The sequence below is a fragment of the Neolewinella lacunae genome (assembly GCF_014349155.1).
Taxonomy (GTDB): Bacteria; Bacteroidota; Bacteroidia; order Chitinophagales; family Saprospiraceae; genus Neolewinella; species Neolewinella lacunae.
Genome location: NZ_JACSIT010000067.1, coordinates 1 through 230,686, shown reverse-complemented (window position 1 = coordinate 230,686; position 230,686 = coordinate 1). Strand labels below are relative to the sequence as shown.

Genomic DNA, 230,686 nt, shown 5'->3' with positions numbered 1-230,686 from the left:
CCAATTGCTTAGCTATCTGACACTCTTTGATGAAACGATAGGTAGGTGAAAATACTTTAACCCTTAAAAATTATTAGTCTTCATGAAAATAATCGAAAGAAATGTAGTTCAAACTTTTGACCGGGTTATGGAGTGTTTTGTAGACGGCGAAGTCTATAAACGTTCTCCACCAACTGGGCCTCAGGAGGAATTGGCGACTTTATCGGTTGAGGAGCTGAAAGCGATCCAACAAACAGTGTATGGCGAAGATCTACAAGCTACCGGTTATTCTTATTCGCATATCAAAATTATTGAAGATCCCCAGCCCAAGCCAGTTGAATTTCCTAAAATTCAAGACCTAGAGAATCTTAATGTATGCGGGATTGATGGAAGCAGCCAAAGGGTTGAAAGGGCTACGTTCTATTTTATTCTGGCGAGAGCTTCCATTGTTGAATTTCGATATTCTACAGTAGATCTTAAACCTTATTTTTATAATCAAACTCTTGATGCCAGTGCCATTTTATGGGTTGACGGGAATGTCTTTAGCGATAGATTAAATCTTTTTACTCAATCCTTAAAGACCGATAATCATGGAAGGGCGAATATTCTAGCGCCATTAGCTAAAGACAGAAGTTTACCTTTTTTGGTAAAACATGATCCTACTAAAATTGATAAAAGCCCTAGTTCTCACGCTATTGGTTGGGCGGTGAAATTACAGCAAGGCTTGGAACTTGAATGTCTCAAAAAGGTTCCTACTGACGTTCCAACTGTTTGTATAAAAGATGGTCCTCTATTTTCAACAAGTGTAAGCCCACGAGATACGTTGGATGGACTTTATCCAATCTTTGCCTGGAATCATCATGTTCTTATTGCGGTTTCTAAAAGAGTCAAAGATTCTAGTTTACTTGTTGAAGCACTTCAAAAAAATATTCCTTTAAGAGACTTCTGGTTTAAGGATCAGAATATTAATGACCAAACGCTAAGATTAGTATCAACTGATTCAATTATTTTGCCGAGAATTCTAAAGCCTGGCTACAGAACCCCATTAATGGAGGCCCTGCCAGTTAGCAGGAAGGCAATTGTTGAAGATGAGCCTAGATTGATGCCTTTATCTTGTTACTACTTAAGTAGGCATAGGCCACACACGTATATAAGATTAGAAATACCTAAATTTATGTACGACAAAAACGCTGAACAGGTTGAAAAGGCCATTTCAGTGGTATGTTGGCAGCACGAACTTGGTCACAAAGCTCCCCTTGTTCAAGTTGCAGCAGACGAAAGATGCCAGTTGCAGCATGAAAAAACAATACTTGAGAGACAAACAATTTCACATTTACACAAAAATAACTTACATTTCCCAGAAGATTATTAAAGATGAAAGAAAGACAATTTGCCAGGCCTTACGCAGATGTTTCTACTCCTTTTACCGTTGATGAAAGAGGAGCATTCGCTGAGTTCATCATTCAAGACCCAGAATTAATGCCTGATTTAGCTTTGGGAGGGACGGTTTTGGTTGTAGATAAAAACAATGCTGGACCCTATTACCTCGCTGGCCAAGTCGTGGGGCTACGATCTTTAACGCCCTTTTCTCCAGAAAGAGAAAACCTATTATATATTGAGCCTGATAAAGAGGATCCTTCTCTATTGCTAGAAGAAATAACGGGGCCTCATACGCATCAGCCAATGATAATTAGGATCAGATTAGAGCGCGAAATGCGGGTGGATGCCTTTGCCGATAGTGGCTATGTCATAAGTGCAGTACAACGTCCTCCTTCAGCAAGAAGCAGAATGTTCTTTCCCGACTTATTGCCTGGGGTAACAGATGCTCCTTCACTTCAACAAATTCTCGAAATAAAGCCTAGTGGCTTAGGTTTAGGAAATGTGGGTTTCGGAAATAAGCCTTACGAGTCAAATGGGAACTTTCTCACATACAGGTGGGATGTTGAAAACCTAGACAATAAGCATATGTTTATTGTTGGAGAAAGTGGTTCAGGTAAGACAGTTTTTTTAAAAAACCTTGCTTATGAACTAAGGAGACAGGATACAGAAAACAGGATTATTCTTACCGATGTGCAGGGGGACATTATTCAGTTATTGTTGCCGAATATAGCTGAGCCGTTGAAAGCGAGGGATTGGCAAAAGAATGTAGAATATGATTCGCCTAAATCCATTTACGAGACTTTAGGAAAGTTTCAACTAATTATACCTGCTAAACTTAAAGGCAGTTCTCCAAACGTCATCGCATTAAAAGAACTCGCTTCTCGGAACGGAGTACAAGTTCGGGAGGTAGGCTTACGGTTGCAAGATCTTACTTCTCCCTCAGATGTTGAGTATTTATTTAGGTCAAGTTCCGACCAGGTAGCTATGCTACTTGATGATGAAGCTGAATTTATTCGCAACAATAATGGGGTTCCAACTTTAGCTAAGCTAAAAGGAGCTTTAAACCATGCATTGGGTTTATCTCGAGAGAATCAAATTGCAAGTCATGCTGGTACATCATATTATCGTTCAACCTTTCAGGCAGGTTTGAGAGCTTTGCACTCGTTGCGTGAATATTTCGATTTTCACCAAAAATCATTGAACGATTCTAGTAATCCTATGGATTTTTTCGACTTTGATGGGACTACTATCCTTTACTTAGATGAATTGGATCACGACGAAAGGGTTATGTGGGAAATGCAGCTTGTAAAATGGCTTTATGATAATAAGAAAGAATCCTGGAAAGCTTTTGTATTTTTTGATGAAGCTCACCAAATTATTCCTGCCAAACCTTCAGGAAGTGGATCGATTGGAACATTTGAGCGCCTCAGAGTAAATTTTGAGAGGTTAGCAAGGGAAGGAAGGAAATTTGGAATAAATCTAGTATTGTCTACTCAGAACCCTAAGGATTTGCACCCTATCGTTCCAGAGCAATGCCCCACCAAAATTGTGATGAAGATTAATCCGAAAAATGCATCGGTTGTTAATATGGGGGATGATTTAGCCATGATTGCAAACCGCTTCGGTCATGGGCAATTTTGGATAAGCAGCCCTTTCAATGGCACTCCTGATTGGGTTCGAGTTCACAGTTGGGCTCCACCATTGCCCCACGAGCCCATGACTAAATTTTGGGATAAAGTTATCGATGCAGCGAAAAAACGATAAAGCAATGTTTGAAAGGCGACGGAATACCGGTAATTCCAGATCTTGGACACGTGACGAAGAGTCTGTTTTGTTGACGAATCTTCGTTATGAGTCATTTGACATTAATACTTTGCAAGAGCTATTTCCATACCGGTCTAAGCCTTCCATTAGAAGTAAGGTCCGAAAATTTAGGATCAAGCACGATCTGTTTGGCTCAACATATAGAGACAAGAAACAAGATTTTACCCGTAAATGTGCAGAGCTAATTTTACCAAAAACGGTATTCGAGGCGTACGCCGGTGCGGGTCACCAAACAGTGATTTGGAGCGAGTACGCATCAAAGATTTTTGCTAGTGATAAGCTTGACGGGAAGCTTGGGCAGTTTACGAGTGAGGTTTTTAATTCGGGCTTTTCGATTGGAAAGAAATCAAATAAGTGGACTCAGTTTAACTCAATCAGCGGAAAAGAAATAGTTTTTTATGAGGGGGATGCACTAGACGCAGCTGTTGAATTGAAATATCATGGCTTTAAAGTTGATGTATTGGATTTAGACACCTGTGGATCTACTCTTCCTTTACTGCCTATATTAGTAGCATTGACAAAGCCAAAATACTTGTTGATTACTCATGGTGAATTTCATTCAGTGAGGTTTGGTCGGGACGATGTTTTACGGAGAGTATTAGTTTCAAGAAACATACAGGAGTCTTCAGTGGGGTTAAGCGTCGAAGACTTGAAGAAAGAGTTAGATAGAGCAGTTAAGCTATCAACACTCCGCTCTCATAATGAAACCAGTGATTCAGCATGGGCCGAATTGATAGATGAAACCTGGTTAGGGAAAAAGGGGCAGGGACTGTTGAGGCGCTTATACAAAATTACTAAGCCACAGGCTACTTCTGACTGCTTGAATTCATTAATGGTTTGACAATTCCTCCGGTCCTTGCTTTTGAGAACTAATTTATCATTTTAGCTATTTGTGATTTCTAACATAAAAGTTGAGAATGAGATTAATGTCTTCCAAATAATTTGGGTAAATGTGATACATATTCATTCTTTTAGTACCTAAAATAATCGCATGTTATGAGAAACATACTCATTCGTTTGAAAGAAAGCCTGAAGTTGGTTTACCCGTCAAAATTTGGTTATCGTTTTTTAAGATGTTCTGCCATTATTTCGTCATTTTTAGGATTAGCCTGCTTGGCATTTTCGCTCATTTTTTTGTTTAATGCTGGGGATGTCAATTTTTCTGGGCGAATTGACTTGGTCAAGGCTGGTCCAATTGGTGACTTCATAGGTGGATTCATTGGTATATTTTGGACAATTTCGGGTGTGCTCTTATTATTTATAACACTCAGGATGCAGGCAGACGAGTTCAAAGCCACCCGTGATGCGGTAACTAAACAACAATTTGAGTCTAGTTTTTTTAACATGCTTGCTATACTTCGTACTATCAGAAGTGAATTATCCATCCAGTCAGTAAATCAGTCAGGTATTCCTACAAGCCTTAAGGGGGATGAATTTTTTAGCTACCTTAACAAAGTGTTGAATCATTCCATTTTTTTGAAATCACATTTTTCCCTTGATGTTGTCACAAAAGAGGTATTCATTAAAACAGCTAATTTAGATGAATCTATTTTACTTTCCGATGTGCAGGTCTTTAGGGGAAAATTGGCCGGTTTTATAAAATAATTTCTAAAGGATAATGATTCTAAAGTGGGCCATTATTTGAGATTTTTTGAAAGTATTACACAGACTATTGTAGCAAGTAGGCAATATTATGAGGATGAAAACGAGTATTTAATAATTCTTAGAAATCAATTATCTCCTCAGGAATTAATTTTTTTATTTTATACCGCCCTTGCTTCCTACCGCTCCAGAGAGGATGAGACGAATGGCTTATACTCCTATTTCAATAAGTACAGTATGGTATTGAATATTTCAGAAACAGACCTTTTCGACCCAACCCATCAAATCCTTTATCCCAGCGTGATTTTTCCTTTTCTTAGGACTGAAGCTAAACTCTTCAAGGAGAAACTTTTCAAGTTAGTGTAAGCAAGCTGTAAGTATAGAAAGTTTACTTTTATACCTCTTGATCTACGATTACGATCCGGTCTTAATCGTATCTTTTCTTTTTAAGATAAAATTTTGTTCTTTATTTTTTTCGAACAGTTCTTATACTGTTGCGTATTGCAAATTCATTATACAATTTATCTGTTACGATAGTTTCGTAAGGATAGCATGAACGTTTAAAGTTGGAATAAATGTAATTATCTCCTAAAGGATTTAAAGAAATAATGGGCCTTCCTGAATTATTATTTCCATTTTTTGAAGATTTATTTTTCTTGCTTGCTTTGCCTGAATTCCTCTTCTTTACAGCGCGATGGTGGAGGTCGTTTTTAACAATGGTATCTATTCTCTTAACAATTTTATGAGTGTCGTTTTGACTTTTGAGGTTACAATAATGTTCAAACAGCCAATTGGAATAAGAATCCCACATTTCGTCGTCGAACGAAACCTTCTCAGAGTCTGGGAAATAGCAATCAAACATCTTTCCGACTTTTTCAGTCGGCTTGTTAAGAACTATTTTTTGGATAGCATTCATCACAATGTTTCTCATTAGATATAGTTTTGCTGTTTTAAGCTTTGAAAAGGTGTAAATCTACGGTAATGTCTTGGCCAAGATACACATTTTTTTTAAAAACCACCCACATCATGTCAGAAGAATATAAATTTATAAAGACGTGTTAATCAGTAAGTTATGCCGTAAGATTAGTGGCTTCAGCCCCTACATTCCTTTCAACCAATCGATGAGGCGGGCTTCTTCGCGGATGTCCTGGATCTCCGCAAGGTTATGGCGGACCAAGCGTTAAGTCCCGCCAGCCACGCGAAAGGATCGGAAGGCGACCTGTTCCACTTGGTGCCCGGGCACACCGGTGCGCAGGCTCAGCTCGTCGAGGACAGCGATAGTATCTTCAGCAGTCAGGTCGATGAACTGGAGACCGTCCCAGCATGCCTTTTTTTACAAGAAAATCCACACAATAATTTTACTTCAATAAAAATGCTCGAAATATATTTAGAACTCGGTTTCTACAGTGCCAGCATGCTCCCATATCTTTAAGTAATCGTTAAATTCGTATGTGGAAGTCACCAATATTGTTCCCCAATTGACGGTATTCTGTAGGAGAAACCGTTTTCCAGCTTTGTCAAATGCATCAGCAAACATAATTTCATCAGACAAATACTTGTCTCTATTAAAATTAAAATTAGCGTCTTGCAGATAAAAATGAAACACTCGATTTCCTAAGGCCATGCGATTAATGACCGCGATGTCGTCTAAGTTGTCGAAATTAAAATCTTCTATAATGATATTTTGTTTTATCATATGGCAATTAAACTCTATTTTTTCCTCCCAATCTCTATATGTGCTCGAACTATTGCTATCTGAATAAAATTCATCAATTTTTTGATTTTTTTTATTTGTAACTCTAATTCTATGCCTGCTATTTTCATCAGAAGGTATATAAATGGTTTGCATGCTTACCTCCAGATTAGTTGACGTTAAAACGCACGGTTTTACATCCTTGAATGGATCGTAAGTGTTATCATTGGTGGTGGGATTTTCTGCAATTGTCTCTATTGGATTCGTATCTCCGTCAGGTTCACTATAATAGTACTGGTATAATTTATCTTTTTGGAGAAAGAGTATTACTCCTAAGACAATTAAAATATAGGTGGCGAATATTAAAATCCCATTTCGCTGTATGAGGTTGATTAAATTATAAGAACGGGGATTATTGCCTCCAACACTCCTGTCTTTATTTACGTGGATAATAACGTTTGAGTTTGTGCCCTCACCATTTTTATTGACAGCCAAAAGTTCTATGACAACTTTTCCGTCTAGTAATAGATCTGAAATCTTAATAATTTCATGCCCTTTAGCAGGGAGATTATTTTTAATATTTATCAGTGATATGTCAGTTGCGTCTTTCGTCTCCCAATCTATCCGTACTATGTCATCGATAGTGCAAGTCGTGACATTTGATTCAAATCTAAGGATTTTAGGCGGGGGACATTCCTCTCTTTTGCTCTTTTTCTTAGAAAAGAAACTAGCATAGCCAATGTCATATGAGGCTCTTTTTGAGGGATTTGATAAAGTTTCGTAAGCTTCAAGTATGTCTTTAAATCTATCTTCGAAAAATTGATCTGAATCGTTTTGGTCTGGATGAAATTTTAGTGATAACTTTCTGTACGCTTTCTTTATTTCTACAGCTGTAGCATCGAATGTCACCCCAAGAATGTAATAATAATCTTTCATTTTTTAAACGCTACTTGCTTTAAATGTGAAGTATCTGGTTGTTTTTTGACTGCCAGCATGATTGGGTAAATCGTCAACCGTTGGATCTGTCATTTGAATCGGCCAAATGGTCTGTCACGCTGCTACTTCAAGTGCCAGGTGGCGATTTCTTCTAAACAAAAGATCAACAGCACAAGGCAAAGCCCCCCGCAATATACTCCCATTTCCCAAACAAGAAAGCCGACCACCTCAAATCTACTGCCCACCCAGCCAAATTCCCGCCCGCCGTTTCCGCCCACCTGCCTTTACCGCACGCTCCCTCCCCCGCATCTCCCGAACCGTCAACGTCCGCCCATCCGGCGACCACCCCGGCTCCCCAAAAACGTACTGCCACGCCTCCCGCCAATTCCGCGCGCCGCGCAGGTCCCGCCAAATGTTCTGGTATTCAAAGGCGACGAGCCGCAGCGGATGCTGCGTCTCCGGCCCGTGCACCAGGCCGAACTGGATCGGGATGTTCTCGTCGTAAGGCTGCCAGGTGCCGAACAGGCGGTCAAAAATGTTGAGGATGCCGCCGTGGTTTTTATCCAGGTATTCGAGGTTGGAGGCGTGGTGGACCTGGTGCTGCCGGTGGGTATTGACGATGCGCTCCAGAAAACCCCAGCTCGGCGCGTAGGTGGTGTGGAGCTGGAAAAGCCATATGGATTCGATGCCCAGGCAGACCAGCACCATCGCCGGATGAAAGCCGATGGCCGGCAGCCAGAGGTAATAAAAGGGTTTGTACACCACCGTAAACCAGCCATTGCGGAAGCCCGTCCCGAAATTGTACTGCGTGGAGGAATGGTGTACCAAATGCGCCGCCCACATGAAGCGAATCGTGTGGTTAAAGCGGTGCCGCCAGTAGTAGCTGAAGTCGTCGCCCAGCTGGCAAAGCAGCCAGGTGTACCAGGCCCAGCCCAGCGCGGGGTAACCCAGCCAGTTCATCCGCTCGCCCGCCGCGGTCGCCGGATTGCAAAGGTCGTACACCCAGTAAAGCAGCACCGCCGCGGAGGCAAAGTGCAGGGCGGCAGTAATCGCGGCGGCCCCCAGGCCGAGGGTGCAACTCGCCAGCCAATCGCGCCAGGCGTAGCGCGCCGCCGGCGCCGGCGCCGGATCGTGGCCGTGCACGTACGCCATCTCGCCCAACATCAGGGCCAAAAAACAGGGGAAGCCCCAAACCAGGGGGTCGGTCAGTTCAATGTCCATCGCCAACTGCGCATTTGCCGACTAATTTCGGGGGAAATCGCACACCAGTCAACTAGCTAAAGTTAGGCCTAGGCACTACCTTCGGTTTTTTCTTCAACCCAGCTTCCCCACTGTGCACCGTTTCGCCGTTTTGCTTTTCTTGCTCAGTTGCGCCGCCGCCCTCCAGGGGCAGAGCGCAACCCTCCGCAGCCTGGCCAGCGAGTTTTGCGCCTGCATGGAGGAGATCGGCAAGGAGCAACCCCTGCGCCGTTCCTTGCGCTGCCAGGACCGCCTCTTACAAACCAACCAGCAACGCATCGCTACCGAACTGGGGCTCGACCTTTCCATTTCCGACGAGCGCGAGCAATTTCTGGAGCTGCTCATCGACGTCCTCGTCGTCCAATGCCCCCTCCTGCAAACCCTCAGCGTGACCCCGGCCGAGCGGGATTTGCGCTGGTCCGACATCCCCCCCGTCAAGATCGCACCCCCGCGCTACCGCAGCGACAAAATGCCGCCACCGCCCGTTCCGGACTTTACCGTCGGCGAGGTGCCCGACACCTGGCGGGCCCGGGGCAGCATCACCGGCCGGCCCACCGCCGATCGCCTGCAACTGCGGTTGGAAGACGGCCACCTCTTACGCTTCATCGTCAACGGTGCCATTTTGCGCGAACGCAGGTGGAAAGATGGGGACAAAGTAGCGGTGGACTACCGCCGCGAATGGCACAAGGACGGCGGGGAAATCGTCAATTTCCTCCTCGCCATCACCTTGGAAGAGTAAGGTCAAGAAAGTCACCAAGCAGCTACTTACCCCGCCCGAACGTTTCCTTTTTTGTGGTCTTCGGGATTGCTTTAACTTTCCCCCGTTTACCCTCCCTCATTGCTTCGGCAACCGACCATGCTGCACCGCTATTTGCTTCTGCTGGCCACCGTTTTGACCCTGCACCCCGCCTTGCCCGGCCAGCGCTGGACGGCCGCCGCCATCGAAACGGCCAGCCAGCAACAATTGGCCCTGGCCCTGGCGGAACTCCGCGAATTCGTGGCCCTGCCCAATGACGGCAAGATCGCCGAACAACGCGCTGCCAACGGGGCCTGGTTCGTCAACGCCCTCGAACGCCGCCAGCTGCGCGCCCAGACCCTGGTCGTTAATTCCATCCCTTTCGTCTTCGCCGAGCAGGTCTACCACCCCGGCGCACCCACCGTCCTGTTCTACTGCCAGCTCGACGGGCAGCCCGCCGACCCACAGGCCTGGGACCAGGCCGATCCCTTCCAAGTCACCCTGAAAGCGCCCGGACCCGACGGCAGCTGGACCACCCTCGACTGGAGCCACCTCGCCACCGGCTACGCCCCCGAGTGGCGGCTCTTCGGGCGCAGTACTTCCGATTCTAAGGGGCCGGCGCTGGCCCTTTTGCACGCCCTCGATGTCCTGTTGGCCGCCGGCGAAACACCCCGCTTCAACGTCAGGATCATCGGCGATTTACAGGAAGAAATCAGCAGCCCCGAACTGCCCTCCCTCGTGGCGGAGTACCCGGACCTGCTGGCCGCGGCCTACCTCGTGGTGATGGATGGCACCCGCCACGTCTCCAATCTGCCCACCCTGACCTTCGGCGCCCGCGGCATCGCTACGGCCAACCTCCGCGTCTTCGGCCCGGCCCAGCCTATGCACAGCGGGCAGTACGGCAACTTCGTCCCCAACCCCGTCTTCCGCCTCAGCAAACTCATCGCCGGGATGAAAGACGACGATGGGCGCGTCCTCATCCCCGGCTGGTATGACGGCATCACCCTTAGCGAAGCCGACAAAGCCCTCCTCAATGCCGTCCCGGAAAACGCCGATAGCATCGCCCGGGCGGTGGGCATTGCCCGGCCGGAAAGGGTGGGGGAAACCTACCAGGAAAGCCTTCAGTATCCTACCCTCAACGTCCGCGGACTCCGGGCCGCCTACGTCGGCAACGCCGCCCGGACGATCATCCCCGACGAAGCCATTGCCATGTTCGACATCCGCCTCGTGCCCGAATCCGACGGCGCACGGCTCCTGGGGCTCCTCGAAGCCTATATCCGCGAGCAGGGCTACCACCTGCTGACCGACGAACCCACGCTCGCCGACCGGCACCAGTACGATAAGCTGGCCCAGTTCAATGGTAAGGTCTCCTACGCCGCCTACCGCACGGAGCTGGCCAGCCCCATCGGCAACTGGCTGCGCGCGGCGTCGGTACGGACCTTCGGCGCGGAGCCCGTCCTGATGCGCACCACGGGTGGCTCCCAGCCCATTGCACCCTTCATCCAGGCCCTCGGATTGCCCGCCGTTTCAGTCCGCATCCCCAACCCCGATAACAACATCCACGCGCCGAACGAAAACCTCCGCCTGGGCAACTTCCTGGAGGGCATCCGTACCTGCCTGGGCATCCTCACCGAGCCCGTAAATTGAAGTAGTCATCCGGGCCCCGGGAAGAGAAAAAGCAAAAATCAACTTTCCCCCGTGCGTTCCGGTTTTACCTAACAAATCAAAGGGGGCAAAAACATACCCAAGCTGCCCCGAGCTACCTTTAGCTTATCTTCTATGCTGAAAGTCGTCAATACGCTGTTTCGCACCTACATCAGTCGCTACCGCCGCGAGCTGCACCAGCATTACGACGACCCCATCACCTTTCAACGGGAGTTGCTGGCCCACATCCTGCTTACCAACAGGAATACCGCCTTTGGCCGGGAGTACAACTTCCACAGCCTCGTCAAGGCACCCCAGGAATACGCAGAGCGCGTACCCGTACACCCCTACGAAGCGCACCTGCCCTACCTCAACCGCATCATCAACGGCGAGCGACGCATTCTCAGTGAGGAAGACCCCGACTGGATCGCCACCACCAGTGGCACCACCGGCGCGACGAAATACCTGCCCATCTCCAACAATGCCATCAGCGACATTCACCTGAAGGGCAGCTGGATGAGCCTGGCCTGCGTGTACGAGAAAGACGAAGACGCCCAGGTTTTCAGCTCCAAAAACCTGCTCATTGGTGGCGCTTTCAAGGGCTTGCACCCGGTGGCCGGCCTGCCACAGGGGGATATCTCGGCCATCATCATTCAGTCCATCCCCCGCATCATGCGCTCGTTTTACATCCCCGACGTCGACCTGGCCACGGCGGTGAATTACGAGGAAAAAATCGAGAAAATCGCCCAGCTGGCGGCCCGGGAAAGGGGCATTACCACCCTGGGCGGCGTACCTACCTGGAACTTACCGCTCTACCGCCGCATCCTGGAAATTACCGGTGCCAGCAACCTACTGGAAATCTGGCCGGAAGCACGGATATTCAAGCACGGTGGCGTGAATTTCACGCCCTACCGCGAACAGTTTCAGCGCCTTTTTCCGCGCGAAGACTTCATCTTTCAGGAGATCTACAATGCCACCGAAGGCTTTTTCGGGGTGCAGGACCGCGACGATTTACGGACCATGCTCCTGCTCCTCAATACGGGCACCTACTACGAATTTGTCCGTTGGCAAGACTACCAGTCTGGCCACCTGCACGCCGTCCCCTTGGAGGCCGTCCATACCTCGGAAACTTACGTGATGCTCATCACCACCCTGGCGGGCCTCTACCGCTACCCCATGGGCGATTTGATCGAGTTTACGGAGACCAACCCCTACCGCATCAAAATCCTGGGCCGGACCCAGGAGTACGTCAACGCCTTCGGTGAAGACCTGCTCCGCTCGGAGGCGGAAGGGGCGCTGATGGAGGCCTGCCTGCACGGCGGAGCAGTGGTGCGGGAGTTCACCGTAGCCCCGGAGTATTTGGCGTTGGACCGTCGCGGCCGCCACCACTGGGTGATTGAGTTTGAGCAGGCTCCGTCCGATCTGGAGCGCTTTAATCGCCTGCTGGACGAAGCTTTGCAGAACGCCAATTATAACTACGCCGCCAAGCGCAGCAATAACTTTGCCATTGATCGTCATGCGCTCACGGTCGTGCCGGCGGGCTTTTTCCGCGCCTGGATGAAGTCGCGCGACAAAATGGGCGGGCAGCACAAGGTACCCCGCCTGGCCAATCACCGCCGTTTCCTGGAAGACATTCTGGCCAGGGTAGGGGAGTAATGGGGCGCTGCCGCAGGTGCCAGGAACGCCTTTGGGAGCGGGGGATGTCTTGCCCTTGCTTCTTGTCCCTTCCCCTGCACCTGCGTCCGCGCCCGAATGATGATGACGGTCCGCCGGAAAACTTTTGCCCTGGCCAATGCTAGCAATCTCCGACGCAAGATTCTACCTTCGTCCCCATGCCCAACCAAACTACCCACCACCTGCTGATGATCCGGCCACGGAACTTCGCCATCGGCAGCAACAGTCACGCCGACAATGCCTTTCAGGCCATCCCCAAACCCGGGGACCAGGAGGCCATCGTTGCCGCCGCCATCGAAGAATTTGACCATTACGTGGCCACGCTGCGGCAGGCGGGTCTCACCATTACCGTGGTGGAGGACCTGCCCAGCCCCGTGCTCCCCGATTCGGTTTTTCCGAACAACTGGTTTACCACCCACGACGATGGGCTGGTAGTGACCTACCCGATGCACTACCCCAAGCGGCGGCTGGAACGGCGCCAGGATGTCCTTGACCTGCTCGACGCCGACCATTTCATCGACCGCAGCCTGTCTTTGGAACACTGGGAAGACAGTGGGCTCATTCTGGAGGGGACGGGCAGTCTGGTGCTCGACCGCGCCAACCGCATCGCCTACTGCAGTTTCTCCGACCGGGCCCACCCGCAGGCGCTGCACGATTGGTGCGACGCGATGCACTACCGCCCGCTGTCTTTTCACGCCTACGACCGCCACGGACAGGCCATTTACCACACCAACGTAATTCTGGCGGTGGGCAATACGGCCGCTCTGCTCGGCATCGACTGTATTACCGACCCCGCCGAGCAAGCCAAGGTAGTGGAAAGCCTGGCCATGACGGGCAAGGAAATCATCCCCCTGAGCCACGAGCAAATTGAGCACTTCTGCGGCAACGCCCTGGAGGTAGCCACCCCCGCTGGACCCGCCTGGGTGATGTCATCCCAGGCATTCCACGCGCTGGAACCCGAGCAGGTGGCGGCCCTCGGTGCCCCCATCGTTCACGCTCCGCTCGACGTCATCGAGAAATACGGGGGCGGCAGCGCCCGTTGTATGATTGCGGAGATTTTCCTCCAGCCGAAATAAACGTGAGGTTGAGGCCTTGCAATAGTCAAAACCAATTGGTCTTCAATAGCCTTTAGAAGGGAGTGCGGTAGTTTTGTAGTACTGTAGTTCTTTAGTTCTGTAGTTCTGTAGTGGGGAATGGTTCCACTAACAAACTACTGAACTAACAACCTGAAAACCAGCGAATAGCCAGGTTGCGTACCCCCCCAGCCTGACCTTAAATCAGACGCTTTCCATCCATTAAAACCAAATTCAGCCATGCCCAGCTACCAGCACCTCCTCGTTGAAGAAAACAACGGCATCCTCTACGTCACCATCAACCGTCCCCAGGCCCTCAATGCCCTCAACCAAGCCACGATGGGGGAAATCGAAGCCTTGTTTGGCCACGATTACGCCGGGCGCAAAGACCTCAAGGGGGTATTGCTGACGGGGGCGGGCGATCGTGCTTTCGTTGCCGGTGCCGACATCAAAGAATTTCTGGGCGTGGCCGCCGAAGGCAGCGGCGAGGCGATGGCTACCCGCGGACAAAACATCTTTTTCACCATTGAGCGCTTCCACCGTCCGGTCATCGCGCTGGTTAATGGCTTCGCCCTCGGCGGCGGTTGCGAGCTGGCGATGGCCTGCCACCTGCGCATTGCCACCGATACCGCCCGCTTCGGGCAGCCGGAGGTGAACCTGGGCATCATCCCCGGCTACGGGGGCACCCAGCGCTTGACCCAGCTCATCGGCAAGGGAAAGGCCATCGAGCTGACCCTGACGGGCAACATGATCGACGCCGCAGAAGCCCACCGCCTGGGCCTGGTCAATTACGTCCTGCCCGCCGCCGAAGCCCGCGCCAAAGCCATTGAACTGCTGGAAACCATTGGGTCGAAAGGCCCCGTGGCCATCGAAGAGTCCATCAAGGCCATCAATGCCTACTACGCGGGTAGCGCTTTCGCGGCGGAAGCTGAGGCCTTTGGACGTGCCTCGGGAACGGAGGATTTCGCCGAAGGCGCCGCCGCATTCGTGGAGAAGAGAGCCGCAAACTTTCGGGGTAAGTAAGTCCGCAGGGGCCAGGTTTCCGGTGGGCGCGGCCGCAGGTGCCGGGAACGTTAGCCCCCCAACCCCCAAAGGGGGAGGAGCAAGGCCAGCCACTACCCGAAACAGCAACGGCTGAGCATCCGCCAGGACGCTCAGCCGTTGCTGTTTCAGGAGGAAAGGGGATTACTCGACCTTTTCCAGTTCTACGTAGAAGGCCAGTTCGCTGCCGCCGGGGATGCTGCCGTCAGGGGTGCCCTGGGCGCCGTAGGCCAGTTCGGCGGGAATGAAGAAGGTCGCTTTGCTGCCCACTTTGAGCAGGTCAATGCCTTCGTCCCATCCCGGAATGACGCGGCCGGTACCGAGCTGGAAGGGGATGCCTTCGCCGCGGCCGAAAGACTGGTCGAAAACAACGCCGGTGCTGACGAGCTGACCGATGTACTGAACGACTACGCCCTTGCCAGGCTCAGCTTCGGCGCCGGTACCCTCTTCGTGGATGACGTACTTAAGGCCACTGGGGGTGGTCTGGACGTTTTCGAGGGTGCCTTCGTTGTAGGCCTTGAGGATGCCGGCGGCAAATTCGGTACGCTCCGCTTCGCGGGCGCGGACGACGGCGCGGACTTCTTCCTTAGCGGCCTCTTCGGCTGCGCTGCGGGCTTCGAATTCTTCCTGGGAGAGGATCTCCGTTACCACTACGCTGTAGAGGATTACGGTGTCGTTTTCCAGTCCGGGGGGCTTGTTGGGGAATTCCGCAATGTTGACGCGAACGACGGCGCTATCGCCGGTGCGCATGTAGCGGATGACGTCTTCTACTGGGCCGATCTGGTCATTGGCTTCGTCGGCGGCCTGCACTACGGGCTGCTCACCGCCACCCTGGCGGGTGCTGAAAAGGATGCTGTCGCCCTCCGTCCGCATGGCGGCGTGGAAGTAGACGAAATCGCCAGTGGCTACGGGGTCACCGCTTCCGCCGTCTTTAAAGAGCTGGTACCGGTTGCCCAGCGGGCTGGTTTCCATTTGGGCACTGCTGCCGCCACAGGCGAAAAGGATGCCACACGCTAAGAGCGCATATACTATTGAACGCATAAACTATTGATTGTTGAATTGGTAATACGCCCGGTCGATTTCGGTGGCGTAGTCGGGTAATAACTTCTTGAATTTGTTGATCGTCGCTCCCAGGGGGGCAAAACTGGCGCCGCCCGCAGCGTTGCGGTGTCCGCCGCCCCGGAAGTGGGCCTTACAAATTTGCTGGACATCCATCTCCCCTTTGGAGCGGATGGAAATCTTAACGATGGTGGGCTGTTCGTGGATGAAGGCCGCAATCATGAGGCCCGGCATCCGGAGAATGTAGTTGACAATGCCTTCGGTGTCGCCGCGCTGGATATCGAAACGCTCGTAGTCCTGCTTGGTCAGCCAGACGATGCCGGTGCGCACTTCGGGGAGGATTTCCATCTGGTTGGCCAGGCAGTGGCCGAGGATGCGCAGTTGCTTTTCGGTGGCGGTGTTCCAGATGTTGTCCTGGATCTTGTAGTCGTCCGTCCCAGCCTCCAGAAGCTTGGCTACGGTGCGAAACAGGGCGGGGGAGGTGGCGTAGCGAAAACCACCTGTGTCGGTTACGATGCCCGTGTAGAGGCAGTCCGCGATGTCTTTGGTGACCCAGCCGGCATGGCCCAGGTCGGAAATGAAGGTGTAGACCATCTCGCAGGTGGAGCTGGCGCTGGGGTCGCTGAACATAAAATCCGCCACTGGCTCGGGGTAGAGGTGGTGGTCGATCATGATGCGGGGCCGCTGGTCTTTATCGAGTCCTTCGCCGACTTTATCGATGCGATCGAAGGAGTTGAAGTCGAGGATAAAGAAGAGGTCAGCGCGGTCGATGGCGCTGCGGGCGGCCTCGGTATCGTCGTCGTAGATGATGATGTCGCTCACCTTGGGGAGGAAGGAAAGAAAGTCGGGGTAATCCGATGGCAGAACGACTTTGACCTGGTGTCCCTGGCTGGCCAGGTAGTGGGAAAGGCCGAGGCTGGAGCCTACGGCGTCGCCATCCGGGTTGCGGTGACTGAAGATCACCACATCCTTGGGCCTGGATAATAGCGCCTTTACTTCCTCGATGCTTGGTTCCATGGCGGGAGGGGTGGCTGAAAAGAGGGGCAAAGGTCGGAAAAACTTAGCAATTCCAACGGCCTCCGAAGAAAATGTAACGAAGGGGCACTACGGGGGGTGGCGGCTGGGGTGGGAAAGACAGGGCGGAGGGCAATTTTGCGGCATTATCAAAGGGATATTTACCTACCTTTGCGGCCCCAAACGAAACTCCAAAAAAAACCATGGCAACCAACCGTACCCTCACCATGATCAAGCCAGATGCCGTTCGTAACGGACACATTGGCGGTATCCTCGAAATGATCAACGCCGCCGGCTTCCGCATCGTGGCAATGAAATACACCAAGCTGAGCCCGGAAAAGGCCGGCGAGTTTTACGCCGTACACGCCGCGCGTCCCTTCTACGGCGAGCTCGTGGAATTCATGAGCGGTGGCCCGATTGTTGCCGCCATCCTGGAAAAGGACAACGCCGTGGAGGAGTTCCGCAAGCTCATCGGTGCGACCAACCCCGCCGACGCCGCCGAGGGTACGATCCGCAAAAAGTACGCTACGAGCATCGGTGAAAACGCTGTGCACGGTTCCGACAGCGATGAGAACGCCGCCATCGAAGGCAGCTTCCACTTCGCCGGAACGGAAATCTTCGCTTAACCAACGCGGCTGGCCGGGCAGCACAGGGAAAGCTTTTTCCGGTGCTGCCCGGCCGCGCTTTTTTGCCCCTGTGCAGACCATTTTACCCGACTTTTCCTCCCTGCGCATCCTCGTGCTGGGCGATGTGATGACCGACCGGTATTTACACGGCTCGGTAGACCGCATTAGTCCGGAGGCCCCCGTGCCGGTAATGCGGCTGGGGCGGGAAGACAGCCGGCTGGGCGGGGCGGCCAACGTAGCCCTCAATTTACTTTCGCTGGGGGCGCAGCCGCTGCTGGCTGGCGTAGTGGGCGCCGACGAAGCGGGTAAGCACTTCCGGCAGTTGCTGGAAGAAAAAAAGCTACCCGATCACCTCGTCATCAGCGACCCCGGGCGCACTACCACCGTGAAAACGCGGCTGGTCTCGGGCGGACAACAACTCCTGCGCGTCGACCGCGAAGACACCCACCCGCTGGCGGCGGAAGTAGAAGCCGCCTTAACCGAAAGCCTGCGCCAACTCAGCGCCCAGGGAGGCTACGATCTCCTGCTTTTGCAGGATTACAACAAAGGCGTACTTACCCCCAGCCTGATCCGTTCGGTCGCCCAGCTGGCCCACGCGGCGGGCATTCCTACCGTAGTAGATCCCAAGGCGCATAATTTCTGGGCCTACCAGGGCGTGAGCCTCTTCAAACCCAACCTTCGCGAAATGCAGCAGCAATGCGACTTTCCCGTGCTGCCGGAACTGGCCAGCCTCGACCGGGCTGCTCAGTACGCCTTCGACCGCCTGGCCTGCGGAGCGGTAATGATTACGCTTAGCGAACACGGCATCTACGTCAACGATGGCACCAGCTCGGCCATTTACCCCACCAGCGCGCAGAGCGTGGCCGACGTCAGTGGGGCGGGGGATACGGTCATCAGCGTGGCCGCCTGCGCTTTGGGAGCGGGTATGTCATTGCCCGATATCGCCCGCCTGGCCAACCTGGCCGGCGCGCAGGTCATTGCCAAAAGTGGGGTAGTGGCCGTCCAGCTGGAAGAATTAACCCGGGCATTTCAGGGCTGATTTCCTTTTTGCGGTGTTAGGTGTTCCGTTGGCAACTGCTTTTCGGCGGACGGCCCGGCATTCCGGCTCTGCGCCGGGCGGAGACAGTTTTTTCGTCCCGGACAGTTTCCCGAGAAAAAAATGTGCACGATAGTAAAACCTAATTTCTTTAAAAGTATTACTATTAAACATTGCCTGTTCTATGACTGACACTCCACTATCGCCCTTGCGGAGATTCCTGCGTTTGCTCCAACCGGACCGACGGGAAATTGGCTACATTTACCTCTACGCCGTGCTGGTGGGTTTGATTGCTTTGGTGGGTCCCTTGGGGGTCCAGGCCATCATCAACCTGATTGCGGGTGGGGAATACAATGCTTCTTTGGTGCTGCTTGTCGTGGTGGTCACTTCGGCAACCATCTTTCTGGGCGTGCTCAAGATTATGCAGTACGTGGTGGCGGAGACCCTGCAACGCCGCTTGTTTGCGCGGGCTTCTTTGGAGTTTGCCTACCGCCTGCCGCGCATCCGTCTGGAGGCTTTGCGCAAAGACTATCCCCCGGAGCTGGTCAACCGCTTCTTCGATACCATTACGGTGCAGAAGGGTTTACCGAAAATCCTGCTGGACTTCAGCGGGGCGGTCATGCAGATTATCTTCGGCCTGGTGCTGGTAGCGCTCTACCATCCGTTCTTTGCCATTTTTGGGGCGGTGCTGGCGGTGTTGCTGACCCTCCTGGTCTGGATTGCTGCGCCCCGGGGCATGCGCACCAGCCTCCAGGAAAGCAAGTACAAGTACAAAGTGGCCGGTTGGCTGGAGGACATTGCCCGGGCCAGCAACACCTTTAAGCTGGCCGGGGGCGAGCAACTGTCGTTGCGCCGGACCAACGAATTGCTCGGCGGATACCTGGGAGCCCGGTCTTCCCACTTCCGGGTTTTGCTTTTTCACTACGGTGGACTGGTGGTTTTCCAGGCTTTGATTACGGCCAGCTTCCTCCTGCTTGGCGGTATTCTGGTGATCGAAAACCAGATCAACATCGGGCAATTTGTGGCCGCCGAGATCATCATTCTGCTCATCGTCAGTTCCGCCGAGAAACTGATTTTTACGCTCGACATCGTCTACGACACCCTCACTGGCGTGGAAAAGCTGGCTTCGGTTACGGATTTGCCCCTGGAAAACGGGGGAGATTTGCTCTTCTCTTCCGTAGATACCGGCCGGGGCATGGCCGTTGAGGTAAACGACGTCCACTTCATTTATCCGGAGTCGGGTACGGAAGCCTTGAATGGCATTGACCTGAAACTGGCACCGAACGAAAAGGTATGCATTGCGGGATACAACCGTTCGGGCCGCTCCACGCTGATCAGTCTGCTGGCCGGGATGCGCTTTGACTTTGAAGGGCGACTGACCTTTAACGACGTACCCGTGGGGAACCTGGAACTGAACTCATTGCGTAAAAACATCGGGGACTACAGCCCGGAAGAAAGCATCATCCCGGGCTCACTGACCGACAACATTTGCCTGGGCCACCCCGACGTGAATTTCGAAGACATCCAATGGGCGCTGGGAATCGCCAATCTAAACCACTGGGTTGCTGAGCAACCACATGGCTATTCCACTGAACTGGTGGCCGAAGGGCTGAACGTCCCACGCTCCGTCCGGGTACGCTTGCTCCTGGCGCGGGCCATCATTCGTCGGCCCAGACTTTTGGTTTTGGGCGGCCTGCTGGAACAACTGGAGCCCAGCATCCGTAAAACCATCGTTCAGGAACTGACTTCACCGGCTACTCCCTGGACCCTGGTGCTGGTGAGCAACGACCCTCTGGTAGCCCGGGCGTGCGGGCGGGCGTTGGTCATGCGCCGCGGCCAGATCACCCACGATGGTGCGGCGGAGTTGGTCTTAGCAGATCCGAGTACCCTCGAAGTATGGAACAATGGCGTGGAACGATAAACCGACGCCAGGCCGTCCTTCGCTCCTCGTCTTTGCCATTGCACCTGCGACCGCGCCCAAATAATAAGACCTCAGGGAAACCGACAACAATTTTTCCACCGTTACATTAGCCATTCTAACCATCCCATGCTCAACTTATCTCCCCAAAGGGTACTGGACAATGTAAAGAGCCTGAACCTGACGGCTCTTGAATCGGTAGACCTGCCCACCGGCCAAGGCATGTTCCGGCGCTGGATTCTGGCGGCCATTATCTTTTTTTTCGTTGTTCTGTTCTTACCCTGGACACAAAACTTCCGGGCCAAGGGCACCGTCACCGCCTTTGACCCCGCCAACCGGCCCCAAACGATTCACGCCACCATTCCCGGGCGGGTGGAAGAATGGTTTGTTTTTGAAGGCGACACCATCTCCGCCGGCGATACCATTGCCCGCCTCAGCGAAATCAAGCCCGAGTACCTGGATCCTAACCTGGTAGACCGCACGGCCACCACCCGCGAAGCCAAGTCGAACAGCGCCGAGGGCTACCTGGCCAAAGCCGCTGCGCTCTCCGATCAGATCAACAGCCTCCGCCAGGAGCAGGCCCTGAAACTGAAGCAAAGCATCAATAAGCTCTCCCAAAGCCGCCTCTACGTAGTAACGCTGGAAGCGGAGCTGGCCCAACAGGAAGTAGAAGTGAGCATCGCCGAATACCAACTCCGGCGGGCTGACAGCCTCTACCAAAGCGGCCTGAAACCCCTGACGGACCTGGAAGCCAAGCGCCTGAAGCAACAGGAAGCCCTGGCCAAGCTGACCACCATCAACAACAAGCTCGACCAGGCCCGCACCGAAGTAACCCAAACGGAGCTCGCCATCCAGTCCGTAGGTCCCGAGTACGCCAACAAGCTGGCCAAGGCGGAAAGCGACCGGCAGAGTGCTCTGACGGAATACTACAACGGGGTAGGGGAAGTGGCCAAGCTGGAAAACCAGGAAGCCAACTACCGCATCCGGCGGGGCTACAACTTCATCGTGGCACCGCAGGACGGCATTTTGGCCCGCATCCTCACGCCCGGCCTGGGCGAAACGATCAAGGAAGGGGAGCCCATTGCCAGCATCCTGCCCGCCCGCTTCGAGGCGGCCGTGGAAATGTACGTTGACCCCTTCAACCTGCCGCTCGTTGCGCCGGGCCGGACCGTCCGTTTCCTCTTCGATGGCTGGCCGGCCGTTTTCTTCTCCGGCTGGCCGGGCCTGAGCTACGGGACCTTCGTCGGTGAAGTGGTGGCGATTGACAACATCATCGACGCCAAGGGCCGCTACCGCGTGCTGGTGAAGCCCACCTCCGAAGGCCGCCCCTGGCCCGAAGCCCTGCGGCCCGGCTCCGGGGCGGAGGGGGTAGTGCTACTCGCCAACGTCCCCGTTTGGTACGAACTGTGGCGGCAGCTCAATGCCTTCCCCCCCGATTACTACCAGACCCAACAGGAAAGGAAGGCCGAAGAAGAAAGCGTGAAGCTAAAGGCCCCGGTAAAAGACATCATCAAATGATCCGATTGACGCTGCTGAGTCTGGCCCTGTTGGCCTTCGCTCCACCCGCTGGTGCCCAGGAGGTAATCGGCCTGGAACAGATGCTGGAATGGACGCTGCGGGAACACCCGATTGCCGCGATGGCCGATGCCGTAGAGGCGCGGGGCCCCGCCGAGTTACTGAAAGCCAAAGGGGCTTTTGACCCTAAGCTGGCGGCCGCTTACGACCGTAAAGAGTACCTGGGGACGGAGTACTTCGACTATGGCTCGGCGGGCGTGGAGTGGCAAAGCCCCTACGCCTTGAAACTTGCCGGGGGCTACGAGTTTTCCTCCGGTACCTACCTCAATGACGAGCGGACCGTTCCGGAAGCAGGTCAGGCCTACCTGGCCATTAAACTCCCCCTCCTGCAAGGCCTGCTCACCGACGCGGTGCGCATTGACCGCCGCCTGGGGGACATTGCCGTGGAACGCCAACTGGCCCTGGCCAACATCATCCGCAACGAACTGCGTTACGACCTCTCCCTGCGCTACGCCGAGTGGCGCTACGCCGAGCGCGCCCTGCAGATTGCGCGGGAAACCGAAGAACTCATCCGCATTCGCCTGGACAATACCATCGGCCTGTTTGAGCAGGGCGATAAGCCGGCGGTGGACACGCTCGAGGCCCGCGTTGCCCTTGGCTCCCAGCGCCTTACGGTGGCTGAGCTAAAGGTGGATGCCGACCTGGCCCGCCAGGCCCTGGCCGAACTCTACTGGCCCATGCCCGCAACGGCCCGGCCCGCAACACCCCCCGCTGAATTCACCGTTTTGCCCACCCGGCCCGATTGGGTCAGTGGCCACCCCGATCTGTTGGAGCTGCAATTTACCCTGAGTGGCTACCAGCTGGAGCAGCGCCTGAAGCGCGAGCAGCTTAAGCCGCAGCTGGACGTCAGCTACTACCTGTTGGGCAACGGACTCGACTTGCCCGCTGGCGATGACCAGTTCGGGGGGCCCTTCGACCGGGCCTACAAGCTGGGGGCTACCGCTTCGTACCCCATCTTCAACCGCAAGGCGAACGCGTCGGTACAGCTCGGGCAACTCAAGATTACCGAGGGAGAAGCCAAGCTGGCGGATAAAACCCAGGCCCTGCAATTTAAAGCTGCGGCCTACGCCGACGCCTCCGAAACCTTCCGCCAGCAGTTTACCGACGCGGAAATCCTGGTGACCCAGGCCACCCGCCTGCTGGCCGCCGAACGGGAGTTGTTTTCTCTCGGCGAAAGCACCCAGTTTTTGCTCAACAGCCGGGAACAATCCCTGCAAAAAGCCCTGTTGACGGCCGAAAAAGCACGGTTTTCGCTGCACAAGTCTGTCCTTACCTATCGCTACGTCACGGCAGGCTGGTAGACTCCCCCCCCCGCACGAGACAAAAAAAGCGGCCACCGCCCGGGAAGACAGTGGCCGAAGGGTACACACGGGATTACTCTTTGATTTCGTAGTTTTTCTCCACCAGGCGCTTGCGTATGCTGGCCTTGATCTTTTCGCCGAGGGTATTGGCTTCAGCACCGGCGGAACTCGCCTGGGCTTCGGCAACGAAGGCGTCGCGCTTGGCCGTCAGTTCGAGCAACTCTTTTTGCAGGCTGCTGCGCCTGGCGCTGATTTCCTTGATCTTCACGGTCAGTTCGGCGTCGCTCAGTTGTTGGAGGGTATCGGGCAGTAGCTCCTTTTTGGCGACGAGTCCGGCGGGGTCTTCGCGGTGGGCATCGACGGCGTCCCAGCTGCTGTTGTTGTAGTTGGCGCTGGCTTTGTACTTGGCACGGGAACTGAGGTTGGCCTTGGAGTAGGACTCGGCGTTGGCATCCTGGCGCAGCTGGTTGGCCTGGTAGGCGGCACCGGAAGCTCCGATGGGGATGTAGGTGCCGTTGAGTTTGCGGTTGCAACGGTCGATGGCGTCGTCGTAGGGCGAGGGGATGAAGGTTACGCGCTCATCCTGGTTGATGTAGAAAAACTCTCCGTCGCCATTCTTGGCCCCGGAGCGCCAGCTGGGGCCGTCGGAACCGTTGGGGTTTCCACAGAGGATCGTGTTGACGATGATGTCTTTGCTGCGGGCCTTGCGCAGGGCGTCTTCGGGCTTTACCTCGCCCTGGGTAAAGGGCTCATTGCCAGCAATGTAGATCAGTTTGATGGTGTTGTCGTTGTCGTCCCATTGCAGGTCGTCGGTAGCCCGCAGGATGACGTGGCCGCAGAATTCGTCGCCGCCGCCCGTCTTCAGGCCGAAGAGTTTATCGCTCAGCAGGTCCACGTCGGAAGTGAGGCCAACGACCTGTTCGATGTAGCCTTTCTCGGGCAGGAGGCCGGAGTTACCGTACTGGTACAGGGCCACTTCAATGGAGGGGGCTGCGCCGTCCTTTTTGGCTTTCAGGATCTCGTTGAGGATGTTCCAGAGGCGGGCCTTGGCCTGGTCAATCAAGCCGTCCATTGAGCTGCTGGTGTCGAGCAGGAAGGCGATCTGGATGCGGTTTTTCGCCGTGGGCGCGGCCGCAGGTGCGGGGGAAGTTGTCCCCCCCAACCCCCCGATGGGGGGAGCAGCGGGGCTGGGTGTAGCAAGGTTTGCCCCTGCGAAAAGCTGGGCGACGCCAAAGAGGCAAAGGGTGGAAACCAGGACGGCTGCGGAGAGCCAGGTGAAGGTGGTGGGAATTTTCATCGTAGGAATGGGATTGGATTTGCTTACGGTTGCGGTGAATGGATGCTCACCGGGGCGGGATTACACAACAAAGTTCCGGGAAAGTGTTACCCCGCGCCAGCTGCACTTTGGCAGCGCAGGAGAAGACTTGGTAAAACGCGGCCTTGACTCCGGGAAGGCCCCGTTTCCGGCCTTTTTTGCGGTCTTTCCGGGGCAGGGCATTCGTTGGGGCCCTTAATTTTGGCAGGTCAACCGCTTATTTTATCCCCCAAACTCCAGCTTCGCCATGCAGAAAATACTCTGGTCCCTTGTCTTTTTGCTCTCCTGCGCCGCTGCGCCGCTGCTGGCGCAGGTAATGGGCAATTACCAAACCCAGCGCAATGCCGCGCCGGTGAATTACCAGGCCAACTTCCGCGGGGTGCCCCGTACGGCAACTTTTGACGAGGATCCCTCGGTAGTGGAAATCACCATCAATGCCCTTTCCAACCAGGGGGCCGATGGCTACGTTGCCATCTTCAGCGTCTACCAGTCGGGCGAAACCGTCCAGGCCGTCAACGAGGCCATGAACGGGCGCATCGATGCAGTAAAAGCCGGGCTTACTGGCCTGGGTATAGCGGCGACCGATGTTTACGTGGACCTGGTCAATTTCCTGCCTACCTACGCCTTCAGTGAGGAGAAGAAAATTTTCTCGCGCAAAACCCTCACCGAGCAACCTACGGGCTTCAACCTCCAGAAAAACCTGCACATCCGTTACCGGGATGCGGCGCTGCTGGACCGCATCATGACCACCGCCGCCGCTGCGGAGATCTACGACCTCATCAAAGTCGATTACCTGGTGGATGAGCCCCAGGCGGTGTACAACGAACTGCGGCGCCTGACCTTCGATTACCTCGATACCCTCAAGACCCTGTATTCCGCCCGGGGCGTGGCGCTCGATAGTGCCCAGCAGCACGTGGCCGAAAGCGCCTGGGTGGTGTATCCGGGAGACCGCTACGAAACCTACTCTGCCCACGCCTCGCAGCAGCTGACGGCCAAGGAACGGGAGGGAGCCGTGGTGACGAAAATTGAGAAACCGACCCTGCGGTTCTACAATGCCATCCCGATGAACGACTACGATCTGGTGGTGAACCCCGACCTGCTGGAGCCCGCCGCCCAGTTTTCCTTCGGCCTCAAGGTGCGCTTTACCCTGCCGCCGAAAGCCCCGGCGGTGAAGACCCTGCGCAAGAACAACTATTATTACCTTACGCCGGAAGGGAAATTGGTGCTGCTGGACCCCGGCCAGGAGTAGCCGCGTACCTCCCGTGGATAGACCGCGTTTAACGCCTCGAAATGATCTTGCTCCGCATTCTGCTGTTCGCCATCCTTACCGCCTTTGCCCTGGGCGGACTGGCGGGCCAATCCCCGGAAAAGCGCAAGACGAGCCCGCGGGCACCCCAGGCCCTGGAGCGGGCCGAGGCACTGCGGCAAAGCGACCCCGCTTCGGCCATCGGGGTGCTGAGCGAGCTCATCCAGTCGAGGCCTTCCACCCAGGAATTGACCGAGGCCTTCCTGCTACTGGGGGACATTTACGCCGACATTGGCCAGCCGGAACTGGCTCTGGGGCGCTACGCCAGGGCTTTGGAGGTGCTGCCCGCTGGTCAAAACCTGCTCGCCGCCAGCCTGTACCAGCGCCGGGGGGAGGTCAACCGTGAGCTGGGGGATTTGGCGGCGGCCCGGACGGACTTTGCCCGTTGTCTTTCCCTGGCACCTGCGTTGAGCGCCCAAAAAACCGCCTGTCAGGAAGGACTGGCCGACCTCGAAGCCAGCGAAAATAACCTGTCTTTGAGCCAGTCTTACTACCAGCAGGCCCAGGACAGCCGCCCGACCGACAGCGTGCTGCAGGTGCGGGTGAACGCTAAGCGCGCCGACGTGTACCTTCAGCAAAACGACCTGGTCAACTCTGCCAACTCCCTCAACCAAGCCTTGGAAAAAGTGCCGCGCGCCCAGGCCCTGCCGCCCGACGACTCCCGCGAACTGATCTCCGCCAACACCAACCTGCGCAGCGCCGTGATCAAGGCTGCCCCCAATCTGGATCGTGAAATTACCGAGGTGCTCCCCGCCGCACCGATTCCCCTGCTGGCCACCGATAATTTTGCCCGCTTCCAGACGCTGCGCGAACTCGGCCGCCTGCCCGAGGCGGAACGGCAGTTGCGGGACGCGCTGCAACAGCTGGATAGTTTGACCCCCGCCGAGATCAGCACCGAAATCTACGCCGCCGGGGCCGACTACTACCTGGACCGCAGGCAGCCCACCCGCGCCGCCGAAATTTACCGCGCCTACACCGTCGCCAATGATCGCCTGCTGGCCGAAAAACGGGAGGAAGTCAATCAACTGGCCGCCGTCCTGAGGGCACAGCAAGACGTTGATCTGGGCCTCAAAGACCTGAGCGCCGCCGAAGCGGAAAGCCAGTTCCTGAGCCAGCAGGTGAGTTTGCAACGCTGGCTGATTTACCTGCTGGCCGCGTCTTTGCTCGGCGCGCTCGTGCTGGTGGCCATCATCCTGCGCAACGTCCGCAAGCGCCGGCGGGCCAACCAGGAACTGCTGCTGCGCAACCTCCAGACCCGGATGAACCCGCACTTCATTTTCAACAGCCTGAACAGCATCAACAACTACATCGCCCGCCAAGACGAACGCTCGGCCAACCGCTACCTCGGCCGCTTCGCCAAGCTGATGCGCAACGTGCTCGACCAGTCGGGCAAAGACTTCGTCCCCCTGGCTGAAGAACTAGAACAACTGGCCCTGTACCTGGAGCTGGAAAAAGAGCGTTTCGGGGAGCAGTTCCGCTACCAGCTCGTCAGTCCCGCAGCCGCTGAGTCCCTGGAGGTCCCGCTGAACCTGCCGCCCATGATCCTGCAGCCCTTCGTGGAAAACGCCATCTGGCACGGCCTGCGCTACCGGCCGGAGGGAGGGGCGCTGGAGGTCCGCTTGTGCGCTGAGGGTCGGGAAACCTACCTGGAAATCATCGACAACGGCATCGGCCGCGCCCGCTCCGCCGCCCTAAAAACCGCCAACCAACTGGCCCACCGCAGCACGGGCGTGGCCACGACGCAGAAGCGCCTCGAACTGATTAATGAGCACTACGGAACCCGCTACTGGCTGCACATCGAAGATGCTTTCCCCGCCGAGGAATTCGTGGGGACGCGGGTTCGCCTCGCCCTGGGGCGTTCACCGCACTCCGGAGCAGCTCCCTCTTCCTTCACCCCAGAAAAGCAAGCGCCATTCGTACCCTGATCATCGACGACGAAGCCCCGAGCCGCGCCGCCCTGCGCCACTACCTGGGAAAGTACTGTCCTGACACCGAAGTGGTCGGGGAGGCCGATGGCGTGGCCCAAGCCCTGGAGCGCATCCGGGAAACCCAGCCGGACTTGCTTTTTCTGGACATCGAAATGCCTTACGGTAACGGTTTTGATTTGCTGGAACAACTGCCGGTGGACCACGGGCTGGAAATCGTCTTCGTGACGGCCTACGAGCAATACGCGCTGCGGGCCCTGCGCCTGAGTGCGGCCCACTATCTCCTCAAACCGGTGGACATTGACGATCTGATCGAGGCCGTAGCGAAGGTCAAAGCCCGCCTGGGCCTGCGCGAACAGGGCCGGGTGACGCAAGCCCTGCTGCAAAACCTGCGGGAACAAAACCGGGCGGTGCCGGAACGTTTGGCCTTACCTTTGCTGGACGGTCTGGAAATCGTGAGTGCAGCCGACATCCGCTACTGCTCGGCCGCAGACAACTTTACCGACTTCCACCTTGCTGACGGCCGTAAGCTCCTCATCTGCCGCAAGCTGAAATTCTACGCCGACCTGCTGGAGCCCGCCGGATTTTTCCGCATTCACCGCTCGCACCTGGTCAATCTCCAACGCGTCCGTCGCTACCACCGGGGTTCGGGGGGCTCGGTGGTGCTGGATGATGGGACGGAGTTGCTCGTGGCCGCCGCCCGCAAAGCGGAGTTGCTGGAGCTGCTGGCGGGGTAGGGGGCAAGCGGTAGTTTTTACTAACGTCAGGTTGGGGGTATGCAACGTAGCTATTGGCTGGGTATCAGATGGCAATGGCTTTTTAGCAATGTAGTTTTGTAGTACTACACAACTACAGTACTACCGAACTACAAAACTTTGGTACTACCGAACTACCGAACTACAAAACTGCCTCCTAAAATCTATTGAAGACCGGTTAGTTGTGATTATTGCAAGGGCTCAATTTAATATTGTATTGGCAAGCCGTACTTTTGAAGAATGCGAACTCTACTCCTCTTTTTCTGCCTTGGGGCCGGTGTACTGCTGGCTCAGTCCACCGAAGACCGCTACGCCTTTGTGGCACCTGTCCAGACCCAACTTGACGCCTACAATACGAGCGACTTGGAGCTGTTTCTGTCGGCTTACAGCGATTCCGTGCGGGTTTACCAGTTCCCGGCAGCACTGCAGTACCAGGGAAAAGAAAACATGCGTGCGAACTACATTGGCATGTTTGAAAGTCTGCCCGATCTGCAGTGTCGCCTGCTCAACCGCGTGGTGATGGGCGATCGGGTCATTGACCACGAAAGCGTCATCTTCAACAAAGACAACCCACCCGTGGAGGTAGTGGCCATTTACCGCGTTGCGGATGGCCTGATCCAGGAAGTCTGGTTCATGCGCTGATCAGGGAACGGGGCGCGGCCGCAGGTGCTCCCCCCCGGCCCCCCGAAGGGGGGAGTAGGGACAAGGAGCAAAGGAAGAGACCCGGGAGCCGAAGTTACCTACTTGTGAGCTAGCGCATGGCCGCCACCAGGCGCTGCCCCATGGAACTGCTGGGTTGGGTAAGGACTTGCGCTGGCGGACCGCTCTCGACGATGCGACCACCGTCCATGACGATGACGCGGTCGGCCCGTTCTGCCACCAGGCCCAGATCGTGGCTGATGAACAAAAGCCCCAACCGGTGGGCGTGGCGGATGTGGTCGAAGAGGTCGAGTACGTCGGCGCGCAGGGGGACGTCGAGGGCCGAAACTGCCTCGTCAGCAATCAACAGGCTGGGATCGGCGGCCAGGGCCCGGGCGATGGCGACGCGCTGTTTTTGCCCGCCACTGAGTTGGGACGGCCTGCGCAGGGCGTAGGTTCCGGCGGGCAGGTCGACCTGCGCCAGCAGTTGCCCGATGCGTGCATGGTAGAAGGACCTGGATTGCCGCGGGTGCCAGGTACGGAGGACTTCTTCGAGAATTTCGGCTACCCGGTGGGCGGGGTTGAGGCTGCTATCGGGGTCTTGGAATACCAACTGGACCTTACCCCTGGGCAAGCGGACGGTGCCGGAAGCGGCGGGCAGCAGACCGGCCAGGCAGCGGGCGACGCTGGTTTTTCCGCACCCACTGGGACCAACGAGGGCAACCCATTCGCCCGCAGCCACGCTGAAACTGACGTCCTGGACGGCCACGTGGTCCGGGGCTTTTTTCCAGGGCCAGGGCTTTCGTCCGGGGTAGGCGATGCTCAGATTTTCGACCCGTAGGGTGTGGTCGGCGGGCGATTCGCCGTCCTGGGTAGTGGTCTCGGTGGGTGGGGCCGCGTTGGCAGGCAAACCGAGTCCCGCACCGGAAAGGGCTAAAATGTCCGTGGTACTGCCCTGGTGTTTGACTTTTCCGTTTTCCAGGACAATGATCCGGTCGGCCGTCTGCCGCATCACTTTTAAATCGTGGGTAATGAAGACGGTCGCCATCCCCAGTTCTTGGCCGAGGCGGCTGAGCAGGTCCACGATGCCCTTTTCGGTGATGGCATCGAGGGCCGTGGTGGGTTCATCGGCGATGAGTAAGCGGGGCTCCCCGATCAGCGCGATGGCGATGAGGATGCGTTGGCGCTGCCCGCCGCTCAACTCGTGGGGGTAAGCCCGGAGGATGCGTTCCTGGTCTTCGCTGAGTTCTACGCGGTGCAGCCATTCGCGTACCGAATCCATTTTTGCGGATCGGTTGCCCAGGGTTGGGTGCAGTCGGGAAACAGCCTCCACCAGTTGGTCTTCGATACGGTGGACCGGGTTGAGCGCCGTGAGGGGTTCCTGAAAGACGAGGGACAGATCCCGGCCGCGCAACTGGCGCAGGGTAGCTTCCGGGGCCGTCAGCAGATCGACGACCCCGCCAGCGGGCAGGTGGTACCGGGCGCTGCCGCCGCAGATGCGGGCACCGGCGGGCAGCATCCCCAACAGGGCCAGTGCGCTCAGGCTTTTTCCGGAGCCAGAGAGACCGAGAAGACCGAGCCGATCACCCGCCGCTAACTGAAAGGACAAATGATCCACCACCGGAGGAGCGTCGCCAAAGGCGATAGTGAGCTGCTCTACTTCAAGGAGTGGCGATGGTGACATAGGGATAAAGGTAAGGGAAGTGCCCGGTATATTTTGGTCAGCCCCACTCTGGTACGGCGCTCAAAAAGCGGTAGTCGTTCGCGTGGTAATCAATTTCGGCGATGTAGCTGTCCTGGCCGTTGCAGATCATGAGGTAGGGGACCTGCATCGGGCCGTTGTACTTGGCGGCTTGCCGGAAGACGGCGGTGCTGAGGGGAACCTGCGGAGCTTTGCATTCGATGAGCAGGAAGGGCCGCATGTCGCGGTCGAACACCAAAAGATCGGTGCGGTGGGCTTCGGAATTGATGGTCAGGCCGCGTTCCACGGTGATGCGGTTGCGGTTGTAGCGCATATCGCCGATGAGAAAGTGGAGGAGGAGTTGGCGGACGAACTCTTCGGGCTGCAGCACCAGCCATTTCTTGCGGATCACACAGAAGACCATGCGCTTGTTCCCTTCCAGGCGCACGTTGAGCTGGGGGGCGAAGCGGGTCAGGCGTAAATCAGTGGGGTGGGGTGGGTTCCGTTCGGTAGGCATTGGCCAGGGTTTGCAAGCGGGGAAACAAGGCCAGAAAGGTCTGGTTGAACGCCTCATCGAAATCTACCAGCATTTGGTCTACGCCCTCCAGCAACTCCGGGTGGCTCAGGCGGGGGGCCAAGCGGCCGAATACTTTGCCCATTCCTTCCGGAGTGGTGTAAAGGTGGAGCCAGTTGTCTTTGACCATCTGGTTGACGTAGCCCTGGACTTGTGGCGTCATGGCTTCCCGCCGGGCAAAGAGGTTGGCGTAAGCCGATTGGGTGAAGGCCGGGAAGGCGGTTGGCCCGAAGGTTTCCCAGTGTCGGTAGAGGTAGTAATCGAAGCCAATATCGGTCACTACGCTGGCGTAGCGACCGTGGCGGGGGTAAAGCAACTTGTTGAGCGTGCGCACGGCGGGCTCGGTATCCGTCAGGTGATCAATTGCGCGGTGCATCGCAATGCCGCGCTGGATGGCGGCGGGCAAGCGTTTGACGGCGGCGCCTTTAACGAAATCTCCCAGGAAGTTCCCGGTTTGCAGGTCGGGGTCAAAGTGGGACAGCGTGAGGTGAGCGAGAAAGTTGATGGCAAGAACATTTTTTTGCCCGATGAGGCAGCAGTTGTACGGGGAGATACCCAACGGCCCACTAGACCTTGCCCGGTTTGTGTCGCTTGTGCATCGCCAATTGCGCCCGGAAGTAGTCGTAGATGTCCAACTGGGCGCGGAAGCTGTTTTCGTCGACCTCCGGTGTCCGGTACTCATTGAGCCTTTCGGCAGAAATTATCCGGGCTTTGGAATTGTCGCGCCACTGCAAATCCATCAGCTGGCGGATTTCCTTGCGGAGCAGGGGGTCTTCTACTGGGGTGACCACCTCCACCCGGCGGTGCAGGTTGCGGTCCATCCAATCGGCCGAACCAATGAACACCTTTTCCACTTCATCGCCGCCAAAGATAAAAATCCGCGCATGTTCCAAAAAGCGATCGATGATGGAAATGATCTCGATGTTTTCGTCCGGACCGGGCATCAGGCAGCAAATGCCCCGCACGATCATGCGCACCTCCACGCCCGCTGCGGCGGCTTCCCGGATTTTGGCGATCATTCCGGGCTCTTCCAGGGAGTTCATTTTGAGGAACAAGTAGGCGTGGTGGCCCGCCCGGGCGTGGGCGATTTCTTCATCGACCAACTTATCGAAGGCCCACTGCATATTGAAAGGGGCCACCAGGAGGTGTTTGCAGTTGGGGAGGATCAACTTACCGCGCAGCAACTGGAAGACCCGTTCGATGTCCTTGCCCAGTTCGGGGCGGCAGGTGAGCAGGGCGTGGTCGGTGTAGAGTTTCGCGGTCTTTTCGTTGAAATTTCCCGTGCCGATGTAGCTGTAGTGCAGGTCTTTGCCGTCTCTTTCCCGCAGAATGTGGAGGAGTTTGGTGTGGACTTTGACGGCGGGGAAACTGTAGCGCACAATGGCTCCGGCGTCTTCGAGTTCCTTGCCCCAATAAAGGTTGCTTGCTTCGTCGAAGCGGGCCTTGGTCTCTACGAAAGCTTCTACCTTCTTGCCCATTTTCAGGGCGTAGAGGAGGTTGGTCACCACTGCGGATTTGCCCGCCACGCGGTAGAGGGTGATGCGGATGCGGGTAACTTCCGGGTGGTTGGCGGCTTCCTCGATGAGCTTGGGAATGTAATCGTAGCGCTGGTAGGGGAAGCTGAGCAGCACGTCGCCCGCCGCCATGGTTTGCATCACGCTTTTGCCCTCCCGCAGGTGGGGATGGTCCAGCGGTGGAAGATCCGCATACTTCAGGTCTTCCCGGCCCGGCGGCAGCGGGAAGCTGAAAAAGTCGTTGAAGTTGTGGTAACGCGCCCCGGGGATCATGTCGAATTTGGAAAGATCCAGGACGTCTTTCAAGCGTTGGCGGATCCAGGCGGGCATAGCGGCATCGTAGAGGAAACGCGTGGGCAAGCCATCCTCGCGCTCGGCCAGCCTGGCTTCGATTTTGCGGTGCAGTTCCCCATCAAACTCATCATCGATGTACAGTTCGGCGTCGCGGCTCAACTTGAAGCTGTAGGCAAATTCCACCCCCCGGTTCAGCCAGAACCCGAGGTTGGCGCGCATAATGCTGTCAAGAAAGATGACGTGGAAGGCATCAGGGGTTTCCGCGGGGCTGGGCAGTACCACCAGGCGGGGCAGCTTATCGGTAGGAATGGGCACCAGCGGCACCTCACCGGCCTCCAATGCTGCATTTTCGGTCAGGTTTACCGCCAGACAGAGCTGGCCATTCTTCAGGAAGGGGAGGCCCACGCCCGCTTCCTCGGCGCTGGGCAGCCAGTACAGTTCCAGATGGGGCTGCACATTTTTGATGAAGTACTCCCGCGCAAATTGCTGTTGCTCGGCGTTCATCTCGTAGCTGTGGATCAGGTGAATGTTTTCCCGCTTCAGCTCCGGCAGGATATCCTCAACGAAAATCTGCCCGAAAATTTGTTGCTGCTGGTTGACCATCGCGTGAATGGTTTTCAACTCGCTTTTGGGCTTGAAGTCGAGCAATTCTTTGCGCTGGTCTTTCGGTAATTTCTTGAATTGCCGCAGACTGGCCACCCGCACCCGGTAGAACTCATCAAGGTTGGCACTGTAAATGGCCAGGAACTTGATGCGCTCGTATAAGGGTACGCGCTTGTCCATCGCTTCCTGCAAAACGCGGAAGTTGAAGTGGAGCCAGGAAGTGTCTCTTTGGATCAGGTCAGTAGGCAAGAGTCAAATCAATTTGCGCTAAAAGTACGTTGGCCAACCCAAGGTTTGCCACCCGCCGGCAAGTTTTGTTGCGCAGAGGCAAATTTCCCAGGTATTGTCGCGGCCTCAGCCCGACGAACTCGAAACCGAAGGTCTCCCAGGCATCACTGCGGCCTCAGCCCGACCCTCGCTGCGACGCTGGTTCTCCGGACTTAAGGCGGAGCCCTCCACCGCTCCTTCACCCCCCTGTGCACCTGCGGCCGCGCCCCGTAAATTTATCCAGCCACCACTTGCCCGTCTTTGAAAAGCTTCGGAATGCCCGCTTCACCCACCTCCGCTACGTGGAGGGCATTCAGCCCCATGGCGAAGGCAAATTCGATGTCGGTTTCATCGTCGGCCAGCCCGCAGTACACCCCGGCAGCAAAGCTGATGGCTACGTTGTCGGGGATTTCCTCCGCCATCCCGATGGCGTAAATGCCATTGGCGGAGATCTGCCGCGCCTGCTCGGTACTCAGGCAGCAGTTCAGAAAGACGAGGCGGATGGAGAATTTCCGCAGCAGTAGCTTGAAGATTCCCGCCAGGATTTCTCCGGAAACCACGTCGGGGTTGCGGTCCAGGTCTTCCAAAACAATGCCCGCGGGGTGAAAGCCCGGCACCTCCGCCGTCCCGTGGGCACAGAAGTGGACGATGGCCGGTTTAACCTCCAGCAGTTTTTTGGTGAGCGTTTCCCTGCGCAGCGACTCCGCCATCCGCAGGCGGAAGAGGTCGCGGCTCTCCCCCAGCTCCTGCTGGATCTGGGCAAACTCTTTTTCCTTTTGCAAGCGGCCCACGTCCCGCGGGTTGGAGGCAATGAATAAGACCTCGTGGGCATCCGCAGCGTTCGTTCCGGACGTGGGTGTCGGTGGCCGGGGAGCGGGAAGCACCGTCCGGGGTGGCGCCACGGGCAAAGGCGCGACCATGGTGGCAATGGACCGCCGGTGAACGGAGAGGAGGGTGAGAATAGATTGCCCCAGGCGCCGTCGCCGCAACTGGATGGTTTCTTCCTCTTCGGTTTGCCCGATTTCGTCCTCTTCAATGTCCCGCAATTGGCTCATTACCTGGCCCACGTTGTTCTGGAATTTGCTGTCCGTACGATAGTGGTCTTCCTGCGCCCGCAGGAAATCCACTACCGTTCGTAGTTCGCCATCCAGAGTGAGTTGGCGTAAATGGGCTTCTAATTCGGGCATTTTTTGATTGGTTCGGTGGATGGGGAGTTTAGTAGTTCGGTAGTTCGGTAGTTTAGTAGTTCGGTAGTTCGGTAGTTCAGGAGGGGTGGTTTAGCCGATTGACGCAAACATACGCTACTGCATCAGTAATCATGAAACGCCTCATGAACTATGAACTATGAACTATGAACTACGAACTATGAACTAAAAAACCTCCGGCAAGTAAGCTTCCAGCCTTTCAATGGCGGCAGCGTTGACGAAGTAGCTCATGTGATCGCTGCCAACGGGGGTGGGCAGTTTGGTCAGTCCCGGTATCGCTTGTTGGCTGGTGACGGCCACGGCCACGTCCGTCGGAGCCTGGAAGAAGATGCTGTCGGCGGCGTCTTTCCAGTCGAGTTTGGCCAGGATACGTTGGTAGAAGGATAAATCCTCCGGCCGCGTTTCGGGGATGAGTCGAATGTCTCCGTTAACCAGGTGGTACGGCACCTCCCCCCGGTCGCCCTGTTCATTGAGCACCTTGAGGAATTCGGAACCGATTTTCATCTCCTGTAAAGTGTCCAGGGCCTCGTTAATGAACCACCGCAGGCCGAGTAGCGGCGCGAGCCAGGGCTGGTAGGCCGCCCCGCCTTCCAGGGCCCGCGAGAGCAAAGGCGTCAGCCACTGCGCCGCGTTGCCGTAGGGGCTACCTCCGTTCGGCGTACCGAACTGGAAGAGGCGCTGTACGACTTGCTTACCCGTCAGGATCTCGATAAAGTAGCGGCTCACCAGTCCACCCATACTGTGGGCGTAGATGTGCAGCGTTTTTCCGTGGCCCGGGCCCAGTCCGATGCCCTGCAACTGCCCTTGCAATTTCAGGGCCGTATCCGCCAATGGGGTCTTCAGGTTTTCGTAATCGTAGGTGAGCAGCAGGTCGTAACGCTCGTATAATGTACTGCCATCGGCGAAGCTGGCCCGCCGCAGGATGGCTGGTGCCGTAGTCGTATCGCCAATGATGCCGTGCACGAACAGGGCAATGGGTTTTTCGGCCGCAGCTACCAGCTGGCGCAACTGTGCCGGATCTCCACTGCCGTACACTACCTCGAGGGCTTCGTTGACGGTGGCGGCGCGCAATTTATTGATTTCGCCCACCGGCCAGGGCAGGTAGTCGTTGATCACCTTACGGAAAAACAGTTTGACGGAGCCGCCCAGGCTGCGCGCGTATTCTTCCGGCCGGGCAGCGGGTAATTGCTGGATGAGCATCATGCCGTCTGCCTGCGGGAAGCCCACCGGGTAGTAGCGCCCGCTTTCTTCGTCGAAGGCAAAAGCCAGGGTATCCATCCCCACACCCAGGTCTGTTTTCAGGCGGAGGGGCGTGGCGGCCGTCACTGCCCCTTCGTTGCGTACACCGTGGAGTAGGAGCAAGTCCTGGGGCATTTCATTGGCCTGGGCACTGCGGGTATGCACCAGGCTCAGGGGCTCCATCCCGTAGCCGAGGGACGGGCAAGGCGGGTAGTAAGTGCCCACGGAGCGACCAGTGCTCAGGGAGGAATCCATAGACATCCCGCTGAAGGCAAATTCTTCCGGGCCTTCCATCATTTCTACGGGGCGCATCAACCCGTCGCTGCCCTGCATCCGGACGCCGCGCATGATGTCCATCGGCCGGTGAATGGCGAAGGGAATATCGCGCACCGCCCAGCGGTCCCGGCGTTTTTTGAATTGAATGCCCCCTGGGGCCATACCCCGCATCGCTTTGCCGTCCGCGTCCAGCTGCGCCTGCTGTTCGAGTCCTTCCTGCTCGTAATCCTCCAGCGAGAACTCGGTTTCGGAGACGATCACTTTGAGGTAATTGGTGATTTCCGTGAGGCCCCAGCCTTGCAGAACGTCGGGAAGTTGCAGGGTAAGGAAATTGACTTCAAAGGCTTGCCCGTCGGCGTCCAGCACCGTCTGCCGGGTGGGGTAGGGCGCATCGGCCGCTGTGAGTCGCTGCACCGGTAAGGCCGCCCCGGAAACGCCGAAAGATTCGTCGAAGTAGAGCATCCCGACGTACAATTCTCCCGGGTAGCTTTTTCGGACGCCGACCGTCAGGCGCAGCGCCGGAGGGATTTCGGCCCCGGTTTCGTCCATGGTGTACGAAAACACCGCCCGGCCATCCGTGGGCATTTCCTGGGTGCCCGTTTCGTCGCCGTAACTGTTTACCGCCACGGCCTCGAAGCGGAGGTCAACCAGTTCATCCAGTGGCAGCGACGCATCCGCCGGTGCCAGGCGGAGGGTCGCTTCGTAGGTGGCTACTTTGCTGAGTTTTTCCACGAAGGCCGGTGCCCAGCCGGGTTTCGCTTCGGGGGCACTTTCAAACACCGGGCGCTCTTCGCCGGGCAGCACCGCACTCACGCCGTAATGGGGCAGGTGGACCAGGTGGTATTTGGCCGTAGCGGGATCGTCGGTCAGCACCAGGGTAGCGGCTTCCCGGCTGATTTCTCCGACCAACGCAGATCGGATGACGGAAGACATCTTGGCGTCGATGTACACCGCTAACGGCGCGCCTTTTTTGTCGATGCCCAGCAGCGGGTAGGGGGCTTGGCTGGGTTGGAGCCAGTCGGCGGCCCCGACGAAGGCGTGGCCGGCGGTGGTGCGCAGTACCTTAATTTCCCGTTCGGTGGTGCCGTCCAGCACCCGGGCCGTGGTGCCTGCGATTACGTCACTGAGCTCGCCCTGGTTGATGAACCACTGCTGATCGGCAGCATAATCGAGCACCATGCCCCGACTCCGTTTCAGGGAGCCGTTCAGGAAGCGCTGGGCGAGGCTTCCGGCACCGGTGGCATCGCAGTACACATCCTGGCGCGCGTACTGGTTGCGCACCCGCACCCGGACGCGGTCCATCACCTCCCGGTAGCTGAGTTCGGCCAGGTCGGCACCCGCCAGCACTTCCAGCAGGAAGTTGGTGAACAGGCCCCGGCGCTCCCCGCGAATGGGCATTTCCATGGCCACCTGTTCGGGGCGGCAGGCGGAGAGGGTGACGTGGCTGGCCCGCGGCGGATGGCGGTATTCGCCCACGACTTTGTACTCAGCTGCCCCCAGAAAATCGGCAAAACCGACGGGAGTGTCGTTGGGCGCTACGGTGCGGTTGACGCCGGAGGTCTGGCGGCTGATGGAGCCCGAGTGGCAGCTATCGGCAATTACCAGGCAGTGGCCCGCCTGTTGGGTGTGCTTGGCCAGGAGGTAACTGAGCTCCTTATCGGCCAGGTCCCGGCCTCCCCGTCCCCTGCTGTCGTGCAACACCATCGTCTCGCACCTGCGGTCGCGCGATTGGTCCCAAAACTCGCGCGGTGCCGGCATTTGTGCGCCGTGGCCGGTGTAGTAAAAGAGGCAAATATCGTCGGGCCCCGCCTGGTCAAAATGCTGGAAAGCCTCGATGACGCCCTGCCGCGTGGCGGTGGCGTTGAGCAGCGTGTGGGGCGCGAATGAGACGTCATTCACCCGCGCGTAATCCGCAAAAAAGGCGCTGAAAGCCCGCAGATCGTTCTGGCAGCCGGGCAGGTCGGTGATGCCTTCCGGGTATTCGGAAACGGCCACGAGGAGGGCATAAATGGTCATGGTGGGTGTTTTTCGCGGATGAAAGTGATCGCAAGATAGTGTTTGGCGTGTTTTTGCGCGGTCGCAGGTGCAAGGGAAGTTGAGCGGAGGCAATTGCCCCGCCGCCCTGCTTCCGCCTGGCCACAAGAGCCGGGCTCCGCGCCAGCGTAGGGGCGAAGCAAGGTCAGGTGGCCGACAGCTACGCAATGCTGCTATACCCATGGTTTTACTTATCTTTGCAGCAACTGTTCTATTGTTTTGGCCATCAAGTACCTTTCCTGTTATGTCTCCGCTCTTTCGTTTTGTTTTCCTGTGTTCCCTTCCTTTCCTGTTTCTCGCCTGCGGTGAGGACGTCAACCCCAACTACCCCGAAGAGGTAGCCGCCCCGGAGTTCTACCACCGGGCGGTCAAGCAGTTGACGGACGTGATTGTCCACGACATTTTCAGTCCGCCCGTAGCGGCCCGCATTTACTCTTACTCCAACATTGCGGGTTACGAGGCTTTGGCGGCGGGCGACCCCTCAATGCCCTCGCTGGCCGGGCAGATTCCCCACTTGTCCCCCGTTCCCGCACCACCAGCTGGCGTGGAGATCAGCCACCCGATTGCCGCCCTGGCCGCCCAGCTCAAGACCGGCAAAAGCATGATCTTCAGCGAAGAGAAGATGGAAGTCTTTGAGGATACCCTCTTCCAGGAAATCGCCGCCATTGGCGTTCCGGAAGACGTCATGGCGGCCTCCCTGGCCTACGGACGGCAAGTGGCCGATCACATCATTGAGTGGTACGGTGGAGACAACTACAAACAAACCCGCACCTTCCCCAAGTACTCCATTTCCAACGACGTGAGCAAGTGGCAGCCTACGCCCCCAGATTACATGGACGGCATTGAGCCCAGCTGGATGAAGATCCGGACCTTTGCGCTCGATAGCGCCAGCCAGTTCCGCCCTCTGCCCCCTACGCCCTACAGCGAGTCTAAAGACAGCAAATGGTACCAGGAAGTGATGGAGGTGTACGAAGCCATGCGTACCACCGATACCACAGAACTGGCCGAGCGGATAAATATTGCGAAGTTCTGGGATTGTAACCCCTACGTAAGCCACCACATCGGCCACGTAATGTTCGCCACCAAAAAGATCACCCCCGGGGGCCACTGGATCAACATCACGGCCATCGCTGCACGGCAGGCGAAGGCCGACCTGGCCACCACTACGCGGGCTTACGCTACGGTCAGTATGGCCCTGCACGATGGTTTCATCAGCTGCTGGGACGAGAAGTACCGCTCGCGGCTCCTGCGCCCCGAAACCTTCATCAACCGCCACATTGATGAAGAATGGCGGCCCTTGCTGCAAACGCCACCCTTCCCCGAGCATACCTCGGGCCACTCCGTCATCAGCCGGGCCAGTGCTACGGTCTTGACCCACATTTTTGGCGATAACTTCGCCTTCACCGACGATTCTGAGGTGGAGTTCGACCTGCCCGCACGTGATTTCCCCAGCTTCCTGGCCGCCAGCGAAGAAGCGGCCCTGAGCCGGCTCTACGGCGGCATCCACTACCGTCCGGCCATCGACTACGGCATGGTGCAGGGAGAGGCCGTAGGTAAGCACCTGCTCGAACGCATCCAGCTGGGCAGCACGACGATCAGCAAGAAATAGCCCATGAATTTTTTGCTGATGCTCATCGGGCAGTTGATCTTCTACTTGTTGGTGATGCTGGGGGATGAGTACGCGGGCTCGCTGCTGGCCATCATCCTGGGCGGCATCTGCTTTGCGGTTTGGGGCATCAGCCATATTGTGGAGTGGATCGAACCGAGTCGGGTCAATCGGGCTTATTATAGCTTTATGCTGAGCGGTTGGCTGGGCCCTGCGCTGGCGTTGCTGGGCTTTTTTCTGCTGCGCGGGGAATTTGCATGGATGTCATGAACCAATTTACGGAGTACTGTCGCAAACGCTGGTTTGCCTTCGGCTATGCCTTCAAAGGGGCCTGGGACTTGCTGCGCAACCACGCGCCGAGCCGGATCCATATCCTGGCCTTCGTGGGCATACTGGCCGTGGCCTACGGGCTGGATTTTCCCCTTTGGAAATGGGCGATGGTCTTCATCTGTTCAGGCATGGTCTTGGCCGCCGAGGCGCTCAACACCGCCGTGGAGTACATCGTAGACCTGGTCTCACCGGAATACAACGAGCTGGCGGGCAAAGCCAAAGACGTTGCGGCGGGGGCAGTGTTGTTTACTGCCATCTTCTCCGCCCTGGTGGCAGGGCTGCTGATCTACGACGAAGTTTTTTTGGTGGTGGCGCGGTAAGGGGGGGGCTGACGCATCATACTTACCTCAGCGCACATCTTCTGCGAAGTGGAGGCATCCGGTACGCATTATACCCCTGGTTAATGATATCCTCACCGAAGCGGATGGTTCTGGCTGAGGGTGTCCCCACCCGAATGTCCATGTTTCGGGTGGGGGCATCCTCAGCCAGGTGTTTTCGGGAAGGGGGTATCCTGCGATTTCCAAAAAAACTACCGCTTCTCCGCCTCCTTTTTCGCCTCCTCCGTTTCAAAGGGCTTGCGCGGCAGCATTTCGTCGCGCAGGGCGGTATGCAGGACGAAGGAGGCCACAATCGTCGCTGCCTGGGCCAAGTCTTCTACCACCAGGTGATCGAAGTTGTCCATATTGGAATGGTGGGTCCGCGCGAAATAGGCCATCGGCTCCTGGATGAACTGGAAGCCCGGGATGCCTACTGCATCGAAGGTGAGGTGATCCGTACCACCCGTGTTGGACATACTCAACGTGGCGGCATCGAGGTCCTTGAAGGGCTGTAGCCACGCCCGGAAAATCGGCGCAACTTCCGCATTGCCTTGCAGGTAGACGCCGCGGATTTTTCCCGTGCCGTTATCGAGATTGTAGTAAGCGGAAACGCTTTTCTGGGCGGGCTTGAGGCTTTGGGGGGTGAAACTGTTGGGCGGGAAATCTGCGAAGTGTTCCTTGCTGTACCCCCGCGAGCCCAGCAAGCCCTGCTCTTCGCCCGTCCACAGCGCTAAGCGGAGGGTCCGGCGCGGTTTAATTCCACTTTCCTTGATCGTTTCCAGCAGGATACGGGCGGCTTCCATCATCACCGTGGAGCCAGCGGCGTTGTCAGTAGCTCCCGTGGCGGTGTGCCACGAATCGAAATGGGCACCGAACATTACGACTTCATCCTTCAGGTCCGTACCGGGGATTTCGGCAATGATGTTGTGCTCCATCCCATCGGGGTTGGTGTAAGCCGACTGCAATTCAATGCTCAGGGTGACGGGTAAGCCGCGCTGGAGGTTGCGGAAAATCTGGTTGTAGTGCTCGACGGAAAGGGTAACCTGCGGGACTACCTTCTGCCCCTCTTGCTGGGCGCGGCCCTCGGCGGTTCTTGCGCCCGATACAAAGACGGTGCCTAAGTCTCCCTTGTAGCTGCGGTCCAGGACGGCGAGGGGCTGCTCATCGGCCAGAAACTGCCAGAGGATTTGGTTGAAGTTGGTGTTGCCCAGGTTGTTGTAGTTGCGCCGGGGACGCGGGGTAGGCTCCGGAGCGTTGGCCATTTCCAGCAGGCTTTCGGCATCGTGTCGCCGCGCGTTAGGCTCAAAACCTTCGGTGACGACGCGGATGGTATCAAATAAGACAAACTTACCCGCCAGCTTACCCTTGTAGGCGGCCAGTTCCTCTTCGTTTCCTGCCTGCAAATAAACCACCTCGCCGCTTCCTTTGACGGAGGGAGACCAGGCCTTGGGATAGGCAATGATGGGGAAGTAGGAGGGGGCCGTAGCGTGCATCTCAAAATGGCTCAACTCCCAGCCACGGCCGAAGGGGCCCCAGCTCTCGAGGTGGACGTTTTTCATTCCCCACTCTTTCAGGGTCTTTTGGGCCCAATCCGTGGCCTTGTCGAGCATGGGCGACCCCGTCAGGCGGGGACCGTATACGTCCGTCATCCACCCGGCAATTTCTCCCGCCTGGCTCAGCTCCAGGCCGTGCTTACGGATGAGGGCATTGAGTTCGTCATTCACCTTTTCCTGGGCTTGGGCCAGGGCGAAGGGGGTGACAAATAGCAACAGCAGGAGAAGAACGCGATTTTTCATTTTTTCCGGTTTTATAGCAGCTCTTTTCAGAGCGGGTTGGGAGGGGTAAGGTAGAAAATATTTTTAGAGCGGGGTGGTTTTTTGCTTTTGGGCCTGCTGCGCAGTCCTTTTAGCCCATGGAGTGGCATGGAGTTGCATGGAGTTTGGTGAGTTGGTACCCTTTTCAGTTGTAATCCACCCAAAGTGGAACCACGGAGGGATTCGGCCTGCTGCGCAGTCCTTTTTGAACCACTTAGGGCACGAAGAGGTGCTAAGTTCTGTACGGGACAGGCTTAGTGGTTCAAAAATGGTGGAGCCATTGTACGGCGACTGCATCTTTTTAGCCCATGGAGTGGCATGGAGTTGGGGCATGGAGTTGCATGGAGTTTGGTGAGTTTGATTCGTTTCACGTCGACTGTAAACCTCTGCTGGAGATGTTTACCGGTGTTGTAACACCCTCTAGCCCGTCTGACACTGCGACGTAAAACGTCTTGACCTCAGCTTAGTCCCTCTTCGTGTCCTTAGTGGTTCAAAGAGAAGAGCGAAGCTCTCCAAAATCTCAGCCCTCCGCGTGGAAAAAAGCTCCGTAGGAGCCAAAACTCTACGTGGAACGACTCGACCTCAATAAGTCTTCGTCATCAACTCCGGCACCGCGATCGTGAAGTGGGCCTTGCCCGTATTTTCTGCTGCCAACTGCTCCACGCTGCCCTGTTCGATGGTCGTGATGGTGAGCACTTTCAGTTGCGGCGCATACTGCTGGAGGTACCAGCCGATGCCTTCAAAATCATCGGAGTGGTAGCTGCCGTTGAGGTGGATGAAAGGCACGCCGGGCTGGTGCCGGGCGGCGATGAAGTGGGCCATCGTGGCATCCTTGATGGCCTGGGCCATGGGGAAGGTCTCGCCGCCGTGGCCGCCGGGCATCATTTCGAGCATTTTTACGTAGCCGGGCAGGTCTTTGTCGTAAGGAATGGGTAGGGGAGGGAGCTGGGCTTTGGCCGACGCCGGTAACTCGTCCAGCGCAGCAAATCCACCCTTGAAAACCAGGCGGGCGTAGGCGCGGGGGACGTTGGTGGCCACCACCGTCATTTTCTGCTCGCGGGCAAAATTGACCACCGGCTGGTAATCCGTCGCAAAGTTGGGCCACAATCCGGAACCGATGGAGTCGAGCTGCTCGGTCGTCGCTGCGCCTTGCAGGTAGGCATCGAGACCCTCCTGTTGGTCGGATTCGAACATCTCCAGGCCGAGGGTGAAAGCGCCGCTGGCCGCGTACAGATCGCGGGCCAGGGTGTGCTGCAGCCAGTGAGCAATGGCGCTGTTGTGGGACTCGCCGAAGAGGATGACGTCGGCCTCCTGGGCGGCTTTCAAGAGTTTTTTGTACTTCGTGGGTTTCCCCGCCCGGTCGAACAGGGCGTAGGGGCGCGGATCAGACTGGGCCATAAGCGGTACGTTAGCGGTGAATAGCAGCAGCAGAAAGGCGAGGGATAAACGCATCAGTAAACAGTAGTTTTGGGGGGAAGCGGATGGGCGGAACTTGCCTGCTTCCCGGGCGAAAGATAGGGTTTACGGCGCTCTTCCCTTGCTCTTTGTCCTCACTCCCCCCTTCGGGGGGCCGGGGGGGAGCACCTGCGTCCGCGCCCTTTTGCTTACTTTCGCGCCAGCTAATTTAATCCCCTCATGAACCAACCCATTACCCTCGGCGCCGGCAGCCGGGTCCGCCACCCCGCCTTCGGCGACGGCGTGATCGTCAAACTCTATAAGGCCGCCTACGACGTTACTTTTATGACCTACGGCCTCAAAACCGTCGGCCGCGACTACCGCGACTGGGAAATCATCGAAGCCCTGGAAGCCGAAGAAGTGGCTTCCTTCAACGAGGCCGAGCAGGCCCTCATCCGGATTTTACGCACCTATAACGGCATCGACGAAACGACCAAGCTCGGCGACCGCTGGATCGACGGTACCCTCATCCTCCAACCCGGGGAGGCCGGCCTGGCGACCAAAGAAATGCCCATCGAAGACTTTTTTCACAAAATCGTCATGGTCCGTGATCGCCTCCGCGTGATGGAACAACGTATCAACGCCAGCAACCTCAGCGACGAAGAAAAAGTGAACCTTCAGCAGTACATCACCCGGATTTACGGCTCGCTGACCTCCTTCAACGTCCTCTTCAAATACAAAGAAGACCACTTCAAGGGAACGGGGAATGGCTAGTGGGCCAACCGGTAAATACTATTACATCCAAGCCTTGCTCTTTTTTGCTCTGGCTGCGTTAGCGAAATCCTCATGTAGCTTTGGCTGTACTCCGGTTTCGCCGCCTTGCCATACCAAAAAATAGCGGCAACTTAATGTAACGATATTTACCGTTTGGCCCACTAGAGCTTAAAATTCGGCGAAAGCGTGTGCCCCTGCCGGTCGTAGAAGTCACGGATGATTTCCAAAACGGCGTCAGCCGTGTCGACGATGGGGATCAGGTCCATGTCCTGCGGGCTGATGGTGGCCTCCTTTTCCGACATGGTCTCGAAGATCCAGTCGCGCAGTCCGCTCCAGTATTCTGTCCCGACCAGGATGACGGGAACCTTATTGATTTTGCGGGTCTGGATGAGGGTGAGGACTTCAAAAAGTTCGTCCATCGTCCCGAAGCCGCCCGGGCAGCAAACGAAGGCCTGGGCGTATTTTACGAACATGACTTTGCGGACGAAGAAGTAGCGAAAATCGATGTTTTTGTCGAGGTCTACGTAAGGATTACTGCTGGTTTCGAAGGGCAGATCGATGTTGAGCCCGATGCTGGCTCCTTTTTCCAGGTGGGCGCCGCGGTTGCCCGCTTCCATAATGCCGGGCCCGCCGCCGGTGATGACGCCGTAGCCCTCGCGGACGAGGAGCTGCCCGATTTCGGTGGCCAGCTGGTAGTACTTGTGGTCGGGCTTGGTCCGGGCCGAGCCGAAGATGGAAACACAGGGGCCTACCCGGTTCATTACCTCGTAGCCTTCCACGAATTCACTGATGACCTTGAACATGGTCCAGCTGTTTTCGCCGGTAAAATTCTGGTGCCAGTGGCGGGGGGCGTGGCGGTTTAGTCCTGCGTGCTCACTCATGCTATTTTTTTTGGGAGGGCAAAGGTAAGCCCGGGGGGGCACATCGCGTACCCTGCGTGCGGGCGGGCGGGCTTAAGTTTGGGTTTCCGGGCCAGCCGGGCCTGTAAAAAAAAAGCGGCTAATTTTTTTTGTCGAGGCAACGCTTGGCGGTCTCACAACGTTCTTTGCAGCGAATATTCGCTAATGGAATCAACGCCCGGCAGCACATTCCCGCCCCTTCGCCGGGCAGTTGCCATTGGCCCCAACCAATCTTTTGTACCCAAATGACCAACTTAACCGCTTACCCGGCCACGGGCTTTGTTACCCGCTCCGCCGACCTGATGACGAACCTCAGCAATGAATTACGCATCCCCGGTGAACGCCTGCACACCTTTACCCGCCTCCAGGACGATCTGTTCCTTGATCAAATGGACGTAAAGCTGCTCATTGCCTCCCTCGAGAGCCGCATGGAGTATTACCTCACCGAAGAGGAAATGGCGCAGATCGAGACCGTGGGAGACATCCAGCACTTTTTCCTCCGCTAGTTATTGTTCGGGCATTTGATTACTGACCAAATGCCCATCCAACCGATTACAATTCGTCGGAGTGGCCGTTGGCCGCCGCACGTTTCATCTCGAAGTCAAACTGGTAGCTCTGGTAGGTGCTGCGCAGGTGCAGTGTGCTGTCCGTCAGCTCCCGGACATTGTAGGTCAGCGGTAAACTGACGCCAGCGGTGACCAGTTCGGTACCCGTGAATTCGTAGGTGCCAGGGCTTTCGTTGCCCATCAGATTGGTTTCAAAGGTACCGTCGGGCCGGAAGGTAAAAGTCAGGTCTTCGAGCATCCCCGTTTCGAGGTTGTTGCGCAGGGCACGGGAAAGTTCCCAGTGCCCTTCAATGGTTGCGGCCGCCTCGGGGTTGACATCACCACCGCAGGAGGCCAAAAATAAACTGGTGAAGCACAGGGCAAGAGGAAAGCGCATGAGTGTGGATTGGTCCTACAAAAATTGGTTGGCAGTCGGCAAGTAAACGATCGGCTGATCCGGTGTTCAGCCGCAGTGTCGTTCCCGTTGGCAACGCATTTGCGGCGGACAAAGTTAGCAATTGTCGGTACTTTTCGTATGCGGCCAGCGCGCGTCCGTTCCGCTTATCTTCCTTACTCCTCCACTGCCGCGCGGCGTAGCCGGTCGTTGATTGCGCGGCCTAGCCCCCGTTCGGGCACCAAGACGGCGGCGGCCCGCAGGTAGTCTTGCTTGGCTACTTGGCGCAGGACGGAAAAGAGCTGCTGGGCCGCTTCCTCCAGACTTCCCGTGGGGGAAAGATCATAAAAGTCCAGGTGGCGATTTTCGTCGCGGCGGTAGTGCGTTCCGCCCATTCCAAAGCCAATTACGGCGCTGTCGGGAGGCAACTCATCCACTTGCTTCAGGTCGGCCCAAAGGTCCAACGGCACGCCCGGAGAATAATGGCGGCTGAGCATGCCCGGCGCCGTAGGGTGGCTGCTGCTGTGGGTATTGATCGCCAGGGGGTGGCCCAGGAGTTGTTCCAGGCTTTCTACGGGCAGGCCTCCTTTGCGGTACACCGTGGGGACGCCCTCCGGGAAGCCGACGATGGTACTTTCCAGGCCGATCTGGCAGGGACCGCCGTCGAGAATCAGGTCGATGCGGTCGCCGAGTTGGTCGGCTACGTGCTGGGCGGTAGTGGGGCTCACGTAGCCAAAGGGGTTGGCGCTGGGGGCGGCCAGGGGGAAATCGAGCAGCTCCAGCAACTGCCGCGCCACGGGGTGTTGCGGAACCCGTACGGCTACCGTCTCCAGGCCCGCCGATACCAAGTCGGGCACCACGGCTTGTTTGTTGAGCACCAGGGTCAGCGGCCCGGGCCAACAGTGGGCAGCGAGTTGCGCGGCCGCAGGTGAAGGGGCCGTTGTAAAAGCAAAGATCCGCTCGGCGCTGGACTGGTGCAGGATCAGCGGATCGAAGCTGGGGCGGTTCTTGGCCGCAAAAATCTTGGCGACCGCCGCTTCGTTCAGGGCATTGCCGGCCAGGCCGTAGACCGTTTCCGTCGGGATGGCCACCAGGCCTCCGGCGCGGAGCACTTCGGCGGCAGCAGCAATGTCGGTAGTAATCGGGGCGGGCAAAGCGATGGGGTGTGGCGTCGCCAAAAGCGGCGGACGCGCCGCAAAAGTCCGGATTTTTTGCGATATTTTGGTGCAGTCGCTCCGCGTTGCAACTTGTCTTTGCACCGCGCGTTTTCCCTGATTGCCCAGTGGTGAGTTAGCCGCCGGACACCCATTTTGCCCCAACTCGAATTTACGCCAGTGCTTACTTTTTTTCTCGCCACCCTCGGCTCCCTCTTTTCGGTGGTCAATCCCCTCGGCGCCGTCCCGATGTATCTCACCCTCACTTCCCACATGCCGGCTACCAACCGGGCGGTGATGGCGCGCAAGACCTCCCTGTGGTTTTCCGTCATCCTGATTACCTTCTTCTTTGCCGGCTCTTTCATCCTCGATTTCTTTGGCATCAGCCTCAACGCATTGCGTATTGCCGGCGGACTCATCATCGTCAACAGCGGCTTCGGTTTGCTCAATAACCAGTTCGAAAAACGGCGCATGAGCCCGGAAATGACTGACGAGGTGCAGCACAACGAAGACATCAGTTTTACGCCCATGGCCATGCCGATGCTTTCCGGTCCGGGCAGTATTTCGCTCCTCATCGGCCTGTTCGCCGCCCAGAGCGAATGGGTGAGCCGCGGCCTCATTGTGGCGGTGATCCTGACCATGGCCCTCCTCATCTGGGTGGTGCTGCAGTTTGCCCCCGTACTGTTCCGCCTGCTGGGGCGTACGGGCCTTTCCGCCCTGAGCCGCATCATGGGCTTCCTGGTAATGAGCATCGGCATTGAAATGCTGATTTCCGGCCTGGTCAGTCTCGTCCAGGGGCTTCTGTAATTTCGGCGGATGGATGGAGAAAGCTGCGGCAAATGAATTAAATTTAGGCCATTCTGTAAACCTAAGTTTCGTCTCTCCATGATCACAACACTGCTTCTGCTCAGCTTCCTTTCCTGCAACACCCCCGCATCCGCCCACGCCTCAAAGTTGCCCGTAGCGGAACTGGGGCGGCAGGCCAACGCTGCGCCACACTCCGAGTTGTCCGACTCCTCTTCCCTCACCCCCGCCGAACGGGCCTTCGTGGACAGCGAAATGGCCCGGCTGGCCCAGGAAGAGAAAGACCGTCCAACACCCCAGGCCGTCATCGATCTGCTGCTCCAGGGCAAGCTCTATGACCTGACCCTGCCCAACGCTGTAAACCCCCTCGCTCCGTTTGGCGATGGCCTCCACAACCCGGATTTTGTCTACCAAAACCTGCTGCTCAGCGCCCCGGGCCTGGAAAAAGGCGATAGCCTCACCATCTCGGTAATGGTCACGAACAAGGGTGGCGCGCCGGGCCAACACTCCGTCCTGCTGTTCAGCAGGGAGGAAAATGCGGACCCTAAAGCCAGTGCCCCCCGCCTGCGCAGTTTCCAACCGGTAGGCCTCGCCGCCGGGGAAAGCAAAGTGATCAGTTTCACCATCTCTCCCCAGGACCTCGCCTCCCGCGGGCCCAACGAGCAATGGATCACCAAGCCGGGGGATTATGAACTGGCCATTGGGCCCCTTTCCGTCGGTTTCAGTTATTACGAAGATTGATGGGGCGCGGGCGCAGGATGCAGGGGAAGTCTTATAGGAGAAAGCTTAGGCTGGCAGCCGATACTTGCCGCTAAGCCTGTAAAAGTCGCCCGGCGCTTATATCTTTGCCCCTTACCCCAAATACAGCACCCCATGGCGGCAGCCACCGAAGTAAAAGTAGACGTTACCGTAGCCCAAAACCTGGGCCTGACGGCGGAGGAATACCAGCGCATTGTTGACCTGATGGGCCGGGTCCCCAACTTCAATGAGCTCAGCATTTTTTCGGTCATGTGGTCCGAGCACTGCTCCTACAAGAACTCGATCACCTGGCTTAAGACCCTGCCGCGCGACGGCGAAAAGCTGCTCGTAGGTGCCGGCGAAGAGAATGCGGGCCTGGTAGACATCGGCGATGGACTGGCCTGTGCCTTCAAAATTGAAAGCCACAACCACCCCAGCGCCATCGAGCCTTACCAGGGCGCGGCCACCGGCGTAGGAGGCATCCACCGCGATATTTTCACCATGGGCGCCCGTCCCATTGCCTCGCTCAACAGCCTCCGTTTCGGAGATCCCTCGCTGCGGCACACCAAACACCTGGTCGCTGGTGTAGTAAAAGGTATTGGCGACTACGGCAACTGCTTCGGCGTGCCCGTGGTAGGTGGAGAGGTTTTCTTCCACCCCAGCTACAACCAAAACATCCTGGTCAATGCCATGTCCGTCGGCATCGTCCGCCACGGAGAGACGATCAGTGCCGTAGCCGATGGCCCGGGCAACCCCGTTTTCATCGTCGGCTCTGCTACGGGCAAAGACGGCATCCACGGCGCTACTTTTTCTTCGGCCGACCTCACCGAAGACAGCGCTGAAGACCTGCCAGCCGTCCAGGTGGGCGACCCCTTCCAGGAAAAACTCCTGCTGGAAGCCAGCCTGGAAGTCATCAAAACCGGTGCCGTTGTCGGTATGCAGGATATGGGCGCGGCGGGCATCACCTGCTCTACCTCCGAAATGTCCGCCAAGTCGGGCACGGGAATGCGCATCGACCTCGATAAGGTCCCGACCCGCCAGGCCAACATGGCACCGTGGGAAATCCTCCTGAGTGAAAGCCAGGAACGCATGCTCATCGTCGGTAAGAAAGGACGCGAAGCCGATTTGCTGGCCGTCTTCGAAAAGTGGGACCTGGAATGCGCCCAGATCGGCGAAGTGACCGACACCGGCCGCCTGGAATTCTACGCAGGGGGCAAGTTGGTGGCCGACGTCCCTTCCGAACCCCTCGTGCTCGGCGGCGGAGCCCCCGTCTACGAACGGGAATACAGCCGACCCGCCTACCTCGATAAGGTGGAGGCCTTCCGGACGGAAAACGTACCCGTCCCCCACGACCTCAAAGCCGCCGCCCGCACTACCTTCCTGAGCCCTAACCTGGTGTCAAAAGCCTGGGTGACCGATCAGTACGACGGTACCGTGCGCACCAACAGCATGTCGGAAAACCGGCCTTCCGATGCGGCGCTCGTCCGGATCAAAGGCACGAAAAAAGCCCTGGTGGTGACTACCGACTGCAACGCGACCTACGTCTACGCCGACCCCTACCGCGGGACGATGATTGCCGTAGCGGAAGCGGCCCGCAACATCGTCTGTTCCGGCGGCGAGCCGGTGGCGATTACCAACTGCCTCAACTTCGGCAATCCTTACAATAAGGAAGCCTACTACCAGTTCGTCCACGCCATCAAAGGGATGGGCGATGCCTGCCGCGCTTTCAATACGCCGGTAACCGGGGGCAACGTCAGTTTCTATAACCAATCCCAGTTTGAGGGCGGCCGGGTAGAGCCGGTATACCCAACCCCCACCATCGGCATGCTGGGCATCCTCGACAACGTCAAGTTCCGGATGACGCTCGACTTCAAAGACCAGAACGACGTCATTTACCTGCTCGGCGACAGCCACGACGACATTGCCTCCAGCGAGTACCTGCGGCGGGTCCACGGCATTGAGCACAGCCCGGTGCCCTTCTTCGACCTGAAAAAAGAGCAGGAACTCCACGCTGCCGTCGCCGGCCTCATCCGCAAGGAGTTGATTAAGTCGGCGCACGACGTTTCCGATGGGGGCTTGTTCCAGAGCCTGACCGAGTCGGCCATGGCGGGCGGCCACGGTTTCCGGATCGATACCAGCGCGGCCTTCCGCAAAGACGCCTTCTTGTTCGGCGAGGCCCAGGGTAGGGTAGTGGTGACGGCCGACGAAGCCCGCACCTCCCAGCTTGAAGACTTCCTGCGGGAATCCGGCGTGGGCTTTACCGTCCTGGGCCGCGTGGAAGGGGATGACCTGACCGTTGACGGCGAAAACTGGGGCGAACTGGCGGAGTGGATGGTGATGCACGAACTTACCCTTGGGGCTGTCCTTGAAGAATAAATTGGCCCGGGTACGGCCTTACCCTGCTCCTTACGACCTTCCCTTGCACCTGCGACCGCGCCACTTTTGAAGGAGCGTGGAAAATACGAAACTACAAGTGTCGTTTAAAAGTGAATGTGTGTATATTTGCGGGGTGCGTACAACAAACTACGGTCCTGACACCTTTTCTGAATTCAAATAATTTCCCCATGAAATTCTTGCAATACTTTACTGGACTGCTGCTGGCGGCGGTCTTTTTTGCCTGCAACGGCGGAACGGAAGGCACCCTCATTAAAGGAGAACTGGCCGGCGGGGCCAACTTGCAGGTCAACCTCGATAAAGTGGCCATTAACGGTTCGAACGAAGTACTGGCCAGCGCGGCGATCGGGCCGGATGGCAGCTTTGCCCTCGGCTTTGTAGAAGGGCTGGATCCCGGTGTTTATCAACTCCGGGTAGGCGCGCAAAAAGGCCTCATTGTACTAGAAAAAGGCGATGGGGTAGTGGAAGTAAAAGGCAATCTGGCCAGCTTTGGCGAGTACGACTTTACCGTGGAAGGCTCAGAGGCTTCGGCCGAAATGGTGGCCGCCATGCAGCGTTTGCGGCAGGGCACCATGACGATTGAAGAGCTCCAGTCAATCGTGGAGGGCACCAAAAACCCCCAGACGGGCGCTTTTATCGCCTTCAACGCCCTGCTGCGGGCCGGTGCGGCCGGTTTGCCCGTCCACAAAGCTGCCGTTGCGCGCCTGGATGCGAACGACCCCATGAAAGCGACCTACGCCAATTTCATCAGCAGCATGGAACAGCAGTTGGCCATGCAGCAGAGCCAGGAACTCATCCAGGTGGGCCAACCCGCGCCCGACATTACGATGTCGAGCCCCGATGGCAAGCAGTATTCCCTTTCTGACCTCAAAGGACAGGTTGTCCTGCTCGACTTTTGGGCCAGCTGGTGTGGTCCTTGCCGCCGTGAAAATCCCCACGTGGTGGAAGTGTACAACAAGTACAAAAAGGACGGATTTACCATCTTCAGCGTCAGCCTCGACGGCATTGACACCCGCCGCGCCCAGGGCATGAGCCCGCAGGACATCGCCGCCGCCAACGAAGACCAAAAACGCCGCTGGGTGGACGCCATTGCGGCAGACAAACTCTCCTGGCCCTACCACGTCAGTGAACTGACCAAGTGGGACAGCTCTGCGGGCCGGACCTACGGCGTAACTGGTATTCCCAAGACTTTCCTCATCGACCGGGAGGGCAAAATTGCAGCGGTGGGCTTACGCGGCGCTGCGGCGATTGAGCAGGCGCTGAAGGAGCACATTTAGCATTGGAAGGTCGGCTTTCAGCCTCCTTTTTGAACCACTAAGGGCACGAAGAGGAACTAAGAGACACCAGCGGAAGCTTGGTGTCTCTTAGTTTTTTATCCCGACTTATTCCAAAACTTAGTGATCTAAGCTAGTTCCTCGGGGGGCGTTTAGGGATGTAGATTACAACTGAGTAGTAGGGTGCAAGCTAGTTTCGAGGTAAAACGATCATTTGGTAGAGCATTCTTCTTGGTTTGTCGCTTGGATTTTAGCAAAAGCTAAGCCACGAGTAACTTAGTTGTAAACTACGCTAGATGATAAAGTTGCTGAGGAAAGTGCCCGACTATTGCTATGTGCTCATCTTCACCACCGCGGGTATTGTCCGTGGGCTGTCAATGATGGAAGGCAATTCGACCCGAACTTGGTTTTGTTTGGATGCCGGATGTACCGTGGTACAGGGACAAACACTGATTGTTTTGTCTGTGGCGAGCTTACTGGTAGCTACATTCATCAGCATGTACAGAACGGTATTTCGTTGGCGACATCGGCGCGCCAAATGATGGCTTTGCGCATGATGAAGACAGAATGTTAGCTAAGTGGCTAAGCTCCCATCCCATACTTAGTCCCTCTTCGTGTCTTTAGTGGTTCGAAAACAAGAGCGAAGCTCAAATACTCCTTGGTCCCTCTTCGTGCCCTTAGTGGTTCAACAACCAAGTGTAGCGCCCAAAAACTTAGTGAACTTAGTGGTTCAAAAAAAGAGCGAAGCTCCCAAAAGCTTAGTGCTCTTAGTGAACTTAGTGGTTCAAAAAAAGAGCGAAGCTCCCAAAAGCTTAGTGTACTTAGTGAACTTAGTGGTTCAAAAAAAGAGCGAAGCTCCAGGACTTAGTGAACTTAGTAGTTCAAAAAAGAGCGAAGCTCAAAAAAACACTAATTAACCCGCAATCTCCGCGTCGTAATAATCCGCCCCCGCGCATTACGGATACTGTAGAGGTAGGTTCCACCCGGGAGGTGGCTGACGTCCAGGCGCAGGCGCGTTTGGTTACCCACCGGGGAAAAAGACCGCTCGGCTACCGTACGGCCCAGCATATTGAGTAGGGTGAGGGCATACTGCCCCTGGGGCAGTCCATCCACCTGGATAGTTGCCCAGTCGGCCGCAGGGTTGGGGAAGACATTAACCGTGACGCGGAGCAGCCCGGGTGCGCTGGTGGACGTCCGGGTATCCGGCCGCCGGTACATCATGTCTTCCACTGCTCCGCTGACGGTGTTGGTGACCACCTCGGCGATGGGCTCTTTATGCTCGTTACTCCAGAAAAAGTAGGTCGTGGTGCTGGGTTGTTGCCCTACGAAGGGAGCCAGCGTGGGGCTGGTAGCAATCACCAGGTTGGTGATGTCGATGAAGGGCAAGGGGTTGGTTTTCACCTCCAGGCGAATGAAGATGCTTTCTACTCTTTTTTCCCGCAATACATCGAAGACATCGGAACCCAGGGTGAGGGAACCGTAGGCATCGGCCACATCGGCGCGGGTCGAAATGGTGGTGATGCGAACGGAGTCGACGTTGTCCAGCAAATCGCCCACCAAAACGAGGGCCTCGGCGGGCAGGCTATCGGGAGAGAAAACGGCGCTGTTTTCCGTCACGGTAGAGAAGTTGTCGCCAAAGTTCAGCGGTGCCCGGCGCGTGGGACGGGCGGGCAATACTGCGGTGGAAAAGGCGAAGTCGGGCAAAATGGCGAGTCGGCTGTTGATGCCCACCAGGTCAAAAGACGTGGCATTGACGCGGTAGTAGCTCTCCGTAAAAACGTTGGTCTGGATTTTCAGGTCCGCCTCAGGAAACAGATCACTGGCAGTGACGGCCAGGACTGGAATGGAGGTCGTAAAATTAGGCACCGGCGTACCGAAGTTCCACTCCAGGTTGGCTCCGCCGGCGGTTTGCAAGTCCAAAGAAGCGGCGTAAGCGCTATCGGCATCGACGATGTGGAGGGTATCCCCAACGGCCGGGAAATAGGCATTGGATAACTGCACCTGGGCCACCAAACCAAAGGACCACAGGAATAGGGCAAGCGTAGGTAGGTATTTTACCATAACAAATTCAAAGCTGTTTTCAGAGTCCGGCCCCAGGCAAGTAAAATGCTTTCCCGCTGGTGTGCCGAGACCACAAGGTAAGGCTTCCCCCCGGTGTAGGCCGCGCTTTGGGGATTAATTAACGTTCCCATTACGTCAATTCCCCGGAATATTGTCGGAGCCACTGCCGTCGGGTAGGCAACGAAGCTTTTCGCTGCTATTCAGATGCCTGGATCGCAATGGCTTTAAGTTCGGTGGTTTGGAAGTAGGGAGTCGTCCTCTACCGAACTACCCAACTACCCAACTCCCGATCTACTGCATAGGGCGGGTTCCTGCGCGGTGCGCTACCTTTGCTGTAACTGAAAAGATTCGATAACCATGCAGTCCTCTCCCACCACCACCGCCGCTACGGCCGCCGATTTCATTGCCTTGGAAGACCGCTACGGCGCGCACAACTATCATCCGCTCCCCGTGGTGCTCAGCGAAGGGCGGGGTTGTTACGTGTGGGACGTGGAAGGCAAGCAGTACTTTGATTTCCTCAGCGCCTACTCGGCCGTCAACCAGGGGCATTGCCACCCCCGGATCATCGATGCGCTGGTCCGGCAGAGCCAACAGCTGACCCTGACCAGCCGTGCGTTTTACAACGACCAGCTCGGCCCCTACGAGCAATACCTGTGCGAATACTTCGGCTTCGGGAAGGTACTGGCCATGAACACCGGTGCGGAAGGCGTAGAAACGGCCATCAAGCTCTGCCGCAAGTGGGGCTACGAAAAGAAGGGCATCCCCACCAACCAGGCCCGCATCATCGTGTGCGGCCAAAACTTCCACGGTCGCACCACCACCATCATCTCCTTCAGTTCCGACCCCGGGGCAAAGGGCAATTTCGGGCCCTACACCCCCGGTTTTGTCAGTGTGCCCTACGCCGATCTGCCCGCACTCCAGGCTGCCCTGGCCGACGATCCGGCGACCATCGCCGGGGTGCTCGTGGAACCGATCCAGGGCGAGGCGGGTGTTTTTGTGCCGGCGGATGATTACCTGCGCGGCGTGGCCGAGGCTTGCCGGAAACATAATGTCTTGTTCATCGCCGACGAAATCCAGACGGGGGTGGCCCGCACCGGGGCGCTGCTGCGGGTGTGCGGCGATTGCAGCTGCGAAAAGCAGTGCGAACGGCAGCCGCAGACTTACGTGCGGCCCGACATTCTCATCCTCGGCAAAGCCCTCAGTGGCGGCACTTATCCCGTCTCCGCCGTGCTGGCCGACGACCACATCATGGAAGTCATCAAACCCGGGCAACACGGCTCCACCTTCGGCGGCAACCCCGTGGCCTGTGCCGTGGCCCGCGCGGCGCTGGAAGTGGTTAAAGACGAAGGCCTCATCCAGAATGCCCGGCACCTGGGCCATATTTTCCGCGCCAAAATGCAGGAATTGGTCGATGCACACCCCCAGTTGCTTACGCTCGTGCGGGGCAAGGGCCTGCTCAATGCCCTGGTCATCAACGACTCGCCGGAGAGCAAAACCGCCTGGAATTTTTGCCTGGCCCTCGCCGAAAATGGCCTCCTGGCCAAACCCACCCACGGCAACATCATCCGTTTCGCCCCGCCGCTGGTCATCACCGAACGGCAGTTGCTGGAGGCCTGCGCCATCATCGCCGGGGTGGTGGAGCGCTTCGAGCGCTAGTCGTTCCGAATCATTGGCCTTCCTTGGGCGCGGACGCAGGTGCCGGGTGAAAGACCAGGGCAATGCCTGCTTCCATGCCCTTTCCGCAATCCGGAAAAGGAAATCAGAGTAGGCAAAGCCGGGAAAAGGGCGTATTTTTGTCGCCCCAAAATATACCATAATGAGAGTTGCCGTTGTAGGCGCCACCGGTTTGGTGGGTGGCGTGATGTTTGAAGTGCTGAAAGAGCACCGCTTCCCCATCACTGAGTTGCTTCCGGTGGCTTCGGCACGTTCCGTCGGCAAGCTGATTACCTACGAAGGCAAGGAATACCCCGTAGTGAGTATGGAAGAAGCCATCGCGCGCCGTCCTGACGTAGCGATCTTCTCCGCCGGCGGCAGCACCAGCCTCGAATGGGCTCCCCGTTTTGCGGAAGTTGGTTGCGTCGTGATCGACAATTCCAGCGCCTGGCGCATGCACCCCGATAAAAAACTGGTGGTGCCCGAAGTGAACGCTGCGGGACTGACGGAACAAGACCTCATCATTGCCAACCCCAACTGTTCGACCATCCAGATGGTACTGGCCCTGGCCCCGCTGCACAAGGCTTTTGGCATCAAGCGCCTGGTCATTTCCACCTACCAGTCGTTCACCGGCACGGGCGTTCCCGCCGTACAGCAGTACGAGGCCGAAAAGCGCGGGGAGGATACGGCAGGCACCGACCGGCCCTACCATTACCCCATCTTCGAGAACTGTATTCCGCAGTGCGACGTTTTCCTGGACAATGCCTACACCAAAGAAGAAATGAAGCTCGTCCACGAAACCCGTAAAATCCTGGGCGACGACAGCATTGCCATTACCGCTACGGCCGTGCGGGTACCCGTACACGGCGGCCACAGTGAGAGTGTCAACGTAGAATTTCACCGCCCCTACACCGTTGAAGAGGTGCGCTCCCTGCTCGAAGCTACGCCGGGCATCATTGTTCAAGACGACATCAAGAACCACGTCTACCCGATGCCGCTGCTGGCCAAGCACCGGGACGAAGTCTTTGTGGGCCGCATCCGCCGGGACGAATCCATCGAAAATGGCCTCAACCTGTGGATCGTGGCCGATAACCTGCGTAAGGGCGCCGCTACCAATGCCGTCCAGATCGCCGAGTACCTGGCCGAGAAAAAAATGATTGGCAACCGGGTGGAAGCCTAGGGCCTGAACACACGTATACCGACTTTACCGTACACCGCCGCGACCGGGTCTTTCTCCATCACCCGCCCCCGGCTTTAAGCTAACTGAGATGAGAAACCGAATTGCCGTCTGGGGGCGCGATGCCCAGGAAAAACGCGTACTGATCACGATCGAGCTGCAAGTGAGCGACAACATCGTTCGCATCCAGACTTACCCTGAAAAGGACGTTACCGACGAGATCTACCAGTTGTTCATGGACAAATGGCGCAAGGAAGAGGACGTAGAACTGCCCGAGCCCGACCGCGTCATCGCCCGCGAACTGAGCGTCACCGAAGGCTTGCTGCCCGATGACCTGCGGGCCGAGCAAACGGACATGATCCTGCGCGCGCAAACCGAGTGGCACTTTCACGTACTGAGTGACAAGCTGGCCCAGTCTTATAAAGCCGAACTGGCCGAAATTGAAGACCGTATTGACCGCGCCACCCAGTATTCTTCCGACCTCTGGAACCAAGCCAAATCCTTTTGGCAAAAAGTGCAGCGGCAACTGGAAGACAAAACCCTCCTGCGTGAGCAAGGCAACGACATCCGCAAGCAAGTGGACGTCACCTTCGAGAAGCTCAAGGTCATGCGGGATGCGCTGAACGAAAAGTACAAAGCCGAATCTGAAAAGCACGTTGCCAGGTTTGGCGAGATGCTTACCGAGGCGGAAAAGTCGATCAGTGAAGGTACCCACCTGAATAAGGTCTTCAACGACCTGCGGGAAATCCAGCGGAAGTTTCACAACGTGAAATTCACCAAAGAAGACCGTGACGCCATCTACACCCGCATCGACGCAGCTTTCAAAGCCGTCAAGGAAGTGCGCAGTGGCGGCAGCAGCGGAAGCGCAGGCGAAGGTGGCAAAGGCGGCGGCGGTGCCGTAGGTCGTTCCGAAAGCCGTCTGCAGGGCTTGCTCAAGGCCATGGACCGCATGAAAAGCGGGATTGGCCGGGATGAGGAAGACCTCAAATTTGAGCGCAAGCGGATCGAAAAGTCGGAGGGACAATTGGAAAAGCAAATTCGCCAGGCCAAAGTCCTCATGATCGAAAGCCGCATTGCCAGCAAGCAGGCCAAGCTCGACGACATGGAAAAGACCAAGGCCATGCTCGAAGATAAGATCGTCAAAGACAACGAACGCGCGGCAAAGGACGCCAAAAAAGCCGCTGAACGCGCTGCCGCTGAGGCTGCCAAAGCAAAAATTGCCGCCGAAATTTCCAGCCGGGAAGTTTCCGCCGAAGAAGCCGCCAAGCTCGAAGCCGCTGCCGCCGCCATCGTGGAAGGCAAGCAGAAGAGCAAAGAGGAGCCCGCCAGCCCCGCCCCCGCCGCAACGGTGGAGTCCGGCGCTGCCGTTGCCAGCATGGTGGCCTTCAGCGAAGTCGTTGCCAGCCCCGCAACCGAAGCCGCCAAGGATAGCACCTTTGCCGAGCAGGCGGGCGATACCATCGCTGCGGCCATCACCGGGGTAGGCGCTGCCGCCCAGGCCGTCACCCGGGAGGGAGGTTTACTGGACCGCGCCGGAGACTTCCTGGCCGAGGCCTTCGAGGACGTTTCGGAGGCGCTCGAGGACGTAACGGACACCGCCAAAGCCGTTGCCCACGTTGCCGCCGAGAAGTTCAACCACGCCGCCGATCGGGTAGAAGACACCGTCGAAGAGGTCGTTGAGGACGTAAAAGAGAAATTTTCGGGCGAAGAAGAGTAATTTTAGGGCTGAAAATTTTCACTTTTCAGTCTGCAAATAATTCATTATCAGGTTTTTAGTTGAATCGAAGGCTGGAAGTTCGTTCACAATACTAGGAATCTGTCTTTTGCCCGGCTGCGGTCTTGCCGCACTTTTGTATTGTCCGGAGGGGGAATGCCCCCTGACAAGGACCCAACAAGTTAAAATTCTGAGATTACGATTGTCTTTGTGAATCTTCGCGTTCCGGCCGCTTTCATCCCTTCAGGCCGGAACGCGAAATCACTTTTACGGCAGCTGCTCAGTGACAAGATATATGTTCATGGGATTATTGAAAGCCGAGTACCGATTGAGGTGCTCGGCTTTTTTAATGGGGTAAATGGGCGTATTGCTGACCTCTTTACCCAGGCAGTGCGCCCTGCCGGGGCCGTTCCATTCCCTCCGGTCAAAGCTCCAACAGCATGTAGATTTCGTCCATTCCTACCCCTTCGTTGCGGGAAGCGCCGGGTTCGCGGCCAAACTCGACGAAGCCGGCGGCAGTATACAAGGCCCGGGCGGCACTGGCGTGGTGGGATACCGTCAGGATGATCCGCTCCAGCCCCTCCATGGCCCGGGCGCGGCGGATGGTTTCGGTGAGGAGTTGCCTGGCGGCTTGCTGTCCGCGGGCTGCGGGACTTACGTACACGCCCCATACCAGAGCCCGGTGGCGCCGCTTCAGTTTCTCGTAGCGGGTAAGGCCGATGACGCCTGCCAGCTCCGGCTTCTGACGGCCCTCCGTCAGGAAATACCCGAGGACAAACTGGCCGTCGGTTTCCAGGATTTTGGGCAGCCATTCTTCGGCGCTTACTTCGTGGCCCGGGTCATAGTCCCAGGAAAGTGGATCGGTGGCAAAGGATTGGCGGCGGAGGGCGATGAATGCGTTGAGATCGGCGGGGCCCAGGGAGCGGATCATAGCGGGGTTTGTGGTTGGCTGGCTCCACATCTGAAGGCAAAGAAAGGACGGTGGGGGGAATAGTGCAGGGTTTTTTCCTTCCCTTGCTCCTAAGTCCCAACTGCGGCACCTGCGGCCGCGCCCAGCGGGCAATACGGCGCAGGAAAAAGCCGTGCTAGGTGCGCGATTTTTCCTGTGCCAGGGCCAGCAACCAGCTTCGGTCGGTCAGCGGCTGGGTGTGGGTGATGAGGTCTATGATCTTACCGGTTTTGCCGGGTTCGGTACGGAGTAAGCGGCTGAGCAACTGGCAGAAGTTGAGGTAGGTTTTTTTGAGGTTGCGCGAGATTTGTTTGTTGCGTTGAAGGAAGATGGTGAAGGAGGCCAGCAAGGAGAGCAGGGCCTCCTCCGCGTCCGTTTCGTAGTAGATTTTGGCCAGTAAGACCCGCGCGCCGAGGTAGTAGCCAAGGTCAGAAAACGCCACCCGATTGAGGTATTCCTGGGCTTTTTCTTTTTCATTGGTACAGTAGAGCAGCTCAGCGTAGTTGTAGTTGTGGGCATTTTCCCGGAAACTTTCGGGCAGCAAATCGGTGTACTTGCTGATGAATTCCCGGGCTTCGGCGTACTGCTGGAGGCGGAGGGTGAGTTTGACGAGGTTGGTGTAAGTCCAGGGAGAAACCTGCCCATCCTGGAGCAGCAGGCCCGAATCGATGCCGCGGTGGTAGAGGTCGATGGCCTCCTTGACGTAGGCTTCCTGGCCGGCGCGGATCTTGCGTGCGCAGTAATTGATGGCGAAAAGCAGGGGCTCGGCAAGGGATTCTGCGAGGCCCTTGCCGACGAGTTGGAGCAAACGGGATTTGAGTTCGCGAAAGTGCTGTTCCTGCTCCTCTTCCTGCAGCGCGCGAAAGATGGTCAGATAGAGCCCGATCATGGGTTCTTCGACCAGCGTACTGCCTTCCAGATGGTCCAGCCAGGCCTGGGAAAGGCCGATGCGGTAGTTTGCTTCCAGGATATTCTGCCGGTCGAGCATCGAGCAAGCGTAGCGCAGGCGGCGGAAGTAGTAGAAACGGTCGAGATCGTCGGTGGCGAGCTGGATGTTATTGTCCTGTTTTCTGGCTTTGGTGCGGACGTAATGTTGGTCGAGCAGGTCTGCGTAATCGGAGCGCACGAGGTAGAAGTCGTCTTTTTCATCCGGTGCCGGCAGTAGCCGCTCGTTGAAGGAGCGCTGGGTTGCAGCGAGGTGCTTTTCCAGGTGGCGTTCGGAAAAGACTTCGAGGGCAGTGAGTTGCTGGCGGTCGGTTTGTTGCTCCAGTTGCTGGAAGACCAAAAAGCGTTCGGTGAGTTTATTGAGGCGGCTGAGCGCGTAGTTGAGTTGCTTGCGGTCGAAGGGCTGGTCGGGCCAGAGGGCCTGGAAGAGGGTTTCGGCTTTGGGAAGTCCGGCGGCGGAATCGGCAAAGTAGGGGTGGAGCAGGGTAAAGAGCCGGGGAGAGACCTTTTCCTGGGTGAAGTAAGGCGATTGGAGGAAAAAATACAGTTTTTCCCACTCTCCCGGGTCCAGCGTTTTCAGTATTTGCAGCAGTTTGGTGGAGTTCATTGGAGCTTTGGTACGGCAAAAAATATAAACATATTAAGATAAGTAACAATTTAAAAATGTAAATTGCTGATTGACAGCTGATTGAATATTATAAAAAATTCATTAGTATTCTATTCAGGGTTTTTCATGCTGGCAATCTACGAAAAGTGTAATTGTGAAAGCCCTTTTGGGGCTTCATCTTTGCCTTATCAAATGATCAACCAAAGAAAATTCCTTATGTCTCGAGTCGTGCTCTTTCTGCTGTTGTGCGTACTTGGCCACGCTTCGCTGTCTGCGCAGCCGGTTTGGCCGGGGGATGTAAACAACAATGGCGTAGTGAACGGGGTGGACTTACTCTACTGGGGTTTTGCCTTCGGAGCGAATGGCCCGGCCCGCCCGACGATGTCGGTAGCCTGGGCACCCCAAACCCCCGGTGCACCCTGGGCGCAGTCTTTTCCCACGGGCCCGAACTATGCCTTTGCGGACTGCGACGGCAACGGTGTGGTTGATGAAGAAGACTACAACGATGCCATTGACGAAAATTTTGGCCTCACGCAGGGAACGCTCCTGCCCGACGGATTTGCCAACGCCCGCCCTGGTGCGGGTCCACGCCTCCGGATGGTGCCCAGTGCCACCTTGGTTCCCTTAGGGGCAATGGTCGACATTGACCTGTTTCTGGACGAAAGCGAAACGGGCCCGAACGATTTCTACGGCCTGGCCCTGAAGATGAGCTACACAACGGGCTTGCTGATGGATGATGATGGTCCGGACTTCGATTTCGAGGAAAACAGTTGGTTGGAGGCTGGGGACGACAATGCCCAGGAACTGTTTGTGGACGGAGACGGCAGCGGCGCGGCAGAGCTGGCCTTTACGCGTACCAACCAAACGTCCGTGCCCATTGAGGCTGGTGCCATTGGTCAGTTTCGGGTCATTGTGGAAGACATTATCGTTGGTTTGGAAGTAGATACTTTCGTGATCCAGATTGACAGTGTGTATTTGGTGGGGGCGGATTTTTCGACGGTAGCGACGGTGCCCGATACCGTGCGGATCATCGTGGCCCGCGATACCTCCAAGCTTACCTCCTCCGCTGGCTACCTTTCGCCCCGGCAGTTGGAAGCCGGGATCCAGGTGTACCCCAACCCGACCGACGCGGGTTTCCGGCTGAACACACCCTTTGCGGTACAACAACTTACCCTCACCGACGCGCTGGGCCGGCAGTGGCCACTGTTGCCGCCGCACGACCGGCAGTGGGTGCCCCTTCCCCCTGATTTGCCCACCGGCCTTTACTACCTGCGGCTGCGCACGGCGCAGGGCGACTGCCAGAAGAAACTCATCATCACCCGCTAAACGCGGGACTTTTCACCCAAAAAAATAAGGTCTGTTGCTGGCATCCACGCGGTGCCCGGGGAAACGCATCCCCAGACCCAAGCAAATTTTAACCGTAAACCAACCAAAGCGAATTACCATGAAGAAGCTATTTTATTTGTCCATGCTGCTCTTCAGCATCCTCCTTTCCTCCGGCTGTGAGCTGCTCAGCGATGACGACTTTGAGGTAACCAGCGTCGATCCCTCGACGCTGCCCCCCACGGCTGCGAGTTTCATCCAGTCCAACTTCCCCAATCACCTGATCCGCCGCCGCGGTGACGAAGACCTTTGTGACAACACCCGTGTCCTGAAGGTCGAACTGGAAGATGGTCCCGGCCCCGACATCGACCTCTACTTCTCCCTTTCCGGAGACTACCTGTTCTCTTCTACCGACCTCCGCCTGGAGGAACTTCCCGCAGCCGTGCGCAATACCATCGATAGCGCCTTTTCCGCCTACTCCATCGATACCCGGAAAATTGACCGTTATGAATTCCCCGACGGCACCATCCAGTACAAAGTGGAATTGGTAGACAGCAGCGGCGAAGACGACGATCTCGTTTTAGCCCCCGACGGCACCATCATTTGCTGGGAACGGAACTTCCCCGACGACAACGGCGGTGGCAACGGTGGTGGCAACGGCGGCGGTGGCAACGGCGGTGGCGATACCAGCGGCGTCGTGACCCTGCCCGACAGCATTCGCGCCTTCATCAACGGCCAGTACGCAGGCTACCGCATTGATAAAGCTGAGCGTGACGACCTTTGCAATGACCGTTACTTCTACAAAGTGGAATTAGAGGACGGCCCCGGTCCCGACATCAATCTCTACTTCAGCCTGACCTGGGTATTCCAGTTTTCCAGTACCGATATCTCCACCTCCGCACTACCGGCTTCCGTTACCGCGGCCATCACCGCAAATTTCCCGAACTACCAGATCATTCCGGGCAAGACCGAGCGACTGAATTACCCCAGCGGGGTAGTCGAATACTACGTTGAAATCGAAACTGCTGGCAGCCGGGACCGCGACCTGATCTACGCCGCCGACGGCACCCTGCTTTGCGATGATCGCAGCGGCAATGGTGGCGGCGATGACAATGGCGGCGGCAACGGTGGCGGCGATGACAACGGAGGCGGCAACGGTGGCGGTGATGACAACGGCGGCGGCAATGGCGGCACGACAGGCTTGCCCGACAGCATCCGCACCTTCATCGGCAGCCAGTATGCCGGGTACCGCATTGACAACTTCCACCGCGAAGACCTTTGCGACGACCAGTACTTCTTTAAGGTGGAACTGGAAGATGGTCCTGGCCGCGACATCGATCTCTACTTCAGCCTGAACTGGGAATTCCGCTTCACCGCTACGGAAATTTCCCTTTCCGAACTACCCGCCGCCGTAATCAATGCCCTGGCCAACGACTTCCCCGGTGCCGTCATTGACCGCGATGATATCGAGCGCCTGAACTTCCCCGACGGGTCGGTACAGTACTACTTTGAGGTGGAAGTAAACGATGATGACGACTACGACCTCATCTACACTGCCGCAGGTGTACTCTTCTGCTCCGACCGCAGCTAACGAACAGACGATCTCCCCGCTACTGTTCACTACCTCGTAAATGTGTTTTTTGGAATCTATCGTTTTTGCGCCCCGCTGTAGCCCATACAGTGGGGCGCTTTTATTTGCTCATGGAGTTGCATGGAGTTGCTTGGAGTTTGCCAAGGTATTGTCGCGGCTTTAGCCCGACCTACCTTTGTGCCCATGGAGTTGCCTGGAGTTGGATATAGAGTTGCAGGGAGTGTTTGGACCGCCAAGGTATTGTCGCGGCTTTAGCCCGACCCCAAGACCAAAGGTCCTTTTTCCGAGGGTTGCCGACCCCGGGTACGATTTACACCTCGTACGGCAAAAGTTGTCTCGGAGGAAAAACCGCTGTGAAGCAATCCATGTGTCAGAAGCATAACCCTTTCCCGCAAAACCTTCAGCAGTTCCGGTGCTCCTCCGATGTGTACCCCGCACCTGACCTTAGTCAGTGCGGGGGCTCATCGGGGGTGTCACCGGAACTGCGGGGCTCACCAGACCAGTACTCACTCCCGCCGCCAGAGGGCGTCTTGCCAGTGCGTATGGCCACCGAGGCGAAACTTAGCGGGAATGATGGCTCCAGCTTTTTCGTTGATTTCCAGCCGGCAGAAAAAGGCGAGGTGGGGAGCGGTGCGGGTAAAGTCGAACGCTGGCGCAGACTGGCTGACGGTGCTTTCCAAACTCAGTAAGCGGAGCGGCGGTGTATTCAGACTTGCCTGGCTCCTAAGACTTATTCCGGCACCTGCGGCCGCGCCCCAAAAAGACATAAAGCCGTTCGAAAGCACTGGATCGGCCACCGGCTGCACCCGCAACTGCCCCGGCAAAGCCGCAACAGTGCAGCACAACAACAGCAGTATGCCCACGCGCAGCCCCGCCATCAGCGCTTGTTTTTGTTGTTCTTGTAGTCGCGGAAAACGAAGTCGCCCAGGCCCTGCAGACCACTGTAGTAGGCCTTACCGCCGTTGGTTTCGGTGAAGGTCTGGACGAACTGTACCAACCAGGGATCGCGCGCGATCATGAAGGTCGTTACCGGGATGGAGAGCTTGCGCAGCCGCCCGGCGAGGTTGAGGGTGCGGTTGACGATGGTGCGGTCCAGCCCCGCGCTGTTTTTGATGTAGCGGTTGCCGCGCTTGATGCAGGTTGGCTTGCCGTCGGTGATCATGAAGATCTGCTTGTTGGGGTTGCGGCGGCGGCGGAGGATGTCCATGGCCAGTTCGAGGCCAGCGACGGTGTTGGTGTGGTAGGGGCCGACCTGGAGGTAGGGCAGGTCTTTGATCTGCACGGGCCAGGCGTCGTTACCGAAGACGATGATGTCGAGCGTGTCTTTCGGGAAGCGGGTGGTGATGTACTCGCTCAGGGCCATGGCCACCTTTTTGGCGGGGGTGATGCGGTCTTCGCCGTAGAGGATCATGGAGTGGCTGATGTCGATCATCAGCACGGTGCTCATCTGGGCCTGGTAGTGGGTTTCGTACACCTCGAGGTCGTCGTGCTGAAGACGAAACTCGTCGATGCCGTGGTTGATCTGGGCGTTGCGCAAGGATTCCGAGACGGCCAGTTTATCGAGGGCGTCGCCGAATTCGAAGGGGCGGCGTTCGCTGGTACGTTCGTCGCCCCGGCCGCTGTAGCGGGTACTGTGGTCGCCGCGGGTCGACTTTTTAATGTCGCCGAAGATGTCTTTGAGGGCCTTGTGGCGGAGTTCGCCCTCCATTTTGGCGGTGGGTACGTAGGGTGGGGCACCGGGGCCGTCGCCGGGTTTGATGAAGTTTTTGTCGATCAGTTCCTGGATGAAGTCGCCCAGGGAGTAGTCGTCGCTGGTCAGTTCGTACTGCTTATCGAGCTGGGTAAGCCACTGGAGGGCTTCCTGGACGTTGCCGGAAGTATGCGTGAGCAATTCCTGGAAGAGTTTCAGGAGTTTGTCGAATTCACTTTCGTCTCCTTCGCCGGGAAAATAGTGTCGGAAGCGCCAGCCGATCATAGGTTCTTGGGTCTTGTGTTGGGAGAACGGTTGGAGGGGCTTTTGGGTTTTGAGGAGTGGGGTATTCCCCCGGAGATGGAGGTTAAGGGAGAATCTAAAAGCGAAGCAGGACAGACTCCACTTATCTAAACCGACTTAACCCCTCGTTATACTTGCCAACGATTAGAGTTACCCCATCTTTAGGTACAACGGCAGCGATAGCCTCCGTGATTTGCAGCAAAATATTCATCTCTCTCAACCACATCATATAACTGAAATAGCCATCGAAAAAATTGAGAGCGGGAAAATCATCCTCGATCGAATAATCGAAAAACCCGAAGGGCTGGAGATCAAGAGGGCCAATATCACCATACTTAGTCAGCTCTTTGCCCTTAAGATAAATACCATAGTCTGTTTCCGGATCGTCCGTATCAAATTGCCAGAGATCAATGTGCATTTGTGGCATTTCATCATACATGAGACATACCACATCAATTTTTTCGGTACCGAAGCGATCAAAGTGATGGAGGAACTCCTGGATGAATAGGTCAAGAGTACCTGGAGCTACCCGAGGCTTACCCGCCAAAAGTTCCCCTCTCCATTTTTCCAAGACTTCAATTCCCTCTACATCCTGAAGTAAGATCAAAAAATTACGCTTCAATTCTTCCGGCCAACCTGAATCTGCATCCAGATAAACATTTCGTTCGTCAGCGAACTCATCAATCTCGCCCTGAATAGCTTCTCTGATTGAGGAGGTAGTCAAAACCTGACGGGCTTCTTGTAGCTGATCGAAAAAGAGCGGTAATTCAGAGACTTTCATCGTGTAAATCTAAAATCATTCTAGGTAAGAACCATGAATTTTCGCCTTTCTCCAACTCAGCCTAACTCAGCGCGAGAAGAAACCCTTAGAGCATCGCTACTACCCATTCTTCTCCTGGCTGCTCCGCAAGCTCACACTCGACCCCTCTTTCCGCCAGCGCCGCCCCCGTACTCGGCCCAATCGCCAGCACCCTTGCGCCCGGGGCCAGCGGCTGATGATCCAGGTAGGCGGCCACGTTGAGCGGACTGGTAAAGATGTAGACGTCGGCCAAAATCGGCTCCGTCTGGGCCACCGCCACGTTGTCGTAGCAGACCGCATCGAGTACCGTTGCGGTGTCCTGGATGGCCCGCTGGACGGTCTGGCGCGACTGCCGGGCCCGGGGAAAGAAAACCCGCTGCCCCCGGCAATGGTCCTGAAAAGCGCTGGCCACTGCTTCGGGGTTTCCTTCGCCCACAAAGTCGGGCGTCAGGCCCCGTGCGACCAGGGCGGCGGCGGTACCGGGGCCGAGGGCAGCCAGCCGGGGCCGGGGCGTAGGCAGGGCTGCTGCGCTGAACTGCACCGCCCGCGAGCTGTAGAAAAACCACCAGTCGGCCGCCTCTGGAGCCGCAAAAGGCAGCGCCGCAAAGCGCAGCAAACTACGGGCCAGCAGGGTAGCGCCGCGCTGCTCCGCCCAGGCCAGCAAAGGACTCGTTGCTGCCACAGCGCGGGAAATGAATACCGTCATACGCGGGTTTTTTCCCTGACCAAACTACTCCTGCTCAAACTCTTCGAGCAGCTTAACGTCGATGGCGATCAGCTGGCCCCGGTCGCTGTGGGCGAGCGTGAAGGCGACGTGGTCATTGACGTAAAGCTCGCTAAAATCGGCGTTTTCCAGGGTCGTGTGGTGGAAAAAGAGGTTGTTGGGCGGGTACTTGATGAAGCCGTAGCCGTTTTTGAGGCTGAAAATTTCGCCTTCCATGCGGTCACCGATGTTGCCTTCGGTGGGCTGCTCGAGTTCCACGTCGTCGTCTTCGGCGTGCTCAGTGGAGTGGTCGCTGGTGGACTTGCGGCGCTTTTTATCGGAGTTGCCGACTACGAAGAGGTTATCCACCAGGTCGCGTTCGCTGGCCGAGCGGGGGTCATCGATGATGTGGTTCATCAGGATGGGGTGGCTGGCCTCTTCGAGCAGGTCCTGGCTGGTGCGGGTGATCATCTGCGAGCCGTTGTCGGTGGTAAACTCAAAATCCCAGCCCAGGATGACGACGCGGCAGCCGAGGGCCTGGAGTTTGCGGACCAGGGGGACGTAGTCGCTGTCGCTGGCAATGAGGACGACGACATCGAGCTTGCGCAGCAGGGCCGATTCGTAGGCCTCGAGGGCAAACCACACGTCGATGCCCTTTTCCGTCCGGCGACCGTGGTTGGAGCGGATGGGGCTGTAGTGGGTCGTGACGCCGCTGCTCATCAGGATGTCATCAAACACCCGGTCGTAGTACAGTACGGTGCCGCGCTGCTGGGCTTCCTGGGCGGAGAGACGCCCGCGGAAATAGTGGCTATCGACGATCTTGGCCATGCCCGGACGGCCTTCGGCGTTGGCGACGCGGGCTTCAATGAACCGGTGAAGACCGGCGATGCTTAGTCGGGCGCGGCGGGCGTGGTCGTAGTTGTAGTAGTTGGAAACGTGGAGGAAATAATTACCGTCGTAAAAAACGCCGATCTTCGTTAAGCTATCATTCATACTTTCTATGGCTAAAATCCTAATGTACCTTTCTATCAGGGCCGCAAAGGTAGTTGTCTGCGGCAAAAAACAGTAATGGCGGCCCGACTAAAGTTCCCTTCCTTCCGAATCGTTTCAGGGTGAAGCGGGCGCGGTCGCAGGTGCTCCCCCCCGGCCCCCCGAAAGGGGGAGTTTGGACAAGGAGCAAGGGTAGGGGGGCGCTTGCCCGGCTCCTCCCAACCTCCTCTGCACCTGCGTTCGCGCCCCGAGATGCAGAATGGGAACAGGACTGCTCGCCGCGCTCTTCGGGCGTTTCCACCATGAAAACCAGCGTAAACGCAAGGTGGGTAAACCCGCCTCCCGGTGGAGGTAAAGGCCCAAAAATTTACCCTTCCTTCATGATTTGTTCTCCCTGAACCACCCCTGACGAGGCGTCGCTTAACTTCCATTTAATGCGGGTGCCACTGTAAAGGGCTGCAGGTAAACTAGAAGTAAAATTGCGGAAGATTTTTGGCAATAATTGCGTAACACTCCACTAACAAAGAATTGACAATCAATTTCTTGTCTTCATCTTTTCCTAAACTTCAGGGCATCTGGGCTTGACGTTGGGGCAGGACTTTTGTGGTTCAAAACCATCCAATTCATCATGAGATCACTCTACATTCTTTCCCTTTTAATCCTGCTCGGGGCCAGCCAGGCTTCCGCCCAGCTGGTCTTCCCCTTCGAAATTGACGCTCCGGCCGACTACACCCCCCGCCGTGTGGTTATGCCCGGCAGCCCACTGAGCCTGCAGGTGCTCTTCATCGGCGGTACCGATATGGTACAGACTACCGCTACCTACGGCAACGAAGCTGGCCAGACCCACGCCAAGGAATGGCACGACTTCATTGGCTTTACCCCCGACACCGACGGCGGCAGTCTGGGCTGGGTATCCGTAAACCACGAAAGCATCTACCGCGACGACCGCATCGGCGACGGTGGGGGCATGACGACCTTCCGCGTAAAGCGCGACGAAATCACCGGCGACCTCGTCGTCATGGACCAGACCCTGGAAGACGGCCGCAAGGGCAAATTCTTCAATGTTGACTTCGCCAATACCGTCGGTGAAACCGGCATGAACTGCGGTGGCATTTCCAGTGTAGTGGATGGCCGCATCTGGACCGCAGAAGAGTGGTTCCGGGGTGACAACAGCTCCATCAACAACGGCAGTTTCTCTAACAACAACCCCAATGGATCGGGTCCTTATGGCATCGGAAGCACCACCAACCAGGGCGTTCGCGATACGGCCGACTTTACGGTTGATGCCCCCGAGTTCCCCTTCATGGATGGCGAAACCATCAGGAAATACGAGAATTTCAACTGGATGGTAGAAATCGATCCCCGCCAGGCCAAGGCCATCCGCAAGCAGTACAACTTCGGCCGCCAGGGCTTCGAAGGAGGCACGGTATCCCCCGATAACAAATACATCTACCTCGGAGTAGATGACACCCCCGCCTTCTGGGTACGCTTCGTGGCCGATACCCCCGGCGATTTTACTAAGGGCGAGGTACAGGTGTTCAAGCACGATGGCAGCCAGAAGTGGATCACCATCAGCGAGACCAAGGCCAATATGCTGGACTTCTCCGCCCAGGCCATCGCCGTAGGGGCAACGATGTTCGATCGCATTGAGTGGGTAACCGTTGACCCCGCTACCGGCATGATCTACATGACCGAAACCGGTGCCGATACTCCCGGCAGCGACTGGCGTGCCGCCCGCGCCGCCGGTGCCGTTTACGCCCCCCACCACCAGGCCCGCGCCGAGGAGCAGGGCCTTACCGAGCCCGACGTTAACGACACTTACCGGGATTACTACGGCCGCGTACTCAAGTACGACCCTACCACCGAGGAAATCAGCGTACAGATCGAGGGTGGCCCCTTCTTCGCCGTCAGCCCGACCCAGGCCGACTACCCCTCCAAGCACCTCTCCAACCCCGACGGCCTCAACGTAATGACCATCGATGACCACCAGTTTTTGGTGATTTGTGAAGACCTGAACGGGGAGACTTTCGGTCGCATGCCCTTCGAAAACACCTCCGCTGGCGCTGGTATGGGCATTCGCCACCGGATGTGTGAGTTGTTCCTGCTGGACCTGGAAATTGAGGACGCGACCACCGAAGACCTCATCCGCATTACCGCTACGCCACTCGGTGCCGAAATCACTGGTGCAATGCCCACGCCCGATGGTAAGAGCCTGCTCGTCAACAGCCAGCACCCCAGCGGTTCTAACCCTTTCCCCTTCAACCACTCGCTGACCTTTGCCATCCACGGCTTCGACGAGCTGACGGTCAGCAACCTCACCGCTCCGGATATTGAAGAGGGCGACGCCTTCAACATTTACCCGAACCCCACGCTGCAGGAAGTTTTCCTGAACAAAGTACAGGACATCGCACTGTACAATGCCCAGGGCCAACGCCTGCAAGTTTACCGCAACGTCAGCCAGATCGACGTATCGCTCCTCCCCAGTGGCATCTACTACCTCCGCAACGGCGAAGGGCAGGTTGTTGAGCTGGTGAAGCAGTAAGTCTTCCCGTGGCTGCTATTCCACGGAGGAATAGCAGCCACCTAGCTTTTTTTCCAACGGTTGAATCCTTCCTTTGCGGAGGATTCAAGCCGTTTGGTGATGAGGAACAGTTTTTTTTGTATTACCAGTTTTATCGAGTCTTTGGGCTGGCAGGAATCGTTTCGTGCCAGCCCCACTTTTTCTCCCGTCTTAGGCGGCCGATAAAATTTATCTACTACCATGAGATTACTAGAGTTCGGATTAAAGTTTTTCCTTTTGTCCCTTGGCTACATCAGCATTGGCCACACCCTGGAACTTGGCCGGCCATATGCTGCTTCCCCCGCCCTCGAAGTGGCACTGACCCAAACTTCTCAGGACTTAAAGCGGGATATGGACCACTTTGCCTACTGCCTGGACCGCTACGTTGCTCTCGCTGGCCAGCAAGAAACCGGCCCAGCGGACGTGCGCGCGGTACACACCCAAGCGCGGATGGCTTTCAAGAAAATTGAGTATTGGTTGGCTTTTGCCCAGCCATCTACCGTAAATCTCCACCTCAACGGTGCCCCGCTGCCCAAAGCGGAGCCCTCGGTGCCCTACGTTAACGTGATCGCTCCTTCGGGTTTACAGGTGTTGGATGAATTGGCGTTCAGCGAAGAATTTCAGCGGGAAGAAATCCTCGTACTGGCGGAAAAGTTGCGTAAAGACTACACGCTGCTCCACCGGCAAATGCTGGGCATCCAGCTTCAGCACCGCTATGTTTTTGAAGCCTTGCAGCAGGAGGCCATCCGCGTCTTTACCCTCGGGGTGACCGGCTTTGACACTCCCGGCTCCGTTGCAGCACTGCCCGAAGCGGCGGTTGCCTTGCAAGCGATGGCCACCGCCTATGGGTATTACTCACCTTTTGTGGCGGCACGCGATACGGCACTTGACGTTACCATCACGGCTGCTTTTGCCGCCGCCCAGACTTTGCTGCGGGGAGAGGTGGAGTTCTCTGACTTTGACCGCCTGCGTTTTCTGCGGGAGGTCATCAACCCCCTTACCCGTTCGCTGCCCTTGGCCCAAAAAATACTCGACATCGAGTCTTCCCGGGATTGGCAGGCACTGCCTTCGCCCGTCAAAGCCGCCGGTTCCCTCTTCGATGCCGACTGGCTCAACGCCAACTACTACGCCAACCTGACGGAAACGGACAACTCCGCCGCCCGCCAAAAGCTGGGGGAATTGCTCTTTTTTGATCCCGTCCTCAGCGCCAACCTGCAAATGAGTTGCGCCAGCTGCCACCAGCCCGAACGCGCCTTTACCGATGGGTACCCCCGCAGCCTGGGCAACGAAGGAAGCAGGCATTTGCTCCGCAACTCCCCCACGCTGGTCAACAGCGTATTCGCCGCAGCCTTTTTCTACGACCTGCGCGAAGACTTCCTGGAGCGGCAGATGCAGCACGTGGTGAGCAGCCACGCAGAGTTTGCCACCGACTTCGTGACTTTGGAAAACCGCCTGCGGGAAAGCCGGGAGTACCGCGACCTGTTTGGCCTGGCCTACGCCGACCAGCCCGGCTACGAAATCAGCAAGTGGAGCATTTCCGATGCCTTGAGCCACTACGTAATGGGCCTGCAAGGGTTGAACAGTCCCTTTGACCGCTACGCCCGCGGTGAAACGGAGGAAATTGCCGGGGAGGTGCGCCTGGGCTTCAACCTCTTCATGGGCAAAGCTGCGTGTGGGACCTGTCACTTTGCCCCCACCTTTGCGGGGCTGGTGCCCCCGTTCTACGATGAAAACGAAAGCGAAGTACTGGGCGTGCCCGCCAGCCTCCAGTGGGAAGGGGCGGTGGTGGACCCCGATCCGGGCCGCCTGCGCAGTGGCAAACCCCGGGACGAGGCCTACTTTAATGCCTACGCCTTCAAGACGCCCACCGTGCGTAACGTCTCCGCCACCGCGCCCTACATGCACAACGGCGTTTACCAAACCCTCCATGAGGTAATTGACTTTTACAATCGCGGCGGCGGGGCCGGCATTGGCATTCACCTCGACCACCAGACCCTGCCGCCCGATCCTTTGGAACTAGCGGACCAAGAGATCCAGGCCATTATTATCTTTATGGAAAGCCTTACCGATTTTACGGAACTCAGCCAGCGCCCGGAGGCCCTCCCCGCCTTCGAGAACCACCCCGACTGGAACCTCCGCCAGGTGGGCGGGCCAAGCCGATGAAGTCAGTCTTTCTTCTTTCACTGCTTTTGCTCTTTGCACCCTCCTGCGGAAGGGAGGAGAAAAGCGCTCCCCCGGCTCCGCACCAAACGGCAGGAGACCGCCCCGATCGGCCAACCGGAGATCCTGACCTGGCGGAGCTCGTAGAAGGCAATTGCGGCAGTTGCCACCTTCGTCCCGATCCTGCTGAGTTGCCCCGGGGAATCTGGGACAGCGTAGTTTTCCCACGCATGGGGTATTTCGTGGGCATTTATCCGGCGGACGTTTCCCGTGCCAGCTTGCTGGGTGACGCACCCGCAGAACGGATGCGCCTGGAAACAGCCAATGTTTTTCCTCCGACCCCAAAGATTGACCCGGCCGATTGGCAGCGGATCAAAGACTACTACCTGAGCAGCGCGCCCCTACGCCTGCCCCCCACGGCATTTAAAGCGGAGGAAACCGCAAGTGGCTTCCGGGTCCGCTACCCCGCGGTGTTCCTGTCTCCACCTTCCACTTCCTGGGTCCGGATACTCCCGGAGGGAGGGCTGGCGATGGCGGACATCAACAAAGCCCAACTGCTGACCTTTGATCGTACGCTGGCCGCCGTCGGGACGGTTGCGACCGGGCGTGGTCTTACGGACCTGGCGGAAAACGGCCCGGCCGCCTATGGGGTAACCATTGGCAGCTTTTCGCCAACGGAGGAAGGGACCGGACAATTACTGCACTTTACGCCCCGCGGGCAGACGGTACTGGCCGACGGCTTGCAACGCCCCACCAGCCTGGTTTTGCTGGAGAACGGTCTCCCGGGACCACCGGAAATTGTGGTCACCGAATTTGGCAAGTGGACCGGCCGGGTATCCCGCTGGACACCCGGGGCGGATGGGCGCTATAAGGCCACGACCCTCTCCCCGCGCAGCGGTGCGCTGGCGGTGGTGGCCGATACGGCGGCGCAAGTGCCCACGGTTTACGTGCTGTTCGGGCAGGGTAAGGAGGAAATCATCCGCTATCGCTTCACGGCCGCTGGGGTGGAGCAGGAGCGGGTGCTGGCCTTCCCGGCCGCTTACGGTTCCAGCTCGCTGCAGTTGGTCGATTGGAACGGCGATGCATTTCCCGACATCCTTTACACGAACGGAGACAACGCAGATTACGTCGCGCCAGTAAAACCCTACCACGGCATCCGGATCTACACCGGGGATGCTGCGGGACATTTTTCCGAAGCGGTTTTTCTCCCTTTTCCCGGGGCCTACGGCGCTGCGGTAGCCGATTTTAACCAGGATGGCAGGCAAGACATTGCGGCCATTTCCTTTTTTCCGGATTATACGGAGACATCGGAGGCTGGTGCGGTACTTTTTGAAGCCCAGGCCTCGGGTACTTTTCTCGCCAGGCGCTTGCCGGGTGGCGACCGGGGACGCTTCATGGTGCTCGACGCGGGAGACTTTGACGGCGATGGGGACGCTGATTTAGTGGCCGGTTGTCTGGCGCTGGAGGCCGTGCCAGATAAAAATCGAATGGCCAACTGGCTCCGTCAGGGCCTGCCCTTCGTACTGTGGGAAAACCTGGTGCGGTAGGTCAATTTACGGGCGCGGGCGCAGGTGCTGGGAAGGTCGGTAAGAGCAAAGGGGGGGAGGGCTAGTGTGGCCATTTTCCCCAACATTCGAACATGTTCGAAAGTACTCCGGATGGGGTGGGGCGGCGCAGGCAAACCGCACCAACATTCGAATATGTTCGAAAGTACTTTTCGTGCCGGGGGACCGTTGCGGAGCTGCGCTCGTCCCGCAGTTTTGGGAAGGGAGGGCGCATTAGCCCATTGCAGGGCCGGGGGCGCAGTTGACCTTCCCCTGCACCTGCGTCCGCGCAAATATTAGGGTAAGCTATTGCCGTTTGCTAGGCTTTGTAACTGAAATGTCCGCCTTACCAAACTGAATTGTCGCCCGGATTGGCCATCGTGCCCGTTTCCACCAGGCGATTGATTTTGGGCTGTAAAATCCACACGCCAATGACGAGGAAGGCGGATAACACGGCGTACCCGGCCACCTCGCTGCCCCGCGCAGGACGGCCCAGTTCGATCGATTTCAGGGTCTTGCCCGCGTAGTAAGCGCAGTAAATGTAGGCAAGGGCGTACAGCAAGAAAAACAGCATGGTTGCCCCAAACCAGGTCATGAAAGTGGTGAGGAAATTTTCGCCGTCAAAGCCCGGCGGCTCCTCCTGCCCCTCCAGATCGAAGCCGGAAAAGGTATCTGCGGCCCAGTGGTAAACCTGGTGCAGCGTGCCCAAAAAGACCAGCATCAGGATGCCCAGCGCAAGCAGGGCTAGGCGCATGCGCTGGGGTTTCAGGCCAGTGCCCTCCGGGAGGTAGTGCTGCAAACCTCCCCCCACGGCGAAGTACCAAACCAGCATAACGGCAAAACTGACGGCCATGACCAACAGGTAGATATTAAACTGACCAGCGTAGGCGTGTAAGTCTGGAATAACCGCATCAACGTTGCCGGGGTTCGTCTGCATTTCGACCTGAAAGCGACTGATCGCCTGAAAGTAGGCCGATTGCAGATAGATCTGTAAAAGGGTAGGGAACAACAGAGGAATGAAGAGCATCCAGTGCCTGGCCCGGTGAAAGAACTCAATCATAGTGGTGTTTTAGCAGCTAAATTAGCTTTTGTGAAACAATATCGTGCAGATTCCTGCGGGTTCGGGCTCTTTTTGCGCTTATTCCCCGGAATATACCCGGTGTACCCGTTCCCCGATGCCGGTCAGCAGCTCGTAGGGAATCGTCTGGGCAGCCGTCGCCAACAGCTCGATGGGGTGGCTGGGGCCGAAGATGATGGCTTCATCGCCCGCCCGTACTTCGGGGATGGCGCTGACGTCCACCATCGTCATGTCCATACAAATCGCGCCCACCGTCGGGGCCAGTTTTCCGTGGAGCAACACCGCAAAACGTCCTTCGCCTGCCAGCCGGGGTAAGCCGTCGGCGTAGCCAATGCTGAGCACCGCAATTTGGCTTTCTTCCTCCAGCCGGCCCCGCCGCCCGTAGCCTACGCTCGTTCCCGCCGGCCGGGTGTAGACCTGGCTCACCCGCGTACTCAACTGGAGCACCGGCCGGGTCATCCCCGCTTGCGCCGGGTCACCAATGCCGTACAGCCCGATGCCGAGCCGGACGAACTCGTAGGCAAATGCCCGGAAACGACTGATGCCATTGGTGTTCAAAACGTGCCGGGGGGGCGGGTAGCCCAGCGCGTCAACGATGGCTTCCCAGGCTGCGGCAAATTGGGTGATCTGTTCGCGGGTAAATGCGTCGTGTTCAGCGGCCTCGCTGGCCGCCAGGTGGGTGAAAACGGAGGCGATGCGTCCTTCCGCCCCCAGGTGGGGTAGGGCGGCCAGGAGGCCAGGGAGGTCGGCCGTCCCGAAGCCCAGACGCCCCATGCCCGTGTCCAGTTCCAGGTGAACGCGGAGTCCCCAGCGCGCCGCCTGCCGCAGCCCTTCGAGGTCGTAAACCACCGGCTCCAGGCGGGCGGACTCCAGTTGGTGGTAAGCAAATGGCTCGGCGTTCAACACCATGATGGGCAGGGTAATGCCACCGGCGCGGAGCGTCTTTCCTTCGTCGGCGTAGGCCACCGCCAGGTATTCCGCTCCGGCGCTGGCCAGGGCCCGCGCCACTGGCAAGGAGCCGCCGCCGTAAGCGGAGGCTTTGACCATGACGATCATACCGCTGCCCGCCAAACTACGGTAGTGGGCGAAGTTGTGGCGCAGCGCGGAGAGATCCAACCTAAGGAGCGTCCGGTGCTGCTGCCGGCTCAAGGCATCGGCAATGCGGTCGAAGCGCTCCCGACTGGCCCCTTTCACCAGAATACTTTCCGCGCCGAAGCTGAGGGTGTCCAGTTCCGCCAAGAGTGCTTCTACCGTTGCAAAATGTTGGCTGGGCTGGAAGGCCTGGGCCAGCGCCGCATTGCTCTGCCCTACGGTGATGAGTCGGCTCACCCGCGGGCGCAGGAGGGCCAGGAGATCGTCGAGGTCTGCGCCATTTCCCGTGCTTTGCAGGGTGCCCAGGATAAGGCAGAGCCGGGGGAAGGGGTTCTGGGCCTCGGCAAAATCCAGGGCGGCGGCCAGGGCGCTGCGGTCGTTGCTGTAGCTGTCGTTGATCACCGGTCCGCCGTGCAGGCCCGCCCGCTGCTCCAGGCGATTGGCCAGGGGCTGGAAAAGTCGCGAAGCTTCAAGAATGGCAGCGGGTTCCAGGCCCAGGGAATAGGCCGCCGCCGCCGTCGCGTAGGCGTTTTCCCGGTAAATGCCCGGCAGCCCGGGAGGCAGGGCCAGCGCTAGCGTTTTACCCACTACTTCAACGGCCTCTTCGCCTACTCCGCGGTGCAGGACGGTGGGAATGTCCTGCGCCGCCAAAATCTCGCGCGTCGCCACGTCGCTTTCCGCCACAATCACGCGCGCTACGCCGTTAAAAAGACGAAGTTTTTCCAAGTGTTTCGCTTCTTCACTAGCAAAACCAGCGGCGTGGGCACTGCCCAAAACCGTGAACAAGCCGAGCGTCGGTTGGATGATGCGGGCCAGGCGGTCCATTTCTCCCGCCTCGCTGATCCCGGCTTCGAAGATGGCTATCTCGTGCTCGGGGCGCAGCTGCCAGACGGAAAGCGGTACTCCGATCTGGGAATTGAAGGAGCGGGGACTGGCGCAGACCCGAAAATGCCGACCCAAAGCCTCCGCCAACCAGTCTTTGACGATCGTCTTGCCATTACTGCCCGTAATGGCCAATACCGGTAGCGTGAACTGCCGTCGGTGGTGCGCAGCCAGGTCTTGTAGTAAGTCCAAAACGGCTTCGGTAACGATGAAGTGGGGTGCCTCCTCTTCTCCTTCCGGTAGCCAAGCGGCCAAATCCTCCGGGGTGGGGGAGTGCCGGACGACAAAGTGCCGCACCCCGGCTGCCACGAGGGGACCCAAAAAACTGTGCCCATCCACCCGACTGCCGGGCAGGGCAAAAAACAAAGTGCGCGCGGGTTGGGTCAGCCGCCGGGAGTCCACCAGCAGGTCGAAGCCACCGTAAGTGGCGTATAGTGCGGCCAAAGCCGCTGCCGAACCGTCGTACGAGGTATTCACCCGGCGAAAGTAAACGTAATTTCGCGGCCTAACCCCGCCAAGATGCAAGTTCCCAAAATTCAAGCTGCCGTTGCCACCTTTCGCGATTGGCTGCCCACCGAAGCCGCCGCCCGGTTTTTACCCTACTGGGAAACCCAGCAAAATTGGCAACAGCACTTCAACGTAGAGGCTAAGGACCTGGCTGCCGCCTACGATCTGGCCCTCGATAGCAAAACCAACCGCCGCCACTACCGCCGCAACGGCTACGACCCCAAGCAGTCCATGCTCCTGCTCATGCGCTGGGAAACGGAGTTCGTCCGCGAAGCCTTCCGCGATCTCTTCAGCGAAGACCGCTCCGTAGAAGGCCGGGTTTCCCGCTTCGTTTTTTACATCAACGAACTGTTCAACCGCTACCGGGATCAACATCCCAAAGACCGCACGCCCAGTCATTATCACCAGGACGATTACGAAATGGCCTCGCTCTACCTCAGCGGGCAGTACCCGTTGATTTACGCTCCCTACAGCACCGCCACTTTGCAAACCGTCTGTTCAAAACTCGGCGCGCGGGAGGTGCCGCTGGCCGCTGACTTCCCCCGTTACACCAAGTTATTGGTCACCCTGCGCAGCTTTTTGGCCAAAGACGAAGTCGTCATGGAACGGTACCAGGCCGCCTTGCGCCCGAGCGATTACCAGGGGGAATCGGCTTTGCTCGTTTGGTGGTTTTTTAAGATGCTGGAGGAGGAGCGTTTTTAAATCGGGGTTTAGGCTTTTGTAGCGTACCTTTTTAAGACACCAATGGCTGGGCAGTTTGAGGATTCAATGGTTCCGACTACCGCCTTTTGAAAAAGTTGTCGCATCCGTCAATGTAGCTGTGGTCAAATTTTACTCGGTCGTTACAGAGTAATATTCGTCCATAAAGTTGATGCACCCGTGGGTCGACGTCAATCCCAAATAAGTCGCCATCGCGAATGACAACTTCCCAATTCGAGGTTTGGGTCAGTACCCCGTTTTCTCTTACCTCCAGCGTGCTATCGGCGTTAAATTCGATGGTTAATCCAGCAAATTCATCGTAGTTGGCATCCTCATAATTCCAGTAGCAACCGATGTATTCCCACTTCCATTCGCCCGTCAAAGCTTCTTTTACACTTAAGGAATCCCAAGTTACGGCGCGATGGCAACCCCACATGTCAGCAGCGCTGATGGGTGCCTTATCTGCCTTGACGCAGGCAAGCAAAAGGAGTGGAATGGTGAAAGCTAAAGCATTTAGGTGATGTGATGATTTCATTGTTTAGTCGTTTTGGTGAATGGTTTGAGGGTTGGCCGAGGGCACAGGTGTACTCTAGGTAGTGGGTTTTGTAGTCCATACTGTTCAAGATTACTCATACGCCCTCAGCGTTATGGAGATTCTGTCCTTCGTGAACTTCTTGTGATAGGGAACTTCGTGGGTGAAACTTTTATTGGTTTTCCAGGGAACTATAACAACATCCCCATCTTCTACTGTGATGTCCATAAAACCTTCTCCACGGAAAGGCCGGAATCTGAATACCCTCTCACCGCCATGGGAGATGGTGACGATTGGGCTGCCGCTCATGAGGCCTTTGGTGGAGTCTCGGTGCTTCCCTATGTAGTGCTGTAATTCTCCAGAATACCAATTGATCAGCAACCCGTTTATTCTGTCGTCCACCTCTTTCTTGCACCAGGCTAGATATTTTAAATGCTCTTCAGTTATTGGTAGGGCATTGTTTTTTGATCCGGTATACTCATAGCTTTTACCGTAGGCTTGCTGCCATCTTGGGGTTTTCACTAACTTCCCATGCATCATAACTTCGTGAAATTCACTTGGATGGCTTTCCCATAAGTGCTTAAAGTCAGGTGCCGAAAGTTGAAATTCCTGGATCCCTCGGTAAATGGTGATTTCGTGGTCTTCATCTAGCTTTAAAATAATTTTCTCGTTCGTATTTTTTTCCATTGGCGGCACATTTGATGGTGGTGAAGTGATATTGGGTTTGATCCCAAGCCATGCTATTTCGTACTCTTTCAAAATTTTATCTATGGGCAATTCTTTATTTGCTTCCTTGAATAGTTCAACTTCGTTTCTACTTTGTTGTCCACCGCCTACCCTAATCAATCCATCGATGTATTCGATAAAATCAACGGATTCGTCTCCGAATTTTTCTCCTATAATTATTTCTTTATCTACTTTATACAATCCGCTTTTCACCTTGAAAGCTTGGCGGGCGCTAAACCCCACTTTAGTAAAGCCAAATTTTTCCGCCAGTTCGTAAGCAATTTTAGGGACCCCCATAGCGGTGTAGCCACTGACAATTTCTATGGATCGATGCCCCAAATGTTTTTGGGCTAGTTTTTTAAATTCAGCTTCCAGTATTCTGACAGCAGCTTGTCGATCAAATTGATTGCTACTGAATCCTACCACCCCAATTTTGAGAACTTTATTCATATTTCATTTGTCCAAAAGGAAAACGTCAATTTTAATTTGGCTATGTAGTGGTCTCGGCTAACCAACGTGTCCCGAAGGGCATGTTTTGTTAACCTTTGTTGGCAAGCTTTATTTTTTGATTTTTCTTTTCAAAGTCTGTCCAGTCGCTGTCAAACTCTTCCTTTGTTATTAGTTTCGGGTCAAAATTTTCGTAGTCGTCCATCGTCAGTTGGTTGTCTGTCCAAAAACCATAATTGTCTCCGAGCGGCATTGCTACAATCGAAACTCCGTCCTTGTCAAACCCTATTTCTCTCCAAGCCGCGTTTTCCGTTTTGTCAAATTCAATTTTCCAGTGGTCGACTTTGTCCAGCAGGTGTTCAAAGTCGGGATTTGCTTTTGGAATAATTGTCGTCAAGATTTTGACAACGGCATTCTCCATTGTCCTTTTTAGTCGTTCTGGTGGAGGTGAAGGTTTCCCTTTCGGGGCGTCAATTTTTATGTAAACCTTGTCGTTCATTTTTTAATGCTTGCTAACGCCCAGGCTATGCGCCCCCCCGATCGAATGGAAGGGCCTCCCGCACAGCCATTATTAGCCACCAGCCAAATCTACGCCTTCCCCTCCTCCTATCCAAATCTTCCGGCTCAAAACTATAGCCCATCACGCTTTGACCCTTACTTCTCCAGCGGAAAGCTGCTGGGTATTGGGGGAGATTCGGGTTACAATTTTTGCAGAGGCTCGTTCCTTATGATTGAGGGGTGGCAGGTGGTTAATGGATCGGTCGTACCCATCGTGCTGACTTAGAAGGCATGATCGTGGTCACGGCTTGTTACCATCCGTATTTTCTTTGTTTTTAAACAATAGCGATTTCAATTCTTTCAGATTTTTTGGCAAATGTTGGTTATTTCCTAACTCTATTTCTCCCTCATACTTGGTAAATAAAAACAATGGGATAGATAATTTTAGTTTATGTTTAACAGCTATAGTTGATTTGTTGGTAGCGTTAATGACATTTGTTGTTTTATTGTTACCCGCTGTTTCTAACTTGGTTGTGATGGCCTTTAGAATTTTTGTTAGTTCACCTTCTGATAGACTTCCTATTTTTGGATCATTGATTATTTCTTCAGTCGATAATTGTAAAGCATCCTTTATATGTTGATCTACTGATTCCATAAAATCAGTAACCACACATTTAAGTTCTGCGATTTTTGAATCTAATACGTCAAATATTTCGATATACCTATGCATAAATGTATTAGTATCTCTTATAAGTTCATTTAATTTACCATCTGTATCAACAGATTTAAATTCAAGGAAATAATCAATCCACATATTGAGCCATTCTGAAACCAATTTTTCTGCCGCTTGATTAATATTTGAATTTGATTTAAACAATTTTACTTGTCTAATTCTTAATTTTTCATTGATCAATTGTATAACTGCCTGATTATCTTCTAAGAATTTATTTTTGATTGTTGTCTCAACTGCTAAAAGTAGAGTTTTACTGTATGATTCCAGATCTAAAACCAATTGATCATTACTCTTTACATTAGATATAGCGATTCCAGAGTATCTATTTGGAGTTGTATTGGTTATGAATAAATTCATGGGCAATTTACCAGTGAGCCTTTCCTTTATTTTCGATATTTCACCTATACTTGGCATTGAGTTTAGCCATTTTTCAAATATTTGATACAACTCTCCAATATCACCATTTTTTTTCTTCCGATTTTCGATTTCAAGTCTACCTGGTGAGATGTGTTCTAAGAGACTGAGTTTCATTTCATCTGTGAATTCAATATGGTCAAATTTAGCCCAGTCAATAAAGTTTGTAATTGAATTATCGAACAGATGGCTTCCCCATCTTGGACTTCCAAAATTCCAATTAAGATAATCATAATATTCTGTAATTCTTTGAAACCAATCTTCTTTATCTATATTAGTTTCTAAGCAATGAATGAAATATCGTACACTGTTATAAATCTGATCTTTGACAAAATTGTATTCTTCTTTGTCAAAGTTAGGTAAAGAGTTAAATTTTTTATGTGTATCACAACAGTTGGGAAAAGATTCCCACCAACTGTTTGCGGCATTATGTATTGATTGAAAAAACTGTTCTGTTCCTTCGATATCTTTAATTTCAAAACCAACTAAAGGTCTTGATTTGACTGGCCACCATATAATATCGCCTTCTAATTGCCACATTGGGCCAATCTTGGTAATATCCACTGGTTTGAATTTATTATCTTCTTCCATTAATTACTTTTATGGATGGTAACGGAAGGGCCACCGCAGCCGGCCTTAGCCGGTTGAGGGTGGCGCAGTGTTAGCTTCATTTATGGTCTAATCGATTTTTCATTAACCTCTAACTCTAAACCTTCGTAAAGTGATTCATCTACTGAGTTATTATAAGCATTCTTCTTCTGATAAGTTTGCAAGTATTCCATATAGCTTTTATTATTCTTAATTGATTCATAAACTGAACTAAGTTCTATTCTTGCTTTTAAAAAAGATTCTTCTCCATCAAGCAAATTCTCGCTTTTTGAACGCATGACTGAATACTCGTAATGAGGGTACGAAATCATTCCACTGTATTCCAGCCCGATTTTATTTCTAAAGTTGATGTACAAGTACAATATATTTTCAATTTCCCCAATACATCTATTTGCACCATGCCTACAAAAATCACTCCATTCGGAATCGTCGAAATAAATAGACTTTCCTTGATGAATATCTCTAATTTTTAAATACTGAAGTTTTTTATAACCTATTGTCAAGCCGTAAAATAAATAAAACCTGCCACATAAATCAAATGATTTAAAATCAAATTTTAAAACTTCGGAATTGTTCCTAAGAAGATATATTGACAAAAAATATTCAAGTATTGATTTATGGGAGAACTTATAGAAGCCCTTTGAGTCTCGATTTAATAGTGACCTACTCGTAACGTCTATTTTGTTAAGGACTATATGATTGTCATCTGCAATTTTAATAGCCTCTTCTTGTGAAATTCTTAAATCAGATATGCTATTCACGTACACATGCTTGGCAACTTCAACTGAGAAGTCATAGAGATTGTTGAAGTAAACTTCTCTATCATCAGGTGTATTTCGATTTGATTCTCGCTGAAGCCAAGACTTAATTAAACTGCTATATGTCAGATTAGGTAATGAATACTTAGGAATAGGAGTATCCAGTATTGTATCTATATAAGAAAGCAACATGGGTCTAACTAATAAGTCACCTGAGTGATTCATTACTGATTTGGCATTACTATATTTTCTAAACTTAGGGAATAATCTGTATATAAATTTCCTTTTCAAATAAGTCGTGACTTCTTTATCATCAAACGGAGATAAATACAACTTTCCAACATTATGAAAACCTTTTTCTCCTCCATACTTCTTAACTTTGGTTAAATTAGGTTCGCTGTTTTCATTCGCGAAAAACTGTGTCCTACATGTAATAACAACTTTTCTGAATCTCCATGTCAATTCATATAAGTCATCCAATCTCTTTTCTATGTCATGAGAAGCTTTCATGTCTTCATCAAAAGCATCAAGTAATAAAATGGTGTTTTCTTTATTTTTAATTTTTTCAATTTCGCTATCTACGTCTTCATATCCTAAAGGAAACATCAGAATTGAATACTTATTTCTGGCCCAAAATTTAAAAAACGAATATTTATATTTTAAATAAAGGTTCAGCAAAAAGGTGGTTTTCCCCATCCCTGCGCCAGCAAGGATAAAATAGAATTTTCCGCTACTATTATTATTATCTGTAAAGCCTTCATCCATAAAGAAGTCGATTATGGGTTTAGATATTACTATCGAGTTATTCTCGGATAATTCTTCAAAATCATTTGGTGGTACATTCTGGCTTCTTGGTTCGATAAAATTATTTGTTGCTTTGTGAACCTCGGAATACGTATAAAACGGCGACATATCTTTTATTAGTAACCTTTTTTTGTAATTTTCGATTACATATCTAAAAAATTTTAATAAAATAATTGTTATAGTGCCAATTAATGCAATTAATGATATTATGAAACTCATATCATCTTGTAGCCATTCTGTATCATGCGTTTTAAGATAATAGTTAATTACCTCTCTTAATTCTTTCATTCTAACTGTTTTCAATTATTTTTTTGCAGCTAACTACCCTATCCCCGCAACAACCCTCACAACTCCCCCCCCACCCACCCAGCAGGTCATCCAAAGGTTTGAAGATACTGCGCAGGTACTGATCCGAAACATGAGTATAAAGCAAAGTGGTCTTGCTGTCTTTGTAGCCCAGCACCTCCTGGCTATAGCACACGTCAGTACCGCGTTCGAGTAAATAGGTGGACAAAGCAAAGCCGCAAGGTGTTTGCAAAGCACCCCATTTGGCACTTGTTCAAACGCAAGGTAAGTGAACTCCCCTAAAAATCCACCCCTCCGCAAAAAATATTTTCTAGAGAGATGATATGTCCTCCCCCCCCAACAAGTCTCCGCCCCCCATACGTCGAAGCGAGCATCGGGCAGGTATGGTGAGAATAGGAACAGGGCGAAGGATTTCATCGGGGGAGAAAGATATTGGATTCGGAGTGAATTAGCCAGGGATGGGGTAGGGGAGTTAGGCTTCGGAAAAGTGTTTTACTGCAACCTTCCCAGCTGAAAAAGAGGCCCTTCGTCATGCCGTGTGGATTGGATAAGTAACGAGCCCAAATCGGCAACTATAACTACGTTACTGCCTATCGGCGTTCGGTTCGATGCTCCAGCTGACTTATAAAAGGTCCACCGCTTACTGTCCCTGGAAGGGACGCTTGTGTAGCGTCGGGTAAAGCCCGACGTTTTCGTTGCGTCACTACGTTACTGCCTATCGGCGGTTGGTTCGATGCTCCAGCTGACTTATAAAAGGTCCACCGCTTACCGTCACCTGGAAGGGACGCTTGGGTAGCGTCGGGTAAAGCCCGACGTTTTCGTTGCATCAGCAATTTGCGTTGCAGTTCGGAGTCCATTTCAGGACCTCGAACCTTTGAGCGTCCGGTGCTTAAGAGGGACCGAGGAAAAAAACTATATCCCCATAGTCTCCCGAGCCGCATCCAAAATCTTGCGAACTTCCGCAGCATCCGCACCCTGGGCGTAAACCCGCAACACAGGCTCCGTGCCGCTGGGCCGGACCATAAACCAGCGGTCTTCGCCGTCGAGGAAAAATTTGGAGCCGTCGACGTGCTGGACGTCGGTAACGGTATAGGGACCAATCTTTTTCCAGGGGTTTTCTTCGGCTTGCTTGACCAGCGCCCACTTGCGGTCGTTTTCCACGTGGACGTCGTCGCGGTCGCAGTGGAACGAACCCACTTTGGCGTAGAGGTCGGCAATGAGGGCCTTGAGGGATTTTCCCGTCTTGGCCATGTATTCGGCAATCATCAGGCCGATCCAGATGCCGTCGCGTTCGGGGATGTGGCCCGAAACGGCCAGTCCGCCGGATTCTTCGCCGCCCACAATGACGTCGCGCGTAGCCATGATCTCGGCAATGTACTTGAAGCCAATCTTGGTCACTTCGTAAGGCAGGCCGTACATCGTGGCCAGCTGCTTGAGCTTATCGGTGACGGAGAAGGTCAGGATGACTTCGCCCTGCTTGATGTTCTTGTACTCGTACTGGTACATGAGCAGCAGCAGGAGGATGTGGTGGCTATCGACGAACTCTCCGTCGGCATCGAAAAGGCCAATGCGGTCCGCATCGCCGTCGGTAGCAATACCCAAGGCGAGTTTGGGGTCGTTTTTGATGGTTTCGGCCAGTTCCGTGAGGTTGCGGCCAATCGGCTCGGGCGCCTGCCCGTAGAAGCTGGGGTTGTACTCGTTGTGCAGGTGCACCGCCCCGGGCAAGAGGATTTTCATGGCCCGCTGTCCCGCCCCGTACATCGCGTCGGTGGCAATGCCGATGCCGCTGTTGCGGATCAGGGGCACGTCGAAGTTGGCGTAGACGTGGTCAAGGTACATTTGCTCGAAGTCGTGGACCTCTACCAGGCCCTTCTCTACCAGGTCGGCGTAGCTGGGCAGGTCTTGCGGTACGGCATCGGGGATGAGGGCTTCCACGGCGCTGACGTCGTCGGGGACGGATGGGCCACCCAGGCGGGACTTAAGTTTGTAGCCGTTGTAGCTCGGGGGGTTGTGGCTGGCGGTGATGACCACGCCGAGGTCCGCACCGGTTTTCACTACGCCCAGGCTGACCATGGGGGTGGTGATGTAGCCCGGAGCCACCAGAGAAGTAATGCCGTGCTTACCAAAAACCCGCGCAGTCGTCTCGGTAAAAAGTTCGCCCGCGAAGCGGCAATCGTAGCCGATCACTACCCGCGAGCTGCCCTGCTGCTTCAGCCACAGCGCGGTTCCTTCGGCGACCCGCATGACGTTGTCCACGGTGTATTCCTGGGCAATGATGGCCCGCCAGCCGTCGGTACCGAATTTGATCTTTACTGGGTTCATCGCGTGGCTTCTTTTTATGGTGATCCTTTAAGCTGCCCAAAATTCCGTACCCAAATTTAGGGTAACCGGGCGCGGACGCAGGTGCGAAGGTGGGGATTTTAGCTGGGAAAACAACTGCCAGCCGAAGGATTTTTTAGGGCAACGGACCATCCGCCAGCCAAAGCAGCAGAGCAAAGCGGACTTCCGCCCCCCGGCTCTCTCCACCCACCCGGGCCGCCCCCAACCCGGCGATCATCGAATCCCCTCTGCTACTGATCGGAAAGTGGCCGTCAGTTTGGCGGGGCAATTTACCTTTGCGGCGTGGATATAGTTACCGGATTTCTTCTGGGCATCGCCGTTGCATTTTCTGCCACGTGGTTCCCGGGGATGCTCAACATGCAATCGGTCGCCACTTCCCTCCGCGTAGGGAAGCGGGCGGGTTACCTCTTTTCGGCCGGTTTGGCCGTGGTTTTGGCCATCCAGGCGGGGACGACCATCTTTTTTGCCAATTTCCTATCCAAGCACGCCGAGATCCTGGAGGCGATGAAAAACTGGGCCTTGCCGCTGTTCTTGATTCTGGCGGGGGCCTTCATCATCAAGGGCATCCAGGCGCTGGCGGAGCGGCGGGCGGAGGTAGCGGCTCCCTACAAAGGCGGCCCCTTCTGGCGCGGCGCGGGCATGGCGGCCATGAATCTGCTCAATATTCCGGTCTTTTTCGCCCTTGGTGGTTGGTTGGTATCGGCCGGCTTCCTCCGCACGGGTTTCCTGCCCAAGTTTGCCTACACCATCGGCGTTGGCGTGGGGGCCATCGGCGTTTTTTCCCTCTACGCCCACCTGGCGGGGTGGTTCAGCCGCCACGCCGCCATGTTTACCCGCAACATCAACTTCGTCATCGGCGGCTTTTTCCTGATTCTGGCCATGGTGCAATGGTTGCGCCTGGCGGGCTAGTAGGTTGAGACCCTCTGGGTCGATCTCCCCCCTAGGTTGAGACCCTCCGGGTCGATTCAACCATATTAGATTTCACCGCCACCTTTATACACGCGCTTAGCCAGGACTACTCCCCACCAACTGCACCTCCCGCTCCAGCTCCACCCCGAATTTCTCAAACACGGTTTGCCGGACAAAAGCACTGAAAGCCAGCACCTCCCGTCCGGTAGCCCCGCCGTGGTTGACCAAGACAAGCGCCTGCCGCGCGTAGCTGCCCACCGCCCCGTGGCGCACACCCTTCAGGTCGGCCTGGTCGATGAGCCAACCGGCGGCGAGCTTGGCGGACTGCCCATCAACGGGGTAAACGGGCAATTCCGGGTAGCGCTGCTGGAGGCTGGTGGCGACGGACAGGGGAACCACCGGGTTCTTGAAAAAACTCCCGCTGTTGCCGAGGAAAAACCAGTCGGGCAGTTTGCTGCGGCGGATGTTGGTGACGGCCAGGGCTACGTCGGCCGGGCGAGGGTCCGTTTTGCCGAGGCGTTCCAGTTCACGCTGGATGTCTCCGTAGCCGGTCTTCAGGCGGTGCTCCCCGTTGAGGCGCAGGTCTACGGCCGTGATCAGGAAGCGGTCGGGCTCCTGCTTGAAACGGCTGTCCCGGTAGCCGAAATGACATTCTTCCGGGCGGAGCACCCGCGGGCCCACGCCGTATTCCCAGACGTGGACGGCCACGATGCGCTCGGCCACTTCCGCGCCGTAGGCACCGATGTTCTGCACGGGGGCTGCGCCGACCGTCCCCGGAATCAAAATCAGGTTTTCGAGGCCGTACCAGCCCTGGTCGAGGGTGTAGCGCACCAGTTGGTTCCAATCCACGCCCGCCCCGACGTGCAAAATGACTTCGGGCTGGTAGTAGTGCGGACTGTCCTCGCTCCTCGTCCCGGCCCCTGCACCTGCGGCCGCGCCCAGCACCTGCACGCCTCCCAGCTGGACGTGCACCGTCAGGCCAGATAAATGCTCCAGCAAGAGCAGGTTGCTGCCCCCGCCCAGCACCAGGGCCGGCGGACGCTGAAAAATGGGGTCCTGAAGCTGCTGCGGATCCGTCAGCGGCAGGTAGCGCTCCGCCACGGCGGGCAGGCCAAAGGTGTTGAAGGAAGTGAGGGAAACGTTGCTGCGCATCAGTCGGGAATGGCCTGAAATTGGAGCCGCGCCAGTGCAGAATACGCCCCATCGGGCCGCTCGCTCAACTCGGCGTGGGTGCCGGTTTCGACGATGGTGCCGTTTTCGAGGACGTAGATGCGGTCGACCTCCCGGATCGTGGCCAGGCGGTGGGCGATGATGATGCTGGTGCGGCCCACCATCAGGCGGTTCAGGGCCTCCTGTACCACGCGCTCGCTTTCGGCGTCGAGGCTGCTGGTGGCTTCGTCGAGCAGGAGAATGGACGGATTTTTGAGGATGGCCCGGGCGATGGCCACGCGCTGCCGCTGTCCGCCACTGAGCTGGATGCCGCGGTCGCCCACCACCGTATCGAGGCCTTCGGGGAAACCCTCGATGAAATCGAGGGCATTGGCCTGCCGGGCGGCTTCGCGGATGGCTTCGTCGGTAGCCGTCAGGTCTCCGTAGGCAATGTTCTCCCGGATACTACCCCCGAAGAGCAGTACTTCCTGGGGGACAAGGGCGAGGTTTTTGCGAAAACCCTCCAGTGGGTAATCTTCGATGTCCTGGCCGTCCACCGTAATGCGGCCCTCGGCAATGGGGTAGAAGCGGAGCAGGAGCTTCATGATCGTCGATTTTCCGCTGCCGCTGGCGCCCACGATGGCTACTTTTTCGCCGGGTTGGATCGTCAGGTCAATTCCTTTGAGCACCTTCACATCGGGGCGCGTAGGGTAGTGGAAGTGCACGTTTTCGTAGCGGATGAGGCCTTCCAGGGCCGGGGCCGCGGCGGGCTGTTGCTTGGCCGTGGGCTCCGTCTCTTTGCTTTGCAGGATGTCGATCACGCGGTCGGAAGCACCGAGGGCGGAGACGATCTCGGTGTAGAAATTCCCCAGGCTGGCGATGGATCCGCCGATGAGGGCGGTGAAGATGACGAAGCTGAAGAGGTCGCCGACGGGCAAATCGCCCGTTTGCACCAACAACACGGCCCGGTAGATGATGTAGAAAAGGGCACCGAACATGACCGTGACGATAAAGGCGGCGAAAATGCCCCGGGCGCTGGCCGTTTTCAGGGAGATGCGCACCGTTTCGTCGATGCTCTTGCCGTAGCGGGCAATTTCGAAGGCCTCGTTGGTGTAGGCCTTTACGGTGCTGATGCTTTGGAGGCTTTCTTCGACGATGACGTTGGAGGCGGCGAGTTGCTCCTGCCGGGCCTTGGTCATTTTACGGACGTAGCTGCCGAAGACCATCGCCGAAATGACGACCACCGGGAAGATGGAAAGGCTCACCAGGGCCAGCTTGAGCATCGTTACCAGGATGTAGGTGATGCCGCCGAGGAGGATGATGATCTGCCGCAAAAACTCCGCCAGGGTGAGCGAAAAAACGCCCTGGATCTGGCTGATGTCGTTGGTGATGCGGCTGGTGAGCTCGCCCACCCGGTTGCTTTCGAAGAAGGGGATGTTGAGCCGTAAGATCTTCGTGTACAGGTCTTTACGCAGGGACGCCATGGCTCTTTCGCTGACTTCCGCCTGGAGCCGGACCCGCAAAAAACTCAGCGGAGCCTGGAACACCAGCAGGATGGCGAGGATGCCAAAGACTTCCTCCGTCGTCAGTCCGTACTTGTTCTCGCCGTTGAGGATATTGATCGCCTCCCCCGGCAGCTGCATGATGACCAGAAAGACCAGGCTGCTGAGCACCAGGGTGAGGAAACTGAGGAGAAACTTCCAACGGTATCGCCAGACGTAACTGAAGATGTGGACCGACCGACTGAGCTTCTCTTTTTGAGAGCGGGTCGGGGCCGTGGGGGCAGTATTTTCTTTGGATTGCGTCATAAGCAGTGCAAAGGAAACGCATCCGGGAAGAAAATGTCTTGCCCCGCACAATTTTTCCCCTAACTTTGAACTTTCTATGAGATACACGCCGGAATATTTCCCAAAAACCAACCATACCTACTTATGCGGATCCGTTTACGTACCCTCCTTTGCTTGCTACTTGGCCTCGGGAGCATTTCCTTCGTTTCGGCCCAGAGCCTGGAACTGGGTGTTAAGGCCGGTGGTGCCGCCTACACCGGAGATTTAAGCCCCAGCCAGTTTGGCTTCTTCTTCGAGGACCTCAACTTTGCCGCCGGTGCTTACCTGCGCTACCGCCCCACCAACCGCTTCGGCATCCGCATTAACGGCAATTTCGGCCAGTTGAGTGGAGACCGCGACGCGCCCGCCCCCGACGGCATGGGCAACAACCCCATCGTCAACCGCAACTTCCGCTCCAAACTCACGGAATTCAACGTCGTTGCCGAATACGACCTCTTTTACCTCGGCGACCCCGGCAGCAATTTCGTTGCCCCCTACGTTTACGGCGGCATCGGCGTGCTGAGTTTCAACCCCGAGGGCCTGCTCGACGGCGAGTACAGCGAACTGCAGCCCCTGCGCACCGAAGGGCAGGGCCTTGACCCCACCCGCTACGCCGCAGCGCCCTACGAACTGACCCGCGCCGTCTTCATCCTGGGCGGAGGCGTGCGTTTCCGCTTCGCCGAACGCTTCGTCGTGGGCCTCGAACTCGGTGGCCGCATCACGGGCACGGATTACCTGGACGATATCGGGTTCACGCAAGTCAATTACCTTGATGTCCTGACGGGCAGCCCCGATGGCAGCCGTGCCGCGCGCTTCTCTAACCCCGCCGTAACCAACCCTGCGGAAGTTACCGATCTGGAGTACCGCCGCGGTGGCGAAAACAACGATTACTACTTCGTCGGCGGCCTCACCTTTGGGATCACCCTGGGCGAAGGCGGCAGCAATAAGTCGGGTTGCTACAAATTCTAGCCCCCCTGCTTCCCTTTTCCCGTTTCCCCCCTTCCTCTCTTGTCTTTCAGCAGGCTTGAGTGAGCTTCCTTTGTTTAAGCTACCCAAATTGTTGGAATACAGTACCTTGGCTTTTAATTTATCGCCAACCTGAATGATTCATCCAGATACCGAACTGCGCAACATTGGTGAGCCTATTGGCTACGGCGTTTTCGCAACCGCCTACATCCCCGAAGGAACCATCGTTTACGTAAAAGACAGCCTCGAGCTGGTCATTTCTCCCACCGATTACCTCATGCACGGCAGCGACATGCAGGAGGTCATCGAAAAGTATTCCTACATCGATGAAAAGGGCAACCGCATCGTCAGTTGGGATTTTGCCAAATACGTAAACCACTGCTGCAATTGCAATACCATCAGCACGGGCTACGGCTTTGAAATTGCCATCCGCGACATCCAGGCGGGCGAGCAGATCACCGACGAATACGGCATTTTTAACCTCGACCGGGAGATGACCCTCGTTTGCGGCGAACCCACCTGCCGGAAGGTGATTCGTCCGGCAGACTTCGATACCTACTACCGCGACTGGGACGAAAAGATCAAGGCCTCTATCCCTAAATTATTCCAGGTGGACCAGCCCCTGATGCCCTTCCTCGACGCCGAAACGCGGGAGTCGCTCGACCAGTTTTTCGCGCAGCCGGAGCTGTACCGCTCCGTTTACGCGCTGCGTTTGCAGCAGTCCGCCGCAGCACGCTAGGCCATGCGGGAGCGTAGCGGGGCGCGGCCGCAGGTGCCAGGGAAAGTGAAAGAGCAGGGCTCGCCCAACTGTCGGCACCGCAACACTTTGCAGGCACCGGGATAATCCGCAAAGAAAGCGTGATACTTCCGTGATAACTGTCGGATTATCTTGTGGTTTGACTTTTAAAAGCCGCAAGTATGCAACGCAACGCTTTAATTGTTGAAGACGACCCCGACATCGTCGAACTGCTCCGCATCCACATGGCCGATCTCGGCTGCGCCATCAGCGTGGCCCACGACGGGCGCACCGGACTGGAAATGGCCCTGGCCGAGGCCTACGATCTCATGGTCTTGGACGTGACCTTGCCCGGGATGGAGGGGACGGAAATTTGCCGGCGCATCCGCGGTAAAGACATCGATACGCCCATTTTGATGCTCACCGCCCGGTCCGAAGAGTTCGACAAAGTCCTCGGCCTGGAGATGGGGGCGGATGATTACATCACCAAGCCCTTTTCCATTCGGGAATTCATCGCTCGCGTCAAAGCTTTGTTGCGGCGGGCGGAACGGCAAAACGTCCCGACGAGCGCACCAAAAGCGGTCACCTACCGCTACGGTGAGCTCACCATCGACCTGGATAAGCGTAAGGTGGCACGGGGCGGGGTGCGCATTGATCTTTCTCCCAAGGAGTTTGAGTTGCTTACGCTGCTGGCGTCCAACCCGGGAAAGTCTTTCGACCGGGGAAAAATCCTCAGCCTGATCTGGGGCTACGACTTTGAGGGCTACGAACACACCGTCAATTCCCACATCAATCGCCTGCGGACCAAGATTGAGCCCGACGCGCAACAGCCCATTTACATCCTGACGAACTGGGGCGTGGGCTACCGCTTCAACGAAGACCTGTGATACGCCGGAGCCGGACCTTCCCCCGCTCCTTCCACCCGACCCTGCATCCTGCGCCCGCGCCCGGTCAGCCATGCAGGGTCGCAATACCCGTGCTTCCTATTCCTCTTTTGGCATGAATAAACTCTACTTTAAGCTTTCTGCCCTCTTGTTCGGCCTGTTTCTGATGATCGGCCTGGCTTACGTGGCGATCTCTTCTTACCTCAATGACGACTACCTGGCCGAGATGCACCAGCGGCTGTACGGCAGCATTGCCAGCCACACGGTTGCGGAGTTGAGCCCCATGGTGGATGGGCGGGTGGACACCATGATGATCCAGGACATTATGCACTCCATGATGGTGATCAACCCCAGTGTGGAGGTGTATTTGTTGCGGCCCGACGGGGAGATAGTTACCTACGTAGCGCCCAACAAGCGCGTGCAGCTGGAGCGGGTTGACCTGGAGCCCATTCACGCGTTTATTGCTGCCCCGCCGCAGGAACGACCATTCCTGAAGGGCGACGACCCCCGGAACCCCGGGCGCGCCAACATTTTTTCGGCGGCCGAGGTGCGCAACGCGACGGGGGCGCTGGAGGGGTACGTGTACATTATTCTGAGTGGGGAAGAGCAGGCCCTGGTTGCCGGGCCGTTGCAGTCGTCGTATATCCTTCGCCAGGGGACCTTTTTCTTTTTCCTGAGCCTTGCACTGGCCTTCGTGGTGAGTCTGCTGGTGATGCGCTATCTGACGCGGAACCTGCGGCGGATTGAGACGGCGGTACACCGCTTTCAGGAGGGCGACTACGCTGCGCGCATTGACGCCGACGCGGGAGGGGAATTTGCCGCCGTTGCAACGACGTTTAACGGCATGGCGGACCAGATCACCGCCAGTATCGACGAGCTCAAATCCCTCGATACCCTGCGCCGGGAGTTGATTGCCAATATCTCCCACGACCTGCGGACGCCGCTGGCCATCATCCAGGGCTTCGTAGAAACACTCCTGATGAAAACGGAGACCTTGCCGCCGGAGGAAAGACGCAAGCACCTCAACACAATTTTGAACAGCGCTGAGCGACTTTCGGGGCTGATCGGGCAGCTCTTCGAATACTCCAAATTGGAGGCCAGGCAGATTGTTCCCCAGAAGGAGGCCTTCAACGTCGGGGAACTGGCCCAGGATGTCGCGCACAAATTCAGCGTTTTGGCGAGTGCCAAAGGGGTAAACATCCGCCTGGACGTTCCCCAGGCCCTGCCCCATATTTTTGCCGACCTGAGCCTGGTGGAACGGGTACTCAATAACCTGATGGACAACGCATTGAAATTCACCCCTGCGGGCGGTGAAGTCTTGCTGGAGATGCGGGCGGATGCCACATTAGTACGGATTAAGGTGGCCGATACCGGGCCCGGAATTCCGGAAGCGGAGTTGCCTTTCGTTTTCGATCGCTACCGCAAGGTGAAACGTACCCGCGATGGGCAAAACCCCGGTGCGGGACTGGGCCTGGCCATCGTGAAATCGATTCTGGAATTGCACGACCAGCGTATCCGCATCCATAGCAAGCTGAAGGAAGGGACGAGTTTTTGCTTTGAATTGCCGCTGCGGGGAGAATTGGCGGGCTAGAGGGCTGCACCCATAAAAATTGGGCGAGGTGCTGCAGATTACCCAAAAATTTACGTTTGAAAGACCACCAGGGAGCCGCCGGGAAACCTGAACCCAATTGCTGCGTTAGAACGATATTTGCGTGCCCAATCAAGATTAGAAGATGAAAGATACGAGTGGCCCCGTGCGGAAATTCCCCCTGGCCGAGCAAGCTGCCAAGGACTTGGTGGCGATGGAGCAAGCCCTCCCCCTGCCGGATTTTTCCGATACGGAAAAAACCTTCCGCCACTTGAGCGATGCGGAGTTGAAGTATTCCGCTCGCCTTTTCCAGCTCATGGGCCTGAACTGGCTCACGAGCATTATGTCTTCCTTGGGCGTAGGTGCGGTGAAGCTCGGCCTGCCGGGGGCGGAGTGGTCCGTGAAAAACACGATTTACCGGCAATTTGTGGGCGGTACCAGCCTGGTAACGGCGCTGCCCACCATCGAGCGTCTCTTCGAGCGGAATGTGAAAAGCATCCTGGATTACGGTGCAGAGGCCAAGAACTCCGAAGAAGACTATAATGTGTTCATGAAGGAGGTCCTGCGGGCCATTGAGTTCAGTCGCGAAACCGAGGCCTCTGCGGCCGTGGTGGTGAAGATCACCGGCCTTTCTTCGGATGCGATGCTGGAGTGGCTCAATGAGCAGGAGATTGACTTCGACGACGATACCCATAGCCAGTTCCAGGCCCTGCTGCGGAGGCTGGATGCCATCTGTGGGCAGGCGGAGAAATTCGGCATCCAGGTTTACATCGACGCCGAAGAATCGTGGATGCAGAATACCATCGATCAGTTGGCCAATAAGATGATGGCCCGCTACAACCGGGAGAAAGTCATCGTACTGAATACCTTCCAGCTCTACCGCCACGACCGGCTACAGTTTCTGATCGATAGCCACACCCGCGCCCGTCAGGAAGGCTATCTGCTGGGGGCCAAACTGGTGCGCGGTGCCTATATGGTCAAGGAAAAAGCCCGGGCGGAGGAGAAAGGCTACCCCAGCCCCATCCAGCCGAGCCTCGAAGCTACCCATCACGACTACAACACGGCGCTGCGCTACTGCATCGACAACATCAATACCATCGCCTGCTGCGTAGGCAGCCACAACGAAGCGAGCATCCGCCTGACGACAGAGTTGCTGGCCGCAGCCCAAGTGCCCCGCAGCCACCCCCACATCCAGTTTGCCCAACTCCTGGGCATGAGCGATAACCTCACCTTCAATCTGGCGGCCGGCGGCTACAACGTGGCCAAATACCTGGTCTACGGCCCCGTAAAAGAAGTACTCCCTTACCTTACGCGGCGGGCCCAGGAAAATGCCTCCGTCACCGGAGAAATGGGCCGGGAGCTTAAACTCATTCACCAGGAACTCGCCCGCCGGGGAAAAGCTTAGGCGCTGCTTCCTTCGCCCCGGGTAAACCCGACGGTTTTTTTGAACCACTAAAGAGGTAAGGGCGCTTAGAGCGTGTCTAAAATTTTTAAGAACTTGGAGGATGCCGCGCATCCATAATCCAGGTTTACTACACCATAAAAAAACGAAAAGCGCCGCGATCAGTACTGACCGCGGCGCTTCTCATTTGGGTACTTGCCCGGAGATTTACCTGATGACGGTAACGTCTCCTCGGATGATCTCTCCTTCGCCGATGTTCAGGCGGAGGATATAGTAGTAAGTACCTTCGGGCACGTCCTGTCCATTCTGGTTGCGGCCATCCCAGTTGTTTGCGTAGGGAGAAGCTTCGTAGAGGATGTCTCCCCAGCGGTTGAAGATGATGATCTCGTTGTCGGGAAATTCATCAGGGCGCAGCGTCAGGATGTCGAAAACGAAGAAATCATTCATGCCGTCGCCGTTGGGCGTAAAGGCATTGAACACCGTAGGGTTGGCCCCGTCGGCACTGCTGCGAATGGTCAGGGTGGCCGTATCACAGCGCGTCGGGCAGGCTACGCTACACAGTTCGTAGTCGATCATCGTCGTCGCCGAGAGGCCCTGGGGTGCCTCGAAGGTGATGTCTCCGTTGAGGTTGGAGAGGATCTCCCCAAAGCTGGGCTCCGTGAGCAACCGGACGGTAACTGCGCCCGTCCGTTGGTCGTTGGTCAGCAGATTGACGCGGCCTACGGTTTCGGTTCCACCCACTTCCAGTACGTCGTTATTGGCCGTGGGAGCGGACTCAGGGGTGATGCGGACGGTATCGGAACTGTACTCGGGACAGTCGGGCGCGGAGAGGGTCCACACCAAAGTGATGCCGTTGGCCAGTTCGGTGACGGTGGCCTGGTTGGCTTCGGCCGTGAAGCTGGCACCGTCGTCGTTGAAGGAGGACCATACCCCGGTGGTTCCGGCGGGCAGGTTGGCGTCAACGGTGAAGGTCAGTTCACAGGTGCTGAAGTTGGCGGGCAGGTCGGCGGCAATCTGGGCGTTGAGCATTACGGTGGTCGACGAAGTATCCGCACAGCCGTTGTTCAGGTTGGTAACGACGAGCTGGTAGGTGCCCGGGCCACTGACGAAGGGGCGGGCCGTAGCTTCACCGCTAATGATGCTCCCTCCATCGGCAGAGCTCCAGAAGTAGGTGACGTTGGCACCCGGCGCGGGCGTACTCATGCTGCCGTCCAACTGGGGCATCTCTCCACAGTCAACCTCTACCGGCGGGCCAGCCTGGGCAAAGGGAGTCCCCAGTGCAGCGGCCACCGTAACGGTATCGCGTACTTCACAGCCATTGCCGTCGGTGATGGCCAGGATGTAATCCCCGGGGCCATCCACGGAAACGATGAGGGAGCCAGTGGGCGGAGTTATGTTGTTACCATCAAGGCTCAACCACTGGATATTGTCGGGCGAGGTGTTGCCCAGTTCGGAATCCGTAGCGTCAATGGTAATCGTTGTATTGTTGCAATCGAAAGAATCAGGCTGCATGATCGAAAGCGTGGCAATGCTGTCCACCAGGTCCTCGACGCGGATGGTGATCGGCGTAACACAGCTGGAAATGGGGTTGATGACCACCGCCGTGTACGTACCACCCACCGTTACCGTGATGCGGTCGACGTTAAGGGGCAGGGTATCGGCTGCAGGCGGTCCTACCCACTGGATGTTGTAGCTATTGGGCTGGTCCAAAATGTTGACGCCAATGACGGTTTCGCGGGTGTCACAATCCAACTGCAAGCCTTCTACGGCTTCTACGTTGGGGAAGTCACGGCTGTCCGTTACGACCACTTCCCGGAAGGATTCACACTCCGTAGCCAGGTTGCGGATGGTCAGGCGGTAAGTACCCGCACTGCGCACAATCAGGGTGTCATTACCCTGGGTAGCGGGCTCTTCGCCGCCGTTGCTGGAAGACCAGACGTACTCGAAGAAAGACCCGTCCGTTGAGCCGCTGGCATCGATCAGGGCTGGTCCGGATTCACAAGTGATGTCAATGCTGTTCTGGCGGAAGGTGACGAAGGGGGGCGTATTGGCATCGTCATCGACGAAGACCTGGTCAATGGCCTGACAGTTGGTTGCCGGGTTGGTGATCGTAACGGAGTACAAGCCCGGGCTGTTGGCCTGGGCGGTGCGGTTCGTACTGATTTCGTTGCCCATGGGGTCGGCCCACCGGTAGGTATAGTCGGCGGGGTTGGCCACGGTAACGCCAATAGTGATCATGTCGTTCGCGCAGCCCAGTCCACCGATCGTGTCCGCAAGCTCGTACACGGGGAAACCCATGGGAGGGGTCAGGACTACCGTGTCGGTACCGACACAGCCAGTGACGTCGTCCGTCACCCGCAAAACGTAGGTTCCGGGCTGGTCTACTACTACGGCCTGGGCAGCGCCCATCGGGATTGCTTCCCCTGCCGTGAACCACTGGTAGCTGAGGCTGGAACCCGTAGTGGTGCTGCCCGCACCTTCCAGGCGGAAGGTTTGCTGGCAAAGGATCTCGGCGTCCGCGCCAGCATTAACGGTGGGCGTAACGGGGTCGCCCACCACAATGGAGAGGCTGTCCCGACATTCACCATTGGACACCACTACCTGGTAAGTGCCGGGCAGGACAACGCGGGGAGAGGGCTCGTCGAGCTCCGTAATGACCACCCGGCCATCTTCGGTGCTCCACAGGTAAGTAGTCGTTCCCGAAACATTCTCGTAGGTGGGAGACAAGCGCAGGGTATCCGGCGAACAGTTCATCGTCAGGCCTTCCAGCGGGAGAATGCCCGGCGCACCGATGCTGGGAATGACCACCACCGTATCCACCCGCGCACAGTTGGTCAGGGTATTGCGCAGCTCTACTACGTAAGTACCCGTTTCCGTGGGGGTGAACGTATTGTTGGTCCCGAGCACCATACCTTCGTTGAGGCGCGACCAGGCGTATTCCACGTTGTTTTCGGCGGGGCCAATGGTGAGGATCAGGGGACTGTCATCACAGTTTAGTGGTGCCTCCGTCGGGAGAATGCTGTTAGGGATAACGCGTTCGTCACGGACTACCACCTCGTCCGTATTGGAGCACTGTACATCGCGGAAAGTAACCGTGAGGCGGTACCGCCCACCCATATTGACGTTGACGTCGCGGGTGGTGCCTACTTCGGCAAGAACATCACCTTGGCCGTTGATGCGCTCCCAGAGGTATCCGACGTTAGCCCCCTCACTCGAGCCATCCCCGGAAAGTGTCAGGAATTCATTGGTACAATCGAGGATAAGGGTGGCCTCGCCCGCTTCGGCGGTGGGTTGGTTGGCACTGTTGACGATGACGGTATCCTGGGCCTTACAGCCCGCCATACTGGTCACTTCAAGGATGTAAGTGCCGGGCTCGGTCACGGAAGCTACTACGTTGCCGTCGTTGCTGACGTTACCGGTACGAACGGAGCGGGGGTTGCCGTCGGGTTGCAGAATGAAAAGCTGGAAAGTGGTGCCCACGTTGTTGCGGCCGTTGATGACCGCCGAGGAGTTTTGGCCACAGCTCAGTTCGGTATCGTCGCCGGCAACGGCCACTGCCGCATTGGCGGGGTCAACGCCAATCTCGATTGTTCCCGTCAGGCTGACGCTTCCACTGGCATTGTAAATCGTATAGCTCTGCGTGCCGGGCAGGAGCCCACCCACCGAACCCGTGTTGCCAAAACGCACGGGGTTATCGGTACGGATGAAGATGTCTTCATTGTTGGGGCGTGCGGCAGTTTCGAAGATGATCATGCCATCGTCCGCACCGGCACAGCTGGCGGGGATGGCCTGAATGTTGAGCAGCACCAGGCGGTCTTCCAGGCACAATTCACCAGCGCGGTAGACAATGCTGCCGGGACCGGAGGCCGTGGTCGTGGTTGGGTCCGCACCGTCTTCCGGCTCAATGTCAATACAACCATCCTCGGCAAGGGTGGTGAAGCAAAGCTCGAATACCTGCACGGTATCCGTATTAGCGATGTTGAGCCCCGCAGGAGCAGTGGTGGACCAGGTGATGTTGATGCTGCCAATGGCTGCATTGGCCGTGTTTACGTTGGCCGCCGTGAGGCCCGTCCACGGACCCGAAAAGTTCACCCGGTCAAAAGTAACCATGGCAGGGTCGAAAGTGAAGTTCATGGAAGCGGAGGTGACGTCCGTAAAGCGGGTGACGCTTACGGGCACACAAACTTCATCGGAGATAAAACCTTCGGCATCGCTCACAATGAGGCCAAATCCGTTCGGGAAAAGCACGCAGGCTTCGCCGTCCAGCGATTCAACGGGAACGGAGTTGCCTTCACTTTCGGTAGTAAAGACCTGGCTGAAGATGAAGGAGGCCAGGCCGAGTTCAGCACAGTCGGCCGGGTCGGCTGCCGGATCGGCGCGGTAGCAGAGGGAACCCAAAGAAGCCCCGTCCGCCAGGTTGAGCACCGGCCCGTTGTAGTTGAGTTGCAGGAGTCCCGGAGCAAGTTCTACTGCGGTAACACCGGGGACCGCCGCACTGAAACTGCGGAAATCAAACAATGCCCCGTTCAGGGAAATGTACAGAGTGAATTGGTTGACGTTACTGAAACTGGATACCTCCAGGTCAAAACAGCCGTCCTGGGTGCTGCTGAAGCCGATTTCGTCGGGGAAATCAATGGCCACTCCCTGCGGACGCTCAATGGTGATGGCGCAGTTGGTGGGGTTCACCCCGTTGAAAGTGGTGGTGGTGGAACGGATGTCGTTGAGCAGGTCGGAGACCGAAATGGCACTCGTACCGCCAAAGCCGATGGCGTTGAAGCAAATTTCAAAAACCACCGCCCCCGCTGGCAGAGAAGGCTGTTGGTTGGTCAAAGCATCCCAGTCAAAGCCCAGGCGGCCATTGCCGGTTTGGGTAATGTCGTAGTCGCTGTTCTCGTTGATGAAAAGTGCCGGGTTGCGATTCTGGATGCGCGTGTACTCCAGCACGGCGGGGTCCCAGCTGATGAGGTAGTCCATCGCCCGCATGTTCATAAAGTCGGTGCCGGCCTTGATTTGTACGCAAACGTCCGTATCGTTAAAGTTGATGGGGCCATCGGGGCAATCCACCACCACATCGAAACCCGCGGGATTGCAGTCGTCAACGATCAGACGGGTACCACCGGGGATGACGGGGACGCTGGTCAGGCCAGGTCCCGTACCATTGGCTTCCACGGGCCGGAAGCCGTTCGACGGCGAAGGCCCAACCTGAATATCGGTGCGGTCACTACACTCACCAATGATCTCGAAACAAGCCGTGACAATGGTCGTGCCCGGGGCCAGTGTTGCGGAAATATCCCCAAAGGGAGACCAAACGCCGTAGAAAGAATTACCCCCGAATAAATTGTAGCTGGCGTTCGTATGCTGGGGAAGCATGGTATTGGCCGTGGCGGAAACGGACCGCAGGATGGTATTGTCAAACTGTAGGCCAAACTGAAAACCCTTGAGCGCCGTGAAGCCCGATTCGGCCACTACGTCCACACAGTAGGTGTCACCCGGTTGGTAAAGACCCGGCTGGGGGACAACGTTCAAGACCACGGGGCTCACGCCGATGGTTACCGAACCGTTGTCGATGCCCGGAAACGCATCGTTCCCTTGCGTACACTGGGCGCGCTTGTTGAAAATCACGGGAACCGAGTCGTCCACCCCGTCAAAGGGGTCGTCGTCGGGCTTGTCAAAAAAGGTTACCGGATGGTTCGTCGCGATGGCCCCTACGACGTTGTAGCAAACTTCGAAGAGGATGGCGTTGTCGGGCAGCGTTACGGTGGAGGGAGCATCCACACAGGTTTGGTTGGCGCCGTAATTCCTCCAACGCACGGTGATGAGTCCATCGTTGACGTAAGTGGTCAGGTCGAAATCCCCCATGTCGAAGTTCGGGATCATGGGGTTGAGGTTCTGCACGCGGGTGAACGTAAGGGCTCCACCGTCCTCGGGCTTTTCCGTCCGGAGGGCAAACCCGAATTCAATGCCGGCCGAGAAGTTGATGACCGTGATGGGTAAGCAAACCTCCGAGTTATTGTTGGCAGCAACATCGGGCAGAATGAAGGTGGTAGAAACCTCCTGGCTGAAGACCGTTAGGCCAGCAACCAAGCCAAGAAGAGTAAATAGGTACCGCATGGGTAGAAACTTGTAAAAAAAGACCTAGGAATGTGAGATTACTGTGGGAGCCCGTTGCGGCTACCCCGGGCTAGCGGATGAGCGCCACGGCTACTTGCAGCTCGTGGGTGCCACCAACGCTGGGGCCGAAACTGCTGAAGGAATAGTCGAAGCCATAGCCAATCCGGAAGTTGGTGTCGGAATTGTAAGACTGCCCGATGTTCAGGCCCGCCTCGAAATGGAAGTTACCCGCCGTGCTGATGCCCGCACCCATGTAGGGCGCACTGGGCAATTGGTAACGCAGGCTGATGTCCGCATTCAACGGCGCCCCTTCCACGTACTTCACCCACGAGCTCAGCTCCAGGAAGCTGTCAGAACCGGTAAATAAATACCAGCCCGCCATGCCGTAAAAGTGCCGCAGGCGCTGGATGTTGAATTGGCCGTTTTCGTTCTGGAAGGTGAGGTCCAGACCCAGCAGCTGGGGTACCGAAATGCCGCCGTAGAACATGCTGTAATCACTGGCGTAGCGGTACGCATAAACGCCCAGGCCAATGTCGGGGTGCCCCTGTCCGATGTCCGTCCCACTGAGCGGTTCGCCGTTTTGCTGAAAAACCAGCTCACTGACCCGCACGCTGTAGCCCACGTAGCCAGCGGAAAGCCCCACGCTGATGCCCCCTTCTTCCGGGTCCCGGCTGATGACGGCTCCCACCCGACCGTAAGCCCCCGTAAACCCGGTAGGCCCCGTCTGGTCGTTCATCAGGTAGCCACCCCCGGTGAGGGCCACTCCCGAAGCCTGGGAATTGATGTAGGAAAAACGGATCGATTGCGTCTCCGGGGTGTTCTGCTGCCCGGCCCACTGCCTGCGGTAGTTGGCCCCAAAAGACATGTTGTAACCAAAGGTCAGGAAATCACTTTCCATGGCCGCAGGGTTAATAATGGTGGCATTCTCCCGGTACTGGGTGAAAAGCGAAAGTTGTTGAGCAAAGAGGCCATTGCCGCTCATCAGCGACAATACAATCCCCAGACCTAAGAGTCGGGCGTACTTCATAAACATTGTTTAACCGTCCGGCGCGGTACGGACATGGGATTACGAATTTAACGATATCAGGCCAGGGTGAACCGCCGTACTGCTTGCAAAACGGTCGCCAGTGCCCACTATTGTTATCAGGTTCAAAATGTTTGGATCTGTAGCAAATCCGGGGAGAAACGCCAGCTGTCCGCGTGAACGGATGGCCGGTCTTGGTTGATAAAGCGGGGCAAAAGTACTACGAAATTTTCCTTCGGGGTGTTAAGGCGCTCCATCCTTTAGGGAGCGGTGGGGAATCGTAGTGCAGTGGTTTTGTCCCGTCGTCCGTAAACCTTTTCTTGGCCTCCGGCCCGTCGGGCAAGGATTTCCCCGTAGCCACTGCGGCCCGGGATCTTGAGTTTCAGCACCAAACGGTGACCAGTGAGATCTGACTAGTAAAGACAAAAGCCAGGCACTCCGCAGCAGCATGAGTCGGAATTTTCGAGCTTGTAATTATAACTGGGTGGGGGAAGGTGCTTGGCAAACGACAGCCGCTGCCGCGTTAGTGTGCAAGGCCCGAAAATTAGCAGTTAGCCAGTAGCAGCAGGGCGCGGCCGCAGGTGCTCCCCCCCGACCCCCCGAAGGGGGGAGTTCGTTGGCCCCCCAACCCCCAAAGGGGGAGAGCAGGGTAGGTCAAGCGCCGAAAGCTACGCCGCCACAGGGGAAGATTTCCAGTACACTAAAGTCCCAACCAGCGCTAAATCACCCCGATGCTGCCCAGGTAGCGCTCGGCATCAAGGGCCGCCATGCAGCCCGTCCCGGCGGCGGTGATGGCCTGCCGGTAAACGTGGTCGGCCGCATCGCCGGAAACGAAGACGCCCGGAACGTTGGTCTTGGTCGTGTTCGGCTGGTGAATCAGGTAGCCCGTGCTTTCCATGTCCAGCCAATCCTTAAACATGGAAGTGTTGGGGACGTGGCCAATGGCGATGAAGAAACCCGCCACCGCAATGTCCTGCTTTTCGCCCGTCTGGTTGTTGAACACCCGCACGCCGGTGACGTGGTCGTCGCCCAGAATTTCTTCCACTTCGGTGTTCCAGTAGATCTTGATGTTTTTCTGCTGGATGACGCGGTCCTGCATGATTTTGCTGGCGCGCATTTCGTCGCGGCGCACGAGCATGTGGACCGTCGGGCAGAGGTTGCTCAGGTAGAGGGCTTCTTCGCAGGCGCTGTCCCCGGCCCCCACGATGGCCGTTTCCTTGCCGCGGTAGAAAAAGCCGTCGCAAACCGCGCAGGCACTTACCCCGTGGTTCATCAGGCGCTGCTCGCTTTCCAATCCCAGCCAGCGGGCACTCGCGCCGGTGGAGACGATCACGGTGTGGGCCAGGATTTCTTCCCCGGTCTCCGTGTAGATCTTGTGGATTGGCCCGGTAAAATCAACGCGCTCAATCAACTCGTGCTTCACCACGGTGTCGAAGCGCTCGGCCTGGCGCTTCAGGTCATCCATCATCTGGGGGCCCATGACGCCGTCGGGGTAGCCGGGGAAGTTTTCCACGTCAGTCGTAATCATCAATTGGCCACCGGGTTCTTTGCCGGTATACAATACGGGCTTGAGCAAAGCACGCGCTGCGTAAATGGCCGCAGTGTAGCCAGCGGGGCCGGAGCCAATAATGACGGTCTTGAGAGGTTCTGTGCCCATGGCAATGTTGAATTTGACGGCGAAGGTAGAAATTCCCGCTTAGGGAAGCCAAATTAGCAAAGGTTTGAACAGCATTTTGGGGGCAGGGTTGACCTCCCCCCGCTCCCTTATCCTCAGCCCCAGCACCTGCGGCCGCGCCCTTATCGTCGTCTTTACGGCAGTCAGACTCATTTTCTTTGGTGTTGGAACAAGGTGCTAAAATTTCCGCAGCCCCCGCTGTACTTTTGCCCAATTATTGAAATAATTTTACTCCTATGCGTCGACCTACTCGCCTGGTATTTTTTCTCCTGACCTTGTCTTTGCCATACACGCTGCTGGCCCAAAAACCAGTTCCGGTGCAAGACCAAACCTTTGGCTTACCCCCGGAAAAGAGCACCGTGCAGGGACCTGATGGCCGCCACGATGCCCGCACTGGCCTCCCCCTGGCCCTGTACCAACCGAACTACCGCGTCGGCAACGGAACGCCGGAGGAAAACGCCCGCGAATACCTCACCGCGCGCGCCGGGCAACTGGGGCTGAGCAACGCCGACCTGGCCAATCTTGAACTTGCTTTCCTGCGGCAGGGAGCGGCGGGTACCACCGTTCGCCTCGCCCAGCGCTACGAGGGGCTGCCCGTCCACAAGGGAGAAATTGCCGTTTCTTACACGCCCACGGGGGAGGTGCACTACGTCCACAATAACTTTCAGTACGATAGCAACGTCCCCGACGTGCGCCCGGCCATCAGCCTGAGCGCCGCCAAAGACCTCGCTTACCGCCACCTCCGCCTGGCGGGCACCATCAGCCGCTCCAGCGAAGAGCTGCTCATCCTGCCCCGTGCCGAGGGCGCCCGCCTGGCCTACCGCATCGCCGTCAGCGCCGTTACGCCAGCGGGCGACTGGGAAGTGTTCATCGACGCCAAAAACGGGGAGGTGCTGCGCGCCCAAGACATCGCCGTTTACTACCGCAACCACGACCACGACCATTCCGAGCCTCCCAGCTACACCCCCGCCCCCATGCTGGTCTCCGGCACCGGCAAGGTCTTTGACCCCGATCCCCTTTCTTCTTCCGGTTCCGTGTACGGTGCTACCGGACTGGTCGATGGCAACGACAGCAACACGCCTGAGCTCCTCGCCCAACAGTTTAATGTGACGCTGCTGGACATCACCTTCGATGGAACCAATTACCTGCTCAAGGGGCCCTGGGCCGAGGTGGTGGAATTGGAAGCCCCGGCGAAGGGCATCTTTTCCCAAACCAGTCCCAACTGGACGGCCAACCGGAGCGACGACGCTTTCGAGGCCGTCAGCGTCTATTACCACATCGATGCCTCCATGCGCTACCTCAACGAAACGCTGGGCGTCACCGTCCGGCCCCGGGGGTACACTACGGGCGTGCGGGTAGACCCCGCAGGCTTCAACGGTGCGGACAACTCCCGCTACTCCGGCGGCTGCGAATGCCTCTACTTCGGGGAAGGCGGCGTGGACGATGCCGAGGATTCCGATGTGGTACACCACGAACTGGGCCATGGCCTCCACGACTGGATTACGGGCGGCAACCTTTCCAACAACCAGGGCCTGAGCGAGGGCAGTGGCGATTACTGGGCCGTTTCCTACAACCGCTCCGTTACCTCCTTCGCTCCTTCTCACCCTTCCTACAACTTTGTCTTTAACTGGGACGGGCACAACCCCTTCTGGCCCGGCCGGCGGACGGACGATACCCGTATTTATCCCACCCAACTCACTGGAGGCATCCACAACGATGGCCAAATCTGGGCCACGGCGATGATCCAGGTGCTCGATGCCATCGGCAAACCCCTGGCCGACCGCGTCTTCTGGGAAGGCATTGCCCTGACGGGAAGCAGCTCCAACCAGAACGATGCGGCGGTAGCGGTCTTCAATGCTTCCGGTGCGCTGGGCTACGACAATGCCACGCGCCAAACCATCCACAGTATCCTGACTGCCCGGGGCTATATTCTGCCGCCCTTCGTGGCCTTGCCCGTGGAATGGCTAAGCGTGGCGGCAGCTCCCCAGGATAAAACCATCGTCGTAACCTGGACCACGGCGGCGGAGCCCGACAATGCCTTCTTTACCGTGGAAAAATCAGTGGATGGGGGCCGCAGCTTCCAGGCTTTGGCCAATGTACCGTCGCAAACCAGCGGCAGCTACGCCTACCCCGACCTCGCACCGCAGGCGGGCAGCAATACCTACCGGATCCGGCAGACAGACCACGACGGTACTTTCAGCTTCTCCCAGGTGGTGAACGTGCAGTGGGCCGTCGGCGAAGAATGGCTAATTTACCCCAATCCCGTGGCGGATGAGTTGTTTGTGCAGTGGCCCGGCATCGCCCCGGGCCAGGAAGCACGCCTGCGCCTCTACGACATCAACGGTAAATTGCTCCGAGAATGGACCGTCGTGGAAGGGCAGCAGCGTCTGCCCGTGGGCGACCTGGCTCCCGGCGTCTACCTGCTGGAAAGCGAGCGGGGTACGCAGCGTTTTGTAAAGCAATAAACGGGAGTAGAACTTGGCTAGAATAAAACAGCCGCTCGGGAAGATCCTGGGCGGCTGTTTTATTTGGGTTGATGGCAATTGTACTCATTCAACATTTTCTTAAAATATTTTGAAGGCCTTTCCCCTTGATTTCACCTCCGGTGCCTGCGGTCATCAGGCGATGACGGCGGCCACCGCTTCCAGTTCTACCAGGCAGCCGTGGTGAAGATCGCGGCTGGGCACCACGCAGCGGGCGGGCCGGTGGCCCCCGAAAAAGGCAGCGTAGGTGGCGTTGACGGCCTCCCAGTAGCTGACGTCGGGGATGTAAATTCTGGCTTGCAAAACGTGGTGACGGTCGCTGCCCGCGTGCAGCAAAAGGTGTTCGAGTTTGGCCAGCACCAGTTCCAGTTGGGCGGCGATGCCTTCCGGGATGCTGCCGTCTTCGCGCCGCGGCAGGAGCCCCGAAATGTACAGTGTCCCGTTGTGCTCTACCACCGGACTGTAGTGGCCGGCGGGTACGGGGATGGCGTCGTGTTGGATGATTTTCATGGGCACTAAGGTACGGCCTTCCATCGCTTTGGCGGGCGCGTCCGCAGGTGCTCCCCCCTGACCCCCCGAAGGGGGGAGAGCGGACAATAGAGCGGGGGAAGCCAGGAGAGTAAACATAATGTCATCTATTTTACTTTATGTGTCAAAGATAATGTTTTGCAAACAAAAAAGCGTAAATTTGACGCATGAATGAGAAAACCGGAGAAAAACTTAAAATCCTGGCCGACGCTGCCAAATATGATGTCTCCTGCAGCAGCAGTGGCAGCAAACGGCAAAACACCCCCGACGGGCTCGGTAACGCCACGGGCATGGGCATCTGCCACACCTACACCCAGGATGGTCGTTGCGTTTCTCTGCTCAAAATCCTGCTGACCAACCATTGTATCTTCGACTGCGCCTACTGCGTCAGCCGCAAGAGCAACGACGTCAAACGCGCCGCTTTTACCGTAGAAGAAGTCGTTGATCTGACCATTAATTTCTACAAGCGCAACTACATCGAGGGGCTTTTCCTGAGCTCCGGCATTTTCAAGAGTGCGGATTACACGATGGAACGCCTCGTCCGGATTGCGAAGTTGCTCCGCACCGAGCATAAGTTCAACGGTTACATCCACCTCAAGGCCATCCCCGGGGCCAGCGATGAGCTGATCCACGAGGCGGGTCTCTACGCCGACCGCCTGAGCGTCAACCTGGAAATGCCCAGCGAAATGAGCCTGCAAAAAGTAGCCCCGGAGAAGAATTATCAGGACGTGTACACCCCGATGAACTTCCTGAAAAAGTCCATCGATGGCTACCGCGCGGAGTCCCGTGCCCTGGTCCGGTCTAAACACACGCCCAATTTTGCGCCGGCCGGGCAGTCTACCCAGATGGTCATCGGGGCCAGCCCGGAGACCGACCACGACATCCTGAAACTGGCCACCAGTCTCTACCACGACCAATCGCTCAAGCGGGTTTACTACTCGGGCTACGTCCCCATCAGTAACGACAGCCGGCTGCCCACGCTGAGCGCGCCACCCCTGCGCCGCGAAAACCGTCTGTATCAGGCCGACTGGCTGATGCGCTTCTACGGGTTCTCCGCCAGCGAAATCGTCGATGCCGCCCAGCCCATGCTCGACCCCGACCTGGACCCCAAGCTCGCCTACGCCCTGCGCAATCCCCACCTCTTCCCCATCGACGTTAATTCCGCCCCCCTGGAAATGATCCTCCGCATTCCCGGCGTGGGCGTGAAGTCGGCGCGTAAAATTGTCGAATCCCGCCGTTTTCAGCCCCTGCGCCGGGAACATCTCCAGAAGATTGGCGTCGTCTGGAAACGCTCTCAGTACTTCATCCTTTGCGCTGATAAGGACTTCCGGCAACTCGGTTTTGATCCCTCGGTCATCCGCTGGCGGGTGCTCCACGAGCGAAGCGCTTCTGGCCGTCACGTAGATACCGGGCAGCTGTCCTTGTTTGCGTAAATGGGTGCATGGAACGCTTGCCTGGAAATATGCCACTTTCCATTCTTATTGCAGGGGAAAGTTGGCGGCAAACCGGGCTTAGGTCGGTTCTACTGTCCACCGGGGCACCATTTGCGCACCGGATTGGCTTCCCCCGCTCCTCAGGATTTACCCGGCACCTGCGGCCGCGCCCAAATTATAGGTAAGGCAAATAAAAACGGGGCCGACCCGCAGTTGCGAATCGGCCCCGTAGGCTTGGCTGCCGGAGGGATTTAGCCGCCGGCGCGGTAATTACATGCCTTTTTCTTTGAAGTAAGACTTGGTGATGGTTTCGCCACCCTGGATTTTTTCGATCCGGGTTTTGAACTCGCCAGAGATTTCGTACTCATCGATGCGGGCGTACATTTCCTTGAGGGCGATCAGGGTGTTGAGGTCGTTGGGGTCAGCCATTTCCGCTTTCTGGAAGTAGGGGAGGGCTTTTTCAAACTCGGCATCCACTTCCGTTTTCATCATCTCGTACTTCTTCTGGCCTTCTTTGCTGAAGTCGTTGCCGAGTTCGATGAGTTCCTGCGTCATGGCGGCACCGCGGTTGTAGATCATGGCACCGAGGCTGTAGATCAGTTTAGCGGCGCTGGGGTCCACCTTCAGGCCTTCTTCGTACTTGGCCTTAGCGAGGTCGAAGTATTCGTTAGCTTTTGCGGTATTGCCGGCTTCGCTTTCCGTTTTGTAGAGGTTTTCGTACACCTGGCCCAGGGTGGCGTAGAGGCTTACGTTTTCCGGCTCCTTGTTCAGGGCTTCCTGAAGTTTGCCGGTGAGTTCATTCAGGCGGCCTTCGGAAAGGTAGTAGTTGATCTCGGTGAAGAGCAGAGAAGTTTCCTCGGGGAACTTAGTACGGCCTTCGGTCAGGTACTTGGCTGCTGCAGTTTTGTCGCCATCGGCCATGGCGATCTTGTAGAGCGCGTCGTAAAGACCGGCATCATCGTAGCCGGCTGCGTAGAGCTCAGTGAAGTAAGGCTTGGCAGTCGCAAACTCTTCGTTGAGCACCAGCGAAAGGCCAGCGTAGTATTTCTCGTCCTGCAGCTTCGTCTCATCTACCGCAGATTCACCACCGTTATCGCGTAGGAACTTATCAACCATTACACTGGTCTGGAAAGCCTTGGCGCTGCTGGTGTAGTCTTTGTCCTGGATGGCGTAGATGCCTTCGTTGGAGATGTTACCCTGTACGCCCTGGAGGCCGTTGAGGGCCGCCTTCTGGGCTGGTTTTTTGTCGGCCTTCTCGTAGGCTTTCACGTAAGCTTCGGCGGCTTTCACGGCGGCACCGGGTACTACAACTTCAGCGGTAGCGGGATCGAGCACCCGTGACTGAAGGTAGGTGTTGAAAATAGCGGAGTAGATGTCGCCAGCTTCCAGCAGTGCTTTGGAATCGGCCGCGACGGTGGGATCCTGCATGGCCTTTTCGATCATGTTGGCGGCTTCGACGAGCTGGGCCTGGTCTTTGCTCAGATTGTAGGAATCGAAAGACTTTTTAGCAGCTTTGAGCGCATCTGCTCCGGTTTGGGCCGTCACCGCTGAAACGGCGAGGAGGAGAACAAATACGCTGAGAAATAATTTGCGCATGATGGTAGTTTGAGTTGGTTTTTCTTGATTCGGTTGAACACCCTGTAGACGCTCAGGCGACGCCCAGGGTAACTAAACAACGTTAATGAACGGGGCAAAAGTCGTTAAAAGTCTCTTAAAAGTAAAGCAAGGGGCCCGCAAAGCCGGTAAAATTGGGGGATTGCGGGCCCATAGCCAGGCTATTCCTCTTCGCCTTTCACTTCTTCTGCTTCGCTTTCCAGGTTTTCGACCGTGGAGACGATGGCCACGTCGGCAATTTCGTCGCCCGGCTCCAGCTTGATCAGGCGGACGCCCTGGGTGGAGCGGCCCATGACGCGGAGCTCGTCCATGGAAGTACGAATGACGATGCCGGAGCGGTTGGTGATCATGAGGTCGTCGGTTTCCGTCACGGCCTTGATGGCGACCAGGTTGCCGGTCTTTTCGGTTACTTTCAGCGTCCGGACGCCCTTGCCGCCGCGGTTGGTGATGCGGTATTCCTCCCAGTCGGAGCGCTTGCCCATGCCTTGGGCGCTGACGACGAGGATGGTCTTATCGGCGTCTTCGACGTGGTCGAGCGTCACCATACCGATGACGGCGTCATCTTCCCCGTCCAGGCTGATGCCCCGCACGCCGGTGGCCGTACGTCCCATGTTGCGGACTTTCTCTTCCTCGAAATGAATGGCCTGGCCCTTGCTCGTGGCCAGGAATACGTGGCTGCTGCCGTTGGTGAGTCGTACTTCCAGCAGTTGGTCGCCTTCGTTGATGGTGATGGCGTTGATGCCATTGGCACGGGGCCGGCTGTACAGCTCCAGGCTGGTTTTCTTTACCACGCCCTTTTTGGTGGCAAAAATGATGGAGTGGTTGGCCAGGAAGGCCTCGTCCGTCAGGTCCGGCACGCTGATGTAGGCCCGGACGGTATCGTCCATCGGCATGGCGATGAGGTTCTGGATCACGCGGCCGGCGCTTTGTTTGCCGGCTTCGGGGATTTCGTAGATCCGGAGCCAGAAGCAGCGTCCCTGCTCGGTGAAGAGCATCAGGTAATTATGGTTACTGGCAATGAAGAGGTGCTCTACGAAGTCTTGATCCCGTGTCCGGCTGCCCCGGCTGCCGCGGCCGCCCCGGCTCTGGGCGCGGTACTCGCTGACGGGGGTGCGCTTGATGTAACCTAGTTTGCTGATGGTGACTACCACATCCTCATTGGCAATCATGTCGGTGATGGAAATGTCGGCCGTATCGTGGCTGATCTCCGAGCGGCGCTCGTCGCCAAAACGGGTTTTGATGTCGAGGAGTTCTTCCTTGACAATGGCGCGCTGCCGGGCCTCACTGCCCAGGATGTCGCGGAGGTCGTCAATCAGGTGGCGGATCTCGGCGTATTCGTCGCGGATTTTGTCCAGCTCCAGGCCCGTCAGGCGCTGGAGGCGCATGTCGAGGATGGCGCGGGCCTGGGCTTCGCTGAGTACGTCGCCTTCCAGGACGACGAGTTCAGCCGTCTGGGCTTCTTCGACGAGGGCACGGAACTTGTTCCAGAAGGCGTCTTTGTCGTCGATGAAGTCGCCGCGCATCAGGGCTTCGCGGGCGTCGTCGGGGTTTGAGCTGGCGCGGATGAGGGCGATGACTTCGTCCAGGTAATCGAGGGCGACCAGCAGGCCGATCAGGATATGGGCCCGGGCCAGGGCTTTATTGAGCTCGAAAACGGTGCGGCGCTGGATGACCTCGATACGGAAGTCGATGAACTCCTCCACCATGTCCTTCAGGTTCAGAGTCATGGGGCGTCCGCGGACGAGCGCGACGTTATTGACGCCGAAGCTGGATTGCAGGGGGGTAAACTTATAGAGGTAGCTCAGGACGATGTTGGCCATCGCGTCGCGCTTCACTTCGATGACGATGCGCAGGCCGTCGCGGTCGGATTCGTCGCGGACGTCGCTGATGCCGGTAATCTTGCCTTCGTTGGCCAGTTCGGCGATTTTGGCAACCAGGGTGGCTTTGTTGACCTGGTAGGGGATTTCGCTGATGATGATTGCTTCGCGGTCGTGGTCATCTACCTGGATGGTGGCGCGTCCGCGGACCACCACGCGGCCGCGGCCGGTGCGGAAGGCTTCGCGCACGCCGTCCATACCATAAATAATGCCGCCGGTGGGGAAGTCGGGCGCTTTGATGTGGCGCATCAACTCATCGATAGTGATCTCGGGGTTATCCACCGTCGCCATGATGCCGTCAACCACTTCCGTCAGGTTGTGGGGCAGCATGTTGGTGGCCATCCCGACGGCAATGCCCGAGGCACCGTTGACCAGCAGGAGCGGCACACGGGTGGGCATTACGGTGGGTTCCTTGAGCGTATCGTCAAAGTTGAGCTGGAAGTCTACCGTGTCTTTGTCCAGGTCGCCCAGGACGGTTTCACTGATGCGCTGCATGCGGGCCTCGGTGTAGCGCATAGCAGCGGGGCTATCGCCGTCCATGGAGCCAAAGTTCCCTTGCCCGTCCACGAGGGGGTAGCGAAGGGACCATTCCTGGGCCATGCGGACCATGGTATCGTAGACGGAGGAGTCGCCGTGGGGGTGGTACTTACCGAGGACCTCCCCGACGATGCGGGCGGACTTCTTGTGGGCGCTGCGGAAGCTCAGTCCCAGCTCGTTCATCCCGAAAAGGACCCGGCGGTGGACGGGCTTGAGGCCATCGCGCACGTCGGGCAGGGCCCGGCTCACGATCACCGACATCGAGTAGTCAATGTAGGCGGATTTCATCTGGTCTTCGATGTTGACCGGGATGATGCGCTGCTTATCTGGCATATTAAGTTATCTGGTAAAGCGTAAGTCGTTAGTAGTCAATAGTTCATAGGGCGCGGCCGCAGGTGCCGGGAACGTTTGAGGAGCGGGGGAGGGGCCTGGCTGGGCCGGGCAAACACCTGCTTTGCTCCCCGTTGGTTCCAGCGCGGGGCTACGCCAGCGTCGTTACTTTCCCGTAGGAAGCGCCCGCGAAGGTAGGCATTTTTGGCGGCTTTGGGAAGGATTTTGGGGGTAAAAATGGGGGGGCGGAGGACAGAAGTTTGCATCGGGCCAGCCCGATTGGATTTGCTTCCGGGGTGGGCAGTTGCAGAAGGCTTTTGCGGGACTTTTTCCCTTTGGTGCCTGTGCGTGGGTCCCGGGACTGGTATTACGGAGGAAAGAGGGCTTGGTGCGTAAGGCGGATCGTTTTGCCGGGGAGTTTTGGGTGGAGAGGAGGACGGACTTTTTTCTGGACCTCAGGTGCATGTTTTTCGGCAAAAGGGTTTATCTTGCCGAGGCGCATTCATCTAAACCTCACCCCCAGGTTGCGCCACGGTTTGCCACACACTCACTCGAATGCGGTACCGACGTGTGCTAGCTCCCAGAGGTATTCTTTCATAAAGACATCAAGGCTATCTTACGCTATACTGATGTACCAGATCGGCATCTGTGTAGCATGGTCGATATTTTGGATGGAGAAAAGGGTGATTGAGATGAAGGGTTGATGTGGGAATAAGATTTTAGTAACAAAAAAAAGAAAAATGAAAGTAAATGCTTACGCGGTCCTTGAGCCAAAGGGGAAATTATCACCTTACTCGTATGAACTAGGTGAACTAGGGCCAGAACAAGTAGATATCAAAGTATCCTACTGCGGTATTTGTCATTCTGATTTGAGTATGATCAACAACGAATGGGGAATGACGCAATATCCTCTCGTGCCTGGCCACGAAATAATTGGCGAAGTCGTTGCCGCAGGTCAATCTGTTAAAAATGTGAAAATTGGCGACAAAGTAGGCTTGGGCTGGTTGTCTGCCTCCTGCATGAGCTGTCAGCAATGTATGGAAGGAGACCACCACTTATGCAACAAAAGTGAATCTACCATCGTAGGAAGGCACGGCGGTTTTGCCGATTTCGTACGTGGGCATTGGTCGTGGGCCATTCCTCTTCCCGAAGCCATCGATTTGAGTAAAGCGGGGCCTTTGTTGTGCGGTGGAATTACCGTCTTTAACCCAATTATCCTGGCTGGTGTAAGACCAACGGATGTTGTTGGCGTAATTGGAATTGGAGGTTTAGGACACATGGCGATTAAATTCTTAAAACATTGGGGCTGTGAGGTGATTGCATTCAGTTCCAACCCGGATAAAAAAGAGGAGATTCTTGCCATGGGTGCAAGCAAAGTGATTAATTCCCGGGAACCCGATGAATTAGCATCGATTGCAGGAAGTTTACAGTTCATCCTCAACACCACCAATGTGAGCCTGGATTGGAATGCGTACCTCACAACACTAGCTCCGAAAGGAAGACTGCACACCGTAGGCGCGGTACTAGAGCCCATGGCGATTCCCGCATTCAGTTTAATTAGTGGGGAAAAATCAGTAGGTGGAAGTCCAATAGGAAGCCCTGCGCTCACTAAAACGATGCTTGACTTTTGTGTGAGGCACGAGATTTACCCAACTGTGGAGGAATTTCCGCTGGAAAAGGTCAATGAAGCGCTAAAACATCTGGAAGAAGGCAAAGCCAGGTTCAGGATCGTTTTGAAAAATTAGTAATTACTACGGGTAGGGGAAATGATGGCCTGGCAGGGGCACCCCACCAAGGAGACATTGCGGGTAATGTGGTAAACACGGTGTCAGTACGGAGGTCAACCTCCCCAGCACCTGCGGCCGCGCCCAGCATAAAACACTACGCTGCAAAAGTAGCCTCCCTCGCCTGATGCTCCTTCGTGGCCTTGTGTAAGCGGCGGCATATCTTGTCCAGCCAAACCAATAGCTACCGATGCGACTGCTCTGCCCACTTTTCGTAACCTTGCTGGTCGGCCTCCTGGCCAGCTGCGGCCAATCAAGTACTCAAGCGGACCAGGCGGCCGCCTTGACCCGCGACTACCGGGATCTCCTCACGCTCTTTGCGGAATGGCGCACCTTCGAGCAAGCGCCGCTCCGGGAAGGTGCCCCCGACTACACCGCCGCAACTTTCCAGCAGCGCCGCCCGGCCTTCGAGGCACTCCAGGCCCGCCTGCTGGCGATGGACACTGTGGGCTGGACGGTGGCCCAGCGGGTCGATTGGCAACTCATTTGGGCAGAAATGAATGGCTACGATTTTAACGAGCGCATTCTGCAGCCGTGGGTTCGCGACCCGGCCTACTACAAGGCGGTGTGGACCGACCGCAGCGACGTGCCCGCTCACGAAGGCCCCACCAACCACGGCACTACGGAACTGTGGACCTACACCTTCCCGCTAAGTGCGGCGGAAAAAGAACGCCTGCTCGGCGACCTGCGCGTGATCCCCCCGCTGAACGCCCAGGCCCAACTGAACCTGACGGGCAATGCCAAAGAACTCTGGGTGGCTGGCATCCGGGACATCCAGCGGCAGGTCGATGACTTGCGGGAACTCCTTGGTAAAGAAGGTGTTGCGCAGGAGGCTGAACTCGCCACCGCCGTACATGCCGCCATTGCGGCCACGGAGGAACTGGTGGGTTGGCTGCAAAGTGAGGCCGCAAACAAGACTGGCCCCTCCGGCATCGGCAAAGACAACTATACCTGGTACCTCCAGAATGTCCATCTTGTACCCTTAACCTGGGAGGACGAAGTGATGATTCTGAAGCGGGAGCTCGCCAGGGCCTGGGCGTCGCTCAAGCTGGAGGAGCACCGCAACCGGGCGCTGCCGCCGCTCGTTGCGGCCGACACACCGGAGGCCTACGCCAGCAGGGCGGAGGCGGCGGCCGAGAGCCTGCTGCGTTTCCTGGAAGAGCAAGACATCGTGACGGTCAAAGACTACTTTGCCCCGGCCTTGCGGGAGCACCTGGGCGCTTTTGTTCCCGCCGAGCGACGCAACTTCTTCTGGATTACGGCCCATTACGACCAGCGGCCGCTCTATTCCCATTTTTACCATTGGTTCGAGTTGGCGCGGATGGATACGGAGCCGCACGCCAGTCCGGTCCGCCGCGGTGCCCTCCTTTACAACATTTTCGACTCCCGCAACGAGGGCATGGCCACGGCCGTGGAGGAGATGTTCATGCAGGCGGGTTTGTACGACGATGATCCCCGGGTACGCGAAATCGTTTACATTATGATTGCCCAGCGGGCGGCCCGGGGCCTGGGCTCACTCTACGCCCACGCCAATGAGCTGACCATGGAGGAAGCAGGCGGTATCCACTCCGAATACACCCCGCGCGGCTGGATGAAAACCGAGCGGGAGTTGCTGCTCTTTGAGCAACACCTCTACCTGCGGCAACCGGGCTACGGCACGAGCTACATCACTGGCAAATACCTCATGGAAAACGCGCTGGCCGAGCTGGCGCGGATCCGGGAAATGGAGGGCAAACCCTTCACGCTGAAGGATTTTTTTGATCAACTGAACAGCATCGGGAATATTCCGATTGCTTTGGGGATGTGGGAGATGTCGGGGGTGGAGGGATGGTAGAATGTTTTTGTTTGCATTGGGGTTTGACATGAAGTAAAGCCCAACGCGCTCATTCCTCATCGCCCTCCGGCATTTTTGAAAAGTCTGCACCATAAACTTCCTGGAGCCTTGCAAACGCTTCCGTTTTGTCGCCTCTTCGAAGCAATTCCATAGCCAGCTTTCGTACTTTTTTAAAGTTTTCCTTGGAAATCGCTTTGGCTATCTTCTCTAATATTTCCCTGCTTTCCGGGCAGCCTGAAGCTTCATCTGGACTACCCACTTTGTACGCTGATACTGTTATATCACCAGTGAACTTCGGATGGCTTCCTATTTGATACGAAATAGAAAACTCTGCGGTCTTGTTTTCTCCTGTCCCGATCCATCCGTCGTTGGTCTTCATAAGAAGATTAGTAACGTCTTCTTCAACCCCAAAGCCGAAAGGATTTAGGAAGTCAATTTGCTGTAAGCCTCCCGTCTCCTTCAGTGTCAACCTTACGTGCAAATGACCAATCCCACAATTTTCTCGCGCCATCCTGGGATAGCGAATGTGGCTATACACTTGGTTTAAAAATGCTTTTTCTCCGCCCTCGAAATGATCTTCGAGAAATTTTCCAAATTCATCACTGACCTGAGCGCGTAAGCCAATGGGGCCCGCAAAAAGCGATGCAAACAAAAGGAAAAGTAGTTTTTTGTGCCAATTCATGGTTTGTTGATGTTTTATTTTTAACGCTTTCAATTGCCCTTGTCCTGTATCTCAATTGCGCTTTCGTTATCTAGAACGTCGTCCTAGGGAAGACGATGCTGGGCAAGTGCAGGTCTGGTGCATAGGCAATGGGTAAGCGGCGATTTGCTTCCTGAATAAATATACTGGTGCCAAGATAAGGTGCTTGTCTGAAAGGATGTATATGTTGCAGTGAAAAAACTGGTCGTTTAATCTGTACCAAGAGTTTGAAAGTCAAAAAAGCACTAGCTTGCGCCATCTTGAGCCTTGAATTTTGCCCAGGCAGAGTGGCTGCCCCGGCGCTTCACCAACGTATGGATAAAAAACAAACGAAAATGGCAGTTGGCGGCGCGGCAGTCGGCAAGGGTGGTGCCGGAATAGGGTGGTACTTTTGCTGAGGTATATTTTTTATTTTTGGTCCTCCTTCATCTCCCCAACGCGGTCAACCTATCGGTATGCTTTAATTTTCTACCTCCTATGCAATTCACCACCATCCCATATCCACAGTATCTGGAAAGTGTCCCGCAAACAGGCCGGCACATTCTGGGCCACCAACGTGCTGGGCAAATCCTCGTATACCAGGCCTATAACCACGCTATTGCCGATTTCGCTATCAAAAACCAATATTTAGGCGGCAGTGCCTACAGCTATTCGAGGATGTCCTGGATAAAACCTAACTTTCTGTGGATGATGTACCGCTGTGGTTGGTGTGCCAAAGAAAACCAAGAAAGGGTACTGGGTCTTTGGATGAATACAGCGGATTTTGACTTGATCCTCAGCCAGAGTGTTTTCAGTTCTTTTAAGGAAGACGTATATGAAACGACCGAATTATGGAAGGAGGAACTGACCAGGCTCCCCGTTCGTTTGCAGTGGGACCCGGACCACGACATCTTCGGGAAAAAGCAAGAACGCAAGGCGATACAACTGGGCATCAAAGGTGATTTGCTGCAGCAATTTGCTAAAGAGATGATTTTAGAGGTAATTGACCTGACGGCATTTGCGAAAGAGCAACAAAAGAACATTGCAACGGGGCATATCAGATCGGTGCAGGTCCCCGAAGAATGGGTGTATTTGCCCCAAAGTGACCAGATAAAAAGGCAAATTGGCTTGGATGTTTAAATAATTGTCCGGGATGTTTTTCGATCCAAAATAAGCTTTCGCTTGCCTGGTTTATTCCTTTCCCCCTTTCCCCCTTTCCCCCATTATTCCCTTCCCCCGCCGTTCAACGTTCCCGGCACCTGCGGCCGCGCCCATATTCAAACCACGCTATTCAGGGCGCGCCCGCAGGTGCAAGGCCAGGGATTGGGAGCGGAGGAAGCACCCAGCCCAAGACCTTTCCCCCGCCCGCCCGCAGGAATTTATTGGCCCAATTGCCCTAACTTTGCGTCGCCAAAATCAACTGCTCATGCGTTTCCTTGCACTTATCCCCACGCTTTTGCTGCTCTTCGCCTGCGGTGACGGTGGTTCCTCCAACGCCGCCAGCGCCCAGCAAGCGACCGACCTGGAAAACCCCAACATCCGCCTGGACATAACGGGGACCAACCCCCAGGGCGCACTGCTCGTCGGGCAGTACCTCGAACAGCAATTCCGGGCCGACAGCGCGGAAGTGGAGGGCAACGTCGCCGTTTTCAAGCGGGATACGCCCTACGAACCTGGCCATTACTACGCCTACTACCCCGACGGCACGAGTGTGCAGCTGCTCATTGATGCCGACCAAACCTTTACCCTGACGGCCAACTCCAGCGATCTGCTGGGCACCATACAAGTGGAGGGCAGCACCGACAACACCCTGCTCTACCAGGCCCTGGCCTTCGAGAACACCCAGCAGAACGAATTCCGCCGCATCGGCGAGGCCCTGCGCGCCACCCAGGCGGGTACCGAGGCCTACAACCAACTGCAGGAGGAGCGCCTCCAACTGGTGGAACAACGCCAGACTTTCCTGCAATCCCTCTACGCCCAAGCCCCCAACTCCCTGTTTACTTCCTTCAAACGGGCCGGTCAAAACCCCCAATTGCGCGATATCCGCAAGCCCGATGGCAGCCTCGACGAGCCCGCGCAGGTGACCGGCTTCCGCTACGACTTCTGGAAGGAAGTAGACTTTTCTGATAAGCGTCTCCTGCGCACCCCCGTTATCATCAACAAACTCAAGCGCTACGTCAAAGAACTGACGCCGCAAAATGCCGACTCCATCATTGCCGCCAGCAAGTTTTTGGTCGACCAAACCCTCGATCACCCCGAGTTCTTCCAGGTCTTTGCCAACTGGATCACCCTGGAGTACGAACCCGGTAAATCCACGGTGATGGACGCCGAGGCCATCCACGTGTATATGATCCAGAACTACTTCACCCGCGACCGCGCCTTTTGGTCGGACAGCATGACCGTGTGGGGCCTTCAGGATCGCGCCGACCAGATGGCCCACAGCCTGGTGGGACAGGCTGGGCCTGACATCACGGTTCCCGGCATCGACGGCCAACCCAAGCGGCTTTACGACCTCAAAAAGCCCTATATCGCCGTCTTCATGTTCAACCCCGAATGTGAGCACTGCATCGAGCAAACGCCCAAACTGATGAGCGCCTACCAGACCCTGAAGGGAGACCTGGACATCTACGCCATTGCCATCGATACGGAAGCCGGGAAGTGGAAGAGCTTCGTACAGCGCTACGGCATGGGGGCCTTCACCAACGTGTACGACCCCACCAACCGCTCGATCTTTAAGACCTATTACGTAGACAATACTCCCGAGCTCTACCTGCTGGGCCCCGACCGCAAAATTGTGGCCAAAAACCTCAAGGTGGAGCAACTCGCCGAAGCCATTGCCCTCCACAAAAAACGGAACGGATAAGGAACTGCGGGCCGGGCGCGCATCATTCCCGGAGGGGAGAGCGTTATGGGTGAGCCCCCCAAAAGCACTACCTTTGTTTCATGCGCCTGACGATCATTTTCCTATTGGCTTATGCCCTTTCGGCCCTGGCCTCCTGCCGGGAGGAAACGGCAGTGCCTGCTGATCTGGCTGCCGACTACAGCCATTTCCCCCTGGAACTCAACCGACCGGTGTACTATGCCCTGGACAGCATCGTCTTGTTCAATACCGTGCAAGGCGTTGTTTACGACACCAGCCGGAGGGAAGTCCGCGAAACCCTGGTGGAGGTCAGCCTGGCACCAGACGGACGGGAAGTCTACCGGGGCGAGCGCTGGCAGCGGCCATCTTCGAACCTGCCCTGGACTTTCGTACAGACTTTTTCTGTTTACCGGACCACCACTAGCGCCGTACGTCAGGAAGACAACCTGGTTTTTACCAAACTGGTTTTCCCCCTCCGCCAGGACCAACGCTGGGATGGGCATACGGCCTTTGATGCTTCGCGCGACATCGTCGTGGGCGGCGAGTTTCTCGACGTTTTCAATGGCTGGGACTACCGCTACACGGAAGTCGGCCAGCCCATCACCCTCGCCACCGGCGCTACCTTTCCGGAAACCGTCTTGGTTACCCAGGCGGAGACGGATAACCTCATCGACCTCCGCTTCGCCTTCGAACGCTACGCCCCCGGCATTGGCCTGATCGAAAGGGTCATTGACGCCCGCCATACCCAGTGCCGCGTCTGCTGCGGCGGAGATACGGCGGCCTGCATCGACCTGCCGTGGGACCAAAAGGCTGAAAAAGGCTTCATCCTGCGCCAAACCTTCTTGCGTCGGGATTAGTACAATCAATAGCTGCACTATGGATCTTGTTGAAATTGGCTGGACGGGCAAATCCCACGGCCTGCGCGGGGAAATCAAGCTACGCGTACAAGACTTTTACGAAGAAGACCTCCTGGAAGCGAAGTCCATTCTCATCGGCGATCCTCCCGTTCCCCACTTTCTTGAGTACGTACGGGGCGAAGGATCCATCATCGCCAAATTGGAAGGCCTGGACAGCCGCGAGGCCATCCAGCTGCTCAGCAACCAGCCCCTGTGGCTCCTCGCCCACCAGGTCAGTGAGCGGGAAGCGGAGCCCGATACGCCCTACGATGCATTGATCGGTTTTACCATTGTCGCGGAAGGGTACCCGCCGCTGGGGCCCATTGATGCCATCATCGACTATCCACAGCATTACCTGGCGGAACTGGATCACGAGGGAAAGACCATCCTGATTCCTCTGCACGAAGACCTGATTACGGGACTGAACGAAAGCGAACGCATCCTGGAAATGGACCTGCCCGGCGGACTACTCGATTTGGGCAAAGAATAACGGCGAAGCGCACGCTGTGCACTTCGCCGTTACCGATCGATAGAGCCGTCTTCGTTTAACGAATAACCACTTTCCCGGTCTGGATGCCAGCGTTGCCACTGACTTGGTAGAGGTAAACGCCGCTGGCCAATCCGTCGATGTTCCACTGAACGTTGGCGCTGCCACCGCTGATGGTCTGTTTGATTTCCCGGACGACGCGGCCGTCGGGAGCTACCAGGCGGGTGAGGTAATCGCCGGCCGTGGGTGCTTCAAACTGGAGGTTAAAGCGTTCGCTGGCGGGGTTGGGAAACACCCGGGCCCTGGCCCAGGGTGACGAGGAGGGGGATAAAGAACACGCGGTTTTTCGGGCTTCGGCTTTTGCCGGTACCACCTTGAAAAGCGGGACAAAAAAAGCAGAATGCAGGCGGTTGCCCGCGTCTTTACCAGTTCTTAACACAAGACGATGCCACAAGGTGCTGTAAAAACTCCAATTATTCGCCATTGCGGCCCCACCTTTAACGTTCTGTTAGCCGCCCCTAGGCGTAAAAAAGGCCATTGAGGTAATCGAGCATGTAGTTGAGGGCGGGTACGGCGTCGCGCTGGAACTCGATGCCGAGAAAGGCGTTGCTGCCCGAATCGAGGAAGGCGTGGGGCCGCCCTTCGTGGACCCAGTAAGTGAGGTCATCGTGGCCAGCCATTTTCAGTTTATCCATGTAGGCCTGGATAGAGGCCGGCGTCGTCAGGTTGTCTTTCGAACCCACGGTGAAGAGCATGGGCGGGTAGTTGCGGCTGGTGGCGGCATCAACCAGGTGGATGGGCGAAATCATTTTGTAGCGTTCGGCGTGGTCGGTGGGGTTGTAGTCGCGGCCCATAATGCCCCGGGGTTGGGCACCGCCCAGTTGCCAGAAGATGTTGCTCGCACTTTCAAAGCTGTTGGATCCTTCGGCGTAGGGATTAAAGGCACCGTAGCTGATGATGGCGGCCTGTACGTTTGCATCACTTGCTTTGATGCCGTCGGCGGGGAGGTAGCTGGGGCGGAAAGTATAGTTGGGTGGATTAAAATCGCCATCTTCGGCCATGCGGTGTCCCTGCGTGGCCACCATCGTAGCCAGGTGCCCGCCTGCGCTGTCTCCGGTCACAATAATGCGCTTCGGGTCACCACCGTATTTGGCGATATTTTCCCGCACCCACAGCCGGGCCCCGAGGGCGTCGCTGACGATTTCGTCCATCGTCACCGTATTTTCCAGATCACCCAGCAAGCGGTAATTTACGTTGCAAACGATGTATTCTCCGTGGCTCGCCAAATAGGCCGCCCCCTCGTCCATGATGCTTTTATTATTGATCAGCCAGCCCCCGCCGTGGTACATAATAATCACGGGATAACTGCGCTTTTTGGTATCCGGCGTGTAAATGTCCATCGTCAGGTCAAAGCCGCGCGGTGCCGCCCATTTTACGTCCGCCACCTTCGTGAAAGTATGGCTTTTCATGGCCGCCTGGCTGCCGTTCGCTCCCGTTTGCTTCATACTGGTGCCGCAGTTGAGCAGCAAAAGGGCAATGGGAAATATTTGAAAAATTCGCTTTATCATCATCATGGTTTTTTTATTTTTTGCGCGGACGCAGGTGAAAGGTTGAGTTGAAGGAGCAGTGAGTGAATGCGTGAATGTGCGAATGTGTGAATGACCGCCGTGGGGTGCTGTGAGTGAATAATTGAATAATTGACCGCCGTAGGCAGCAGCGTAGCTAATGCGTGAATGAGTGAATGCGTGAATGCGTGAATGAGTGAATGCGTGAATGAATAAATGAATAAATGAATGCCACGTCTGTCCCGTGCGGTAGCCCATTCACGCATTCGCGCATTCACTCATTGGCCCCATTCACGCATTCACTCATTGGCCCCATAAACCGCCGCCCGAAACCCCCGGTGCAGCCCAATCTGGTCGTAGGGGAAAAGCTGGACAAAGAGAACGGCCGTGAGGTCGTTGGCGGGGTCTACCCAGAACAGGGTACTGGCGGCACCGTCCCAGAAAAATTCGCCTACGCTGCCGGGGTTTTCCTGTGCATCAACCGGCGGACGCATCCGCACGGCAAAGTCGATACCAAAGCCCACTTGTCCTTTGCTGGGCAGCCAGATGCGCTGGGTGACGGAATCGGCCAGATGGTTGGTGGCCATCAACTGAACCGTCTCCGGCTTAAGAATTTGCTTACCGTTGAGCGAACCGCCGTTAACCAACATCCGTGCAAAGGTCATGTAATCGTCGAGCGTAGACGTCAGGCCAAAACCTCCGGGCGTGAAAACCTGTGCATTGATGTTAAAGGCATGGGCCTCCGCGTCGGGCATCTGCACCAAAGTGCCATCGGCGGCGCGCTGGTAGGCGGAGGACATTCTGGCGCGGTCTTCCTCCGGCACGAAGTAGCGGGTTTCTTGCATCCCCAGCGGATCCAGGACTTTGGTGCGGAGGTATTCGTCAAACGGTACGCCCGCGATCCGCTCTACCAGCAACGCCTGCACGTCTACCGCAGGACCGTATTCCCACTGTTCCCCGGGATGGAAAAGCAACGGGATGCTCGCCAGTTTTTCCGCCAGCCCCGTCAGGGTATGCGTATAATTCCGCGTGTCGGCCGCCTCCCAGATGGGCTTCAGCGCCGGGTGGTCGCCACCGTTGTAAAAACCTGCCGTGTGGCGGGTGAGATCGCGGATGGTCATCGGCCGCTTGGGCGCTTCGGTCTTTACCTTTCCCGCCGCGTCTACTCCGGCGTACACCCGCACGTTGGCCAGCTCGGGGATGTACTGCGCAACGGGGTCGTCCAGGGAGAATTTACCCGCCTCGTACAACTGCATCAGCGCCGTAGCCGTCAGTGGCTTGGTCATGGAATAAATCTGGGCAATGGTGTTGCGCGCCATCGGCACCTTGCCCGCCCGATCGGCGTCGCCCGCGGCCTTGAAGTAAACCTCTTCGCCTTTTTCGTAGATCAACGCCGAGATGCCCGCTACGCCGCCGGGTGCAACGAAGGCTTCCAGCGTACTGTCCAAACGCGCCACCGCCGCTGGCGTGATGACGGGCTGCCGAGGCCAGTGTTTTTTCGCCAGCGCCAAGGTGTTTTCAATGCCTTCTCGGGAGGGCAGTTTATCGCCCTCGTATTCTATGCCCAGCCAGCCATTGTAGTCCCGGGCGTGCAGGATGTCGAAAAGTACGGCGTAGTCCATGCTCGGCTCCTCGCCCGCCGCGTCGAAGTTGAAGGCTTTTACGCTCACGGACGCCGCGTAGGGAATGAGTTCCAGCATTCCCTGGTAGCGGTTGTATTCCTCCACGCAGGGCGCTCCCCAGAGTTCCCCGTTTTCCCGGGCGATGCACCAGTTGTCGAAGTCGGCCAAACTGCCCACTTCGTAGTCTTTCAATTGCTCCACGAGGTCGGCCAGCCAGGCACCGTTGTTGGAAATGCCGCCGTGGTTCTCAATGACAATCCGGATGCCCAACTCGCGGGCTTCGCGTGCCAGTTGAGCGATGGACTCCAGGCAGGCGGCCTTGATCTCCGCAGGAGTGCCATCGCCGTGGGCATTGACGCGGATGGCCGGACTCCCAATCCGCTGCGCCGCGCGCGCCCACTGCAGGTGTACGGCAATGGAACGACTCCGTTCAGCAGGATCCGAACTACCTAAATTGCCAGCCCCATCTACCAGGATCATCACATTTTCCAGGCCCGCCGCCTCAGAGGCCTGGCGCAGACTATCCAGAAAGGCCGTATTTTCAACCTGGTCCTGGAAAAACTGGCTGACGTACTCCACGCCCGCAAAACCCATCTCGTCGGCCGCGGCGATGAAGTCGAAGGTGTTCATGTCCCCCGAGAAGTGCTCGCGGTGAAAAGACCACTGCCCGAGCGAATACCGAGGTTCGGCTGCCTTGCCTTGTTCAACTGCGGGGTTCTGCTCCGCAACGGAGCCGTCCGGGGCATCCCCGCAGGCGCTAAAGACCAGGCTGGCCAAGAGGATGCCCATACAGGCAATTTTTTGAAAAGTAGGCATATGCATGTCGTTGAGTCACTGGTAAAATTAGCCCTGATCCGGCAAAATGAAGCGGTAGAGGTAGGGCGCCTTGTTGGCCGCGCCGGTAAATTTCTTTTCCAACCGCTCCAGTACCCCCAGGTCGAGTATCCGCCGCTGGAAATTGCTGCGCGTAAAGGCCCGGTCGTAGACCGTCTCGTACAACTCCCGCAGCTCTTGCATGGTGAAACGCTCGGGCAGGAGATTAAACCCGATGAGCTTGCGGTCCAGGTCGTTGCGCAGGGCTTTGAGCGCCTCGGCTACGATCTTGTTGTGGTCCATCACCATAGCGGGCAAGGCTTCCAGCGGATGCCAGTCAATCGAGTCGTCAATCTCACTTTTTACCGGCACCACTTTGGCGATATTAACCAGCGCGTAGTAGCCAATGGACACAAAGCGGCGCGTCAACCAGGCTACTTCTCCCGCATTTTCACCGTGCCGCTCCGCGTTTTCCCGAACGATGTCGCGCATGAACGGTCCGGTGGAACGTTCCAGATCACCGAAAACCTGAAACTGCTCCAGGTAAATCTTTTCAATGCCCGTGCGCCCCTTCAGGATGTTGAGAGCAGCCTCGTCGATGCTTTCGTCCTGCCGTACAAATCCTCCCGGCAGCGTCGAAAGCCCCCCGCGGAAATTCAGTTTGGGCACCAATACGTGCAGACTTCGGTCGCGGTAGCCGAAGATGACGCAGTCGATGGAAAGCTGCTCAATAAACCCCTCCTTTTCCGGCAGCCGGAAGCGTGGGCCGTCTTGCATAGTTCTGATTTAAGCCTGAACCCAGGCGTTGACCGGTGCTAAGGTAAGGCAAAGTTGTGGCTATTGTATTTTTTTTATACAATAACCGATTATTCCCCTTAGCTTTGCCTTCGATCATTCAAGTTTACTCCGTCCATGAAGGCATCTTCCTTTTTCCTCAGCATTGGCCTGCTGGCCGTCCTTCTGCTCAGCTTCGGCTCCTGCCAGCCCACGCCGGGCCCGGCCCAGCTGCTCGTCTTCAGCAAGACGGAGGGCTTTCGCCACACTTCCATTGCCGCTGGTGTAGCCGCACTGACCAAAATGGCGGAGGAAAAGGGCTTCACGGCCACCTTCACCGAGGATGCCGACTTGTTTACCGATAACAACCTGCGCAACTACCGCGCCGTGGTCTTCCTCAATACTACCGGAGACGTCCTCAACCCCGCCCAGCAGATCGCCTTCGAGCGCTTTATCCAGGCCGGCGGCGGCTACGTGGGCGTACACGCTGCCACCGATACGGAATACGACTGGCCTTGGTACGGTCAGCTGGCCGGCGCATACTTTCTCGACCACCCCAGCACCCCGAGCAACTTACAGGAGGGCACCTTCCACGTCCTCGAAAAAGACCACTGGGCAACCCAGGGCATGCCCGATACCTTTAAGCGGACGGACGAGTTCTACGCCTTCCGCAACATTTCGAAGCACATCCATCCGGTGCTCGAAATCGACAACGAAAGCTACGTTGGCGGCAGCAACCCCGATTTTCACCCCATGAGCTGGTACCAGGAATTTGACGGCGGTCGCTCGTTCTACACTGCCATGGGCCACACCGATGAGACCTACTCCGAGCCCCTTTTCCTCGATCACCTTTGGGCGGGCATCAATTACGCCATGGGTGGAGATGATCCCGCGCCACTCGACTACGAGAAGTCCCGGCCAGAAGAAAATCGCTTCTCCAAAGAAGTCCTGGCCGATAAGCTTGACGAACCCATGGAATTGACGCTGCTGGACGAAGAACGCATCCTCTTCATCCAGCGCAAAGGCGAAGTGCGGCTGTACAACCTGGCCACTGCCGAACTCAAAACAATTGCCAACCTGCCCGTCAGCCTGAAGTACGTGGACAAAGACGGTAAAGAATCCGTTGCCGAAGACGGCTTGCTGGGCCTCAACAAAGACCCCAACTTCGCCGAAAACCACTGGATTTACCTGTTCTACTCTCCGGTCGATACCGCCGTCAACCGCCTTTCCCGCTTCGAAATGAACGGTGATGAATTGCTGCTGGACTCCGAAAAAATCATGCTCGAAATTGGCGTACAGCGCGAGCAGTGTTGCCACACTGGAGGGTCCATCGACTGGGACGCGGCGGGCAACCTCTACCTTTCTACCGGGGATAATACCAACCCCCACGGCTCCAACGGCTACAGCCCCAGTGACGAACGCCCCGGGCGCAGCGCCTGGGACGCCCAGAAATCTTCGGCCAATACCAACGACCTGCGCGGCAAAATCCTCCGCATCCACCCCGAGGCCGACGGCAGCTACACCATCCCTGAGGGCAACCTATTCCCCGCCGGCACCGCCAATACCCGCCCCGAAATCTATACCATGGGCCACCGCAATCCTTTCCGGATTTCCGTAGACCAGAAAACGGGCTACGTGTACTGGGGAGACGTCGGCCCCGATGCCAATGAACCCAACCCCGAGCGCGGCCCCGCTGGCCACGACGAAGTCGGCCAGGCCCGCAGCGCCGGCAACTTCGGCTGGCCCCACTTCGTTGGCGACAACAAAGCCTACCATAAGTACGACTTCGCCAACGAGAAATCTCTCCCAAAGTGGGACGCCGCCGCTCCCACCAATACCTCGCCGAATAACACCGGACTACAAGAGCTCCCCCCCGCCCAGCCCGCGTTCGTCTGGTATCCCTACGGCGCTTCTCCGGAGTTCCCCCTTCTGGGCAGCGGTGGCCGCAACGCCATGGCTGGCCCCGTCTATTACCAAAGCGATTTTGCTAACGCCGAACGCCCCTTTCCCGCCTACTACGATGGCAAACTCCTGGCCTACGAATGGATGCGCGGCATCATCTACGCCGTAAAAATGGACGCCGAGGGCAATTTGCTGTCCATGGACCGCTTCATGCCCAGCTATACCTTCAGCAACCCCATGGATATGGTCTTCGCCGCCAACGGCGATCTTTTTATGCTCGAGTACGGCACCGGATGGTTCACCCAAAACGACGACGCCCGCCTGGTCCGCATCAGCTACAACGCCGGCAACCGCCCGCCCAAAGTGGAACTCATCGCCAACACCGCCGGCGGCTCCGCACCCCTGGCTTTGGAACTTAACGCTGGCGGTACCTCCGACCCCGACAACGACGAACTGAAGTTTACCTGGAACATCAGCAACGACGCCGGATTCAAACAACATTTCACGACCGAAGAGGCGGCACTCACGCTGACGGAAAAAGGGGTCTACAAAGCCGAACTCACGGTAGACGACGGCAACGGCGGCCAGGTTACCCAGGCCCTCGAGATCGTCGTCGGTAACGAAAAACCCATCGTTGACCTGACGCTACCCAACGGCAACGCCTCCTTCTTCGTCCCGGGGCAACCCATCCTCTACGACGTGCAGGTGACGGACGCCGAAGACGGTAAACTGGACGCCGGTATCGCCGCCAGCCAGGTTGCCTTCAGCATCGATTATCTTGCCGAGGGCTACGACAAAGTCATCATCGAGCAGGGCCACCGGGGCGCGGACGCAGGTGCAAAGTTGAGTAAAGGAGCAGTGCTCATCGGAGAAAATGACTGCATCTCCTGCCATAAGGTAGCCGAAAAATCCATCGGCCCCAATTACACCGAGATCGCCACCCGCTACGCCGGAGACGCCAACGCCGAAGAATACCTGACGGGCAAGATCATTGCCGGCGGCAGCGGCGTCTGGGGCGAAACCGCCATGGCTGCCCACCCCGAACTGGCCACCAGCGACGCCGTGGAAATGGTACAGTACATCCTCAGTCTGGCCAAAAAATCCGACCAGGCCGCCCTGCCCCTCAAAGGCAGCTATTTGCCCACCTTGCCCGAAGGCGACCCCGGTATGGGCGTCTTTATCCTGCGGGCCGCCTACCTCGATCGCGGTACGGACGGACTTCCCGCCCTCGGTGCCGAGAAAACTTTGGTGCTCCGTAATGCCAACATCAACCCCCACAGCTTTACGGCCTACCAGGACGTGCGTAAGCTCTCCTTCGGCGGCCGTAATCTCCTGCTCCCCGAAAAATCCGGTGCCTACGCCTTGCTCTCCGACGTCAGCCTGGCCGGCATCAGTGCCATTTCGCTCGTTGCATCGGCGCCCGTCCCCATGATCAACGCCGTAGGAGGAACCGTAGAACTCCACCTCGATACACCAGACGGACCCCTCCTGGGCACGTCGCCACTTCTGAAGACTACCGACCAGATGCCCGGCCAATCCGCTGCCGCTCCGCCACTGCTGACCGTTCCCCTTACTCTGCCCACGGGTACTTCCCCAACCGATCAACACGATCTCTACTTCGTCTTCAAAAGCCCCGATGGCGCAGACGGCGTAATCATGGTAGTGATGGGGGTAATGGTCCAATTGGACCAAAAACTGAGCCGCTAGTTTTCCCCGATCGATGCCTTTGTCACGACATTCGCCCGCAAGGGATTTTTCGCCGATTGGGTCCGGAGGGAAATTCTGCGCGGGCGAAAACTGTGGCCACCCGCGGGCGCGCCCTTAATCCCGCCGGGTGTAGGCCAACAGCTGTCGCGCAATGTACTTGCCGATGATGTCAAACTCCAGGTTTACTTTGTTACCGGGGCGGAGGGCCTGAAAATTGGTGTGCTCGTAGGTGTAGGGAATTATCGCCACCCGGAAGGTATCCTCCACCGGTTCCACTACCGTCAACGATACCCCGTTGATGCAAACACTGCCCTTATCCACCAATAGATTTTCGGGGGAGGGGTAGTACCGGAATTGGTAGTACCAGCTGCCGCCTGCCTCTTCCACCGCCAGGCACTCACCCAGGCCATCGACGTGGCCCTGCACGATGTGACCATCCAGCCGCGCACCCGCCTGCATGGCCCGTTCCAGGTTTACCCGGTCGCCCACGGCCCATTCGCCCAGCCGCGTCCGGTCCATCGTCTCGCGGATCGCCGTTACGGTGTGCATCCCCGGCTCCAGGGCCACCACCGTCAGGCATACCCCGTCGTGGGCCAGGCTCTGGTCGATCTTCAGCTGATCACTGATCGGCGAAGCAAGGGTGAAGTGGTAATTGTCCTGCTCGCGCACAATCTGCGTGATGGTGGCCGTAGCCTCAATGATGCCCGTAAACATGGTGCGATGATATTAATAAGTTGGCCAGCATAACAACGGAGACCGACCGCCGTTCACCGCTGCGCAAAAAGCCAGCAGTTTAATGGCCGCGCTTTCTCACTCAACCCAAGACAATTTCTTCAAAATCGAAGGGGACCTGCACTACCAGTTCGTGCTTACTCCGGGAAACTCCACTGCTAACCTTGTGCCCATCGACGCGGATTTTCTTCGGGATTTCCTCCAGGCCCAGAAAGCGCACCTGAATGGTTTGGAAGCTGGCGTTGAAATCTCCCCGGATGCTCTGCGCCAAGGTCGTTTTTTTGCCCAGGCGGGTCAGTTGGTAAGTGCGCTCGGTGTACTGACCAGCGGCGTGGCCGTACCCTTCGCCCGCGTCCCAGTAAAATTTGCTGCTTCCCGTGGTAGCCGCAAAAACGCTGAGGTGGAGCGTAGTGGCCTTACTGAGTTCGCTGGTACTCTGCACCACTTCGGCGGTGGGCAGGGATGCGCCGGCCCGGACAAAAATGGGAATACGGCTGGCCTTGACTTTGATTTTCAGGATTTGCTGGCCAGGGTGCGGGGTGCCCTCCCAAAAGTCATACCATTCCCCGCGGGGCAGGTACACTTCCATTTTCTTGACGCCTTTTTTCAGGACAGGACAGACCAGAAGGTCTTCGCCAAAGAGGAACTGGTCGCTGTAGGTCCGGCAGAGCGGATCGCGTTGGTCGTGGAAGAAGAGGTTCCGCAGGACTGGCTTGCCCGTCACGAGGTGCTGCCGGAAGCTGGTGTAGAGGTAGGGCAGCAGCTCGTAGCGCAGTTCAATGGCTTTGCGGTTGTTGCGGGTATGCTCTTTGCCGTGAACCCAGGGCTCTTGGTCCTGGCGGTTGGTGGCTTCGGCTTTTTTTACTTCTTCCGCTTCTACCTCGGCGGCCCCGTCGGCGTTATTGCCCATGCTGTGGATGCGCATCAAAGGATGAAAAACGGCCAACTGCAGCCACCGCGTCAGCAATTCCGGACTAGGGTCGTCCACGAAGCCGCCGATGTCGGTACCCACCATGCTGTACCCGCTGATGGCCAGGCGGATGCACTGCCGGTTGGCAATTTGCAGGTGTTCCCAGCTGGCTACGTTGTCTCCCGTCCACAGGGCTGCGTGGCGTTGCCCCCCGCTGAAGTTGGCCCGGCCGAGGAGGAAAGGACGCTTGGCTGGTTGCAGTGTCTTCAAGCCCTCGTAGCTGGCCCGGGTCATTTGCATGCCGTAGATGTTGTGGGCCTTGCGGTGGTCCGTCGGTGCACCGTCGTAGTCGTGGCGGACGTCGTCGGGGAAGGTCAGGCGATTGACCTTAAACATCGCCGGCTCGTTCATGTCGTTCCAGAAGCCACTGACCCCTTGCTCGCAGTAGAGTTCGCGGTAGAGCTGTCCCCACCACGACCGGACGCTCGCCTTGGTGTAATCTGGCCAGACACATTCCGGGGGCCACACCGGGCCCACCATCAATTCTCCCGAACCGCGCTTGCAGAAGGCATCTTCGGCCATTCCTGCGGCGTAGACGGAGTAGTTTTCATCGACGCGAATGCCCGGATCGATCATCACCACCGTATGGAAACCTTGTTCACGCAGGTCGTGGATCATTCCTTTGGGGTCTGGAAAATAATCGTGGTTCCAGGTGAAACAGCGGTAGCCGTCCATGTAGTCGATGTCCAGGTAAATGGCGTCGCAGGGGATGCGTTTGGCGCGGAAGGTATCGGCCAACTCCCGCACGCGGCTTTCCGGATAGTAGCTCCACCGGCACTGGTGGAAACCCAAGGCCCACAGCGGCGGCAGCTCTGGAAGCCCCGTCAGCTGATGGTAGGCCGCTGCAACGTCGTCCAGGGCCGGTCCGGCCAGGAAGTAGTAATTCAGTTCTCCGCCGTCGGCCCAGACCGTAGCCACCTGGTTCTTATGGCTGTTGAAGTCGAAGTGGCTGCGGTAGGTATTGTCCAGAAAAATCCCGTAGCCATAGCCTTCGCGCAGGCCGTAAAAAAAGGGGATGGAACGGTAGTTCGTTTTTCGGTCGCGGGTGAACGCAAAGGCGTCTTCGTTATAATTCGACCATTCGGTGCCTTGCAGGTCGGTGTCCCAGGCTTTGTCGCCCATGCCGTAAAATCCCTCTTCGGCGCTGGTCCGGAACTGCAAACGTACCTGCTGGATGCCCTCCAGCAGGGTAGTGCGCAAATAAAGCCCTGAACTGTGCTCGTGCAAGACCGTTCCCGTTGCGCGGTCCGTTATGCTGACCGTGCCATCGGCCTTGGAGATACTTACTTCCAGCGCTGCGGTCTGGAGCGTAAAGGCCGTTTTGTTTTCCAGCACCGTCGTTTTCACCAGTCCGGGGCGGGCGGCGGGGTCGAGGGCGTAGCTGAAGTCCCGGCCCGGCGCGCCCAGTGTCGCGCGGAAGCGGATCAGACGCTCGCTCCATACCGTAATGTGCAGCACCAGCGTTCCCGAACCTTCTATCCGGTAGGTGTTGGCCCCCAGGGGGGTAATGCCCGAAACTGCGCCCGGTTGGTGCTCCCGATAGACATCGTCGTAGCGGGCCGTATTGGCCGTGTCGCCGTCAAAAACCAGGTGGGGGGCGGGGGCGTAGGAAAAAACGGGGGCTTTTTTAAGCTTGGGTATTTTGGGCATCGCGGGCAGTTTTCGGGCTGCAAGGTAGGAAAGATGCCAAAAGCTTGTTCAGACTTTGGCCTTTTCCACCAGCAAACGGACATTATCGGGCAGATCGACCTCGCTTTTGGCTGCGGCGGCGTGTCGACTTGCCTTGCTCCGTGCCTTGAGTGCGCACCTGCGGCCGCGCCCAAAAAATTACTTGCCGTTCAATGACCAGTCGTAGTCCTTGAAGCGAATGTCGGTGCCCTCGGGCAGGGGGCTGGCCAGGTATTTGTTGAGGTAGCTGCGCAGATCGCCGAAGTCTTCCTGGTACCAATCGAAGATTTTGGAGACCATGATTTGTTCGCCACTCGTTTGGTTGTACTGCCCGTTGCGGATAAATTTCCGGGCGTTGGCCTGCAGCATGCTCTCGAGGTTATCGGCGGTAAAGGCCTGATTGGGCAGCGGCGGGCAGGACTTGGCGGCGCAGTTTACCGCAAAATGGATGCGGGCGTCCTGGTATTTGGGGCGCAAAATATCGTGTTCGATGTTGTTGAGGCTGTAGCTTTTGCCGTCCAGGGTGATCCACTTCACCTTCCAGGGATCGCCGCCGTCGAGGTCCGTTATTTTCTGTACGGGGTAGTTTTTGAGGATCAGTTTTACGGTGTAGGCGTTGTAGGCGTTGATCCAGTAGGCCATGGCGGCTTTGCGGGGCCATTCGCTCGTGGGCGCGTTAGCGGCGAGGCTGGCCAGGTAGGCATCGAGCTGACTTTCCTGCTTTTTCAGGGCCGCGTAGTTCACCACGCCAGCGTCGCTGACGTGGGCTTGCAGGAGCGTGTTCCAGGGTGCGTGGCTGGGGATCTCAGGGGACATGGGGGCTGGTGGGGCCGTGCTTTCGGGGGCGCTGGACGCAGGTGCTCCCCCCCGACCCCCCGAAGGGGGGAGTGTGGACGAAGGAGCTGGGGTGGACGGGGCCGGCGTCGGCTTTTCTTCGGCTTTTGGGGACTTACTTCCCGCAGTTTCCTGAATGGCTGGCGACGGCGCTTGCCCGGTCTTAGCCGCTGTTTTGGCGACGGGGGCGGGCAATTTTTCTGGCGCTACGGTGGATGGATCGTCGTTGCGGGTATCGGCGATCTGATCCTGAGCCGTGACAATTTCGGGGGTATCGCCGGGCATATTTTCTACGCTGCTGCCGGGGGTACTGCTGTCCACGACGGAGTCCGGCGGATTTGGCCCCTGGCAGGTGAATAAGCAGATGGCGAGGACTAAGACAGCGAAAAAGCGTAGGAAGAGCATGGTAATTGAACTAATGTTACTGTCTTCAACGTCCGCCACCGGGTCCGAAGTTTGCTGGTCCAACGCGATTCGTCGGCAAGCGGCAAATGATTTTGCAACTTCTTTGCCGCAGGTGCTTGTTCGGAATCGGGCCGTAGTATATCTTTGCGCCCCGTTAACGGAGGAATGGCAGAGCGGTTTAATGCACCGGTCTTGAAAACCGACGTACTGAAAGGTACCGGGGGTTCGAATCCCTCTTCCTCCGCAACCATTTTTAGTGAGCCCGCGTCGTTTTACGGCCGGGCTCATTGCTTTGGTAGCCGGGGCATTTCCCCTACGGCGGCCAGGTAAACCCGGCAATCCGCCGTGACTTCAAAGGAATAACTTTCGCCGGCGGGTAAAAACGCGGCACGCTGCCGGGTGTGGAGCTGGAGGCCGCTGGCTTCGTGCTTCACTTGCCCGTCGAGCAGCAGCAAAATGGCCGGTCCCAACGGGCAGTCTGCCGTGACCCTGTCTCCTGCGGTGGCATCCTGGAGGGAGAGGGAAAAATCTGGCGCGGGAGTGGGGTAGTGCTTCCAATCACCTGGCCCGGGCGCGGGTTGCAGAATTTGCGGGGTTACGGCGGAGCAGTCGATGTGGGCCAGCAGCTCGGGCACGTCAATGTGTTTGGGGGTTAGGCCGCCGCGCAAGACGTTGTCGCTGTTGGCCATCAGCTCCAGACAGCTGCCGGCCAGGTAGGCGTGGGGAATCCCCGCGTCCTGAAAAATGCCTTCGCCCGGCCGCAGGTGGACGATGTTGAACCAGTAGATGCTGAAGATGCCGCGGTCGTAGTGGCCCTCCCGGGTGTACTGTTCCAGGGCGCGGCGGGCCCAGAAGGCGGGCGTGCTGCGGTCGTGGCCGCTTGTGTTGCGAAGTTGTCCAGCGAGCGGATGGAGGAGTTCATCGACGCGGTCCTGCCCGGCTTCCATCACGTAGCGGTAGAGTTCGGGGATGCCCCGCCGGAGGTAAGGTTCGAGGGCTTGCCAGCCGGGGACGGACTGGAGGGTTTGGCGAATTTCGTCGGGGTTGCGAAAGCCGTGGAGCAGGTAAAAGTCGGTGAGGGCAACGCCGAGTTCGGGTTTGTGGTTGGGGTCGCGGTAGTTGCGGTGGTCGGCGGTACGGGGGATGCCGGCGGCTTCTTCGCGGGCAAAACCAGCCTCAGCGGCGGCTTTGGTGGGGTGGATTTGGATGGAGAGCATTTCCCGTACGTCGAGCACCTTAAACAGGAAGGGTAGGGTCGCGGAAAAGCGCGCGGCTACTGTGGGGCCGAGCATTTGTTGGGGGTTTTCGTCGATCAGGACGTCCAGCGTAGTTTCACTACCCACCACTTTGGCGGGGCCTTTGGGATGGGCACCCAGCCAGAGTTCGGCCTGGGGACCTTGCGAGGGGTTGGGCTGTTGCAGGAACTCAGCCAGAAACTGGGTGCCGCCCCAGGCGTAAGATTGGAGAATGCCTTCGATGGCGGTGGGTTGTTTGGGCATATGGATAGGTATGCGGCTTTTATTCGTGGTAAAGGTAAGTTGTGGAGGTTTTTAGTTTAGGTTGGCTTGCGGACGCTTCGCGCAGTACCCCGGATTGCGGACGCTTCGCGCCCTTATCCGGGGTTATTGAGGTTGGACCCCTCCGGGGTCGGGAGGGGGGGGGACGACTGGAAGGGAGGTGACTCGCTCCTTCGCTTGCTCGCGCACTCTTCCTGGCACCTGCGGCCGCGCCCAAAAGGAAAAGGGGCCGCAAAACGCTGATTTAGCGCTAAAGCCCGTCCGGTGGGGTACTAAATTGCCCGCTGACTACCATACTATTGTCGGTCAAGCTACCTTAGCGCCCCGTAAAAAATAACCAAATGCCATACCTGTTTACCTCCGAGTCCGTCTCCGAAGGGCACCCCGATAAAGTAGCTGACCAAATCAGCGATAACCTGGTCGACCACTTCCTGGCCTTTGACCCCAGTTCTAAAGTCGCCTGCGAAACCCTCGTAACGACCGGCCAGGTGGTGCTGGCTGGCGAGGTAAAATCGAGCACGTACCTGGACGTACAGCAGCTGGCGCGCGACGTGATCCGCCGGATCGGTTACACCAAGAGTGAGTACATGTTCGAGGCCAACTCCTGCGGCGTACTTTCGGCTATCCACGAGCAGAGCCCCGACATCAACCAGGGTGTAGAGCGTGCCGAGGCGGAAGACCAGGGGGCGGGCGACCAAGGGATGATGTTCGGCTACGCTACCGACGAAACCGACAACTACATGCCGCTGGCCCTGGACCTGAGCCACCGGATTCTCCGGGAGCTGGCCGCCATCCGCAAGGAAGGCAAGAAAATGAAGTATCTGCGCCCCGACTCCAAGAGCCAGGTCACCATCGAGTACGACGACAACCACCAGCCGATCCGCATCGATTCCATCGTTGTTTCCACCCAGCACGACGAATTCGACAAGGACAAAAAAATGCTGGAGCGCATCCGTGAGGACGTCATCAAAATCGTCATCCCCCGCGTGCGCAAGGGCCTGAAGAAGAGCCTGCGGAGCCTGTTTACTGACGGCATCACCTACCACGTCAACCCCACGGGCAAGTTCGTCATTGGCGGACCGCACGGCGACACGGGCCTGACGGGCCGCAAGATCATCGTAGACACCTACGGTGGTAAGGGAGCCCACGGCGGCGGGGCGTTTTCGGGCAAAGACCCCAGCAAGGTAGACCGTTCGGCGGCCTACGCCACGCGGCACATCGCCAAAAACCTGGTGGCCGCCGGGGTTGCCGGTGAGATGCTTGTACAAGTCAGCTACGCCATCGGCGTGGCCAAGCCCACCAACATTTACGTCAACACGAATGGCTCGGCAAAGGTAGACCTGAGCGATGCCCAGATCGCCGAAAAGGTCATGGAGCTGTTCGATATGCGCCCCTACGCGATTGAGAAACGCCTCAAGCTGCGCAATCCCATCTACTCCGATACCGCCGCCTACGGCCACATGGGCCGGGAGCCGGAAACGAAAAAACTGACCTTCCGCGACGGTTCCGGTAAAACCAAGACCGTTAAAGTGGAGACTTTCACCTGGGAAAAGCTCGATTACGTTAAAAAGGTCAAGACGGCCTTTGGGCTGTAAATCCAGCGGAAAGATTATTTGCCCCGGGGTGGCCGTTGGTCACTCCGGGGCCATGTTGCGTCGTCCGTTATGCCCCGTTGGGCAGAACCTTCACCTTGCTGGGCGAAAGACGGTTTAAAGTGCCGTAGCTTAGCGCTTCTTACGTACTTTAAACCAATCATCATGCGTCGTCCACTCCTTTTCCTGCTGGCCATTGTCACGGCCGCTATGCTTTCTGCTTGTTTGACCATTGAAAACAAGGTGACCTTGCGGGCGGACGGTTCCGGCGAGCAGGTTGCTACGGTTGACCTGGGAGAGATGATCAGTAATCCCTTCTTCAAAATGGCGATGGAAGAGGAAATGGCCAAAAATGGTAAGCCGGAAGGTGAGCAATCCGTTGATTCTACCTGGGTGATGCTGGACCAATTGGGGCCGTTGAACCCGGACTGGTCGGCCGGCGAACGCGATTTGGTGGGGCGTGCAAACGGGCGCATGTACATCAACTTCGAGGAAGGGGTGGGCTACGTGAAGACCTTCTTTGCCTTCGACGATGTTGCGCAAATTGCGCAGTTCAACGCGTTGATGGCCAAGGCCAACAAGCCCGAAGAAGAAAACCCCATGGCCGGTTTTGGTGGCCAGGATGGCATGCTGAGCAGCTATACCCTCCAGGGAAAAAAATTCACCTGTACGAGCAGTGTTTCTCCCGACTTCGTTAACCCCATGGCCAATTCCGACCTGGGTGAAGAGGGCGCCGAGATGATGAAGCAGATGTTCAGCGATGCATCGATCATCTACACGCTGGAGCTTCCGGGCAAGGTGAAAAAAGTGAAGGGCTTCCCGGGCCACACCGTGGAGGGCAAAACCCTTACCCAGGTCATTCCCTTTCTGGACCTGATGGACAAGCCCCAGGCGTTGGTCAATGCACTGAGCGGCGAAGTGAAATTCAAGTAAACCATGCTGGAAGACATCTGGAATGCGGCCCGCAAGGGGGTGAGTGACCTGGCGGGCACCGTCGGGGAGGGTGCCAAGGAAAAGACTTTGGAGGTCATTGAGGACTGGATGAAGATTTTCCCCCAGTTGAGTGCCTACGGGTTGGAGATTACCAGCTTCTCGATGGCGCTGGCGATCAGCCCATCCCTCAACGTGGAACTACTGGGCAAACACGAAGACTGGAAGGAAGAGGCCCTGGCCAGACGCGCCGAAGCCCACAAAGGGGAAGTAGCCATTTCGATGGTCTTTTCCGCCATCCGCACCGCTTACCGGATGCAAAAGCAAACCAAGGCTCCTTTGAAGGACCCGCTGATTTTAAAGATCATCGTTCGCCTTTCCCCCGAAGTGCGGGTGGTGCTCGGTCAACCCGTCCTGGAAGACTGATGTTCGGGTCTTAAAATATTTCCCACATGACCGTTCATCTGCATCGCCTTGACGACGCTTTCCACCTCGAAGCCACCAACGAAGAAGGACACACCGTACGGGCGGATGGCAGCACGGCCATTGGCGGGAGCAACTCCGCGATGCGGCCGATGCAGCTGTTGCTGGCGGCCGTGGGCAGTTGTTCCAGCATCGACGTCATTCTCCTCCTGCGCAAGCAGCGGCAGGACCTCAAAGACCTGCGCATCAGCGTCTCCGGCACCCGGCGGGAGGAAGAACCGCGGCTCTTTACGGCCATTCACGTACATTACACGCTGGTGGGGGAAGTGGATGAAAAGAAGGCCGAGCGGGCTTGCCGCCTGAGCATGGAGCAGCTGTGTTCCGTCAGCCTGATGCTCAAAGCGGGTGGGGTAGTGGTTACGTGGGATTATGAGGTGGTGGGGGAGTAGGGCTTGTGTCTGCTGGCCCTGAAACTGGTACTTTTGCTTGGACGTCAAAGTATGGTTCAACAACCCAAGACTTAGGATTTTGTGTTTTCTTGAAAATTCATAGTCAGCAATGACTTGAAAATTTCCTGATGGCCTTCATCATCTGTATTTTCAACAATGGATGCGATACGGGCATGAAATTCTTCCTTGATTAAGTAATAGAACCGACCGACGATGATGCACCCCCACCCCTTCACCACCCCCAGGCTAACCCTGCGTCCCTTCCAACTGGCTGACGCCCCGGAACTGTACCGGCTCAACGCTGATCCGGAAGTCATGCGCTGGATACCAAAGGATGAAGTTTTTGCCAATACCCAGGCGGCAGAAACTTTTTTACACGATTACCTTGCCCAAAGCAAAGAGTGGCCGTACGCCAGGTGGGCCGTAGTACGAACGGACGATGCGGTCTGGCTAGGGTGGTGTGGGCTCCGGCAAGGACCAGACGGTGCGGTAGACTTAGGCTACCGATTTCACCGCAGCGCCTGGGGGAATGGCTACGCCACTGAATCCGGCAAAGCCTGGATCGAGCAAGGCTTCGGCCCGGGTAAGCTACCGCGCATCGTCGCCAGCGCAGCGGACGGTAACATTAACAGTCACCGGGTCTTGCAGCGTCTCGGTTTCCGACGGTTCCCCGAGGGCGACTTTTCAAGGGATGGGTTCCACTGGCAGCGTTTTCACCTGGAGCGAGCCGCACAGGGAAAGCCCTGATTTTCAGCTCCCCAACGGAACAGGGGAATGGCAGCTTTAAAGAATGATTGAAAAAAATATTTGTTTTAACGAGTTCATTGTCCGTATCTTTATCGAAGACCTTGCTGTCGCAATAAGTAAGCGGCTCAGACAAGTACCAAACTTAGGCTTAAAGTCAAGCCACCCTCACCAAACCTATCACCCAAACGCACTAAACACCAAACCAAGCATAGTACTTTGAACGCATTACCCACCACTTTCACCGTCAATTCCTACAGGATGCTATCCGATGATTTGGCTTCACCCTTTTTTTATTGCCCGGGCTAGTGGAAATCTATTCCCTGCAGTGCAACGCTGCTGAATAGAGAACTTTTATTGAAGTAGGTTATCCGGATGGCCAGTTACCGTTGGTAGCTGGTCATCTACTTTTTGGGGCAGGACGTCACGCTGGTTAGCTTTCGGGCACTGCGTTTTTCCGCTGTGTGGTTTTTTTAGAACCGCTCAGGCATTAGGGGTACTGAGTAAGGGTTTATTGGGCCTGGGCTTCTCTCAGCGCCGGGCCTTCCATTGCTCCTTTAACTTACCTGGCACCTGCGGCCGCGCCCAGCCGGAAATACTGCGCAGCGATAAACTGCTTATGGCTGCCCCAGGCGATCGATGGCCGCCGAAAGGCGATTGATCATCTTGCCCTGCTGGGCGATGGTTTCCTTGAGCCCGATCATTTCTTCGTGCACGTAGCGCTGGATGTTCTGCGGGGAAGGCAGGAAAGGGGTAATTCTGGCCCTCACGTACCAAATTTCCCGCAGGTCGGATAAGGATACGCGGTAAGATTGGTAAAAAGTATTGTCCGCCACCAATTCCAACTCTTTGCTCTCGGCAATCAGGTTTTTTACCCGCCGGACCACCACGTCACTGCGCGTAACCACCACGTAAGCGTAGTTGTCTTTGATGCCCGATTCCCACAGGGTGGGCTCCAGAAAAGAACAAACCACTTTGTCGCCTTCAAACAGGGTCGGCTCCATGCTGTCCCCGGGCACGTCAAAACTCCGGTGGGTGCCCACTTTGTACTTGTAATCGGGCAATCCGAAAGTAGGCAGGCCCTGCACAAAAGATGGATCTCCCAGCTCTGCCGCGTAGGCCGAGTGCGCGGGCAGGGGTACGTGGACAATCAGCTCGTCGTCATTCGGCGTTTGGATGGTGGTCAGTACCCGAAAACTTTGGTTGGACTCTTCGGTCATGAACATTGGCCCGTCCCCCGTCATCAGGTACACCGGGTTCATTTTGTACTTGTCAATTGCCTTGCGCAGCAATTCCACGGTCACATCCCGCCGCCCTTTCAGGATTTCTGAAAGGGATTGGGGCAGGTAATCCAGGGAAATGGCAAAAGCCCGGCTGGAGCGCACCCGTTTCTCTTCCCGCAGCTTATTGTGGCACTTGATGAAGCGCTGCGAAACGACGTTGTTCATGTCTTGTGTTAGGACTAAGCCCCGAAGGGAGGAGTGCGGAATGATGGCGGTGCCGAAGGTCTTGAGCCCTCCGGAATGCCGCAGCGTGCCCAAAGATAGCCCCAGGAACCGTTCTTGCAATAGTGACGAACCTTTTTTGTCGCAACTTTTTGCTAATCTTTTTCGGGATCGATCAGGACGTCGTCTTTGCCCGAACTTCCGTTTTTGATTACCTTTCTCGCCTCTTCTTCGTCGCCTTCTTTTTTTTGCGGAAGGTCAGGTGCTTCGGCGTGTGGCTCGTGATTGAACCGGACGAAAATCGGGAAGTGATCGGATCCGATGTGAGGTAAGCGATGGAGTTCCGCCAGCGCCAGGTCTGCTGAGTGAAATACGTGGTCCAGTGGCCAGCGCGCGAACCAGTAATCGGCGTGAAAGGTGGTATACATTCCCCTTCCCCGGCGTGGATCGCGCAATCCACTCAGCCGCTGAAACAGCCGGGATGAATGTGACCAGGCCACATCGTTCAAATCCCCGGCCACGATGGCGGTGCGTTGTTTTTTTGCCACTTCCAGCCCCACTAAGGCCAGCTCTGCGTCGCGCCCGGTACTGGCGTAGTCTTCCGTAGGGCTGGGGGGCATGGGATGTAAGAAGTACAGGTCAATTTCCTGGCCGTTGCCCAGTTCAATGGTCGCATCGATGCTCGGAATGTCTTCCTTGATGCGGTACTTTACCAGCGGATCAATCAGTGGCAGGCGGCTGAACAGGATCATCCCGTAAAAATTTTCCAGGGGCACATCAACGTGGTAGGGGTAGTCGGTATCCAGGCCCGCGTGCAGGGCTGCTTCCCAGGCCTGGTTGGTTTCTACGGTGAGCAACAAATCCGGTTGCCATTTCCTGGCAAGGTCAATGACTTTGGCGTAGCTTTCGTTGGTTTGCAGGACGTTGCAAACGAGCAAACTCAGGCCTGTTGAATCTGTCACGGGCCGGGTGGCGGCTACTGATTGTTGCTTCCAAAGCGGGGTGTAGGGCAAAATTCGCGCCGACTGGTAGATCAGGCAAAACACCAGCAGGCCCGTTACGAGATAGTCGTACCAGTCCCAATCTACGTTGGAACCACACCAAAGGAGCAGGGCTACGCCGAGAAGAAAGACCATTTGCTGCCGGGGGTAGTCAAAACCCCGGATCCAGAAGTCGTCGTAGGGTAGAAAAGGTACCAGGGTACCGAACACCCCGATAGCACCAAGCAAGTAGGCGAGAATGCGCAGGAGGATCAAGTTGGCTGTTGGTTGATGTTATTCCTCTTAATAGGTTCCCCTTGGCCGATGTTCGACTTTATGGCTACTTTCCCCGTATTTCCCGCTCCTTCTCTTCCAAAGCATGGACTAGCAGCGGGACAAGCCCGGGTGTTGTCCTCGATCAAAGTGCGGAGCATCCTTTTTTTCCCGATTTGGGGGCTAACCCCACGTAAATCGCCTACCTTGCTTTCCCCCTAACCAAGTCTGATTATGCCAAATATCCACACCGTTGATTTACACTTCCTGGGCGAAAGTGCCGCCATTGCTGCTTTTGCCATAGAGGATGCGGATGGCCTTACCCTGGTGGAGTGCGGCCCTTTCTCCACCCACGATCATCTGCTGGCTGGCCTTTCCGCGCTTGGCTTCCGGCCGGAGGAGGTGCATACCTTGCTGCTCAGCCACATTCACTTCGATCACGCTGGTGCGGCCTGGTGGTGGGCGCAACAGGGCACCCACGTTTACGTGCATCCCCGCGGGCTGAAGCATATGCTGGATCCCACGCGGCTTTACGGCTCCGCCGCCCGCATTTACGGGGAGGACAACATGGAGCGCCTATGGGGGCGGATGGAGCGCATTGCCCCTGACCAGATTTCTGCCGTTGAGGACCGTGCAGAAATCCGACGCGGCGGCAACACCTGGATAGCCCACCATACGCCGGGCCACGCCAGCCACCACATTGCCTGGCAGCTGGGCGACCAGGTATTCACCGGCGACGTTGGCGGGGTGTGCATCAAGGGCGGCCCGGTTGTCCCCCCTTGCCCGCCGCCGGACATCAACGTGGAGGAGTGGACCCGCTCCATTGAGCGCCTTAAGCGCCTCGGGGCCAGCCACTTTCACCTTACCCACTACGGTGCCGTTGCGGCGGGATCTGACCATCTCGACCAACTTGCCCAACGCCTGACGCACTACGTCAACTACGTAAAAACAGCCTTGGCCAGCGGCCAGACCACGGAAGCCATCGTACCCGGGTTCACGAACTTTGTGGAGGATGAATTGCGTGCTGCGGGGGTGGGGGAGGAGACCATCGGTGCCTACCGCGTTGCCAACCCGCCGTACATGAGTGTTGCCGGCATCGCCCGCTGGCTCGATCAGGCGGGGTAGGTCATCTTCCAGCTCAGCCGCCAAACCCAGGCATCCTGCGGGTCCACCCCACAGCCTTCGGCAATGCCCGCAGTGGGCACGGCCAGGATCTTGTCTTCCGCATCCACCAAGAGCGGCAGGCGATCGCGCAGCCAGGCCGGCACCTTGCGGTCAATCAGGTATTCCTTCAGTTTCGTCCGTTTTCCCGCCAGCCCGAACGGAGCAAAATAATCGCCCTTTTGGCGCGTACGCAGGTGCAGGGGAAAGGACGAAGGAGCCAGGTAGAGGCCGTCCGCCAGGCGCAACTCCTCCGGGCGCAACACCTGCTCCAGCCGCAACGAGAGCAGGGGGTGCTGGTAAGTAAATGGCAAGGCCTGAACCTCCAGCGGCAAGGCGAGCGGAGCGTCCAGATCGGCGTTGGCCAAAAATTGCAAGCCTTCCCTGGTTACGTAGGCCGTGGTTTCTTCACCCCGCAAGACCAACGGCCGCGTTGCCATCACCATCTGCCGGTGCTGCTCCGCGCTGAAGCCCGGGTGCAGGTGGTGCAGCAAAGTCAGTAGCTGGGCCGCAACGGGGTAATCCTGCCGCCGGATCAGTTGCCCGGCCCCGGCTGCCGCCGCCCGCGCCAGGGCCTCGGCCAGGAAAAGTTGCTCGCCCCGCAGTTGCTCCGCCGTCCGGGCCCAGGAGCCAGGGCTCAGGCCAAAACCCTCCGTGAATACCGGGACCAACGTGTGGCGGATGCGGTTGCGCAGGTAGTCATCTTGCGCATTGCTGCCATCCTCCCGCCACCGGATGCCGTGCATCCCGGCGTAAGCCAGCAACTCCGCCCTGGATACCGACAAAAGTGGTCGCACCAGGCGATCCCGCCGCGGCTGCATCCCCGCCAGGCCCGTCAATCCACTGCCCCGCAACAAGTGCAAAAGGAAGGTCTCGAAATTGTCGTCGGCGTGGTGGGCCGTAAGGACGAGGTCGTATTTGTACTCATCCAGAATTTTCTTAAAATAACTATACCTCAAACGCCTTGCCGTCATCTGGGTGCTTTCCCCGGGCAGTGCTGCGGCTTCGACGTCCACTGCCGTACCAAAAAACTTTGCATCCTGCGCCCGCGCCAGTTCTTCGACGAATGCTGCATCCTCATCCGAAGCGGCACCCCGCAACTGAAAATTGACGTGAACAATGGCGTAGTCGTAACCCTCGGCCCGCAGCAAGTGCGCCAAAACTGTACTGTCCAGCCCGCCGGAACAGGCCAGCAACAGTTTATCCGCCTTCGTAAAAAGCCGCTCCCGAAGAACAGCCTCCCGAAACATCTCGACTAAATCCGCCATGGAAATTGAATAATTTGCCCAGACCCCGAGCCAGTAACCTTGCCAGCGAACAGGTTCAGGTAACGCTCTGCAAACATCCGACGGCAAACATCGGACAGCAAAGATCGCTAATGCATGCGGTCGCCCCTGACTTCCATTCCCTCCAGTAGTTGCTTCTCGAAGGCCAGGAACTCCCGCCAGCGCTGGTCGACCTTTTCGCGGTCAAAATACTTGCGCGCCAGCTCGATGAACAGTACGTAATGCCCCGCTTCGGCCACCATGAATTTGTGGTAGAACTTTCGCAACTCAGCGTCCGCACAGTAGAGGCTCAGCAGCCGGAAACGTTCGCAACTCCGGGCTTCAATCAGGGCGCAGAGCAGGAGCTTTTCCAGCAGCGCTGCTTCCCGGCCACCGCCTTTTTGCAGGAAGCCCATCAGCCCGTTAACGTACTCGTCTTTGCGCTGCCGGCCCAGCTTCAGACCGCGTTTGTCCAGTTCGTGCAAAACCATGCGGAAGTGCCCCCATTCTTCGGTGACCACCGGCGCTACTTCCTCCACCAGCTCGGGGTAATCGGGGTAGCCCTGGATCAGGGAAATGCAACTGGTGGTCGCCTTCTGTTCGCAGTAGGCGTGGTCGGTCAGGATTTCCTCCAGGTCCATTTCTGCCAGGTTGACCCAACGGGGGTCGGTGGGCAACTGCAGGTGAAGCATCTGAACGGTAGCGGGGGTATCCATCTGGAAAAGGTGTTGGGGGCGGTAGCGCAGCTTGTGCCCTGCGCTACCGCCCAACGGTGAAATGATCAGTTTTTACCAAGACTTTGGCAAAAGTACCCACCAGCTTTTACACCCAGAACACCAGGTTCAGGTCCTGGGCGTGGGGCATAAGTTCGTGCTGCGGGCGCAGACGGAAGCCGTACTCGTAAACCCCCGCCAGGCGCGGATCGAGAGCCAGTGCGAAGGTCGCTTTGTTGCCCGTAGCTTTTTTTAGCTCGAAGGCCTCCACCCGGCGCAACTCAATCTTTTCCTCGGTCAGTCGCTGGTAAAAACAAACTTCGAGCAGCAGCGAGCTGGCGTCAATGCCGTTCGTATCGATGGTAATCTCGGCGTTGAAGGTCTCTCCAACGGGCAGGGCGTAGTTGACCGTATCGAAGGTGTTGTTATCCAGCACTTCGATGCCCGACCATTTGGTGCGCAGGTCTTCCTTCCAGGCGGCGTAGGCTTTGGCCTTGGCGTAGTTTGATTTGCTGGTCGCCTGCTGGCTCTTCGCGAGGGGGAAGTAGAAACGCTCGTAGTAGTCGTCCATCATCCGCTTCATCGTAAAGGTGGGGGCCACTTCTGCGATGATTTGCTTGACGTAGTGCATCCATTTGCTGCTGATGCCGGTGGCGTCGCGCTGGAAGTAGGTGGGGATGATCTCTTCCTCCATGGTGTGGTAGATCAACTCGGCGTCCAGCTCATTTTGGAGGTGTTGCTCCTGGTACGTGCGTTCCAGGGGCAGGGCCCAGCCCGCGTCGGGGCGGTACCCTTCGGCCCACCAGCCATCGAGAACGGAGAAGTTGACCGATCCATTGAGCGCTGCTTTCATGCCCGAGGTACCCGAAGCTTCCAGAGGACGCGTGGGGGTATTCAGCCAGATGTCTACGCCCTGGGTAAGGAGCTTGGCCATTTCCATGTTGTAATCTTCCAGGAAAATGATCTTGCCCGCAAACTCGGGTTTCTTACTCACGTGGAGGATGCGGCGGATGAGATCCTGTCCGCCCTGGTCGGCCGGGTGGGCCTTGCCAGCGAAGAGGAAAATGACGGGCTGATCGGCGCGGTTGACCAACGCCTTGAGCCGCTCCTCGTTCTGAAACAGCAACGTAGCCCGCTTGTAGGTGGCAAAACGACGGGCGAAGCCGAGCACGAGGGCATTGTTGTTGATCTTGCTCAGGATGTCGTAGGTCATCCGCGGACTTTCCCCTCGGCGCTGCATGTCGGCCTTCAGCTTTTCGCGGACATAGTCGAGCAGCCGCACCTTGAGCCGGTGGCGCGCTTCGAAGAGCACCTTATCGTCGATTTTGTGGATGTTGCGCCAGATGTCTTTGTTGCTCTGGTCGGCCAGCCAATCTTTGCCAAATACCGTGCTGTAAAGCTCGTGCAGCTCGTGGGCAATCCAGGTAGGGTAGTGGACGGAGTTGGTGACGTAGCCAATGTGAACTTCATTGGGCGTGTAGCCGGGGTAGAGGGGGGTGAACATCTCCTGGCTTACCTCACCGTGGAGTTTGGATACGCCGTTGACGCGCTGGCTCAGGGCGATGGAGAGGTTGGACATGTTAAAGTCTTCCCCGGGGTTGTGAGGGTCTTTACGGCCCAGAGCGACGAATTCCTCCCAGGTGATGCCCAGTTCCTGCGCGTAGTTGTAGAGGTAGTTCCGCAACAGGTGTTCTGAGAAGTGGTCGTGGCCGGCGGGCACGGGCGTATGCGTGGTGTACAGGCTGCTGGCCCGCACGGCTTCAACCGCTTCGGGGAAACGCAGGCCACCCGCAACGAAGTTCTTCAGGCGCTCGATGCTCAAGAAGCCCGCGTGGCCTTCGTTGAGGTGGTAGACCTCCGGAGCCAGGCCCATCGCCTCGATGGCCCGTACGCCGCCGATGCCGAGCAGGATCTCCTGCTTCAGCCGGTGCTCGTTGTCGCCGCCGTAGAGCATGTGGGTCAGCGCCCGGTCGTCCTGGCTGTTGTCTTCGTGGTCAGTGTCCAGCAGGTAGAGGTTGATCCGCCCGATGGGGAGTTTCCAGATCTTGGCCTGCACGATGCGCCCCTGGATGGGAACGGATACCTTCAGCCAGTTGCCATCGGCTTTGCGGACGGGCTCAACGGGCAACTGCGTGAACTTCTGTGCGGGGTAGAGGTGGATCTGGTCGCCGTTCATGCTCAGGCCCTGGTTGAAGTAACCGTAGCGGTAGAGCAAGCCTACGGCGAAGAGGTCGACGTTGCTGTCGGAGGCTTCCTTGAGGTAGTCGCCCGCCAGCACGCCAAGGCCGCCGCTGTACAGTTTGAGGCTGATGTGGAGGCCGTACTCCATGCTGAAGTAGGCCAGCTTGGGGCCCGCTTTTTTGGGCACGGCCAGGTAGGCATCGAATGCTTTTTCCACCGCCTGGAGTCGCTCAATGAAGGCGGTATCGGCGGCCAGCTCGTTGATGCGGGCCGGGTCCAGGGTTTCCAGCAATGCTACCGGGTTGTAGTTCAGCTCCCGGAAGCGCTCGGGGTCAATCTGGTGGAACAAGTCCTGGGCCGCAAAATTCCAGGACCACCAAATATTGTGGCTCAGGCGCTGGAGGGGTGAAAGGACTGCGGGAAGCTGGTTTTGAATATAGATGCGTTTGAGCTTCATATCCGTAAGCGTTAAGGAGGACGTCATCGTAAAACAGTACTGGGTTAAAAATGGCCAGGCGGATCTTTCCGGTGGCAGGGGAGAGGGACTGCCCAAAGCCTGCAAATCATCGGGGTGGGAGCGGCGGCGGCCGGGAAGACGACCGGGCCAAAGGGTTTTCGCAGCTAATCGACAACAAGCAAGGGGCACCAGCGGGCAATCTGCACACTGGGCGGTAGTGGGCACCGGGTGCCTCACCACAGGGGCAATCTGCCGTACCATCCTCGGGCTTTTTACCCAGGGCGGAATGGAAGCACGCTGCGCACAGCCTTAACCATGCCTTCGCCTAATGCAAACCAACCCAGATGAATACGGCGGGCCAAAAGTCGCCATAAGCCACGACCTATGCAAATGCACGGGCTAGCGTTACAACACTATTTTTTTGTCTGTCCGGGCGCCTGGCACCAGTTTTGGCCAATTAACCCGGCGTATTTCCCGTCTTAGCCAGGTCGAAAAACTCGTCCAGATTGGGCGTGATGACGATCTCGGTACGGCGGTTGCGGGCGCGTCCGTCTGGCGTGGCGTTGTCGCCCCGGGGGTCGTACTCCGCGCGGCCGGCGGCAGTCAGGCGGGCGGGGTCAACGTAAAACTGGTCCACCAACTGCCGCACCACGGCCGTAGCCCGGCGCGTGCTCAGGTCCCAGTTGTCTTTGATGCCGTTGAGCTGAACGGGGACGTTATCGGTATGCCCTTCCACGATGACGTTGAGGTTGCGGTGGTCGTTTAAGACCAGGCCAACCTTTTCCAATACCCGCCGGGCGTCGGCGTTCAGGCTGGCGCTGCCGGAGGCAAACAGGAGCTTATCGCTGATGCTGACGTGCACCTTTCCGCCGCGTACCTCTACCTGCACGTCCTGGTCGGAGACATTGTCCAACGACCGCTTCAGGTTCATCACCAGGGCCATATTCAGGCTGTCCTTGCGGGCAATGGAGCGGTTGAGTTCCTGGATGTAGCTGGTTTGCCCGCTGATGCTTTCCAGGCTCTCGCGGATGCTCGTGGCGCCCTCCTTGGAGATGACCGAAAGGTCTTCCATGCGGGCCAGTAAATCGCCGTTGGTGCGTTGGACACTTTCGAGTTGGGTGACGAGCATCTGCCGTTGTTGCTCGCTGCTCTCCAGCTGGGTTTCGAGTTGCTTTACCTTGGTTTTGTTGCACCCCAGCAGGGGGAGAAGCAACAGCAGGGGCAAAAAGCGGAGTGGTTTCATGGTAGTCTGCGGTTGTGGGGGTTCTCGCTAACAACGAAACCAAAGGCGCTTAACGTGCCCAATGTTCACTCCCCGCTCTTAATCAAAAATCACCTCGGTGGCCCCGGTGCCGTATTTCGGGTGAAATTCGTTGCGGAAATCGCGGACATAGCGCATGCCGTGGAGGCGGGAGTGGATGGCGCGTTTCAGGGCTCCGCTGCCGACGCCGTGGATGATGAATACCCGGTCTACACCCAGCCGGACGGCCCGCTCGAGGTAGGCGTCGAGGTGTTTCAACTGGGTTTGGAGAACCAGGTGTTTGGGCACTGCAGCGGGGTCTTTCACCAGCGCAGGCAGGTGGAGATCGATCTCGGTTTCGAACTCCAGCTTCTCGGCCAGATCGAAGTTGGTCACGTTTTTGGCTGGCGCGACGCTTTTCTTGTTGAGCTCCTGCTGGGTGATGGCCCTGAGCGAGCCGGTGTTGAGCTGGGGCGCTGACGCAGGTGCGGTGGCCGTCGTATCAAGCGAGGGGAAGACGACGTAGAGGTGGGCGTCCCGGTAAAGTTCGGGGACGTCCTCGAGCTTATCGAAAAACTGCTGTCCCTTGATCCGGAGCTGTTGGAAATGCCGTGGCCCAGGTCCTTCGGGGAGGATGGGCCGGCAGTCTAGCTCGCAGCTCAATTTTTCATTCAGCCAGCCGTAGGCGACGGCGTCCAGGCGTTTTTTGCCCCCCGCTTCGAGTTGTCCCGCTTTGCTCCAACGGCGGTTGCTTCCGGTTAATACCTTGAGTTCGTACAGGATTTTGTGGGGCGTACCATTGAGCAGGTACACCTCGAAGGCGACGGGCTCCGCCTCATTGTTCAGTTGCGGATCGAAAGCCAGGCGAACACCTTCGTATTCTTCGGGACCCTGATTGGCCTGCTGGGGTACGGGAATAGGCTTGGCCAGTGCGGCGGGGGGTGGGGGAGCGGCCCCTACCGCCTCCAATACCTCTTCTGGCACGGGCAGCAGCCCACTGCCGCCGTCCCAACGTACCTGGACTACGCCACCGGGCAATATTGCGGTTACCGTTCCTACGTTTTGCGTACGCTTCATCCGTACGCGCTGATTAATGATAAATGCCATGCCGCGAAGATACGACGGCGGCGTTTGGGGTGCACTGAAGGCTAGGCTGTCTAATTAGCCAGGCCACAGCCGTACTCACTTTAGCCAACCGGGGAGGCTCAAGCGCTTAATAGGTCGAGACCCTTTGGGCCGTAGGAGAATACGCCATTTTACTTAGCTGGATCGACCCACAGAGGGTCTCAACCCAGGGGGGCACCGTGATTAGCTGGATCGACCCAGAGGGTCTCAACCTAGGCGGTCCAGGCCCCTAAAGCGCGTACGGGTTAAACCCATTAGATTAGACAGCCTACACTTAAGGCCGTTTTCTGTCGGAGGCTGCTCAGCTAAGTCTGTATCCCGGTGCGGCAGCTTATTCAATCCTTCAATCCTTCAATCCTTTCATCCCTTAATCCCTTCCCCCTTACCTTCGTCCGGCAATGCAAAAGACCTCCTCCCTGCGCTGGCGGGTAGCCCAGTACCTCGAACGCCGATGGTGGCGACGTTACCTGCGTGCGAAGCCCCCGGAACAGTACCTGGCCGAGAAAAGTGCCTACTGGCAGCGTACACTTGACGAGCTGGGTTGGACCGTAATCCCCCACCGGAAAGTACTCGACGCGGGCTGCGGACCGGCCGGCATCTTCATCACCCTCCACGGTACGGAGCGGGTGACGGCCCTCGATCCCCTCCTGCTCCGCTACGAGACCGACCTGAGCATCTTCGCCCGCAGCCGGTATCCGGAAACCGACTTCGCCGTCCAAACCCTCGAACAGCCTATTCCCGGCGGGCCCTTCGAAGCCATTTACTGTTTCAACGCCATCAACCACGTGGCCAACTGGGCCCTCGCCCTCGACCAACTCACCGCCGTAGCCCACACGGGGACGCGCCTGCTGCTGACCAGCGACGTGCACCGCCACCCCTGGCTCGAACCTATTTTCCGTCTTTTGCCGGGCGACCTGCTCCATCCCCAGCAGCACGGCCCCGCTGCCTACCGCGCCGCCCTCCAATCCCGGGGCTGGCGTGTGGAAAAAGAACAGGTATTGCGTCGCGAAGCCATCTTTGATTACACCGCCTGGGTGGCGGAATACGGCAGCCGCTAAGCGCTCGTTGGGTGGTGCAGAGGGCCGAAAGTGAATTGGTCACAAGCTTCTTCGTCCTTCCTGGCTAAGGCCTATATCACCCCCGAGAAAACCTTTACGGCCGGCCCTTCCAGCCAGAGATCGGTAAAAATGCCGTTGGCGTAGCGGCCACGAACACTCAGGACTCCGCCCTTGGCCCGCACTACCCACTGAAAGGGACCCTCTGTTGCAGAAGCGGTCTGGAGCGTGGCCACGATCGCCGCAGCGGTAACTCCCGTCCCGCAGGCCAGCGTCTCTCCCTCCACGCCCCGCTCGTAGGTGGCAATGGTGATTTCCGGGCCATTGATGCGGATAAAGTTGACGTTGATCCCGAAAGGGGCCGCTTGCCGGATGCGCCGGCCTTCAACGTTGACATTCACTTGCAACGGATCATGGGCCAGCGTGACGTAGTGCGGTGAACCGGTATCCAGCACGAAAGCATCGGGCGTGGCCTGATGTACGCTGGTGACGTCGTTCATTTCCAGGGAGACGTTACCGGAGGGGAGGAGGACGGCACGGTGCGGGCCATCGACGGCTAAAAAATGGTAAACCTCCCGGCGGATGCCCAGGTAATGGGCAAAACGGACAATGCAGCGGCCGCCGTTGCCGCACATGCTGCTGGGCGCACCGTCGGAATTGTAGTAAAGCATTTCGAAGTCGTACTCCGCATGGCGGCGCAGCAACATCAGCCCGTCGGCACCGATGCCGAAGTGCCGGTCGCAAAGCTCGGCGATGGTGCCTTGGTCCATTCCGGGCAACACGTCTCCCTCCCGGTCGTCGAGCAGGATGAAGTCATTGCCAGCACCTTGGTATTTGAAGAATTCGATGAGCGATTGTTTTGTCAGTTCATAGTTCACTAGTCGTTAGTTTCCCAAAGATCTACTCGCTATGAACTATGAACTATGAACTACTGAACCCCCAAACTATCCCTACGGCTAACCGGCGCATACCGTTCCCCTTCCGTTTCCATCTGGTCTTCAAAGCCAACGGGAACGCCCAGTGTGTAGTGGCGGTAGGCCGCAAAGGCGATCAGGCCCAGGATGACTACGGCTCCGATCAGGGAAACCCGCCAGCCGAAGATGTTGCCGATGTAGTCTCCATCGAAAGGATCGCGTTGCATGGTCATGGGATAAAGTTGGGAGGCAAAAATACGGTGCCCCGGCACGGTGGAACAACATACGGGGGGCTGAATCGTTTGCCCAACGCATGAAGTCCTATAACCTACTGATCCTTTTTACCTGTTGTTTGCTGTCGGCCCTGTCGGCCCTCGCGCTCCAAAGACTTCTTTTGGCACCTGCGGCCGCGCCCACATCCGCCCACGCCGCCCAAGAGACCACTTCCCCGCTGAACCGCACCACCGCCACCGATTTTATTACTGCCGCCGAGCGCGTCACCCCTGCGGTGGTGTTTTTGCGCTGCTACGCGGGGCGGCACCAGATCGGGCGCTCAACAACCGGTTCCGGCGTAGTCATTGACCCCAGTGGCCTGATTGCCACCAACCGCCACGTTGTGCACGGGGCGAAGTCGATCCGCGTTCTGCTGGGCGACAAACGCGAGTACGACGCAGTGGTGATCGGCGAAGACGAAAGCACGGATCTGGCCCTCCTGCAAATTGTGGAAGAGGTGGAGTTACCCAGCGTGGCATTCGGGAACAGTGACAGCCTGCGCGTAGGCGAGTGGGTGCTGGCCATCGGCAACCCCTTTAGCCTCAACTCTACGGTCACCGCCGGCATCGTTTCGGCCAAGGGGCGCAGCATCGACGTGCTGGAACCCGAAGACCGCATCGAGAGCTTCATCCAGACGGACGCGGCCATCAACCCCGGCAACAGCGGTGGCCCCCTCATCAATACCCACGGTAAGTTGGTGGGCATCAACACGGCCATCCTGACCAACAGCGGCCGCCACGAAGGCTTTGCCTTTGCTATCCCCGGCAACCTGGTGCTCCGGGTGCTGAACGACCTGCGGGCTTTCGGGGAGGTCCGGCGGGCCGTCCTCGGCCTCTACATCCAAAGCCTCAACGACGCCCAGGCCAAAAAACTGGGGATGGGGCAGGCCGAGGGCGTACTGATCACGGGCGTAAAGCCTGGCGGATCCGCCGAAGCGGCCGGGCTAAAGGCCGGTGATGTCCTCCTGGCCCTTAACGAGGTGCCCATCAACTCCGCGCCGTCCATGCAGGAAGCCCTGAGCCGCTTCCGCCCCGGGCAAAAAATCCGCATCACCTTCTACCGCGCCGGCCAGCGGCAAAGCGTGCTGGCGCTGCTGCTGGATAAGGCCAACGGAGTACCAAAACTGGTGAACGCGGTGGAGGAATAGGCGCTGCCGGGGAATCAGCAACGAAAACGTCGGGCTACACCCTCCCCGACACTACACAAGCGGCCTGGCGGGGCTTTGTGCCCCCTCATCTTCGTAGTCCTTCATCGTGTTCTTAGTGGTTTAAAACGAACCTCCGCAGCATTCCCCCGCCCTTTCTCCTTTAAGCCTTTTCCCCCTATCTCCTTTCCCCCTGTCCTCAACGCAAGTCCGCCAGCGTGACTTCCCGCTGCAGCTTATCATGCATCCTGGCCATAAGTTTGAGCCATAAGACGGCGGTGATGTAGGCGTCGCCCAATGCGGTATGGCGATCAGAAAGGGGAATGCGGTAGCGACGGGCGAGTTTATCGAGGGTAAACTGGTCTTTAGGCGTCCAGTAGCCCACGGGTTGAAGGCGTTCGGCGACTTTGGCGGTGTCCACTACGGAGTTGAGCAATTTTCCGGTGCCTTGTTTCAGCAGGGCGCGGTTGATCATTTCCAGATCGAAGGCGATGTGGTGGCCCACGATGATGGCATCGCCGAGGTAGGCCAGAAAATCGGCCAGCAACTGCTCTTCGTTGGAATACACGTAGCGGGCGGAGTTGGGAACAAGGCCGTGGATGGCCACGGTGCTGCTGTCCGCATACCCCTCTGGCGCGGGCAGGTATGCCTCAAACTGGGCGTTGGTCAGGATGTTGTTGCCACTTATTTTGAGTGCTCCCAGGCTGAGTAAATGGTCCTGCTTCGGGTCCAGGCCCGTGGTCTCTGCGTCGAGCACCACAATGCTTCTTTCGGCCAGTGGCAGCGGCGCTTGCGTACCAGCAGACGCAATGGCGTGGTAGCTTTGGTACCACTCGGGCCAATCGGCGGCAGCCTCCTCGGCGCTGTTGCGCTTGAGCGATGCACGTAGTTTACGGAGCCAGGCCATTCCCTCCATCAGCGCAGGAAGTTGAGTTGGAAGCGCACTTCCAGCAGGGTCTGGATTTCCTTCACGGGTTCAAAACTATTGCGCAGCAGGAGGCGCTGGACGCGGCTGAGTTCTTCCGGTTTCAGGAAGCGGCCGGAGTCTTTGCGCCGTAAACCCATGGTGGCCCGCAGGCGGATGAGCACTTCGTAGGCTTCGGCGGCGGCGCGGAAAAGTTCGGCATTCTGGGGCTCGCGTTCGGCCATTACCTCAAAGCGCCGGAAGGTATTGTTGATGTTCCCCTGCCGGGCTTCGAGCATCAGCACGCGGGCGGCGTCAGTCAGTGGCCGCATGGCGCGCGATTTCAGGTCGAACTGGTCTTTGTGTTCGCCGGATCTTTCCACCACGAAATTGCGGAAAAAGGTGAGCGGACTGGGATTATCCAGCGCAGCCAGGGCCAGCGAAGCCAGGAAGCGGGCGCTGGAACGCTCCAGTTCCTGGAAGATGTGTTCGGTCAGCTTAGCCGGCAGGCTGCCGTCTCCCCACACCCCCCGGTAATCGAAGAAAATGGAGGTATGCAGCATATTTTCCGCCGAGTTTTCGTGCATCCATTGGCTGAACTGGGTTTTCCAGGCACTGACGGGCAGGCACCAGCGCGGGTTGCTGGCCATCATGTCTCCGCTGCAGTACTCGAAGCCGACGTCATTGAGAAATTCCGTGACGTAGCTGGCCAATTGCAAAAAATAGTCTTTGACGGCGGCGTAGCGGTGCTGGGGGACGTCCTCGAAAATCAGGGCATTGTCCTGGTCCGTCCGCAGCAGTTGTTCCCCCCGGCCCTGGCTGCCCAGCACCAGCCAATCGAACAGGGCGGGCGGGTTGCCCAATCCATCGGCCTGCACGCGGGCAAGCCCCAGCTTGATGCACTTGCGGATGATTTCGTCGTTGATTTTGGTCATCACCGTTGTGATGAAGGAAATGCTGACCTCCCGTTCCAGGTAGCTGGCCAGCAATTGCTCGGTGCGTTCGCGCAGGGTCCGCAGGTAGGCCGATGACTTGGCCCGCCCGATTTCCCGGATCAGCACCGCCGGGTTATTACCCTGCACTACGAGGATATCGTGCTTACTGATGATGCCCGTCACGGGGGTTTTGTCGGTGCCATCTTCCGTTTGCACCAGGTGGTTGATGTTGCGCCGCACCATTTCAATCTGCACGTCGGCGAGGCTCAGCATCGGCCGGATGCAGGCTACCGGACCCTGCATGATCTCGCCTACCAGCTCCTGGTTGCTGACGAGGCCGGTGGCCACCTTTTGCCGCAGGTCGCGGTCGGTAATGATGCCGATGGGGCGCTGCCGCAGGTCGGTGATGATGATGGAGCCCACGTTGTGTTCCGACATCGCGCGGGCGGCATCAACGATGCGGGCCGTGGCCGGGCAGGTGATGGGCGTACGGTTGGCCTGGATGGGGAGCAGCCCGGCCAGGTCGGGCTGTAGCGAATCATCCCCCAGCTTCGGTACCGGTGCCGGGCGGTTGAGGGCAAAACGACCACTGCCGGCCATGCTCGTGGCCAGGTACTGCGTCAGGGCAGGGTAGCGGGGCAGTAACTCGCGAAAACCCGCAGAATTGATCGCGTAGAGCAGGCTTTCTTCCACGGCCCGCGCCTCAAACAGGTAATTGTCTTCGGCCAGCAGCGGACGGATGCCAAACACTTCACCTTCCCCCAGGCGCTCTACCAGGCTTTCTGCGTCCTCCACGCGGTGGTAGAGCTCAATGGCCCCTTCCTTGACCAGGTAAAAGCGGTCTTTTGGTGGCTCGCCCGGACGAAAAATGACGGTGCCCACCGGCTGGTAGCGCACTTCCACCCGTCCGGCCACCGCCATAAGGGCCTCTTCGTTATCGACGAAGCTGAAGGGCGGAATGTCCTTCAAATAGTCATAAATACGGCGGGTGACCTGGTTGGGCAAGGCAAGGGCGTTTGAACGGTGCGAAAAGTAGCGAAAGTTTTTGGGATGGAACTTCCCGATCAGGCTGATCGACTTCCTGCGGCGGTTTTTGCGGAGGGCGCGGGCGCGGGTGCTATGGTAGGGACCAAGTAGCAAGGGACGCAGAACCCCCGGCTCAGCTGGTGAGACTCCCCCCAGCCCCAGTGAACCGAAAGCCTTCAGTAGCAGTTGCCCCCAGGTACCAAAACCGACCTGCCGTGCCAGAACTACCCGAAGTGCATAATTTCCAGCAGTATTTCGACGCAGCGGCGCTCCGTCAGACGATTGACCACGTTGTTGTCCACGACGAAAAAATCATCCGCAACCTTTCGGGGGCTGCCTTTGCCGATGTCTTGGCGGGGCGCACGGTAGTAGACTCGCTGCGGCGCGGCAAATACCTGTTTGCCGGCCTCGACAATGGCCACGCAGTGCTGCTGCACTTCGGGATGACGGGAGATCTCAACCTCTACCAGGAGCCCAGCGAACGGGGGCGTTTCGAGCGCTTCGCCTGGTACTTCCGCGATGGCAACGTGCTGGGTTTTGAGGACCCCCGGAAGTTCGCTCGGATATTGTACCTGCCCGATCGGGAAGCCTACATCCAGGAAGTCGGCCTCGGCCCGGATGCGTTGGACCTGGAGGAAGACTACTTCCTCGCCGCCCTCGGTAAGCGTAAAGTGACGCTTAAGGGTGCGCTGCTTGATCAATCTCTAGTCGCTGGCCTGGGCAACCTGTATGCAGACGAAATTTGCTACCGTACCCGCCTGCATCCCGCCGTCCGCGTCGACCAACTCACCGCAGCGGAAAAACGGGCCGTGTATGCGCAGATCATCGATATCATGACCTATGCAACCGAAAACGCTCCGTACTACCGGGATTACCCCGAAAACTGGTTCTGGCATACCTGGCGCCACGCGGGCCAGCCCGACCCAGCGGGTGGCGGAACCGTGACGGTGTGCAAAGTGGCCGGACGCACCACCTACTTCGCCGCCGACCACCAAAAACTCCCCGCCGAAGGCTGAGGGCTTTTGAACTTTGTCCCGGAGCCCACAAAACCTGCCAAGCGGGAATGCTGCTGGCAACAATGGCCCCGCTCGACCGTTTTTCACTGGGTGCCCCGGAGCGCAGTTCCGCTTCTTTTTCAGGATTTTGACCAACTTGGGGCCCGCTAAAATTTCTGCTATGCGCTACGCTTGCTACCTGTTTCTCTTCGTTGTTTGCTCGGCCTGTACCTACACGGCCAAGATCACCGACGGCACCACGGCCATTGAGCGCAAGCAGTACCACGTAGCGGTACCCATGCTCACTAAGGAATTTAAGAAAGCCCGCTCCCGCTCCGAGAAAGGAAAAATTGCCCTGAACCTGGGCCATGCGCTGCGGGAGACGGGTCGCGACGAGGAAGCCGTCGAATGGTACCAAACGGCCTACGACAATAACGCTGGCCCCGATGCCCTGCGGGAAAAGGCCGCCGCCCTGAAGCGCCTGGAACGCTACGAAGATGCCATCCAGGTGTACACCGACCTGGGCTTCGAAATCGGCTCCAAATACGAATTCCGCAAAGACATCAGTGGAGCCGAACTGGCCATCAAATGGCGGGAAGAAGAAAAGGCAGGCCGGGAACGGGCTTTTACCGTGCAGCCCGTCGACTTCAACAGCAACCAGGCCGACTATGCACCGGTGGCTTTTGAAAACCGCCTGGTCTTCACCAGCGACCGTGCCGCCGCGACGGGGGAGGAAAAGTACAACTGGACGGGAAGGGGCTTCACGGACTTATTCATTGTCGACCCCGTAAATGGCAGAGCAGCAGATGCTTTTGACGTGCAGGTTAACACCGATAATCACGACGGCACCCCAGCCTTCAGCGCCGACGGCCAGGAAATGATCTTCACCCGCTGCGCCGCACCCGGCAAGCGGGAGGACGCCTACTGTGGCCTCTACCGCTCCGAACGGGCGGGCGAAGGCTGGGCTCCCGCCCAAATCCTGCCTTTCGTCAAAGCCGGTGCCAATTATATGCACCCCGCCCTCAGCACCGATGGGCAGCGCCTTTACTTCAGCGCAAAACTCGAAGATGGCTGGGGCGGCTACGACATTTACGTCGCCAACCGCAAGGCTGACGGAACCTGGGAAGACCCCATCCTGATGAACCGCGCCATCAACACCCAGGGCAACGAGCAATTCCCCAGCCTGGATGGCGATACCCTTTACTTCGCCAGCGACGGTCTGGAAGGCATGGGTGGCCTGGACATCTACCGCACCTACCCCATGGCCAACGGCCGTTATTCCGCACCCAAGAACCTGCGCACCCCGGTAAATTCCGGCGCAGACGACTTCGCCTTCATCGTCGTGGGCCGCGAAGGGATGGGCGCGGAAGAGAAAACCCTCGGTTACTTCAGCAGCTCCCGGCCGGGCGGATCGGGTAGCGACGATATTTACGCCTTCGTACAACGGATCCTGCCCCCGCCCCCGCCCGACCCCACGCCCATCGTGTACAAGAACATCCTGGACGTAACGGTGGTGGAAAAGATCTACGCCGAGCCGGGTAATCCGAGCAGCGCGGTGTTGGGCCGTAAGCCCGTCCCTAACGCCAGCATCGTGGCGCGGGTAGGTGAGCAGAGCCGGACGGTAAATACCAACGACGAAGGGGTGTTGAGCCTCGTTTTGGTGGACGATCAGCAATACCAGTTCCGCGCCGAACGCGAAGAATACCTGGTGGCCGAGGGAAGCTTCTCCAGCCGGAACCTCCCCCAGGATCCGGACGCCCCGGAGCAGCGCTACGAGCTGGAGTTGGAACTGGAAAAAATCTTCCGCAACCAGGAGATTGTCCTCAACAACATCTACTACGATTTCAACGAGTCCTTCATCCGCGACGATGCCAAGCCCACCCTGGAAGCCCTCAGCGCCGTTCTGGAACGCAACCCCGACATCCGCATCGAGCTCGGTTCCCACACCGACTGCCGGGGTAAACCTGGCTACAATCAACAGCTCAGCCAGGACCGCGCCCAGGCCGCAGTGACCTTTCTGGTGGAGCAGGGCATCGATCCCAGCCGGCTCAGTGCCCGGGGCTACGGCGAAGACCAGCCCATCGAACAGTGCCTCTGCGAGCGGTGCAGCGAAGAAGAACACCAACGCAATCGCCGTACGACCTTCCGGATATTGGAATAAGGCGGTGTTTTGGCTTTGCTGGTTGCGGGCTATTCCGGGGGGGGGCTTTAGTAGAGGGTGCCTGACCTCCTCTCTTTAACGACCTGGGCCCTTCCATTGCTCATTATCCTGTCCACGGCACCTGCGGCCGCGCCCGAATGGTGCTGCGGCAAGCCAAAGTCTGGTGAAGCGCTTACCTTCGGGCCGCAATAAAAGCCTTCGCCGTGTACCACCAATATAGCCTCTTGAACGACCCCGGGTTGAACGAAATGCTCATCGCCTTCCTGGGCGAAGCCGATTTTGACAGTTTTCAAGAGCTGGACAGCGGCCTTCACGCTTTCGCACTGGCTGAACAGCACGAGCAATCGGTGGCCGCGCTGGAGGATCTCCGCGAGCGTTTCCCCTTCACCTACACCTGGGAAGTGCTCGAAAACAAAAACTGGAACGAGGAATGGGAACGGCAGTTCCAGCCCATCCGCGTGGGGGAACGGCTGTTGATCCGGGCGGATTTTCATCCGGCGGACCCTGCCGTAGAACACGAGTTGGTCATCACACCCAAAATGGCCTTTGGCACAGGGCACCACGCGACCACCTACATGATGTGCGAGCTGATTTTTGAAGAAGACCTGGCGGGGAAGTCGGTACTCGACTACGGCTCGGGTACGGGCGTACTCGCTATTCTGGCCAAACGGCTGGGGGCCGGCCCGGTGGATGCGGTAGACATTGAAGGCCCGGCGGCCGAGAATACTGCTGAGAATGCCCAGGCGAACGGGACTGAGCTGCGGCACGTTGTGCTGGGAGAGCTCCACGACGTTCCCCCCGGGCCGCCCTACGATTTGATCCTGGCAAACATCAACCGGAATGTAATTTTAGCCACCGGGGAAGCGTTGTACGAACGGCTACGTCCGGGGGGCAGGGTGCTTTTTAGTGGCATTCTGGCCCAGGATGAGGAACTGCTCCTCTCCCGGCTGGCCGCCATTGGCTTCCATCATCATAGCACCCGCCGTCGGGAAGACTGGCGGGCGTTCGTTTTCTCCCGCAGTTAACCCGCTTCTATGCGTTTCCTCCTTCCGTTCCTGCTTTTCCTTGCCGCTGCACCGTTCCTCCGCGCCCAAAGCCTGGCTGAATTTGACGCGGGGGGGGCAGATTTAGCCACTTTTTCGGAGGTATTGGCTGACTTCATGAACGGCTCAGACAACCGGGAGGCGAAAGACGCTTACGCCAATTTCACGGGCACCTTTTTCGGCGGCGGCTTCACCGAAAACCAGCAGCGCCGCATCGCCGCAACGGCCGTGGCCTTGGCTAAGCTCCGCGTGAGCGCCACCAGCGGCTTCCCCGACTACCTGGGCCTTTTGGCTTACCTGACCGGTACAGAAGGAATGGAAGATGAGCGTTTTGCTGAATTTCACGACGCTTTTGATCAGTTGCTGGCCACGCCTAAAGTCCGGGCCAACGACATCCTCCGCACCCTGAATGCGACCAACAGTTTCCTTGCCACGAACAAGCTGGGCGGCGGAGACAGCCCGGAGATGGGCTGGTTCGTCGTTGGCGGCAAGCCCCATTTTCTCTACGACGGTGGTGTGCGCATGCGCATCGATACGGTGCGGCAATTACGGGCCATTGGCCGGGAGGACACCCTGAACATTCAGGAGACCGAACTGCTGGTAGACCTGGCCAACGACCAGGCCTACGGCAAGGGTGGCCGCACCGATTGGCAACGGCAGGGCTTATCACCCGACGTTTTCGCCATTCTGGTAAGTTATTCCTTCGATACCAAGCGGCTTATTTATACTTCTGACTCGGCCCATTTGCAGTATCCGGAATACTTCCAAGACGAAATCCTGGTGGGGTCCTTCTCCGATAAGGTCCAGCCAGGCGGAGCCCGGGCGGGGGCGGAATACCCGCAGTTTTTGTCGGACGACGGCTTCGTGGAGATCCAGAACGTAGGGGAAGGCATCGACCTGTTCGGCAATTTTGAATTGCGGGGCAACACCGTCTACGCCATTGGCTCCAAGGGCCGCAAAGCCCAGGTAAACCTCAGCATCAAAGGGAAGGAAGAAGGGAAGTCGGTCAAAGGCCTCGCTCAGAGTTTCACCATCCGCCAGGGCGAGCGGATCGGGGGGCAGGGCGTACAGACGACCATCTACGTTGGTAAAGACTCGCTCTATCACCCCAGCGTGACCATGCAGGTTAACATCCCCGAACGGGTAGTGGGGCTGACCCGCTCCGAATCCAGTTCAGACCAAAGCCCCTTCTTCCACAGCCTGAACAACCTCAACATTTACGCTGACCACATCGACATCCACCTCAACGGCGACAGTGCCGTAGTGGGCAAAAAGACGGTGTCTTTTCAGGAAAAGTCTGACGTCATTTTTGAGAGTAAAGACTTTTTCAGCCAACGGGAGTACGATTTCGTGCGGGACATCGCCGCCTCCAATCCTCTGGACGTCATCTACGCCTACCGCAATAGCCCGGAGGGGGGCAATGACCTGGTGAGCGTAGCCGCCCTTGCCAGGAAATTCAACCCCCGCTTTACCGTCGGAGACATCCGCCCCCTGCTGTACAGCCTCCAGACCCGCGGCTTCCTGCTCTACGACCCGGAGACGGAGACGGCCCTGCTGATGCCCAAAATTGAACACTACGTCCGGGCCAGCCGGGAAGAGATTGACTACGACAAAATCCGTCTCATCAGCCGCACGGCCGATGCCAATGCCGTCCTGGACCTCAATACGGGGCAGGTACGGGTAGACGACGTGCAGCCCGTGGAATTCAACCGGGAAAAGCAGATTGCGATTAAACCCGTGGCCGATCAGCTGACCATTACGGGCGACCGCGATTTTGACTTTTCGGGCGAGATTTACGCCGGGGGGATGGTCTTTACCGGTAAGAACTTTCATTTTAAATACGCGCCGTACCACATTGAGATGGATTCGGTGCGCTACTTCGATCTGTTCCTCCCGGTGAAAGACTTCATTGGCGAGGGGATGAAACGGGAGAGCACGGGCAGCCGCATTGAGCACTTGAGCGGCTATCTGCTCATTGATGCCCCCCTCAACAAGAGTGGTACGGAAGACATTGCCTATTTCCCCTCCCTGCAAAGCAAGGGGACCAGCTACATTTTCTACGACGGCGCCGATACCATGGCCAATTACCGCCGCGATAGCTTCTACTTCGAGCTGGCTCCGTTCAGCCTCAACGGGCTGGATAGTCTGCTGGCTTCGCAAGTTAAGATGGATGGCCGCCTCTACAGCGGGGGCATCTTCCCCGACATGCAGGAAACCCTCAGCATCCAGGAAGACGGCAGCCTCGGCTTCATCACCCAAACGCCCGAAGGCGGGCAGGGGGCCTACGGCGACCGTGGTAAGTACGAAGGCGAGGTCGTCCTCAGCAATCGCGGCCTCGAAGGAAAGGGCCGCCTGACCTACCTGGAAGCCAATATCGACAGCGAAGACCTCAAATTTCAGCTCGATAAGACCACCGCCAGCGCACGCTCTTTCGCCCTGGAGGAATCCGTTGCCGGAGACCGCGTAGTGCCCCAGGTGAGCGGTACGGAGGTCAACATCGAATTCAAACCCTACGGCGATTCTTTGATTGTCAATTCCGTAGCTGAGGCACCCTTTGCCATGTTTAAGGCTGGCGGCCACGAATTTGACGGCGGGCTGGTGTTGACCCCCGAAGCACTCAAAGGCAACGGCACCCTGGGTTGGGCCGCCGCGAGTATGAAGAGTAAGGACATGGATTTCATGACTTTCGGAGCCAGGGCCGACACCGCCAACGTCGCCATTAAAAGCATCAATGCCGATGACCGCCTCGCCCTGAGTACGTCTAACGTCCGCGCCGACGTCAATTTTGACACCCAGATCGCCTCCTTCGAAAACAACTCTACGGAACTCTCCACCAGCCTCCCTTACAACCAGTTCAAAACGAGTATTGACCGCTTCGACTGGGATATGGCCGGCGGTAACATCACCTTTCAGGCCGAAATCGGCAAAGACCGCTTTACCTCCATTCACCCCGACCAGGACGACCTGACTTTCACGGGGACGGCTGCTACCTACGACATCAATACCAGCATGCTCGACGTAGAAGGCGTTCCCTTCATCAAAAGCGCCGACGCTAAAATTATCCCCGGCGACGGCAAAATCCGGGTCGAATCCGAAGCGAAAATCACGGAGCTGACCAACGCGCAAATCGTGGCCGATACCCTCAACGAATACCACGTAATCAACCGCGCGACCGTCCAAATCCTGGGCCGCAAGGAATACCGGGCCTCGGGCTTTTACGAATACAACGTAGGGACCCACGAGCAGGAAGTAGAGTTTCAGGACATCGTCGGCACCCGCATCGGCAAAGGCAACCGCAACGAAAAGGCTACCGCCACCCGCGCCAACGGAGAGGTCAGCGAAGCCACCGAGTTTTACGTGGACCACAAAACCCGCTTTTTTGGCACCATCAACCTGGATGCGGGCAGCAAGACTTTGCTCTTCGATGGCTACGCCAAAATCGAAGCCGAAAAGCTGCCTGGAGCGCAGTGGTTTACCGTGCGCTCCGAAGGCGACCGCAAAAACCTGACCCTGCGCGTGGAGCAACCTAAAGACCGCGAGGGCCTGCCCCTTTTTACGGGCATCTACCTGAGCAAACCCAACCGGGTGATTTATCCCAGCCTGGTGCAAACCCTCGATTTCCGCAAGGATCACCCGATTCTGGACTGCAACGGCCTGTTCACCTACGACGAAAGCCGCGACGTTTTCCTTTTCGGCGACAGCACCCGCATCTACAACCCGGAAAGCATCGGGGGCAACCTCATGCAATTTGACAATGCCAAGGGCAAAATCAGCGGCGACGGCCTGCTGGGCCTGGGCGGCCGGCTCAAGTACGTAAGCGTGAAAAGTTACGGCACCGTGGCGATGGATATGCCCGCCACCGCCCGCCGCGCCGAAGAACCCGAGCCCGAGGTAGAAGAAGCCCCTGAAACGGAAAAGGAAACCCCGGCCACACCCAACATGTTCCTGCTCGAAGAAGAGATCAAGCCCAAGGAAGACACCACTGCGGCAAAAGCCTCCATTACCATCGAGGGGCCGGTGGCCGCAGCCTATCCGGACGTGAAGGTGAAAGCGATGATGGCCATCGACCTGATCCTGCCCGATAAGCTGGTCAACATGATGGCTACCGACCTCATCTCCGGCGCCTACGCCGCACCGGGCCTGAACCTGGTGACCGACCGCGCCTTCTTCCAGGCGGGCTTGCACAACCTCTTCCCCGCCGGCAAGGACCGCCAGGATGCAGAAGCCAGCCTGGCCGCCGCCGTCCTCAATGTCCCCCGAAAAATCAACGAGCACACCTTCCTCTTCAGCCAGATGAGCCTGCAGTGGTCCAACGACTACCAGTCTTTCGTCACTACCGAAAAACTTTCGGGCCTGGCCAGCATCAAGGGCAATCCCCTGAGCAAAATGATGGAAGTCCACGCCGAAATCAAGATGCCCACCGGCGGTGATGATCGCCTCTACCTCTACATCAAGTCGCCCAGTGAGTTGTACTACTTCTTTGGCTTCAAAGATGGCGTGCTCAACGTGGTATCCAACAACACCCAGTTTATGGCGGAGTTGGAGGGCATGAAGGCCAAAGACCTGGTCTTGAAAATGCCCGATGGTGAGACCTACGAGATCCTGCCCGTCAGCCCGGGTACGGCCCAGACCTTCCTGCGCCGCGTAGAAGAGGCTTTTAAGAAGTAGGGGAGGGCAGCGGACGGCTCCTTACCTTTGCGTGCTTAAACTCCTCCCCGCCGTGCCGGCCACGCTCCTCATCACGCCTCCGTTCACCCAGCTGAACACCCCTTACCCGGCCACGGCCTACCTCAAGGGTTTTCTCAATACCAAGGGGATGGCCTGCCAGCAACTCGACCTCGGCATTGAGGTCATCCTGGCCCTTTTTACGCGGCAGCGGTTGGGGGAAATTTTTGCGCGGGCGCAGGTGCATGGGACGGTAACGACGAGCAATGCCCGCCGCATCTACGCCCTCCGCGAAGAGTACCTGGCCACCATCGAACCCGTCATCCGCTTCCTGCAGGGCAAAAACCCTACCCTGGCCCGGGCCATCGCCAGCGAAAACTTCCTCCCTCAGGCCAGTCGCTTCGATCAGCTCGACCAGCTCGAACTGGCCTTCGGGAATATGGGCCACCAGGACAAGGCCAAGCACCTGGCTACGCTGTACCTGGAAGATCTTTCGGACTTCATCGTCGAATGCATCGACGCCCAGTTTGGCTTCAGTCGCTACGCGGAGCGACTGGGCCGGAGCGCCAACTCCTTTGACGAACTGCACGCGGCCCTCCAGGCACCACTGTCCTTCATCGACGAAATTACGCTGGAAGTGCTGGCGACCTACTTGCCGGCGGACTACGGACTCGTCTGTTTTTCCGTCCCCTTCCCGGGCAATCTTTTCTCGGCCTTCCGCTGCGCCCAGTGGATCAAGGCCCATTACCCCGGTATCCGGACGGCCATGGGCGGCGGATTCGCCAATACAGAACTGCGCAGCCTGACGGAGGTGCGCGTCTTCGATTACTTCGACTTTATTACCCTCGACGACGGGGAATTGCCCATTGAATTGCTCATCCAAATGACTGCGGGGGAGGACGTCGCCGGCCCTTCAACGGCCCCGGCACCTGCGGCCGCGCCCGCTAAAACATTTGTGCCCCTCAAACGCACCTTCCACCTGGAAAACGGCGCGGTAGTCTATAACGACTTTTCCCTCCGCCGCGACTATCGCCAAAGCGACACCGGGACGCCCGATTACACGGGGCTGCCCCTCGACCGCTACCTCTCGGTCATCGAAATCGCCAACCCCATGCACAGCCTCTGGAGCGATGGGCGCTGGAACAAACTGACGATGGCCCACGGCTGCTACTGGGGCAAATGCACCTTCTGCGACGTTGGCCTGGATTACATCGGCAACTACCAGCCCGTGCAGGCGAAAATGCTGGTGGACCGCATGGAGGAACTCATCGCCCAAACGGGTGAAAATGGCTTTCACTTCGTCGACGAAGCCGCTCCGCCCGCCCTGATGCGCGACCTGGCCCTGGAGATCATCCGCCGCAAACTGCGCCTGACCTGGTGGACCAATATCCGCTTCGAAAAACGCTTTACGCCCGACCTCTGCCGCCTGCTACAGGCCAGCGGCTGCATTGCCGTGTCCGGGGGACTGGAGGTGGCCTCCGACCGTCTGCTGGACCTCATCAAAAAGGGGGTAACCGTAGAGCAGGTGGCGCGGGTGACGCACGCCTTTACCGAAGCCGGCATCATGGTCCACGCCTATCTGATGTACGGCTATCCCACGCAAACCGTGCAGGAAACGGTAGACAGTCTGGAGATGGTCCGCCAGCTGTTCCAGGCGGGCGTGTTGCAATCCGGCTTCTGGCACCAGTTTGCCCTGACGGCCCACAGCCCCATCGGCAAAGACCCGGAGGCCTACGGCATCCTTCCTCACTACCAGCCCATCACCTTCGCCAACAACGATATCCAGTTTACCGATTCCACTGGCATTGACCACGACCAATTCAGTTTCGGGCTCAAAAAATCGCTGTACAATTACCTGCACGGCATTTGTTTCGACTACCCTTTGCAGGAGTGGTTTGACTTCCCCATCCCGGAAACAACGGTGGAGCCCGACTACATCGAAACGGCGCTGGAGTACTTTGATGACGTCCTGGCCCGCAGCACCGCCCAAGTCGTGTGGCTCGGCGGCGAACCAACGGTAAAAGACCTGCCCGGAGCCTTGGAAATCACGCTCTACGACCGCCGGGATACGGCCACCATCCACCTCGAAGATGAAGTCGGTTACTGGCTGGTAAATACCCTCCGCCGGGCGGGAGACCGCAGCCAGGAGCCCCGCACGCTGGCGGAAGTCCGGGCCGATTACGAGCGGATGCTACCGGATTTTCCCGACTTCTGGTACAGCGAAGAGATGCTGACGGTACAGGAATACGGCTTATTGGTCGTGTGATTTCCTTTCGCTCCCCTCTTTTTCCTTCACGTGAGGTTGAGCTTTCTTTAGCAGGCAGTTTTGTAGTTCGGTAGTTTTGTAGTTCGGTAGTGGGGTATTGTCCACTACCGAACTACAAAACTACCGAACTAAGCCCTTTACAATCTAACGCATCTGAAAATCAGCGACTATCCAGCAATTCTCAGTTTAGCCTTTAATCCCTCTCCCTCGGCTTATTTCTGGGGCCCCTACCCCAGAAAACGCGTCCAACGGAGAGGGATGCCCTTTCGAATTAGATTTTGGCAAGGAGCAAAATTTTATTTCGCCAGGGTGACTTTTTCAACCAGCAGCGGAGAAACTGCCCCTGATTTTAGCAAGGTAATAAGCTCCAAATGCCTAAACTGAGAATTGCTGGCGACTATCTACGTTGCATAGTTCCAACCTGACATTTTTCTAGCGCCGCATGACCGCCACAGGCATCACTTCGTCGTAGGTGCCCGTCAGGGTTGGCGTTTGGATGTTGCCGGTGTAGCGGCGCACTTCGCGGTGGATGAAGCTGAAGAGTTCCTGGATGGAGACGAGGCGGTCGCCGTTTTCGTCGGCTTCGCCCTTCATGCCGCGGATCAAGTAGTGGCTGAAGACGCCGCTGCGCAGGCCGCCGTCTTCGAGACTGATCTCTTCTCCCTTGCTGGAGAGGAGCAGGGCAGTGGAGGCCTGTGCCTGGTTGAGGGCGTCGTAGTAGGCGTTGAGGGCTGCGTCGACGCCGCCGTTGCGGCTCGCCAAGGCTTGGTCGAGATCGCTGCGTCCGCCGAGGCTTCCGCTGTGGCAGGCGTCGGCGATGACGAGTTTATGCTTGGCGCGGCTGGCCAGGAGGGCGTCGCGGAGTTGGTAATGCTCCAGGCGGTTGGAGAAGCCGTCGTAGTCCACGGGCAGGAAGGCGCCGGGCAGACCGTGGCCACTGAAGTAGAAAAGGATCACGTCGTTTTCATCGGCCTGTTGGTAGACGTCGCGCATGGCCATGATGATGTTGCGATGGGTGGCGTCTTCGTCGATCAGGACTTTGATTTGCTCTTCGGGCAGGGCACCGCCTTCGACGCTTTTGAGGAAGGCGAAGAGCTGGTAGGCGTCGTCGTCGGTGTACTTCAGCGTGCGCATGTGGGTGTAGCGGGCGGCGCCGACGACGACGGCCCAGATCTTGACGCGCTCGTCGTAGTCGGGGGTAACGTTTTTGGCGGGCCGGCCAGTGGCGGCAAACAGGCGACGGTAGAGCTGCCCACCGCGCCAGAGCCCGCCGTGCATTTCGCCGTCGGCGTAGTACATGATGCCCAATCCTTCGGGCTGGTGGTTATCGTAGCCACCGTGGTAGACGTTGCCGGAGGGGTAATTTACGGAGCCATTGCCAGCGGGCTGACCGGACTGGATCTTACCGTAGAACACGGCGCCGTTGGGATACTGGTATTTTCCCGTTCCGTCGGGGCAGCCGCTGTTGCAGTTACTGGCCAGCGCCGGGTTGCCCTGGTAGCCGAGGGTCGACCAATCGGCCTGGAATTCATTGCGGTCCCATTCTCCCTCCAGAGTGGTACCGTCTTCGAAGGTCATTTTGCCGTGTCCCTGCCGCTCGTTACCCAGCCACTGGCCGGTGTAGGTATCGCCATTGGCGTACTGCATGGTGCCCAGGCCCGCCAGTTGGGTACCGTACACTTCACCCCGGTAGAAGTCGCGGTTGGCAAAAGTTACTTCCGCTGGTCCCTTGATGGTGCCGTAGGCCCAGGTGGCCACGATCTTCGTCGTATTCTGGAAGGTAAGGGTGCCCGTACCGTGGCGTTTGCCCTGGTGAAAGCCTCCGAAGTAGACGGTGCCATCGGCCTCCGTCATGCGCCCTTCCCCTTCCTGCAAGGAGTTGTGCCAGTTGCCTACGTAAAGGCCACCGCCGGGGTACTTCAGCACGCCGATGCCGCTGAATTTGCCGCGCCGGAAATTGCCATCGTACGTGGCCCCGTCGGGGAATCGGTACAGGCCGTTGCCGTCGAGGCAGTCGCCACGCTGGCATTGCCCTTGCTGGGCAGACAGCGAAGTAAAGGAGCCTACCAGGAGCAGGAAGAGAATTAGGCGGGTCATGGTTTTGGGATTGAATAATGGTGAGCGAACGTGCGGATAGTAAAGGAGGTGCACATCGGTAAATCGGTTGAAAAATATTGCCTGCGCTCCACCGGGGCAAAACCAGGCAACCAATATTAAAGCAGCATAGTGCGCGTAAAAATTGTGTAATGAAATCTTAAGATTTACGCTTCTTGAGGGAACGGTGGGCGCGAACGCAGGAGCGGTGGTAGCGGACGGTGAGCGGTGCAAGTCTGCCCCCGCACGCCGCTTACTTTAACTTATTATAAATTTTTTGCTATCTTCCGCATACTCGCTGAAGGGCTTAGGCGCGGCCTTCGGGCCTGGCCAGGCTTTCTCCCTCCAGCCCGAACCATCCTTGCCTGCGGTGCTTTTACCATTAAGGCTTTTTGCCTAACATTGCACTTCCAAAGTACGAGACCCCCATTATGCAGAACCGCTCCGTCATCGACCACGTCAAGCCGCAAATCAACAACGGCAGATTCCTGATCCAGCGGGTGGTGGGGGAAAGCGTCAACGTTTCCGCCAGTATTTTTGGCGATGGCCACGATTACCTCCGTGCCGTAGTAGAGTACCGCACCGACAAGGCCAAGCGCTGGACGAGCGTCGAAATGGAGGAACACCCCAACGACCACTGGACGGCCAGCTTCCGCGTAACCGAGCAAACCATCTACCACTATCGCCTCGTCGCCTGGGTAGACCAGCTACTGACCTGGTACCGGGGCTTCAAGAAAAAGCACGCCGACGGCCAGGATATGGGAGTCGAGATTGCCATTGGCGCTAACCTCCTGACCGAAGCCCTGAAGCAACGGCCTAAAAAAGAGCAGGGAGAACTCCGCAATGCGATCCAGACCATGGGCGGTGAAGACCAGGCCCTGGTGGTACAGTACATCCTCGGCCCCGTTTTTGCGCAGCTGATCCTCGATTACCCCCTGCGGCGCTTCGAGACTGTCTACGATCACTCGCTGCGGGTCAAAGTGGGGCGCCTGCGCGAACGCTTCAGCAGCTGGTACGAGATTTTCCCCCGCTCCGCTTCGCCCGACATCAGTCGCTCCGGAACCTTCAAAGACGTGGAGGCGCTGCTGCCCCGGCTCGAAGAGATGGGTTTTGATGTACTCTACATGCCGCCCGTCCACCCTATCGGTCGCAAAAACCGGAAAGGGCGTAACAACGCCGTTACCGCCATGGAAGGTGAGCCAGGCAGTCCATGGGCCATCGGTGCAGCGGAGGGCGGCCACAAGGCCATCCTGCCTGAGCTGGGCAACATTGAGGATTACAAGCAGCTCATCAAACGGGCCAAACAAGGTTTCGATATCGACGTCGCCCTCGACCTTGCCTTCCAGTGTGCCCCCGATCATCCCTACATCACCGAGCACCCCGAGTGGTTCATCTGGCGGCCCGATGGGAGCATCATGTACGCTGAAAATCCGCCAAAGAAGTACCAGGACATCGTTCCGATCAACTTCGAAACCGAAGACCACGTAGCGCTGTGGAAAGAACTGCTCAGCGTAGTCATTTACTGGTGCGAAGCGGGCATCAACATCTTCCGCGTCGATAATCCCCACACGAAGCCTTACCGGTTCTGGGAATACATCATTGCGGAAACAACGGCGAAATTCCCGGATACTATTTTCCTGGCCGAAGCCTTCACCCGGCCCGCCATCATGGCTGAATTGGCCAAACGGGGCTTCCAGCAAAGCTACACTTACTTCACCTGGCGCACCACGCCCCACGAAATGCGGGAGTACCTTACTGAGTTGACTACTACGGAGTTGGCCGATTGCATGCAGCCCAACTTCTGGCCCAACACGCCCGACATTCTCGCCTACGAAATGATGGGCGCCAACTCCAACCAGTTCGTCAAACGCCTCCTCCTTGCCGCCACCCTTTCCAGTTCCTACGGCCTCTACGGCCCCAGCTACGAGTTGATGGAAAACCGGGGCAACACCAATGGAAAAGAAGAGTACTACGACTCCGAAAAATACATGGTACGGCACTACGACTGGTCTTACCGCAACCGCATTACCGACGCGTACACGCTCATCAACCGCGCGCGCAAGACGAACCCCGCCCTCCAGCAAACCAACAACATCCGCTTCACCGGCGGCGATAACCCCAACCTGCTCAGCTACGTAAAATGGAACGATGAACGGACCAACTTCATTTGGACCATCGTCAATTTTGACCAGCACCACCGGCAAGGGGGGCACGTCAGTGTTCCGCAGGACTTGCTCGGCCACCAGGGCTTCAAAGTAACCGATTTGCTGACTGGCGCACAGTACTGGTGGAACGGCAGCGCCAATTACGTGGCTATTGATCCAGCCTACTGGCCCGCCCACGTCTTCCTGGTGGAGTTTTAGCGGTGGTCTAAGGTCTGGAATAGGGTAGAGGAAGGAACATTCCTTTCCGCTCTTCCTGTGCTTCTTGTCCCTCACCCTGCACCTGCGGCCGCGCCATAACGAGACATTAACGTTGCATTTGCTTTACGATGAGCTCGCTCAAGTCGTAGACCATCACGCTGTCTTGTTTTTCTTTGCCGGAGACGCCGTCGGTCATCATTGTGAGGCAAAATGGGCAGTTGACGGCGATTACTTCCGCGCCCGTGGCGAGGGCTTCTTCGATGCGCTCTACGTTGATGCGTTTTTCGCCCGGCTCGTCTTCTTTCCACATCTGCGCCCCGCCAGCACCGCAGCAAAGTCCGTTGGTTTTGCTGCGTTTCATTTCCACCAGTTGGCCATCGAGTGACTCCAGCACGGCACGTGGTGCGGCGTAGATGCCGTTGGCCCGGCCCAGGTAGCAGCTGTCGTGGTAGGTAATGCGCTGGCCTTTGAAAGTCCCGCCGTCGGTCATTTTGACCCTCCCATCGTCAATGAGTTGCTGCAAAAGCTGGGTGTGGTGGACGATGTCGTAATTGCCCCCCAGCGCAGGGTATTCATTTTTGATGGTATTGAAACAATGCGGGCAGGCGGTGACCATTTTTTTGACGTCGTACATATTCAGGGTCTGGATATTTTGCAGGGCCGTCATTTGAAACAAAAACTCGTTGCCCGCGCGACGGGCGGGGTCTCCCGTGCAGGCCTCCTCATCGCCCAGGACGGCAAAAGAAATGCCCACCGCCGTCAAAATCTCGGCGAAGGCCCGGGTCACCTTCTGGGCCCGATCATCGAAGCTGCCCGCACAGCCTACCCAAAAGAGGATTTCCGGGGCTTGGTCTTCTGCGGCAAATTGGGCCATGGTTTTGATCTGCATGAGGAAGAGGGAATTAAATAAGCGAATAATTGAATAATTGAGCACGAAGTACTGCGCAGCAAATAAGGGAGCGCCATAGCCCTGAACTAGTGCACTATTGAACAACTGCACTATTTAACTACTCCGCCCAGGCTGTTCGGCTCGTCCCGACGCTCCAGGCGCGTTGCTGGTTTTCGATGGAATTGAAAAGGGGGAGCCAATCCTGGGGTCCGGCGGCTTCGGTGAGGATTTCGTGGCGGCGCAACTGCATGATCATCTCCAAGGGGTTGATGAGGACCGGGCAAGCCTCAACACAGGCGTTGCAGGTGGTGCAGGCGTGGATTTCTTCGCGGGTGATGAAGTCCCAGAGGCTGCGGCCATCGTCGAAATTGGTCGCTGAAAGGGGCTGCTGCTGGTCTTTGGCAAATTCCGGATTGCCGCTGCGGAGTTTTTCCCCGACTTCCTCTGCCCGGTCGCGCACGTCCATCACGATTTTGCGGGGGCTCAGGGCTTTGCCCGTGATGTTGGCCGGACAAACCGCAGTACAACGCCCACATTCCGTGCAGCTGAAGGCCCCGAGCAATTCAACGCGGCTCATATCAAATACATCATTGGCCCCGAAGGCGGGCAGTTCCGCATTGGGGTTGGGTGGCGGAGCAGCGGGGTCTTCAATGCCCATCATCGACTTCACCTCGTACATGATCTCCGGCATATTGCCCAGTTCTCCCTTCGGCCGCAGCCGCGCAAACCACGTGTTCGGAAAGGCCAGCAAAATGTGCAAGTGCTTGGAAATGGGCAGGTAGTTGAGAAAGACAAACACCATCGCAATGTGCCCCCACCAGCCGATGCGCTCCAGCACCCGCAGGGGTCCTTCCCCCAGACCCCCAAAAATGGCGGGGCCTAGCCAAGCGCTGACGGCGAGGTTGGTCTCCGGATAGTAAGCAGGGGCGATGGACTGCAAAACCTCATCGGTCCCGTTCATCGTGAAAATGCAAAGGAGCAGCACCACCTCAAAAATCAGGATCAGGTTAGCGTCCAACTTCGGCCAGCGTGTCATCTCCGCCTTATGGAAGCGCGGAATAAACAGCAGGTTGCGCCGTACCAAGAAGATTACCGTCGCTACGAAAGCCAAGAGGGACAACACCTCAATCGTACCAATCACGAAGTTGTAAAAGCCCCCCAGCCGCGTCGCAAAAAAGCGGTGTACGCCAAATACGCCGTCGATGAAAATCTCGATCAGCTCAATCTGCGTAAAGACAAATGCCGCGTACAACACAAAGTGCAGCACGGCCGGAACCATGCGGTTAAACATTTTCTTTTGCCCAAAGGCCACCAGCAGCATATTCTTCCAACGCTCCGCCACCGGGCCTTCTACCGGCTCCGCCTTCCCAAGCTGGATGTTGCTGTACACCCGCCGAAAACGGAGGAAGGCGCTACCGAGCGCTACGAAGGCTACGAGACTGAAAATGATCGACTGTACCATGCCGCCAAAGGTAACGGGTGCCCGCCGGGTACGCAAGTTGAATAGCGAATTTTCGCTAGGCGTTGACACTCCTCACGACGGACAACAGCGCTGGCTTTCCCACTCCTTCCGCAGCGGAGATTCCCGTGCTGGGCGGGATAGCTACACCTCCGCTAAAACTTCCGGTTCGAAGTCGCCACCGTCCCCAACTCACTGGCCAGGGCCCTTCGCATTTCGTTCAGGCGCATCTGCAATTTGGTGTGGAGCTCCACCTTGGGCCAGTCCTCCGCCGCCTCCAGCTGCCGGATGGTGGTGAGGTTGTCACGGCATTTTCGGTCAATCTTAGCCAGTCGGAAGATCCGCAGCAGGTTTTCGGCCACCAGCACATAGTTTTCCTCGGGCGGCTTTTGCCGGAGGTATACCTTGTACTTCTCTTTCCAGTTGGGACTCAGCGGGTAAGTGGGAGGCACGAAGGCCGCCACTTCCCTGACCTCCGGGTCGGGGTGGTGCATATACCACTCTGGCGCAGGGCCGCGGTGGTGCTGCGCCACGTAGTCCAGCGCCAGTGTAAAGACTTTCCGGTAGGCCCCTCCGTCGAAGTCAGCCAGCATATCGGCCACGTTGTGGGTCAGGTACGCGGCGATGGAGCCCGTTCCCTCCGCATTGTAATCCTTGCTTCCGTAGTGGATCAACAACTGCGTAAGTTCTTTTTCCTGGAAGGTGTGGCCGGAGTAGAGAAGGGCATCTGCCACGGCATCGTTGCGGGGCGGGGCGCCGATCGGGGGGACGAACTCTCCGGGCGGCAGTTCCTGGGCCGTTTCGTAGCCAGGTTCTTCCAGGCCTTCCCAGCCATCCCATTCTACTGGCGGCGGAGCGTCTGATCCCTCCGCAAAACCGGGTTCCGTCAGGCCAGCCCAGGCATCGTCTTCGGCCGGAAAATCGTGGCGGGGTGGGGGAGAAGGCTCCGCCCCCAGGTCCCGGGCCCTGCGCTCGCGCTGCCGTTCTTCGCGTTCCTGGTCGCGCCTGACTTCCGCCCGCCGCTCGGCGATGGCCTGGTTGACGAGGTTGACCAGCAAGCTTTCCTCGAGGCCCAGTTTAGCGGTGAACTGTTGGAGATAACCCGCCCGCTTAAGGGGGTCTTCCACCAGGGCCAGCGTGGCGATGCTGGAGCGAATGGCGTCGCTGCGGCCCGCCACGTCGTTGCCCGCTTCCCCCAGCAGTAAATCCGCTTTGAAAAACAAAAAGTCCTGGCGATTCTGCTCCAGGAATTCCCCGAAGGAAGTTGCCCCCACCCGCTGCAAATAGCTGTCAGGGTCTTCTCCGTCGGGCAAAACAACAACCCGCACGTTGAGGCCCGCCAACAGAAGCACATCCACGCCCCGCAGCGCGGCCTTGATGCCCGCCTTATCGCCGTCGTACAGCAACGTAACGTTTTCGGTCTGCCGGCCCACCAGCCTGGCCTGGCCCGGAGTAAGGCTGGTGCCGGAAGTGGCCACCACGTTCTCAATGCCACTCTGGTGCAGGCTGATCACGTCAGTGTAACCTTCTACCATGTACACATTGTCGAGCTTGCGCACCGCCTGCCGCGCCTGGTAAAGACCGTAGAGGACGTCGGATTTGTGGTATACTTCCGACTCAGGAGAATTGACGTATTTCGGGGCCTTGACGTCCTTTTTCAGGATTCTCCCCGCAAAGGCAATGGGCTTACCCTGCAGGTTGTGAATCGTGAACATTACCCGGTCAAAGAAGAAGTCGCGGCGGTCACGGACCAGCCCCAGCTGCTGGAGTTGCTCCGCAGGGTAGCCCGCCTTGGTAGCCGCCAGGTAGAGGCCATCCCTTTGCAAGGGCGCGTAGCCCAGGCCAAACTTTTCCATCACCTCCTGGCGGAAGCCCCGGCTGCGGAAGTAACTCAGGCCCACACTCTTGCCCTCGTCCGTTTTGTAGAGTTGGTCGGCAAACCAACGCTGGGCAAACTCATTGACCAGCAGCAAACTCTCTTTTTCCTGCTTTTCTTCCCGCTCTTCCTGGCTTACTTCCGTTTCGTCAAGCTTCAGGTTATAACGGGCTGCCAACCGACGAATAGCGTCGGGGAACGACAACTGCTCCAGCGTCATCAGGAACTTTACCGGGTCGCCCCCCTCCCCACATCCGAAGCATTTGTAAATGTTGCGCGCCGGGTTGACGTTAAAACTCGGCGTTTTTTCATTGTGAAATGGGCATAAGCCCGTCAGGTTTTGCCCGCTGCGCCGCAGGTTCACGTAGTCACCCACCACGTCTTCTACGCGGGCAGTCTCCAGTACCTCTCTTACACTTTCTTCGCTGATCATGGCTTGGGGTCAAGATACGGACTTTGCCGTTGCCGGATGAGTTAGGAGTTGCGGGCCGGGAAAGCGCCTCTCCCTTAACCCCGGCAAAGCCGCTAGGAAAGGCTCCGCGGTTCTGTCATTTTCCCGTCACTAATGCGCATTTCAAATTGGCAAAAAACCAGCAATTACGCCGTTTTAGGGTTTTCTTAACGTTCTTTAACGTGCCTGCCTGCATACTTTTTTGCCCTTCAAACGTCTTTAATACCAAAGGCCGCAAACGGATACCATCCACCCCGCGGCCGCAAAGATTTAATGGGTGTTCTCATAGTGTGTGGACTGTCCCGGCGCTGTTTCTACGGCGACCGGGGCAGTTTTTTTTGCCCCATAGCTAGCAGTACGGGCGCGGTCGCAGGTGCAATGACCGCCGTACGGAAGCAGAGCAGGTCAATGCTCCGCTTCCGCCGAAGTCCACGGCCTGTAAACATGTTCCTCCGGAGTTTCAACCGTAATCAGTCGAAGGCTCCCCGCCAGATGGCAGTGTTCGGGCTACAGGTCAAACTTAATCCCCTGGGCCAAAGGCAATTGGGTAGAGTAGTTGATCGTATTGGTTTGCCGGCGCATGTAGGCTTTCCAACTGTCGGAGCCGGACTCGCGGCCGCCGCCCGTTTCCTTTTCCCCGCCAAAGGCTCCGCCGATTTCCGCGCCGCTGGTACCGATGTTCACGTTGGCAATGCCACAGTCGGAGCCTGCCGCGCTGAGGAACAATTCGCTCTCCCGCATATTCGTCGTCATAATGGCCGAGCTGAGGCCCTGCGGGACGCTGTTCTGGATGGCGATGGCTTCCTCCAGGGTCGCGTAGGGCATAATGTAGAGGATGGGCGCAAAGGTCTCGTGCCGGGCCATCTTGCTGTCTGCCTTAACCGCGAAGAAGCAGGGTTTCACGTAGCAGCCACTTTCGTAGCCCGGGCCTTCCAGTACCCCGCCGGGGACGATCGTTTCTCCACCTTCCGCTTCGATACCTTCAATGGCTTTGAGGTACATCGCCACGGCGTCTTTATCGATCAGGGGGCCAACGTGGTTGTGCTGGTCGAGAGGATCGCCGATGCGCAACTGTCCGTAAGCCGCAGCAAGCTTATCCCGTACCTCTGCGTAGCGGCTTTCGTGAACGATCAGACGGCGGGTGGAGGTACAACGCTGTCCGCAAGTGCCGACAGCCCCGAAGAGGGCACCCGTCAAAACGAGGTCCATATCGGCTGACTCCGTAATGATGATGGCATTGTTGCCACCCAGCTCCAGCAAAGTTTTGCCCAGGCGGGCACCGACGGTTTGGGCAACGATTTTACCCATACGGGTAGAACCAGTGGCGGAGATCAGAGGGACCCGCGTATCCGTAGTCATCCATTCTCCCACCTGGTAATCCCCGTTGATCAGGTTACAAATGCCTTCGGGAAGATTATTGGCTTTGGCAACGCCTGCCCAGATGTTTTGGCAGGCAACGCCGCACAGAGGAGCTTTTTCGCTGGGTTTCCAGACGTTGACGTTGCCACAAACGAGGGCAATCATGCTGTTCCAACTCCAAACGGCCACCGGGAAATTGAAGGCCGAAATGATCCCGACGATGCCCAGCGGATGCCACTGCTCATACATGCGGTGCAGCGGACGCTCGGAGTGCATCGTCAGGCCATAAAGCTGCCGGCTCAGGCCCACTGCAAAGTCGCAGATGTCGATCATCTCCTGCACTTCGCCCCAGCCTTCCTGTAGGCTTTTGCCCATTTCGTAGCTGACCAGCCGGCCGAGAGCGTCTTTGTGTTCCCGCAAGGCCTGCCCGTACTGCCGGACTACTTCGCCCCGCTGCGGAGCCGGGATACTGCGCCAGTGCAGAAAAGCCGCTTCTGCCTTTTCGATGACTGCATCGTACTGCTCGCGCGTGGTTACGGAAACCCGCCCGATGAGCTGCCCGTCTACCGGGCTGTAGGAAGACAGGTGTACGCCAGGGTTGTGGTGGCTGCTGGTACCCGTGCTGGTGCCATCGTTGTCGGCCCGCAAGCCCAGTTCCTGAAGGAAGTCTCGGTTCATCATTTTTGGTAATTCTTGGTTAGCAGCCGCAAAGGTAAGGGGATCGGAGTTAACGGGGTTGGCATTGTCCCCTCGCTTCCTGTTCCTCACCATTGCACCTGCGCCCGCGCCCAGTAGTATAATCCATCTTGACCTTTCTCCTTTCCCCCTTTACTCCCTGCTCCCCTTAATCCTGGTGAGCATCTCATTCACGGGGTAGCGGCTTTCCGGGAAGGCCCAGGTGCGCATGTCGTTGGTTTGGACGAGCAAGACCCGCGTCGAAGGGTTCAGGCCGCTGTTGGGGTAGGTCTCCAGGCGGATTTCCCGTGCCTTCGGCAGCGGATAGGTGGTTTTACCGATGGTCATCTCCCGGGCCTGCAATACCACCGGGGGGTATTTGAAGCTCGACCAGAAAGCCCCCAGAAAGCCCATCAGGGCGAGCAGACTGACGAAGTAGGCCAGCATGGGGAGCAACACCCTGCGGCGTGGATCGGGGTGCTTGAGTTTATTCAGCCGCAGAGCCAGCCAAACCAGTCCTGCGAAGGCCAGTCCACAAACGGCCATCGTGGCGTATAAATCGCCCAGCTGCGGGGTGAATTGGAGGGGTTCTTCCATTATTTTTTGCCGCTGCGGCTGCTTGCTTTTTGGGCTTCCAGGGCCGTCAAGACCTCGTCGAGCTGCTCGGCACCAATGCGCTTGGAGACGATCTTCTTGTTTTCGTCCAGCACGTAAATGCTGGGGGTGGATTGCACATTGTATTCCAGGTGGAAACGCTGGTAGCGATCGGTGGCGTGAAGCCATTCCCCGATTTCGTTCTCGTCCACGTATTCCCAGCATTTGCCGAGTTCCGTCTGCCGGGTGCAGATGGCGAAGATTTCCACGCCTTTGTCTTTCCACTTGGCGTAAAAGTCTTTCATGTAAGGCGTCGACTTCTTACACGAAGGGCAAGAGAACTGCCAGAAGTAGAGCACCGTGTAATTGGCTTTAACATCATAGAGTTCCACCGGGCTACCATCGCGCCGGGTCATGGTCAGGTTGGGAGCGGATTTGCCGATCAGCAGCGGACGGGTTTTGTCCGCGTTCTCCATCATGCTGGCCACTTGGTCGGGATCTGCCCAAGTGGCCAGGCCCGAGGCGTAGTACTTGTCTACCATATGGACGTACACGGCGTCCATGCCCACGAATTTACTCCCCGCAGCCTTGTTGATGAAGTGCACGACGTAATGCTTGAAAAGCTCCGACTTCGGGTCCATCCGCTCCAGCACCCGGTCGATGGCCATGCTGACGGTGTCGGGGTCCTGGACGAAGAGACGGTCTACGTAGTAGTTCAGCCGGGAAAACAGAAAGGGCGTGCGCAAAATGCGGTCATCCTGTAGTGGAATGGGGTCCAGGTAATGCGCTTGCAGCCAGCGGAGTTGGGCCATGCTGCGGGCGTCGGGGTCCTGAATGTCTTCAAAAGCTGGCGGTGGAAAAGGCCGGTTGGTCTTGATGATGGCCGCCACGAAAGACTCCGGGTATTTTTCGAGGATCCCATCCTGAAACGCCGTTACTTTCTGATCGAAGCGCTCCATCATGGCGGTGGCTTTTTCTTTGGCCACGGCGGTGCTCGTACTGTCCTTAAGAATATTTTGGTATTCGAGACTTTCTTCCTGCATCTTGTTCAGGAAGTCGAGGTAGCTGAAGAAGCGCTCATTCTCCAGGCTACTGCCCACTTTTACGCTACTGAGCTCCTCCATCCGGGTGTGCAGGGAAAAAACCTGGTCGTCGTCGTTGCCGACCACCATCTGGAAGTAGTTGTTGTCGGGGGCGAGTACGACAAGGTAAATACCTCTGGGTAGGGCACTCGTGTCGCTGGCAAAAACGTAGCTGCCGTCGTCCGCCCGGTAGGCAGTATCTACTACAAACTGTTTATCGAGGAGGTTATTGGCCAGGCTCAGCACCTCCTGGTCGTAGCCATCAATCTTGACCGTAATCCGGTAAGATTCCTGGGCGGTGAGCAGGCCAGTGAGCAGCAGGGCCAGGGAGCATAACAGGTAGCGCACGTTCATCTCTTTAAACACCATTTTTTCGAAGTTACGCAAAGGTAACGCCCGAGGCCAGGAATCTATTGACCGCCGCTTCCATTAGCTTCGGGCAGCGTGGGTCCTGAAACGAACAAAGCCCCACCCACAATGAAGGGGATGGGGCTATAGTTCGCTAGGAAGCTAGTGCCGAAGGCGGGAGTCGAACCCGCACACCCGAAGGCACACGCCCCTGAAACGTGCGTGTCTACCAGTTTCACCACTTCGGCGGTGGATTTAATTTGGCCCCTTGTGCAAGAACACGTACACCAACCGGATCAATTTCAGGGGAGATCCAGCGGGCGCGTAGCGGCCACTTTAAATGTAAAAGACAACGTCGTTTCGCTGTCGGGGCGCAAAGGTAATTACCCCCGTTGAATGTGCAATAGCCCGGACGAAATTTTTCCGGGAAATTTGGGTACCGTCGGTGGGAATCGAACCCACACTACCGAAGTAACTGGATTTTGAATCCAGCGCGTCTACCAATTCCGCCACGACGGCATGTGTTGCTCAACGACCCGGCGGAGGGGGAAGTTGCGGGCCTCCCGGCGGAAGCGGGCCAAAGGTACGTCGGCCAACGGAATTTGCAAGCACCCCGCGAAAAAGTATTAAAGTCGCTTGATCTGCCCCCTTACTCCTTTCCCCCTTTTCTCCTTTCCCCCTTTACTCCCTCCCCCTTTACTCCCTTACTACCTCCGCTTCCAGGTCGTAATCGGTAGCGCCGGTGATGCGGACCCGGACGAAATCGCCCGTGCGGAGGTATGCCTGGCTGGCGGGGATGAGCACTTCGTTGTCCACGTCCGGGCTGTCGTATTCGGTGCGCCCTACGTAGAACTCGTTCTCTTTGCGCTCGATGAGCACGTCCATTTCGGCCCCGATCCGGGCTTCGTTGAGTTCGAGGCTGATGTCTTTCTGGATTTCCATCAGGCGGTTGGCGCGGTCGGCCTTTACTTCGGCGGGGACGTCGTCTTCGGCACCGTAGGCCGGGGTGTCTTCCTCGTGGCTGTACATGAAGACGCCCAGTCGCTCGAAGCGCATGGCGCGGACGAACTGGCAAAGCTCTTCAAATTCCTCTTCCGTCTCCCCGGGGTAGCCTACCAGAAAGGTCGTGCGGATGGCGATGCCGGGCACCACGGCGCGGGCGTGGCGAATCAGGTCTTCGGTCTCAGCGCGGGTAATCTGCCGGCGCATACGCAGCAAAACGGCGTCGCTGGCGTGCTGCAGGGGAATATCGAGGTAGTTACAGACCTTGGGTTGGGCGGCCATCACCGTAAAGATCTCGCGGGGGAACTTGCTGGGGTAGGCGTAGTGCAGCCGGATCCAGCGGATGCCTTCCACGGCGGCCAGGGCTTCGAGGAGGCGGGGCAACTCGCGGGTTTTGTAGAGGTCCAGGCCGTAGTAAGTCAGTTCCTGGGCAATGAGCATGAGTTCCCTGACGCCGTTGCGGGCGAAGTGCTCGGCCTGGCGGACCAACTCTTCGATGGGCCGCGAGACGTGCTTGCCGCGCATCAACGGGATGGCGCAAAACGAACAGGTACGGTTGCAGCCTTCGCTGATTTTCAGGTAGGCGTAGTGCTCGGGGGTGGTGATGAAGCGCTCGCCGATCAGGTCGTGCTTGTAGTCGGCCTCCAGGCGGTTGAGCAGGCCGGGCAGTTCCATCGTGCCGAAGTAGGCGTCCACTTCGGGGATTTCCTCCTCCAGGTTTTCCTTGTAGCGGTGGCTGAGGCAGCCCGTAACGTAGAGCTTATCAATCTCGCCCCGCGTTTTGCGATCGGCGTAGTCCAGGATGGTGTTGATGCTTTCCTCCTTGGCCAGGTCGATGAAGCCACAGGTATTGACGATGACGATATTGGCCGCCTCGTTGGCGTCGTGGCTGACGGCGTAATCGTTGGCCTTCAGCTGGGTAATGATGTTCTCGGAATCGACGAGGTTCTTGGAACAACCCAGCGTGATGACGTTGACTTTATCCGGACGTAGTGTCTTGGTTTTCATTGGCGGCGCAAAGGTAGCGTTTGCTGCGGTATTTATTGCGGGGCGCGGCCGCAGGTGCCTGGTCGGGGGATACGAAGCAGGGGAATTACCCCCGGCGGGCCCGGGATACGGCCGCCAAAAAACGCCGTACCTCGCTTTCCGAGGTTACCTGCCGCTCGTACTCGGGCAGGCCGGGGATGCCCATGTATACGGCCGGATTCTGGTGGCGCATGGCCGAGTGCCGGGTGCCAAAGGCCGTAGCGTGAAACTCCCCGACGCCCAGGTAGTCCACCAGTTCCGCCACGTTCTCGGGCGTGATGCCACAGCCAGGCAAAATGCCGATACGCCCTGCGGCCTGCTCAACGAGCTGGCGGATTTGCCCTTTGCCTTCCGGGACGGTAGCCGCCTGCCCGGAGGTAAGTACGCGGTCTACGCCCAACCCGATCAATGCTTCGAGGGCGCTGGCGGGGTCGGAACAAACATCGAAGGCGCGGTGGAAGGTGACGGAGAGCCCGCTGGCTTGCCCGACCAAACTTTGCACCTGCGGCCGCGCAATGGTGCCGTCCACGTTCAAGACCCCGAAAACGACGCCCGTTACGCCGATTTGCCGGCACTGCTCGATGTCCAGCGCCATCGCTTCGAGCTCCCGGGCCGTGTAGTCAAAATCCCCTCCCCGCGGCCGGATCATCACCATCAGGTCGATGTCGATGGCCGCCCTGCAGGCCCGGATGGTCCCCAGGCTGGGGGTGATGCCGCCCTCCACCAGCGCGGCACAAAGCTCTACCCGCTGGGCTCCCCCGCGCTCGGCGGCAATGGCATCGTCAACGGATTGCAGACAAACTTCGAAGAGCATACGCGAAACCTCATCAGCCCTGCGGGGCCTCAATTTTAAAATCCGGTGCAAACATTTCGTTGGCCAGCGCGGGCGACTGCACCGCATAGTCGAAGCCCGATTGAATGCAATAGCCTCCCGTCTCCCCCCGCTTATTGAGGGCAATGAAGCCCACCTGGATGTCTTTCCAGTCGGGGTTTTTACTGATCACGCGCTCCACGGCCAGCCGGCAAGCCTCAGTAGGACTGTGGCCCTGGCGCATGAACTCCACGACCAAAAAGCAGCCGCAGGCGCGGATGACGGCCTCGCCCCAGCCCGTGGCCGTGGCTCCGCCAATTTCATTGTCTACGTAAAGCCCGGCACCAATGATGGGCGAGTCGCCCACGCGGCCGTGGTACTTAAATGCCGCGCCGCTGGTGGTGCAGGCCCCGGCCAGGTCGCCGTTGCTATCGAGAGTGAGCAGGCCGATGGTGTCGTGGTTCTCGATGTTGATCCGGGGGCGGTAATCGGGGTTCCCCTGCTTCCACTTGGCCCATTCGTCGCGGCTGAAGTCGGTCATCAAGTCCGTTTCTTCCATGCCCTGGGCCAGGGCGAAATCTTTGGCCCCCTGGCCGACGAGCATCACGTGCGGCGTCTTTTCCATGACCATCCGGGCGACGCTGACGGGGTGCAGGATGTCTTGCAGCGCTGCCACGCTTCCGCAGTTGCCTTCGGCATTCATGATGCAGGCGTCCAGCGTGATCGTGCCATCGCGGTCGGGGAAAGACCCGCGGCCTACGGTGTGCACTTCCGGGTCGGCTTCGGTAACCATCACGCCCGCCTCCGCGGCGTCGAGGGCGCTGCCGCCGGCGGAGAGGATCTCCCAGGCGCGGGCGTTGGCCGCCTGCCCGTGTTGCCAGGTGGCAATGACTACCGGACGGATGGGCGGGGTAGCCACCTCCTGCACCACCTCCTCGGTCGCGCAGGCACTAAGCAATGGTCCCGCCGCCAGGGCAGCGGGCAAACGGCGCAAAAAAGATCGGCGGGTAGGACGCATAACCAGCAATTAAAAAAAAGAACTGCCACCGAAGCTGCCGGGGCGGGTGAAAGTAGCACGCAAAGTAGCAATTACGGCACGATATTCCAGCCGCTTTTTTGTCCGGCCTCTCCCACCAAGGAAGCCCAGATTGCCTCCGAGCTACCGAACTGACTAAAACGCCGGAATCTGCATCGTCAGGCAGTGGAGCGAGCCGTGCTGTTCGATGAAGGCCCGGCAGTCCACGGGTATCACGCGGTATTTGCCGTATTTTTCCAGGGCTTTAATCGCGGCGGCATCGGCTGCTTTGCCGGGGTGATCGTCGGCTTCGGCGTCGAAGTAGGTGGGCAGGAAAAGCGTGCCGTTACTGATCAGGAAATTGGCGTAAGTGGCGGGCAGGCGGTGGCCGTCGGCGGCGTACACGGGCGGCGGAATGGGCAGGGCGATGAGCTTGTAGGCCTTGTTGTGGGGCGTGATGAGGAATTTCAGGTCTTCCCACATTTCCTTCAGGGAAGGATAGTGCTCGTCGTTTTTGTCCTGGCAACTGGTGTAGGCAATCGTGCGGTCATCGAGAAAGCGGGCGAGGGTATCGACGTGGGCGTCGGTGTCGTCGCCCACCAGTTCACCGTCGGTAAGCCAGTAGATGTCGGTCTTTTTGCCGAAGTACTTTTGGAGGATGGGGTCGGCCTCCTCGGGGTCGTCCCAGTCATTGCGGCCGGCGCTGAACAGGCAGGTGGTGGTGGTCAGCATCGTCCCCATGCCGTCCGATTCGATGGCCCCACCCTCCAGGACGAGGTCCACCCGCTCGTAACCGGCCGTGGGGAACAGCGCGGCGTGGAGGCGTTGTGGCAGGGCGTTATCGCGCTCGGCGTTGAACTTGCCGCCCCAGCCGTTGAACGTAAAGTCGAGCAGCCGCGGTTTGCCTGCTGCATCGAAGACGGTGATGGGTCCGGAGTCGCGGATCCAGCAATCGTCGGTGGGCAACTCCAGGTGCTGGCCCTGGAAGTCGGCAGCATACCGGGCGAAGTGTTCTGCGTCGCCCACCACCATGAGGACGGGCGTGACGGCGTGTACGGCGTTGGCGGCGGCCACCATCGCGCGGGAGGCGGCGTCGAGTTGGTCGCCCCAGTCGCCATCACGGCGGGGGAAGGAAAAAAGCACGAGTTGCTGGGGTTCCCATTCGGCGGGCAGGCGCATTGGCGAGGTGGCTGTTTCGGGGGGCAAAGATAGGGCGCGGGCCGGTCGTAGGCGGCGCGAAGTGCTTTTGGCCGAAGGGAGCGGTCGCAGTACCTTCGTGGCATGCTTATTTCTTTCCCTTTTCGGTCAGCCATTTGGGCCACGCTTTTTATGGGCGCGGCCGCAGGTGCAGTGTTTTCGTGTACGGCAAAGGAGGCCGAGCCAGCGCCGGACGCCCCCCCCGGCATGGTCTACATTCCCGGCAATAGCGAAGTCCCGGCCTTTTTTATGGACGCTACGGAGGTAACCACGGCAGACTTTGCCACCTTCGTCGAAGCTACTGAATACATCACCGAAGCCGAAGAATTCGGCTGGTCGGGCGTTTTTCACCTCGATTCCCTGGCCTGGCTGCCCGTGGATGGGGCGGATTGGCGGCACCCCCGCGGCCCGGCGGATTCGGCCGCCCGCGCCGCCGAACCCGTCACGCAAGTCAGCCTGCGCGACGCCAGGGCCTACGCCACGTGGGCGGGTAAGCGCCTGCCCACCGAAGCGGAATGGGTGTGGGCCGCCTCCCAGTCGGGTCAGTTTGCGGAATATCCCTGGGGAAAGGAGATGGTCCCGGCCGGGAAGTACCCCGGCAACTGGTGGCAAGGGCCGTTTCCCTACGAAGACCAGGTACTGGACGGTTTCCCCGGCATCGCCCCCGTGCGTTCCTTTGCTGCGGCGGGCAATGGTCTCTACGACATGTCCGGAAACGTATGGGAGTGGACCTCCACCCTCCGCACGGAGACCCAGGAATCGGTCATCAAAGGTGGGTCCTTTTTGTGCAGTACTTCCTACTGCACGGGCTTTAACCTGAAGCAGCGGCAGTATACTCCGGCGGATAGCGGACTGAACCACCTGGGCTTTCGCTGCGTAATGGCGGTGGAGTAGGGGAGCGCTCCCCGCTGCCCCCAACGAAAAACCAAGCCATGACGCCGGGGGATAATATCTTTGCGCGCCCTTAAAGTGTTATTCCCCAAAATCTACATTAACATGGAAGAAAGTCTCCAACTTAAAGCAAAGCTGATTGCCCACTGCCGTGCGCACGTGGACCGGGTAATTGACGCGATTCGGTCTTCCATGGCCAATATCGACGAGGCCCGCGCCAACGAGACGAAGTCTTCCTCCCCCGAAGAATTTGAGCCAGGCATTGCCCTGATGCAGATGGAAGAAGATAAGCTGGCCACCCAGCTGGCGGAGAACCTGAAAGTCCGGCAAATCCTCGACGTAATTGAGGGGCGGCCGCCTTCGGAGAAAATCGTGGCTGGCAGCCTCGTGGCCACCAACCGCGGGCTCTACTTCCTGGCCATCGGGATCGGTAAGTGCGTCATTGATGGAACCACCGTTTTTTGTACTTCCCTTGAGTCTCCCATCGGTCGGGCCATGAACGGCAAGGTGGTCGGCGATGCTTTCACCCTGAACGATGCAAGCTTTGAGGTAACTGGCCTGGTGTAGGCAGCGTTTGGTGGAAGGGCAGTGTCTTGGAAAAGTTGGTGCGGGACTGTGGACATTCGCCTCCCGTCCCGTATTTTGGGTAACCTAAAGCCCTGGCCCGATGACGATCTTCTGGAAGTATTACTTCGACTGCACCTTCTTCAACCTGCTTTTTGGGATCGTAGTGTACTTACTGTCTGGCTTTGTCTGGGCACTCATCTTGTGTGCCACGCTGGGCAATCTGGTGGGCTTCCTCTGCTTCGGCTATCTGAAAGGGGAGCAGTACAGCCTGTATTTTAACCTGGGCTATACCAAACGCTTCCTGTTCCTGACGATGAGCCTGGTCAATGGCGTAGCGGGAGCGACCGCTTTGCTGCTGTACCTGATTCTTTCCTAAACCCTTTGCCCGAATGGAACTGCAAGTAGACCAGGTCACGATTGCTTTCGGTGCCAGGACGGTGCTGCAAGACGCATCCCTGCAATTGAGGCGTGGAGAAATTGTCGGGCTGTTTGGCCGGAACGGTTCGGGTAAATCGACTTTACTGAAGATCATTTTCGGAACGGTCCGAGCCCCCGCCGCGCAACTGCGCATCGACGGCGAGAGGTGGGCGCAGCGGGAGCTGATTCCGGCCGGGAAGGTGGCGTATTTGCCACAGCAGGAATACCTTCCTACCGGCATTACGACCCGGGCCCTGCTGCCGCTGCTCTTTAGCGATGGCGAAAAGCTCGACCGCATCTTTTACGCACCGCTGGTGGAGCATTTCGCGCATCGCAAGCTCCATGATTTATCGGTGGGAGAACGTAAGTACCTGGGTATTTTGATCTTATGCCAACTGGATCATCCTTTTTTGTTGCTCGATGAACCCTTTACCATGATCGACCCCTTGTGTAAGGACCTGATCAAAACGCTGTTGGCGGAAAGCAAAAAAGTGAAGGGCATTCTTCTTTCCGACCATTACTACGACGACGTCTTGCAAATTGCCGACCGCAGCTACCTGCTGCAAGACGGCGGCCTCGTTCCCGTTGCCGGCCGGGCGGACCTGAAGCGGCTGGGCTACCTGGGGCGCTGAGGGCCCGGCCCTTGCACCGCTCCTTCAATGCTTTCCCGGCACCTGCGGCCGCGCCCGCAATATCAGAATATGCCACGCAAGTAGTAAAATCGCTCCAGCAGGAAATTTTCGGCTTTTCTCCAAATCCTGTTGGAGCATCCGCCTATCAATGACGGCACATTAAGGGGCAATGCCAGTCGTCCTTGAAGCGTTTACGCTCCAATCCACTAATGAACTTACCCACACATGACCTTTTGCCGCTGCTGTTTACTTTGCACTGTATTGTTGGGCACTTTCCTGCACGCCCAGCCTTGTGTGGCTACTGACGTAGTGCATTTCTGGGAGGCCTACGACAAAATCACGGCCACGCCAGACACCGTTCAGCAACTGGCACTGCTCCAGCAGTACTACCTGGCGAAAGCCACGCCGGGGCTGGTGGCCCTTCAGGAGGCACGCAACTACACCCCCACGGAATACCTGCACGCGATCAATGACTATCCGGAGTTCTGGCGGTCGGTGCGGAGCAACACCACGGCGGTGCAGGCCAGCTACCCCGCCATTGAAGCCGCTCTGGACCGCCTGCGGCAGCTTTATCCCGCACTGCGGCCAGTGCCCATTTACTTTGCGGTTGGTGTTTTCCGGACCAACGGGACCGCGACTAAGGACATGGTCATGATTGGCAGTGAATTGGCGTTGGCCGACGATGCTACCGTCATCACGGAACTTCCCGCCTGGCGGCAACCCTTCTTCCGGGAATACGAACCCCTGAAAAACATCGCCCTGCTCTGCACCCACGAATATGTGCACACCCAGCAAAACGAGTTGGTGGAAAACCTTCTTTCCATGTGCCTTTATGAGGGCATCGCGGAATTCGTTTCCTGCACCGCCACCGGTATGCCCTCGAATTCACCAGCCATCGCCATTGGCAAGGCCAGGCAGGAAGAAGTCGTCCGGCAATTCGTCAAAGACCTCTTTTTGATGAGCAACAACTACGACTGGATGTGGGGCGAAAACCGGAACGCCCTGAAAACGCGGGACCTGGGTTACTACATTGGCTACGAGATTGCCGAGCGCCACTACCAGGCCGCCAAAGACCCCCAGCGGGCCATCCGCGAGCTCATCGAACTCGACTTCCACGACGAAGCGGCCGTTGAGCGCCTCGTGGACGGCACGCGGCTGCTACCTGCCCCGCTGCGCAAGCTCAACCGGGCCTACGAAAAGCAGCGGCCGACGGTCGTCTCCATGGACCCTTTCCGAAACGGCGCGAAGGGCATCAGCCCCGGCCGGGTGCAAATCACCCTCACCTTCTCCGAGCCCCTCAATGGATACAACACCGGCTTGGACTTTGGTCCGCTTGGCGAAGAACATTGTCCACGCATCAGCCCCAACCGAACATGGTCCGCCGACAACAAAAACTGGACTTTTGAGGTGGACCTGGAGCCAAAGCGGCGCTACCAACTGTTGATCTCCAACAACTTCCGCCTGGAGAGCGGCGTGCGCCTGAAGCCCTACCTGATTGAATTTACGACGGGATCGTGAGGAGGATTTGCCACCTGCCCAATTCCTTTCCCCCTTTAATCCCTTCCCCCTTTAATCCTTTCCCTGCACCTGCGACCGCGCCCATTACTGTACCGCCTGGCCATTCAGTTCAAAAACGAAGGCGTCTTCGGAAAATTTGCGGCGGATATTGGCCAGTGCCGCCTGTTTTTCGGCTTCGGTGCGGAAGGTGAGCCGTACCCCGATGCGCGTGTTTGTCCCTTCCTGCCGGGAAAAAGAATCGTAGCCAGCCGCTTCGATGCGGCGGAGGTTTTTGGCGACGTTGCTCCGGCTGCCGTAGAGCCCCGTGGCGATCAGGGCAACATTGTCTCCGCTTCCCGTGGCCGGTGCGGTCCGCGCTGGTTCCGGGGTTGCCGGGCTGGGCTCGGTGGGGGCTGGACTGTTGTCAGCAGCAGGACGTTCCGGGCTTGCTGCGGGGCTGGGTTCCGGGTCGGAGAGCCGGGGGGGGGCATCCGGGGCCACCTCGCGGGCGGGTGTGGTAAGGGGTGGGTTGGCGACGATGGGATCTTCGATCGGGGGCGGGGGCGCGGGTTCGACCCGGGCGACGGGCTCGCGGGGTTTTTCCGTCTGGGTATTGGCAATGATCCTGCCCAGCATGAAAAGGATCCACAGCAGGCCGAAGACACCGATGATGCCCACTGCGTACCACAGGTATTTCCGCAACTCGGGGTGGTAGAGCACGTCTGCCAGCCGTGGCATTTTTGCGGCGAGCTTACTGCCCAGACTACGTACGGCGCGGGGCGGGGGCGCTTCGTTGCCGGCCAGCATGGGGTCTACCGCCGCGCGCCGTTGTTTTTCGGAACGGACGATGGGCTTCAACTCGATGGCAGGCAAACCAAAATTTTCTTTGCTGAAATTTTCTCCCGCCGCCGTGAAACGCAATTGCCCGTCAAAGTGCTTAAACAGCCGTCCCACGCCTTCCAGGGTGACCGAACGGCCCGCGTCCAGACTTTCGCGGACATCGCGGAGAAACTGCTCCAGTTCCGTGCCCGCGGCCGCCAGTGAAATTCCCAGGGCTTCGCTCAGGCCCCGTTGCAGCCGGCCGTCGTCTAATACCAGGTTGGCGTTGAAATTTACCCGTTCCGATGGCGGCAGCGCCTTGCCCTCGATCTGGCTGATCATGGCGGGCTGGGGGCTCAGGCGCAGGGTGCCGAGCCCGGGGAGGCAGACCTGATCTTCCTCCATGAGGATGTTGCGGACGACGGTGGTGATGCGGGATGACATGCGGCAAATTTAGCAAAGTGCGGGTTGGGAATCAGCACAGTGGCCCAAAACCCGCTTTTTTTGTGGACACCATCTGCCGTGGAAGGCAGGCCTGCCTCTATTCTCCGATGTGGAACAGGGCGTCGCCCTGGCTCACCACGGCGGCGTTGGCGTGGCCAATGAGGAAGCCATCGCGGGGGGCGTAGATGCGTTTATCGAGACGGCCTACCTGGGGGTCGGAGATGATGCCAATGGCTTCGCCTTTGCGGACGGCAAAGCCACTGCGTTTGGTCCACTGAAACAACCCGGCGCGGCTGGCGCGGATCCAGGTGCTCTGGGTAATGCGGACGGGTGTTCTATCCGGTGCGGGCGGTTTTTTGGTCAGCATTCCCTGCTGGTGGAGCAGGCGAGCGATGCCGGAAACGCCCACATCAATGCTGTGTGCATCGTAGCGCAGGTTTTCCCCACCCTCGAAGGTGAGTACGGGGACGTTCAGGATTTTCAGCGCGTGGCGGCGCAGGGATTTGGCCGGGGCCTTGTTGGCAAAAATCAGGGGCGGTGCGAAGGCTTCGGCGGCCTCGGCGGCACGGAGGTCTTCAGCGTTGTAGCGGATCTGGGGATAATTGTAGGTCCCCCGCCCGCCGGTGTGGAAATCGACGGCCAAATTGACGTGGGTAAGGATGTTGTGGCTCAGCCCGTGGGCAATGCGGCTGGCCAGGGAGCCGGATTTGGTGCCGGGAAAGCTGCGGTTAACGTCCTTGCCATCGGGCACGTCGCGGCTGAAATTGTTGAAACCGTAAATGTTGAGCAAAGGGATGGCAATGACCGTCCCCGTTTCCAGTCGCTTGAAAATGCCTCCCCGCAGGCAGCGGCGGATGATCTCCACCCCATTGATTTCATCGCCGTGAACGCCGCCGAGAAAAAGAACCGTTGGCCCGGGCTGGTAGGCGCGGAAGACGTGGGCCTTGATCTGCACCGGGTTGCCGCTCGGCAACTGTCCGGCCACCACTTCCACGGTGCCCGATTGGCCGGGGTAGAACTCACCATCGGCGATGGCAATGGGATGGATATCACTCATGCTTTGGCTTTTTTTACGGCGTACTCAATGATTTCTCCGGCAATGTCAATGCGCGTTGCCGCCTCAATCCCTTCCAGCCCGGGGCTGGCATTGACTTCCATTAGCAGGTGGCCCTGGTGGCTGGGGATCAGGTCGACCCCGGCAATTTCTACCCCGATCACGGCCGCCGCGCGCAGGCAGAGTGCTTCGTCTTCGGCGCTGAGGTGGACGGCCCGCGCCGTAGCCCCCCGGTGGATATTGGCCCGAAACTCACCATCCACTGCCCTGCGCTCCATGGCCGCCACGATGCGGTCGCCCACGACGAAGGCCCGGATGTCGCAACCCTTGCTTTCGCCGATGAACTCCTGGACGATGATCCGGTCCTGGAACTGCAAAAAGCCTTCGGAGATTTGCTCCAGTTCAAAGAGGCTTTTGGCCAGGGCAACGCCTACGCCGTGGGTGCTTTCGAGGAGTTTGACCACCACCGGCCATTTCCCCATGCCAAGGGCGGCAATGCGCGCTTCGCGGAGGGTGAAGCACAGGATGGTGCGGGGAACGGGCAAGTCGTGGCGGGCCAGCGTCTGGAGGCACCCCATTTTATCGCGGGCCAGCAGCAGGGCATCGGCGGATAGGGTATGGGGAACGCCCAGAACGTCGAGCTGCCGGATAATGGCCGCCCCGCGGTGGGTAATGTTGGCACCAATGCGCGGAATGGCTACCTTGGGCAGTTGTAGGGGCCGCCCGTCAACCAGCAGCGCGGTCTTTACCCCGTAGAGGGAAGGGCTGCAGTAGGCGTGGTCTACCACTTCCATCCGGTGCCCTCTTTTGCGGCCTTCAGCGACAATCCGGCTGGTGCTGTAGAGGTTAGGGCCACGGGAAAAAACGCTGATCCGCATGCTTTATCGCTTGGAGTCAGCAAAGATGCCTTTATTACGTTGAAGTTAAAAATTATCTCCCCAATGCAGGCCTCCGTACCACTTAAAGACCGCTTCGCCCAACCCCGTTTCACTTATGCCCTCCTCGAAGCTTTACCCGAATTCCTGGCCCGCCAGCGGTGGTTCACCAGCAAGGGGAAAGTCATTGCGCAGTGCCGGGTCGTCCAGAGTTACCGCGTGACGGAGGATGCGGTCCTGGCCATCGTCCAGGTACACTTCAGCAACGAGAGCACGGAGTTGTTTCAGATGCCCCTGGCGCAATTGCTTCACACCGAAGACCAACGGCGCTACCTCAAGGAAAACGAAAATTCGGTCTTGCTGCGGGTTCCCGGTGGCCCCTTCATCGTCGATGCCGTTCCACTGCCGCAGTTCCGCGCCGCGCTCTACGCCCTGCTGCGGGCCGGCGAGACGCAGGCGGACGGACTTGCCTGCGAAGCGGGAAAAGTGATGCGCACCGCCCCGGCCCAGGCCGATAGCGTCGTGCCCGCCATCAATACCAGCAACACGGCCATCGTCTACCACGACCGCTTTTTCTTCAAGCTTTTCCGCAAGCTCGACCCCGGCCTCAATCCCGATCTGGAGCTGGTGCGCTACCTCTCCGAACGGGCGGGTTTTCAACACTGCCCGACCTACGCCGGCAGCCTGGGCGTAGGAAAAGTCACCGACCCTAATTACCTCAACCTCGGCCTGCTGACGGGCAAAATCGATAACCGCGCAGAAGCCTGGGACTTCTTCCTGGAGCGCGCCGGGCGCTACTACGCGGGCACCGGACCGGTAGACGCCGAAACGCTGGAACGGGCCAGCCTCCTGGGCCAGCGCACCGCCGAGATGCACCTCGGTCTGGCCGGACTGTTGCCTGCGGCGCTGGGCGCGGACGCAGGTGCAATGATCACCCCGGAAGCCATGTCGGTTGAATACCGCCACGAAATTACCGCCGCCGCCACCAAACTCCTGGCCCGCCAGATCGAGGAACTTCGCGCCAAACTCCCCGGCCTGCCCCCCGCCCAGGCCTCCCTCGCTCAACGGGTGCTGGAGATGGAATCCGACCTGGCCCAAAAACTTGCTGCCCTGGATAATGCAGACATGGCGCTCGACCTGATCCGCATCCACGGCGATTACCACCTCGGGCAGGTTTTGGTTACCGAAGACGACTTTTGTATCATCGACTTCGAGGGCGAACCCCTGCTGACCATCCCCGAACGCCGCCGCAAACGCCCCGCACTCAAGGACGTGGCGGGCATGGTGCGGTCATTTCACTACGCTGCCCGCGGTGAGCTGCTCCTCAACGCCGCCTACGCCGCTGAGGCCCGCGCCGAAAGCCTCGTCCCCCGGGCCGAAGCCTGGTTCCAGGCGACGTCCACTGCCTTTCTGGAAGCTTACTATGGCACCTGCGGCAGCGCCCCCTTCCTGCCCGCCGCCGCCGAGGATCGCCAGCTGTTGCTTGAGCTGTTCATTCTCGAAAAAGCCATCTACGAGGTCGCCTACGAACTCAACAGCCGCCCCAGCTGGCTGCCCATTCCCCTGAATGGATTACTGATGGTCGCCAACGCAATTTAAGCGAATTTTCGCTACCTTGGCGGCATGAATCGTCGACAGCAAATTCTGGAGCGCCTGCACCTCTCCCTGCCCATCGTGGCGTCCCCCATGTTCATCGTTTCCCGCCAGGCCCTGGTGCTGGAATGTTGCAAAAACGGTATTCTGGGTACTTTTCCCGCCCTCAACAACCGCACGACCGCCGGATTTGAGGAGTGGCTGGTAGAGATTAAGACCGAACTCGCCGCCGAAAGTGCCCGCACCGGCCAGCCCCTGCCCCCCTACGGCGTCAACCTGATCGTCCACAAAACCAACCCCCGGGTGATGGCCGATCTGGAGGTCATCGTGCGGCAACAGGTGCCCGTCATCATCACCTCCCTGGGAGCCGTCAAGGAGGTCGTTGATGCCGTCCACAGTTACGGCGGCCTCGTGTTTCACGACGTTACCAATACCTACCACGCCCAAAAGGCGATCGCGGCCGGCGTCGATGGCCTCATCCTCGTTTGTGCGGGCGCGGGCGGGCACGCGGGTACCTTGAATCCCATGCCTTTCGTAGCGGAAATCCGGCGGATGTTTGACGGGGTCATCCTCCTGGCCGGGGCCATGAGTACCGGCCGCGACGTTGCCAGTGCCCTGCAAATGGGGGCCGACCTGGCTTACCTCGGCACCCGCTTCATTGCCACCACCGAAGCGGAAGCCGATGAAGGCTACAAGCAGATGATCATCGAATCGGGCACCCGCGAGATCATCTACACCGCCTCCGTTTCGGGCATTCCGGCCAACTGGATGGTGGGCAGCCTGCGTGCGGCGGGCATCACCGAAGAGCAGTGGGATCAAAAGGCCAAGGCCGATTTCGGGGCCGAACACGAGGCCAAAGCCTGGAAAAACCTCTGGAGTGCGGGGCAAGGGGTGGCTACCATCCACGATAACCTGCCCGCCGCCGACCTGATTGCCCGGCTGGGAGCGGAGCTGCGGGAGGCCCTGGCAGAGCAGGCAGCCCGCCTGGAGCAGTACACCCCGAAAAGTGTTGGCTAAATGTACGCACCCGATCTTTTTAAGGGCCAGGTTGCCCTCGTCACTGGTGGCCGCTCGGGCATCGGCTACGGCATTGCCGAACACCTGCTGCGCCTGGGGGCCAGCGTCGTTATCTGCGCCCGCAAGGCCGGGCCACTGGCCGAGGCCGCCGAGCGCCTCTCCGGGCTGGGTACCTGCCTGCACCAGCCCTGCGACATCCGCCAGAGTGCGGAAGTGGAGGCGTTGGCCGATCTGATTGCAGACCGCTTCGGCCGGCTCGATATTCTGGTCAACAACGCCGGAGGGCAGTTCCCCAGCCTGGCCCGCTACTTCAGCGACAACGGCTGGAATGCCGTGATCAACACCAACGTCAACGGCACCTTTTACGTCACCCGCACGATGGCCAACCGCTTCTTTATTCCCCAGCAAGCGGGCAACGTAGTCAACATCATCGTCAACCTCCACCGGGGCTTCCCAGGGATGGCGCACACGGGAGCGGCGCGGGCGGCGGTGGAAAACCTGACGAAGAGCCTCGCCCAGGAATGGGCCATTCATAATATAAGGATGAACTGCGTGGCACCGGGCACCATCCTTTCTTCCGGCCTGGATACCTACGCGGAGCCCGTCCGGGAGCTCCTCGACGAGATGAAGGACGACAACCTGATGCGCCGCCACGGCACGATCGAAGACGTTTCCAATGCGGTACTCTTCCTGGCCAGTCCGCTCTCGGCTTACACCAGCGGCGTGACGCTCTACGTCGATGGCATGGACCACCTGCATTCCAACCGCATGCGCCTGGTCGATAAGTTCCGCTAAGCCATCCATCGGGCGCGGCCGCAGGCGACAGTCCCCGAAGGAGTTCGGGATGCCAGGAAAAGCCAACTGAGCTGCGGACGCCCACTCAAAATGCCCACACTATGACCATTTCTATCCAGCAGCACGTAGCCACTTTGACTTTCAACCAGCCCGACCGCGCCAATTCCCTGGACGAAGCTGGGTGGAGGGGCCTGCGGGATGCCGTCCGGCTGGTGGCCGATGATCCCGCCGTCCACGTCGTTGTTCTGGCGGGGGAGGGCAAACACTTTTGTGCGGGGATGGACCTCTCCGTTCTGGGCAGCCTTCAGCAACGCGCAGCACCCACCCGGGCGGCCACGCAAGAGCTCCTCGAATCTTTCATCCTGGAGATTCAGGACTGCATCACGGCCATTGCCGAGTGCCCAAAGCCGGTGCTGGCCGCCATCCAAGGCGCCTGCATCGGAGGCGGGGTCGCAATTGCCAGTGCCTGCGACATCATCTACTGCACCGAAGATGCCCATTTCATCGTGAAAGAGGTTGACTTCGGCATCGTCGCCGACATTGGCACGCTCCAGCGATTGCCACACTTTTTGCCTGCCGGAATGGTTGCGGAACTGGCCATGACCGGCCGCAAATTCTACGCCTCCGAAGCGGTAGTGGCGGGGTTGGTGACACGGACTTTTTCCAACTCAGGCAACCTGCGCAGCGGAGTCGCGGAAATTGCCAGCAGCATGGCGGCCAAATCACCCCCGGTGTTGCAAGGCATCAAACATCAACTGCAGTACGGCCGCAGCCACACTACCGCCGAAAGCCTGGCCTACGTGGCCCACTACAGTGCAGCCCTGCTCTCGCGGGGATTAAGGGATTAAGGGGGAAGGGAGTAAGGGAGTGACTCGTCCTGGATTAGGTTGACAGTTAAAAACTCCCCGGCCGGCGGGTAGTTGACATAATTTGGTGTTAACCAATTTCAGGACGAGTCACTCAGATGCAGGGCCGTGTCCTCTTCCAACAACTTGTTTTTTACTACCAATTCACAGGGGGAATCCGTAATCCAACATAAAATTTAAAGATTTTCGGGTTAAAAGTTGTGGGTCTGGTGTAAAATGTTTTAATTTGTGGTCAGTAAAACAACTGATACCACACATGATTACCGATGATCGTCGCGATTTGAACGACCGCTTTAAGGAAGTCTTTCGCATTTTAGAGGAACGGGGGGAAATCATCAAGAACGACCGCAACGGTCGGGGCCTTGGAGATTTCGCCAAACGCATCCTCAGCAACCGCTCCTACGGGCACATCGTACGGGCTTTCCTCAATGATGACGACAAGCGTTGCATCAACTACGAGCAGGCCCGCCGGGTTTGCCACGAGTACAACGTCAACCAGAGCTACCTCCTTGAAGGCGAAGGCACCCCCTTCGGTATGGAGCTTCCCGAACCCGTGGAAGTGGCTGGCTCCGACATCCCGCTGAACATCATGTTCACCACTACGGAAGCATTCGCCGGTGCAACCATTGACAGCGACAGCTTCGTTACGGAGTCGACGGACTTCTTCCGCCTGCCCGGCATCTCCGGCAGCGGATACGTGGCCTTCCCCATCAAGGGCAATTCCATGGAGCCCATCATCAACAACGGAGACATCGTCATCTGCAAGGAAATCGAGGGCATCCAGCAAATCAAGGAAAACCGCATTTACGCCGTCCGGAGCAATGGCAAGATCTGGATCAAGTACGTCCAGAAAGTTTCCGATAGCAAAGGTCGCATCATCGGCCTGAAACTGATCTCCGCCAACTACCTGGAGCACGACCCCTGGATCGAAGAGGTTGAAATAAGCACCAAACTCTACGAGGTGGTACGCCGGGTTTGCGACATCTGATCTCTTCTGGCACGCCTATACTAACCCGGATGAAGGATGTTTTGCATCCTTCAATCCGGGGCTATTCTGGTCGGACCCCCTCCGGGGTTGGCCATGCTCATTGAGTAAGCAAAACAATTATTGGTTCTGGCGCGCGATTCGCCTGAATAAGCGCTAAATAAAATTCCAGCGGTTCCCACGCCTGGCTATCCCTCTGCGCCCTGAACCGCGCTTGGCCGCCCGGAACCCCAAGAGCTGCTGTTTTTTGTTTTGTCTCCCGGCCCGGTCACCCCGACTGGCGCCGGGGGTTTTTGTGTTGGAGTGCCTGCGGCCGGATGGAGGAGATGCCCTATACCAAACCTTGCTGGTTTTTCGCTGCCAGGGTACAGGCGCTGCTTTCGCTCATGCGAAACCAGGCGGTGCAGGCAGCGGTTTTGGCCAGACTTACCCTGCACCTGCGTCCGCGCCCAAACCAAAAAAATGGTCGGTAAAGGAATTACTCTCCGAAAGTGCGACCGCCCTCGCGGACCATCATGCCGTTGATGACGAACTGGTAGGCCAGCAAGCCGAAGAGGGCGATGTTACCCAGCGTGCCGCTATCGAGGAAAATGGAGCCGAGGCCGAACACGCCCAGCCCGACGGTGTAGAGGGTCAGGATGGTGCGCTGGGTTTTCCGGATGGGCCGCAAAAAGCTGCCGAGCGGGATGGTGAAGAGCAAAAACGCGAAGGCGAGGGCCTGGAAAAGGAAGGCACCGGTCGCGAAATACGCCAGAAGCGAAAGCCCCGCCAGCCCGAGGGAGCCACCCACCAGGCGCGCCATCAGCTTCTGGTCTTCATCGAGCAAAAGCCGCCCATAACGGTTGGTGAGGAGGTAGAAATTCATGATCGGCTCAATGATCCAGGTGAGCAGGAAGAGGGCGAAGCAGAGGTAGACGACGGGCCACAAGAAAAGCCCGTAACCGGGGTTTTCCTCCGCCACCCGGCTCAGGAAATTCACCGCCAGCCAGAGGCCGATGATGACGCCCATACTGGCACCACCGGAGAGTTTGGCCATGGCCTCCTGGTACTTGAAGTAGAGGCGGTAGGGCCAGAAACGGGCGCGCATGGCTTCGAGCATGGCGTAGCGGGCGAGCTGGTCGGTGGGGTTGATGCTCAGCGCGTGGCGGAGGCGTTCCAACGCAGCATCCACCTGCCCCTGCCGCAATAATTGGTAGCCGTGGTTGGCAATCGTTGTGGAGTCTTCGGGATTGAGGTACAGCGCTTCATCGATTGCCCGCTGGGTGTCTTCACGGCCGAGGAAGCCACCGACGTAAATCTTGAGGTTGAGCGCCTCCTGGTTTTCGGGGTTGCGATCGAGGGCGTACTCCAGGTTGGTAAGGGCCGCATCGTAATTGCGCTGGTCGAGTTTGGCGCGGGCCATCAGGACGTAACTGTCGTCGTCCTCCGGGTCTTGTTCAATGAGGATGCCCGCCAGCCGCTCCGCAACCTTGGGCTTTTGGTCGTTCAGTTCCACAACGGCGGCCAGGCGCAGCACGAGGGGATTGTCCGGACTTTCTTCCAGCAAGGGACCGATCAACTCCCGCGCCAGCTTTTTTTCGCCGGAGTTGATCAGGACGTTGATGTAGTAGAGCCGGGCCAGCTCATCCTCGGGATAATCCGCCAGGTAGCTTTCGAGCAGTTGCCGGGCCTCCGTCCAGCGGGCCTGCTGGAAGAGAATGTTGAGACGTTCGGAAAGTGCTTGGGGAGACATCTGGATGGCGGTAAATAATGGGAAAAAGCGGCGGGAGAGTGGGGGGAGAGGAAGGGACTATTTCAGGTACTTGAGGATGTCGTCGTACATCCCACCCTTATTGGCGAAGGTAGCGTAGTTGCGGGCGGTGGTGAACCACTCGGCGGTAGACGGACGGTGGGTTTCGATGCCCTGAAGCAGGTCTTTGGTGGATAAAGGCCGCGGGGTGCCCGTCTTGATGGCCTCTTCCAGTATGCCTTCAACGGCGATATCAATCACGGCATTGATGTCGGCCCCGGAGTACTGTTCCGACTTCCTGGCGAGCTTGGCGAAGTCGAGTTTTTCCTGGGGCTTACCGGCTAATTTGAGGCGGAAGATGGCTTCGCGGCCCGCTTCGTCGGGCGGTGGAACGAAGATGATCCGGTCAAAGCGGCCCGGCCGCCGAAAGGCCGTATCCAGGTGCCAGGGGACGTTCGTAGCGCCAATGACGAGGATGCCGTCGTTGTCGCCCCGGATGCCGTCGAGCTCGGAGAGGAACTGGTTGATGACGTTGCGGGCGGCAGATTGGCGCATGTCGCTCCGCTTCGCCCCCAGGGCGTCCACCTCGTCAAAAAAGAGGACGCAGGGTTTCTTTTCACGGGCCAGATCGAAGTAGCCAGCCAGCTGTTTTTCGCTGTTGCCGACCCACATGTCGAGGATGTCGTCTAGGCCTACGTTGATGAAATTGGCGTCGATTTCCCCGGCCGTTGCCCGGGCGATGAAGGTTTTTCCGCAGCCGGGCGGGCCGTAGAGGAGGATGCCGCCGCCCACTTTTTTGCCGTAGCTTTTGTAAAGATCGACGTGTTTGAGGGGTTGGATGATCTTCAGGTCGATCTCCCGTTTGACGCTGTCCATGCCGCCCACGTCTTTAAATTTGGTGTCGGGCTTTTCCATCACCCGCATCTCATCGTCGTCGTCATCGTCGTAATCGTAAGATGCACTCAGCCGGAACTGGGCGTCGAGGGCTTCGTCGGAGACCTGGTAATCTTCTTCTACGGCGTCTTGGTAGACTTCGCCGGCGCGGGTCACGTCGCCGTCGTGCAGGTAGGATTTGGCCACCAGCACGCGGGTGGCGGGGCTGACGAGGCCGGGGTTGGAGAGTTCCTCAAAGATGATGAGGCAGGTAGAAAACTTACCCTGGGCGAAGTACACCTCAATAAGGGCTTCCTTGAGTTCCAGATCGTGGGGTTCTTTGCGCAGCAGGGTGTTGAGTTCGCGTTCCAGCTCGGCCTCGTGGCCGGCCTGCCCCCGCAGTTTATTGATCAGCAGCCGCCGCAAATAGCTGTTTTCGGGCGATGCCTCAAGGGCGCGACGCAGTTCCTGGATTTCTTTTTCGTTGGCCATACGGGTGGGGTTTGCGGCTTTGGTTATCGATAACGTTACAAGTCTGGGCGCGGTGCGCAGGTGCCAGGGAAAGATAAGGAGCAAGGTAAGTAAAGCAGCCAAGTCTTTTCACCACGGCCCGGAACAACTTCAAAAACCGTGCCAGAAGCACCTGGCCTGGGTTGCACCAAAACGAAGGGACCTCCATCTTCCTGCCTCCCCTGTGCATCGCCTGCCTGCCGTACGGACGAGTGGGAATGGGCTTCTTCGGCGTTACCGGTTTTTCAGCTGAATCCACTAGCTTTACCCGCCATACACTACGCCACATGATCAAGGAAAACCGCCGCCGTTACAACGACGCTTTCACCGAAGAGCGCTACCAGGAAATGATGACCTGGCTGACCGAACAGTACGGCCACCGACCGAAATTCCACGTCGCCGAATCCCCCATCTTCGTGCCCAACGACGTCCGGGATCACCTCATGCGGGCCTGCGAAGACGTGCTGGAGGTAGTCCTGGCCCCCGGTTTCGCCGAACGCTCGGAGCCCGCCATCCCCGCCGCCGAGCGGGTGCCCGGGCAAACGGACCGCCCGATGTTTCTCCAACTCGATTTCGGGCTTTGCCGCAACGAAGCCGGGGAGATCGTCCCCCAACTCATTGAAGGACAAGGCTTTCCCTCCCTCTACTTTTTTCAGTTCCTGCTCGATCAGTGTTACCGGCGCTTCTTTCCCATCCCCGAAGATTTCACCTGCCGCTTCGGTGGTATGGGGGCTGAGGACTACCTCGACCTCCTGCGCCGCTGCATCCTGGGCAAGCACGCCCCCGAAAACGTTGTCCTGCTGGAAGTCGACCCCCTCAACCAAACCACCCGCATCGACTTCGTAGTGGCCTGCCAGGAACTGGGCATCGCTGAACTGTGTATCTCCGATGTAGAAGTGGACGGAACGCAGCTGTTTTACCAGCGGCAAGGCGTCCGCACCCGCATCGAGCGCATCTACAACCGGGTCATTTTCGATGAGCTCAATGCCCGCACCGATCTGCAACGGCAGTTCAACCTGGTAGAACCCGTGGACGTAGAATGGGCCGGTCACCCCAACTGGTTTTTCCTGCTCAGCAAGTACACCCTGCCGTTTATCAACAGCCCCTACGTGCCAGAAACCCGCTTCCTGCACGAGATCAGGGAGTTGCCACAAGACCTCGAAGCATACGTCCTCAAGCCCCTTTACAGTTTCGCCGGAGCTGGCGTAGACCTGCACCCCACACCAGAAAAGATTGCCGCCATTGCGCAGCCAGAGCATTTCATCCTCCAGAAAAAAGTCCAGTACGCCGACCTGATTGAAACCCCCGACGGACCCGCCCGCACGGAAATCCGCATGATGTACGTCTGGCCAGACGATGCCGAACGTCCCATCCTGCTCAATAACCTCGTCCGGCTCTCCAAAGGAGAAATGATCGGCGTGCGCTACAACAAGGGAAAGACCTGGGTGGGTGGCAGCCTGGGGTACTTCGCGCCGTAGCTGGTTTAGTTCACCGTTCACTAGTCGTTAGTTCATAGTTCACTAGTTCATAGTTCATAGTTTACAAGTGAACCACCGACTACTAGACTATGAACTACTAGACTATGAACTACTGAACTACAAAACCCCTTCCCCCTGCCCGATGCGGATTTTCCGCTCCAGTTCGGCGAGGGCCTTTTTGATCTCGTCGTTGGTTTCCATCAGGTCCTTGACCGTTTTGATGGAGTAAAGTACGGTGGAGTGATCGCGATTGCCGAACATGCGGCCAATCGCCTTGAGGCTTTGGTCGGTGTATTCCTTGACGAGGAACATGCTGATCTGCCGGGCCAGTACCACCTGCCGGCGGCGGGTGGAGCTGGAAAGCTTGTCCACGTCGAGGTCGTAGTAATCGGCCACCGTGCGCTGGATGACGTCTGGGGTTACCTCTTTATTGATCTCGGAGACGAAGTTTTTGAGCACTTCCTTGGCCAGCTTCAAGTCGATGCCCTGGTTGCCCATGACGCCTTTGTGCAGGACGAGGTTGTTGAGCACGCCTTCGAGTTGCCGGATGTTGTGCTGGATGTGGAAGCAGATGAATTCCACGACTTCCGCCGGGATCTCCACGCTGTTGGTAGAGGCCTTGGAATTGAGGATGGCCATGCGCGTCTCCAGGGCGGGCATGCTCAGGTCGGCGCTGAGGCCCCACTGAAAGCGGCTGCGGAGGCGGTCTTCGATGTCGAGCTCAATGATTGGCCGGTCACAGGTCATCACGATGGCCTTGTTGTTTTGCCGCAGTACGTTGAAGAGGTTGAAGAATACGTCCTGGGTCTTCTTGCGCTTGACCAGTTGCTGGATGTCGTCTACCAGGAGGACATCCACGTTTTGGTACCAGTTGACCAGGTCGTTGGTGGTGTTGCTGCCGATGGAGCTGACCAGCTGGTTGGTGAAGGTATCGGTAGAGACGTAGAGGACGGCCTTCTCCGGAAACTTCTTACTGATGTAGTTGCCGATGGCCTGCAGCAGGTGGGTTTTGCCCAGGCCTACGTTGCCGTGGATGACCAGTGGGTTGAACGAGGTCTGGCTGGGATTATCGGCAACGGCCTTGGCCGCGTTGCGGGCCAGGCTGTTGCAGTCGCCTTCGATGAAGTTATCGAAGGTGTAGTTGGGGTCGAGGTTGGAGGGGATGCGGGGCCGGGTCATCCCGGGAATCACGAAAGGGTTGCCCGGGGCTACGTTGCGGGTGGGGACGGCCTCCGTCGGCTGGCCATTAGCCAGTACCGAAGCGGGAGCCTTCACCTCCTGCCGGTGGGGGTTGATCCGGTACTGTAGCCGGCCGGATTTGCCCAGGGCCTTGTTAAGGCTGGTCTTCAAGACCTCAATGTAGTGTTCCTCCAGCCATTCGTAAAACAGGCGGTGGGGGACCTGGATGGTCAGCTCATTGCTCTGCAACGCCACCGGTTTAATCGGTGCAAACCAAGTTTGAAAACTTTGGGGATCGACGCTTTGCCGAATGGTTTGCAGACAATTGTTCCAGATGACGGTGTGATCCATTTTGTATCCCAGTTGCACGGTTGATGCGTTCCGGCTGGGGGGGTGAGTCCCAGCCAAGTGAAAGTAAAATTTGCTTAAGTTCAGTAAGTTACAATATGGAGGAGTGCCCGAAAACCAATCCGAATCTTTTAGGTGGGCCGCACTGAGGATGTGGCGAAATTCGTCGGAGGTGGTGTTGTTCTCCCTCGCCGTAGTGGCTACAGCGGAAGGCAAATATCCGGCTAAAGACGCCACCTAAGCAAGGAAAACACTAGGTTTTTAAGCAAAATTATCTTTGGCATGGATATTTCTCCGAATCGGAAATTTTGTCATAAGCAGTTCGCGTGTAAAGGCCTTTTTATACTCGCAGATTGTTGCAAGCCACGCAACGCCGCCGGCCTCCACCGGGGAAGGTGACGTCGAGCCGCCCCAGCCGCAGGCCCCCGAAACCGACCTGATTGACGATCACGGGCTCACCGAGTTGGTTGGGGACCTCCACGGGGGCGTCCAAAAAAGTGTGGGTATGTCCCCCCAGGATGATGTCGATGTCGCGGGAGCTGCTGGCCAGTTTAACGTCGTCGACCTTGTCTTCGCGGTATTTGAAGCCGAGGTGGCTCAGGCAGATGACGAGGTCGCACTTTTTGTCTTCGCGCAGCAGGCGGGCCGTGGCGTTGCCCACCTCGCGGGGGTCTTGGTAAGTGGTCTTGCCGTAGAGTTGTTCGGGAACCAGTCCCGCCAGCTCAATGCCCAGGCCGAAGAGCCCGATCCGGATGCCGCCGCGTTCCAGAATCTGGTAAGGCTGGGTTTTTCCCGCCAGCGGCGTCCCGGTAAAGTCGTAGTTGGCCGAAAGCATGGGGAAGTTGGCGTGCTTCATTTGGGTAGCCAGGTTTTCCATGCCGCCGTCGAAATCGTGGTTGCCGATGGTGGCCGCGTCGTAGCCCATGCGGGTCATGAGCTTCATCTCCAGCTCACCGGCGAAGAAATTGAAGTAGGGCGTGCCCTGGAAGATGTCTCCGCTGTCAAGCAAGATCACGTTGGGCTCGGCGGCGCGGATCTGGCGGATGAGGTGCATACGGCGCAGGGCCCCGCCACGGTTGGCGTTGCGGCCGCCGTCGTCGGGGAAGGGGTCAATCCGGCTGTGCCAGTCGTTGGTGTGCAGGATGGTCAGCCGCGGCGTCGGGCGGCCGGGCAGTGCGGTGGCCAGTCCCGGCAGGAGCAAAAGCCCACCACCCACGGCGGCTTGGCGAAGGAAAATGCGACGATTGAGCATGGATGGCTTTTTACGTGGGAGGAAAAGTGAATGGGCGCGGCCGCAGGTGCGGGGGAAGGATGCCCCCCAACCCCCGGAGGGGGAGAAGCTGGGGAAGTCTGAGACTACAACTTCATCCGGTCGCCAGTGGCCTCTACCTCAATGGGTGCGGTAGCCCTGGCGGCGTAAGTGATGAGGAGGTCGCGGATGAGTAAATTAGTGGAGGTCTGGGGTTTGCCTTTCACCATACTGGAATCGCTGCCGCCGTTGGCAACGTAATCGGGCATGGCCACCAGGTAACGCCCGGCGGGGTCGATGGCCTGGCCGGAGATGCTCACTTTCAGCAGGCCGTTTTCGCGGACGACCTTAAGTTCCTTGCTGACGGGCCAGCCGCCGGAGTTGGCGATGTGGTTGATGAAGGCCATGGTTTCGGCTCCAGTCAGGTCTACCAGTACCAGCTCGTTATCAAAAGGCATCAGTTCGTAGATTTCGGAGACGAGGAGTGGGCCGGCACCAATTTCCTGTACCCGCAGGCCGCCGTCGTTGGCCGTGGCGAAGGCGACCGCACGGCCGGGCGAAGCATCCCTAGCGGCGTCCATCATCAGGTCGGCCATCCAGTTGCCGAGGGTGCTTTCGGGGTTGCCCTTGCGGAGGGGCTTGGCCAGGGTGGCGAGCTGGCGGTTCATCTTTTCTTCCAGTTGGGCTTTGTAGGGAGCAATCAGCTCCGCCATACTTTGCTCTTCTGTCCCTTCCCCCTGCACCTGCGCTCCGGCGCCCGACTTCATCGGGTCCAGGTCAGTCGTTATATTATAGGTCTGGGGTTGGACGGTAACCGCATCGAGTGGTGCCCGGCAAGCACTCAGGGCCAGCAACAGGAGCAGCAAAAAGGAGAAAGGACTGCGCATAGGGACAAATTGAAGCAATGAAAGCGGAATTAGCGCCGCGCCACGGGGGCAAAGAGCAACATCATCCAGCCACCGATGAAGAACAGGCCGCCCAGCGGCGTAATTGGCCCGAGGAACCCGACCGCCAGACCGTGCACGTCGCGCAGCGCCAGCAGATAGAGCGAACCGGAAAAAAGAGCGATGCCCAGCACCCAACACCAGATGGCCCGGCGTAGCCATTGGCCCGAAAAAGCGGCGTGCTGGCCCAGGGCGATGGCTAGCGCTGCGGCCAGGACGTGGTAAAACTGGTAGCGCACGCCCGTGCCGAAGGTTTCCAACTGTGCGGGCTCCACCAGGCGTTCGAGTCCGTGGGCTCCAAAAGCCCCCAGGCCAACGGCCAGGGCACCTAATACGGCGATGAGGCGAAGTTCTCTGTGCATGGCGCGAAGGTAAGCCTTCGGGCGCGGCCCTGGGTCAGGCCCAAAGTCATTTTTCCGCCACCGCCACCCGCCAAGATGGTTTTTTGCCTTACCATTGTGGTAGGAAAACGGTGGCAGCACCCGCCCGACACCACCAACAAGTTTAAGATATCCACCAATGAAAGCATACGTTTTTCCCGGCCAGGGTGCCCAGTTCAGTGGGATGGGCCTCGATTTGTTCAACCTAAGCGCTGCGGCCAAGACCCTGTTTGAGCAGGCCGACGACGTGCTGGGCTATTCTCTTTCCCGGGTGATGTTTGAAGGGAGCGAGGAAGAGCTCCGCCAAACGAAAATTACCCAGCCGGCCATCTTCGTACACTCCGCCATCACTTACCTGGTGGCCGAGGGACTGGAGCCTCCCGCCGCAGTAGCCGGCCATAGTTTGGGGGAGTTTTCTGCCCTCGTCGCCGCCGGGGTCCTGGATTTTCCCGCCGCCCTGCGCCTGGTCGCCGAACGCGCCCTGGCGATGCAGGAAGCCACCGAGGCAGTGCCCGGCACGATGGCCGCCGTACTGGGGCTGGACGACGAAGTGATCGAACAGGCCTGCGCTTCGATCGACGAGGTGGTCGTCCCCGCTAACTACAACACGAACGGACAGCTGGTGATTTCCGGTAGCGTCAAGGGCGTCGAGAAAGCCAGCAAATTGCTCAACGATCTCGGTGCACGCCGTGTCTTGCCCCTTGCCGTTGGCGGCGCGTTCCACAGCCCGCTGATGCAACCGGCCCAGGATCGTCTCCGGGAGGCCATCGAGGCTACTTTCTTCCGTCCGGCCAGTTGCGATATCTACCAGAATACCGATGCCCAGCCCAGCGTAGACCCCGAGGTGATCCAGGCTAAGCTCATCGCCCAGCTTACCAGCCCCGTCCGCTGGACCCAAACGGTGCAGAACATGCACTCAGCAGGCCTGACGGAGTTCGTCGAAGTCGGTGGTAAAGGCGGTATCCTCTCCGGACTGATCAAGAAAGTGGACCGCTCGCTCAACGTGGCGCAACTCTAAACGTAGACGGTATAATTAATTGGGGTTAACCCGTACGCCCTTTAGAGAACTGCGTTCTGCCGCTTCGCGGTTTTTTTTACCACTAAGGCATTAAGGGCACTGAGTTGCACTAAGGAGTTGTTTGAGTTGGGCCTTACCCTGCTGATGATCCCGCGGGCGAAATCCCGCTACGGCTGCGGCCTGGCTAAGTAGACAGCCCAGCTCTAAACGATCACTTAAAAAGAATCGTAGGCCACGAGAAGTGGCTGGGTGGTTTCTACGTTGAGCAGTACCCAATCTTCTCCTCCGTTGATGAAGGCGGTGTATGCCTCCAGCGTGTTGCTCTGGCTCATTTCCCCCGTTTTCGGGTCCTGGCCCAGCGTCAGGCCGGTAAAGCGGGGGTAGATGCGCATTTCCTGGGCGTCCTTGTCCTCTTGCTTGAGGGTGATTACCGCAAAGGGCAGCAGATCACGGGCCTGGGTGATGGACGCCTCGTCCTGGTTTTCGTAGCGGTTGACGTAGAAGGATTCGTAGCGAACGAGAATGCTCTCGGCTACGCCCCGGGGGATTTCCCGCACCGGTTGGCCGGTTTCGTAGATGGGGCTGAGGCGGAAGTTTTTCCCCACCCGCTCCAGGCGAAAGCTTTTGTTGCGCTGTTTGGGGTAATCGATGCTGAGCAGTTCCACCGCGTCGGGGTCGGCCCGGAAGTAGACCTTGTCACGCCACTCATCGTCCCAGAGGTTGAAGCGGTGGCGCAGGTTACCCGTCCAGCCCGCCAAATGAACGATGTAGGGGTTTTCGCTGCCTTCGACGATGGCAAAGGTGCCGCGCTCGTCGTTGGTCGATCCGCCAATGTAGTAGCCCCGCACTTTGCGGTCGGCACGGTCGTAAAGCTGGACAAGGATACCGCTGGTGGCAAGGCTTTGGACCATATTGGGAATGGCCTTTTGGGTAGGCAGGGACTGCACCTCGATGGTTTGCACGGCGTGGAGCAGATTCTTCAGCACGTTTTCGTTGGCCGGCTTACCGTCCGCCAGCCAGCCGGTGACGCCCCCCCGGGTGAGGGTAACGCTGTGGCCAGCGCGGTCGGCCACGAAAATGCGGCCCAGGTCATCTACGTCGGCGTAGCCAAACTGCCGTTCTACGGCCCGGTCACCGACTTTCTCCGGCGTCTGGCCAGCCGAAACAATCCACCAGGCGCCGCCACCCAGCAATACTACGGCAATCAATAAATAAAGGGTACGGTTCATTTGGGGGGGGGATGGAGTAGTTGAGAAAAGCGATGGGCCGGTCTTTAGGCCGCTACCCGCGCGTAACGCCGCCGCCGCAGCCAGAAAAATACCACACCGAAAAGGGCAACCAGGGCCAGGGGGAAAACGATGTTGACCGTTCGCCACCAGGTAGCGTCGGCTCGGGCGCTTTCTTTATCGATCAGGCGGAGTTTTACTTCTTTACCCCGGGCACCGATGACCCCTTCGGGCTCCAGAAGGTACTCGATGGCGTTGAGGACGAAGGCCTTGTTGGCGTATTCAAATTTTTCCCAGCGGTTAAGGCCCAGTGGCAGGGGGGTGGTGCCGTTGGCAACTGGGTTGGAAAGGATGTCTCCGTCGGCCACCACTACCATGCGGTTGGGGGGCGACTGTGCCCGGAACTCCAGGCCATTCTGGCGCAGCACTGCTTCGTTGTCTTTACTCAAGCGGTTGGCGTAGGGACTGCTGAAGGTGCCCTCCAGCAGGTAAGCAAAAGGCAGGCCTCCTTCGTTGAAGCGCTCCAGGTCCAGGCTGTATTTCTGGGCGTCGAGGTCAATGGGGGCGGGCAGGCGCTTGCGGCGCGAGCGGTCGCTGGACTGCAAAAGCACCGTGGTTTGCACCGCGTCGCTCTCGTTGACGGATTCAATAACGGTGGGGAAGCGCAGATCCACCGGGTCCAGGTTTTTTACGATGGGGTGGTCACCCTGCGGGATGGCCATGACGTGATAGGGGAAGGGAACCATGGAGACCTGAGGACCGGCGGCACTTTGGCCAGTGACAATCCCGATGCGGGTACTGACCAGGTCGAGGCCCAGGACCGGACTCAGCCGGAATCCGTAGCGGAAGAAGAGGTCTTCCAGTCCCGTCTCCCGGGGCTGGGGGTAAAACTCGTTGCGGCCCTGGAGGGAGTCGTAGTCCATCCCCACCGCATCGATGGCCCACAAGACTTTGCCACCATTCATCACGTACTGATCGAGCTTAAAGGCGTCGAAATCCGAAAAGGGCAGGGTAGGCTTGGCCACCACCAGCAGTTCGATGTCTTGGGGGATGGTGGCAAAACTATCGAGATGGACAGGCCCGACTTCGTAGTCTTCGCGCAGGGAGATCACCAGGTCGGCAGTGTTCAGCGGGGGCAGTTCGCCGTGGCCGAGGGTGAAGCCGATGAGGCCTTTGTCGTTGTTGACCAGGCCTTTAATGGCGCGGCTGAAGTTGTATTCCAGCAGGGCTTCGGCCTTGTTGACGCGGCGCTCTTCACTGATGCCGGGCAGCTCCGTAGCCAGGAAACGGACCACCCGCACGCGCTGGCCGTAGTAGAGAATGGCGTAAGGGTAAACGGCGTTGGCCGACCGCTCGGAGGCGCTGGCGGCGGAGAAGACGGTAACGGGTAAGATGTCCAGATCCTCCTGCAACTGCCGCTGCCGATCCTGGATGGCTTCGGTATCGTTGCCCGCCAGGGGGTCGGCAAACTCCCACTCGATTTGGTCGGTGTGCCCGGAAAAGTCGATGAGCAGTTCTTCGACATTGTCCTTGAGCCGTTGGAAGTTTGCGGGCAGGTCGCCAGCGAGCAGGACGCGCACGAACAGTGGTTCTTCGAGGGCTGCGAGTTGCTCGGCCGTATGCTCGGTCAGGGTGTAGCGGCCATCTTCCGTCAGGTCGAGGGCACCGTAAAGTGGTTGCCCCCCGATGCGGGCATTGGCCAGGATGTTAATGATGACCAGAAGCGCCAAGGCCAGGGCGAACTGGATCAGGGACTGGTTACGATGTTTACGTTCTAGTTGCGGCATGGCTAATAAACCGCGAAGATAGGGCGCATTTGAGTAAGGAGACAAGGCAGGGCTGGCGAACAACCCGGGTCACCCGAGGGCCTCAATGGGAATGCGGGGCAAGGGCAGCAGCGCCATTGCCCCGCACTGCCATTTAGTTGGTCGTGATGCGGACGGAGGAGTTTTTCCCGAAGGGCTGGCCGGCGCGTTGCTGGTAAATTTCCAGGAAACGGGCGTGGGCAGCACTACTGGCTTTCTTTCCGTTGACGCTGAGGCGGTCTTGGTCGACGGCCACTTTTCGCACGTCTTCGTCGGGCAGGAGACCTTCTTTTTGGAGTTGGCCCATGATGTCGAGGATGTTGGGCGAAGCGCCGTCCCTGGCAGCGCGGCGCATTTCCTCCGTGGCGCGGTTTCTGGCCGCCAGCTCGCGGTCGCGCTCCGCCATTGCCCGGTCGCGTTCGGCTAGCTCGCGGTCCCGTACCGCCATATCACGCTTCATCTCGGCCTTGCGGCGTTCGAGTTGTTCGATCATGGTCTCCATTTCGCGGATTTTCTCTTCTTCGTCACCCTGGAGATTTTCGCGGTCACGCCGCAGGTCCTCTAGGTTGTACTCGCGTGGGTACGCCCCTTCCGGACGCATCTGGAAACGCAGGCCTTCCATCTGACCGTTGTTTACCATGCTATCGACGTTCCACTGCAAGTTTTCCAGGCCGCTGCCCTCAATGCGCAGTTGGAAGGTGCTGTCGAGGCCTCCGAAAGAGAAGATTTTTGCGAAGGACTCGCCGAATCTTTCGCCGAAATCTTCCATGCGTTGGCCGAAATCTTCCCAGTAATCTTCGCTGTCCTCGAAGGAGTATTCCCAGGATTCGCTGAGCCCCTCGAAGGAGCCTTCCAGTTCTTCGGAGGTGCGTTCAAAGACGCGGCCCATCTCTTCCATTTGCCGTTCGAATGCCTCGGAAGAAGCGGGGTCGTAGAAGTTGAAGGAGCGGCTGTAACCCTGCGCGGCGGGTTTTTTGCTGGCTTGCAGGAGCTCTTCGACGAGGCCCTGGTACTGGTCAAACTCCACCGGCGCGATGTCCTGTCCGTCAATCCGCAGGGCTTTGATGGCGCCATTTTCAACGGTCACTTCCGTCGATTTGCCATTGCGAAAGGTGCTCACCTGGTGGCGGCCACGGGGCAGGGTATCGGTCGTTATTGGGGCGCTGAACGCAGGTGCGAGGGTCGTTGCCCCCCCCAGCCCCCCGAAGGGTGGAGCAGCAAGGGAGGTCGGGGCCGTCTCCGGTTCGCTGGAGGAATCCGTTGGTGCTACTGCGGCAGTAGTGGCCAGGGCAAGGAGCGTTAAAAGAGGAAGGAGGAAGAGTCTGCTTTTCATTTGATAAGGGAGGTTTTGTTGATGGATGAAGCGCTGCACCCGGCCCAGCAGTCCGCCGGGTTTGCCCGTCAGCCCGACGGCCGTCTGGGGGTGTTGGCGCTGGGTCTCGAAGTAGAGGAGGGCCTGGGCGTAGGCCAACTGACCAGGCCCGTGGCGCAGGACGAGGTCGTCGCAGCAGTACTCCCGCTCTTCGCGGATGCGGGCACCGATCCACCAGACCACGGGGTGGTAATAGAACAGGACTTCCACGACGCACTGCAGCAGGTTCCACCAGTGGTCGTTGCGGCGCAGGTGGGCCAGTTCGTGGAGGATGATCGTTTCGGCCTGTTCGGGCGTGAGTTGATTGACCAGGGCGATGGGAAAGAGCAACATGGGCCGGAGGTGACCCACCAGGGCCGGACCGTCAATGTACTGGCTCAGGCCGATGCGGAATTTGCGCTGGCAGCCCAGGCGTTGCGCAAGGCGGAGGACCTTCGCCTGGAAGTCGGCGGGCACTGCTCCTTCCACCTTCCTTTGCATCCTGCGGACGCGCCCGAAGGAAAGCCCCAGCCGCACCGTGCCGATGACCAGGCCAAAAGCCCAAAAAACAACGGTCCAGAACAGCAATACGGTGGGATCCCAGGCGCTGCCCGGCGCAGCGTTGCTGAAGTTAAAAAGTGTCTCGCCCGGGGGCAGGGTAGGGCTGCCCGGCCCGGCCACGGCGGGGACGTAGACCCAGGAGAAGGTGAGCAAAGAGACGGCTAACTGCGCCAGCAAAGTTCCGTAGGCCAGTCCGTAGCGGACCTGCGCCCGCCGGCAGGCCCGCGAAGCCAGCCAGAGGACAGCCGCGAGTAAGAGGCCCTGCCAGAGGCTGTGCAGAATCGTCCAGCCAAGGGCTTCCACCCAGGCCGTGGGGAGCGGGAAATCAATCATTACTTGCCTCATTTTCCAGTTGCTTGATCAGTTGCTTGATGGCGGCGAGCTCTTCGGGGCTCGTTTGCCCTTCCCCCAGGGCCCGCAATACCAGGCTGCCCGCCGAGCCACCGAAAGTGGAATCCACGAAGCGCTGCAACAGGTTTTGCTGGGCCTTCTCCCGGGGCAGCTCCGCTGCGTAGACGTGGGTGCGGGTGCTGTCGTCGCGGCTCACCAGCCCCTTGCTCAGCATCAATTGCATCAGCTTGAGGGTGGTCGTATAGCCAATTTCGCGCTCGCTCTCCGCATTGAGCCGCTCATTGACGGCCCGGACCGTACTCGGCCCGTCCGACCAGAGTACTTGAAGAATGACTAGTTCGCCTTCGGTTGGTTGCATCATGGTCATCAATACTGGGTACGCCACTTGGAAAGCCACTGGGCTTCCTTGGCTACGAATCATTTCGTACAAAGGTATACGAAAAGATTCGTAGATGCAAGGGGTGGGGTGTTATTTAACGTTAATTGGGGGGGAGAAAGGATTTACAATTTACAATTCAGGATGTAGCATTGAAAATTGGACCCGAGTCAACTCCGCAAGCATAAGCGATTTACAATTTACAATTCAGGATGTAGTATTGAAAATTGGACCCGAGTCAACTCCGCAAGCATAAGCGATTTACAATTTACAATTCAGGATGTAGCATTGAAAATTGGACCCGAGTCAACTCCGCAAGCATAAGCGATTTACAATTTACAATTCAGGATGTAGCATTGAAAATTGGACCCGAGTCAACTCCACCCACAAGCCTCAGCCCTTACTCGACCACTGTTTTTTCTTCGCTACCCCCACCAGCTCGTGCACGAAGCGGAGTTTGGCGCGCACGGCGGGGAACAGCACGAAGGGGTACAAATCGGGCCGGCCCATGCCCCGATTGAGGCTATTGACGGCGAAAGTGATGGGAATGCAGGCGTCGATGATGCGGTCCATGTCGGGCTCCAGGTAGGGATCGAAATCTGCGACAGCGGTGAGGGTTTCCGGTTTCGGGAGTCGGGGCTGGGTGGAAAGCCCGAAGGCGTGGGCCGTTTCAAGGGTGTCGAGGAGGTGAAGGTAGTGGGCCCAGGTTTCGGCCCAGTCTTCCCAGGGGTGGGCCGAGGCGTACTTCGTGATGAAGTGTTGGTTCCAGTCGGGGGGTGGTCCTTGCTGATAGTGCTGTTTCAATGCGACGTCGTAGGCGGCCGTTTCATCGCCAAAAAGCTGCCGGAATGCCGCCAGTTGTTGATCGTCCCCGGCGATGAGCCGGTCCCAGTAATAATGCCCGACTTCGTGGCGAAAGTGGCCGATGAGGGTGCGGTATTTTTCGTGGACGGCCAGGCGGACGGACTCCCGGTGGGCGGGGTTGGCCTCGTGGGCGTTGAGGGTAATGAGGCCGTCCTGGTGGCCCATCATGACCGGTTCTGGCGCGGCCTCGGGGGAAAGGAAGTCGAAGGCCAGGCCCCGCTCCGGGTCGGCGCTCTTGCTGAGCAGCGGCAGGCCAAGGCGTTGGAGGGCGTAGACCAGATAGTGTTTAGCCACTTCCAAGGCGCGCCATTCTTCCAGGCTTTCCGGGTGCTGGGGGTCGGGGACGGTACGGTTGAGGTCGCAGGCTGCGCAAAATCCCGTCGGTGAATCGTTGGGGACCAGCCAGTTGCACACCGCGTGGGCGTGGTTGGCGCAGTAGCGGTGGGCGCGAAAGCCGTCTTGGGGAATGAGCCACACCTCACCAAAGGGGATGAGGGCCAACATCTCTGCGGTCGGCGGATAATACGCCAGCCAGCTGCCGCAGTTCTCGCAGGTCACGTTGTTGAAAAAAACGGGATGAGCGCAGTTAAGGCACTGAAAAAGCTTCATGGCAGGGCGTATTGAGAACCCAAACGTAGGCGAAAAGCCAATGTTTGGCCCCGTAAACTGTAAGCACCCGGCAAAACCGTAAGCGGATGAATCACGTAGTTGATTTTTTCACCACCTTTGTGTCATGATCACCCCGGCCCGTACCGCCATCTTGTTGTTCAGTCGCACGGCCGAAGCCGAGGCCCGGGCCAAGCGTTTCGGGTCGGACGATCCGGGCGGGCGGCAGCTTGCGGGCCAGCTGATTGCCCGCGCGGAGGCCACCGTTGCCGCCACGGGCCTGCCGGTGTTCCGCAGCGACGAAGCTACGCAGCAGGGAGATGGCTTCGGGGAGCGCCTGGCCAACGCGATGGCCAGCGTTTACGCCCTGGGCTATGATCGCCTCCTCGTGGTGGGTAACGACTGCCCTTCCCTTCGTCCGGCGCACCTGCGCTCGGCCGCCCAACGCCTGGAGCGGGGGCAAAACCTGCTGGGCCCCGACCGCCGCGGCGGCGTCTGGCTCATCGGCCTGCAACGGGAAGACTTCAACGCAGCTGCCTTCGCCGGCCTCCGTTGGGAAACCGAAGGCCTCTACGCTTCGCTGGCCGCCTACTGCCCGGAAGCTGCGCTGCTGCCGCGCCTGGCCGACATCAACCACCTGCAAGATCTCCGCACGGGGTGGCACTTTTTGCGCCGCGCCCTTGCTGCTTTGCTGGGTTTGCTCACGGAGCAAATGCCGGTATTCCCCGCGCCCACGCTGCGCCAGGCCTACGCCCGGAACGGACAATTAAGCGGCCGGGCACCGCCCACGGGGGAAGGCTGATTGGTACGTTTACCGCCTGCGCACCCGTAGGAAAGGTGGCTTAGGCTGAGGTCGGAAGACTGAAGTCTGCGCCATCGCACCTCCTCTGGGCAGTTTGCAGGGGTACCATTACCCGCTTTCCGGAGGCTCACTGTCCGCTGGCGGCTCTTTTTCCCATTTTTCAAGTTTACACTGATGTTACACTCACGTACGTGGGCCACTTTGCTTGGCCTGCTCTTTGCCGTTACTTTGACGGCCCAAAATCAATTTCCCATCTCGGGCCAGGTTACTGACGCCGACAGCGGCGAGCCGCTCGTTGGTGCTTCGGTTTTTGCGCGGGGTCGCAGCGCTGGAACGGTAACCGATGCGGAAGGCAAATTCACTTTTGCGGTCTCCTCAGCTGGCGAGACCATCGTTTTCAGCTACACGGGTTACGAGACCCAGGAACTTTATTTGGTCGGGGCCGCAGGTGCAGCGGACGTTGTAGTAGCGATGGAAGTCGGCACGGCGCTCTCCGAAGTAGTCGTCACCGCCCTGGGCCTCAAGCGCGACTACCGCGAGCTGGGCTACGCCGTCCAGCAGATTGGGGGTGAGGCGCTGACGGACGTCCAGGCGGTCAACTTTCTCGATAACCTGGCCGGCCAGGTTGCGGGCCTGCGGGTGACGACCGGCGCTACGGGCGTTGGTTCCACCAGCCAGATCGTCATCCGGGGGCAAACCAGCTTTGCCAACAACAACCCCTTATTCATCGTAGATGGCACGCCCATCAACAACAATACCATCATCAACGTCACCAACGAAGCGGCGGCGGGCTTTCAGGAGATCGACTTTGGCAACGGCGCCATGGAGGTCAATCCCGCCGATGTCGAATCCGTCAGCGTCCTCAAGGGCGCCTCGGCGGCGGCGCTGTACGGCACGCGCGCGGCCAACGGGGTGGTGGTGATCACGACCAAGTCCGGCGGCCGCAAGCCGGGCTTGGGGGTAAGTTTCAACAGCAGTTTCACCGTCGATAACCCCTTCCAGTTGCCCCGGTTCCAGAACGAATTCGGGCAGGGCCAGGGTGGGGCCTTCGCCTTCGTCGATGGCCTCGGCGCGGGGACGTCCGACAACATCACCTACAGCTACGGGCAGCGCCTGGATGTGGGCAACAGTGCACCGCAGTTTGACAGTCCGGTCACCCTCCCTGACGGTCGGGTGGTGCGGGGAGGTGACGTGGCGGTGCACGGCGGACGCCCGATTACGCCCACGCCGCTGGTCAGCCAGCCCGACAATGTGAAGGACTTCTTCCGTACGGGCACCACGGCAATCAATAACCTGGCCATCAGCGGCGGTGGGGAGTTTGGCGACTTCCGCCTTTCGGCTACTGACCTGCGTTCAGCCAGTTACATCCCCGGCGTCAACCTGGACCGCAAGACCCTCTTCGGCAAGTTCAGCTTCCGGCCCACGGATAAGCTGACCGTCAATGCGAACCTCAGCTACGTCAACAGCCAATCCGACAACCGTCCCGGTGCGGGCTACGGCTCCGAAAACATTGGCTACAGCCTCTTTGCCTGGTACCCCCGGCAGGCCAATACCGAATCCCTGCGCAACTACTGGCAGCCCGGATTGGAGGGTACGCAGCAGTACAGCTTCAACTATACTTTTTTCGATAACCCCTTCTTTACGCTGCTGGAAAACCGCAACCCCTTCAACCGCGACCGCCTCTTCGGCAACCTCTCGGCCTCCTACGAATTCAGCCCTACCCTGCGGGCAACGGTGCGTTCGGGGATGGACTACAGCAACGAGCAGCGCCGCTTTCTGCGCAACTTCAGTTCCAACCGTTTTGTCCAGGGCGGCTACGCCGAAAATGACGTCTTTTACCGGGAAATCAACACGGATGTTCTGCTCGACTACCGTCCGCAGCTCAGCGGCAATTTCAGCCTCAACCTGCTGGCCGGTGCCAACCGCCTGGACCAGGAAGCCCGCAATACCCAACGGCAGGCCCTGACCCTGGCCCAGCCGGGCATCTTCCGCCTCAGCAACGCGGCCAGCCCCGTCGAGATCTTCGACCAGGTGGCCCGTAAGCGCATCAACAGCGTGTACGCCCTGGCCAAGATCGGCTTTAAAAACTTCCTTTACCTTGACGTTACCGGCCGCAACGACTGGTCTTCGGCCCTGGCCACCCCGACCAATGCCGACAACACCAGCTTCTTCTATCCATCGGTCAGCCTGAGCTTTTTGGCCGACCGCGCGTTCGATCTGCCCCAGGCCATCAGCTTCCTGCAGCTGCGGGCCAACTGGGCGCAGGTGGGCAACGACACCGACCCCTACCGCACCAGTTCGACCTTCGTGGCCCGGACGCCCTTCGGCGGGCAGCCTACGTTTAGCGAGCAGGCCGTCCTGGCCGCCGCCAACCTCCTGCCCGAGCAAACGACAAGCACGGAAGTGGGCGTGGACGTTCGCCTGGCCGACGACCGCATTGGCCTGGACCTGACCTACTTTACCCAGCAAACTGAGAATCAGATCTTGAGTCTGCCCGTCCCCCTGTCTTCCGGCTACCGCGAGCAGATCATCAACGGCGGTTCGGTGAGTGCCAACGGTTTGGAGGCCATTCTGAGCTTACGGCCGGTGTGGACCGACAAATTCAAGTGGCAAAGCCGTTTCAACTTCAGCACGACGCGGGCGCGGGTGGATGCGCTGCCGGAGGGGACGGAGCGCTTCACGCTGGCCTTCAGCCGGGTCTACAACTCCGTTGACCAGACCGTCTTCTTCATCGTTGAGCCGGGCGGAGAGATTGGTGACATCTGGGGAACGGGCTACCTGAAAAACGAGGCTGGCGAGTTTGTCCTGACCGCCGCCGGCAACTACATCGCCGACAACACCCTGCGCAAACTGGGCAACGCCAACCCGGATTTCATGCTGGGTTTCCAGAACAACTTCCGTTTCGGCAACTTCGACCTGGGTCTGCTCCTGGACTGGCGGCAGGGCGGCGAGGTCGTCAGCCGCACCCTGGCCCTGGCGGCAGTGGGTGGACAGCTGGAAGAAACGGCCAACCGGCCCGAGACCGGCATCATCGCCCAGGGGGTACAGAACACGGGCAGCAGTGAAAACCCGGTGTACGTGCCCAACACGGTGGCCATCTCCGCCGAGAGCTACTACCGCAGCTTCTACGACCGCAACCACGAGGAGAACAACATTTACGACGCCAGCTTCCTCAAGATCCGGGAGGTTTCCCTGACCTACCGCCTGGGACGCGAGCAGTTGAGCGATACTTTCCTGAGCAGCCTGGGCAGCCTCAGCATCAGCGTGATCGGGCGTAACCTGTACGCTTTTACGAAGATCCCGCACTTTGACCCCGAGCAATTTGCCATCCAGGGCCAGAACCTGGTAGGGGGCGTGGAAGACATCTCTTATCCCACCGCCCGAAGCTTCGGGATTAACCTGGGGGTGGAGTTTTAGTCGTCCATTCTCCTTGTCCCTTCTCCCCCCTTCGGGGGGGCGGGGGGGAGCACCTGCGGCCGCGCCCTAAACGCTGTCCGCACCAAAATAAAAACTAACATGAAATATAGCATCGGACTCTTGTCCATTATCCTCCTTTTCAGCGCCTGTACCAAGGATTTTGAGGCGATCAACACCAACGAAAACGCGCCGAGCGAAGTGCAGCCCGAGTTGCTGCTCCGGCAGGTCCTCTACGGCTACGGCGACGCGATGAGCTACGAAGGATTCGTGGCGGGCAACCTGCTCAGCCAGCACTTTGCCATGATCGACTTCAACCTCTTCGACCGCCACGCGCTCAGCTCGCCGCAGGAAGGCGGGAACCCGTGGGACGTGCTCTACGTCAACCTGCGCGACAACGAAACCATCCTGCAACTGAGCCGGGAAAACCTGGCGCGGGCCGTGTACGAAGGTCCTGCGTTGGTGATGAAAAGCTACCTGGCCATGACCCTGACCGATATGTTTGGTGACGTGCCCTACTTCGAGGCTTTCCAGGGCCGGACGGGCACCGTCACCCCGAAATACGACGGCCAGCGCGACATTTACCTCAACGAAGGGGGCATCCTGGACAACCTCGAAAAAGCGGTGGTGGCAATGGAAAACTACCAGGGTGCGCAGCAACTGCGGGGCGACATCGTCTTTGAGGGCGATTTGAGCCGGTGGATCCGCTTTGCGAACAGCCTGCGCATCAAAGCACTGCTGCGGATTTCGGACCGCGAAGACGTCGCCAGCCAAATTAACGCGCTCTACAGCGCCGGAAATTACCTGCAAAGCAACGCCGACAACGCCACCTTCGACTTCGCCGCCGGGCCGCCCAACAGCTTTGCCTTTGCAACGGCGCGGGTGGGAATTTTCAACGTCTTTTTGATGAGCAAGACGGCCGAGGAAATTTTGCTGCCCCTCAACGATCCGCGTACGGGCGTGATTTACCGGCCAAGTACGGCCAACGGGGAATTCCGGGGCATCGTCAACGGCATCAACGCCGCCAGCAGTATCGTGCCCGACAACTTCGCCCGCCCGGGCCGCGTCTGGCGCGAAAACACGGGTGCGCTGGATTTCAACTTCCTGACCGCTTGGGAAACCAACTTCCTGCTGGCCGAAGCCGCCCTGAAAGGCTACATCGACGCCGACGCGGGCGCGCTTTACGACCTGGCCGTCAGCCAGGCCTTCGCGTACTGGCAAACGGAGCTGCCTGCCGACTACCTGACGACCGGCCCCGCCGCCTGGAACCCCGCCAATGGCCTGGAGCTGATTATTACCCAGAAGTGGATTGCCAGCATCGGCAACGCCTACGAAGGCTGGGCGGAATGGCGACGCACGGGCATCCCCGCTAACCTCCGGCCCGCCGAGGCCAGCCTCAACAACGGCCTCTTCCCCGTGCGGATGCCGTACCCCAGCAATGAACAGGCGCTCAATTTCGAGAATTACCGCGCGGCGGCTACGGCTACGGAGGATAATTCGATTAATGTGCCGGTTTGGTGGGATGTGGAGTGAGGGCTTGCCCGACGCGTTTCCAAAGGAGGGGGAAAGCGAGTAGTTTTACCTCTCCCCCGACCCCTCTCCACAGGAGAGGGGAGAAAGCGAGTAGTTTTCTTTTTACGATAGGTGAAGGTTGGAAGCGAGTAGTTTTCTCTCTCCAATCAGTCCCTATAGGCGCTGCGATTTACACCTCCGATGAGCCCCCGCGCTGACTAAGGTCAGGTGCGGGGTACACATCGGAGGAGAAATCGCGCTTGACTAAGGTCAGGTGCGGGGTACACATCGGAGGAGAAATCGCGGTCTTGGTTTCATCGAATAATAATGTAATAGTTTGTCTTTAACATCCTTTTCGCTACTTCAGTGGGTCTTGGTAATCGGCAGCAGCCTGGCGCTGTTTGCAGTGGCCCCGCTGGCGCGCACGGCCGGAGAATTCTTCGGTGGTGCGCGGCGCGACCGGGTGCCTTCGTTGCTGGCGCTGACCAGTTCGTTGGTGATTTCCTGGTTGTTTGCCAAGTCCATCACGAATGCGGCGAACCTGGGCCTGAGCTTTGGGCTGGTGGGGGGAGTGGCGTACGCGGCCTACTACTTCAGCTTTGCCGTGGCGGGCTGGGTAATTTACCGGTTGCGGACGGTGGGGGGCTTTCCCTCGATCCACGCGTATCTGGTGACGCGTTTTGGTCGGGGTGCGGTGGCCTTGTTTACCTTGCTCGTTTCCCTGCGGCTGTTTAATGAGGTGTGGTCGAACACCATGGTGATTGGCAGCTACTTCGGGGCGGTGGGGGAGATGCCCTACTACCTGGCTATCCTGGTCTTTACGGTGCTTACCCTGGCGTATAGTCTGAAAGGCGGGATGTCTTCTTCCATCCTGACGGACGTCATCCAGATGGTGCTTTTCGGCTTGTTGCTGGCGGTCATTCTGCTGGCCATTTTTCCGCGGGTGGACTACGAGGTTGGTCCGCTGCTCCGATCTGGAACGTGGACGCTGGCGACGGGCGTTGACCTTTTCCTGGTGGCCACCCTGCAAAGCCTGAGTTACCCTTTTCACGATCCGGTGCTGACCGACCGGGGCTTCCTGAGTGATCCCAAGACCAGTCTGCGGGCCTTTCTGTGGGCTACGCCGGTTGGTTTTATCTGCATTGTGCTCTTCAGCGTGGTGGGGATTTACGGTGGGTTGGCGGGCGTGGATGGTCAGGCCCCCGTGGAGGTAGCCAAGCTCTTGGGTGGTCCTATCCTGCTGGTGATGAACTTCATCATGATCACTTCGGCGGCCAGTACGCTGGATTCGACCTTCTCGAGCTTTGCGAAGCTGGCGGTGGTCGATTTGGGCGTAGCGGGCAAAGAAAAATTGGTCAGTACCGGCCGCCTGGCCATGATTGGCATTACGGTGTTGGGGACCATCCCTGTGTTCCTTAATCCCACCATTCTGGCGGCCACGACGGTTTCCGGGGCGATGGTGGCGGGGCTGGCGCCGGTATTTTGTCTCTGGTGGGTGAAGGCCCCTCCGCTGAGTTTTTACCTTTCCGTGGGCTTTGGCCTGCTCTGTGGCCTGGTGCTGGTGCTGGGCTGGTGGCCTGCGAGCTGGGGTATCGGTACGGGTACTTACCAGGATTTACTGGGGGTGACCGTGGTCGAAATCTTTGGCTGCTTTGGCTTGTTTCTTCTGGGTCGGCAATTTGCACCGCCGCTGGCCGTTCAACCCCTCCAAACCAAACCATGAAAGCAAACGAACCTTTAGCATGGTCAGAATTCCTCCGCGTCGACATGCGCGTGGGGACGGTACTGGCCGCGGAGCCCTTCCCTGAGGCCCGCAATCCGGCTTACCTGTTGTGGATCGACTTCGGGGCAGAGCTCGGGGAGCGCAAAACTTCGGCGCAGATTACCGACCGCTACACGCCCGAAGAGTTGGTGGGCCGGCAGGTCGTTGCCGTCGTCAACTTCCCCCCGAAACAAATTGCGAAGCACCGCAGCGAGTGCCTCCTGCTGGGCGGGGTGGAAGGCAAGGTCGTCACTTTACTGCGCCCGGATTTCCCGGTCGCCAACGGAACAAGCATCGGCTGATGGAAGGCATGAAGACTAAAGAACTGGGCACCTTGCGCGGACCCGTGCTGGTTTTTGGCGGCGCGTACTCCAACTTGCAGGCCCTGACGGCGGTGCAGGCGGAAGCGGCGCGGCTGGGCATTCCGGCCGGCAACGTCATTTGCACGGGCGATACCCCGGGCTACTGTGCGGAGCCGGAAGAATGCCTCGACCTGCTCGAAACCTGGGGCTGCCACGCCATTGCGGGCAACGTGGAGACCAACCTGGTGAATGAGACCGACGACTGCGGATGCGGCTTTGGCGACGGCTCGCGCTGCGATATGTTTGCCAGGCTGTGGTACAACTTCGCCAGTCGCCACGTCAGCGCGCGCAACCTCGAATTCATGGCTACGTTGCCGGATGTGTTGCGTTTCACCTACGCGGGCCGCAGCGTGGTGGTGCTGCACGGTTCGCCGCGCAACCAGTCGGAATTTGTTTGGCGGAGCACCCCGGCGGAGGAGAAGATCGATTTTTGCGCGGCCGCAGGTGCCGAGGTGGTCCTGGCGGGGCACTGTGGTCTCCCCTTTGCGCACGTCCTGGCGGAAGCGGAAGACGTTGCCGGGGGACAAAGTCCGAGCAGTGGCGAATCCCGGCTCTGGCTCAACGCCGGCGTCATCGGCATGCCCGCCAACGACGGTACGCCCCGGACCTGGTACCTCGTCCTGGACGATACAGCGGGCTTCGACTACGCTTTCCATCCATTGGACTACGACCACACCACCGCCAAAGCCCGGATGCTCGACGATCGGCGCCTCCCCGTCTCCTACGCCGCAACGCTGACAACGGGCATCTGGGACAATACCGAAATCATGCCCCCGGCGGAAGAAAAACGCGAAGGCATTGCCCTCGATCCCCTGCAGATTAAAGCGGAGGCTGGCCCGACTTCCCCCGCAGCTTCCCCCTTCGGGGATCCGTCCCTTGCTGCTCCCCCCTTCGGGGGGGTGGGGGGGACAACTTCCACTGCACCTGCGTCCAGCGCCCAAAACGGCACGAACGGCAAAGCTGCTCTACCCCTTAATTCGTTAAAAAATTCCACCATGGATAACCAATATTCGGACCCTAAAGACCTGCGCACCTTCGGCAAGATCGTGGAGTGGCAAGAGGAAATGGGCAATAAATTTTTCGACTGGTACGCCGGCGTCACCGAAGGCGATACGGCGCTGAGTGCGCGGGAAAAAGCCCTGATCGCACTGGCCGTGAGCCACGCCATCCAGTGTTCGTACTGCATCGACGCATATACCACCAATTCGCTCCAGGCCGGTGCCGACGAAGAGCAAATGATGGAAGCCGTGCACGTGGCCGCCGCCGTAAAAGCAGGAACGACGCTGATTTATGCGCGGCAGATGCAGCGGCAGGTAAGCAAGGTTACGATGTAATTTACAATTTACCATTCAGGATTTACCATTTAATATTTGCCCGCAGAGCATTTTAATTTAACATGTTTGATTCAATATTAAACATTCAACATTTGCCCGCAGGACAGGCTACCGCACGTTATCGCGAGCAAAATATCAAATTATAAATCCTGACTAAGTAATCGCCTCGTAGCTAATTGTAAATCTCCAATCCTACATTTTGACCACGCAGTAGCAGCGTAGCTAATTATAAATTGTAAATCCCCATGTCAATTAAACAAAAAACAAAATCCCTTTCCGCTAAGGGTTCTCAGCTCAGCAATACCTTTGTCCAGCTCAATGTGCTGAACGGCAAAGATATTTCGGATGCCAAATTTCCACGGTTCAGCGAACGGTTGGCCAGCCAGGGACACCGGCCATTTAAGCCAACGGAAATTGAAATTTTCCAGCTGAATATCGGCAAACTCTGCAACCAGACTTGTGCGCACTGCCACGTGGATGCGGGTCCGGATAAAAAGGAAGAAAACATGAGCCGGGCCGATCTGGAACAGTGCCTGCTGATGATTGCCGCCATGCCGAGTGTGAAAACCATCGACATTACCGGTGGTGCGCCGGAGATGAACCCGCACTTCCGCTGGTTCGTCGAGCAGTGTACGGCCATGGGCAAGCGCGTCATTGACCGTTGTAACCTGACCATCATCATGGCCAATCCTAAATACCGGGACTTGCCCGAATTTCTGGCTAAGCACCGCGTGCAGGTGGTGTCCAGTTTGCCCTATTTCTCGAAGGCCCGCACGGACAACCAGCGCGGCGACGGCGTTTTTGAAGACTCCATTAAAGCCTTGCAATTGCTGAATGCGGTGGGTTACGGTAAGCCGGGCACTGGCCTGGTACTTGATCTGGTATTTAATCCTTCCGGCGCATACCTCCCCGGGGCCCAGGCGACGCTGGAGGCCGAATTCAAGCGGCAACTGGACCGCAAATACGGCATCGTTTTTAACCAGCTTTACGCCATTACGAACCTGCCGGTTTCGCGCTTCCTGGATTACCTGCTGGAAAGTGGCAATTACGAAGAGTATATGCAAAAGCTGGTGGATGCTTACAACCCCGCCACGGTGGAGAGTTTGATGTGCCGCAATACCATTTCCGTCAGCTGGGATGGTTACCTCTACGACTGCGATTTCAACCAGATGCTCGACCTCAAGGTAGCCGCCAAGGGGCAGCACATCACCGATTTTAATCCCGAGGAATTGCTGAACCGCAACATTGTTTTGAACCAGCACTGTTACGGTTGTACGGCGGGTGCGGGGAGTTCTTGTGGTGGGGTGGTGGCGTAGGTGCTGGCGCTGGTTTTTTTTCGTTTTTTTAGGAAAGTTTTTTTATTCGCGGATGATACCCCTCCCCCGTCCCCTCCCCATGGGAGCTACTCTCCCTACACAAGTTTTGGGGCAAAAATCATTAGAAATTAGGGTGATATTTGACTGTAGATCAATTTAAACCCTTCGAGTCGTTGCTTGAAAATCTTTAGCCCGCTAAGCAATGTGATCACGCCTGGGGGTCTCACGTTGATGTTTCTTGGTGTCCAGCCTCCTAGTCGGGCGATAATCCATACAGCCCAAGCAATACTATTGGTAGGGTTCTGGTTGGCCTGGCTAGCCGTACGTCCTTCCAGTTTAGGGAGCAATGCTTTTAGCAAGAGGAGTTCTACATTATCAAAGACGAGCCTGGCACTATCTGAAACGGTTAGTGTTCGACCTTGTCGCAACGCCAGCACCTTGATTGCCTCCCCGTAAACCAAGTAGATTAGTCGTTTGAGTGCCATTCCACTACTAAATTGACTTTTCTCCAGCTCGAACCCCTGACTTTTAGTGAGGCGAAAGAAGTCCTCTATCCACCAACGCTTGACGTACCACTCGACAGCTTGAAGTGCCTGCACCAAGTTTGTTACCTCATGAGTAGTGTACAGATACCAGTGGAGAGGTTCTTCCCCTTCGGCCCTTTCCCCCGCTTCTATCTCTTTGACTTCTATGGCCTGTATGGAAATTGTAGCTGGATGATCTTTTTTCAGCCGATGTAAACTAGAAGGACAAACAACTTCTACAGTTGACCACCTGATGGTCATCTGGGCGGTGCGGTCGCACCGTTTTTTATTGCCCTTGATTTCCAACTCGTACTCCCCTTGCCAGGGCTGGTCGTCCAGATAGGCATGAAGCAACTGTCCATTGGCTAATTTACGGTTTTGTGCACTTCTGATCAACAACTTAACCCGGCTATCAAAGGGGTGGGCGAAGAGCTCATACATATCGGCTTCCCGGTCAGCAATGGCTGTAAAGTTTTTCACCTTTGGCATCTTGGCCACACTATCCTCTATTGACTTGATCCAACGGTAAGAATGCTTTTCGGTGATGGGCTGCTTGGTATAACCCCTGTTTGCTTTCAGTTCCCGATCCTCTGGCAACTGGTAGATTGCTAAGTCGGTAATCCCAAACGGAATCCCCGTTGCCTCATCGAAGCCCAAGGTCGGATGCACGAACAGACCCAGCGAACGGTTATCCCCCAGAACGCCAATATCGGCATCATCCGCCGAAAACCGCCCTCGGTGTGCCTCGAAGTTGTACTGCGTGGTGTCTTGAACCAACACGACATGATCCAAGTCTTGCAAGTGACAAGGTGCTGAGAGTAACTCTCCCAAGTCTTCCAGCGTGACATTTTCATTGTTCATAAACCGTTCTGTGGCTACTTGCTCGGCCTTGTTCGAGCCGAAGCGGTTTACAACGCATGTCAGGCTCAGACGGATCAGCGAGCTGATCTTGTCAAATCTTTTTTTAAACGAATCTCCATGAGGTAAATATGCGATGTTTTAACGAATAAACTTGTGTAGGGAGAGTAGC

171 protein-coding genes, 3 tRNA genes and 1 pseudogene are annotated in these 230,686 nt (G+C 57.6%); 86 read left to right on the top strand and 89 right to left on the bottom strand.

Annotation, left to right across the window (positions count from 1 at the left end; all coding sequences use genetic code 11):
* The first annotated feature begins 82 nt into the window (after positions 1 to 82).
* The 5 genes from H9S92_RS05325 (at position 83) to H9S92_RS22795 (ending at position 5,151) form a co-directional block, all read left to right on the top strand.
* Positions 83 to 1,351: a DNA double-strand break repair nuclease NurA gene (locus tag H9S92_RS05325; RefSeq protein WP_187465672.1), complete on the top strand. Its 1,269-nt coding sequence runs from the start codon at positions 83 to 85 to the stop codon at positions 1,349 to 1,351.
* A 2-nt stretch (positions 1,352 to 1,353) separates the two neighbouring features.
* On the top strand, positions 1,354 to 3,123 hold the full coding sequence (locus tag H9S92_RS05320; protein WP_187465671.1) for an ATP-binding protein: 1,770 nt from the start codon (positions 1,354 to 1,356) through the stop codon (positions 3,121 to 3,123).
* Positions 3,104 to 4,024 carry a hypothetical protein gene (locus H9S92_RS05315; protein WP_187465670.1) on the top strand — a complete coding sequence of 307 codons (921 nt, stop codon included), beginning with the start codon at positions 3,104 to 3,106 and terminating at the stop codon, positions 4,022 to 4,024. The genes H9S92_RS05320 and H9S92_RS05315 overlap by 20 nt, the downstream gene beginning before the upstream one ends.
* A gap of 155 nt (positions 4,025 to 4,179) precedes the next feature.
* A complete protein-coding gene (locus H9S92_RS05310; protein ID WP_187465669.1) occupies positions 4,180 to 4,788 on the top strand; it encodes a hypothetical protein in 609 nt (202 codons plus the stop codon).
* Between the two features lie 24 nt (positions 4,789 to 4,812).
* Positions 4,813 to 5,151, top strand: coding sequence for a putative phage abortive infection protein (locus tag H9S92_RS22795; RefSeq protein ID WP_406612081.1), 339 nt, complete (start codon positions 4,813 to 4,815; stop codon positions 5,149 to 5,151).
* A gap of 100 nt (positions 5,152 to 5,251) precedes the next feature.
* Here H9S92_RS22795 and H9S92_RS05300 read toward each other — a convergent pair whose 3' ends face one another.
* The 3 genes and pseudogenes from H9S92_RS05300 to H9S92_RS05290 all read right to left on the bottom strand — a co-directional run bounded on the left by H9S92_RS05300 (position 5,252) and on the right by H9S92_RS05290 (position 8,635).
* The gene (locus H9S92_RS05300; RefSeq protein ID WP_187465667.1) at positions 5,252 to 5,716 is read right to left on the bottom strand and encodes a hypothetical protein; all 465 of its coding nucleotides are present in this window, start codon (positions 5,714 to 5,716) and stop codon (positions 5,252 to 5,254) included.
* 1,494 nt (positions 5,717 to 7,210) lie between these two features.
* Positions 7,211 to 7,414: pseudogene (locus tag H9S92_RS22790) on the bottom strand (DnaJ domain-containing protein); the annotation flags it as partial.
* Between the two features lie 234 nt (positions 7,415 to 7,648).
* Complete coding sequence (locus H9S92_RS05290; protein WP_222935984.1) at positions 7,649 to 8,635, bottom strand: sterol desaturase family protein; 987 nt, start codon at positions 8,633 to 8,635, stop codon at positions 7,649 to 7,651.
* A gap of 112 nt (positions 8,636 to 8,747) precedes the next feature.
* On the opposite strand from H9S92_RS05290, the gene H9S92_RS05285 reads away from it, so the two are divergent.
* The 5 genes from H9S92_RS05285 (at position 8,748) to H9S92_RS05265 (ending at position 14,803) form a co-directional block, all read left to right on the top strand.
* On the top strand, positions 8,748 to 9,392 hold the full coding sequence (locus H9S92_RS05285) for a hypothetical protein (RefSeq protein ID WP_187465665.1): 645 nt from the start codon (positions 8,748 to 8,750) through the stop codon (positions 9,390 to 9,392).
* A 117-nt stretch (positions 9,393 to 9,509) separates the two neighbouring features.
* Positions 9,510 to 11,036: a M20/M25/M40 family metallo-hydrolase gene (locus H9S92_RS05280; protein ID WP_187465664.1), complete on the top strand. Its 1,527-nt coding sequence runs from the start codon at positions 9,510 to 9,512 to the stop codon at positions 11,034 to 11,036.
* A 132-nt stretch (positions 11,037 to 11,168) separates the two neighbouring features.
* Positions 11,169 to 12,689 carry a GH3 family domain-containing protein gene (locus H9S92_RS05275; RefSeq protein WP_187465663.1) on the top strand — a complete coding sequence of 507 codons (1,521 nt, stop codon included), beginning with the start codon at positions 11,169 to 11,171 and terminating at the stop codon, positions 12,687 to 12,689.
* Positions 12,690 to 12,865: 176 nt separating this feature from the next.
* The gene (gene ctlX / locus H9S92_RS05270; RefSeq protein WP_187465662.1) at positions 12,866 to 13,783 is read left to right on the top strand and encodes a citrulline utilization hydrolase CtlX; all 918 of its coding nucleotides are present in this window, start codon (positions 12,866 to 12,868) and stop codon (positions 13,781 to 13,783) included.
* A 237-nt stretch (positions 13,784 to 14,020) separates the two neighbouring features.
* A complete protein-coding gene (locus tag H9S92_RS05265) occupies positions 14,021 to 14,803 on the top strand; it encodes an enoyl-CoA hydratase/isomerase family protein (RefSeq protein ID WP_187465661.1) in 783 nt (260 codons plus the stop codon).
* Positions 14,804 to 14,965: 162 nt separating this feature from the next.
* Here H9S92_RS05265 and H9S92_RS05260 read toward each other — a convergent pair whose 3' ends face one another.
* Together H9S92_RS05260 and H9S92_RS05255 are read right to left on the bottom strand one after the other, a co-directional pair.
* A complete protein-coding gene (locus tag H9S92_RS05260) occupies positions 14,966 to 15,862 on the bottom strand; it encodes an FKBP-type peptidyl-prolyl cis-trans isomerase (protein ID WP_187465660.1) in 897 nt (298 codons plus the stop codon).
* A 3-nt stretch (positions 15,863 to 15,865) separates the two neighbouring features.
* Positions 15,866 to 16,897, bottom strand: coding sequence for a DHH family phosphoesterase (locus tag H9S92_RS05255; protein WP_187465659.1), 1,032 nt, complete (start codon positions 16,895 to 16,897; stop codon positions 15,866 to 15,868).
* 200 nt (positions 16,898 to 17,097) lie between these two features.
* Here H9S92_RS05255 and H9S92_RS05250 point away from each other — a divergent pair, with 200 nt between their 5' ends.
* The 5 genes from H9S92_RS05250 (at position 17,098) to H9S92_RS05230 (ending at position 23,350) form a co-directional block, all read left to right on the top strand.
* Entirely contained in the window at positions 17,098 to 17,520 is a 423-nt protein-coding gene (locus H9S92_RS05250) for a nucleoside-diphosphate kinase (protein WP_187465658.1), read from the top strand.
* Between the two features lie 70 nt (positions 17,521 to 17,590).
* Positions 17,591 to 18,559, top strand: coding sequence for a bifunctional heptose 7-phosphate kinase/heptose 1-phosphate adenyltransferase (locus tag H9S92_RS05245; RefSeq protein WP_290283628.1), 969 nt, complete (start codon positions 17,591 to 17,593; stop codon positions 18,557 to 18,559).
* Positions 18,560 to 18,740: 181 nt separating this feature from the next.
* Complete coding sequence (locus H9S92_RS05240) at positions 18,741 to 20,477, top strand: peptidase domain-containing ABC transporter (RefSeq protein WP_187465656.1); 1,737 nt, start codon at positions 18,741 to 18,743, stop codon at positions 20,475 to 20,477.
* A 126-nt stretch (positions 20,478 to 20,603) separates the two neighbouring features.
* A complete protein-coding gene (locus tag H9S92_RS05235; protein ID WP_246463664.1) occupies positions 20,604 to 21,992 on the top strand; it encodes an HlyD family secretion protein in 1,389 nt (462 codons plus the stop codon).
* Positions 21,989 to 23,350 (top strand): TolC family protein, encoded by a 1,362-nt coding sequence (locus H9S92_RS05230; protein WP_187465655.1) that lies wholly within the window; start codon positions 21,989 to 21,991, stop codon positions 23,348 to 23,350. Before H9S92_RS05235 ends, H9S92_RS05230 begins: the two co-directional genes overlap by 4 nt.
* A gap of 73 nt (positions 23,351 to 23,423) precedes the next feature.
* On the opposite strand, the gene H9S92_RS22475 is transcribed toward H9S92_RS05230, so the two are convergent.
* The gene (locus H9S92_RS22475; RefSeq protein ID WP_187465654.1) at positions 23,424 to 24,647 is read right to left on the bottom strand and encodes a vWA domain-containing protein; all 1,224 of its coding nucleotides are present in this window, start codon (positions 24,645 to 24,647) and stop codon (positions 23,424 to 23,426) included.
* 265 nt (positions 24,648 to 24,912) lie between these two features.
* Between H9S92_RS22475 and H9S92_RS05220 the strand changes: the two genes are divergently transcribed.
* From H9S92_RS05220 to H9S92_RS05205, 4 genes are all read left to right on the top strand, one after another.
* Positions 24,913 to 25,914 (top strand): SIMPL domain-containing protein, encoded by a 1,002-nt coding sequence (locus tag H9S92_RS05220; protein WP_187465653.1) that lies wholly within the window; start codon positions 24,913 to 24,915, stop codon positions 25,912 to 25,914.
* 41 nt (positions 25,915 to 25,955) lie between these two features.
* The gene (locus tag H9S92_RS05215; RefSeq protein WP_187465652.1) at positions 25,956 to 27,896 is read left to right on the top strand and encodes a tetratricopeptide repeat-containing sensor histidine kinase; all 1,941 of its coding nucleotides are present in this window, start codon (positions 25,956 to 25,958) and stop codon (positions 27,894 to 27,896) included.
* Complete coding sequence (locus tag H9S92_RS05210) at positions 27,794 to 28,633, top strand: LytR/AlgR family response regulator transcription factor (RefSeq protein WP_320055154.1); 840 nt, start codon at positions 27,794 to 27,796, stop codon at positions 28,631 to 28,633. Before H9S92_RS05215 ends, H9S92_RS05210 begins: the two co-directional genes overlap by 103 nt.
* A gap of 258 nt (positions 28,634 to 28,891) precedes the next feature.
* The gene (locus H9S92_RS05205; protein WP_187465650.1) at positions 28,892 to 29,293 is read left to right on the top strand and encodes a nuclear transport factor 2 family protein; all 402 of its coding nucleotides are present in this window, start codon (positions 28,892 to 28,894) and stop codon (positions 29,291 to 29,293) included.
* A gap of 109 nt (positions 29,294 to 29,402) precedes the next feature.
* Here H9S92_RS05205 and H9S92_RS05200 read toward each other — a convergent pair whose 3' ends face one another.
* The 6 genes from H9S92_RS05200 to H9S92_RS05175 form a co-directional block, all read right to left on the bottom strand.
* Positions 29,403 to 30,974, bottom strand: coding sequence for an ATP-binding cassette domain-containing protein (locus H9S92_RS05200; RefSeq protein ID WP_187465649.1), 1,572 nt, complete (start codon positions 30,972 to 30,974; stop codon positions 29,403 to 29,405).
* A gap of 37 nt (positions 30,975 to 31,011) precedes the next feature.
* Positions 31,012 to 31,488: a type I restriction enzyme HsdR N-terminal domain-containing protein gene (locus tag H9S92_RS05195; RefSeq protein WP_187465648.1), complete on the bottom strand. Its 477-nt coding sequence runs from the start codon at positions 31,486 to 31,488 to the stop codon at positions 31,012 to 31,014.
* Positions 31,454 to 32,104, bottom strand: coding sequence for an acyl carrier protein phosphodiesterase (locus tag H9S92_RS05190; RefSeq protein WP_187465647.1), 651 nt, complete (start codon positions 32,102 to 32,104; stop codon positions 31,454 to 31,456). Before H9S92_RS05190 ends, H9S92_RS05195 begins: the two co-directional genes overlap by 35 nt.
* 7 nt (positions 32,105 to 32,111) lie before the next feature.
* Positions 32,112 to 34,205, bottom strand: coding sequence for a polyphosphate kinase 1 (gene ppk1 / locus H9S92_RS05185; protein WP_187465646.1), 2,094 nt, complete (start codon positions 34,203 to 34,205; stop codon positions 32,112 to 32,114).
* A gap of 254 nt (positions 34,206 to 34,459) precedes the next feature.
* Positions 34,460 to 35,410, bottom strand: coding sequence for a CHAT domain-containing protein (locus H9S92_RS05180; protein WP_187465645.1), 951 nt, complete (start codon positions 35,408 to 35,410; stop codon positions 34,460 to 34,462).
* Positions 35,411 to 35,593: 183 nt separating this feature from the next.
* A complete protein-coding gene (locus tag H9S92_RS05175) occupies positions 35,594 to 38,959 on the bottom strand; it encodes a caspase family protein (protein WP_187465644.1) in 3,366 nt (1,121 codons plus the stop codon).
* A gap of 262 nt (positions 38,960 to 39,221) precedes the next feature.
* Here H9S92_RS05175 and H9S92_RS05170 point away from each other — a divergent pair, with 262 nt between their 5' ends.
* Genes H9S92_RS05170 through H9S92_RS05160 form a run of 3 tightly spaced genes read left to right on the top strand, consistent with a single transcriptional unit; the run spans position 39,222 to position 41,233 of the window.
* Complete coding sequence (locus H9S92_RS05170; RefSeq protein ID WP_187465643.1) at positions 39,222 to 40,586, top strand: vanadium-dependent haloperoxidase; 1,365 nt, start codon at positions 39,222 to 39,224, stop codon at positions 40,584 to 40,586.
* Between the two features lie 3 nt (positions 40,587 to 40,589).
* Positions 40,590 to 40,853, top strand: a complete 264-nt coding sequence (locus tag H9S92_RS05165) for a hypothetical protein (protein ID WP_187465642.1) — start codon at positions 40,590 to 40,592, stop codon at positions 40,851 to 40,853.
* Positions 40,850 to 41,233, top strand: a complete 384-nt coding sequence (locus H9S92_RS05160) for a diacylglycerol kinase family protein (protein ID WP_222935983.1) — start codon at positions 40,850 to 40,852, stop codon at positions 41,231 to 41,233. The genes H9S92_RS05165 and H9S92_RS05160 overlap by 4 nt, the downstream gene beginning before the upstream one ends.
* 209 nt (positions 41,234 to 41,442) lie before the next feature.
* Here H9S92_RS05160 and H9S92_RS05155 read toward each other — a convergent pair whose 3' ends face one another.
* Both H9S92_RS05155 and H9S92_RS05150 read right to left on the bottom strand, forming a co-directional pair.
* Complete coding sequence (locus H9S92_RS05155; RefSeq protein WP_187465640.1) at positions 41,443 to 43,026, bottom strand: M28 family peptidase; 1,584 nt, start codon at positions 43,024 to 43,026, stop codon at positions 41,443 to 41,445.
* A gap of 600 nt (positions 43,027 to 43,626) precedes the next feature.
* Positions 43,627 to 44,496, bottom strand: a complete 870-nt coding sequence (locus H9S92_RS05150; protein WP_187465639.1) for a ChaN family lipoprotein — start codon at positions 44,494 to 44,496, stop codon at positions 43,627 to 43,629.
* Between the two features lie 183 nt (positions 44,497 to 44,679).
* Here H9S92_RS05150 and H9S92_RS05145 point away from each other — a divergent pair, with 183 nt between their 5' ends.
* Positions 44,680 to 45,213 carry a hypothetical protein gene (locus tag H9S92_RS05145; protein ID WP_187465638.1) on the top strand — a complete coding sequence of 178 codons (534 nt, stop codon included), beginning with the start codon at positions 44,680 to 44,682 and terminating at the stop codon, positions 45,211 to 45,213.
* A gap of 161 nt (positions 45,214 to 45,374) precedes the next feature.
* Here H9S92_RS05145 and H9S92_RS05140 read toward each other — a convergent pair whose 3' ends face one another.
* On the bottom strand, positions 45,375 to 46,094 hold the full coding sequence (locus H9S92_RS05140; protein ID WP_187465637.1) for an LOG family protein: 720 nt from the start codon (positions 46,092 to 46,094) through the stop codon (positions 45,375 to 45,377).
* A gap of 263 nt (positions 46,095 to 46,357) precedes the next feature.
* On the opposite strand from H9S92_RS05140, the gene H9S92_RS05135 reads away from it, so the two are divergent.
* Positions 46,358 to 46,618, top strand: a complete 261-nt coding sequence (locus H9S92_RS05135; RefSeq protein ID WP_187465636.1) for an acyl carrier protein — start codon at positions 46,358 to 46,360, stop codon at positions 46,616 to 46,618.
* Positions 46,619 to 46,664: 46 nt separating this feature from the next.
* On the opposite strand, the gene H9S92_RS05130 is transcribed toward H9S92_RS05135, so the two are convergent.
* Positions 46,665 to 47,054 (bottom strand): hypothetical protein, encoded by a 390-nt coding sequence (locus tag H9S92_RS05130; protein ID WP_187465635.1) that lies wholly within the window; start codon positions 47,052 to 47,054, stop codon positions 46,665 to 46,667.
* A gap of 173 nt (positions 47,055 to 47,227) precedes the next feature.
* Positions 47,228 to 48,310: an L-threonylcarbamoyladenylate synthase gene (locus H9S92_RS05125; RefSeq protein WP_290283631.1), complete on the bottom strand. Its 1,083-nt coding sequence runs from the start codon at positions 48,308 to 48,310 to the stop codon at positions 47,228 to 47,230.
* A gap of 75 nt (positions 48,311 to 48,385) precedes the next feature.
* Here H9S92_RS05125 and H9S92_RS05120 point away from each other — a divergent pair, with 75 nt between their 5' ends.
* The 4 genes from H9S92_RS05120 to H9S92_RS05105 all read left to right on the top strand — a co-directional run bounded on the left by H9S92_RS05120 (position 48,386) and on the right by H9S92_RS05105 (position 53,418).
* Positions 48,386 to 49,012 carry a MarC family protein gene (locus H9S92_RS05120; RefSeq protein ID WP_187465634.1) on the top strand — a complete coding sequence of 209 codons (627 nt, stop codon included), beginning with the start codon at positions 48,386 to 48,388 and terminating at the stop codon, positions 49,010 to 49,012.
* A 78-nt stretch (positions 49,013 to 49,090) separates the two neighbouring features.
* Positions 49,091 to 49,750, top strand: coding sequence for a fibronectin type III-like domain-contianing protein (locus H9S92_RS05115; protein ID WP_187465633.1), 660 nt, complete (start codon positions 49,091 to 49,093; stop codon positions 49,748 to 49,750).
* A gap of 132 nt (positions 49,751 to 49,882) precedes the next feature.
* Positions 49,883 to 52,123, top strand: coding sequence for a phosphoribosylformylglycinamidine synthase subunit PurL (purL, locus tag H9S92_RS05110; RefSeq protein WP_187465632.1), 2,241 nt, complete (start codon positions 49,883 to 49,885; stop codon positions 52,121 to 52,123).
* Positions 52,124 to 52,311: 188 nt separating this feature from the next.
* Positions 52,312 to 53,418, top strand: a complete 1,107-nt coding sequence (locus H9S92_RS05105) for a TlpA family protein disulfide reductase (RefSeq protein ID WP_187465631.1) — start codon at positions 52,312 to 52,314, stop codon at positions 53,416 to 53,418.
* A gap of 906 nt (positions 53,419 to 54,324) precedes the next feature.
* Here the strand turns inward: H9S92_RS05105 and H9S92_RS05100 are convergent.
* Positions 54,325 to 55,476 carry a T9SS type A sorting domain-containing protein gene (locus H9S92_RS05100; protein ID WP_187465630.1) on the bottom strand — a complete coding sequence of 384 codons (1,152 nt, stop codon included), beginning with the start codon at positions 55,474 to 55,476 and terminating at the stop codon, positions 54,325 to 54,327.
* 357 nt (positions 55,477 to 55,833) lie between these two features.
* Between H9S92_RS05100 and rocD the strand changes: the two genes are divergently transcribed.
* The 3 genes from rocD to H9S92_RS05085 all read left to right on the top strand — a co-directional run bounded on the left by rocD (position 55,834) and on the right by H9S92_RS05085 (position 60,023).
* A complete protein-coding gene (gene rocD, locus H9S92_RS05095) occupies positions 55,834 to 57,132 on the top strand; it encodes an ornithine--oxo-acid transaminase (RefSeq protein ID WP_187465629.1) in 1,299 nt (432 codons plus the stop codon).
* A gap of 160 nt (positions 57,133 to 57,292) precedes the next feature.
* Positions 57,293 to 58,309: an aspartate-semialdehyde dehydrogenase gene (locus tag H9S92_RS05090; RefSeq protein WP_187465628.1), complete on the top strand. Its 1,017-nt coding sequence runs from the start codon at positions 57,293 to 57,295 to the stop codon at positions 58,307 to 58,309.
* An 88-nt stretch (positions 58,310 to 58,397) separates the two neighbouring features.
* Complete coding sequence (locus tag H9S92_RS05085; RefSeq protein ID WP_187465627.1) at positions 58,398 to 60,023, top strand: hypothetical protein; 1,626 nt, start codon at positions 58,398 to 58,400, stop codon at positions 60,021 to 60,023.
* Between the two features lie 421 nt (positions 60,024 to 60,444).
* Here H9S92_RS05085 and H9S92_RS05080 read toward each other — a convergent pair whose 3' ends face one another.
* Both H9S92_RS05080 and H9S92_RS05075 read right to left on the bottom strand, forming a co-directional pair.
* Positions 60,445 to 60,951, bottom strand: a complete 507-nt coding sequence (locus H9S92_RS05080) for a GNAT family N-acetyltransferase (protein ID WP_187465626.1) — start codon at positions 60,949 to 60,951, stop codon at positions 60,445 to 60,447.
* A 154-nt stretch (positions 60,952 to 61,105) separates the two neighbouring features.
* Positions 61,106 to 62,521 carry a tetratricopeptide repeat protein gene (locus H9S92_RS05075; protein WP_187465625.1) on the bottom strand — a complete coding sequence of 472 codons (1,416 nt, stop codon included), beginning with the start codon at positions 62,519 to 62,521 and terminating at the stop codon, positions 61,106 to 61,108.
* A 216-nt stretch (positions 62,522 to 62,737) separates the two neighbouring features.
* Between H9S92_RS05075 and H9S92_RS05070 the strand changes: the two genes are divergently transcribed.
* Both H9S92_RS05070 and H9S92_RS05065 read left to right on the top strand, forming a co-directional pair.
* Positions 62,738 to 63,847 carry a T9SS type A sorting domain-containing protein gene (locus tag H9S92_RS05070; protein WP_187465624.1) on the top strand — a complete coding sequence of 370 codons (1,110 nt, stop codon included), beginning with the start codon at positions 62,738 to 62,740 and terminating at the stop codon, positions 63,845 to 63,847.
* Positions 63,848 to 63,965: 118 nt separating this feature from the next.
* Entirely contained in the window at positions 63,966 to 65,435 is a 1,470-nt protein-coding gene (locus tag H9S92_RS05065; RefSeq protein ID WP_187465623.1) for a PepSY-like domain-containing protein, read from the top strand.
* A 506-nt stretch (positions 65,436 to 65,941) separates the two neighbouring features.
* Here H9S92_RS05065 and H9S92_RS05060 read toward each other — a convergent pair.
* The 5 genes from H9S92_RS05060 to H9S92_RS05040 all read right to left on the bottom strand — a co-directional run bounded on the left by H9S92_RS05060 (position 65,942) and on the right by H9S92_RS05040 (position 69,923).
* Positions 65,942 to 66,313, bottom strand: coding sequence for a hypothetical protein (locus H9S92_RS05060; RefSeq protein ID WP_187465622.1), 372 nt, complete (start codon positions 66,311 to 66,313; stop codon positions 65,942 to 65,944).
* On the bottom strand, positions 66,313 to 67,410 hold the full coding sequence (locus H9S92_RS05055) for a vWA domain-containing protein (protein WP_187465621.1): 1,098 nt from the start codon (positions 67,408 to 67,410) through the stop codon (positions 66,313 to 66,315). The genes H9S92_RS05060 and H9S92_RS05055 overlap by 1 nt, the downstream gene beginning before the upstream one ends.
* A gap of 121 nt (positions 67,411 to 67,531) precedes the next feature.
* Positions 67,532 to 68,209: a hypothetical protein gene (locus H9S92_RS05050; protein ID WP_187465620.1), complete on the bottom strand. Its 678-nt coding sequence runs from the start codon at positions 68,207 to 68,209 to the stop codon at positions 67,532 to 67,534.
* Positions 68,210 to 68,294: 85 nt separating this feature from the next.
* Positions 68,295 to 68,933 carry a uroporphyrinogen-III synthase gene (locus H9S92_RS05045; RefSeq protein WP_187465619.1) on the bottom strand — a complete coding sequence of 213 codons (639 nt, stop codon included), beginning with the start codon at positions 68,931 to 68,933 and terminating at the stop codon, positions 68,295 to 68,297.
* A gap of 24 nt (positions 68,934 to 68,957) precedes the next feature.
* Positions 68,958 to 69,923: an NYN domain-containing protein gene (locus tag H9S92_RS05040; protein WP_187465618.1), complete on the bottom strand. Its 966-nt coding sequence runs from the start codon at positions 69,921 to 69,923 to the stop codon at positions 68,958 to 68,960.
* Positions 69,924 to 70,548: 625 nt separating this feature from the next.
* Here H9S92_RS05040 and H9S92_RS05035 point away from each other — a divergent pair.
* The 3 genes from H9S92_RS05035 (at position 70,549) to H9S92_RS05025 (ending at position 76,187) form a co-directional block, all read left to right on the top strand.
* Positions 70,549 to 72,462 carry an alkaline phosphatase PhoX gene (locus tag H9S92_RS05035; protein ID WP_187465617.1) on the top strand — a complete coding sequence of 638 codons (1,914 nt, stop codon included), beginning with the start codon at positions 70,549 to 70,551 and terminating at the stop codon, positions 72,460 to 72,462.
* Positions 72,463 to 72,681: 219 nt separating this feature from the next.
* Positions 72,682 to 74,643, top strand: coding sequence for a cytochrome-c peroxidase (locus tag H9S92_RS05030; protein ID WP_187465616.1), 1,962 nt, complete (start codon positions 72,682 to 72,684; stop codon positions 74,641 to 74,643).
* A complete protein-coding gene (locus H9S92_RS05025; RefSeq protein WP_222935981.1) occupies positions 74,640 to 76,187 on the top strand; it encodes an FG-GAP repeat domain-containing protein in 1,548 nt (515 codons plus the stop codon). The genes H9S92_RS05030 and H9S92_RS05025 overlap by 4 nt, the downstream gene beginning before the upstream one ends.
* Before the next feature lie 343 nt (positions 76,188 to 76,530).
* Here H9S92_RS05025 and H9S92_RS05020 read toward each other — a convergent pair whose 3' ends face one another.
* A complete protein-coding gene (locus H9S92_RS05020; RefSeq protein ID WP_187465614.1) occupies positions 76,531 to 77,244 on the bottom strand; it encodes a hypothetical protein in 714 nt (237 codons plus the stop codon).
* 78 nt (positions 77,245 to 77,322) lie between these two features.
* Entirely contained in the window at positions 77,323 to 79,713 is a 2,391-nt protein-coding gene (gene alr / locus H9S92_RS05015; RefSeq protein WP_187465613.1) for an alanine racemase, read from the bottom strand.
* A 42-nt stretch (positions 79,714 to 79,755) separates the two neighbouring features.
* Here alr and H9S92_RS05010 point away from each other — a divergent pair, with 42 nt between their 5' ends.
* The gene (locus H9S92_RS05010; protein WP_187465612.1) at positions 79,756 to 80,445 is read left to right on the top strand and encodes a hypothetical protein; all 690 of its coding nucleotides are present in this window, start codon (positions 79,756 to 79,758) and stop codon (positions 80,443 to 80,445) included.
* Between the two features lie 76 nt (positions 80,446 to 80,521).
* Here the strand turns inward: H9S92_RS05010 and H9S92_RS05005 are convergent, their stop codons facing one another.
* The 6 genes from H9S92_RS05005 to H9S92_RS04980 form a co-directional block, all read right to left on the bottom strand.
* Positions 80,522 to 80,977, bottom strand: a complete 456-nt coding sequence (locus H9S92_RS05005) for a hypothetical protein (protein ID WP_187465611.1) — start codon at positions 80,975 to 80,977, stop codon at positions 80,522 to 80,524.
* 90 nt (positions 80,978 to 81,067) lie between these two features.
* A complete protein-coding gene (locus tag H9S92_RS22200; protein ID WP_246463662.1) occupies positions 81,068 to 82,150 on the bottom strand; it encodes an alpha-ketoglutarate-dependent dioxygenase AlkB in 1,083 nt (360 codons plus the stop codon).
* 88 nt (positions 82,151 to 82,238) lie between these two features.
* Positions 82,239 to 82,646, bottom strand: a complete 408-nt coding sequence (locus H9S92_RS04995) for a hypothetical protein (protein ID WP_187465610.1) — start codon at positions 82,644 to 82,646, stop codon at positions 82,239 to 82,241.
* A gap of 300 nt (positions 82,647 to 82,946) precedes the next feature.
* Entirely contained in the window at positions 82,947 to 84,383 is a 1,437-nt protein-coding gene (locus H9S92_RS04990) for a hypothetical protein (protein WP_187465609.1), read from the bottom strand.
* A gap of 80 nt (positions 84,384 to 84,463) precedes the next feature.
* Positions 84,464 to 86,251: an NACHT domain-containing protein gene (locus tag H9S92_RS04985; protein ID WP_187465608.1), complete on the bottom strand. Its 1,788-nt coding sequence runs from the start codon at positions 86,249 to 86,251 to the stop codon at positions 84,464 to 84,466.
* Between the two features lie 930 nt (positions 86,252 to 87,181).
* The gene (locus H9S92_RS04980) at positions 87,182 to 88,591 is read right to left on the bottom strand and encodes a phosphohexomutase domain-containing protein (RefSeq protein ID WP_187465607.1); all 1,410 of its coding nucleotides are present in this window, start codon (positions 88,589 to 88,591) and stop codon (positions 87,182 to 87,184) included.
* A 300-nt stretch (positions 88,592 to 88,891) separates the two neighbouring features.
* Between H9S92_RS04980 and H9S92_RS04975 the strand changes: the two genes are divergently transcribed.
* Positions 88,892 to 89,518 carry a hypothetical protein gene (locus H9S92_RS04975; protein ID WP_187465606.1) on the top strand — a complete coding sequence of 209 codons (627 nt, stop codon included), beginning with the start codon at positions 88,892 to 88,894 and terminating at the stop codon, positions 89,516 to 89,518.
* A 96-nt stretch (positions 89,519 to 89,614) separates the two neighbouring features.
* On the opposite strand, the gene murB is transcribed toward H9S92_RS04975, so the two are convergent.
* Together murB and H9S92_RS04965 are read right to left on the bottom strand one after the other, a co-directional pair.
* Positions 89,615 to 90,670, bottom strand: a complete 1,056-nt coding sequence (gene murB / locus H9S92_RS04970) for a UDP-N-acetylmuramate dehydrogenase (protein ID WP_187465605.1) — start codon at positions 90,668 to 90,670, stop codon at positions 89,615 to 89,617.
* A complete protein-coding gene (locus H9S92_RS04965) occupies positions 90,670 to 92,475 on the bottom strand; it encodes an ABC transporter ATP-binding protein (protein ID WP_187465604.1) in 1,806 nt (601 codons plus the stop codon). Before H9S92_RS04965 ends, murB begins: the two co-directional genes overlap by 1 nt.
* Before the next feature lie 123 nt (positions 92,476 to 92,598).
* Between H9S92_RS04965 and H9S92_RS04960 the strand changes: the two genes are divergently transcribed.
* From H9S92_RS04960 to H9S92_RS04940, 5 genes are all read left to right on the top strand, one after another.
* Positions 92,599 to 93,462 carry a DUF6089 family protein gene (locus H9S92_RS04960; protein WP_187465603.1) on the top strand — a complete coding sequence of 288 codons (864 nt, stop codon included), beginning with the start codon at positions 92,599 to 92,601 and terminating at the stop codon, positions 93,460 to 93,462.
* 133 nt (positions 93,463 to 93,595) lie between these two features.
* On the top strand, positions 93,596 to 94,198 hold the full coding sequence (locus H9S92_RS04955) for an SET domain-containing protein (protein WP_187465602.1): 603 nt from the start codon (positions 93,596 to 93,598) through the stop codon (positions 94,196 to 94,198).
* 179 nt (positions 94,199 to 94,377) lie between these two features.
* Complete coding sequence (locus H9S92_RS04950) at positions 94,378 to 95,082, top strand: response regulator transcription factor (RefSeq protein ID WP_187465601.1); 705 nt, start codon at positions 94,378 to 94,380, stop codon at positions 95,080 to 95,082.
* 112 nt (positions 95,083 to 95,194) lie between these two features.
* Entirely contained in the window at positions 95,195 to 96,670 is a 1,476-nt protein-coding gene (locus tag H9S92_RS04945; RefSeq protein WP_187465600.1) for a sensor histidine kinase, read from the top strand.
* 142 nt (positions 96,671 to 96,812) lie between these two features.
* Entirely contained in the window at positions 96,813 to 98,072 is a 1,260-nt protein-coding gene (locus tag H9S92_RS04940; protein WP_187465599.1) for a proline dehydrogenase family protein, read from the top strand.
* A 204-nt stretch (positions 98,073 to 98,276) separates the two neighbouring features.
* Here H9S92_RS04940 and H9S92_RS04935 read toward each other — a convergent pair whose 3' ends face one another.
* The 3 genes from H9S92_RS04935 to trxB form a co-directional block, all read right to left on the bottom strand.
* Positions 98,277 to 104,180 (bottom strand): gliding motility-associated C-terminal domain-containing protein, encoded by a 5,904-nt coding sequence (locus tag H9S92_RS04935; RefSeq protein WP_187465598.1) that lies wholly within the window; start codon positions 104,178 to 104,180, stop codon positions 98,277 to 98,279.
* Positions 104,181 to 104,250: 70 nt separating this feature from the next.
* Positions 104,251 to 105,207: a PorP/SprF family type IX secretion system membrane protein gene (locus tag H9S92_RS04930; RefSeq protein ID WP_246463661.1), complete on the bottom strand. Its 957-nt coding sequence runs from the start codon at positions 105,205 to 105,207 to the stop codon at positions 104,251 to 104,253.
* Positions 105,208 to 105,922: 715 nt separating this feature from the next.
* Positions 105,923 to 106,861 (bottom strand): thioredoxin-disulfide reductase, encoded by a 939-nt coding sequence (trxB, locus tag H9S92_RS04925; RefSeq protein WP_187465596.1) that lies wholly within the window; start codon positions 106,859 to 106,861, stop codon positions 105,923 to 105,925.
* A gap of 254 nt (positions 106,862 to 107,115) precedes the next feature.
* Between trxB and H9S92_RS04920 the strand changes: the two genes are divergently transcribed.
* Positions 107,116 to 109,344, top strand: a complete 2,229-nt coding sequence (locus tag H9S92_RS04920) for a T9SS type A sorting domain-containing protein (RefSeq protein ID WP_187465595.1) — start codon at positions 107,116 to 107,118, stop codon at positions 109,342 to 109,344.
* Between the two features lie 153 nt (positions 109,345 to 109,497).
* Here the strand turns inward: H9S92_RS04920 and H9S92_RS04915 are convergent, their stop codons facing one another.
* Positions 109,498 to 109,872: a RidA family protein gene (locus tag H9S92_RS04915; RefSeq protein ID WP_187465594.1), complete on the bottom strand. Its 375-nt coding sequence runs from the start codon at positions 109,870 to 109,872 to the stop codon at positions 109,498 to 109,500.
* Between the two features lie 185 nt (positions 109,873 to 110,057).
* On the opposite strand from H9S92_RS04915, the gene H9S92_RS04910 reads away from it, so the two are divergent.
* Positions 110,058 to 111,323 carry a putative DNA modification/repair radical SAM protein gene (locus tag H9S92_RS04910; protein WP_187465593.1) on the top strand — a complete coding sequence of 422 codons (1,266 nt, stop codon included), beginning with the start codon at positions 110,058 to 110,060 and terminating at the stop codon, positions 111,321 to 111,323.
* Between the two features lie 270 nt (positions 111,324 to 111,593).
* Here the strand turns inward: H9S92_RS04910 and H9S92_RS04905 are convergent, their stop codons facing one another.
* Positions 111,594 to 112,919, bottom strand: coding sequence for a tetratricopeptide repeat protein (locus H9S92_RS04905; protein ID WP_187465592.1), 1,326 nt, complete (start codon positions 112,917 to 112,919; stop codon positions 111,594 to 111,596).
* A gap of 179 nt (positions 112,920 to 113,098) precedes the next feature.
* Entirely contained in the window at positions 113,099 to 115,684 is a 2,586-nt protein-coding gene (gene gyrA, locus H9S92_RS04900) for a DNA gyrase subunit A (protein WP_187465591.1), read from the bottom strand.
* 737 nt (positions 115,685 to 116,421) lie between these two features.
* Between gyrA and ahr the strand changes: the two genes are divergently transcribed.
* Both ahr and H9S92_RS04890 read left to right on the top strand, forming a co-directional pair.
* Positions 116,422 to 117,426, top strand: a complete 1,005-nt coding sequence (gene ahr, locus H9S92_RS04895; RefSeq protein WP_187465590.1) for an NADPH-dependent aldehyde reductase Ahr — start codon at positions 116,422 to 116,424, stop codon at positions 117,424 to 117,426.
* 229 nt (positions 117,427 to 117,655) lie between these two features.
* Complete coding sequence (locus H9S92_RS04890) at positions 117,656 to 119,299, top strand: hypothetical protein (protein WP_187465589.1); 1,644 nt, start codon at positions 117,656 to 117,658, stop codon at positions 119,297 to 119,299.
* Between the two features lie 49 nt (positions 119,300 to 119,348).
* On the opposite strand, the gene H9S92_RS04885 is transcribed toward H9S92_RS04890, so the two are convergent.
* On the bottom strand, positions 119,349 to 119,981 hold the full coding sequence (locus H9S92_RS04885) for a hypothetical protein (protein ID WP_187465588.1): 633 nt from the start codon (positions 119,979 to 119,981) through the stop codon (positions 119,349 to 119,351).
* A gap of 495 nt (positions 119,982 to 120,476) precedes the next feature.
* Here H9S92_RS04885 and H9S92_RS04880 point away from each other — a divergent pair, with 495 nt between their 5' ends.
* The 4 genes from H9S92_RS04880 to rimM all read left to right on the top strand — a co-directional run bounded on the left by H9S92_RS04880 (position 120,477) and on the right by rimM (position 124,224).
* Positions 120,477 to 121,118 carry a DUF4291 domain-containing protein gene (locus H9S92_RS04880; RefSeq protein ID WP_187465587.1) on the top strand — a complete coding sequence of 214 codons (642 nt, stop codon included), beginning with the start codon at positions 120,477 to 120,479 and terminating at the stop codon, positions 121,116 to 121,118.
* Between the two features lie 286 nt (positions 121,119 to 121,404).
* Entirely contained in the window at positions 121,405 to 122,841 is a 1,437-nt protein-coding gene (locus tag H9S92_RS04875; RefSeq protein ID WP_187465586.1) for a TlpA family protein disulfide reductase, read from the top strand.
* Positions 122,842 to 122,921: 80 nt separating this feature from the next.
* Positions 122,922 to 123,695: a hypothetical protein gene (locus tag H9S92_RS04870; protein WP_187465585.1), complete on the top strand. Its 774-nt coding sequence runs from the start codon at positions 122,922 to 122,924 to the stop codon at positions 123,693 to 123,695.
* A 19-nt stretch (positions 123,696 to 123,714) separates the two neighbouring features.
* Positions 123,715 to 124,224 (top strand): ribosome maturation factor RimM, encoded by a 510-nt coding sequence (rimM, locus tag H9S92_RS04865; RefSeq protein WP_187465584.1) that lies wholly within the window; start codon positions 123,715 to 123,717, stop codon positions 124,222 to 124,224.
* 55 nt (positions 124,225 to 124,279) lie between these two features.
* On the opposite strand, the gene H9S92_RS22635 is transcribed toward rimM, so the two are convergent.
* The 4 genes from H9S92_RS22635 to H9S92_RS04845 all read right to left on the bottom strand — a co-directional run bounded on the left by H9S92_RS22635 (position 124,280) and on the right by H9S92_RS04845 (position 128,998).
* Positions 124,280 to 124,516 carry a T9SS type A sorting domain-containing protein gene (locus H9S92_RS22635; protein ID WP_187465583.1) on the bottom strand — a complete coding sequence of 79 codons (237 nt, stop codon included), beginning with the start codon at positions 124,514 to 124,516 and terminating at the stop codon, positions 124,280 to 124,282.
* A gap of 223 nt (positions 124,517 to 124,739) precedes the next feature.
* A complete protein-coding gene (locus H9S92_RS04855; RefSeq protein ID WP_222935980.1) occupies positions 124,740 to 125,795 on the bottom strand; it encodes an alpha/beta hydrolase in 1,056 nt (351 codons plus the stop codon).
* Between the two features lie 290 nt (positions 125,796 to 126,085).
* Positions 126,086 to 128,197 (bottom strand): serine hydrolase, encoded by a 2,112-nt coding sequence (locus H9S92_RS22190; protein WP_187465582.1) that lies wholly within the window; start codon positions 128,195 to 128,197, stop codon positions 126,086 to 126,088.
* A 54-nt stretch (positions 128,198 to 128,251) separates the two neighbouring features.
* Positions 128,252 to 128,998, bottom strand: coding sequence for an NUDIX hydrolase (locus tag H9S92_RS04845; RefSeq protein WP_187465581.1), 747 nt, complete (start codon positions 128,996 to 128,998; stop codon positions 128,252 to 128,254).
* A gap of 135 nt (positions 128,999 to 129,133) precedes the next feature.
* On the opposite strand from H9S92_RS04845, the gene H9S92_RS04840 reads away from it, so the two are divergent.
* Positions 129,134 to 132,604 (top strand): ThuA domain-containing protein, encoded by a 3,471-nt coding sequence (locus H9S92_RS04840; RefSeq protein ID WP_187465580.1) that lies wholly within the window; start codon positions 129,134 to 129,136, stop codon positions 132,602 to 132,604.
* A 114-nt stretch (positions 132,605 to 132,718) separates the two neighbouring features.
* Here H9S92_RS04840 and H9S92_RS04835 read toward each other — a convergent pair whose 3' ends face one another.
* From H9S92_RS04835 to H9S92_RS04825, 3 genes are all read right to left on the bottom strand, one after another.
* Complete coding sequence (locus H9S92_RS04835; RefSeq protein ID WP_187465579.1) at positions 132,719 to 133,318, bottom strand: riboflavin synthase; 600 nt, start codon at positions 133,316 to 133,318, stop codon at positions 132,719 to 132,721.
* Positions 133,319 to 133,418: 100 nt separating this feature from the next.
* Positions 133,419 to 135,956, bottom strand: coding sequence for a glycoside hydrolase family 31 protein (locus H9S92_RS04830; RefSeq protein ID WP_222935979.1), 2,538 nt, complete (start codon positions 135,954 to 135,956; stop codon positions 133,419 to 133,421).
* 177 nt (positions 135,957 to 136,133) lie between these two features.
* Entirely contained in the window at positions 136,134 to 137,213 is a 1,080-nt protein-coding gene (locus H9S92_RS04825) for a DUF547 domain-containing protein (RefSeq protein ID WP_187465578.1), read from the bottom strand.
* Between the two features lie 159 nt (positions 137,214 to 137,372).
* On the opposite strand from H9S92_RS04825, the gene H9S92_RS04820 reads away from it, so the two are divergent.
* Positions 137,373 to 137,457, top strand: a tRNA-Ser gene (locus H9S92_RS04820).
* A 40-nt stretch (positions 137,458 to 137,497) separates the two neighbouring features.
* Here the strand turns inward: H9S92_RS04820 and manA are convergent.
* Positions 137,498 to 138,712 carry a mannose-6-phosphate isomerase, class I gene (gene manA, locus H9S92_RS04815; RefSeq protein WP_187465577.1) on the bottom strand — a complete coding sequence of 405 codons (1,215 nt, stop codon included), beginning with the start codon at positions 138,710 to 138,712 and terminating at the stop codon, positions 137,498 to 137,500.
* 359 nt (positions 138,713 to 139,071) lie between these two features.
* On the opposite strand from manA, the gene metK reads away from it, so the two are divergent.
* From metK to H9S92_RS04790, 5 genes are all read left to right on the top strand, one after another.
* Positions 139,072 to 140,325: a methionine adenosyltransferase gene (metK, locus tag H9S92_RS04810; protein ID WP_187465576.1), complete on the top strand. Its 1,254-nt coding sequence runs from the start codon at positions 139,072 to 139,074 to the stop codon at positions 140,323 to 140,325.
* Positions 140,326 to 140,487: 162 nt separating this feature from the next.
* Complete coding sequence (locus H9S92_RS04805) at positions 140,488 to 141,255, top strand: hypothetical protein (protein ID WP_187465575.1); 768 nt, start codon at positions 140,488 to 140,490, stop codon at positions 141,253 to 141,255.
* Between the two features lie 3 nt (positions 141,256 to 141,258).
* Positions 141,259 to 141,678, top strand: coding sequence for a hypothetical protein (locus H9S92_RS04800; protein WP_187465574.1), 420 nt, complete (start codon positions 141,259 to 141,261; stop codon positions 141,676 to 141,678).
* Between the two features lie 26 nt (positions 141,679 to 141,704).
* A complete protein-coding gene (locus tag H9S92_RS04795; protein WP_187465573.1) occupies positions 141,705 to 142,124 on the top strand; it encodes an OsmC family protein in 420 nt (139 codons plus the stop codon).
* A gap of 213 nt (positions 142,125 to 142,337) precedes the next feature.
* Positions 142,338 to 142,871 carry a GNAT family N-acetyltransferase gene (locus H9S92_RS04790; protein ID WP_187465572.1) on the top strand — a complete coding sequence of 178 codons (534 nt, stop codon included), beginning with the start codon at positions 142,338 to 142,340 and terminating at the stop codon, positions 142,869 to 142,871.
* Between the two features lie 614 nt (positions 142,872 to 143,485).
* Here the strand turns inward: H9S92_RS04790 and H9S92_RS04785 are convergent.
* Both H9S92_RS04785 and H9S92_RS04780 read right to left on the bottom strand, forming a co-directional pair.
* Complete coding sequence (locus tag H9S92_RS04785) at positions 143,486 to 144,436, bottom strand: S24/S26 family peptidase (RefSeq protein WP_246463658.1); 951 nt, start codon at positions 144,434 to 144,436, stop codon at positions 143,486 to 143,488.
* Between the two features lie 32 nt (positions 144,437 to 144,468).
* Positions 144,469 to 145,569: an endonuclease/exonuclease/phosphatase family protein gene (locus H9S92_RS04780; RefSeq protein ID WP_187465571.1), complete on the bottom strand. Its 1,101-nt coding sequence runs from the start codon at positions 145,567 to 145,569 to the stop codon at positions 144,469 to 144,471.
* Between the two features lie 231 nt (positions 145,570 to 145,800).
* Between H9S92_RS04780 and H9S92_RS04775 the strand changes: the two genes are divergently transcribed.
* On the top strand, positions 145,801 to 146,691 hold the full coding sequence (locus H9S92_RS04775; RefSeq protein ID WP_187465570.1) for an MBL fold metallo-hydrolase: 891 nt from the start codon (positions 145,801 to 145,803) through the stop codon (positions 146,689 to 146,691).
* Here H9S92_RS04775 and tilS read toward each other — a convergent pair.
* The 5 genes from tilS to H9S92_RS04750 form a co-directional block, all read right to left on the bottom strand.
* The gene (gene tilS, locus H9S92_RS04770; RefSeq protein ID WP_187465569.1) at positions 146,679 to 147,995 is read right to left on the bottom strand and encodes a tRNA lysidine(34) synthetase TilS; all 1,317 of its coding nucleotides are present in this window, start codon (positions 147,993 to 147,995) and stop codon (positions 146,679 to 146,681) included. The two genes, H9S92_RS04775 and tilS, sit on opposite strands and share 13 nt — an antisense overlap.
* Positions 147,996 to 148,102: 107 nt before the next feature.
* On the bottom strand, positions 148,103 to 148,708 hold the full coding sequence (miaE, locus tag H9S92_RS04765) for a tRNA-(ms[2]io[6]A)-hydroxylase (RefSeq protein ID WP_187465568.1): 606 nt from the start codon (positions 148,706 to 148,708) through the stop codon (positions 148,103 to 148,105).
* 106 nt (positions 148,709 to 148,814) lie between these two features.
* Positions 148,815 to 151,343: an alpha-glucan family phosphorylase gene (gene glgP, locus H9S92_RS04760; protein WP_246463656.1), complete on the bottom strand. Its 2,529-nt coding sequence runs from the start codon at positions 151,341 to 151,343 to the stop codon at positions 148,815 to 148,817.
* A 457-nt stretch (positions 151,344 to 151,800) separates the two neighbouring features.
* Complete coding sequence (locus H9S92_RS04755) at positions 151,801 to 152,586, bottom strand: OmpA/MotB family protein (protein ID WP_187465566.1); 786 nt, start codon at positions 152,584 to 152,586, stop codon at positions 151,801 to 151,803.
* A gap of 78 nt (positions 152,587 to 152,664) precedes the next feature.
* The gene (locus tag H9S92_RS04750) at positions 152,665 to 153,690 is read right to left on the bottom strand and encodes a Smr/MutS family protein (protein ID WP_187465565.1); all 1,026 of its coding nucleotides are present in this window, start codon (positions 153,688 to 153,690) and stop codon (positions 152,665 to 152,667) included.
* A gap of 416 nt (positions 153,691 to 154,106) precedes the next feature.
* Between H9S92_RS04750 and H9S92_RS04745 the strand changes: the two genes are divergently transcribed.
* On the top strand, positions 154,107 to 154,766 hold the full coding sequence (locus tag H9S92_RS04745) for a class I SAM-dependent methyltransferase (protein ID WP_187465564.1): 660 nt from the start codon (positions 154,107 to 154,109) through the stop codon (positions 154,764 to 154,766).
* Between the two features lie 71 nt (positions 154,767 to 154,837).
* On the opposite strand, the gene dapF is transcribed toward H9S92_RS04745, so the two are convergent.
* The gene (gene dapF / locus H9S92_RS04740) at positions 154,838 to 155,641 is read right to left on the bottom strand and encodes a diaminopimelate epimerase (RefSeq protein WP_290283633.1); all 804 of its coding nucleotides are present in this window, start codon (positions 155,639 to 155,641) and stop codon (positions 154,838 to 154,840) included.
* A gap of 50 nt (positions 155,642 to 155,691) precedes the next feature.
* Positions 155,692 to 155,910 (bottom strand): hypothetical protein, encoded by a 219-nt coding sequence (locus tag H9S92_RS04735; RefSeq protein ID WP_187465563.1) that lies wholly within the window; start codon positions 155,908 to 155,910, stop codon positions 155,692 to 155,694.
* Positions 155,911 to 155,990: 80 nt separating this feature from the next.
* Between H9S92_RS04735 and H9S92_RS04730 the strand changes: the two genes are divergently transcribed.
* Positions 155,991 to 157,097 carry a S1C family serine protease gene (locus H9S92_RS04730; protein ID WP_187465562.1) on the top strand — a complete coding sequence of 369 codons (1,107 nt, stop codon included), beginning with the start codon at positions 155,991 to 155,993 and terminating at the stop codon, positions 157,095 to 157,097.
* A gap of 196 nt (positions 157,098 to 157,293) precedes the next feature.
* Here H9S92_RS04730 and H9S92_RS04725 read toward each other — a convergent pair whose 3' ends face one another.
* Complete coding sequence (locus H9S92_RS04725; protein ID WP_187465561.1) at positions 157,294 to 158,010, bottom strand: 3'-5' exonuclease; 717 nt, start codon at positions 158,008 to 158,010, stop codon at positions 157,294 to 157,296.
* Entirely contained in the window at positions 158,010 to 159,938 is a 1,929-nt protein-coding gene (locus H9S92_RS04720) for a DUF294 nucleotidyltransferase-like domain-containing protein (protein WP_187465560.1), read from the bottom strand. The genes H9S92_RS04725 and H9S92_RS04720 overlap by 1 nt, the downstream gene beginning before the upstream one ends.
* A 236-nt stretch (positions 159,939 to 160,174) precedes the next feature.
* On the opposite strand from H9S92_RS04720, the gene H9S92_RS04715 reads away from it, so the two are divergent.
* The 5 genes from H9S92_RS04715 (at position 160,175) to H9S92_RS04695 (ending at position 171,089) form a co-directional block, all read left to right on the top strand.
* Complete coding sequence (locus H9S92_RS04715; protein WP_187465559.1) at positions 160,175 to 160,975, top strand: Fpg/Nei family DNA glycosylase; 801 nt, start codon at positions 160,175 to 160,177, stop codon at positions 160,973 to 160,975.
* A gap of 160 nt (positions 160,976 to 161,135) precedes the next feature.
* On the top strand, positions 161,136 to 163,115 hold the full coding sequence (locus H9S92_RS04710) for an OmpA family protein (protein WP_187465558.1): 1,980 nt from the start codon (positions 161,136 to 161,138) through the stop codon (positions 163,113 to 163,115).
* A 203-nt stretch (positions 163,116 to 163,318) separates the two neighbouring features.
* The gene (gene prmA, locus H9S92_RS04705) at positions 163,319 to 164,140 is read left to right on the top strand and encodes a 50S ribosomal protein L11 methyltransferase (RefSeq protein ID WP_187465557.1); all 822 of its coding nucleotides are present in this window, start codon (positions 163,319 to 163,321) and stop codon (positions 164,138 to 164,140) included.
* A 9-nt stretch (positions 164,141 to 164,149) separates the two neighbouring features.
* Positions 164,150 to 168,826, top strand: a complete 4,677-nt coding sequence (locus H9S92_RS04700) for a hypothetical protein (RefSeq protein ID WP_187465556.1) — start codon at positions 164,150 to 164,152, stop codon at positions 168,824 to 168,826.
* A gap of 52 nt (positions 168,827 to 168,878) precedes the next feature.
* Positions 168,879 to 171,089: a B12-binding domain-containing radical SAM protein gene (locus H9S92_RS04695; RefSeq protein WP_187465683.1), complete on the top strand. Its 2,211-nt coding sequence runs from the start codon at positions 168,879 to 168,881 to the stop codon at positions 171,087 to 171,089.
* Positions 171,090 to 171,521: 432 nt separating this feature from the next.
* On the opposite strand, the gene H9S92_RS04690 is transcribed toward H9S92_RS04695, so the two are convergent.
* On the bottom strand, positions 171,522 to 173,186 hold the full coding sequence (locus H9S92_RS04690) for a caspase family protein (RefSeq protein ID WP_187465555.1): 1,665 nt from the start codon (positions 173,184 to 173,186) through the stop codon (positions 171,522 to 171,524).
* 428 nt (positions 173,187 to 173,614) lie between these two features.
* On the opposite strand from H9S92_RS04690, the gene H9S92_RS04685 reads away from it, so the two are divergent.
* On the top strand, positions 173,615 to 175,546 hold the full coding sequence (locus H9S92_RS04685; RefSeq protein ID WP_187465554.1) for an alpha-1,4-glucan--maltose-1-phosphate maltosyltransferase: 1,932 nt from the start codon (positions 173,615 to 173,617) through the stop codon (positions 175,544 to 175,546).
* A 106-nt stretch (positions 175,547 to 175,652) separates the two neighbouring features.
* Here H9S92_RS04685 and H9S92_RS04680 read toward each other — a convergent pair whose 3' ends face one another.
* The 12 genes from H9S92_RS04680 to H9S92_RS04625 form a co-directional block, all read right to left on the bottom strand.
* Complete coding sequence (locus tag H9S92_RS04680; RefSeq protein ID WP_187465553.1) at positions 175,653 to 176,435, bottom strand: (Fe-S)-binding protein; 783 nt, start codon at positions 176,433 to 176,435, stop codon at positions 175,653 to 175,655.
* Positions 176,436 to 176,553: 118 nt separating this feature from the next.
* A complete protein-coding gene (locus tag H9S92_RS04675) occupies positions 176,554 to 177,897 on the bottom strand; it encodes a (Fe-S)-binding protein (protein ID WP_187465552.1) in 1,344 nt (447 codons plus the stop codon).
* A gap of 152 nt (positions 177,898 to 178,049) precedes the next feature.
* Positions 178,050 to 180,203, bottom strand: coding sequence for a DNA primase (dnaG, locus tag H9S92_RS04670; protein ID WP_187465551.1), 2,154 nt, complete (start codon positions 180,201 to 180,203; stop codon positions 178,050 to 178,052).
* Positions 180,204 to 180,728: 525 nt separating this feature from the next.
* Positions 180,729 to 182,258, bottom strand: coding sequence for an L-piperidine-6-carboxylate dehydrogenase (amaB, locus tag H9S92_RS04665; protein WP_187465682.1), 1,530 nt, complete (start codon positions 182,256 to 182,258; stop codon positions 180,729 to 180,731).
* Positions 182,259 to 182,408: 150 nt separating this feature from the next.
* Positions 182,409 to 182,852: a hypothetical protein gene (locus tag H9S92_RS04660; RefSeq protein WP_187465550.1), complete on the bottom strand. Its 444-nt coding sequence runs from the start codon at positions 182,850 to 182,852 to the stop codon at positions 182,409 to 182,411.
* Positions 182,852 to 184,279 carry a redoxin family protein gene (locus H9S92_RS04655; RefSeq protein ID WP_222935978.1) on the bottom strand — a complete coding sequence of 476 codons (1,428 nt, stop codon included), beginning with the start codon at positions 184,277 to 184,279 and terminating at the stop codon, positions 182,852 to 182,854. The genes H9S92_RS04660 and H9S92_RS04655 overlap by 1 nt, the downstream gene beginning before the upstream one ends.
* A 166-nt stretch (positions 184,280 to 184,445) precedes the next feature.
* Positions 184,446 to 184,527, bottom strand: a tRNA-Leu gene (locus H9S92_RS04650).
* A gap of 189 nt (positions 184,528 to 184,716) precedes the next feature.
* Positions 184,717 to 184,798: transfer RNA gene (locus H9S92_RS04645), tRNA-Leu, on the bottom strand.
* 177 nt (positions 184,799 to 184,975) lie between these two features.
* Positions 184,976 to 186,289 (bottom strand): 30S ribosomal protein S12 methylthiotransferase RimO, encoded by a 1,314-nt coding sequence (gene rimO / locus H9S92_RS04640; RefSeq protein ID WP_187465548.1) that lies wholly within the window; start codon positions 186,287 to 186,289, stop codon positions 184,976 to 184,978.
* A gap of 85 nt (positions 186,290 to 186,374) precedes the next feature.
* On the bottom strand, positions 186,375 to 187,121 hold the full coding sequence (locus H9S92_RS04635; RefSeq protein ID WP_187465547.1) for a copper homeostasis protein CutC: 747 nt from the start codon (positions 187,119 to 187,121) through the stop codon (positions 186,375 to 186,377).
* 13 nt (positions 187,122 to 187,134) lie between these two features.
* Positions 187,135 to 188,136 (bottom strand): isoaspartyl peptidase/L-asparaginase family protein, encoded by a 1,002-nt coding sequence (locus H9S92_RS04630; protein ID WP_187465546.1) that lies wholly within the window; start codon positions 188,134 to 188,136, stop codon positions 187,135 to 187,137.
* Between the two features lie 153 nt (positions 188,137 to 188,289).
* Complete coding sequence (locus tag H9S92_RS04625; RefSeq protein WP_187465545.1) at positions 188,290 to 189,312, bottom strand: agmatine deiminase family protein; 1,023 nt, start codon at positions 189,310 to 189,312, stop codon at positions 188,290 to 188,292.
* Positions 189,313 to 189,414: 102 nt separating this feature from the next.
* On the opposite strand from H9S92_RS04625, the gene H9S92_RS04620 reads away from it, so the two are divergent.
* From H9S92_RS04620 to H9S92_RS04600, 5 genes are all read left to right on the top strand, one after another.
* Entirely contained in the window at positions 189,415 to 190,224 is an 810-nt protein-coding gene (locus tag H9S92_RS04620; protein ID WP_187465544.1) for an SUMF1/EgtB/PvdO family nonheme iron enzyme, read from the top strand.
* A gap of 102 nt (positions 190,225 to 190,326) precedes the next feature.
* On the top strand, positions 190,327 to 190,788 hold the full coding sequence (locus H9S92_RS04615) for a hypothetical protein (protein WP_187465543.1): 462 nt from the start codon (positions 190,327 to 190,329) through the stop codon (positions 190,786 to 190,788).
* Positions 190,789 to 190,888: 100 nt separating this feature from the next.
* Complete coding sequence (locus tag H9S92_RS04610) at positions 190,889 to 191,164, top strand: hypothetical protein (RefSeq protein ID WP_187465542.1); 276 nt, start codon at positions 190,889 to 190,891, stop codon at positions 191,162 to 191,164.
* Between the two features lie 13 nt (positions 191,165 to 191,177).
* Positions 191,178 to 191,837 (top strand): ATP-binding cassette domain-containing protein, encoded by a 660-nt coding sequence (locus H9S92_RS04605; protein WP_187465541.1) that lies wholly within the window; start codon positions 191,178 to 191,180, stop codon positions 191,835 to 191,837.
* A gap of 261 nt (positions 191,838 to 192,098) precedes the next feature.
* On the top strand, positions 192,099 to 193,355 hold the full coding sequence (locus tag H9S92_RS04600) for an Ig-like domain-containing protein (RefSeq protein ID WP_187465540.1): 1,257 nt from the start codon (positions 192,099 to 192,101) through the stop codon (positions 193,353 to 193,355).
* Positions 193,356 to 193,439: 84 nt separating this feature from the next.
* On the opposite strand, the gene H9S92_RS04595 is transcribed toward H9S92_RS04600, so the two are convergent.
* From H9S92_RS04595 to H9S92_RS04585, 3 genes are all read right to left on the bottom strand, one after another.
* The gene (locus H9S92_RS04595) at positions 193,440 to 194,597 is read right to left on the bottom strand and encodes an HU domain-containing protein (RefSeq protein WP_187465539.1); all 1,158 of its coding nucleotides are present in this window, start codon (positions 194,595 to 194,597) and stop codon (positions 193,440 to 193,442) included.
* A 97-nt stretch (positions 194,598 to 194,694) separates the two neighbouring features.
* Positions 194,695 to 195,654 carry a succinylglutamate desuccinylase/aspartoacylase family protein gene (locus H9S92_RS04590; protein ID WP_222935977.1) on the bottom strand — a complete coding sequence of 320 codons (960 nt, stop codon included), beginning with the start codon at positions 195,652 to 195,654 and terminating at the stop codon, positions 194,695 to 194,697.
* Positions 195,651 to 196,529, bottom strand: coding sequence for an ATP-grasp domain-containing protein (locus H9S92_RS04585; protein ID WP_187465538.1), 879 nt, complete (start codon positions 196,527 to 196,529; stop codon positions 195,651 to 195,653). Before H9S92_RS04585 ends, H9S92_RS04590 begins: the two co-directional genes overlap by 4 nt.
* A gap of 63 nt (positions 196,530 to 196,592) precedes the next feature.
* Between H9S92_RS04585 and H9S92_RS04580 the strand changes: the two genes are divergently transcribed.
* The 5 genes from H9S92_RS04580 to H9S92_RS04560 all read left to right on the top strand — a co-directional run bounded on the left by H9S92_RS04580 (position 196,593) and on the right by H9S92_RS04560 (position 201,785).
* Positions 196,593 to 198,125 (top strand): phosphotransferase, encoded by a 1,533-nt coding sequence (locus H9S92_RS04580; protein WP_187465537.1) that lies wholly within the window; start codon positions 196,593 to 196,595, stop codon positions 198,123 to 198,125.
* A gap of 24 nt (positions 198,126 to 198,149) precedes the next feature.
* The gene (locus H9S92_RS04575; RefSeq protein ID WP_187465536.1) at positions 198,150 to 199,136 is read left to right on the top strand and encodes an NAD(P)H-dependent flavin oxidoreductase; all 987 of its coding nucleotides are present in this window, start codon (positions 198,150 to 198,152) and stop codon (positions 199,134 to 199,136) included.
* Positions 199,137 to 199,931, top strand: coding sequence for an SDR family oxidoreductase (locus H9S92_RS04570; protein ID WP_187465535.1), 795 nt, complete (start codon positions 199,137 to 199,139; stop codon positions 199,929 to 199,931). It begins immediately after the preceding gene.
* Positions 199,932 to 200,032: 101 nt separating this feature from the next.
* Positions 200,033 to 200,779, top strand: a complete 747-nt coding sequence (locus H9S92_RS04565; RefSeq protein WP_187465534.1) for an enoyl-CoA hydratase-related protein — start codon at positions 200,033 to 200,035, stop codon at positions 200,777 to 200,779.
* A gap of 274 nt (positions 200,780 to 201,053) precedes the next feature.
* Entirely contained in the window at positions 201,054 to 201,785 is a 732-nt protein-coding gene (locus H9S92_RS04560) for a S24 family peptidase (protein WP_187465533.1), read from the top strand.
* A gap of 475 nt (positions 201,786 to 202,260) precedes the next feature.
* Here the strand turns inward: H9S92_RS04560 and H9S92_RS04555 are convergent, their stop codons facing one another.
* Entirely contained in the window at positions 202,261 to 203,514 is a 1,254-nt protein-coding gene (locus H9S92_RS04555) for a tetratricopeptide repeat protein (RefSeq protein WP_187465532.1), read from the bottom strand.
* A gap of 57 nt (positions 203,515 to 203,571) precedes the next feature.
* On the bottom strand, positions 203,572 to 204,876 hold the full coding sequence (locus tag H9S92_RS04550) for an ATP-binding protein (protein ID WP_187465531.1): 1,305 nt from the start codon (positions 204,874 to 204,876) through the stop codon (positions 203,572 to 203,574).
* Between the two features lie 305 nt (positions 204,877 to 205,181).
* Here H9S92_RS04550 and H9S92_RS04545 point away from each other — a divergent pair, with 305 nt between their 5' ends.
* Complete coding sequence (locus H9S92_RS04545) at positions 205,182 to 206,372, top strand: hypothetical protein (protein WP_187465530.1); 1,191 nt, start codon at positions 205,182 to 205,184, stop codon at positions 206,370 to 206,372.
* A gap of 117 nt (positions 206,373 to 206,489) precedes the next feature.
* On the opposite strand, the gene dnaA is transcribed toward H9S92_RS04545, so the two are convergent.
* From dnaA to H9S92_RS04525, 4 genes are all read right to left on the bottom strand, one after another.
* Positions 206,490 to 207,902, bottom strand: coding sequence for a chromosomal replication initiator protein DnaA (gene dnaA / locus H9S92_RS04540; protein ID WP_187465529.1), 1,413 nt, complete (start codon positions 207,900 to 207,902; stop codon positions 206,490 to 206,492).
* Between the two features lie 337 nt (positions 207,903 to 208,239).
* Positions 208,240 to 209,151, bottom strand: a complete 912-nt coding sequence (locus tag H9S92_RS04535; RefSeq protein WP_187465528.1) for a bifunctional metallophosphatase/5'-nucleotidase — start codon at positions 209,149 to 209,151, stop codon at positions 208,240 to 208,242.
* A 104-nt stretch (positions 209,152 to 209,255) separates the two neighbouring features.
* Positions 209,256 to 210,035 (bottom strand): 5'-nucleotidase C-terminal domain-containing protein, encoded by a 780-nt coding sequence (locus tag H9S92_RS04530; protein WP_187465527.1) that lies wholly within the window; start codon positions 210,033 to 210,035, stop codon positions 209,256 to 209,258.
* A gap of 29 nt (positions 210,036 to 210,064) precedes the next feature.
* Positions 210,065 to 210,454 (bottom strand): DUF423 domain-containing protein, encoded by a 390-nt coding sequence (locus tag H9S92_RS04525; RefSeq protein WP_187465526.1) that lies wholly within the window; start codon positions 210,452 to 210,454, stop codon positions 210,065 to 210,067.
* A 157-nt stretch (positions 210,455 to 210,611) separates the two neighbouring features.
* Between H9S92_RS04525 and fabD the strand changes: the two genes are divergently transcribed.
* Complete coding sequence (fabD, locus tag H9S92_RS04520; protein WP_187465525.1) at positions 210,612 to 211,490, top strand: ACP S-malonyltransferase; 879 nt, start codon at positions 210,612 to 210,614, stop codon at positions 211,488 to 211,490.
* A 215-nt stretch (positions 211,491 to 211,705) separates the two neighbouring features.
* On the opposite strand, the gene H9S92_RS04515 is transcribed toward fabD, so the two are convergent.
* The 5 genes from H9S92_RS04515 to H9S92_RS04495 all read right to left on the bottom strand — a co-directional run bounded on the left by H9S92_RS04515 (position 211,706) and on the right by H9S92_RS04495 (position 218,633).
* On the bottom strand, positions 211,706 to 212,719 hold the full coding sequence (locus tag H9S92_RS04515) for a hypothetical protein (protein ID WP_187465524.1): 1,014 nt from the start codon (positions 212,717 to 212,719) through the stop codon (positions 211,706 to 211,708).
* Between the two features lie 44 nt (positions 212,720 to 212,763).
* Positions 212,764 to 214,503: a gliding motility-associated ABC transporter substrate-binding protein GldG gene (gldG, locus tag H9S92_RS04510; RefSeq protein ID WP_187465523.1), complete on the bottom strand. Its 1,740-nt coding sequence runs from the start codon at positions 214,501 to 214,503 to the stop codon at positions 212,764 to 212,766.
* 133 nt (positions 214,504 to 214,636) lie between these two features.
* A complete protein-coding gene (locus H9S92_RS04505) occupies positions 214,637 to 216,766 on the bottom strand; it encodes a M56 family metallopeptidase (protein WP_187465522.1) in 2,130 nt (709 codons plus the stop codon).
* Complete coding sequence (locus tag H9S92_RS04500) at positions 216,759 to 217,145, bottom strand: BlaI/MecI/CopY family transcriptional regulator (protein ID WP_246463653.1); 387 nt, start codon at positions 217,143 to 217,145, stop codon at positions 216,759 to 216,761. Before H9S92_RS04500 ends, H9S92_RS04505 begins: the two co-directional genes overlap by 8 nt.
* A gap of 408 nt (positions 217,146 to 217,553) precedes the next feature.
* A complete protein-coding gene (locus tag H9S92_RS04495; protein ID WP_187465521.1) occupies positions 217,554 to 218,633 on the bottom strand; it encodes a zinc-binding metallopeptidase family protein in 1,080 nt (359 codons plus the stop codon).
* Between the two features lie 124 nt (positions 218,634 to 218,757).
* Here H9S92_RS04495 and H9S92_RS04490 point away from each other — a divergent pair, with 124 nt between their 5' ends.
* The 7 genes from H9S92_RS04490 (at position 218,758) to arsS (ending at position 229,132) form a co-directional block, all read left to right on the top strand.
* A complete protein-coding gene (locus H9S92_RS04490) occupies positions 218,758 to 219,432 on the top strand; it encodes a TIGR04282 family arsenosugar biosynthesis glycosyltransferase (RefSeq protein WP_187465520.1) in 675 nt (224 codons plus the stop codon).
* Positions 219,433 to 219,606: 174 nt separating this feature from the next.
* On the top strand, positions 219,607 to 222,849 hold the full coding sequence (locus H9S92_RS04485) for a SusC/RagA family TonB-linked outer membrane protein (RefSeq protein WP_187465519.1): 3,243 nt from the start codon (positions 219,607 to 219,609) through the stop codon (positions 222,847 to 222,849).
* A gap of 99 nt (positions 222,850 to 222,948) precedes the next feature.
* Positions 222,949 to 224,379 (top strand): SusD/RagB family nutrient-binding outer membrane lipoprotein, encoded by a 1,431-nt coding sequence (locus H9S92_RS04480; protein WP_187465518.1) that lies wholly within the window; start codon positions 222,949 to 222,951, stop codon positions 224,377 to 224,379.
* 316 nt (positions 224,380 to 224,695) lie between these two features.
* The gene (locus H9S92_RS04475) at positions 224,696 to 226,081 is read left to right on the top strand and encodes a sodium:solute symporter family transporter (RefSeq protein WP_187465517.1); all 1,386 of its coding nucleotides are present in this window, start codon (positions 224,696 to 224,698) and stop codon (positions 226,079 to 226,081) included.
* A complete protein-coding gene (locus H9S92_RS04470; RefSeq protein WP_187465516.1) occupies positions 226,078 to 226,422 on the top strand; it encodes a tRNA-binding protein in 345 nt (114 codons plus the stop codon). Before H9S92_RS04475 ends, H9S92_RS04470 begins: the two co-directional genes overlap by 4 nt.
* Before the next feature lie 1,055 nt (positions 226,423 to 227,477).
* Positions 227,478 to 227,816, top strand: a complete 339-nt coding sequence (locus H9S92_RS22785; RefSeq protein WP_187465679.1) for an arsenosugar biosynthesis-associated peroxidase-like protein — start codon at positions 227,478 to 227,480, stop codon at positions 227,814 to 227,816.
* 245 nt (positions 227,817 to 228,061) lie between these two features.
* Entirely contained in the window at positions 228,062 to 229,132 is a 1,071-nt protein-coding gene (gene arsS, locus H9S92_RS04455; protein ID WP_187465515.1) for an arsenosugar biosynthesis radical SAM (seleno)protein ArsS, read from the top strand.
* Between the two features lie 128 nt (positions 229,133 to 229,260).
* Here the strand turns inward: arsS and H9S92_RS04450 are convergent, their stop codons facing one another.
* The gene (locus H9S92_RS04450) at positions 229,261 to 230,517 is read right to left on the bottom strand and encodes an IS4 family transposase (protein WP_187465081.1); all 1,257 of its coding nucleotides are present in this window, start codon (positions 230,515 to 230,517) and stop codon (positions 229,261 to 229,263) included.
* Between the last annotated feature and the right edge of the window lie 169 nt (positions 230,518 to 230,686).

Excerpts from the sequence above, each read along its gene's own strand:
- H9S92_RS05325 (WP_187465672.1), top strand. The coding sequence starts at position 83 with ATGAAAATAATCGAAAGAAATGTAGTTCAAACTTTTGACCGGGTTATG.
- H9S92_RS05320 (WP_187465671.1), top strand. The coding sequence starts at position 1,354 with ATGAAAGAAAGACAATTTGCCAGGCCTTACGCAGATGTTTCTACTCCT.
- H9S92_RS05315 (WP_187465670.1), top strand. The coding sequence starts at position 3,104 with ATGCAGCGAAAAAACGATAAAGCAATGTTTGAAAGGCGACGGAATACC.
- H9S92_RS05310 (WP_187465669.1), top strand. The coding sequence starts at position 4,180 with ATGAGAAACATACTCATTCGTTTGAAAGAAAGCCTGAAGTTGGTTTAC.
- H9S92_RS05300 (WP_187465667.1), bottom strand. The coding sequence starts at position 5,716 with ATGAGAAACATTGTGATGAATGCTATCCAAAAAATAGTTCTTAACAAG.
- H9S92_RS05290 (WP_222935984.1), bottom strand. The coding sequence starts at position 8,635 with ATGGACATTGAACTGACCGACCCCCTGGTTTGGGGCTTCCCCTGTTTT.
- H9S92_RS05280 (WP_187465664.1), top strand. The coding sequence starts at position 9,510 with ATGCTGCACCGCTATTTGCTTCTGCTGGCCACCGTTTTGACCCTGCAC.
- H9S92_RS05275 (WP_187465663.1), top strand. The coding sequence starts at position 11,169 with ATGCTGAAAGTCGTCAATACGCTGTTTCGCACCTACATCAGTCGCTAC.
- ctlX (WP_187465662.1), top strand. The coding sequence starts at position 12,866 with ATGCCCAACCAAACTACCCACCACCTGCTGATGATCCGGCCACGGAAC.
- H9S92_RS05265 (WP_187465661.1), top strand. The coding sequence starts at position 14,021 with ATGCCCAGCTACCAGCACCTCCTCGTTGAAGAAAACAACGGCATCCTC.
- H9S92_RS05260 (WP_187465660.1), bottom strand. The coding sequence starts at position 15,862 with ATGCGTTCAATAGTATATGCGCTCTTAGCGTGTGGCATCCTTTTCGCC.
- H9S92_RS05255 (WP_187465659.1), bottom strand. The coding sequence starts at position 16,897 with ATGGAACCAAGCATCGAGGAAGTAAAGGCGCTATTATCCAGGCCCAAG.
- H9S92_RS05250 (WP_187465658.1), top strand. The coding sequence starts at position 17,098 with ATGGCAACCAACCGTACCCTCACCATGATCAAGCCAGATGCCGTTCGT.
- H9S92_RS05240 (WP_187465656.1), top strand. The coding sequence starts at position 18,741 with ATGACTGACACTCCACTATCGCCCTTGCGGAGATTCCTGCGTTTGCTC.
- H9S92_RS05235 (WP_246463664.1), top strand. The coding sequence starts at position 20,604 with ATGCTCAACTTATCTCCCCAAAGGGTACTGGACAATGTAAAGAGCCTG.
- H9S92_RS05230 (WP_187465655.1), top strand. The coding sequence starts at position 21,989 with ATGATCCGATTGACGCTGCTGAGTCTGGCCCTGTTGGCCTTCGCTCCA.
- H9S92_RS22475 (WP_187465654.1), bottom strand. The coding sequence starts at position 24,647 with ATGAAAATTCCCACCACCTTCACCTGGCTCTCCGCAGCCGTCCTGGTT.
- H9S92_RS05220 (WP_187465653.1), top strand. The coding sequence starts at position 24,913 with ATGCAGAAAATACTCTGGTCCCTTGTCTTTTTGCTCTCCTGCGCCGCT.
- H9S92_RS05215 (WP_187465652.1), top strand. The coding sequence starts at position 25,956 with ATGATCTTGCTCCGCATTCTGCTGTTCGCCATCCTTACCGCCTTTGCC.
- H9S92_RS05205 (WP_187465650.1), top strand. The coding sequence starts at position 28,892 with ATGCGAACTCTACTCCTCTTTTTCTGCCTTGGGGCCGGTGTACTGCTG.
- H9S92_RS05200 (WP_187465649.1), bottom strand. The coding sequence starts at position 30,974 with ATGTCACCATCGCCACTCCTTGAAGTAGAGCAGCTCACTATCGCCTTT.
- H9S92_RS05195 (WP_187465648.1), bottom strand. The coding sequence starts at position 31,488 with ATGCCTACCGAACGGAACCCACCCCACCCCACTGATTTACGCCTGACC.
- H9S92_RS05180 (WP_187465645.1), bottom strand. The coding sequence starts at position 35,410 with ATGCCCGAATTAGAAGCCCATTTACGCCAACTCACTCTGGATGGCGAA.
- H9S92_RS05175 (WP_187465644.1), bottom strand. The coding sequence starts at position 38,959 with ATGACCATTTATGCCCTCCTCGTGGCCGTTTCCGAATACCCGGAAGGC.
- H9S92_RS05170 (WP_187465643.1), top strand. The coding sequence starts at position 39,222 with ATGTCTCCGCTCTTTCGTTTTGTTTTCCTGTGTTCCCTTCCTTTCCTG.
- H9S92_RS05165 (WP_187465642.1), top strand. The coding sequence starts at position 40,590 with ATGAATTTTTTGCTGATGCTCATCGGGCAGTTGATCTTCTACTTGTTG.
- H9S92_RS05160 (WP_222935983.1), top strand. The coding sequence starts at position 40,850 with ATGAACCAATTTACGGAGTACTGTCGCAAACGCTGGTTTGCCTTCGGC.
- H9S92_RS05155 (WP_187465640.1), bottom strand. The coding sequence starts at position 43,026 with ATGAAAAATCGCGTTCTTCTCCTGCTGTTGCTATTTGTCACCCCCTTC.
- H9S92_RS05150 (WP_187465639.1), bottom strand. The coding sequence starts at position 44,496 with ATGCGTTTATCCCTCGCCTTTCTGCTGCTGCTATTCACCGCTAACGTA.
- H9S92_RS05145 (WP_187465638.1), top strand. The coding sequence starts at position 44,680 with ATGAACCAACCCATTACCCTCGGCGCCGGCAGCCGGGTCCGCCACCCC.
- H9S92_RS05140 (WP_187465637.1), bottom strand. The coding sequence starts at position 46,094 with ATGAGTGAGCACGCAGGACTAAACCGCCACGCCCCCCGCCACTGGCAC.
- H9S92_RS05135 (WP_187465636.1), top strand. The coding sequence starts at position 46,358 with ATGACCAACTTAACCGCTTACCCGGCCACGGGCTTTGTTACCCGCTCC.
- H9S92_RS05130 (WP_187465635.1), bottom strand. The coding sequence starts at position 47,054 with ATGCGCTTTCCTCTTGCCCTGTGCTTCACCAGTTTATTTTTGGCCTCC.
- H9S92_RS05115 (WP_187465633.1), top strand. The coding sequence starts at position 49,091 with ATGATCACAACACTGCTTCTGCTCAGCTTCCTTTCCTGCAACACCCCC.
- purL (WP_187465632.1), top strand. The coding sequence starts at position 49,883 with ATGGCGGCAGCCACCGAAGTAAAAGTAGACGTTACCGTAGCCCAAAAC.
- H9S92_RS05105 (WP_187465631.1), top strand. The coding sequence starts at position 52,312 with ATGAAATTCTTGCAATACTTTACTGGACTGCTGCTGGCGGCGGTCTTT.
- H9S92_RS05100 (WP_187465630.1), bottom strand. The coding sequence starts at position 55,476 with ATGGTAAAATACCTACCTACGCTTGCCCTATTCCTGTGGTCCTTTGGT.
- rocD (WP_187465629.1), top strand. The coding sequence starts at position 55,834 with ATGCAGTCCTCTCCCACCACCACCGCCGCTACGGCCGCCGATTTCATT.
- H9S92_RS05090 (WP_187465628.1), top strand. The coding sequence starts at position 57,293 with ATGAGAGTTGCCGTTGTAGGCGCCACCGGTTTGGTGGGTGGCGTGATG.
- H9S92_RS05085 (WP_187465627.1), top strand. The coding sequence starts at position 58,398 with ATGAGAAACCGAATTGCCGTCTGGGGGCGCGATGCCCAGGAAAAACGC.
- H9S92_RS05080 (WP_187465626.1), bottom strand. The coding sequence starts at position 60,951 with ATGATCCGCTCCCTGGGCCCCGCCGATCTCAACGCATTCATCGCCCTC.
- H9S92_RS05075 (WP_187465625.1), bottom strand. The coding sequence starts at position 62,521 with ATGAACTCCACCAAACTGCTGCAAATACTGAAAACGCTGGACCCGGGA.
- H9S92_RS05070 (WP_187465624.1), top strand. The coding sequence starts at position 62,738 with ATGTCTCGAGTCGTGCTCTTTCTGCTGTTGTGCGTACTTGGCCACGCT.
- H9S92_RS05065 (WP_187465623.1), top strand. The coding sequence starts at position 63,966 with ATGAAGAAGCTATTTTATTTGTCCATGCTGCTCTTCAGCATCCTCCTT.
- H9S92_RS05060 (WP_187465622.1), bottom strand. The coding sequence starts at position 66,313 with ATGGCGGGGCTGCGCGTGGGCATACTGCTGTTGTTGTGCTGCACTGTT.
- H9S92_RS05055 (WP_187465621.1), bottom strand. The coding sequence starts at position 67,410 with ATGATCGGCTGGCGCTTCCGACACTATTTTCCCGGCGAAGGAGACGAA.
- H9S92_RS05050 (WP_187465620.1), bottom strand. The coding sequence starts at position 68,209 with ATGAAAGTCTCTGAATTACCGCTCTTTTTCGATCAGCTACAAGAAGCC.
- H9S92_RS05045 (WP_187465619.1), bottom strand. The coding sequence starts at position 68,933 with ATGACGGTATTCATTTCCCGCGCTGTGGCAGCAACGAGTCCTTTGCTG.
- H9S92_RS05040 (WP_187465618.1), bottom strand. The coding sequence starts at position 69,923 with ATGAATGATAGCTTAACGAAGATCGGCGTTTTTTACGACGGTAATTAT.
- H9S92_RS05035 (WP_187465617.1), top strand. The coding sequence starts at position 70,549 with ATGAGATCACTCTACATTCTTTCCCTTTTAATCCTGCTCGGGGCCAGC.
- H9S92_RS05030 (WP_187465616.1), top strand. The coding sequence starts at position 72,682 with ATGAGATTACTAGAGTTCGGATTAAAGTTTTTCCTTTTGTCCCTTGGC.
- H9S92_RS05025 (WP_222935981.1), top strand. The coding sequence starts at position 74,640 with ATGAAGTCAGTCTTTCTTCTTTCACTGCTTTTGCTCTTTGCACCCTCC.
- H9S92_RS05020 (WP_187465614.1), bottom strand. The coding sequence starts at position 77,244 with ATGATTGAGTTCTTTCACCGGGCCAGGCACTGGATGCTCTTCATTCCT.
- H9S92_RS05010 (WP_187465612.1), top strand. The coding sequence starts at position 79,756 with ATGCAAGTTCCCAAAATTCAAGCTGCCGTTGCCACCTTTCGCGATTGG.
- H9S92_RS05005 (WP_187465611.1), bottom strand. The coding sequence starts at position 80,977 with ATGAAATCATCACATCACCTAAATGCTTTAGCTTTCACCATTCCACTC.
- H9S92_RS22200 (WP_246463662.1), bottom strand. The coding sequence starts at position 82,150 with ATGAATAAAGTTCTCAAAATTGGGGTGGTAGGATTCAGTAGCAATCAA.
- H9S92_RS04995 (WP_187465610.1), bottom strand. The coding sequence starts at position 82,646 with ATGAACGACAAGGTTTACATAAAAATTGACGCCCCGAAAGGGAAACCT.
- H9S92_RS04990 (WP_187465609.1), bottom strand. The coding sequence starts at position 84,383 with ATGGAAGAAGATAATAAATTCAAACCAGTGGATATTACCAAGATTGGC.
- H9S92_RS04985 (WP_187465608.1), bottom strand. The coding sequence starts at position 86,251 with ATGAAAGAATTAAGAGAGGTAATTAACTATTATCTTAAAACGCATGAT.
- H9S92_RS04980 (WP_187465607.1), bottom strand. The coding sequence starts at position 88,591 with ATGAACCCAGTAAAGATCAAATTCGGTACCGACGGCTGGCGGGCCATC.
- murB (WP_187465605.1), bottom strand. The coding sequence starts at position 90,670 with ATGCGCAGCAACGTTTCCCTCACTTCCTTCAACACCTTTGGCCTGCCC.
- H9S92_RS04965 (WP_187465604.1), bottom strand. The coding sequence starts at position 92,475 with ATGACGCAATCCAAAGAAAATACTGCCCCCACGGCCCCGACCCGCTCT.
- H9S92_RS04960 (WP_187465603.1), top strand. The coding sequence starts at position 92,599 with ATGCGGATCCGTTTACGTACCCTCCTTTGCTTGCTACTTGGCCTCGGG.
- H9S92_RS04955 (WP_187465602.1), top strand. The coding sequence starts at position 93,596 with ATGATTCATCCAGATACCGAACTGCGCAACATTGGTGAGCCTATTGGC.
- H9S92_RS04950 (WP_187465601.1), top strand. The coding sequence starts at position 94,378 with ATGCAACGCAACGCTTTAATTGTTGAAGACGACCCCGACATCGTCGAA.
- H9S92_RS04945 (WP_187465600.1), top strand. The coding sequence starts at position 95,195 with ATGAATAAACTCTACTTTAAGCTTTCTGCCCTCTTGTTCGGCCTGTTT.
- H9S92_RS04940 (WP_187465599.1), top strand. The coding sequence starts at position 96,813 with ATGAAAGATACGAGTGGCCCCGTGCGGAAATTCCCCCTGGCCGAGCAA.
- H9S92_RS04935 (WP_187465598.1), bottom strand. The coding sequence starts at position 104,180 with ATGCGGTACCTATTTACTCTTCTTGGCTTGGTTGCTGGCCTAACGGTC.
- H9S92_RS04930 (WP_246463661.1), bottom strand. The coding sequence starts at position 105,207 with ATGAAGTACGCCCGACTCTTAGGTCTGGGGATTGTATTGTCGCTGATG.
- trxB (WP_187465596.1), bottom strand. The coding sequence starts at position 106,861 with ATGGGCACAGAACCTCTCAAGACCGTCATTATTGGCTCCGGCCCCGCT.
- H9S92_RS04920 (WP_187465595.1), top strand. The coding sequence starts at position 107,116 with ATGCGTCGACCTACTCGCCTGGTATTTTTTCTCCTGACCTTGTCTTTG.
- H9S92_RS04915 (WP_187465594.1), bottom strand. The coding sequence starts at position 109,872 with ATGAAAATCATCCAACACGACGCCATCCCCGTACCCGCCGGCCACTAC.
- H9S92_RS04910 (WP_187465593.1), top strand. The coding sequence starts at position 110,058 with ATGAATGAGAAAACCGGAGAAAAACTTAAAATCCTGGCCGACGCTGCC.
- H9S92_RS04905 (WP_187465592.1), bottom strand. The coding sequence starts at position 112,919 with ATGCGCAAATTATTTCTCAGCGTATTTGTTCTCCTCCTCGCCGTTTCA.
- gyrA (WP_187465591.1), bottom strand. The coding sequence starts at position 115,684 with ATGCCAGATAAGCAGCGCATCATCCCGGTCAACATCGAAGACCAGATG.
- ahr (WP_187465590.1), top strand. The coding sequence starts at position 116,422 with ATGAAAGTAAATGCTTACGCGGTCCTTGAGCCAAAGGGGAAATTATCA.
- H9S92_RS04890 (WP_187465589.1), top strand. The coding sequence starts at position 117,656 with ATGCGACTGCTCTGCCCACTTTTCGTAACCTTGCTGGTCGGCCTCCTG.
- H9S92_RS04885 (WP_187465588.1), bottom strand. The coding sequence starts at position 119,981 with ATGAATTGGCACAAAAAACTACTTTTCCTTTTGTTTGCATCGCTTTTT.
- H9S92_RS04880 (WP_187465587.1), top strand. The coding sequence starts at position 120,477 with ATGCAATTCACCACCATCCCATATCCACAGTATCTGGAAAGTGTCCCG.
- H9S92_RS04875 (WP_187465586.1), top strand. The coding sequence starts at position 121,405 with ATGCGTTTCCTTGCACTTATCCCCACGCTTTTGCTGCTCTTCGCCTGC.
- H9S92_RS04870 (WP_187465585.1), top strand. The coding sequence starts at position 122,922 with ATGCGCCTGACGATCATTTTCCTATTGGCTTATGCCCTTTCGGCCCTG.
- rimM (WP_187465584.1), top strand. The coding sequence starts at position 123,715 with ATGGATCTTGTTGAAATTGGCTGGACGGGCAAATCCCACGGCCTGCGC.
- H9S92_RS04855 (WP_222935980.1), bottom strand. The coding sequence starts at position 125,795 with ATGATGATGATAAAGCGAATTTTTCAAATATTTCCCATTGCCCTTTTG.
- H9S92_RS22190 (WP_187465582.1), bottom strand. The coding sequence starts at position 128,197 with ATGGGCATCCTCTTGGCCAGCCTGGTCTTTAGCGCCTGCGGGGATGCC.
- H9S92_RS04845 (WP_187465581.1), bottom strand. The coding sequence starts at position 128,998 with ATGCAAGACGGCCCACGCTTCCGGCTGCCGGAAAAGGAGGGGTTTATT.
- H9S92_RS04840 (WP_187465580.1), top strand. The coding sequence starts at position 129,134 with ATGAAGGCATCTTCCTTTTTCCTCAGCATTGGCCTGCTGGCCGTCCTT.
- H9S92_RS04835 (WP_187465579.1), bottom strand. The coding sequence starts at position 133,318 with ATGTTTACGGGCATCATTGAGGCTACGGCCACCATCACGCAGATTGTG.
- H9S92_RS04830 (WP_222935979.1), bottom strand. The coding sequence starts at position 135,956 with ATGCCCAAAATACCCAAGCTTAAAAAAGCCCCCGTTTTTTCCTACGCC.
- H9S92_RS04825 (WP_187465578.1), bottom strand. The coding sequence starts at position 137,213 with ATGCTCTTCCTACGCTTTTTCGCTGTCTTAGTCCTCGCCATCTGCTTA.
- manA (WP_187465577.1), bottom strand. The coding sequence starts at position 138,712 with ATGCCCAAACAACCCACCGCCATCGAAGGCATTCTCCAATCTTACGCC.
- metK (WP_187465576.1), top strand. The coding sequence starts at position 139,072 with ATGCCATACCTGTTTACCTCCGAGTCCGTCTCCGAAGGGCACCCCGAT.
- H9S92_RS04805 (WP_187465575.1), top strand. The coding sequence starts at position 140,488 with ATGCGTCGTCCACTCCTTTTCCTGCTGGCCATTGTCACGGCCGCTATG.
- H9S92_RS04800 (WP_187465574.1), top strand. The coding sequence starts at position 141,259 with ATGCTGGAAGACATCTGGAATGCGGCCCGCAAGGGGGTGAGTGACCTG.
- H9S92_RS04795 (WP_187465573.1), top strand. The coding sequence starts at position 141,705 with ATGACCGTTCATCTGCATCGCCTTGACGACGCTTTCCACCTCGAAGCC.
- H9S92_RS04790 (WP_187465572.1), top strand. The coding sequence starts at position 142,338 with ATGATGCACCCCCACCCCTTCACCACCCCCAGGCTAACCCTGCGTCCC.
- H9S92_RS04775 (WP_187465570.1), top strand. The coding sequence starts at position 145,801 with ATGCCAAATATCCACACCGTTGATTTACACTTCCTGGGCGAAAGTGCC.
- tilS (WP_187465569.1), bottom strand. The coding sequence starts at position 147,995 with ATGGCGGATTTAGTCGAGATGTTTCGGGAGGCTGTTCTTCGGGAGCGG.
- miaE (WP_187465568.1), bottom strand. The coding sequence starts at position 148,708 with ATGGATACCCCCGCTACCGTTCAGATGCTTCACCTGCAGTTGCCCACC.
- glgP (WP_246463656.1), bottom strand. The coding sequence starts at position 151,343 with ATGAAGCTCAAACGCATCTATATTCAAAACCAGCTTCCCGCAGTCCTT.
- H9S92_RS04755 (WP_187465566.1), bottom strand. The coding sequence starts at position 152,586 with ATGAAACCACTCCGCTTTTTGCCCCTGCTGTTGCTTCTCCCCCTGCTG.
- H9S92_RS04750 (WP_187465565.1), bottom strand. The coding sequence starts at position 153,690 with ATGGCATTTATCATTAATCAGCGCGTACGGATGAAGCGTACGCAAAAC.
- H9S92_RS04745 (WP_187465564.1), top strand. The coding sequence starts at position 154,107 with ATGCAAAAGACCTCCTCCCTGCGCTGGCGGGTAGCCCAGTACCTCGAA.
- H9S92_RS04735 (WP_187465563.1), bottom strand. The coding sequence starts at position 155,910 with ATGACCATGCAACGCGATCCTTTCGATGGAGACTACATCGGCAACATC.
- H9S92_RS04730 (WP_187465562.1), top strand. The coding sequence starts at position 155,991 with ATGAAGTCCTATAACCTACTGATCCTTTTTACCTGTTGTTTGCTGTCG.
- H9S92_RS04725 (WP_187465561.1), bottom strand. The coding sequence starts at position 158,010 with ATGGAGGGAATGGCCTGGCTCCGTAAACTACGTGCATCGCTCAAGCGC.
- H9S92_RS04710 (WP_187465558.1), top strand. The coding sequence starts at position 161,136 with ATGCGCTACGCTTGCTACCTGTTTCTCTTCGTTGTTTGCTCGGCCTGT.
- H9S92_RS04700 (WP_187465556.1), top strand. The coding sequence starts at position 164,150 with ATGCGTTTCCTCCTTCCGTTCCTGCTTTTCCTTGCCGCTGCACCGTTC.
- H9S92_RS04690 (WP_187465555.1), bottom strand. The coding sequence starts at position 173,186 with ATGACCCGCCTAATTCTCTTCCTGCTCCTGGTAGGCTCCTTTACTTCG.
- H9S92_RS04685 (WP_187465554.1), top strand. The coding sequence starts at position 173,615 with ATGCAGAACCGCTCCGTCATCGACCACGTCAAGCCGCAAATCAACAAC.
- H9S92_RS04680 (WP_187465553.1), bottom strand. The coding sequence starts at position 176,435 with ATGCAGATCAAAACCATGGCCCAATTTGCCGCAGAAGACCAAGCCCCG.
- H9S92_RS04675 (WP_187465552.1), bottom strand. The coding sequence starts at position 177,897 with ATGGTACAGTCGATCATTTTCAGTCTCGTAGCCTTCGTAGCGCTCGGT.
- dnaG (WP_187465551.1), bottom strand. The coding sequence starts at position 180,203 with ATGATCAGCGAAGAAAGTGTAAGAGAGGTACTGGAGACTGCCCGCGTA.
- amaB (WP_187465682.1), bottom strand. The coding sequence starts at position 182,258 with ATGAACCGAGACTTCCTTCAGGAACTGGGCTTGCGGGCCGACAACGAT.
- H9S92_RS04660 (WP_187465550.1), bottom strand. The coding sequence starts at position 182,852 with ATGGAAGAACCCCTCCAATTCACCCCGCAGCTGGGCGATTTATACGCC.
- rimO (WP_187465548.1), bottom strand. The coding sequence starts at position 186,289 with ATGAAAACCAAGACACTACGTCCGGATAAAGTCAACGTCATCACGCTG.
- H9S92_RS04635 (WP_187465547.1), bottom strand. The coding sequence starts at position 187,121 with ATGCTCTTCGAAGTTTGTCTGCAATCCGTTGACGATGCCATTGCCGCC.
- H9S92_RS04630 (WP_187465546.1), bottom strand. The coding sequence starts at position 188,136 with ATGCGTCCTACCCGCCGATCTTTTTTGCGCCGTTTGCCCGCTGCCCTG.
- H9S92_RS04625 (WP_187465545.1), bottom strand. The coding sequence starts at position 189,312 with ATGCGCCTGCCCGCCGAATGGGAACCCCAGCAACTCGTGCTTTTTTCC.
- H9S92_RS04620 (WP_187465544.1), top strand. The coding sequence starts at position 189,415 with ATGCTTATTTCTTTCCCTTTTCGGTCAGCCATTTGGGCCACGCTTTTT.
- H9S92_RS04615 (WP_187465543.1), top strand. The coding sequence starts at position 190,327 with ATGGAAGAAAGTCTCCAACTTAAAGCAAAGCTGATTGCCCACTGCCGT.
- H9S92_RS04610 (WP_187465542.1), top strand. The coding sequence starts at position 190,889 with ATGACGATCTTCTGGAAGTATTACTTCGACTGCACCTTCTTCAACCTG.
- H9S92_RS04605 (WP_187465541.1), top strand. The coding sequence starts at position 191,178 with ATGGAACTGCAAGTAGACCAGGTCACGATTGCTTTCGGTGCCAGGACG.
- H9S92_RS04595 (WP_187465539.1), bottom strand. The coding sequence starts at position 194,597 with ATGTCATCCCGCATCACCACCGTCGTCCGCAACATCCTCATGGAGGAA.
- H9S92_RS04590 (WP_222935977.1), bottom strand. The coding sequence starts at position 195,654 with ATGAGTGATATCCATCCCATTGCCATCGCCGATGGTGAGTTCTACCCC.
- H9S92_RS04585 (WP_187465538.1), bottom strand. The coding sequence starts at position 196,529 with ATGCGGATCAGCGTTTTTTCCCGTGGCCCTAACCTCTACAGCACCAGC.
- H9S92_RS04580 (WP_187465537.1), top strand. The coding sequence starts at position 196,593 with ATGCAGGCCTCCGTACCACTTAAAGACCGCTTCGCCCAACCCCGTTTC.
- H9S92_RS04575 (WP_187465536.1), top strand. The coding sequence starts at position 198,150 with ATGAATCGTCGACAGCAAATTCTGGAGCGCCTGCACCTCTCCCTGCCC.
- H9S92_RS04570 (WP_187465535.1), top strand. The coding sequence starts at position 199,137 with ATGTACGCACCCGATCTTTTTAAGGGCCAGGTTGCCCTCGTCACTGGT.
- H9S92_RS04565 (WP_187465534.1), top strand. The coding sequence starts at position 200,033 with ATGACCATTTCTATCCAGCAGCACGTAGCCACTTTGACTTTCAACCAG.
- H9S92_RS04560 (WP_187465533.1), top strand. The coding sequence starts at position 201,054 with ATGATTACCGATGATCGTCGCGATTTGAACGACCGCTTTAAGGAAGTC.
- H9S92_RS04555 (WP_187465532.1), bottom strand. The coding sequence starts at position 203,514 with ATGTCTCCCCAAGCACTTTCCGAACGTCTCAACATTCTCTTCCAGCAG.
- H9S92_RS04550 (WP_187465531.1), bottom strand. The coding sequence starts at position 204,876 with ATGGCCAACGAAAAAGAAATCCAGGAACTGCGTCGCGCCCTTGAGGCA.
- H9S92_RS04545 (WP_187465530.1), top strand. The coding sequence starts at position 205,182 with ATGATCAAGGAAAACCGCCGCCGTTACAACGACGCTTTCACCGAAGAG.
- dnaA (WP_187465529.1), bottom strand. The coding sequence starts at position 207,902 with ATGGATCACACCGTCATCTGGAACAATTGTCTGCAAACCATTCGGCAA.
- H9S92_RS04535 (WP_187465528.1), bottom strand. The coding sequence starts at position 209,151 with ATGCTCAATCGTCGCATTTTCCTTCGCCAAGCCGCCGTGGGTGGTGGG.
- H9S92_RS04530 (WP_187465527.1), bottom strand. The coding sequence starts at position 210,035 with ATGCGCAGTCCTTTCTCCTTTTTGCTGCTCCTGTTGCTGGCCCTGAGT.
- H9S92_RS04525 (WP_187465526.1), bottom strand. The coding sequence starts at position 210,454 with ATGCACAGAGAACTTCGCCTCATCGCCGTATTAGGTGCCCTGGCCGTT.
- fabD (WP_187465525.1), top strand. The coding sequence starts at position 210,612 with ATGAAAGCATACGTTTTTCCCGGCCAGGGTGCCCAGTTCAGTGGGATG.
- H9S92_RS04515 (WP_187465524.1), bottom strand. The coding sequence starts at position 212,719 with ATGAACCGTACCCTTTATTTATTGATTGCCGTAGTATTGCTGGGTGGC.
- gldG (WP_187465523.1), bottom strand. The coding sequence starts at position 214,503 with ATGCCGCAACTAGAACGTAAACATCGTAACCAGTCCCTGATCCAGTTC.
- H9S92_RS04505 (WP_187465522.1), bottom strand. The coding sequence starts at position 216,766 with ATGATTGATTTCCCGCTCCCCACGGCCTGGGTGGAAGCCCTTGGCTGG.
- H9S92_RS04500 (WP_246463653.1), bottom strand. The coding sequence starts at position 217,145 with ATGATGCAACCAACCGAAGGCGAACTAGTCATTCTTCAAGTACTCTGG.
- H9S92_RS04495 (WP_187465521.1), bottom strand. The coding sequence starts at position 218,633 with ATGAAGCTTTTTCAGTGCCTTAACTGCGCTCATCCCGTTTTTTTCAAC.
- H9S92_RS04490 (WP_187465520.1), top strand. The coding sequence starts at position 218,758 with ATGATCACCCCGGCCCGTACCGCCATCTTGTTGTTCAGTCGCACGGCC.
- H9S92_RS04485 (WP_187465519.1), top strand. The coding sequence starts at position 219,607 with ATGTTACACTCACGTACGTGGGCCACTTTGCTTGGCCTGCTCTTTGCC.
- H9S92_RS04480 (WP_187465518.1), top strand. The coding sequence starts at position 222,949 with ATGAAATATAGCATCGGACTCTTGTCCATTATCCTCCTTTTCAGCGCC.
- H9S92_RS04470 (WP_187465516.1), top strand. The coding sequence starts at position 226,078 with ATGAAAGCAAACGAACCTTTAGCATGGTCAGAATTCCTCCGCGTCGAC.
- H9S92_RS22785 (WP_187465679.1), top strand. The coding sequence starts at position 227,478 with ATGGATAACCAATATTCGGACCCTAAAGACCTGCGCACCTTCGGCAAG.
- arsS (WP_187465515.1), top strand. The coding sequence starts at position 228,062 with ATGTCAATTAAACAAAAAACAAAATCCCTTTCCGCTAAGGGTTCTCAG.
- H9S92_RS04450 (WP_187465081.1), bottom strand. The coding sequence starts at position 230,517 with ATGAACAATGAAAATGTCACGCTGGAAGACTTGGGAGAGTTACTCTCA.